Source organism: Shewanella psychropiezotolerans, from assembly GCF_007197555.1.
GTDB lineage: Bacteria > Pseudomonadota > Gammaproteobacteria > Enterobacterales > Shewanellaceae > Shewanella > Shewanella psychropiezotolerans.
In genome coordinates this window covers 1,436,716-1,667,401 of the sequence record NZ_CP041614.1, presented here as the reverse complement: position 1 = coordinate 1,667,401, position 230,686 = coordinate 1,436,716, and the positions used below count along the sequence as shown (strand labels likewise).

Annotated in this window: 198 protein-coding genes, 2 tRNA genes and 8 pseudogenes (1 of these 208 cut by a window edge); 75 read left to right on the top strand and 133 right to left on the bottom strand. The window is 45.3% G+C overall.

Translation table 11 applies throughout. The annotated features are described in order from the left end of the window. Positions 1-240 precede the first annotated feature (240 nt). The 5 genes from FM037_RS07380 to FM037_RS29215 form a co-directional block, all read right to left on the bottom strand. Positions 241-2,379, bottom strand: a complete 2,139-nt coding sequence (locus FM037_RS07380) for a peptidase domain-containing ABC transporter (RefSeq protein WP_229381114.1) — start codon at positions 2,377-2,379, stop codon at positions 241-243. Between the two features lie 199 nt (positions 2,380-2,578). Then, complete coding sequence (locus tag FM037_RS07375) at positions 2,579-2,914, bottom strand: hypothetical protein (RefSeq protein ID WP_144045463.1); 336 nt, start codon at positions 2,912-2,914, stop codon at positions 2,579-2,581. 1 nt (position 2,915) lies between these two features. Further along, on the bottom strand, positions 2,916-3,317 hold the full coding sequence (locus tag FM037_RS07370) for a hypothetical protein (protein WP_144045462.1): 402 nt from the start codon (positions 3,315-3,317) through the stop codon (positions 2,916-2,918). Positions 3,318-3,361: 44 nt separating this feature from the next. Next, positions 3,362-4,075 carry an HlyD family efflux transporter periplasmic adaptor subunit gene (locus FM037_RS29220; protein ID WP_229381113.1) on the bottom strand — a complete coding sequence of 238 codons (714 nt, stop codon included), beginning with the start codon at positions 4,073-4,075 and terminating at the stop codon, positions 3,362-3,364. 186 nt (positions 4,076-4,261) lie between these two features. Then, positions 4,262-4,417: a biotin/lipoyl-binding protein gene (locus FM037_RS29215; protein WP_229381112.1), complete on the bottom strand. Its 156-nt coding sequence runs from the start codon at positions 4,415-4,417 to the stop codon at positions 4,262-4,264. Positions 4,418-5,231: 814 nt separating this feature from the next. On the opposite strand from FM037_RS29215, the pseudogene FM037_RS30350 reads away from it, so the two are divergent. The 4 genes and pseudogenes from FM037_RS30350 to FM037_RS07345 all read left to right on the top strand — a co-directional run. Then, positions 5,232-5,360: pseudogene (locus FM037_RS30350) on the top strand (IS3 family transposase); the annotation flags it as partial. A 165-nt stretch (positions 5,361-5,525) separates the two neighbouring features. Then, positions 5,526-5,783: a carbohydrate-binding protein gene (locus tag FM037_RS28485; protein ID WP_152829253.1), complete on the top strand. Its 258-nt coding sequence runs from the start codon at positions 5,526-5,528 to the stop codon at positions 5,781-5,783. Positions 5,784-5,830: 47 nt separating this feature from the next. Then, positions 5,831-5,947: a hypothetical protein gene (locus tag FM037_RS28480; RefSeq protein WP_185976975.1), complete on the top strand. Its 117-nt coding sequence runs from the start codon at positions 5,831-5,833 to the stop codon at positions 5,945-5,947. A gap of 11 nt (positions 5,948-5,958) precedes the next feature. Continuing rightward, the gene (locus FM037_RS07345) at positions 5,959-6,207 is read left to right on the top strand and encodes an Ig-like domain-containing protein (protein WP_144045460.1); all 249 of its coding nucleotides are present in this window, start codon (positions 5,959-5,961) and stop codon (positions 6,205-6,207) included. A gap of 111 nt (positions 6,208-6,318) precedes the next feature. Here the strand turns inward: FM037_RS07345 and FM037_RS07340 are convergent, their stop codons facing one another. Continuing rightward, entirely contained in the window at positions 6,319-6,651 is a 333-nt protein-coding gene (locus FM037_RS07340) for a hypothetical protein (RefSeq protein WP_144045459.1), read from the bottom strand. A gap of 19 nt (positions 6,652-6,670) precedes the next feature. Then, positions 6,671-6,997 (bottom strand): hypothetical protein, encoded by a 327-nt coding sequence (locus tag FM037_RS07335; RefSeq protein WP_221937477.1) that lies wholly within the window; start codon positions 6,995-6,997, stop codon positions 6,671-6,673. Between the two features lie 227 nt (positions 6,998-7,224). On the opposite strand from FM037_RS07335, the pseudogene FM037_RS07330 reads away from it, so the two are divergent. Together FM037_RS07330 and FM037_RS07325 are read left to right on the top strand one after the other, a co-directional pair. Then, positions 7,225-7,359: pseudogene (locus FM037_RS07330) on the top strand (IS4-like element ISAs18 family transposase); the annotation flags it as partial. 168 nt (positions 7,360-7,527) lie between these two features. Beyond that, positions 7,528-8,564: pseudogene (locus FM037_RS07325) on the top strand (IS110 family RNA-guided transposase). A gap of 413 nt (positions 8,565-8,977) precedes the next feature. On the opposite strand, the gene FM037_RS07320 reads toward FM037_RS07325, so the two are convergent. Further along, positions 8,978-9,931 (bottom strand): MBL fold metallo-hydrolase, encoded by a 954-nt coding sequence (locus FM037_RS07320; protein WP_144045458.1) that lies wholly within the window; start codon positions 9,929-9,931, stop codon positions 8,978-8,980. A 238-nt stretch (positions 9,932-10,169) separates the two neighbouring features. Here FM037_RS07320 and FM037_RS07315 point away from each other — a divergent pair, with 238 nt between their 5' ends. From FM037_RS07315 to FM037_RS07305, 3 genes are all read left to right on the top strand, one after another. Then, positions 10,170-12,755: an Ig-like domain-containing protein gene (locus FM037_RS07315; protein ID WP_144045457.1), complete on the top strand. Its 2,586-nt coding sequence runs from the start codon at positions 10,170-10,172 to the stop codon at positions 12,753-12,755. Between the two features lie 421 nt (positions 12,756-13,176). After that, positions 13,177-14,343, top strand: coding sequence for an acyltransferase family protein (locus FM037_RS07310; RefSeq protein WP_229381111.1), 1,167 nt, complete (start codon positions 13,177-13,179; stop codon positions 14,341-14,343). A gap of 108 nt (positions 14,344-14,451) precedes the next feature. After that, complete coding sequence (locus FM037_RS07305; protein ID WP_144048874.1) at positions 14,452-15,534, top strand: metallophosphoesterase; 1,083 nt, start codon at positions 14,452-14,454, stop codon at positions 15,532-15,534. 53 nt (positions 15,535-15,587) lie between these two features. On the opposite strand, the gene FM037_RS07300 is transcribed toward FM037_RS07305, so the two are convergent. After that, positions 15,588-15,986, bottom strand: coding sequence for an MmcQ/YjbR family DNA-binding protein (locus tag FM037_RS07300; RefSeq protein WP_144045456.1), 399 nt, complete (start codon positions 15,984-15,986; stop codon positions 15,588-15,590). 97 nt (positions 15,987-16,083) lie between these two features. Here FM037_RS07300 and FM037_RS07295 point away from each other — a divergent pair, with 97 nt between their 5' ends. Beyond that, complete coding sequence (locus FM037_RS07295) at positions 16,084-17,505, top strand: DUF3300 domain-containing protein (protein ID WP_229381110.1); 1,422 nt, start codon at positions 16,084-16,086, stop codon at positions 17,503-17,505. Between the two features lie 176 nt (positions 17,506-17,681). Here FM037_RS07295 and FM037_RS07290 read toward each other — a convergent pair whose 3' ends face one another. Beyond that, positions 17,682-18,398, bottom strand: coding sequence for a pseudouridine synthase (locus tag FM037_RS07290; RefSeq protein WP_144045455.1), 717 nt, complete (start codon positions 18,396-18,398; stop codon positions 17,682-17,684). A gap of 307 nt (positions 18,399-18,705) precedes the next feature. Here FM037_RS07290 and FM037_RS07285 point away from each other — a divergent pair, with 307 nt between their 5' ends. The 4 genes from FM037_RS07285 to tsgA all read left to right on the top strand — a co-directional run bounded on the left by FM037_RS07285 (position 18,706) and on the right by tsgA (position 24,650). Then, a complete protein-coding gene (locus FM037_RS07285) occupies positions 18,706-19,464 on the top strand; it encodes a substrate-binding periplasmic protein (RefSeq protein ID WP_144045454.1) in 759 nt (252 codons plus the stop codon). Between the two features lie 668 nt (positions 19,465-20,132). Further along, the gene (locus FM037_RS07275; protein ID WP_144045453.1) at positions 20,133-22,247 is read left to right on the top strand and encodes a TonB-dependent siderophore receptor; all 2,115 of its coding nucleotides are present in this window, start codon (positions 20,133-20,135) and stop codon (positions 22,245-22,247) included. Between the two features lie 343 nt (positions 22,248-22,590). After that, positions 22,591-23,295, top strand: coding sequence for a purine-nucleoside phosphorylase (deoD, locus tag FM037_RS07270; RefSeq protein WP_144045452.1), 705 nt, complete (start codon positions 22,591-22,593; stop codon positions 23,293-23,295). Between the two features lie 173 nt (positions 23,296-23,468). Beyond that, positions 23,469-24,650 (top strand): MFS transporter TsgA, encoded by a 1,182-nt coding sequence (tsgA, locus tag FM037_RS07265; protein WP_144048872.1) that lies wholly within the window; start codon positions 23,469-23,471, stop codon positions 24,648-24,650. A gap of 299 nt (positions 24,651-24,949) precedes the next feature. Here the strand turns inward: tsgA and FM037_RS07260 are convergent, their stop codons facing one another. Both FM037_RS07260 and FM037_RS07255 read right to left on the bottom strand, forming a co-directional pair. Continuing rightward, positions 24,950-25,624, bottom strand: coding sequence for a Crp/Fnr family transcriptional regulator (locus FM037_RS07260; RefSeq protein ID WP_144045451.1), 675 nt, complete (start codon positions 25,622-25,624; stop codon positions 24,950-24,952). Positions 25,625-25,715: 91 nt separating this feature from the next. Continuing rightward, positions 25,716-26,504, bottom strand: coding sequence for an AraC family transcriptional regulator (locus FM037_RS07255; RefSeq protein WP_227992619.1), 789 nt, complete (start codon positions 26,502-26,504; stop codon positions 25,716-25,718). Positions 26,505-26,613: 109 nt separating this feature from the next. Between FM037_RS07255 and FM037_RS07250 the strand changes: the two genes are divergently transcribed. Then, the gene (locus FM037_RS07250; RefSeq protein ID WP_144045450.1) at positions 26,614-27,795 is read left to right on the top strand and encodes a multidrug effflux MFS transporter; all 1,182 of its coding nucleotides are present in this window, start codon (positions 26,614-26,616) and stop codon (positions 27,793-27,795) included. Here the strand turns inward: FM037_RS07250 and FM037_RS07245 are convergent. After that, positions 27,792-28,652 carry a GNAT family N-acetyltransferase gene (locus FM037_RS07245; RefSeq protein ID WP_144045449.1) on the bottom strand — a complete coding sequence of 287 codons (861 nt, stop codon included), beginning with the start codon at positions 28,650-28,652 and terminating at the stop codon, positions 27,792-27,794. The genes FM037_RS07250 and FM037_RS07245 overlap by 4 nt on opposite strands. Positions 28,653-28,886: 234 nt before the next feature. Then, positions 28,887-30,140: a hypothetical protein gene (locus tag FM037_RS07240; RefSeq protein ID WP_229381109.1), complete on the bottom strand. Its 1,254-nt coding sequence runs from the start codon at positions 30,138-30,140 to the stop codon at positions 28,887-28,889. 184 nt (positions 30,141-30,324) lie between these two features. Here FM037_RS07240 and FM037_RS07235 point away from each other — a divergent pair, with 184 nt between their 5' ends. Further along, complete coding sequence (locus FM037_RS07235; RefSeq protein ID WP_144045448.1) at positions 30,325-31,011, top strand: response regulator transcription factor; 687 nt, start codon at positions 30,325-30,327, stop codon at positions 31,009-31,011. Beyond that, positions 31,004-32,506, top strand: coding sequence for a sensor histidine kinase (locus FM037_RS07230; protein ID WP_144045447.1), 1,503 nt, complete (start codon positions 31,004-31,006; stop codon positions 32,504-32,506). Before FM037_RS07235 ends, FM037_RS07230 begins: the two co-directional genes overlap by 8 nt. 118 nt (positions 32,507-32,624) lie before the next feature. On the opposite strand, the gene FM037_RS28475 is transcribed toward FM037_RS07230, so the two are convergent. Further along, on the bottom strand, positions 32,625-32,780 hold the full coding sequence (locus tag FM037_RS28475) for a hypothetical protein (RefSeq protein ID WP_185976974.1): 156 nt from the start codon (positions 32,778-32,780) through the stop codon (positions 32,625-32,627). A 621-nt stretch (positions 32,781-33,401) separates the two neighbouring features. Between FM037_RS28475 and FM037_RS07225 the strand changes: the two genes are divergently transcribed. The 4 genes from FM037_RS07225 to FM037_RS07210 are packed head-to-tail and all read left to right on the top strand — an operon-like array spanning position 33,402 to position 36,696. Further along, positions 33,402-34,274, top strand: a complete 873-nt coding sequence (locus tag FM037_RS07225; RefSeq protein ID WP_407695636.1) for a MipA/OmpV family protein — start codon at positions 33,402-33,404, stop codon at positions 34,272-34,274. Positions 34,275-34,283: 9 nt separating this feature from the next. Then, positions 34,284-34,673, top strand: a complete 390-nt coding sequence (locus FM037_RS07220) for a DUF3019 domain-containing protein (protein WP_144045446.1) — start codon at positions 34,284-34,286, stop codon at positions 34,671-34,673. Positions 34,674-34,675: 2 nt separating this feature from the next. Then, a complete protein-coding gene (locus tag FM037_RS07215) occupies positions 34,676-35,380 on the top strand; it encodes a response regulator transcription factor (protein ID WP_144045445.1) in 705 nt (234 codons plus the stop codon). After that, on the top strand, positions 35,377-36,696 hold the full coding sequence (locus FM037_RS07210) for an ATP-binding protein (RefSeq protein ID WP_144045444.1): 1,320 nt from the start codon (positions 35,377-35,379) through the stop codon (positions 36,694-36,696). Before FM037_RS07215 ends, FM037_RS07210 begins: the two co-directional genes overlap by 4 nt. A 197-nt stretch (positions 36,697-36,893) precedes the next feature. On the opposite strand, the gene FM037_RS07205 is transcribed toward FM037_RS07210, so the two are convergent. The 3 genes from FM037_RS07205 to ompV all read right to left on the bottom strand — a co-directional run bounded on the left by FM037_RS07205 (position 36,894) and on the right by ompV (position 39,428). Next, positions 36,894-37,949 carry an alpha/beta hydrolase gene (locus tag FM037_RS07205; protein ID WP_144045443.1) on the bottom strand — a complete coding sequence of 352 codons (1,056 nt, stop codon included), beginning with the start codon at positions 37,947-37,949 and terminating at the stop codon, positions 36,894-36,896. A gap of 229 nt (positions 37,950-38,178) precedes the next feature. After that, positions 38,179-38,634 carry a CC0125/CC1285 family lipoprotein gene (locus FM037_RS07200; protein ID WP_144045442.1) on the bottom strand — a complete coding sequence of 152 codons (456 nt, stop codon included), beginning with the start codon at positions 38,632-38,634 and terminating at the stop codon, positions 38,179-38,181. A 20-nt stretch (positions 38,635-38,654) separates the two neighbouring features. Next, entirely contained in the window at positions 38,655-39,428 is a 774-nt protein-coding gene (ompV, locus tag FM037_RS07195; RefSeq protein WP_144045441.1) for an outer membrane protein OmpV, read from the bottom strand. Between the two features lie 520 nt (positions 39,429-39,948). On the opposite strand from ompV, the gene thrS reads away from it, so the two are divergent. Continuing rightward, positions 39,949-41,163, top strand: coding sequence for a threonine--tRNA ligase (gene thrS / locus FM037_RS07190; RefSeq protein ID WP_144045440.1), 1,215 nt, complete (start codon positions 39,949-39,951; stop codon positions 41,161-41,163). Positions 41,164-41,508: 345 nt separating this feature from the next. Further along, on the top strand, positions 41,509-42,768 hold the full coding sequence (locus tag FM037_RS07185; RefSeq protein WP_144045439.1) for a glycerophosphodiester phosphodiesterase family protein: 1,260 nt from the start codon (positions 41,509-41,511) through the stop codon (positions 42,766-42,768). A gap of 101 nt (positions 42,769-42,869) precedes the next feature. On the opposite strand, the gene FM037_RS07180 is transcribed toward FM037_RS07185, so the two are convergent. Next, a complete protein-coding gene (locus tag FM037_RS07180) occupies positions 42,870-44,156 on the bottom strand; it encodes a coproporphyrinogen III oxidase family protein (protein ID WP_144045438.1) in 1,287 nt (428 codons plus the stop codon). Positions 44,157-44,969: 813 nt separating this feature from the next. On the opposite strand from FM037_RS07180, the gene FM037_RS07175 reads away from it, so the two are divergent. After that, positions 44,970-45,278, top strand: coding sequence for a protease inhibitor I42 family protein (locus FM037_RS07175; protein WP_185976972.1), 309 nt, complete (start codon positions 44,970-44,972; stop codon positions 45,276-45,278). Positions 45,279-45,342: 64 nt separating this feature from the next. On the opposite strand, the gene FM037_RS07170 is transcribed toward FM037_RS07175, so the two are convergent. Both FM037_RS07170 and FM037_RS07165 read right to left on the bottom strand, forming a co-directional pair. Continuing rightward, entirely contained in the window at positions 45,343-46,668 is a 1,326-nt protein-coding gene (locus FM037_RS07170; RefSeq protein ID WP_144048868.1) for an ammonia-forming cytochrome c nitrite reductase subunit c552, read from the bottom strand. Positions 46,669-46,868: 200 nt separating this feature from the next. Beyond that, positions 46,869-48,080, bottom strand: coding sequence for an NnrS family protein (locus tag FM037_RS07165; protein ID WP_144045436.1), 1,212 nt, complete (start codon positions 48,078-48,080; stop codon positions 46,869-46,871). Positions 48,081-48,410: 330 nt separating this feature from the next. Between FM037_RS07165 and FM037_RS07160 the strand changes: the two genes are divergently transcribed. Continuing rightward, entirely contained in the window at positions 48,411-49,151 is a 741-nt protein-coding gene (locus FM037_RS07160) for a phosphatase PAP2 family protein (protein ID WP_152829266.1), read from the top strand. Between the two features lie 112 nt (positions 49,152-49,263). Here the strand turns inward: FM037_RS07160 and FM037_RS07155 are convergent, their stop codons facing one another. Then, a complete protein-coding gene (locus tag FM037_RS07155; protein ID WP_144045435.1) occupies positions 49,264-50,019 on the bottom strand; it encodes a putative porin in 756 nt (251 codons plus the stop codon). Positions 50,020-50,475: 456 nt separating this feature from the next. Here FM037_RS07155 and FM037_RS07150 point away from each other — a divergent pair, with 456 nt between their 5' ends. Then, entirely contained in the window at positions 50,476-50,676 is a 201-nt protein-coding gene (locus tag FM037_RS07150) for a hypothetical protein (RefSeq protein ID WP_144045434.1), read from the top strand. Positions 50,677-51,081: 405 nt separating this feature from the next. Here FM037_RS07150 and FM037_RS07145 read toward each other — a convergent pair whose 3' ends face one another. Continuing rightward, a complete protein-coding gene (locus FM037_RS07145) occupies positions 51,082-52,374 on the bottom strand; it encodes a DEAD/DEAH box helicase (protein WP_144045433.1) in 1,293 nt (430 codons plus the stop codon). 59 nt (positions 52,375-52,433) lie between these two features. Beyond that, the gene (locus FM037_RS07140) at positions 52,434-55,490 is read right to left on the bottom strand and encodes an EAL domain-containing protein (RefSeq protein WP_144045432.1); all 3,057 of its coding nucleotides are present in this window, start codon (positions 55,488-55,490) and stop codon (positions 52,434-52,436) included. Between the two features lie 257 nt (positions 55,491-55,747). On the opposite strand from FM037_RS07140, the gene FM037_RS07135 reads away from it, so the two are divergent. After that, the gene (locus FM037_RS07135) at positions 55,748-56,527 is read left to right on the top strand and encodes a substrate-binding periplasmic protein (protein WP_144045431.1); all 780 of its coding nucleotides are present in this window, start codon (positions 55,748-55,750) and stop codon (positions 56,525-56,527) included. 68 nt (positions 56,528-56,595) lie between these two features. Further along, positions 56,596-57,066 carry a thioesterase family protein gene (locus FM037_RS07130; protein ID WP_144045430.1) on the top strand — a complete coding sequence of 157 codons (471 nt, stop codon included), beginning with the start codon at positions 56,596-56,598 and terminating at the stop codon, positions 57,064-57,066. A gap of 44 nt (positions 57,067-57,110) precedes the next feature. On the opposite strand, the gene FM037_RS07125 is transcribed toward FM037_RS07130, so the two are convergent. Next, complete coding sequence (locus FM037_RS07125; RefSeq protein ID WP_144045429.1) at positions 57,111-58,616, bottom strand: putative bifunctional diguanylate cyclase/phosphodiesterase; 1,506 nt, start codon at positions 58,614-58,616, stop codon at positions 57,111-57,113. A 98-nt stretch (positions 58,617-58,714) separates the two neighbouring features. After that, positions 58,715-59,557, bottom strand: coding sequence for an HDOD domain-containing protein (locus tag FM037_RS07120; protein WP_144045428.1), 843 nt, complete (start codon positions 59,555-59,557; stop codon positions 58,715-58,717). 301 nt (positions 59,558-59,858) lie between these two features. On the opposite strand from FM037_RS07120, the gene trhP reads away from it, so the two are divergent. The 4 genes from trhP to FM037_RS29210 all read left to right on the top strand — a co-directional run bounded on the left by trhP (position 59,859) and on the right by FM037_RS29210 (position 63,473). Then, the gene (gene trhP, locus FM037_RS07115; RefSeq protein WP_144045427.1) at positions 59,859-61,238 is read left to right on the top strand and encodes a prephenate-dependent tRNA uridine(34) hydroxylase TrhP; all 1,380 of its coding nucleotides are present in this window, start codon (positions 59,859-59,861) and stop codon (positions 61,236-61,238) included. A gap of 187 nt (positions 61,239-61,425) precedes the next feature. Beyond that, positions 61,426-61,683: a YfhL family 4Fe-4S dicluster ferredoxin gene (locus FM037_RS07110; protein ID WP_144045426.1), complete on the top strand. Its 258-nt coding sequence runs from the start codon at positions 61,426-61,428 to the stop codon at positions 61,681-61,683. Between the two features lie 698 nt (positions 61,684-62,381). Continuing rightward, positions 62,382-62,981 carry a heavy-metal-associated domain-containing protein gene (locus FM037_RS07105; protein WP_229381108.1) on the top strand — a complete coding sequence of 200 codons (600 nt, stop codon included), beginning with the start codon at positions 62,382-62,384 and terminating at the stop codon, positions 62,979-62,981. Positions 62,982-62,984: 3 nt separating this feature from the next. Further along, a complete protein-coding gene (locus tag FM037_RS29210) occupies positions 62,985-63,473 on the top strand; it encodes a hypothetical protein (RefSeq protein ID WP_229381107.1) in 489 nt (162 codons plus the stop codon). Between the two features lie 17 nt (positions 63,474-63,490). Here FM037_RS29210 and FM037_RS29920 read toward each other — a convergent pair whose 3' ends face one another. Then, positions 63,491-63,616, bottom strand: coding sequence for a hypothetical protein (locus tag FM037_RS29920; protein ID WP_267874867.1), 126 nt, complete (start codon positions 63,614-63,616; stop codon positions 63,491-63,493). Positions 63,617-63,655: 39 nt separating this feature from the next. On the opposite strand from FM037_RS29920, the gene FM037_RS29205 reads away from it, so the two are divergent. Further along, positions 63,656-63,868 (top strand): hypothetical protein, encoded by a 213-nt coding sequence (locus tag FM037_RS29205; protein ID WP_229381106.1) that lies wholly within the window; start codon positions 63,656-63,658, stop codon positions 63,866-63,868. A 72-nt stretch (positions 63,869-63,940) separates the two neighbouring features. Continuing rightward, positions 63,941-64,315 (top strand): mercuric transporter MerT family protein, encoded by a 375-nt coding sequence (locus FM037_RS07095; protein WP_144045425.1) that lies wholly within the window; start codon positions 63,941-63,943, stop codon positions 64,313-64,315. 66 nt (positions 64,316-64,381) lie between these two features. On the opposite strand, the gene FM037_RS07090 is transcribed toward FM037_RS07095, so the two are convergent. From FM037_RS07090 to ubiT, 5 genes are all read right to left on the bottom strand, one after another. Then, positions 64,382-64,618: a GDCCVxC domain-containing (seleno)protein gene (locus FM037_RS07090; protein ID WP_144045424.1), complete on the bottom strand. Its 237-nt coding sequence runs from the start codon at positions 64,616-64,618 to the stop codon at positions 64,382-64,384. Then, positions 64,615-64,995 (bottom strand): mercury resistance system periplasmic binding protein MerP, encoded by a 381-nt coding sequence (merP, locus tag FM037_RS07085; RefSeq protein WP_407695635.1) that lies wholly within the window; start codon positions 64,993-64,995, stop codon positions 64,615-64,617. The genes FM037_RS07090 and merP overlap by 4 nt, the downstream gene beginning before the upstream one ends. Before the next feature lie 24 nt (positions 64,996-65,019). After that, a complete protein-coding gene (locus tag FM037_RS07080; RefSeq protein ID WP_144045423.1) occupies positions 65,020-65,397 on the bottom strand; it encodes a mercuric transporter MerT family protein in 378 nt (125 codons plus the stop codon). A gap of 143 nt (positions 65,398-65,540) precedes the next feature. Further along, positions 65,541-65,939: an Hg(II)-responsive transcriptional regulator gene (merR, locus tag FM037_RS07075; protein ID WP_144045422.1), complete on the bottom strand. Its 399-nt coding sequence runs from the start codon at positions 65,937-65,939 to the stop codon at positions 65,541-65,543. Between the two features lie 413 nt (positions 65,940-66,352). Next, complete coding sequence (gene ubiT, locus FM037_RS07070; RefSeq protein ID WP_144045421.1) at positions 66,353-66,865, bottom strand: ubiquinone anaerobic biosynthesis accessory factor UbiT; 513 nt, start codon at positions 66,863-66,865, stop codon at positions 66,353-66,355. A 172-nt stretch (positions 66,866-67,037) separates the two neighbouring features. On the opposite strand from ubiT, the gene ubiU reads away from it, so the two are divergent. Together ubiU and FM037_RS07060 are read left to right on the top strand one after the other, a co-directional pair. After that, complete coding sequence (ubiU, locus tag FM037_RS07065) at positions 67,038-68,039, top strand: ubiquinone anaerobic biosynthesis protein UbiU (protein WP_144045420.1); 1,002 nt, start codon at positions 67,038-67,040, stop codon at positions 68,037-68,039. A 191-nt stretch (positions 68,040-68,230) separates the two neighbouring features. Further along, complete coding sequence (locus FM037_RS07060; RefSeq protein ID WP_144045419.1) at positions 68,231-69,100, top strand: U32 family peptidase; 870 nt, start codon at positions 68,231-68,233, stop codon at positions 69,098-69,100. Between the two features lie 136 nt (positions 69,101-69,236). Here FM037_RS07060 and FM037_RS07055 read toward each other — a convergent pair whose 3' ends face one another. After that, a complete protein-coding gene (locus FM037_RS07055) occupies positions 69,237-69,917 on the bottom strand; it encodes a DUF998 domain-containing protein (RefSeq protein ID WP_144045418.1) in 681 nt (226 codons plus the stop codon). Positions 69,918-70,277: 360 nt separating this feature from the next. Here FM037_RS07055 and FM037_RS07050 point away from each other — a divergent pair, with 360 nt between their 5' ends. Then, positions 70,278-71,822 (top strand): methyl-accepting chemotaxis protein, encoded by a 1,545-nt coding sequence (locus FM037_RS07050; RefSeq protein ID WP_144045417.1) that lies wholly within the window; start codon positions 70,278-70,280, stop codon positions 71,820-71,822. Positions 71,823-71,902: 80 nt separating this feature from the next. Here the strand turns inward: FM037_RS07050 and FM037_RS07045 are convergent, their stop codons facing one another. Further along, positions 71,903-72,691, bottom strand: a complete 789-nt coding sequence (locus tag FM037_RS07045; RefSeq protein WP_144045416.1) for a substrate-binding periplasmic protein — start codon at positions 72,689-72,691, stop codon at positions 71,903-71,905. 583 nt (positions 72,692-73,274) lie between these two features. On the opposite strand from FM037_RS07045, the gene FM037_RS07040 reads away from it, so the two are divergent. From FM037_RS07040 to FM037_RS07030, 3 genes are all read left to right on the top strand, one after another. Continuing rightward, a complete protein-coding gene (locus FM037_RS07040) occupies positions 73,275-74,630 on the top strand; it encodes a YjiH family protein (protein WP_144045415.1) in 1,356 nt (451 codons plus the stop codon). Positions 74,631-74,768: 138 nt separating this feature from the next. Further along, on the top strand, positions 74,769-78,458 hold the full coding sequence (locus FM037_RS07035) for a two-component regulator propeller domain-containing protein (protein ID WP_144045414.1): 3,690 nt from the start codon (positions 74,769-74,771) through the stop codon (positions 78,456-78,458). 87 nt (positions 78,459-78,545) lie between these two features. Next, positions 78,546-78,962, top strand: coding sequence for a CBS domain-containing protein (locus tag FM037_RS07030; RefSeq protein ID WP_144045413.1), 417 nt, complete (start codon positions 78,546-78,548; stop codon positions 78,960-78,962). Between the two features lie 41 nt (positions 78,963-79,003). Here the strand turns inward: FM037_RS07030 and FM037_RS07025 are convergent, their stop codons facing one another. Next, positions 79,004-80,380, bottom strand: coding sequence for an NCS2 family permease (locus FM037_RS07025; RefSeq protein WP_229381105.1), 1,377 nt, complete (start codon positions 80,378-80,380; stop codon positions 79,004-79,006). A 403-nt stretch (positions 80,381-80,783) separates the two neighbouring features. Further along, a complete protein-coding gene (locus FM037_RS07020) occupies positions 80,784-81,365 on the bottom strand; it encodes a SecDF P1 head subdomain-containing protein (RefSeq protein ID WP_144045412.1) in 582 nt (193 codons plus the stop codon). A gap of 167 nt (positions 81,366-81,532) precedes the next feature. On the opposite strand from FM037_RS07020, the gene torE reads away from it, so the two are divergent. From torE to torD, 4 genes are all read left to right on the top strand, one after another. Next, on the top strand, positions 81,533-81,703 hold the full coding sequence (gene torE / locus FM037_RS07015) for a trimethylamine N-oxide reductase system protein TorE (protein ID WP_144045411.1): 171 nt from the start codon (positions 81,533-81,535) through the stop codon (positions 81,701-81,703). Positions 81,704-81,771: 68 nt separating this feature from the next. After that, the gene (gene torC / locus FM037_RS07010; RefSeq protein WP_144045410.1) at positions 81,772-82,950 is read left to right on the top strand and encodes a pentaheme c-type cytochrome TorC; all 1,179 of its coding nucleotides are present in this window, start codon (positions 81,772-81,774) and stop codon (positions 82,948-82,950) included. A 199-nt stretch (positions 82,951-83,149) separates the two neighbouring features. Continuing rightward, positions 83,150-85,642 (top strand): trimethylamine-N-oxide reductase TorA, encoded by a 2,493-nt coding sequence (gene torA / locus FM037_RS07005; RefSeq protein ID WP_144045409.1) that lies wholly within the window; start codon positions 83,150-83,152, stop codon positions 85,640-85,642. A 63-nt stretch (positions 85,643-85,705) separates the two neighbouring features. Then, positions 85,706-86,344: a molecular chaperone TorD gene (gene torD / locus FM037_RS07000; protein WP_144048863.1), complete on the top strand. Its 639-nt coding sequence runs from the start codon at positions 85,706-85,708 to the stop codon at positions 86,342-86,344. Between the two features lie 46 nt (positions 86,345-86,390). Here the strand turns inward: torD and FM037_RS06995 are convergent, their stop codons facing one another. The 3 genes from FM037_RS06995 to torS form a co-directional block, all read right to left on the bottom strand. Further along, positions 86,391-87,395: a dihydroorotate oxidase gene (locus tag FM037_RS06995; RefSeq protein ID WP_144045408.1), complete on the bottom strand. Its 1,005-nt coding sequence runs from the start codon at positions 87,393-87,395 to the stop codon at positions 86,391-86,393. Between the two features lie 213 nt (positions 87,396-87,608). After that, positions 87,609-88,892 carry a DEAD/DEAH box helicase gene (locus tag FM037_RS06990; RefSeq protein WP_144045407.1) on the bottom strand — a complete coding sequence of 428 codons (1,284 nt, stop codon included), beginning with the start codon at positions 88,890-88,892 and terminating at the stop codon, positions 87,609-87,611. A gap of 84 nt (positions 88,893-88,976) precedes the next feature. Beyond that, a complete protein-coding gene (torS, locus tag FM037_RS06985) occupies positions 88,977-92,036 on the bottom strand; it encodes a TMAO reductase system sensor histidine kinase/response regulator TorS (RefSeq protein ID WP_144045406.1) in 3,060 nt (1,019 codons plus the stop codon). Positions 92,037-92,095: 59 nt separating this feature from the next. Between torS and torT the strand changes: the two genes are divergently transcribed. Next, complete coding sequence (torT, locus tag FM037_RS06980; RefSeq protein ID WP_229381104.1) at positions 92,096-93,436, top strand: TMAO reductase system periplasmic protein TorT; 1,341 nt, start codon at positions 92,096-92,098, stop codon at positions 93,434-93,436. Positions 93,437-93,482: 46 nt separating this feature from the next. Here torT and torR read toward each other — a convergent pair whose 3' ends face one another. After that, positions 93,483-94,217: a two-component system response regulator TorR gene (gene torR / locus FM037_RS06975; protein WP_144045405.1), complete on the bottom strand. Its 735-nt coding sequence runs from the start codon at positions 94,215-94,217 to the stop codon at positions 93,483-93,485. A gap of 290 nt (positions 94,218-94,507) precedes the next feature. Here torR and FM037_RS06970 point away from each other — a divergent pair, with 290 nt between their 5' ends. Further along, positions 94,508-94,876: a PilZ domain-containing protein gene (locus tag FM037_RS06970; protein WP_144045404.1), complete on the top strand. Its 369-nt coding sequence runs from the start codon at positions 94,508-94,510 to the stop codon at positions 94,874-94,876. A gap of 94 nt (positions 94,877-94,970) precedes the next feature. Here the strand turns inward: FM037_RS06970 and FM037_RS06965 are convergent, their stop codons facing one another. Continuing rightward, complete coding sequence (locus FM037_RS06965) at positions 94,971-95,294, bottom strand: phosphorylase family protein (RefSeq protein WP_229381103.1); 324 nt, start codon at positions 95,292-95,294, stop codon at positions 94,971-94,973. Positions 95,295-95,465: 171 nt separating this feature from the next. After that, positions 95,466-95,822, bottom strand: a complete 357-nt coding sequence (locus FM037_RS06960) for a hypothetical protein (protein WP_144045403.1) — start codon at positions 95,820-95,822, stop codon at positions 95,466-95,468. A 1,102-nt stretch (positions 95,823-96,924) separates the two neighbouring features. Here FM037_RS06960 and FM037_RS06955 point away from each other — a divergent pair. After that, positions 96,925-99,861 carry a hybrid sensor histidine kinase/response regulator gene (locus tag FM037_RS06955; protein WP_144045402.1) on the top strand — a complete coding sequence of 979 codons (2,937 nt, stop codon included), beginning with the start codon at positions 96,925-96,927 and terminating at the stop codon, positions 99,859-99,861. Positions 99,862-99,961: 100 nt separating this feature from the next. Here FM037_RS06955 and FM037_RS06950 read toward each other — a convergent pair whose 3' ends face one another. Both FM037_RS06950 and FM037_RS29200 read right to left on the bottom strand, forming a co-directional pair. Then, a complete protein-coding gene (locus FM037_RS06950) occupies positions 99,962-100,600 on the bottom strand; it encodes a GlxA family transcriptional regulator (RefSeq protein ID WP_229381102.1) in 639 nt (212 codons plus the stop codon). Beyond that, entirely contained in the window at positions 100,552-100,884 is a 333-nt protein-coding gene (locus FM037_RS29200; protein WP_229381101.1) for a type 1 glutamine amidotransferase family protein, read from the bottom strand. Before FM037_RS29200 ends, FM037_RS06950 begins: the two co-directional genes overlap by 49 nt. A 99-nt stretch (positions 100,885-100,983) precedes the next feature. Here FM037_RS29200 and FM037_RS06945 point away from each other — a divergent pair, with 99 nt between their 5' ends. Continuing rightward, positions 100,984-101,547: a cysteine hydrolase family protein gene (locus tag FM037_RS06945; protein ID WP_144045401.1), complete on the top strand. Its 564-nt coding sequence runs from the start codon at positions 100,984-100,986 to the stop codon at positions 101,545-101,547. A 96-nt stretch (positions 101,548-101,643) separates the two neighbouring features. Beyond that, on the top strand, positions 101,644-101,934 hold the full coding sequence (locus tag FM037_RS06940; RefSeq protein WP_221937476.1) for a putative quinol monooxygenase: 291 nt from the start codon (positions 101,644-101,646) through the stop codon (positions 101,932-101,934). Positions 101,935-102,653: 719 nt separating this feature from the next. Here FM037_RS06940 and radA read toward each other — a convergent pair. Continuing rightward, entirely contained in the window at positions 102,654-104,027 is a 1,374-nt protein-coding gene (gene radA / locus FM037_RS06935) for a DNA repair protein RadA (protein ID WP_144045400.1), read from the bottom strand. Between the two features lie 330 nt (positions 104,028-104,357). Here radA and FM037_RS06930 point away from each other — a divergent pair, with 330 nt between their 5' ends. After that, complete coding sequence (locus tag FM037_RS06930) at positions 104,358-106,769, top strand: PilZ domain-containing protein (RefSeq protein ID WP_144045399.1); 2,412 nt, start codon at positions 104,358-104,360, stop codon at positions 106,767-106,769. Positions 106,770-106,800: 31 nt separating this feature from the next. On the opposite strand, the gene FM037_RS06925 is transcribed toward FM037_RS06930, so the two are convergent. Then, positions 106,801-107,730, bottom strand: coding sequence for an alpha/beta fold hydrolase (locus tag FM037_RS06925; RefSeq protein ID WP_144045398.1), 930 nt, complete (start codon positions 107,728-107,730; stop codon positions 106,801-106,803). A gap of 248 nt (positions 107,731-107,978) precedes the next feature. After that, positions 107,979-108,959, bottom strand: a complete 981-nt coding sequence (gene serB, locus FM037_RS06920) for a phosphoserine phosphatase SerB (RefSeq protein ID WP_144045397.1) — start codon at positions 108,957-108,959, stop codon at positions 107,979-107,981. 78 nt (positions 108,960-109,037) lie between these two features. On the opposite strand from serB, the gene FM037_RS06915 reads away from it, so the two are divergent. Further along, the gene (locus FM037_RS06915; RefSeq protein ID WP_144045396.1) at positions 109,038-109,703 is read left to right on the top strand and encodes a YtjB family periplasmic protein; all 666 of its coding nucleotides are present in this window, start codon (positions 109,038-109,040) and stop codon (positions 109,701-109,703) included. A gap of 274 nt (positions 109,704-109,977) precedes the next feature. Here the strand turns inward: FM037_RS06915 and deoD (FM037_RS06910) are convergent, their stop codons facing one another. From deoD (FM037_RS06910) to pnp, 10 genes are all read right to left on the bottom strand, one after another. Continuing rightward, positions 109,978-110,688: a purine-nucleoside phosphorylase gene (gene deoD, locus FM037_RS06910; RefSeq protein WP_144045395.1), complete on the bottom strand. Its 711-nt coding sequence runs from the start codon at positions 110,686-110,688 to the stop codon at positions 109,978-109,980. A gap of 139 nt (positions 110,689-110,827) precedes the next feature. After that, a complete protein-coding gene (locus FM037_RS06905; RefSeq protein WP_144045394.1) occupies positions 110,828-112,045 on the bottom strand; it encodes a phosphopentomutase in 1,218 nt (405 codons plus the stop codon). A gap of 22 nt (positions 112,046-112,067) precedes the next feature. Further along, positions 112,068-113,399: a thymidine phosphorylase gene (gene deoA / locus FM037_RS06900; protein WP_144045393.1), complete on the bottom strand. Its 1,332-nt coding sequence runs from the start codon at positions 113,397-113,399 to the stop codon at positions 112,068-112,070. Between the two features lie 187 nt (positions 113,400-113,586). Further along, positions 113,587-114,360 (bottom strand): deoxyribose-phosphate aldolase, encoded by a 774-nt coding sequence (gene deoC / locus FM037_RS06895; protein ID WP_144045392.1) that lies wholly within the window; start codon positions 114,358-114,360, stop codon positions 113,587-113,589. Positions 114,361-114,846: 486 nt separating this feature from the next. After that, a complete protein-coding gene (locus FM037_RS06890) occupies positions 114,847-115,695 on the bottom strand; it encodes a nucleoside-specific channel-forming Tsx family protein (protein WP_144045391.1) in 849 nt (282 codons plus the stop codon). A gap of 383 nt (positions 115,696-116,078) precedes the next feature. Next, a complete protein-coding gene (locus FM037_RS06885) occupies positions 116,079-117,353 on the bottom strand; it encodes a NupC/NupG family nucleoside CNT transporter (RefSeq protein ID WP_144045390.1) in 1,275 nt (424 codons plus the stop codon). Positions 117,354-117,514: 161 nt separating this feature from the next. Continuing rightward, positions 117,515-118,309: a TatD family hydrolase gene (locus tag FM037_RS06880; protein WP_227992630.1), complete on the bottom strand. Its 795-nt coding sequence runs from the start codon at positions 118,307-118,309 to the stop codon at positions 117,515-117,517. Between the two features lie 516 nt (positions 118,310-118,825). After that, positions 118,826-120,406: a peptide chain release factor 3 gene (prfC, locus tag FM037_RS06870; protein WP_144045387.1), complete on the bottom strand. Its 1,581-nt coding sequence runs from the start codon at positions 120,404-120,406 to the stop codon at positions 118,826-118,828. A 165-nt stretch (positions 120,407-120,571) separates the two neighbouring features. Further along, positions 120,572-121,471: a lipoprotein NlpI gene (gene nlpI, locus FM037_RS06865; protein WP_144045386.1), complete on the bottom strand. Its 900-nt coding sequence runs from the start codon at positions 121,469-121,471 to the stop codon at positions 120,572-120,574. 245 nt (positions 121,472-121,716) lie between these two features. Next, positions 121,717-123,825: a polyribonucleotide nucleotidyltransferase gene (gene pnp / locus FM037_RS06860; protein WP_144045385.1), complete on the bottom strand. Its 2,109-nt coding sequence runs from the start codon at positions 123,823-123,825 to the stop codon at positions 121,717-121,719. Between the two features lie 195 nt (positions 123,826-124,020). On the opposite strand from pnp, the gene FM037_RS06855 reads away from it, so the two are divergent. Continuing rightward, a complete protein-coding gene (locus FM037_RS06855) occupies positions 124,021-126,054 on the top strand; it encodes a putative bifunctional diguanylate cyclase/phosphodiesterase (RefSeq protein ID WP_144045384.1) in 2,034 nt (677 codons plus the stop codon). A 93-nt stretch (positions 126,055-126,147) separates the two neighbouring features. Here FM037_RS06855 and rpsO read toward each other — a convergent pair whose 3' ends face one another. The 14 genes from rpsO to rlmE form a co-directional block, all read right to left on the bottom strand. Continuing rightward, positions 126,148-126,417 carry a 30S ribosomal protein S15 gene (rpsO, locus tag FM037_RS06850; RefSeq protein ID WP_005503004.1) on the bottom strand — a complete coding sequence of 90 codons (270 nt, stop codon included), beginning with the start codon at positions 126,415-126,417 and terminating at the stop codon, positions 126,148-126,150. Between the two features lie 129 nt (positions 126,418-126,546). Next, positions 126,547-127,509, bottom strand: a complete 963-nt coding sequence (gene truB / locus FM037_RS06845) for a tRNA pseudouridine(55) synthase TruB (protein WP_144045383.1) — start codon at positions 127,507-127,509, stop codon at positions 126,547-126,549. Next, positions 127,509-127,931 (bottom strand): 30S ribosome-binding factor RbfA, encoded by a 423-nt coding sequence (gene rbfA, locus FM037_RS06840; RefSeq protein WP_144045382.1) that lies wholly within the window; start codon positions 127,929-127,931, stop codon positions 127,509-127,511. Before rbfA ends, truB begins: the two co-directional genes overlap by 1 nt. Positions 127,932-128,008: 77 nt before the next feature. Further along, positions 128,009-130,687, bottom strand: coding sequence for a translation initiation factor IF-2 (gene infB / locus FM037_RS06835; RefSeq protein WP_144045381.1), 2,679 nt, complete (start codon positions 130,685-130,687; stop codon positions 128,009-128,011). A 26-nt stretch (positions 130,688-130,713) separates the two neighbouring features. Then, the gene (gene nusA / locus FM037_RS06830) at positions 130,714-132,213 is read right to left on the bottom strand and encodes a transcription termination factor NusA (protein ID WP_144045380.1); all 1,500 of its coding nucleotides are present in this window, start codon (positions 132,211-132,213) and stop codon (positions 130,714-130,716) included. Between the two features lie 28 nt (positions 132,214-132,241). Continuing rightward, positions 132,242-132,697: a ribosome maturation factor RimP gene (rimP, locus tag FM037_RS06825; RefSeq protein WP_144045379.1), complete on the bottom strand. Its 456-nt coding sequence runs from the start codon at positions 132,695-132,697 to the stop codon at positions 132,242-132,244. A gap of 162 nt (positions 132,698-132,859) precedes the next feature. Continuing rightward, positions 132,860-132,936: transfer RNA gene (locus FM037_RS06820), tRNA-Met, on the bottom strand. Between the two features lie 100 nt (positions 132,937-133,036). Continuing rightward, a tRNA-Leu gene (locus tag FM037_RS06815) sits at positions 133,037-133,122 on the bottom strand. 292 nt (positions 133,123-133,414) lie between these two features. After that, positions 133,415-133,750: a preprotein translocase subunit SecG gene (secG, locus tag FM037_RS06810; protein ID WP_144045378.1), complete on the bottom strand. Its 336-nt coding sequence runs from the start codon at positions 133,748-133,750 to the stop codon at positions 133,415-133,417. Position 133,751: 1 nt separating this feature from the next. Beyond that, the gene (gene tpiA / locus FM037_RS06805; RefSeq protein WP_144045377.1) at positions 133,752-134,534 is read right to left on the bottom strand and encodes a triose-phosphate isomerase; all 783 of its coding nucleotides are present in this window, start codon (positions 134,532-134,534) and stop codon (positions 133,752-133,754) included. Between the two features lie 197 nt (positions 134,535-134,731). After that, on the bottom strand, positions 134,732-136,063 hold the full coding sequence (glmM, locus tag FM037_RS06800; RefSeq protein ID WP_144045376.1) for a phosphoglucosamine mutase: 1,332 nt from the start codon (positions 136,061-136,063) through the stop codon (positions 134,732-134,734). Positions 136,064-136,189: 126 nt separating this feature from the next. Continuing rightward, positions 136,190-136,978, bottom strand: a complete 789-nt coding sequence (gene folP / locus FM037_RS06795) for a dihydropteroate synthase (protein WP_152829337.1) — start codon at positions 136,976-136,978, stop codon at positions 136,190-136,192. 166 nt (positions 136,979-137,144) lie between these two features. Next, a complete protein-coding gene (gene ftsH, locus FM037_RS06790) occupies positions 137,145-139,118 on the bottom strand; it encodes an ATP-dependent zinc metalloprotease FtsH (protein WP_144045374.1) in 1,974 nt (657 codons plus the stop codon). 45 nt (positions 139,119-139,163) lie between these two features. Beyond that, entirely contained in the window at positions 139,164-139,793 is a 630-nt protein-coding gene (rlmE, locus tag FM037_RS06785; RefSeq protein ID WP_013052563.1) for a 23S rRNA (uridine(2552)-2'-O)-methyltransferase RlmE, read from the bottom strand. Positions 139,794-139,884: 91 nt separating this feature from the next. Between rlmE and yhbY the strand changes: the two genes are divergently transcribed. Next, a complete protein-coding gene (yhbY, locus tag FM037_RS06780; RefSeq protein WP_144045373.1) occupies positions 139,885-140,184 on the top strand; it encodes a ribosome assembly RNA-binding protein YhbY in 300 nt (99 codons plus the stop codon). A 74-nt stretch (positions 140,185-140,258) separates the two neighbouring features. Here the strand turns inward: yhbY and secF are convergent, their stop codons facing one another. The 4 genes and pseudogenes from secF to greA all read right to left on the bottom strand — a co-directional run bounded on the left by secF (position 140,259) and on the right by greA (position 144,430). After that, complete coding sequence (gene secF, locus FM037_RS06775; RefSeq protein ID WP_407695634.1) at positions 140,259-141,203, bottom strand: protein translocase subunit SecF; 945 nt, start codon at positions 141,201-141,203, stop codon at positions 140,259-140,261. A gap of 2 nt (positions 141,204-141,205) precedes the next feature. Further along, positions 141,206-143,019, bottom strand: a pseudogene (secD, locus tag FM037_RS06770) (protein translocase subunit SecD). 192 nt (positions 143,020-143,211) lie between these two features. Then, entirely contained in the window at positions 143,212-143,715 is a 504-nt protein-coding gene (locus tag FM037_RS06765) for a hypothetical protein (RefSeq protein WP_144045372.1), read from the bottom strand. 238 nt (positions 143,716-143,953) lie between these two features. After that, the gene (greA, locus tag FM037_RS06760) at positions 143,954-144,430 is read right to left on the bottom strand and encodes a transcription elongation factor GreA (protein ID WP_144045371.1); all 477 of its coding nucleotides are present in this window, start codon (positions 144,428-144,430) and stop codon (positions 143,954-143,956) included. 439 nt (positions 144,431-144,869) lie between these two features. Between greA and FM037_RS06755 the strand changes: the two genes are divergently transcribed. Continuing rightward, positions 144,870-145,523, top strand: a complete 654-nt coding sequence (locus tag FM037_RS06755) for a TorF family putative porin (protein WP_227992632.1) — start codon at positions 144,870-144,872, stop codon at positions 145,521-145,523. 99 nt (positions 145,524-145,622) lie between these two features. Here FM037_RS06755 and FM037_RS06750 read toward each other — a convergent pair whose 3' ends face one another. The 8 genes from FM037_RS06750 to dnaK form a co-directional block, all read right to left on the bottom strand. Then, a complete protein-coding gene (locus FM037_RS06750) occupies positions 145,623-147,941 on the bottom strand; it encodes a methyl-accepting chemotaxis protein (RefSeq protein ID WP_144045369.1) in 2,319 nt (772 codons plus the stop codon). 134 nt (positions 147,942-148,075) lie between these two features. Further along, positions 148,076-151,294 (bottom strand): carbamoyl-phosphate synthase large subunit, encoded by a 3,219-nt coding sequence (gene carB, locus FM037_RS06745; RefSeq protein ID WP_144045368.1) that lies wholly within the window; start codon positions 151,292-151,294, stop codon positions 148,076-148,078. Between the two features lie 19 nt (positions 151,295-151,313). After that, positions 151,314-152,471, bottom strand: a complete 1,158-nt coding sequence (gene carA, locus FM037_RS06740) for a glutamine-hydrolyzing carbamoyl-phosphate synthase small subunit (RefSeq protein ID WP_144045367.1) — start codon at positions 152,469-152,471, stop codon at positions 151,314-151,316. 504 nt (positions 152,472-152,975) lie between these two features. After that, the gene (gene dapB, locus FM037_RS06735; protein ID WP_144045366.1) at positions 152,976-153,788 is read right to left on the bottom strand and encodes a 4-hydroxy-tetrahydrodipicolinate reductase; all 813 of its coding nucleotides are present in this window, start codon (positions 153,786-153,788) and stop codon (positions 152,976-152,978) included. A 136-nt stretch (positions 153,789-153,924) separates the two neighbouring features. Further along, positions 153,925-154,542 carry an FKBP-type peptidyl-prolyl cis-trans isomerase gene (locus tag FM037_RS06730; RefSeq protein WP_144045365.1) on the bottom strand — a complete coding sequence of 206 codons (618 nt, stop codon included), beginning with the start codon at positions 154,540-154,542 and terminating at the stop codon, positions 153,925-153,927. Positions 154,543-154,625: 83 nt separating this feature from the next. Next, the gene (locus tag FM037_RS06725) at positions 154,626-155,426 is read right to left on the bottom strand and encodes a M48 family metallopeptidase (RefSeq protein WP_144045364.1); all 801 of its coding nucleotides are present in this window, start codon (positions 155,424-155,426) and stop codon (positions 154,626-154,628) included. Between the two features lie 320 nt (positions 155,427-155,746). Further along, on the bottom strand, positions 155,747-156,877 hold the full coding sequence (gene dnaJ, locus FM037_RS06720) for a molecular chaperone DnaJ (protein WP_144045363.1): 1,131 nt from the start codon (positions 156,875-156,877) through the stop codon (positions 155,747-155,749). A 126-nt stretch (positions 156,878-157,003) separates the two neighbouring features. Next, positions 157,004-158,926, bottom strand: a complete 1,923-nt coding sequence (dnaK, locus tag FM037_RS06715; protein WP_144045362.1) for a molecular chaperone DnaK — start codon at positions 158,924-158,926, stop codon at positions 157,004-157,006. Between the two features lie 390 nt (positions 158,927-159,316). Here dnaK and FM037_RS06710 point away from each other — a divergent pair, with 390 nt between their 5' ends. Next, the gene (locus tag FM037_RS06710; protein WP_144045361.1) at positions 159,317-160,234 is read left to right on the top strand and encodes a DMT family transporter; all 918 of its coding nucleotides are present in this window, start codon (positions 159,317-159,319) and stop codon (positions 160,232-160,234) included. Positions 160,235-160,334: 100 nt separating this feature from the next. Here FM037_RS06710 and FM037_RS06705 read toward each other — a convergent pair whose 3' ends face one another. Continuing rightward, complete coding sequence (locus FM037_RS06705) at positions 160,335-161,003, bottom strand: hypothetical protein (RefSeq protein ID WP_144045360.1); 669 nt, start codon at positions 161,001-161,003, stop codon at positions 160,335-160,337. A gap of 263 nt (positions 161,004-161,266) precedes the next feature. On the opposite strand from FM037_RS06705, the gene FM037_RS06700 reads away from it, so the two are divergent. Together FM037_RS06700 and FM037_RS06695 are read left to right on the top strand one after the other, a co-directional pair. Beyond that, a complete protein-coding gene (locus tag FM037_RS06700; protein WP_144045359.1) occupies positions 161,267-161,497 on the top strand; it encodes a thioredoxin domain-containing protein in 231 nt (76 codons plus the stop codon). Between the two features lie 110 nt (positions 161,498-161,607). Beyond that, entirely contained in the window at positions 161,608-161,931 is a 324-nt protein-coding gene (locus tag FM037_RS06695) for a hypothetical protein (protein ID WP_144045358.1), read from the top strand. 58 nt (positions 161,932-161,989) lie between these two features. Here the strand turns inward: FM037_RS06695 and FM037_RS06690 are convergent, their stop codons facing one another. After that, positions 161,990-162,406 (bottom strand): GNAT family N-acetyltransferase, encoded by a 417-nt coding sequence (locus FM037_RS06690; protein WP_144045357.1) that lies wholly within the window; start codon positions 162,404-162,406, stop codon positions 161,990-161,992. A 581-nt stretch (positions 162,407-162,987) separates the two neighbouring features. After that, a complete protein-coding gene (gene bla, locus FM037_RS06685; RefSeq protein WP_144045356.1) occupies positions 162,988-163,824 on the bottom strand; it encodes a metallo-beta-lactamase in 837 nt (278 codons plus the stop codon). Positions 163,825-163,956: 132 nt separating this feature from the next. Between bla and FM037_RS28470 the strand changes: the two genes are divergently transcribed. Further along, positions 163,957-164,100 carry a hypothetical protein gene (locus FM037_RS28470; protein ID WP_185976970.1) on the top strand — a complete coding sequence of 48 codons (144 nt, stop codon included), beginning with the start codon at positions 163,957-163,959 and terminating at the stop codon, positions 164,098-164,100. Positions 164,101-164,405: 305 nt separating this feature from the next. Here FM037_RS28470 and FM037_RS06680 read toward each other — a convergent pair whose 3' ends face one another. From FM037_RS06680 to FM037_RS06660, 6 genes and pseudogenes are all read right to left on the bottom strand, one after another. Further along, complete coding sequence (locus FM037_RS06680; RefSeq protein WP_144045355.1) at positions 164,406-165,680, bottom strand: glutamate-5-semialdehyde dehydrogenase; 1,275 nt, start codon at positions 165,678-165,680, stop codon at positions 164,406-164,408. A 56-nt stretch (positions 165,681-165,736) separates the two neighbouring features. Continuing rightward, positions 165,737-166,855, bottom strand: coding sequence for a glutamate 5-kinase (gene proB, locus FM037_RS06675; RefSeq protein ID WP_144048859.1), 1,119 nt, complete (start codon positions 166,853-166,855; stop codon positions 165,737-165,739). A gap of 196 nt (positions 166,856-167,051) precedes the next feature. Further along, a complete protein-coding gene (locus tag FM037_RS30345; RefSeq protein ID WP_407695633.1) occupies positions 167,052-167,879 on the bottom strand; it encodes an NCS2 family permease in 828 nt (275 codons plus the stop codon). Positions 167,880-167,881: 2 nt separating this feature from the next. Continuing rightward, a pseudogene (locus tag FM037_RS30340) lies at positions 167,882-168,255 on the bottom strand (solute carrier family 23 protein). 1,832 nt (positions 168,256-170,087) lie between these two features. Next, a pseudogene (locus tag FM037_RS06665) lies at positions 170,088-170,291 on the bottom strand (leucyl aminopeptidase family protein); the annotation flags it as partial. Positions 170,292-170,315: 24 nt separating this feature from the next. Next, the gene (locus FM037_RS06660; protein ID WP_144045354.1) at positions 170,316-171,851 is read right to left on the bottom strand and encodes a M17 family metallopeptidase; all 1,536 of its coding nucleotides are present in this window, start codon (positions 171,849-171,851) and stop codon (positions 170,316-170,318) included. 300 nt (positions 171,852-172,151) lie between these two features. On the opposite strand from FM037_RS06660, the gene FM037_RS06655 reads away from it, so the two are divergent. Further along, entirely contained in the window at positions 172,152-173,612 is a 1,461-nt protein-coding gene (locus tag FM037_RS06655; RefSeq protein ID WP_144045353.1) for an aminoacyl-histidine dipeptidase, read from the top strand. A gap of 143 nt (positions 173,613-173,755) precedes the next feature. Here FM037_RS06655 and dinB read toward each other — a convergent pair whose 3' ends face one another. From dinB to FM037_RS06630, 5 genes are all read right to left on the bottom strand, one after another. Then, on the bottom strand, positions 173,756-174,841 hold the full coding sequence (gene dinB / locus FM037_RS06650) for a DNA polymerase IV (RefSeq protein ID WP_144045352.1): 1,086 nt from the start codon (positions 174,839-174,841) through the stop codon (positions 173,756-173,758). Positions 174,842-175,048: 207 nt separating this feature from the next. Further along, positions 175,049-175,906 carry an S-formylglutathione hydrolase gene (gene fghA, locus FM037_RS06645; protein ID WP_144045351.1) on the bottom strand — a complete coding sequence of 286 codons (858 nt, stop codon included), beginning with the start codon at positions 175,904-175,906 and terminating at the stop codon, positions 175,049-175,051. Between the two features lie 161 nt (positions 175,907-176,067). Next, the gene (locus tag FM037_RS06640) at positions 176,068-177,198 is read right to left on the bottom strand and encodes an S-(hydroxymethyl)glutathione dehydrogenase/class III alcohol dehydrogenase (protein WP_144045350.1); all 1,131 of its coding nucleotides are present in this window, start codon (positions 177,196-177,198) and stop codon (positions 176,068-176,070) included. Positions 177,199-177,363: 165 nt separating this feature from the next. Beyond that, on the bottom strand, positions 177,364-177,630 hold the full coding sequence (locus tag FM037_RS06635; RefSeq protein WP_144045349.1) for a DksA/TraR family C4-type zinc finger protein: 267 nt from the start codon (positions 177,628-177,630) through the stop codon (positions 177,364-177,366). A 19-nt stretch (positions 177,631-177,649) separates the two neighbouring features. Next, positions 177,650-177,856 (bottom strand): phosphate-starvation-inducible PsiE family protein, encoded by a 207-nt coding sequence (locus FM037_RS06630; RefSeq protein WP_227992633.1) that lies wholly within the window; start codon positions 177,854-177,856, stop codon positions 177,650-177,652. Between the two features lie 263 nt (positions 177,857-178,119). On the opposite strand from FM037_RS06630, the gene FM037_RS06625 reads away from it, so the two are divergent. Next, entirely contained in the window at positions 178,120-178,989 is an 870-nt protein-coding gene (locus FM037_RS06625) for a LysR substrate-binding domain-containing protein (RefSeq protein WP_144045347.1), read from the top strand. A gap of 56 nt (positions 178,990-179,045) precedes the next feature. On the opposite strand, the gene FM037_RS06620 is transcribed toward FM037_RS06625, so the two are convergent. The 18 genes and pseudogenes from FM037_RS06620 to FM037_RS06535 form a co-directional block, all read right to left on the bottom strand. Next, entirely contained in the window at positions 179,046-181,046 is a 2,001-nt protein-coding gene (locus FM037_RS06620) for a methyl-accepting chemotaxis protein (protein WP_144045346.1), read from the bottom strand. Between the two features lie 183 nt (positions 181,047-181,229). Next, positions 181,230-181,436, bottom strand: a complete 207-nt coding sequence (locus FM037_RS06615; RefSeq protein WP_144045345.1) for a hypothetical protein — start codon at positions 181,434-181,436, stop codon at positions 181,230-181,232. A gap of 175 nt (positions 181,437-181,611) precedes the next feature. After that, positions 181,612-182,079: a bacterioferritin gene (gene bfr / locus FM037_RS06610; protein WP_144045344.1), complete on the bottom strand. Its 468-nt coding sequence runs from the start codon at positions 182,077-182,079 to the stop codon at positions 181,612-181,614. An 11-nt stretch (positions 182,080-182,090) separates the two neighbouring features. Then, positions 182,091-182,561, bottom strand: a complete 471-nt coding sequence (bfr, locus tag FM037_RS06605) for a bacterioferritin (protein ID WP_144045343.1) — start codon at positions 182,559-182,561, stop codon at positions 182,091-182,093. A gap of 235 nt (positions 182,562-182,796) precedes the next feature. Continuing rightward, positions 182,797-183,021, bottom strand: coding sequence for a (Na+)-NQR maturation NqrM (nqrM, locus tag FM037_RS06600; protein WP_144048858.1), 225 nt, complete (start codon positions 183,019-183,021; stop codon positions 182,797-182,799). Positions 183,022-183,146: 125 nt separating this feature from the next. Next, on the bottom strand, positions 183,147-184,163 hold the full coding sequence (locus FM037_RS06595) for an FAD:protein FMN transferase (protein WP_144045342.1): 1,017 nt from the start codon (positions 184,161-184,163) through the stop codon (positions 183,147-183,149). Positions 184,164-184,298: 135 nt separating this feature from the next. Then, positions 184,299-185,546 carry an NADH:ubiquinone reductase (Na(+)-transporting) subunit F gene (gene nqrF, locus FM037_RS06590; RefSeq protein ID WP_144045341.1) on the bottom strand — a complete coding sequence of 416 codons (1,248 nt, stop codon included), beginning with the start codon at positions 185,544-185,546 and terminating at the stop codon, positions 184,299-184,301. Between the two features lie 45 nt (positions 185,547-185,591). Then, entirely contained in the window at positions 185,592-186,200 is a 609-nt protein-coding gene (gene nqrE / locus FM037_RS06585; RefSeq protein ID WP_144045340.1) for an NADH:ubiquinone reductase (Na(+)-transporting) subunit E, read from the bottom strand. 5 nt (positions 186,201-186,205) lie between these two features. Continuing rightward, complete coding sequence (locus FM037_RS06580; RefSeq protein WP_144045339.1) at positions 186,206-186,838, bottom strand: NADH:ubiquinone reductase (Na(+)-transporting) subunit D; 633 nt, start codon at positions 186,836-186,838, stop codon at positions 186,206-186,208. After that, the gene (locus FM037_RS06575) at positions 186,838-187,632 is read right to left on the bottom strand and encodes a Na(+)-translocating NADH-quinone reductase subunit C (protein ID WP_144045338.1); all 795 of its coding nucleotides are present in this window, start codon (positions 187,630-187,632) and stop codon (positions 186,838-186,840) included. The genes FM037_RS06580 and FM037_RS06575 overlap by 1 nt, the downstream gene beginning before the upstream one ends. Continuing rightward, the gene (locus FM037_RS06570) at positions 187,625-188,824 is read right to left on the bottom strand and encodes an NADH:ubiquinone reductase (Na(+)-transporting) subunit B (RefSeq protein WP_144045337.1); all 1,200 of its coding nucleotides are present in this window, start codon (positions 188,822-188,824) and stop codon (positions 187,625-187,627) included. Before FM037_RS06570 ends, FM037_RS06575 begins: the two co-directional genes overlap by 8 nt. After that, positions 188,824-190,158 (bottom strand): Na(+)-translocating NADH-quinone reductase subunit A, encoded by a 1,335-nt coding sequence (locus FM037_RS06565; RefSeq protein WP_144045336.1) that lies wholly within the window; start codon positions 190,156-190,158, stop codon positions 188,824-188,826. The genes FM037_RS06570 and FM037_RS06565 overlap by 1 nt, the downstream gene beginning before the upstream one ends. A gap of 470 nt (positions 190,159-190,628) precedes the next feature. Continuing rightward, positions 190,629-191,138: an S-ribosylhomocysteine lyase gene (luxS, locus tag FM037_RS06560; protein ID WP_144045335.1), complete on the bottom strand. Its 510-nt coding sequence runs from the start codon at positions 191,136-191,138 to the stop codon at positions 190,629-190,631. 185 nt (positions 191,139-191,323) lie between these two features. Further along, positions 191,324-192,219: pseudogene (locus FM037_RS06555) on the bottom strand (TRAP transporter substrate-binding protein). 234 nt (positions 192,220-192,453) lie between these two features. Beyond that, complete coding sequence (locus FM037_RS06550; RefSeq protein ID WP_407695653.1) at positions 192,454-193,779, bottom strand: TRAP transporter large permease; 1,326 nt, start codon at positions 193,777-193,779, stop codon at positions 192,454-192,456. A 38-nt stretch (positions 193,780-193,817) separates the two neighbouring features. Beyond that, complete coding sequence (locus FM037_RS06545; protein WP_144045333.1) at positions 193,818-194,354, bottom strand: TRAP transporter small permease subunit; 537 nt, start codon at positions 194,352-194,354, stop codon at positions 193,818-193,820. A gap of 277 nt (positions 194,355-194,631) precedes the next feature. After that, on the bottom strand, positions 194,632-194,931 hold the full coding sequence (locus tag FM037_RS06540; protein ID WP_144045332.1) for a BolA family protein: 300 nt from the start codon (positions 194,929-194,931) through the stop codon (positions 194,632-194,634). Positions 194,932-195,131: 200 nt separating this feature from the next. Beyond that, entirely contained in the window at positions 195,132-195,806 is a 675-nt protein-coding gene (locus FM037_RS06535; protein ID WP_144045331.1) for an alpha-ketoglutarate-dependent dioxygenase AlkB family protein, read from the bottom strand. A 157-nt stretch (positions 195,807-195,963) separates the two neighbouring features. Here FM037_RS06535 and FM037_RS06530 point away from each other — a divergent pair, with 157 nt between their 5' ends. From FM037_RS06530 to FM037_RS29180, 3 genes are all read left to right on the top strand, one after another. Then, entirely contained in the window at positions 195,964-197,229 is a 1,266-nt protein-coding gene (locus tag FM037_RS06530; protein ID WP_144045330.1) for a methyltransferase, read from the top strand. A gap of 1,683 nt (positions 197,230-198,912) precedes the next feature. Next, positions 198,913-202,686 (top strand): S8 family serine peptidase, encoded by a 3,774-nt coding sequence (locus FM037_RS30100; protein WP_324617113.1) that lies wholly within the window; start codon positions 198,913-198,915, stop codon positions 202,684-202,686. Positions 202,687-202,691: 5 nt separating this feature from the next. Continuing rightward, positions 202,692-202,793, top strand: coding sequence for a GlyGly-CTERM sorting domain-containing protein (locus FM037_RS29180; protein ID WP_324617112.1), 102 nt, complete (start codon positions 202,692-202,694; stop codon positions 202,791-202,793). Positions 202,794-203,065: 272 nt separating this feature from the next. On the opposite strand, the gene FM037_RS06520 is transcribed toward FM037_RS29180, so the two are convergent. From FM037_RS06520 to FM037_RS06505, 4 genes are all read right to left on the bottom strand, one after another. After that, positions 203,066-203,332 carry a hypothetical protein gene (locus tag FM037_RS06520; protein ID WP_144045329.1) on the bottom strand — a complete coding sequence of 89 codons (267 nt, stop codon included), beginning with the start codon at positions 203,330-203,332 and terminating at the stop codon, positions 203,066-203,068. Positions 203,333-203,344: 12 nt separating this feature from the next. Further along, on the bottom strand, positions 203,345-203,908 hold the full coding sequence (locus tag FM037_RS06515; RefSeq protein ID WP_144045328.1) for a porin family protein: 564 nt from the start codon (positions 203,906-203,908) through the stop codon (positions 203,345-203,347). A gap of 307 nt (positions 203,909-204,215) precedes the next feature. Further along, positions 204,216-205,076: a sterol desaturase family protein gene (locus FM037_RS06510; RefSeq protein WP_144045327.1), complete on the bottom strand. Its 861-nt coding sequence runs from the start codon at positions 205,074-205,076 to the stop codon at positions 204,216-204,218. A gap of 157 nt (positions 205,077-205,233) precedes the next feature. Next, on the bottom strand, positions 205,234-206,310 hold the full coding sequence (locus tag FM037_RS06505) for a DUF2804 domain-containing protein (RefSeq protein WP_144045326.1): 1,077 nt from the start codon (positions 206,308-206,310) through the stop codon (positions 205,234-205,236). A gap of 184 nt (positions 206,311-206,494) precedes the next feature. Here FM037_RS06505 and FM037_RS06500 point away from each other — a divergent pair, with 184 nt between their 5' ends. The 4 genes from FM037_RS06500 (at position 206,495) to FM037_RS06485 (ending at position 209,762) form a co-directional block, all read left to right on the top strand. Beyond that, positions 206,495-207,061, top strand: coding sequence for a YajG family lipoprotein (locus tag FM037_RS06500; RefSeq protein WP_144045325.1), 567 nt, complete (start codon positions 206,495-206,497; stop codon positions 207,059-207,061). Positions 207,062-207,111: 50 nt separating this feature from the next. Further along, positions 207,112-207,708, top strand: coding sequence for a peptidylprolyl isomerase (locus tag FM037_RS06495; RefSeq protein ID WP_144045324.1), 597 nt, complete (start codon positions 207,112-207,114; stop codon positions 207,706-207,708). A 162-nt stretch (positions 207,709-207,870) separates the two neighbouring features. Then, positions 207,871-208,197 (top strand): hypothetical protein, encoded by a 327-nt coding sequence (locus tag FM037_RS06490; RefSeq protein WP_144045323.1) that lies wholly within the window; start codon positions 207,871-207,873, stop codon positions 208,195-208,197. Between the two features lie 146 nt (positions 208,198-208,343). Further along, positions 208,344-209,762 (top strand): AmpG family muropeptide MFS transporter, encoded by a 1,419-nt coding sequence (locus FM037_RS06485; RefSeq protein ID WP_144045322.1) that lies wholly within the window; start codon positions 208,344-208,346, stop codon positions 209,760-209,762. 114 nt (positions 209,763-209,876) lie between these two features. Here FM037_RS06485 and FM037_RS06480 read toward each other — a convergent pair whose 3' ends face one another. Further along, positions 209,877-210,362 (bottom strand): YajQ family cyclic di-GMP-binding protein, encoded by a 486-nt coding sequence (locus FM037_RS06480; RefSeq protein ID WP_144045321.1) that lies wholly within the window; start codon positions 210,360-210,362, stop codon positions 209,877-209,879. A 194-nt stretch (positions 210,363-210,556) separates the two neighbouring features. Between FM037_RS06480 and FM037_RS06475 the strand changes: the two genes are divergently transcribed. From FM037_RS06475 to FM037_RS06455, 5 genes are all read left to right on the top strand, one after another. Continuing rightward, on the top strand, positions 210,557-210,922 hold the full coding sequence (locus FM037_RS06475) for a VanZ family protein (protein ID WP_185976969.1): 366 nt from the start codon (positions 210,557-210,559) through the stop codon (positions 210,920-210,922). Between the two features lie 79 nt (positions 210,923-211,001). Next, a complete protein-coding gene (locus tag FM037_RS06470; RefSeq protein ID WP_144045319.1) occupies positions 211,002-211,940 on the top strand; it encodes a ketopantoate reductase family protein in 939 nt (312 codons plus the stop codon). A gap of 126 nt (positions 211,941-212,066) precedes the next feature. Then, positions 212,067-213,557 carry a sodium-dependent transporter gene (locus FM037_RS06465; RefSeq protein WP_144045318.1) on the top strand — a complete coding sequence of 497 codons (1,491 nt, stop codon included), beginning with the start codon at positions 212,067-212,069 and terminating at the stop codon, positions 213,555-213,557. Continuing rightward, positions 213,554-213,664 carry a MetS family NSS transporter small subunit gene (locus tag FM037_RS06460; RefSeq protein WP_144045317.1) on the top strand — a complete coding sequence of 37 codons (111 nt, stop codon included), beginning with the start codon at positions 213,554-213,556 and terminating at the stop codon, positions 213,662-213,664. The genes FM037_RS06465 and FM037_RS06460 overlap by 4 nt, the downstream gene beginning before the upstream one ends. A 125-nt stretch (positions 213,665-213,789) precedes the next feature. Continuing rightward, a complete protein-coding gene (locus tag FM037_RS06455) occupies positions 213,790-214,458 on the top strand; it encodes a phosphatase PAP2 family protein (protein WP_144045316.1) in 669 nt (222 codons plus the stop codon). Positions 214,459-214,484: 26 nt separating this feature from the next. Here FM037_RS06455 and FM037_RS06450 read toward each other — a convergent pair whose 3' ends face one another. From FM037_RS06450 to hemA, 11 genes and pseudogenes are all read right to left on the bottom strand, one after another. After that, positions 214,485-215,357, bottom strand: coding sequence for a DMT family transporter (locus tag FM037_RS06450; protein WP_144045315.1), 873 nt, complete (start codon positions 215,355-215,357; stop codon positions 214,485-214,487). A 186-nt stretch (positions 215,358-215,543) separates the two neighbouring features. Continuing rightward, a complete protein-coding gene (locus FM037_RS06445; RefSeq protein ID WP_144045314.1) occupies positions 215,544-217,082 on the bottom strand; it encodes an AbgT family transporter in 1,539 nt (512 codons plus the stop codon). Between the two features lie 181 nt (positions 217,083-217,263). Beyond that, a complete protein-coding gene (kdsA, locus tag FM037_RS06440; RefSeq protein WP_144045313.1) occupies positions 217,264-218,112 on the bottom strand; it encodes a 3-deoxy-8-phosphooctulonate synthase in 849 nt (282 codons plus the stop codon). Positions 218,113-218,231: 119 nt separating this feature from the next. Continuing rightward, complete coding sequence (locus tag FM037_RS06435; RefSeq protein ID WP_144045312.1) at positions 218,232-219,494, bottom strand: DUF819 family protein; 1,263 nt, start codon at positions 219,492-219,494, stop codon at positions 218,232-218,234. Between the two features lie 218 nt (positions 219,495-219,712). Then, positions 219,713-220,501, bottom strand: a complete 789-nt coding sequence (locus tag FM037_RS06430; RefSeq protein WP_144045311.1) for a transglutaminase family protein — start codon at positions 220,499-220,501, stop codon at positions 219,713-219,715. Continuing rightward, on the bottom strand, positions 220,501-220,896 hold the full coding sequence (locus FM037_RS06425; RefSeq protein ID WP_144045310.1) for a SirB2 family protein: 396 nt from the start codon (positions 220,894-220,896) through the stop codon (positions 220,501-220,503). Before FM037_RS06425 ends, FM037_RS06430 begins: the two co-directional genes overlap by 1 nt. 419 nt (positions 220,897-221,315) lie before the next feature. Then, on the bottom strand, positions 221,316-222,329 hold the full coding sequence (locus tag FM037_RS06420; protein ID WP_144045309.1) for a trypsin-like serine protease: 1,014 nt from the start codon (positions 222,327-222,329) through the stop codon (positions 221,316-221,318). A 112-nt stretch (positions 222,330-222,441) separates the two neighbouring features. After that, a complete protein-coding gene (locus FM037_RS06415; protein WP_144045308.1) occupies positions 222,442-223,392 on the bottom strand; it encodes a hypothetical protein in 951 nt (316 codons plus the stop codon). A gap of 579 nt (positions 223,393-223,971) precedes the next feature. Then, positions 223,972-224,814, bottom strand: coding sequence for a peptide chain release factor N(5)-glutamine methyltransferase (prmC, locus tag FM037_RS06410; protein WP_144045307.1), 843 nt, complete (start codon positions 224,812-224,814; stop codon positions 223,972-223,974). A gap of 59 nt (positions 224,815-224,873) precedes the next feature. Then, positions 224,874-225,958, bottom strand: a pseudogene (gene prfA, locus FM037_RS06405) (peptide chain release factor 1). A 13-nt stretch (positions 225,959-225,971) separates the two neighbouring features. Next, on the bottom strand, positions 225,972-227,222 hold the full coding sequence (gene hemA, locus FM037_RS06400; RefSeq protein WP_144045306.1) for a glutamyl-tRNA reductase: 1,251 nt from the start codon (positions 227,220-227,222) through the stop codon (positions 225,972-225,974). Between the two features lie 269 nt (positions 227,223-227,491). On the opposite strand from hemA, the gene lolB reads away from it, so the two are divergent. The 3 genes from lolB (at position 227,492) to FM037_RS06385 (ending at position 230,042) form a co-directional block, all read left to right on the top strand. Continuing rightward, positions 227,492-228,163, top strand: coding sequence for a lipoprotein insertase outer membrane protein LolB (lolB, locus tag FM037_RS06395; RefSeq protein WP_144045305.1), 672 nt, complete (start codon positions 227,492-227,494; stop codon positions 228,161-228,163). After that, on the top strand, positions 228,164-229,021 hold the full coding sequence (gene ispE, locus FM037_RS06390; RefSeq protein WP_144045304.1) for a 4-(cytidine 5'-diphospho)-2-C-methyl-D-erythritol kinase: 858 nt from the start codon (positions 228,164-228,166) through the stop codon (positions 229,019-229,021). A gap of 73 nt (positions 229,022-229,094) precedes the next feature. Further along, complete coding sequence (locus tag FM037_RS06385; RefSeq protein ID WP_144045303.1) at positions 229,095-230,042, top strand: ribose-phosphate pyrophosphokinase; 948 nt, start codon at positions 229,095-229,097, stop codon at positions 230,040-230,042. 60 nt (positions 230,043-230,102) lie between these two features. Here the strand turns inward: FM037_RS06385 and FM037_RS06380 are convergent, their stop codons facing one another. Both FM037_RS06380 and FM037_RS06375 read right to left on the bottom strand, forming a co-directional pair. After that, positions 230,103-230,507: a hypothetical protein gene (locus FM037_RS06380; protein WP_144045302.1), complete on the bottom strand. Its 405-nt coding sequence runs from the start codon at positions 230,505-230,507 to the stop codon at positions 230,103-230,105. Positions 230,508-230,510: 3 nt separating this feature from the next. Then, positions 230,511-230,686, bottom strand: partial view of a hypothetical protein gene (locus FM037_RS06375; protein ID WP_227992635.1) — the end only. 277 nt of this gene lie beyond the right edge of the window; 176 of the gene's 453 nt are visible here — the last part of the coding sequence; the start codon falls outside the window, past its right edge — the gene reads right to left on this strand; it ends in the stop codon at positions 230,511-230,513.

The following is a 230,686-nucleotide window of genomic DNA, read 5'->3' as shown; positions in this document are numbered from 1 at the left end:
GTCACATGCTGGGTTGGAGGTTAGATACCTCCAGCTACCCAATTATGTTTTTATCTTGCACCAACATAAAAGTGCAAATGACACTGGTGTGGTGTTGTTAGGAATAAATGACTTTGCGGCTCCGGTGCGCGCATTGACCATCATTCTTCAACCCGATGGATTGCCCCTATATCCGAAAAACATTCACTCAATCCTAAAATACGAAGCCTATGAACCAATTTGTCTCTGGTTACTTCCTCTTTAAACACGTTCAAGACCATGCTTATCTAAGCAATAAACTGTGTCAACATACTTTAATGTGGACTCCCTGTGAGTAACGATAATCCTTGTGACTAGGAGTTGATTTATACCTGTGTTCACGCGGTGTTCATTGTTAATATCCAAATTACTGGTTGCTTCATCTAATACCAATACACAGGGTTGCTGATAGACAGCCCTTGCCAGTAAAACACGTTGTACTTGCCCGCCTGATAACTGAACCCCCATGTCACCAATCAATGTTTGGTACGCCATGGGTAACGCTTCTATTTCATCATGTATTGAAGCTAGCTTGCATGATTGCTCAATTTTAAAGGGATCATGAACCTCGTCGAAAAACGAAATATTTTCAGCTAAAGTGCCAGTTAACAAAGAGTCATTTTGCATGACGCTACCAATTAATTCTCTGTACTTTACCAAGCCGATTTTTCTGATATCAACACCATCTAAAAGTACTTTTCCTGAAGTCGGTTCAAGTAGACCTAAAATTATTTTGAGCAGGGTCGTTTTACCGCTACCAGAAACCCCCGTTATCGCAATTTTTTTTCCAAATTCAATGACAATATTAACATTGGAAAACAAGACCGGAGATTTCTCCCCATATCTAAAACTAATGTTTTCAAGCTCAATTCGTCCAATGACTTCTCTTATTAATCCTAGTCCCTTACGGTTTGCCTCTTGTGATTCTAAAGCAATATCCGACAATCTGGATAAGTGAATATCCAACATTTTAAATGATACCAAGCTGTCTATTAACCCACTGACTCTCGAGGAAAACTGGCTTTTATAAGTAATAAAAGCCATCATCATACCGATTGAAAACAAACCTTCCATGACAAAGTTAGCTGCAAAATAGATAATAAGCATATTCTCAACACCAAGCACAATGGTATTAACAGATGAGAAGCCTAAGGACCACAAAGACCCTCTAACCCCCAAGTTAACCACATCAGAATACAGAGACAACCATTCATTTTTACGCTTATCTTCATGACCGTTTAATCGTATTGCTTGAATCGACCTTACTCCCTCTAAAAAAAAACTGTCTTCCTTAGCTGACGCAGTAATGAATTCCTCTGAGTTTCGTTTAAATGGTCGATAGAACACCCATCTCAACAACCCATATATCAAGATAGATATGATGGTGATCAATGTCAGTTTTGGGCTATATACATACATCATAATCAATGTCGTTGTCACCATTAAACCGTCAAGCACGACACTCACAAAAGTGGAAGTAATAAAAGACTGGATCTCACCTTGAGAACCAAAACGACTGACAACATCCCCAATATGGCGCTTCTCAAACCACGAAATAGGCAGCCTGATTAAATGAGAGAATAAGCCTGAGCTCCACTGTATATTCAAGTGGCTCTGTATATGCAGTCCGATTAAGTCTCGTAGAATACTGGTTATCAGTGATACCACTGCAACCATAGAAAATGCGATAAACAACAGAATAAGTAGCTCTCTATCTTGATTGACTATCACATCGTCAATCACAAGCTGCATATAATAAGGTGAGGCTAATGCAAAAATCTGTAGCAATGCAGACGCTATAAATATTTTGAACAGACCCGCTTTCAAGCCAACACTAGCCTGCCAAAAAGGACTTAATTTTAATGCTGAAACATGGGATTCTTTAGTGAAATTGACAGTAGGAAAAAACTCAATGGCAATGCCAGTAAAATGTTTTTTAAACTCTTCAATAGAGTAAGTCTGCTTACCAATAGCTGGGTCATGAATCACCACTGAGTGCTTGTTATACTTGGTCATCACAACGAAATGATTCAGGTCCCAATGTAACACACAGGGTAGTCGAAGTTGTTCAAGTTCATTGAGACCAACCTGTAATGGTCTGGAATCTAAATTTATCTGCTCAGCATACTCACATAAAGTTCGCACCGACATGCCTGATTCACTATAATTCAGCTGTTTTCTGATGGTCATTAAGTCAGTTTTTCTTTGGTAATAGCTTGACAACATGGCTAGGCATGCTATTCCACATTCACTATTTTCAGACTGATAAATGATAGGACATTTTGGGGTTGTAAAGATGGAGAACATTCTATTCCTAGCTAAAAACCACTTATTAATCGTAAAGGTCTGTTTAAAAAACATTCCGACATTCTTGATGAATTAGCATTTATCAATAAAGAAAAGCAACAGATATGGCTGTTGCTTTTCTTGAAACAAACCGCTGGGTTTAATTATAAAAATAAAACTCTCATATTATAAACGAACTATTATAAAAGATAACTGGGCCAACAATTATATTGAGTATTATGTTATAAAGAGTTGAGCACTGAAAAGTGCTCAACTAAAGCAAGTTGAGGTTCCAGAAAGGGTCGGATGGTGAACCACCGCCACCGCCGGGCCAGTATCTATTAGCCCCAGCTGGTTGACGTATTGGGCCGGGAGTATTCCCTGTATAACTAGGTCTGTTATTGCATGCTTTTGTCACTGCGGCACTAGCTGTTGCCCCTGCTACCACCCCCATTGGTGAAGTCCCCATAGCAAGTCCCGCGGCAGTACCTAGCGCAGCGCACCCTGCTGAACCGCCAGCGATACCTGAGGCAAGCGCAGACCCTACTACCGACGCTGCACCGTTCCCGCCAAAGATGAGTTCTTGTTCACTGATTATTAACTCTTTCATATTATAACTCCTTGTTGTTTGAAAGATTGAAAACTAAAAATAAATAAAATAATTCTATAATGACAAATGACATCATTGGAATGGTGAAGTATGGTATATATCCTGATAAAAAAAGACCAAACAGCACCGTTGGTGGCATAAACCTATACTTACCCCAAGTTAAGTTAATATTAGGGTAAGCCTTATTCATCACGACCTTAAAAAAATCATACCGGAAAAATATAGATATACAATAGCAGGTGATAACGATGCCTAAAAACATCATGCCAACTGAAGCACCGTAACTTTGAAACAATTCGGGAACAAACAGTAGGTCACCATTTAGAATAACATCGATAGCCAAACTATAAAAAACCACAAAACTAAATACTGCGCCCACGGGAAAAAAATTAAACTTTACCATCGTTAACCTCCTAATATGTACTTAAAAATAATAGTTCATCATCGTTAATATCCATTTATTATATATAGTGGTTCTAACAGCCACTCCATCAGTGTTCTTTTTCCAGTATTAATGTCAGCTTGTAATAATAAACCTGGGATTAATTTCGTTTCATTTCCATAAGCCATAATATATTGTTGTAACAACTGAATGGTGACTTTATATACAGGTTCATCAAAAGAAAGTGTTGACGTCGTTTCTGATGCAAAAACAATACTCTTCGATACATGAGATACGACTCCCTGAGCCATACCAAACTTCTGAAATGGAAAAGCATCCAACCGGAGTCTAACTTCATCACCCTTTCTAACAAAGGCAATTGCTCTTGTCGGTATATAGACCTCAGCCTCAAGTTTTGAATCCGCAGGGATAATTGTCACTAAATAATCTCCGCTTGAAGCAAATTCACCGATATTTAACTTGATTGATGTAACAACACCACTGATAGGCGCTTTCACCAAGAGATTACTCCCCTCTTGGATTGAGACTTTCATGTTAGATAATTTTGATAGCTCGATTTGTAATTGGCTAATTTGCTGCTGTTTCTCAAATGGTAATCTTGCTTTATCGTTCAGTGAGTTAGCGAGGTTTGTTTCTGACTTTAATGAAATGGTGTTTTGTTCTTGAATTTTTTGCTGTAAATCTAAAATAAAATCAAGTTGGTCATTAACTTCACTATTACTGGCATTTCCTCTGTCATGAAGCTCCTTGATGTTCACTAAACGTACTTGGGCTAACTTTAAGCGCTCTCTTAAATACTGACCTTGTAAATTTAATTCATCTCTTTCTTGATTCAGTAAGATAATGATATTTTCCAGTCTAACCTTCCTCTCTGTGTATAAGGAGGAGTACTGAGATATCTGTTGGTTAATGAGAGAGGTTTGGACGTTAATCTCTTTAATTTTTTATTTATCAGAATCCAAAGAATTAGCCATATACTTATTATTAGACACCAACATCAGCACATCACCAGCTAATACACTGCCTCCTTCTTTCACCGAAATATAACTCACTACGCCACTCACATGTGAATAGACTCTTGATATACCTTTCTGCGGCACGAGGTACCCCTTTACCTTTTCTTTTTTGGAAAAGTCACTGGTAACAAGGTATATAATAGTGAATATAACTACTATGGTGATAAACATTAGTAGTATTGAGTAATGGATAGGGGTTATTACGACAGCCTTGCTATAGTAACTTGTACTCTTTTTCTCTAAAACTTGTTTTCGAAACAACATAATATCAATCCATGATAAATACAAACTGCCTTAACTCATCCATGTAAATACCGTAGAGAGGTATTTTTATTAAAGCAACGCCTCAAACATCACAATTAATTAACAAGGCGTAAGTAAGCGTGATGATGTTTGAAACATAATAATCGCAATATTATTAGTCTGTCAACGAATATATCATTACACATCTTTATGCGAATAAATCTAAATACAACAACCTGTTGCAGATTTGTTTTATTTTGGTTGTAAAGGTGGGGCGCTATGGCGAAAAACGAGTAGTTATTGTAAGTTTATCTCGGTGCAACTTGATAATGTCGAGAATAAGCTCTCAAGTTGAGTTAACGAAATCACTTCTCCACTAATGTTATCTCACCCTCAGAAAAGAGTTGTTTAAATATTCTTTATTTTTACCCCACACCCGCTAAATAAAAATTTTAAGCCTCTATGAGAAATCCCTGCCCAGACAGTGCTACTTACTATCTTTATCAATCAAAATTAATTTATTCTAATGTGCTCGATTTTCCGATAACTTCTGGTAGGGGAAATTAGGTTGATAGAATGTGCCTGAGTGTTTACATTAACTCATTTTGGGGCTGAAGTGAGTTACAAACCCAGACTAGAGTTACTCACAAAACCCGAATCGATGAAGCTAGATGTTGAAGAATATATCCGGTATTACAACCACGAACGGCAGCATACTACGCTTGAGGATTTAACACCGATCAGCTATGAGAAATTACAAAGTAAGGTGTCCGGTTGGACTTGACCAGAATAGAGTTCACACACGACTAATGGGCAATAAAACCAGCTTTTATGCCGTCTTTTAATGTGAACTCATCACCCACTGAGCCCACTACCATATGCTTTCTATCCGAGTGAAGATGATCACGTAGGGTATAGAGCGCATCGATACCAGTGCAATGAATGCATTATGAAAAACCACATATCACCCCTGGGCGCGTTTCGCCTTAAACCTCTTTTATACCGCAGTATATTTGCTTCGAGCCTGCTACTTCCCGGCGTCAGTCAGGCAGTTGATTATAATAGCTTAGTTATTTGGAATGGCGATCAAGCCTATAGTGGCGGCGCTCAAGTTCAACATCTGGATATCGCTTACTCGGCTAACTGGTGGACAAAAGGCAATGACCCAGAGGCAAGATCCGGCCCTATCAGGAATGGAGTAACTTAGGAGCTTGTGATGGCACCGTCGCCAGTGTCGAGTATCTGGTGGACGGTGTGTCGATAGGCAGCGCTAGTCAGGCTCCTTATGATCATAGCTGGACAGCCAGCACAGGCAATCACGAGATTAAAGCCATAGCCACTGACGATCTTGGTGCCAATGCACTGCCATAGTCAATATCAGCGTGGCCTCAGTAGGCGGTAATGTTCCGCCAAGTGTCACACAAACCAGCCCCACAGCCGATTCACAGATAACCGTCGGTGATATCACCTTACTCACAGCCGATGCAGCCGATAGTGATGGCGCGATCACTCAGGTCGACTTTTATCTCGATGATGCCTTACTTGCAACTGTTGCCAGCGCACCATTTGAACATAGTTGGACCGCAACAGAGGGGGCTCCACAGTTTCAAGGTCAAGGCCACAGACAATGATGGAGCCCAGACCTTCAGCAGCTCGGTTCAGGTCAACAAAAGATATGGCTGTCCCGACTTTTCCTATTACTGCTTACCACGAAGAACAATGATAGAATAAATATATCTTATTCATAAATAGTTAAAACAAGCTATATTGGGGGCTGGAACAATATCATTCGTTGATTCAACATTATTATGGTGATAAATCCATACCATATTGCTCCGAGGAAATTCGACTTTAAATGCCTTTTTAATCACTTTCCCAACCTCGGCAATATCACCTATAATAACTTCCTCTATATAGCCAAACTGCATTATTTTGAATTTATCATTCGTACTTTTAGCGACTCGAAATCCACGATCCTTTTTAAACGTCAACACTTCGAAGACATCACCCAATTGCATTGTTTTCATAAAACGTTCGCATGAAGATTTAACCTGACCAATATGTAATTTTGACATGCCTACCTCATTATTCTTTTTAATCAAGAAGAGCAGTTTTGGCTAATAACTTACAAAACTGTGCTTTAAATAATATATCGCTAATAAAGATCACCTTAATGGTATGCTTATCAACAGTAAAAGCCACTCGACATGCCATACATCCATCAAAAACCACCTTATATTCCAACACTTGCAACTGGTGATGTTTTGCATACTTTACGGGCTTAATTTTACCGTTATGCAACGTTAACAAACTGGGTAAACGTTCACTAATATCGCAAAGAATCTCAGTATGATAATCAGCATACTGATAAAAAAACTTACGCAAGTGGCGATTATCATCAATACAAATATTCATATTCATCGACTACCTAGTTTGAAAACACCTTAATACTATATTTAGTACATATTACACCGCTTAAAATAAATATGAGATACAAAAAAATTTAACCATTGTATAAATTTCATTTAATTATAGCGAAACTAAAATGCAGGGGCTGATCCTTAGGCATCCCCTCATAAAAACGACTGGTGACAAGTGGCCTGCGTAGAGGTAGCCTTCTCCGACCAAAAGTAACCTAGCACTCTCTCATGATTAACCAAGATCTTATTTACCAACATATCAATGAACTTTTTGGCCAAGATATGTACGCTAAACGAGTATTATCTTTAGCTAATGCAACTCATGCGGTGATAGAGAAAGGCTCTTTGGCTATTCATGCTATTCATGCTATTGGGGTATTAACGTGTTACCAATTAAAGCTTAGGCTTACCAACAAAATCCAAATTGGAGAAATAACTTATCTTGTAAATCATCCAGTGTAGATAATTGGACTCCCCACTCTCTAATCAGTTACGTTATATCTCAATTCTCACGAGATTCCGGAGTCTAAAATGAAAGGGACTATTGTTGGCGTTGATCTGGCTAAAAATGTAATTCAAGTTTGTGTCTTCACAAATAACAAGGTGCACTCAAATACTGAAATGACACCGAATGAATTTATCGACTGGCTGGCCAACTTAGCCCCCGTAACTATAGTGTTCGAAGCGTGTGGAATGTCTAATTATTGGAAACAAAAAGCAATATTATTTGGTCATGAGGCTAAGTTAATTTCTGCTAAGTTAGTCGCAGCCGTCAAGCAAAATCAAAAAACGGACAAAAATGATGCTTTAGCGATTGTTCAGGCCGTACTGTTACCCGAGGTCAATTTCATCACAGGTAAAACGGTCGAGCAGCAACAACTGCAATCCATTATGAGATTACGAGAACTTGCTATCAAACAAAAAACCGCGATGAGTAACCAGCTCACCTCGTTGTTGGCAGAGTTTAACCTTATGGTGTCAAGCAGAAATGGCGGCTTACGTGGTGTGATTGAATCCACGTTAGAAGACGCTGAAAATGATTTCTCTTCTGAGTTTCGAGCCGCACTTGAAGCTGCCTGACAACAGTATTTATCCGTAGTAACATCCATCACGACTTATGCTCTGTGTTTGGAAAAATCACTCGTCACTCATCCTGAGGCTCAAAAATCATTAAAAATTGAAGGGGTGGGCACTCTCAATGCGATTAATCTCTATATCGCATTAGGTTGCGCTGATATTAGTGTCGTTTCCACAGGAAAAGATGCATCCGCCTGTATTGGATTAACCTCGATTCAGTATTCTTCAGGTGGAAAGGTCAAACTGGGGTCCATAGGAAAACACGTTAAAAATAGCATTCTCAGAAGCCAGTTAATCACTGGCGCATTGTCAGCGGTCAGTCAAATGGTCAAAAGAGAAGCCAAGACGACGAAGGAGTGCTGGGTCCAGGCCTTGGTTGAGCGACGGGGTAAAAATGTGCGGCAGTGGCGTTAGCCAATAAGACGGTCAGAACCGCCTACGCCATGCTCACACAGGATACAGAGTATAGAGCAGAGTTAATTTCGGCTTAAAAAGCGTTCAAACAACAAAAATGCACAATCGAAGATTAGAAATCAGCCAGTTAAGGTAGCCCGCATCAAAGAGTCTTGATGCTCGCAGTGTAGAATTATCAACTAGTTCGCGTAAATATCATAGAGCCTGAGTTCGCTACTCAATTGAGAGCTCGTACATAAGTTCGCATTTATTTCTTCAAGAGTGCCTGTTTGTTGTTGACACAGGGGAGTCCACATAAGATGCGGCTGTGGCCGTTGACAGCATGGCCAACAATGTTCCATACATTTTTCGGCATTCCCTACGTCCGTGTAGGTCAGATGCTGCCGCAGAGACTACAGGGATTGTACTCACGTCGACTCGCAGAAGCATCTGCACAACCCTCGCCTGACAGGCGTTAGGTAACATTGAAAGTACGACTTCAAACACACAACTAATGGGCAATAAAACCGGCTTTAACGCCATTTTTTAATGTAAATTCATCACCCACTGAGCCCACCACCATGTGCTTTCTATCTGAATTGAGGTGTCCGCGAAGGGTATAAAGCGCATCGATACCAGTGCAATGTGCACCAATCATCTGCTCTAGCCCGAAACCTTGCAGCTTTTTAGCAGTCCAGGCTAAATGCTCATCCGAAGCGGACACCAAGTGAAAGCCACCTATCGCCGTGGTAATTTTACCTGGGTGGATATGGGCTGTAATGTGCTCCATAGTATTAATTATTCCCGCGTGCCCGCAGCCAGAAACGAGTACGAAGCCGTCATCTGTATCTATGACTAATGACAAATCCTCTGGAATATTATCTTCAATCAAGCCTGAGTGTGTGGCAATCTGTCCTCTGCCACTCCAGTTTTTCTCAGCATGTATCCTAGGTACTTGTCCTGTTAACCAAACTCCAGGAAATATCTCAGTCGGCTCATCATAAACAATAAACTCACTGCCCAAGGCGATCAGTTTATCCCGGGTCTGCCAAATGCTATTTTTACTATTGGCACGCTCACTGAATATGCCTTTACCGACATGAACCCGGCTTAAGGCTTTAGGGTTTTGTTTGCGTAGCGCTTCTCTGAGATAAATTAACCCACCAGTGTGATCGCCATGGTTATGGCTTAAAATGACATCTTCTACATCGGACAGATCAATATCCAAATCTTTGGCATTTTGCAGCACAGTCTCCGGACGGTTACCGGTATCAAACAAGATCTTCTTGCCATCAACTTCAATAAGCGCAGCATAACCCCACTCACCTATGCCACGACTGGCAAGCATGGTTGATAAGGTCGTGACTTTTAGTGATGCAACCTGAGTAAATTCCTGTGCGAGAACGGTTTGAATGTGAAATATAAAGCTCGCCAAAAACACCGGCAATAATGCACATTTATTCATGTATCTTCCTTAATTATTTATATCGATTAGTAAATAGCCACTTTACATTCATCCCTAAAACACTTTAAGTTGAATTAAGAGTTAAGGAAAGACTCATCATCTAAGTGAATTTACCCTATCACTTCGAAATAAGAATAAACGGACAGTTGGATAAGTAATCAGAGTAACGCATACGACATGGCAGTTGGCCTATGGCTACATTTCGTGATGAAAACAAAAACAACATCAGGAATGCATTATGAAAAACCACATATCACCCCTGGGCGCGTTTCGCCTTAAACCTCTTTTATACCGCAGTATATTTGCTTCGAGCCTGCTACTTCCCGGCGTCAGTCAGGCAGTTGATTGTAATAGCTTAGTTATTTGGAATGGCGATCAAGCCTATAGTGGCGGCGCTCAAGTTCAACATCTGGATATCGCTTACTCGGCTAACTGGTGGACAAAAGGTAATGACCCAGAGGCAAGGTCCGGCCCCTATCAGGAATGGAGTAACTTAGGGGCTTGTAATGGCGGCTCGACAAACACCCCACCTCAGGTATCACTTACCTCTCCGTTAAATAACGCTTCTTTCAGCGAAAATGACAACGTTGTCATTGGCGTTAATGCCAGTGATAGCGATGGCACCGTCGCCAGTGTCGAGTATCTGGTGGACGGTGTGTCGATAGGCAGCGCTAGTCAGGCTCCTTATGATCATAGCTGGACAGCCAGCACAGGCAATCACGAGATTAAAGCCATAGCCACTGACGATCTTGGTGCCAATGCAACTGCCATAGTCAATATCAGCGTGGCCTCAGTAGGCGGTAATGTTCCGCCAAGTGTCACACAAACCAGCCCCACAGCCGATTCACAGATAACCGTCGGTGATATCACCTTACTCACAGCCGATGCAGCCGATAGTGATGGCGCGATCACTCAGGTCGACTTTTATCTCGATGATGCCTTACTTGCAACTGTTGCCAGCGCACCATTTGAACATAGTTGGACCGCAACAGAGGGGCTCCACAGTTTCAAGGTCAAGGCCACAGACAATGATGGAGCCCAGACCTTCAGCAGCTCGGTTCAGGTCAATGTCAGTAGCGGTCAAGTCGGTGGAGCTTGTGCTGGCGTGCCTGCATTTGTCGCAGGCAAGAGTTATCAGAGTGGCAACGAAGTCGAAAACATCAATCATAAGTATCGCTGTGATATTGCCGGTTGGTGTTCATCAAATGCCGCCTGGGCCTATGAGCCTGGCGTAGGTGAGCACTGGGGCGATGCCTGGAGCGATCTGGGTATCTGCGCCATAGTGCCTGAAATGACCATCACCTCACCTGCGGCTAATGCCGTGGTACTGGCTAATACCAGTGTCGATTTCAAGGTCGATGCCAGCGATAGTGATGGTAATGTCACCCAAGTGGAATTCTTCGCAGCAGGCGCTAGTTTAGGTGTCGATACCACGGCGCCCTACTCGGTCAGCTGGACTGCAACAAACACAGGTGACATTCAGCTCAAAGCCGTTGCCACTGACAACGAAGCTAATACGGCCGAAGAGACCTTGTTAGTCACAGTCAGTAACGAGCCCATTGTCGCCAGTATCAGCGCCACAAATACAAGCGGCACAGTCACACTGGGCAAAACCGTCAACTTTACCGCAACCGCCTCTTCCGTGGTGGGTGAGATAACAGCTATCGAATTTATGGTTAACGGCGCGGCGCTTTCCAGTGATAGCAACGAGCCCTACACGGCGAGCTGGACGCCGGGATCAATGGGAAGTTACACCATTACCGCCAAGGCCACAGACTCCCAAGGTAATAGCATCACAAGCTCGGCACTCAGCATCAATGTCATCGGTGCACCGGTCGGTCAAACTCATAAGTTGATTGGCTACTGGCATGACTTTGTGAACCCGGCAGGCTGTCCTATGCCGCTCAAAGAGATCTCATCGAAATGGGATGTTATCGATATCGCCTTTGCCGATAACGATAGAAACTCAAACGGCACTGTGCACTTCAATCTGTTCAGTGGTGATATTCACTCTACCTGTCCAGCCCTCGATGCCAGCGAATTTAAGCAAGACATGGCGGCGCTTCAGGCACAAGGTAAGAGAATCGTGCTGTCCTTAGGTGGGGCCGAAGGTAATATCACCCTCAATACCGATGCCGATGAAGCCAACTTCGTCTCCAGCCTGACTGAGATTATTGCCGAGTGGGGCTTCGATGGTTTAGATATCGATCTCGAGAGTGGTTCCAACCTGCTCCACGGCACCCAGATCCAGGCCAGATTACCTAGGGCTCTGAAGCAGATTGAAATCAATATGGGCGGTGACATGTATCTAACCATGGCACCAGAGCATCCCTATGTTCAGGGTGGCATGGTTGCCTACTCGGGGATTTGGGGGGCTTATATCCCACTCATCAACGAGCTAAGAGATACCTTAGACTTGCTTCACGTTCAGCTCTATAACAATGGTGGACTTGCCAATCCTTACATGAGTAGTGCAGCGCCAGAAGGCTCGGTAAACATGATGGTGGCCTCGGTCAAGATGTTAGTCGAAGGGTTCAAACTCGCCGACGGCTCTCAATTCTTGCCTCTGCGAGACGACCAAGTGGCCATAGGTTTGCCATCTGGACCCGCTTCAGCTAACTCGGGTCAGGCGCCGACACAGAACATCATAGATGCACTGGACTGCATCACCAAAGGCATCGCTTGTGGCAGCATAGTACCGAGTCAACACTTCCCCAACTTTGGGGGCGTGATGACCTGGTCAATCAACTGGGATAAGTATGATGGGTATAATTTCTCAGGGCCCATAGGCGATAAGATTGATGCCATGAACGCGGAGAATTAATAAAACTATGGGTTGTCACTTCTCAGGGGCATCTACATGGCGATAAGATTGATGCCATGAACGCGGAGAATTAATAAAACTACGGGTTATCACTTCTCAGGGTCACCTACATGGCGACAAAATAGATGCCATGAACGCGGAGAATTAATAAAACTACGGGTTATCACTTCTCAGGGTCACCTACATGGCGACAAAATAGACGCCATGAAGGCGGAGAATTAATAATTCAGCGATAAAATAGATTCAAGGAAGTAAAACGGTCAGTCTGTAACGGGTACAGTTGCAGGCTGGCTATTCAATCAGGTCTATCCACGCACAAAAAAATCCTGATTATTAAATATGACGAACCAAAAATCAGTAACCTCGTTTTTATCTCTATTCTCTATCTCTTCTATATCTTTTCTCTATGTTTGGCCTCTTCATGCCTAGATGCTCTGTTAAAGATAATGCTAGTATGTTGCCGGGCAGTGAATACGAGAAGGGATGCAGTGTGAATCAAGTCGTCGCCGCGAAAAATAGCGAAATCGAAAAAGTTAATCCGCCAAAGAAAGCATTTCTCAACAGCATCAACCATTTCCGTGGTATCGCTATCATCTTTATTGTGATGGCCCATTGCTATAGACCCGCAGGCTGGCAAGTAGAAACCTTAGCCGACAAAGCTTGGTTTAACTTGATGATGAACGGCACCGTCTTCTTCGTGTTTATCTCAGGCTTCCTATTTCACCATGTATTCTCCCATAGACTGGATTATAAGAAATACATGAAAAATAAGACCAAGTTTGTTTTTCTGCCCTACCTGTTTTTGTCATTACCTTGGATTATTTGGCATATCACGGCGGGGACAGATCCGCTTATGCATCTCAACTATACCCAGCTCACTAACCCAGCTGAAATTGCCAGTTGGTATGTGATAACAGGTCGAACGCTCACCGCATACTGGTATATCCCCATGGGCATGATGCTGTTTGCACTATCACCTTGGGTGATGCATCTTCTGAAGAAACAACACCTGATGCATTATGCCATCCCCCTCTTTATCATCGCCATGCTAATCCATAGACCCGAGTCGAACCTCAACGCCATTCAGTCTCTGTTCTATTTTCTTCCTGTCTACCTTTTCGGTGTCTGGAGCTCTGAGCACAGGGATAGCCTGTTCCCTTTTATCGGAAAATTTTGGATCCCCATGCTTATTGCAGCCATCGGTTTAGCCGTGGGGCAAGCCTACTTTTTGGGTGCGGGGACGCTAAACAAGCCGGCCTTTGAAATAACGGTTCCAGATCTTATGTTGCCACAAAAAATGCTATTAACTTTAGTGTTACTGGCCATTCTCAACAAGTTCGAGCATATCAGCATCAAACCACTGCAAAAGCTCGCAGAGGTTAGCTTTGCCATCTACTTTATCCATCCGTGGATAACCACACCTTGGTGGATGCTCTATGACAGCCCGGACATTTTTAATCTTCAGGGACAAGGCAATATTTTTACCACGCTTCTGGTTACCTTAGGCATAGTCATCATCTCATACGCTGTTGCAGTCACGATAAAAAAACTGCTCAATAAACGTAGCCGTTACCTTATCGGTTGGTAAACAACAAAACTGGTAAATCGACAAATCAGAGAACTTCATGACTCTGACTATCAAATAAGAATAATAAAGAGTGAGATAACATTGAAAAAAACCAAAAAATTTGCAGCTATGAGCTTGTTATTAATCTGTCATATCGGCTTTGTCGGCGCGGTTGAAAAGCAACAAACCTCAGCACAGGATCCTCTCTACGACGGCCCCTATCTGTTCGAACAGACGAAAACACAGCAGTCTCAGCAAGCCTACTGGATCTGTGCCAGCGAACTTCAGGCAACACGAGTCATCAACAATGAACTCAAACGCCCTAATGAATGTGGCAAGTTACCCGAGCCAAAACTCAACCCTAAGGCTAAAGAGATCGCTGCCAACACTTATACTAATGTCAGCAAAATCGTCGCTCTGAGTGACGTTCATGGCCAATACGATGTACTTATCACACTGCTTAAAAATCAGAAGATAATCGATGAGCATAATAACTGGGTCTACGGTACCGGTCATATGGTGATGACCGGGGATATGTTCGACCGTGGTCATCAGGTCAACGAAGTCCTCTGGTTTATGTATAAGCTAGATAAACAGGCCAGTGATGCCGGCGGTAAGCTTCATTTGTTAATGGGTAACCATGAGCAGATGGTGATGCGCGGTGACTTAAGATACGTTAACGAGCGCTATCAAACCGCAGAAAAGCTACTGGAACGCAGCTACGATGAGCTCTATGACAGTAGCAGTGAAATCGGTCAGTGGCTGCGCAGTAAGCACACCATAGTCAAGATAAACGATAGCTTGTTTCTCCATGGCGGGATCAGTGGTGAGTGGGTCGACAGAGAGCTGACTTTAGACAAAGCTAACCAAGTGTACCGCGCCAATATCGATAAGAGTAAGCCTGAGTTAAAAAGTGATGACCTATTAAACTTCCTGTTTTTAGGCAACGGCCCGACTTGGTTCAGAGGCTATTTCGAAGATGATTACCAAGAGAGTGAAATCAATAGGGTATTGGCTTATTTCGATGTGAAACATATCGTCGTCGGCCACACCTCACAGACTAGAGTGTTAGGCTTATTTAACAACAAGGTATTAGCGGTCGATTCGAGCATCAAGAATGGCCAATCCGGCGAGCTGCTGTTAATCACCCCAAATGAAGGCCAAGACACATTAATCCGTGGCCTATACGATGGCAGCCGCGTGACTCTATAAATTACTGACATCCAATGAGCTTGCAAGCTGCAGGCTCACTAACCCTTTCTAGTTTATAAGTGAAGTAATATTGAGACCTGATCTTTCTTGGTCATCTTATCCACCACCAGCTGAAATGAGTTATCGATCATTCGCTCGATCTCACCCGCCGGGATTGAGCCGTCCAGAATAATGGTATTCCACAGCGCCTTGTTCATGTGGTAACCGGGAATAACGGCGGGAAAGATATCCCTCAATATTGCGGCTTCATCCGGGTCGCACTTTAGGTTCATCCACCAATGCTTATTACCTGAGTCATTATTAGAGTCATCACCTTTACCCATCTTGCCAATGGCCAAGGTGGCAAACATTTTCCTCTTCACCTTAAACACATAAACATCGGCGCCAAAGGGGAAATCCAGTACCGTTTCAGGTTTATTTAGCAGGTATTTTTTTGCAGCATCAACATCCATTTGGACTCATCCTATCGAACAATCATCACTTTCAGCTTACGTTCATCTTCGCCTCTTTATAATCGATACACAATCAAAATAGGTGTTTGGAGACGATATGAAGATTCACACTCGACAGAATCGAACCGGGGGGCTCATAACCCTGTGTATGATTCTCACTCTTACGCTATTTACCCCCCTTTCAAAAGCACAAGCCGAGTCCAGCGGACAAGAGACCAGCTTTAGTGAAGCCGAGCTAGCGCAGATGCTCGCGCCTATCGCCCTGTATCCGGATAGCCTGCTGACTCATATTCTTATCGCATCGACCTACCCACTGGAAATCGTGCAGGCTAAACGCTTACAGAGCAAAAACAAACTACTCCCTACAGAGCAATTGATGGAGAAGGCCGAAGATGAAGAGTGGGACCCCAGTGTCACCGCCCTGCTTGCTTTTCCTACCGTACTCGACAAACTCAGTGAGGATTTAGAGTGGACACAAGATTTAGGCGATGCCTTTTTGCAAGATGAAGAGAGGATGCTCGCCAGCATTCAGACACTAAGACATCAGGCAGATAAAGCAGATAGCTTAGCCGAGATGGAAAATATGTCGGTAAGCCGTGTCGATAACCAGATCATCATAGAGCCAATCCAAAAAGAGATAGTCTACGTGCCCTATTACGATCCTAGAGTCGTCTATGGTCATTGGGCCTGGTATAACTACCCGCCTGTATATTGGGCACCCTATCCTTATTATGTACGTCCACCCTATGGTCATTTTTACTGGAACAGTGGCGTTCATATCTCTTTTAACTACTATTTTAGCGCCTTCCATTGGAACAAGCGTCATGTGGTGGTCGTTCACCATAACAATGCCCGTCACTATCGTCACCATGGCCGTATAGTAACCAGCCATGGTGCACAGAGATGGCACCATAAACCTGCACATCGCCGCGGCGTCGCTTATCGCAGCCCAGCAGTGAAACATAGATACAAGAGCCATCGTCCGAGCACGCTTTATAGCAAACAGGTACGTCAAGCCGATCGTCACGCAATCAAACATGCGAGCACGAGCAATAAGCTTCACTCAAAGTCTATACATACTACACGCTCAACAAGCGTGAATAACCTAAGCCATTACAACAAACAGATAGCGAAACAGAGGGAGCAGAAGTTTGCCAACCAGATGCACCACAAGAGAAACATGCAGGTCAGTGACCGCTCAGTGAATAAGCACAAGGTAAGCAATCATCAAGATCGCACTCAAACACAGCAAAGATTGAAACAAGCATCAAGCAAGCCGTCACATTACAACCGGGCTCAAACGAGGTCGAGTCAGAAGCCAACTCACAAGGCGCACAATAGCTCACAACAGAACAAGCCATCACACTACAACCAGGTTCAAACGAAGGCGAGTCATAAGCCAACTCAGATGAGAAGCTCTGGCCCGTCTAACGCTAAGACACATCATCAAAAAAATGCTAATCACAAAAGTAATAGCCAGAGAAGTAATAGTCGATCTCACACTAAACAGAGAGACTAGCTGATACTTGAATCAAAACCAAAACAGCGAGCTTAAGCTCGCTGTTTTGGTTTTTTCTCATCTTTATGGTTAGCATCTATAGCTGATGACTCGGGCTAACATCTAAGGTTCACTTTCCACTCAGATATCGCCTTTCCAGCCACCAATGAGTCCAACTCTAAAGCACAAAACTAAAATCAAATAACCGACTCATAGCAATTAAACCCACTGACTTCATCTTCTGTCAGGTATCGCCACTCACCAAGTTCTATATCTAAGATCAATTTCCCCACCTGCAGTCGATGTAAGCCGACCACACGATTTCCCACGGTAAAGAACATACGTTTTACCTGGTGATAGCGTCCCTCACAAAGAGTTAGCAGTACCTGATGCGACGCAATAACCTCAAGTTTAGCGGGTAGCGTCAGAGATTTTTCGCCCTGCAGCTGCAGTCCTTCTTCGAATCTGGATACCAGCTCATCGATACCCCCATCTTCGATAGGATCTCGCAGAGTCACCCGATAAGTTTTCTCACAGTGATACTTAGGGTTGATGATGTTAAACGACCAACGTCCATCATCAGTGAGCAGCAAGAGGCCTGTAGTATCGGCATCGAGCCTGCCTGTGATATGCAGGTCCTCGGCCCTGTCCACGTGGATATATTTCATTACCGAGGGATAGTCGCCATCGACGTTGGAACAAAGGGTATTGATTGGCTTATGCAGCATGATATAGCGCGAAGGCCTGGCAATCAGGCGCTGTCCGGCTAACATGATGTTGTTGTTTTCATGTACTTGCGTCTGGGGCGTGACAATAACAAGCCCGTTCACCCGCACCTTCCCGGTCTCAATCAAGTCAGTTGATTCGGCACGGGTGAAATCAGTACTCTTGCAGAGGAATTTATCGAGGCGCATTTATCGGTAATATATTGGAGGTGAAACGAGGTGCATCATTATCGCTATTCACCGGCAAGGGTCAAGCTTGTTTATTTTTCACTCGGAGCTTGATTATTTATCAGGCATGCAGCAGATTAATAAGCATATTTATACTTTTAGGGGGTAGCACTGATGTTAACTAACCAGTATAGGTACAGCATACGGTAATTAAGTATCAGCTAATGTCCTTCTGCGGCATGCTCTGCAATCACTGAATTACATATTATCGTTTTTAAGTCACAACTAACTGTGTCAATTCTCTTTTTTATGAGTTACAGGAGAAGTAATGATCAGATTTATATGCTGTTTAATACTCTTGAGTATCTCCACTCTTGTCTCTGCAGAAGAGAAAATGTTACACGCAGATTTCAGGCATAGGCCCCCTGAGATGATAGTCGAAAATAATCGAGCGGCAGGCCCACTGAAAGATGTGTTGGATGAGGCCGCTGACGTCATTGGCTACAAGATAGAGTGGCGTATAGCCCCCTTCGCCCGCAGTTTGAAAGGCTTGAAAAATGGTAAGGTAGATCTGGTACCCAGAGTGATTAAGACAAGCCAACGAGAGAAGTTTATCGATTTTCTCGGTCCGATTGGGCACAGGCAGAAAGATATCGTTTTTCTCGTCAGGAAAGGCAAAGAGAAAACGATTAACGACTACCATGACCTATATCAATTTGAAATAGGCATTAAACGCGATACCGCCTATTTTACCAAATTCGATGATGATAAAGCGCTGCATAAAATATTACTGCTCGATGACAGAAACATGTCCAGCATGTTTGCGGCCCATCGCTTCGACGTCATGGTGGTACTCGACAAAGACTCCATCGAATCAGCCTTCAAACAGATACACTTTACCGATTATGCTTACGCCCACTACAGGCATAAGCAAAATATCGGTATTTTTTACGGTCTATCTAAGCTATCTGCCAATACTAAGGTCAATTCCAAACTAAGCAAGGTACTGCTTAATATGTCACAATCGGGTAGGGTCGCTCAGATCTACCAGGACTATAAGCTAAAGCCTCCCCTCAGGCTGTTTTAGGCTGGCAGCGCTACTTACCCCTTTAGCACGCTGAAGATATGCCTCCATTTCATTTTCGGGTACCATACCGCCAATGCCGATGGCTCAAGCTTAATAGCTTGTGAGTCATAAAGTAGCCCCAAAAGCCCATAAATCTCATCGTCTGTAATGGTGATATAGCCATCGTTCATTCGCTCCATGGCCTTGCCCACAAAGCCTGATAGCGCGCACTCAATCCGGCCTACATCTCAGGTATAATCTGAAGTGGTGACTCTATGATGCCAGCGCTGACTTAGGGTTCAGGAAAGACGCAATAGTTTTCCTATGCACATAAGTAACTGGCTTACCTTTCCGGGACAAATTAACTTCATGTAATCTGATGCTTAATACCCGTTTAGTTGGCCATCATTAGTTTAGAAACCACTGACTAATAATCCTTTCTGAAACAATAAACAGGAATTGAAACACTTGTGACACATTTCACAACTCGAGCAATAACAGTTAAACAAGTTGCATCTTTACACTGTAACCCTTGATAGTGAGATTGATTAGCATTAACATCCGCGAAATTGATCTTACATTCACATAAACATCTCATTACTGCGCGTAAAACATGATACGGCCATCACTTTTTATCTCAGATGCCTAGGGAAAGGCACCGCACACTTTGAGTCATTTAGGCTTACTCTATGAAGACCCAAGTTAAATTAATCTCTGCCGTCATCACCGCGATTCTTCACTCAACAGCATTCGCCGCCCCACAAATCAGTGAAACTCCAGATAAGACAATAGTGGCCAGCAATGCCCAAGCCAGTCAGGATATCGAGGTGATCACAGTCTTTGGTCGCCAGCAGCACTACAAAACTGATCAGGCTCATGCCGCCATGCGCTCAGATGTGTCTCTGCTTGATACCCCTCAGTCGGTGACCGTGATCCCAACTGAGATCATGGATGACCAGATGATCCTCACCTTGGGCGATGCACTGAGAAATGACGCCAGTGTATCCATCGGCCGTGTCACCACAGACAGAGAGAGATTTAGGCTGCGAGGCTTTAGCTTAGATGAGAGCACTAACCTGCTTAAAGATGGCCACCAGCACTTCTCAAAATACCGTTTACCTATGGCACTCGTGGATAGTATCGAAGTCCTCAAAGGCCCATCCAGTCTGCTTTATGGTCAGTCGACTCCCGGCGGCCTGGTTAACCTGGTGACCAAGAAGCCAACCTATGATTCATTTTTAGAAGTCGGCGTAAAAGGTGATGACAATGGCTCGCTGCGAGGTATGCTCGATGCGGGTGGCAGCTTAAATGAAGCACAAACCATACGTTACCGCGCCATTGTCGAGAAGCAAGACAACAAGAACTGGCGTGAATACCAAGATGGCAGCGCACAAGAGAGTGACTTCTTCGTCGGTAGCTTGATGACAGACTTCGACATAGGTGACAATCTCACCCTGTCACTACACTATGACACGTCTGACGAAGTGGCAGGCCAGGACAGCGGTTCTCTTATCGATGACCAAGGCAATGTCATCGGCGGCGATGAAACCATCTGGGATATGCCCTGGACTAAGATCGATGCTCAGAGCGAGAACTATGGCGCCGACATCAGCTACCAGTTAAGCGACGACTGGAATATAGATGCGGGCTATAACAAACAACATAACGAGCGTGAGCGTTGGGAAAGCAAGCCGCAAACTAGCAGCTACGATCCTGATACCGGCAGCTACAAGAACAAACCCTATAACAAGCTGGAAGATTGGCAGCAAGAGTCCTCCTATTTTGACTTAGTCGGCACCATAGAAGTTGGCGGCATGCAGCATGACCTGCTGGTCGGTGGTAACTATCTCAAGCACGAGTACAGCTCACTGAAAGTCAAAGGTAAGATGGACTCTGGTAATATCGATACAGGCATCATAGTGCCTCAGCCCGATCTGGACTACGCCGACGGCAAGTCAGAAACAGAGAATTACAAATACTATGGTGTATTCGCCCAAGACTTGATCACCTTCAACGATCAGTGGCAGCTGCTCCTGGGCGTACGTTACGACAAGCAGGAAAAAACCAATGCAGACAGTCAGTCGGTACTGCCTAAGTTTGGGATCATCTACCACCCTACAAATTATGCCTCTATCTACGCCAATTACAGCGAGAGCTTCGAGCCACAGGGCCGAGTAATGGATGATGAAGATGCCAACGATGGCATGGAGCTAGATCCAATCAAGGGCGAGATGTATGAGCTAGGCACTAAGTGGGAACTGCTATCGGGCAAACTTCGCCTCAACGCCGCCCTATTTGATATCAAACGCAGCAACATCATAGTCAACCAAGGTACATCCGATGACCCTATCACCACCCAAGGCGGCGTTCAGCGTCACAAGGGCTTCGAGTTAGGCGCTATCGGCCAGATCAACGATGACTTATCATTGATCACCTCACTCATGTATCTTGATGCTGAATATGAAACCCAAGATGAGTTTCAGGGTAACCGCCCCGAAGACGTCCCCGAGTGGACAGCCTCTATCTGGGCCAAATACTCGATCACAGATCGCGCCGCCTTCAACTTAGGTGCCTTCTACGAAGGAGCCCGTTTCGGCGACGCCGATAACACCTTCGAAAAATCCGCCTACACCCGTATCGACACTGGCATCAGCTATATATTACCTGTGGCCGGAAACGACCTGCAGCTAAGATTGAAAATCGAGAACCTATTCGATGCCGACTACTTAGGTGGCGGTGAAAATGGAGAGGTGAATGTGGGTAAACCGAGAACGCTGAAGTTTGGCATTAGCTACAAGATTTAACTAAGGAATTAGTCCAACATAAAAAAGCCGCTCTGTTCTAAGAGCGGCTTTTTAAGTTCTTATTGAGCTAATGAGTCACACTCATGCCTCACGTTAGGCATTCCCTATCCAAAGCACTGAATTGTTCTGGATAGGAATAATCAGCTTATTTACACTCCATGCGGACTTTTGTCCTAATCCCCTTGTTTCAGACAGCCTTACTATCGAGAGCATTAAACAACATTTAGCTGATTAACCCATCCAATAAACTCAGCATAAGCTCAACTGCATATGAGTTTACTCATCTAGATGTTTCGAACTGCCAACCGACCAACTTATAAGAGTTGTAAAAAGAGAGATAAGTATGACTGCACATATCAGCGGTAAGAAAGGCGACTTTGCCGAAACCATCATCATGCCAGGTGACCCACTGCGAGCGAAATATATTGCCGAGACCTTCCTAGATGATGCTGTAGAAGTAACCAAGATTCGTAATATGCTGGGCTACACAGGCTTCTACAAGGGTCAACGTATCTCTGTGATGGGTCACGGCATGGGGATCCCTTCCATGGTACTTTACGCCCATGAGCTGATTAATGATTTTGGCGTGAAGCGCATCATACGCGTGGGAAGCTTAGGCGCGACCCAAAAAGATGTGAAATTGCACGATGTGATTCTGGCCCAAGCTGCGGGCACCGACTCTCCAACCAATGCTAAACGTAGCAGCGGCTATCAGATGGCCACATCGGCCACCTTCGAGTTGCTTCATAAAGCCTATATGTCGGCATTAGATAAAAAGATCAGCGTCAAGGTAGGTAACATCTTCAGTGGCGATATGTACTATGACCCGGATGAAGATATGATCCCGGCCTTAGAGCGTTTTGGCGTTCTGGGAGTCGATATGGAAGTGGCTGGACTTTATGGCTTAGCCCATCAGCATGGTATCGAATCTTTAGCCATTCTGACAGTGTCTGACCACTGCTTAACCGGCGAAGAAACGTCGGCACAGGAGCGTCAACTATCATTTAATCAGATGATAGAGTTGGCCTTAGAGACGGCTTGTGGCTAATACAGGCTGCTGACTTTAGCCCCTTGTAAGACACTTTTAATAAGCAATTTATTTCAGCTTATGCTCGCAGTAAACCGATATCATTAATGGCAGGGTTAACCTTAACGCTAGCCAATAAAAAAATAACTAATGAATCAACTGCGAGCCTTTAAAACGATAACTAGGTATAGATGATGAAAAACAAAATTTCCTTAACCATTTTAAGCTTCCTCGCCAACTTTATCATGGCGGGCTTTGCGACTCAGTTCGGCATGTTGATTGAACCTATCGCCAGCAAGTTTGCAGCAAACGTCAACGAAGTCGCTTCGATCTTCTCTCTGCTCAACGGGGGCGCGTTAGCCGGGACCATAGCCGCCTTCTTCTTAATTGAGAAGATAGGCGTCAAGCGCATGACCTTACTCAGTTACCTTTGTATTGCCTTAAGTGCTGCCGCACTTCACTTCACCTCGTCACTCAATGTGGTGATGATTGCCATGACCATTATCGGTCTGTGTGGCGGTGTTGGACTCTGTATTGCCGGCACCATCGTGGTGTCGGTGTGGAAAGACAAAATCCAGAGCACCATGCTCGTTGTACAAGACGCTACGTTCAATGTGGCTGGCGTGGTCTTCCCACTCATTACCACTTATGCACTTAGCCATGCACTGTCATGGAGTTACAGTTACCTTGCGGTAGGATTAGTGGCGCTGGGCACGGCTATGATGGCCATGATGACTAATTTTGACTTATGCGAAAGTAAAAGTGAAAACTCGAATGAAACAGCTTCAGGCGGCGAAAAATCGGAGTGGAACTTCTCAATCATCAGTGCGGGTATTGGTTTATTCCTAGGCATGTTGGCGCTTTATACCTTCCTGACCTGGGCACCTATGTTTGTTAAGCAGAAGTTTGACATTCCCTTCGAAGAAGCCGGTAACATCATCACCCAATACTGGTCAGCGGCCCTTGTCGGCGCGCTCATTTCGACACTTATCGTGTCCAGAGTGAAGATCCAACACTTCCTGATGGGCATGATGACCTTAGCCTTAATCATCACCAGTCTCATTGTCACCACAGACAAACTGGAGTGGATGAGCTATCTGACCTATGGCTATGGTTTTGCCTGTGCAGCCCTCTATAATGCCTTTATCGCCTACGGGGTGTCATTTGTGAAACAGGCCAGCAGTAAGAATGTGTCTTACATCTTAATCAGCGGTAGCGCTGGCGCCATGTTTAGCCCGGCTATCAGCTCCATGTTTGAATCCGTGATAGGTTTGCAAACTGTGATGTACGCCATCCCCGTCATTTACGCCATCATTTTAGGCATGCTAGTTATGTCTCGTCGCCAAGCGGCAGAAAACAGTTTAGCCATGGCTTAGATTGGGACTTAAAATTGGTATTAAAAATCCGTATAATACCGGTAACTTTAATGTAGATAATGACAGATAAGCTAACTGCCATGCGTAAACCAAGAACGATTAGAGTTAAGAATAGAGTACGTAAAATCAGAAAGAGGCGAGCGAGTATACTCTGTTTGTTGATGAGGAAGGCCTGTCAGCAAGATGAGCAGCAGAGGAGCCTCAAGCTGCAAGAAAAATAATACTCCCTATTACATTAAGCCCCGGTAGTCTGACTGCCGGGGCTTAATTTTATTCAAACTATAATGCTGGCAATTCGACTATTCAAGATAGGCTTTCAGTCCTTCTAGATTACTTATCACTATCCCCTCTTCCTTATCCTTGTGGATCAGGCCTAATTCCTCAAGCTTCTTGACGGCACGGCGATACACACGATCTGTCGTCGCAAAACGCTCAGCCTCCAGGTAGCACTTAGTGAAGCCATCTACAGGCAGATCGTCTAAATATTGATGGTAGAGGTCGTAAGCTATGTTATAGGCGATGGGATACAGCATTCTGCGAGTCAGGATATCGACGGTATCTTGATAATCGACGGCGATGGCACTGGCAAAAAACAGGGCAAACATAGGCTGCTTGATGAGCGCCTGCTGCAGCTTATCACCACAGATAACCTCAATTTCGACGTCATCTTCGGCCACGATATCCAACTGACACTTATAATCACTGAAAAACTCCATCTCACCAAACAGTTGAGAATCACACACCATAGTGCCTAACTGAAAACAGCGACCATTGCGGGCCGTATAGCCCATAGAGATCCGGCCATGCTTGACTAAGATAAGCGAATCCACTTTCTGCCCCTGCCGCATCAGTTTTTGATGTGCCGGAACTAACTTAGTTTCACTGATGCACTCGAGCATGATCTGCTCAATTTCATCGTGTTCCTGTTCCCAAAGTGATTGGAATCGCCCTTTAGACAGAGGTTTTAGTTGCATCAAGTATGCTCAGTATCGACGTTCTAAACATCATTATAACAGTCAAAAACCATGACTAGCGAATATCCACATATATGCTGCTTCAAGCGAATTAAGCGTTAATAAACCGATTGGGCGTCTCCCCCATATGCTGCCGAAAAAAGCTGATAAAGGCGCTATCGCTGGAAAAATCCAGAGAAAAAGCCACTTCCGAGATACTTCGACCCTCGGCGAGTCGGACTATTGCCCCATGTAACCGCCACTGCTGGCGCCAAGCTTGATAAGGCATCCCGGTTTGCCTGATGAAGATACGCGAAATGGTTTTCTCACTGGCACCAATCCTTTTGGCCATTTGATTCAATGGCTGGGGCAAGGTCTCTCCAGACATCACTTGTGCCAGCCAAGGTTTCAAACGAGGATCATCAGGAATAGGCAGAGGTAACATCTCTTCCGGCGCAACCAACAACTCCTCAATAAACAGGGACAGTAGGTTCTTTTGTTGCTCGGCTGGCATGTCCCAGGGCCACAGAGACATACGCTCAATCAGTTGTTTAAACAGATCGTTAACGCCGATGATTTTGATCTTGTCAGGCAAATCGATAAAGGAGGCGGTATCGAAGTATAGGGAGCGACATGTCACCACCTCACGCATCTGCATTCTGGCGCAATGCTCTATTCCTGCGGGGATCCAGGCGGCCTTGGTCGGTGGCAATACATATTGCATCTGCTCCAGAGCTATGGTTATACACCCTGTGGGCGCATAGAGCAGCTGGGCCTTCTTATGGCTATGTACGCCTGAGTCATAATTTCCCACCCCAGATGCGATACCGACCACCTGAGCCTCAAAATCATCTAAGCTTGCCAACACCTCTGCTGCACAATCTGAGTTTAGGATCGCCATAAGTCTTATTTTTGATAGTTAATGTCCTTATCATTGTAATCGGACACGCGGCTGATCGCTATAGTTCCCGGCATCAAATTTAATATTCAATGCCACGGAGTCACCTCCCATGAAAACAATGCCAAATCTCTGGCTTATATTAGCCTTAGTGATGTTTCCACAAGTTGTCGAAACCATCTATAGCCCGGCTCTACCTCATATTTCACAGGCGTTCGGGGTAACAGCCCAGACCGCTTCACAAACCATATCTGTGTACTTTATCGCTTTTGCCTTCGGGGTACTTGTCTGGGGAAGGCTGAGTGACACCATAGGTCGTCGAAAAGCCATGCTGCTTGGATTAGTCACCTATGGCGTGGGTGCCACACTGGCTATTTTTGCAACCAGCTTTGAGGCGCTGATGCTGGCAAGGATCATATCGGCTTTCGGTGCGGCCACAGGCTCAGTCGTGACTCAGGCCATGCTAAGAGATTGCTACCAGGGAACCGAACTGACGAAGGTATTCTCGGTGATCACCATGGGCGTTTCGATCAGTCCGGTTATTGGATTATTGAGTGGCGGCATCATAGTGACTCATTTTGGCTATAGCGGGATATTCTGCAGCTTGCTGATGCTAGCCATCACACTCTGGCTGCTTGCCCTTATCACGTTATCCGAGACCAATCCGAAAGTGAATGCTAACGCCGAGTCAGTAAATCCCCAAAAAATTGGCGTTTTTCAGCTGGCCAAGCAGATGAGTCGAGACTCGAGTTTATGGTGCAACGCCGGTCTGATCGCAACCTTTAATATCATGCTATATAGCTACTACTCGCTCGGTCCCTTTATCTTTAATGATTTAGGCATGACATCGACCGAGTTTGGCTATAGCGGCATCGTGTTACCCATAGGAACGATACTGGGCAGCATGCTCAATAAGCGCTTGATATCGAAAGGCTGGCAGTCACACCACTTGATCTCTGCCGCCTCAGTTCTGGCCTTAACTTGCGCCTTTGGCGTCTGGTTACTCAGGTCTGATCTCTTGTTCCTAATACCTATGGTAGGTATGTTGCTTTGTAGTGGCATGGCTTTGCCCAATATAATGAGTCAAGCGTTAGTAAATTATCGACACGCGGTTGGCACAGCTGGCGCCTTGTTTGGGTTAACTTACTACTTGCTGTTCGGTGCGGGTCTTGCGCTCACTGGGATATTACAAAATCTGGGGATGGTACTCATCTTGAGTGCAGGCTTATCTTGCTTACTCAGTGTAAAACTAAACCTTGGCACTGTTGCAAGAAAACAGTGCCAAGATAGCTAACCAAGCTCAAACGTAGTGATGCCAAATATCTTTCCATTATCGATATTTGGCATCCCTTTTTGATACATGCGCACTGTTGCAAACACCACCTGCATATCTTCACGTTCAGCCAAAGCAACGGCGGCGGGGTTATTTTCAGGCACATCTAAAATGAGAGTTTCCCCTTCGATACCTGACTGAGCTTGATTCAATAACACGCCCGCAATGTCAGCATTATCCGCAAATAACGGCCCGACTTTATAGCCTTCGATACAAGGGCGTCTGACTAAATACCCACTGATTTTCCCCTCTGAGCGGTAAACTAACGTCAATCCATCGCTCTGAGTCATCCAAGCCTTTAGAAAGGTCTCACGATTTGCAGGAAAGCATTGGCGGTCATAGAGGTTAATGGTATTTAACTCAGTACTGCTCACATTGTTATCTAGGACAGTAATGGCTTCAATTGACTGAGAACGATATGAAGCTAATTTTTGATATCTGCGATTCTGGTAATAAGGCTGATAACCGATACGCTGATATATTTCGACATTCTCAAGCACGCCATCGATGCCAACATTACGCTCACCGCAGTAAGCTAACCTGTGCTTAGTGAGTGCCAAGCCGTAACCTTTGCCTCTATGCTCTGGTGCGACGATATAGAGTCCACAAAAAGCAAAGTCCTTACCATAGGTTACTGCACTGCCTACCGCGACAATTTCCCCCTCTAGCTCACCGACAAAAAAGCCATTGGGATCGGCTCGGTAAAACAGAGCCGCATCGTTAAGACCAGGGTTCCAGCCCTCGGCTAGGGCCCACTTCAACGCCAACACCAGCTCATCGGCAGTCATATTGCGGATCAGTAATTTCAATTCAGTCATCTTGCCTCTCCTTTTACTCAGAACAACCTAGCTATTATCCTTGGATTCCAGCCACTGATTAGGCCCACTTCAGCGCCAACACCAGTTCATCGGCAGTCATCTTGCCTCTCCTTTTACATTCAATGACGCATTATGATTTGGCGGAAGCAGGTATCATATTTTTCAGTCACTTCCCCCACAGACCTATTCCAACTAATCCCTCAAACTAGCATCTGGCTTGATAAAAAGTACAGGTTATAAATCGATATTAATATCGCTAAAAGCAGCCTGTTCTATATGGATGACCCGGCTTACTCCGTCCCTGTTATCGACCATATCTGAAATAAGAGTCGAACCATCGGGCTGTTTATCTAGAGTGTACTCAGCTGAGCTACCGCTAAAGAACACGATGTTGGTTGCCGCATTACCCGTGATGCGGTTATCGAAGCCATTGACTATGACATTACTGCTCTTATCACCGGTTAAGGTGACATCTTTAAGGTACTGAGCATGATAGGTGTATCCTAAATCCGCATTAAATCTCAGGCTGAAATTGCCCTCAAAACTCGCATCAATGCGGGCATCATAGGTCAGATAAGGATGAAAGAATTTGTTATCCATCAGCTTAGCTCCCAAGAGATCTTCACTGGTGATCTCAGCTCTGGTTTTCGCCACATAACCTCCCCACATGCCGTGGGTTGAACTCTCACTCCAGGCCCCCCAGAGGCCATAATATGAGTCAATAACTGAGGCTAAATACTCCTGAGTCAGGCTGTTTTCCGGCGTGAGTTCGGCAATCCAATCAGGCATGCCAATACCCCATAACTTGTCATTAAGTGCGACAATCTGAGCGCTGCGAATTTCGGCCTGATAATCGGCTAACGCGCCAACAAATTCAGGGTTTTGATCGACGCCAATGCCGTAATCATGAACCAAGTGCAGTATCTCTTCGAAACTGGCATCACGATGACCATCATAAGTTTGATTGATATACCAGTTGCCTCCCTCGACCTGGATTTCATTCTGATAAAGCGGCTGACCGCCTAAATCTGTCGCCGGATTAGTACCGTCATCCTGGCCATTGAGCAGTAATAATATAGCGCCGTTATCTGCCATCTTAATCGCCACAGCAGACTTATCACTGCCATATTCTGAACCCGGATAATCGGTGAGATAGTGAATCAAGATAGAACGCGCTCTGACAATTTGATTGTCAGACAGTTTATCCTGAGCGATAAGGTGTATCGACTTGCCATTAGCGGCCTGCATTTGGGTGTAACGGTTAAATTTAAGCGCTGAGCTGTATGTCGCCGACAGAGAATCCGGCACACTGGTGATATCCAAGGCTAAGGTTGCAGCCGACAATTTACTTCCCGGGACCATAGTGTCAGTGTCTGTTTCTGTGCCCGTCGAATCAGGGGCTGATTTGGTACTTGAAGAATCTGAGTTACACGCCGCCACTGTCACTAAACTTGTTATCAGCAGACTTGCCAATAATACTTTAATCATAATATGTCCCCGGAATCATCGTATGAACAAAATTATCATGGGAAGAAAGAATAGAAAGTAAGCGGCTGTAAGCTAAGGGACAACCAATGTAAGCAGGTGTAAGCGCGCTATCATTAACGGTGAGAGTCTGTAAAAATAAGCGCTTCTAGCTGCTCACCTATAGCACTTGGTATTAGGAGTTTCTGTGGTAAAAGCGCACATACTCATCATAGAAGATGATTTAGAGATCTCACGATTGACCGCCATGTATCTGGAGGCGGAAAATTATGAGACTAAGATTGTCAATGATGGCCTACTCGCAGTCGATACCATTAAGCGCTATAAGCCTGATCTGGTCATACTCGATCTCATGTTACCCGGCTTAGATGGTATCGAAATATGCAGGCAATCCCGCAGTTTCTATTTTGGACCCATACTCGTACTCACTGCCTGCGCCGACGATATGAGCGAAGTCAGCTTGTTAAAACTGGGGGCCGATGATTATCTGACAAAACCCATACGCCCCCATGTGATGGTTGCGCGCATTGACGCTCTCCTCAGACGGGTTGGCAATCAGCCTCCGAGTACGGAAGTGATAGCGATAGGCCAGCTAAGGCTTGATACCGCCACGAGAGAAGTCAATCTTGGCCGACTCAAGCCTGTGCTCACAGAAGCGGAATATGACATCTTACTCCTGCTAGCCTCGAATCCTGGCAATATCGTCTCCAGAGATGACTGCTGCCGCTCCCTGCGCGGCATAGATTATGACGCTAATGACAGATCTGTGGATATGCGAATTTCAGGCTTAAGAAAAAAACTTGGCGATATCAGCTCACCTTATAAGCTTATCTTAACTGTGCGTAACAAGGGGTATATGTTAGTCAATGGCTAAATTTATTCCTCCCCTATTCGCCCGCCTCTATCTGGGGATAATACTCGCTCTGGGCGGCAGCGTATTTATCACTTTATCATTTAGCTATGAAGCTCTGGAACAAAGCGATCTACTAGATTTTAATGCCGATACCGATTACATTTTCAATGAAATATCTGTTGCTTTGGAAAACAATGATGTTGATCCAGAACAATATATTCAGTCCTTGCCAAAAACTCTGCTTACTTTCGATATAAAATGGCAAGAGACATGGGATGGCGCTCCAGAATGTAATATATGTGAGTACTTATATACCAGTGATAACAGTTTAATCTACAATCTCGATGATGAAAGATTGTTAGCCGTTTATCCCCTGGATAATGCTAAAGGTGCGATACTTATCAGCGACCAATATCACTTTTTTGATGGTACACACTCTGAGGTCGACGATGAAATAAAGCTGCAAAACTTAGCCATCTTATGGCAACAACATCCGGAAGACATACTCCCAGTGATACTGCTCTTTGTAGCCATATTCGCGATAAGTGCCCCCCTCTATTTTCCTATCCGACAATTACAGAAACAGATAAACCAGCTTATCGACACCAATGATAAATTTGGTCGCGGCGAGCTTATGGTACGCGCCTCCCCCAAGTTATCAGAGCCAGTGAAGGCCTTGGCGACGAGTTTTAACCAGATGGCTGAATCAATTACCGAAACCGTGAAAGAGAATCAGATATTCGCACAGGCCGTACCCCATGAAATGCGTACTCCTCTGAGCCGCATACAACTGGCCACAGGCCTGTTACGAAAGAGCAGTACCCAGCCACAACAAGTCGCCCTACTCGACAATATCGATACCTATATAGATGATATCGATGAGCTCACCAAACAAGTACTGACTTTCTCTAAACTCAATGCCGCAATTGATGAAGACAAGTCCATAGGCAAGCAAGTCATTAAACTCGAACCCTATTTAGACGAGCGTATAGCTCAGTTGAATCAGGATCAGACCAAGAAAGTTATCCTCTATTGTCATCAACAGGAGCTGGAGTGCGACCCTGCCTATCTCAGATTAATGTTCGATAACTTAGTTAAGAATGCCATCAGATATGCCAAGTCCACCGTGATCATCTCTGTTGAGATTAAAGAGGACTTAGATACGAGTAAAACCTTAATAGGGAAAAGCTCAGAGTGGATACTCTCAAAATGGAAAGTATCAAAATGGAAAGCCGCCAGCAAAAGAGTGAATCAAGCCGACACACAGCTCATCATCACAGTGGCAGATGATGGCCCGGGTATAGCGAAGGAAGATTTCGACACCATCTTTATCCCCTTCTCCCGCTTAGACAAGAGCCGAAATCAACAAACCGGCGGTTTAGGCCTAGGCCTAGCTATCGCCAAGGCCGCGACCAAACGCATGTCCGGTGAGTTGAGCATGAGTAGCAACTCGGCAGGGGGGGCCAGTTTCAGCTGCCGTATACCAAGTGGCTATTCACTCAAAAACAATAGCTAGCTCCATTTAAGCTGTTTTCGCCTGAGTGCTGGATTTCTTAACAAAATCGGCAAGTTGAATTGTTAATTGGGCTACTTGTAGCTTGAGATCCTTGCTCTTTTCTTTACCGGATTCAGTCTTATCTCTGACTGATTCCTTCAACAGCTCCTTGATCAGTTTCAATTTCTTCTGCAAACGTTCTAGCTGTTATTCCAGTGACATTCATACAAATCTCTTTCTTTAAAAAGTGGCTATTTACGATACCAATCCAATTAACTATTACTTGCACTTGCATGTTGAATGCTAGCTTCAATATTTGGATCCCGATTCGATCTATGGCTAGCTTCTCAATTCTGGGTTCGGTATTCAGTAAGCGTATGTAAGCAGGAGCAATAACAAGGCTCTCATCTCAAGAGGAATTCAAATTACCTAGGCTTCTTTATACCTATAGGCAATAAGAAAACAATCGATTCAGAATTATCCACTAACAGACTGATTAAAATGAATAAGCAGCATTCCAGAGCTCAATCTTGAATCATCGAACACAAAAATAGACAACCAAAACGCCCAAGAAAGGCGAGTTTTACCGGTTCTGATATTGCGTTAATGACTGGCATAGGATTATCGCGACACAGATGTAACCAATGCCGTTAATATGCTAGTATCTTGTGAATATCAAGGCTTCATTGTGTACGATAATACATTGCATAATGAGAGAGCAATCTTGTTCCCAAATATCACCCAAACCAGTGTATTTTATTGGTTTTTTTACTAGTCAGATCGAATTTAATAACAAGATGTGCGCCTATTGATTGGTTGTAAAAACTTATCTGGGGGTTCGCCTAAGTTTGGGCGTTAGCTGCTAAGGCTGTAAGAAGAAAGTGCGGTACTCGACAACCACAGTTAGAAGAACGAAATGAGCAATAATGTGAATAAAATGAGCGTGCGTATTATTCGAGCAATTCTCTTAACCTTGATGATTATTCCAGGAGTTTCAGCTGCGTCAGACATTGCCAGCAGTGTCAGCGGTGGCGTAGAAGATCGCCTTGCCGATGGCGGTTACTTTGAACTCGGTGTCAGCGTTTATGGCGTCAATAAAGTCGATATCCGCCAAATAGATCATCAATCTGTGGAACCTTCGCTGTTGATCAGTGGTATGTACCAGTACAAAGGGCTCTTTGTGGAGATGATCCACCAATCTCAGGATGGAATTAACCTAGGATTTAACTTCTGGAATTCGGAAAACTGGTCCTTGGATCTACTGCTAGCCAATTTGCAAAGCTCCAGGAGCCGCCCGGAAGGTGTGGATCCCAGCATGCTTGATGAAGCCGACCGCAACGCCTACCTGATGTCGGAGGACTCCTGGTACGTAGGTGCTGGTTTCCGCGCCACCCGCTATTGGGGGGACCGCTACGTTTTCCAATACAGATTGGTGAGCGATTATTACGATGGTCAGGGGATATCGAGTACCGCCAGATTGGGGACATCCTGGCAGGTTCGTAATTGGAATTTCCACGCACTAGGCAGCATAGAATATTCATCAGCCACTTTGAATCGCCACTTTTTTAGCGTCAGCGACGAGGAAGCTACTGAGCTGTTCCCCGAATATCAGCCAGGCAGTTCCTTTAGTTACGGCATGGAGTTGGGAGTGGCTTATCCTCTGAGTGAGAGTTTTGTATTCCGTGCCATGTATCGCCTTAACGTGCTGTCCAATGAAGTGACTGACAGCCCCTTTAACCAAACTGGCTATGTGTCGTTCTTTAACGCCTCTATCAGTTATGTGTTTTAGGCGGACGACATGAATAAATTTACTCAATGGTTGGCTTTGGCGTTGTTGGGAGTTCCCATGACGGCCTGGAGTCAAGACGATTCAATAGCCTTTACCGCCACTCCTAAACGATGTATCGCCTTACACAAAGGCCAGACTTGCTATCAGGATGTACTGTTTCGTTGGCAGACACCTGAGCTCGGCCAGTATTGTCTGGTACTGAGCAAAGATCATCGCAAACTGACATGCTGGAATGGCAAAGCCATTCAGCAGTACCAGTACAGTTTTGAAGGGGACAAGACCACCAGCTTTAGTCTGATCCACAGTGATGAAACACAACCGCTGGCACAGCTAAAAGTGGTGGTAACTTGGGTTTATAAGGCCCCAAAACAGAGTGGATCCGGCTGGAGGTTATTCTAAACATGCCAGTTACAAAGCAGATATTGGTGGTGGAAGACGATGCCTCGCTAGCGGAATGGATTTGTGACTATTTACTGGACCATGGCTACGGGGTAACACTGGCGAGCCAGGGTGACTATGCGCTGGAGATGATCGCCGAAGAGCAGCCAGATCTGGTATTGCTGGACGTAATGATACCGGTGAAAAACGGATTCGATGTGTGCAAAGAAGCGAGGGAGTTTTATTCCAAGCCGATCCTATTTATGACTGCCTGCAGCGAAGACGGGGACGAGATTCAGGGGCTGGAGGTTGGGGCCGATGATTACCTCACTAAACCAATTCGTCCACGGGTGCTACTGGCGCGCATCAAAGCCCTGTTACGCCGTACCTGTGACGAGGAACTTAAACAACAACTGAAGTTTGGCTCGCTGGTCCTGAACGCGACCGCCAAATCGGTCACCATTGACCAGCAGTCGGTGGGCTTGAACGCCAATGAGTTCGATGTATTGTGGCAGTTAGCATTGAAGGCGGGCACCATAGTCAGTCGCATCGAACTGGTATCCCAGCTGAGAGGGATCGAATACGACGGTCTGGACCGTTCAATAGATATCCGCATCTCGCGCTTGCGTAAGAAACTGCAGGAAGCCCAGAGCCAACCTTATAAAGTCAAAACAGTCCGTGGCAAAGGATACCTTTTCTGTCGCGATGACAGTGAGCCAGCGTCATGAAAAAATTGATAGCCTCTCTGGTGTTAGTGGTACTCACCACCATCGCCAGCCTAGGCTGGTCAATCAGCGAGTTTGCAGCCCTTCAGAACCCTGATACAAATAATCCCAGTGTAGCCAACCGTCTTACGGCACTGAAACTCATGGGCAGCACGCTGGCACTGAGCCTAGATAACGACACCACCCACATTGATCTATTTATTGATAACTGGAATCGGCATAATTCCGAGCAGTTGTCTTTGATAACCGAAGCTGAGTTCGGCTTACCTGCCCCCTTGAAGGCACAATTCGATACCGAGGCAGCCCTGCTACTCGAGTCCGACGAAGGGATCTCCCTGCATTACCGAATGCCTCACAAAGGTCAAATACTGAACATCAATACAGAACTGATGACACCAATAGATGCCAATTGGAGCCTGAATAAACTGTATACCATGCTCTTCTACGTTGGCGTGATGCTGATTATGCTGCTATGGGTATCTCCCCTAATCCGGCGGCTGGTGAACCTAAGCAAGGCGACACAGGCGTTTGGCATGGGTGAATTACAGCAGCGAATTACGGTCAGCAAAACATCTTATATAGGCTCCATTGAAACCGAATTTAACCGCATGGCGGATCGTATTCAGCAATTGCTGGATGACAACAAACTGCTCAGTCGAGCGGTATCCCACGATCTGAAAACACCAATTGCACGGCTAAGATTTGGCATCGAGGCTCTGGAAGAAACTCAAAATGAACAGCTACGGGTTAAGTACTTCCAACGGCTAAACCGGAATCTTGACACCATGGAAGAGTTGGTGATGACTCTACTCAGTTATGCCCGCCTGGATCAGGCCAATATCCAGCCGGATTGGCAGTCCATTGAACTCAATGCCTGGTTGCAGGAAAAACTGGCATGCCTACTCGACCCATCTCACCCAGTCGACTTCGTGCCATGTACAAAATCACTGACTGTCAGCACAGATCCCAAATACCTGTCGATGCAGGTGAATAATCTCCTCAGTAATGCTCAACGTTTTGGGCATTCACAGATTAAGTTAACAGTGGCTATTGAAGAAGGCCTTGTATGGATACATGTCGACGACGATGGCCAAGGCATCGATGCTCAGGAAGCAGACCAGGTGATAAAACCCTTTGTGCGAGGCCAACAAAGCCGAGACAATGCCGGCCACGGCATGGGCCTGGCCATTGTCGATCGCATTGGCTCTTGGATGGGATCGAAATTACGTATTGGCCGAGCTCCAGAATTAGGTGGTGCCCGCATGTCACTAAGGTTTGAGCCATTATCGCAAGCAACTTATACCAGTCCCACTAAGTAGGTGATCAGTTCAGAGCCATTCAGGCTTTTCAATTCAAGGCATTGATGAAGAGATGCTTGTTCCCTTTGAAGTTTACTTTCAAACCCTATACCGTTAAAGGTTAAGCTGTTTGGGTTATGTCGAAAACAGAGACCTAACCTTATATATGGAAAGGTCTACTCCCGCGATCTATTTTTAACCGATATAGCACAATTTTTTTAATTTACTTTCGCTAAACCAAATTGACTAAATTCCTCACTGGTCATCCAATGCTCGCCCTCTGCAGGAGCAGCGTTTAGTGTAAACAAATAAAATGGAATACCTTTTTTACCGAGCATCTTATTGAAGTAAGACCCTTGTTTATGATGACTTTCGTCGGAAAATGGAATATCTAACGCAACTTTTTCATCACCAGCCCAACTATGAACTCCGACCTGTTTATGTAGACTAATTTCAATGTCGCTATTTCTACTGTTAACTAGCCTCTCAACACCTGCTGAGAATAAATCGGTTCCTCCTGAAAATACAGAACCATTAGCACTAACTACAGTGTTCATTCCTCGATCCCTAATCAGTAGGCCTGTATACATGTTAATATCATCATCACTGGAACCGTCAATGACACTGTCAAAGACGAGCGTCATTTTTAAAGCTGGATCTAAACTATTAACCAATTTTTCTAATTTAAGGTAGGTTGTAAACCCGAGATCAGAACTATCGCCAAACTCAGGGAAAACATTAACAGTTTTCAAAGTAACGCTAGTATCAGTCAAGTCTCGCACCTCAAAAGAAGTAGAGCCTATCGCGTTTATATATTGTGAAAACTCTAATCCCACATCATTTCCGTTTAAAGTCGATTGAATAAATGTTAAATCCTCATTTTCACTTCGTTTATCGGCAGAGCAGCTAAATAACTTACTTTCAGTTTGAAAAAACAATTGGCAATACTGAGCTTCCTTCGTATTTTCTAAGGATGGAATAATCATATCTATCTCATCCCCTGTATCATTCTTTATTTTAAGTAAATCAAAAACATTAATTTTACCTGTTTCATCCTTAAAGCGAATTTCTTTCCCATATAACAAAGAAAAATAATCACCACCTACCGATAATTTAAATGAATTTAAAATTTTATGACGCTCTGAAATTATGATCTCTTTATCCGTGGTGAAATCATAATCGATTTTAGGTTCTTTTAAAGCTGCTGACCCAGTATCGCCACAAGCCGATAGCAATATAATACTTAAACTAAAAGTTGCGATTTTTTTAATCATTTTTATTACCTTATAAAAATTGCCCCCAAAATAGCAGGCGTTAATGAAGTTAAGTACCATGCCAATCAATGATTTCGATGCCTCATTACCACAATCCATCATCTTGTTAATTTCTGCATAGCAATACGGTTTTTTGTAAATATTATCCAGTGAGTGTCGGAGGTAGTACAAGAAAGGATAGAGTAGAGAGCGCCTGTCAACAGTGGCAGGCGCAGCTTAGTATTGGAAATTAGTCTTCGACATTCACATGGTTAAGAATGTAGTTGGTGTCATACACCCGTGAAGCGGCATTACTAGGTTTGCTGCTCAGGCCAGTCACTTCGACCACTACCGAGGTCTCTTTATCAATGGTCGAACTACCCCACAGCAGGCTATTGCTGCTGTCCCCTATCCCGAACTGGCCCACAGAGTCGCGATCGGTTTGCTCACGAGTGAAAGTAAAGTAAGGGTAGCCAGCCTGTTGGCACAGCTCTGCCGACTTGCGCATAATGTACTTACGCGCTAATGCCCGATCTGTGCTGGTATTACCCACAAAGCTTATCTGCCAACCATCCGGGGCAATCTGCACGGTTTCAAATCCTTTACCGAAAGACCAGAACTGCTTTTCGGTATCATAGGGAGTTGCACAAGCTGCCAGCATCAAGGCCAGTCCAGCACACACCCATAAGTTTCTTATCGATTTCATCTCTTGGCTCATCAAGTTAGTTAGAAGCTGTAGTTCACACCCAGAGTTGTTACCCACTGGTTACTGCTGTCCACTAAAGGAGAGTCAGCCATGTTGGATGCCAGATGCGAATACCCGGTAGACTGAGTGATGTCCAAGTGTTTAGTGACTGGGATGACCATAGCATAACCCACATTGTAGGCTAGGCTGCCGCTGCCCTGATAAGCCGAACGCTTTGGGGTGACTTCCGAGCTAGATACGCCAGTGTAATAGTTTACGTAGTCTTTGCTGAAGTAGTGCACACCGGCGTAAGGCACCAGAGAGGCAAAGCCAAGATCCATTGGGTGGTAATAGGTGATGTCGGCCTGATAGCCTTTGTAAACACCGGTAACGTCGTGTTGAAATTTAGTCGATAAGGTTCCTTTTCCCAGATGGATATCGGCATTTAAACCCAAATCACCACTAATCTTGCGATCTTTCATGCCTGTTAAAATATCGGCATCGTCGGAGTCGAAACCAGGATTGGCAACCAAAAAGGCGCTGAAATTGACTAGGCTGTCGTTGTCGCCGAAAAAACGGTAGTTAATACCGGCCAGATCTATGTTGAAGTCTTCACCATGGTAGCCTCCGTTCAGGTAGACACCGGTCTTGTGGTCCTGATCTTTATAAAATTCGCTTCCAGTAGCAACGCCGGCACCGGCGAAAAATTGGCCCTGATGGCTGTAGATATTACCGTTGAGAATATAGGTATTGTTTTCTGCCATGGCGTGGCTGGACATCAAGGTTACTGAGATAATTAAGCATAACTTTTTCATTTTTTGATCCTTATTACATCTGTCGAATGACTGTGGAGGCACTATATTCCACTTGCAGACAGGACTCTGTATCCAAATGTAACCTGAGATCGGTTGAGGGCTTGAAGGCCCACTTATAAGACCGTATCTGCTAGATCGCAATGAGTAACAGTGCATCTAACCACTTAGTTATACTGTTTCCTGTTGATGATTCCCCTTCCTTAAAATATACTCGAATTCGTTAACTCTCTAACCCAACAATTTCAATATGTTAATGGCGATAAATGTTAAGTTGGCTGAATATAAATCCAAAATAACAATTTAACTCTTGTCTTTCTTATACAGGTTTTGCTATAACAATAGGAACGAATTAGATCCCCTCGAGGAAAGTAATGAAACGATTAATTGCAGTTGAGATAACCACCACCACATCAACCTAGAGTTGTTGTGTTGGCATTGTAATTACTGATTTATTACGCAAAAAATGGCTAACATGATTTCATGTTAGCCATTTTAGTTTTACCGCGCTTATTTTGATTTCATGTTGGTCTCCACTGAAGAAACGGAGATGTACAAGATGAAAAATGAACACAGAAAAATAGGCAGTGAACTTGAGCTATTTAGCCTCTCGGACTACGCATCCGGCATGGTGTCTTGGTATCCTAAGGGCTATGCAATCTATCGCAAGGTAGAGGCCTACCTCAGAGACATTCAGGAACAATATCATTACCGCGAGATCCGCAGCCCCATTCTGGCCAACAGCCAATTATGGGATAAATCCGGCCATCTGGAAAAGTTCAGAGACGACATGTTTCTGCTGCAAAATGACGGTCAAGAACAGGCGCTTAAGCCGATGAATTGTCCTTTTCATATAGAGATGTTCAATCAGCTGTGTCAATCCTATCGGGAGCTACCCCTGAGGTTATCTGAGTTTGGTCTGTGCCATCGCAACGAGGCATCCGGAGCGCTGAACGGCCTGTTAAGGCTTAGAAGCTTCAATCAAGATGATGGTCATGTATTTTGCCGTGAACATCAGATCCAATCTGAGCTGATGTCCTTCGTCGAAATGCTTTATCGGGTCTATGACAAGTTCGGTTTCAATGCCGATAGCATAGAGGTCAGCATTTCACTGCGCGCTAATAACAAGGCCGGTAGCGAAGATGCCTGGGACCGCGCCGAGCAATACCTGCAAGATGGCCTCAAGCAGCTCAATATTCCTTTCAAGTTATTACCCAATGAAGGCGCCTTCTACGCCCCTAAGGTGGAGTTTGCCCTGAAAGACTCTCTGGGACGTCAATGGCAGTGCGGCACTTTTCAGCTGGATTTTGTGCTAGCCCAAAGGATGGATGCAACATTTATCAACGAGGAGAGCAAGTCTGAATATCCAGTCATACTCCACCGAGCGGTGCTTGGCTCATTGGAGCGATTTATTGCCATCTTACTCGAGCATTATCAGGGCAGGCTACCTTTGTGGTTAAACCCCAATGCCATCTCTATATTGCCCATCTCAGATAGCCATATCGCCCAGGCCAATGTCGTTTGTAACAGGCTTAAAAACTTGGGTTACATGGTTAGCCTAGATAAGAGCCAAGATTCGGTAGGCTATAAATTGAGGCAACATTTCAAGCACAAGGGTCTCTATTGCCTCATCATAGGCGATGAAGAAGTCGAACAAGCTAAGGTGACTGTCAGGCAGAAAAAATCCAATGCCAAGATGAGTCTTAAAGACTTCATCAACATTTTGGAGGCCGCCTAGTACCACCACAAATCAGCGACTCCGATATCTGAGCCTTGTTCTAGGTCAGGGTTTGAGTCTGGGTCTGGGTATGAGTCCTACCGAGAGTTTACCCTTTAGTGTAAAAACACGCAGGCAGCGACGTCATATCGACCCGCTGCCATCCTAATCGCTCTCCCCCGAGGCCTATGAATAATCCCTCTCAAATAGATACCACAGGCCCTCTTATCTAATATATAGATATAACGTCATAAATCCTTAGTCATAGCTTAATATTCTCCTCCTAAGCTGACGCAAAATTGAAGGAGGCGACACCTCAAGTCCCTTCCCCCATGAATTGCCCTCTCTAAAATAACGGATGTACCTATGAATAAGAATCACCTCAGGCCCTGCGCGCTGCTACTGACGCTCGCCACAAGCCTGTTACTGACGGCCTGTAATGATAACGACCATACTGAGCCCCAGGAAAAAGTTGCCGCCCAAGTTGGCCCCAGACCTCTGTTTCTAGTGCGTCAGATGCAAGACAGTGAGCTAAAGACACAACTTGAGCAGTGCGCCAGTGACAATTTCTATCGCAGTGACTTCTCCATAGGTCATAGAGGCGCGTCGATGCAGTTCCCCGAGCACACCAAAGAATCTTATCAGGCGGCCATCGACTCGGGCGCCGGCATAGTGGAGTGCGATGTCACCTTCACCTCTGACAAAGCCTTAGTGTGTCGCCACTCTCAGTGCGATCTGGCTACCACCACCAATATACTGGCCATCCCTGAGCTTGCCAGCCAATGCAGTAGCCCTTTCATCCCCGCCGATCCCCTCAATGGCGTAACGGCTAGCGCAAGGTGCTGCACCAGTGATATTACCTTGGCCGAATTTAAAACCTTAAGAGGCAAGATGGATGGTGCCAATACCAATGCCACCAGCGTCGAAGAATATATGGACGGCACTGCCAACTGGCGAACCGATCTCTATTCCGGCAATGGCACCCTGATGACCCACGTCGAGAGTATCGAGATGTTCGACAAGGCAGGCATTAAGATGACCCCGGAGCTCAAAGAGGCCATGGTGCAGATGCCCTTCGATGGTTTTAGCCAGCAAGACTACGCCCAGAAGATGCTCGACGAATACACGGCAGCGGGTATCGACCCGGCTCGTGTCTATCCTCAATCTTTCCATCTCGAAGACATAGAGTATTGGATAGCTAATGCCCCGGAGTTTGCATCTCAAACCGTATTTCTCGATGACAGATACGATGATGCGGGCTTCGATCCCCTAAGTGAGACTAGCTGGACTCCCTCGATGGCGGACTTGAAGGCTCAGGGCGTGGAAATTATCGCTCCGCCTCTGTGGGTGTTGGTCACTCTGGATAACGAAGGCAAGCTAATCCCTTCTGAGTATGCCAATGCCGCCAACGATGCCGGACTGAAGATAATCACCTGGTCACTGGAACGCTCTGGCTTACTGATCGACGGTGGTGGCTGGTACTACCAAAGTATCTCTGATGCCATAGACAATGAAGGCGATGTGTTCGAGTTACTCGATGTATTGGCTAAAGATGTCGGTGTGATGGGGGTATTCTCCGATTGGCCGTCAACCGTCACTTACTACGCTAATTGCACTAGCAAATAATACCAAATGGGGCACAGGCTATTTCTGTGCCCACTCTCTTAACCGTCATTGATACGCTGTGGGTCCGTTTAATCCCTGACTTATTTTATCCAGACTAGTGTTTATATCAGTGGCAACTCCCTCGCCTGCTCCCTGAGATGATCCATGCCGGTGAGAAAGCCGACAAACATCTTCAAGGCGATAAATTGCCCCTGCTCCGTGGTGCGGTAGTTATCACCCCGTTTCACAATGGCCCCGGACGCCAGCAGAAAACTCATCTCCAACGGCAGCGCCTGCCACAAAGACCGCCCTGTATGGGCCTTCAACACCTGATTATCCAGATGTCCGTGCCCCATCATGATCATCAGATAATGCTGTATCAATGCCTTGCTCTCCAGAGGTTTGATGTAACAGGTACCAGATTGGACTCGATCGATAAGCCGGATATAATCGGCGATATCGAAGCTTGAGATGCGAAACTGCTCGCCGAAACGGCCAAAGGCCCCGGAGCCGACACCTAGGCAGTCCTCGCCATCGAGCACGTACTTATTTTGCACCGACTGGCCGAAACTACGACTGAAGGTCCAGGGAAACTCCATCACATAGCGATCAGCCAATGCCTGCTTCGCAGCCAGAAACTGCGGCCATAATTCATGGGCGGGTCCTGCCAAACAGCCGGCCTTCTTACGGTTCTTACCTATGCCAATCGTCAGAGGATAAGTCGTAATTTGATCTGGGTTGAGCGCCATGGTCTGCAACAGGTCTGCGTGCACCGAGTCGGCGGTCTGCATCTTAAAGCCATACATCATGTCCACATTCACCGTAGGAAACAGCTCGATGGCGCGACTAACATACTCGGCCTGTTGCAAGCCGGAGCCAAACTTCTCAAACCTGCCCGTGATCTTGAGTATGGCATCATCGAAGCTTTGCACCCCGATAGACATGCGGTCCACTAGCCCCTTGAGTAACTCAGGGTGTCCCTCTTTGAAATAGATAGGGTCACTTTCACAGGAGACTTCACGGATTGTCGTCAGGCTCTTGATAAGCTCTATGGTCTTTATCAACTCATCTTCGAGGATAGTGGTGGTACCGCCGCCGATATACACGCGGTTAAATCGGTAGCCTTTGGCTATGACCTGGCGTATCTCCTGTCTCAATGCTTGGAAGTATTCTCTGGCCAGAGACTCTTGAAACTTAACCTTATGAAATGAGCAAAACCGGCACAGGGTGTGACAGAAGGGAATATGAATATACAAGGTTTCTATGGGTTTATCCGGAACACAGTCAATTCCAGAGGATAAGGGCACGGCATCTTGTAATGAGAGGGATTGTTTAATACTGCGATTTATCATCCAATCCAGGCTATCTGTGGCCAGATACAGGCGAGTCCTCGAGAGAAAATGCGTCATTTTTGAATACCTTTGAACGAATACCGTTTGCCTCATATTGATCTTGATGAGTGCCAAATGGTGTTAAGAGAGATAAGGAAAATTCAGGGTAATCAAACTGAGGCAGAGAAACTGTCGTATCGACGGGAGATTGATGATTATCTATTGATATTTATTCGTTTTGTCGAGGGGCGCACATTATTTTAACTCTGTGACTCTCGATAACTGCATCTGGGGAAATTTAATCTACACTAGCATTAATATTTAACGGTTAATAATAAATTAATCATGCATATTATATAGACCATTGTAGATATCCAGATACCGTCTTAAAGACTTAGGTTAAATATTATCAAATTTAAAAATAAGTAATTAGACTTAGTACTTTTGTTTTATATACTCTATCGACACCCATGTTTATCAGCATATAAGTATACTACTAATAGATATCACCCCGTATATATTCATGCCTAAAAAAGAGCAGTGTTTTTAATGTGAACATTTAAATACTTAATAAAAACAACTAGAAAAAATAAAATATCACGAGAATCAAAAAACCAAAATTAATTATAAAAACAATCAACTAAATATACTACTCCCCCTTCTAATACCAAAAGCATTGATTAATCTAAAGGGAAAACAAAAAATACAGGTAATGCAATCTAAAACAATCACTTACCAGTATCATAGGAACAAACCAGAAAGTGAATAATCAGAAAAAACAAACTATACAACTTGACAGTTTTTATTTTAGATACTTAACTTCTCAAGCTGTTTAAACCCAGTAAGAACCAAGTAAAATCAACTTTAAAACTCATGAATAAGGATATTTATATGTTAGCTCCAATTACAGTCAAGATCGGCGAGCCAATAGTCATCACACTCGAGGATAACCCTTCTACGGGTTTCAATGTGTGCCTCACTGAATTACCCAGCTGCATCGCCCTAATAAGCGATGACTACATTCATGGTTCCAACCCCTTGGGCATGGTAGGAGTCCCCGGCACTCGCCGCTTCACTTTTATCGCCACCAAGGCGGGTGAAGGTGCGCTCAAATTTAATAAAATTAAATTTACTCACCCAGAACTCACCATCTTAGATGCCAATCCGATGGAAAATCGCTTCGTGAGTGTCGAAGGATAGCCATGTTTTTTAAAATGCCGTTCACCTCAGGTGAACGGCATTTTGAGCGTATCTCTACCGCTGTTTAGTAACCTCTGGCAGTTATCGGTGACCAGTTCTTTTCGACTTCCTCTTTAAGAAATGCCTGCTTCTCTTTAGTCAGTTCCTCGACAGAGATCCCAATGGCTTGATGGGCCTTCTCCTTGGTGCTGATATCAGGATAGTAAACATGCTTAACCTCCAGCTTACTCAATATCTCTTTCAGCTTTTCACGGGCGTAATTTGCCTGCTCAGTAGCCTTAGCCAGCAGTGCCTTGCCTTCTTGTGGATTGTGAGCATAGAGACCGTGGGATGCCATGGCAAAATCCCAGCGCCACTGAGCATGACGAATGGCCATAATGGCATCGTTCATGATTGGCCAACTCGCTCCGGCTACCCAGGCGGCTTTGGCTTCATAGTGCGCCTTTACCAACACGTTCTCTACATGTCGTGCGGCCTTATCGATGGCTTGCTTGTCTCTGTCTAACGCCTTCTCTATCTTACTTTGACTAGAGTGGCAGCTACTACAGGCCTTATCGAATTGCGCTAGTGCATTACCCACCTTATGGTTAGTATATTCCTTGCCATTTTTATCTGTCGCTGCCGGCATATGACAGGTGATACAGGTGACGCCACGCTTAGCATGCTTGCTGCGACTCCAATGTTCAAATTCCGGGTGGCGGGCCTTTAGAATTGGGGTCTTAGAGATAGGATGGATCCACTCATAGAAGCGACGGGTATCGTAGTACTTCTCAATCTTGTCGGCGTCGTTACCAAATATCCAGGGGATGTTGACCTTATTACTGCTCTCAGGCTGAAAATAATAGCTCACATGACATTGGCCGCAGACCTGAGCGCCTTGCATACTAGTGCCTTGTTTATCGAACGGCAGATGGATTTTAGTCATGGCATCTTGTGCATGAGGCCTGGGCAAAGCTAACTTTTCAGAGCCTTTAACATGACAATCGGTGCAGTAGACCACGCTCTTAATCTCACTGCCGAGGGAGGTGAAGTTTTTCCCCGAAAATCCCTGAACCCCAAGCTCATTCATTAAACGCGGTGCATCGGGCGTCTTACAGGTCCAGCAACTGGCCGATAGGCCTTTAGTTCCCGCTTCAGGTACCACACCGGTTCTCAAGGTATGAGTCACATCGGCTACGGCAAATTGATGACCTCTTGGGCTATGGTATTCCTTGGCGAATGAAGAGCCTGCCCACAAGATGATATTAGCCGGATAATTGGCGAGCATATCTTCGCGCTCAACCTGTTCCTCGGTGGCAGCCCAGCTATCAAACTGAGCAGGAAACTGAGTTTTATCTGCTAACTGCACCGAATCTATTTCAGCATCGGCCAAGGATAGACCTGAGAACATCACGCTCGTCAATAGAGTCACGCTTACTATAGTCCGAGAAATCCGTCTTATCATAAGATTGAATTACCTAAAGTTTTATTACTATCACTAGTCTAGATGAAAGGGGGAAAGAAGATTCGAGCGCCAGTTAGAAATGATAACCAGCGCTACAATTTATACCTAAATAGGTAGAATTAAATAAATGTATTTAAACTAGCATGTTAACCCGGTTTTCCATCGATACGGGGACGAAATAACACAGGGGTGTAATGCCAGACAAACAGACCGAAGGCGATAAACCAGAGACCAGCGGAGATCCACAACCAAGTCTGATAATGATCCGGCATTAGGGTAGGCATCAGTGCTCTAAATATTGCCGCGAGAGCGATACTGGCAAAGGCTATCGACATCTTAGGTCCTGTATAGATATTGCGACCAGTGTGACCCAAAGAAACCCGGGAGATCATCGACAAACAGATACCTGCCAAGGTTCCTATGGCAAAAAGGTGCAGCAGACTGCGATAAGCCAGCAGGTTATCTATGTTCCAGGCAAGCGCTAGCAAGGTTACAGGTAGTAACAGATAACCTATATGCAGCGACCAGAGCATGGGTTCTTTCAGTGTTTTGTGTGGATTCCAGCGAGCCCATCGTATTAGATGCAGTACCCCAGCCACCACTAATAACCACTGCTCTACAGTCTTAGGTAAAAACTGACCTATGGCCTGGATCACCAACAGTAACATCACCAAGATTAAGGCGTTCTCTAACAGGGGAATAGACTCGGGCTTCTCCTGTTTAATTCGAATAGCGGTAAAGAAAGGAATGACTCGACCACCAACGATAGTGATGAGCAGTGCCATCCACCAGATCATCGCCTGCCAGATATGGTTTGAAAGCGTAAAGTCTCTCTCATTTAAGGCATAGTAACTCAGCAGGTTAATGCACAAGGCCAGAAACAACATGATAGGAAAGCCAATATTGTGCCACTGCTTAACTTTATAGATGCTAGTCCAGAGTTTGAAGGCGGTTAACCCTAAGAAGAGTGAATCAAACAGAGCGGGCACTAATAGCGGAATATCGAAAGGAAGCAAGAGCAAGACACGGGCGGTGAGCCAGCAGAAGAAAGTCACCGCTAAGCCAATGCCAGTCAAGCCGGGTTGATTGGTCCAGTTCTTCACCGCCGTTAGCAAGAAACCAGCGACAATCGCCATGGCGAAGCCAAACAGCATCTCATGGGGATGCCACCAGAGTGGCACTACCTTGCTCCAGAATTCAGTCTGAAACAGGCTGTATTGCGGCATAAACCAGGTGACTAACCAGAGTGGGATATACAAGGCAGCTAAGGTCGCGCCGCCTAAGAAGAAAGGTCTAAAAGCCAATCGCCAAATGGCCGGCGTCTTTTCTGTCACTGCTGGATCATCAATATTGAGCATCAAGGTCACTCCGGACTTAAACAGGCATTATTTATACATCTTTATATTTAGGCCTATTTTATGCCTGAGTCATACACATAACAATCAATATAGTTCTGAATTTAACCTTTATTGTTAAATCTGTGACATGTCCCCTTGAATGGTCTAAATCACTGCTTCTAATCCTAGTACACACCTCTCTGACATTAAGTTATCCGAGCTATATGACATTTTTTTCACTCAAAGCTAATAGACTCACGCAAAGACAAGCTCAAAACGTAACGACATTTATCGAACTTGGATTGATAAATAAGAGCAAGAGTAGCGAAAGTTTAACCCAATGAGCATAAAATGACTTCAACGACTAACCCCAGACATTTCTCTATCAGTAGGCACATTACTTACCCCTTGATAACATTTCTGTTAATCGCTGGCCTGTTCGAATACTTTCAATTCGATCTGTCGATAGCTAAGTTCATCTTCAATATTCAGGGCGGAGTCGATTACTGGCCATTAAGAGATCACTGGTTGACCGAGAATGTGCTGCACGAGGGGGGACGAAACTTTATTATTCTATTAGGCGTGTTACTGCTTTGTATCATAGGCACCAGCTTTAGACGCTCAACATGGTGTAAATACAGGCGCAGCCTGATCTGCTTGTTTATCAGCGTATTAACCAGTATTTTGCTGATAAAATTTGCAAAAGACTTCACACATGTCAGCTGCCCCTGGGATGTGATTCAATTTGGTGGCAGCCTTCCATACGTGCCTATCTTTAACGCCCTACCCGTGGGTGCACAATTTGGTCAATGTTTCCCCGGGGGACACTCCAGCGGCGGTTATGCCTGGGTAGCCTTGTACTATTTTTTCCTCCAGGAAAAACCTGAATATCGTAAGCTAGGTTTAGCCTTTGGTCTCTGCTTAGGTGGACTATTTAGCCTGACTCAGCAATTAAGAGGCGCACACTTCTTCTCCCATGGGATCTGGAGCCTGGCCATATCTTGGTTTGTGGCAACCTTAGTTTATTACTTACTGTTTGTTCGGCCTCGACTCGAAGCACACCAAACCAAAGAGCAGCCCCAGTTGGCTTAGCAGTAATAAAAAGGGCGCAACCTATGGTTGCGCCCTTTAAATAATCTTTCAGACATCATCAGCTAGGTGGCAAATGCCGCAATAGCTGATGCATCAAAGGAGAGTGGTAAGATTAGAAGCGGCCAACCACACCTAAGCCAAGACCGACACCGTCGACATCTGAATCTAGCACTTTAGATATTGCGAAGTTAGCCGAGAAGCTATCAGAGATGCGTAACCAATAAGCAGTACGAATATCAAAAGCATCGTCATCATCATTATTGGTATAACCAGCACCTACAGACCAAGAGTTATTCACGTACCAATCTGCACTGACATTGAACATGTCATCTGAGTCACTATGTTTCCAATTAGCCTGAAGATCGACACCCGCTGTGGATTGAAGCGCGATATAGCTACGTAGCTTTAATCCGTAGCTCTCTTCGACATTGTTGTCACCATCTTGATAGAAAGCAGAGACAGCAGAAGAATCATTGAAGTAATAACCTACTTCTGCGCCATAGGTATTAAAATCAAAGCTGCCAATATCAAATCTTTGGTAGTTAGCCGATACAAACCAGTTTGAATCGAAGACGAAAGTGCCATCGACTCCAATAGTATCCGTATCCAGAGTATCAAAGTTACTGTAGTTAGCGCCAATATTAGACTCTTGAGCCAGGAAGCCATTTAACGCATATGGGCTCTTGCTCTGGTCAACACCTTTGAAATAGTAACGGTAATACGCATTCCAGATGCCATCACCGACTTCTTCAGAATTAGTACCGTAATTAAGACCGGCTTCATGTTGAAAATCGTTATCTTGTGCAGCAACGGCACTCATACTAGAAAGGCTAAGTAGGATGGCTAGCGCCGTAGTCGTGTGTTTCATCAATTTATTCCCTTATATTGTAGTGCTAGGAGAAAAATAGATGTATAGAGATAATATATGACTATAAAGATAGGTTTTATCAATCCTTGATATTATCCAGAGTCTAATTTAATTACATCAGACTCAGTGCTCTCCTAGCGGCGCACACAATAATCTAAACCATAAAAAAATCAAAACAAAAAAACCATCAAAAGCCAAATAACTTAACCAAACAAGTGGTTTTTACACCATCAACAACAAAATCAAACAACGCGCAAACAAATAAATTACAATAAACAAACAAAAACACGCTGTTTAAATGTGAGATATTCAATCTCAGATCTAAATAACGACTATAAATGAGTGCAACTCTCTAATGCGCTCAACGGGAAATAGGACTAATATCGAAAGGTGACTCAATATTCGGGCTCAATATTGGCTCGATAGCAAAATCGATACATTCACACTGGAGTGACTATGCATTTGATAATGAAGAGCCAGTTCGATGACTTGAGACTAAACGATGCTCACGAATACAGCGCCGATGATAAAGGCGGCAAGAAGGTGGTGAAAATTTTCAAGGACGGCCAGCTGATCGCTAAGAAAATAGTGGTTAAACGTTCGATACAATACTTCGGTGTCACGGGCGTCGAAGACTTCTTATACCATTCCGAGTAAGTATCTGATCATTCAGCGGGAGTTCAAAGCACTGTAGGCAAGGCGAATGTTTGAAGCTAATAGTTATTCTCGGCAACAAGCTCCTGCGTTGCTCTACCTCCTGCATCCATGCAGTCGTATATCGAGAATATTCAACGTAGCATAAAGGGCTTTGCCCTTTGCTTTAAAGATCAGCCGCACTGCGTGAGGCTCTCAGTGTTTACACTTCTGTGTTACATTGACTTAAAAGGGAATAACCATTTCCTCATCAATGTGCCTTGAATTGAAAAAACTGAGAGTCTCGAACTGACCAGATACTTATATGGAATGGTATTAACTCACTAATACCATCAACACCATAAATAAAAAACATCCCTGAGCTGTTTTTTCATGTTTATCAGCTGGTGATACCCTTTGGTATACTAGTTAGCGCTTCTTATCCGTTCGACGGCTAGCATAGCTCGACTTAGCACCATCGGCTCGGCTCGACGGTTTGCCCTTATGTTTATTGGCAGGCTTGCCTTTACGTCTCTCAAATTTCTTTTTAGTTGTCGTCACGTCTTGAGTCTCCCGATATCGAGCTGGCAGAGGCGCGCCAAGCTCATACCCGGGCAGAACGATGCGCGGCAACTCAAGCTCAATCAGACTCTCAATCTCATCGAGCATCTCCTCATCGGACGGACAGACAAAAGAGATAGCCCTCCCGGTTAAGCCAGCGCGGCCAGTACGACCTATTCGATGAATATAATCCTCAGCCCCATATGGCAGCTCAAGGTTTATCACCAGAGGCAAGGCTTGGATATCTATCCCCCTCGCCGCTACGTCTGTAGCCACCATGACCCTGAGTTGACCCGACTTAAATTCTTCCAGGGTACGGTTTCTCGCCCCTTGCGTTCTATCGCCATGAAACACGCCACACTTGATGCCGTCTAAGGTTAGCTCACTCTTAAGATGCTCGGCGCTCTCCTTGGTTGTGGCAAAGACTAATACCTGCTGCCAGTTATTACGCCCGATGAGTTCAGAGAGCAGCTCAGCTTTACGGCGTTTATCGACCAGGTAGACCTCCTGCTCGACGCTCGCAGCAGAGCGAGTCTGAGCGACATTAATCCATTGGGGAGAGATCAACATCTTCTCGGCTAATAGCTTCACTTGGTCACTGTAGGTCGCCGAGAAAAAATGCGTTAAATGTTGTGATGCAACCAGAGACTTAACTCTCTCAATATCACGGACAAAACCCATGTCCAACATTCTATCCGCTTCATCTATGATAAGGCTGGTAACGTCAGATAAATTGAGTCCATGCTGGCCGACAAAATCGAACAATCGACCCGGTGTAGCCACTAAAATATCGACACCGGCATTCAATGCCTTACGTTGAGGGTTCATGTTCGCCCCACCATAGACGGCTAATGTCTTTAGAGAGGTAAACTGGCCATAGCGAGTGATATTCTCGGCCACTTGAATAGCCAACTCTCGGGTAGGCGTCAGAATAAGGCCGCGAAGACAAGGCGACTCATACTCTTCCTTGAGTAAGCGTTCTAATAAAGGTAAGGCAAATGAGGCCGTCTTGCCCGTTCCCGTTTCGGCGCACGCCATAAGATCGACCCCGGATAAGGCAACCGGTATGACTTCTGACTGAACCTGTGTGAGTTGCTGATAACCACATTCATCGATGGCATCGATCAATAAGGGGTTCAAGTCGAGGGCGTCAAATTTCATGGAAAACTCACGTGGGATAATAAATGAGCGCGGAGTCTATCAAAAACCGACTTCACTGGCTACGACGATACCTTTTCATGTCCCATCTCTGCGATAGCCCGTATATATTTCTGCTCAAAATCGGCTGCAGGAATGGGTCTTGAAAAAAGGTAGCCCTGACCATAGTCACACCCGGCCTTAGCTAAAAGATTTTTTTGGTACTCAGTTTCGACCCCTTCGGCTATGACCATCATGCCTAGCTTATGTGCCATAACAATAATCGCCTCACACAGGGTCACATCATCGGTATCAGATTCTAAATTACGGGTGAAGGACTGATCAATTTTGAGATAATCAATATCAAATTTTTTCAAATAAGCCAATGAAGAATACCCTGTGCCAAAATCATCCAGCGACACTTGTATCCCCGCATCGCGATAGGCTAATAACTTCTCCGATACTCCCATGCTCGCATCAAGTAACAGGCCTTCGGTGATCTCGACGCAGATACTGTTGCTAGCAAGATTTAGATCTTTTAGTTGCACAATCCAATCTTCGAAGCTGTCCCCCTCGTCTCTAAACTGTATTGGGGATTTATTGATACTGATCTGGATCTCGACGCCAAACTTGTCTCGCCAATGTGCACTCTGTTTTGCCGCCTGGGAAAACACCCAATTACCTATATCTATGATAAGGCCAGTGTCTTCGGCAACAGGGATAAACTCGCTGGGCGACACCATGCCTCTTTCAGGATGATGCCAACGAATAAGGGCTTCGGCCTTATGCATCTCCCCGGTAGACAGATCAATAATGGGCTGATAAAAAATCTCAAACTCTTTCTTATTCACGGCCTGGCGTAAATCACGGATCAATATCATCCGATAACGAGCTTCTTCCTGCATCGAAGCAGTAAAGTAATGAAAACGATTTCTGCCCAGATCTTTAGCCGCATACATAGCCTGATCGGCATGTTTAAGTAGGCTATCTATCGTTGAAGCATCATCGGGATAGAGTGTAATACCGATACTCCCACTAATATAGGCCGTGTCATTCCCCAGGTTAAAGGGTTCAGATAAACGGGATAGAATATTACCCGCCACCCTATCGACGCCTTTATTATTTTCTATGGCCGAAAGCACGATCGTAAATTCATCTCCTCCCAACCTAGCCACGACATCGGATTCACGTATACAGCTTTTCAGCCTCTTGGCCGTTTCAATCAATAGCTGATCGCCCACATCATGGCCTAAGGTATCGTTGACCTCCTTGAAATAATCCAGATCTAAAAACATCAAGGCAAAGTGTTGGTTATTACGATCAGATTTGAGCAACTCAGTACCCAGATATTCCAGCAACATGCGACGATTGGGCAGTCCCGTCAGAGGATCATAATTCGCCTGTTTCCAGATGATCTGTTCGGTCTGTTTTTTTTCTGTGATATCGGAGAAGAGCGCGACACGTCGATAGACTTCGCCTCGGCTGTCATAGATGGTATTCATCGTTAACCAGACGATATATTCCGTCGCATTCTTATGTTTTAGCCAGAGCTCACCTTGCCACTTTCCAGTCTCCATAATTTGAAAAATCATCTGCTCAAACTGAGATTTATTGGTCCTTTCACATCTTAAAATTTCAATATGTTGGTCGATAATCTCATCTTCCCTATAACCTGTTATCTCAGAAAAAGCCGAGTTGATGGTGATGATTTTCCCCTGACTGTCTTGCACACTCATGGCTTCGCTGGAGTTATTGTAAACAGAAGCCGCTAGCTTTAACGACTCCTCGACCCTTTTTCTATCGGTAATGTCTGTGTGGGTGCCACACATACGCAGGGGTACACCTTTGGCATCTCTGCTGACGACCTTACCACTGTCTAAAATCCAACGAGTCTCTCCCGAAAGAGACACGAGTCGATACTCGATACTATGCTGAACACTCTCCCCTTTTAAATGAGCGTCTATAGAATGCAGCACAGCCACTCTATCCTGTGGATGTATGCCATTTATCCACAACCTCTCGTTATGCTTAAGCTCATCGACACTGCAACCTAATAGCTCCGCACATCGTTCATTCCGGTCGACTCCATTAGTTTTTATATCCCAATCCCATAAGCCTAACTCACTGCTACTAAGCACTAAGGCAAGCTGCTCCTGGCTCGAACGCATCGCCGATTCGGCTTGTTTCTGGGAGGTGATATCCAGCAAGCCTGAAATAATCAGCTGCACCTTATCGTTTATCCTTTGGCAAGCGACGGTCAAGTGGGTATAAACTATGCTCCCATCTTTAGCGACGAAACGTTTGTCCATCTCATACTCATCAATCTCACCTCGCAACATGCGTTCAAACTGAAGTAAATCTGTTTGAAGATCTTCAAAATGTGTCATCTCAACCCAAGTTTTTGTTAACAACTCGGCCTCGGTATATTTCAGCATCTGACAGACCCTAGGGTTCACTTTTACCCAATGCTGATCCACCGTAGAGATGCCAATGCCGATATTGCCGATATTAAACTGCGAGCGAAACATAAAGTCATCTTGTAACTGTATCTTGGCATCGCGTTCTATCTCCAGTCTTCTGGACAGGAGTAAGCCAAGTAAGGTGGTGGCCACTGGGAAAATCAGTAATACAGAAAAGCTCAGCTGTATCAGAATATTAATAGCCATCTCCAGGGGCAGCACAAACATCCAACTTAAACTGATCAGGTGAAGAATAAAGCCAAAAAGATAAAGCTCTTTATAGTTAAGCTCGGCGATCACCGCCTTACGCTTATAGCGCCATAAGCTGCCAAACAGACCCGAAGAAATAATCACTCCTATCCCTGCCCAAACTGCAACGCCTCCCTCCATTAGCCGGTAGGTAGCAGCGATGCAGACGGCGACAAAAGTAGGAAGACCGCCAAAAAACAGGCCCGAAATACCTAAAATCACCGAACGTGTATCGAAAAATATGCCACTCTGGTACTCCCAGGGCGTCATCATAGTCGTGATGGTGATCCCACCTATGATGGCTCCGAGCGATATCCGCCATATGAAAAAGTATTCACTCTGCTGCTTTCTAGGCACGGCATCATAGACAAACACCATAGCTAACAGTAATGCGGCATTCTGTACCAGGGAAAAAATCACTTCTGAATCCATGAGTCGCAGTTTTTCCTCAGTATATTTGGAAGTTTACAGCTTTGAGTGTAGCAGAAGCATACCATTAATGAGATGGGTCAAATTAAGCTCAAAATAGAAGACAAACATAAACTTGGAGTATCTCATTTCCGCCACAGATTTCTTAATTCAGGCTAAAGGAACGAAACAAAAAAAACATATAAATAAAAGTCACCGTCAATCAAAAATGGATTAAGATGGCACGGCAACTTATATGGATATTCAGGGTAAACGGACTCATGTCAGGACCAAACTTAGCCTTTTTGAAGGCAATTATATTTGCTAGCTCAACCTTGCTCAGCCCATGTAGCTATGCTCATGAAGATGACACTAACCAAGAGTCCCGTCGAGTCATCAAGCTTGCGGCAGAAGATAACTGGGCGCCATTTGCCAATGCCTCCGGCACAGGTATCTCTCATTCCATCATCAATTCGGCTTTCTCTCGGGTAGGCATTGAAGTCAAGAGCATAGTAGTGCCCTACTCACGAGCTGTAGTCATGGCCAAGAAAGGGCTCGTCGATGGTGTCTTCAATCTGGTTAAGGAAAAAAGCACCAAAAATCATTTTGTCTTCGGTGAACAACCTCTCTTCTCTGCAACGGCCTCTTTCTATCAGAATGTAAAAAAACCAGTCCAAGCCATAGATAAATGGCAGTTCCCGCCAAATACTAAGGTGGGAATTATCGAAGGCTATGAATATGGTGATGAACTTAACTTGCTGCCAAATGTTCACATATTTAAGCTTTCCAATCATAACCAGCTGATCAACTTGCTACTACTGGACAGAATTGATCTTGCTATCATGTATGATTTAGTCGCCGACCAATATATTCAACGCATGGGAGTCGCCGCAGATATAGAGCAGACCTTCATCAATCATACAGGCCAGGTCTATCTGGCTTTTTCTAAGGACAATCCACAGGCTGAAACCCTGGCAAAACTTCTGGATACCGGCCTGAACTCACTCAAGCAAGATGGTAGTTATCAAAAAATAATGACATCTATCGAATCTACTAATTAGAGACAAGTATTAAAATCTCTGTGCTAGACTAGCGCCAATTCTCAGAAGTATTGGCTCAAACAATCATCATGCACAAGACAGTTCAAAGCCCTAAAGAGCTGAATTACAGTTCTACATTCCATTTCCCGGTTCAAATCTATTACGAAGATACGGATTTTTCAGGCGTGGTTTACCACCCTAATTTTCTTAAATATTTTGAGCGAGCGAGAGAGCATGTCATCGGAGCTAAAACATTAGCTAGACTCTGGGATGAACAAGGATTAGGTTTTGCTGTCTATCGCAGTGATATGTTGTGTCATGACGGCGTTGAATTCGCCGATATTATAGACATCAGGACTCGTTTCTACTTCGAGAGTAAATACAGAACCGTCTGGCACCAGGAAATTTGGCGTCCGAATGCGAAAAAGCCAGCTGTCACCGCCAACATAGAAATGGTGTGCATGAATAAGGCGAGACAGCTGACGCCTATGTCGGCAGACTTATTGGCACATCTAAGCCAGTCATTTACCGAGAGTCACCAAAGTGTGTCGCCTCTGTGATCCCAAAGAGCGCCAAGCAGATCACGGTATAATACCTGCAGATATTAGGCGGGCCGTATCTGCTCTGCTTCAATCTCTTTAGCTGTCATGGGTTTAGCAAAGAGATCGCCCTGGATTTTATCGGCCCCCATCTCAATCAGAGCAAGATTCACCGCTTGGGTTTCAACCCCTTCAACTGTGATACTAAAGCCCAGACCTTTCGCTAAATCTATGCTAGATCTCATGATATGTGCGGCACGTTTGTCAGTCAAAAGGTCATCGAGAAAGGCCTTATCAATTTTAACTTCATCGACAGGAAAGTTTTTTAGGTAAGCCAATGAGGAATGACCAGTTCCAAAATCATCTATAGCAACGCTTACTCCTATCTCTTTTAACTTCTCAATTGTGGCTATCGCCAACCCCATATCATCCATAAGATGGCTCTCAGTGATCTCGATAGAGAGTGAATCGGCTGACACACCATAACGGCCCAACTTAGTCTGAATATCGTCACACAGGGTGGCACTGATCATATCTTGGGTCGAAAGATTCACCGCAACCTGAAGACGAACATCCATGGCCTGCCACTTGGCCTGTTGAGAGAGCACTTGCTCTAACGCCCACTGGCTGAGCAGCTCGATCATGCCGGCATATTCGGCCAAGGGAATAAATTCAGCGGGAGAGATATGACCTAACTCACTGTGTTTCCATCTCATTAAGGCTTCTACTTGGGTGTAGGTTCCCGATGCCACATCTAATTTGGGCTGATAAACCATGTAAAGCTGACCTTGCTGGAGTGCCTTGGGAAGGTCATGAATGATGCTCAGTTCACGCTGCTGACTCAAATCATCTCCTTTAACATAACAGGCAAAGAAAGGTTTACGTGATTTGGCTTTTATCAGCGCGAGATCGAGACGCCTCAACAGGGCGCTGACATGAGTATGATGCAAATTGAGATCGACAACCCCCATCTGAATCTGTACGGAAATAGTACTCCCCTCTATTTCATAGGGAGTTTGTAGCTGCTCTTGCAGTGTCAACAAGATGCTTTCACTCTGTTGCGCCTCAAAATAAAGCAGGAACTCATCTTCATTCATTCTCGCCACATACACAGCCTGAGAGGCTGGAGCTATGAGTCGTTTCGACACTTGCCTGAGTAATTCATCGCCGACGGAGAATCCAAACAGATCGTTAACAAACCTAAACCGGTAGATATCGATTAAGACTAAGCTACCTTGCTTAATGGTACTCAATCCACTTAAACGTGATTTCACCCCCAGACGGTTAGGGAGTCCGGTCAACTTATCTTTATCGCTTGGACCGGGTAGCTCGAAGATGAGTCGTTGCAGCTCATGATACAGCCGGGCATATTTCTTGGGGGTTTTATCAGATGAAATGACATGCCCTTGGGAGTCAACCAATGGCTTGATCCCAAGCTTATCTCTTTGTTGCTGAAGCAGGCTTAGAAGATGTTGCAGAAAAGCTGTTTCACGCTTTTTATGCCGGTACCAAATGAGGATACCAGCGATACAAATTAACCATAAAACCCAATAGGGCCAGCCGCTTTCCACGCGAGTAATTTAACTCCTTAAAAAATATTTACTTAGATACTTGATCCATACTCTAACAGTCAATGACTCTACATTAGCTCATGAGTCAAATTAGCGGGCTACTCATAGCTCAACTTAATCGAATGATACTTATCGAGGAATTCATCGCTGGCTAACTCATCTGGCGACACAGGTAATCCACGCTGCACAAATACATCTAGCCTCTCTCCAAGATTGACTCCAGATCTGAGCTCGCCGGTATAGAAGGCTGCGGCTCGAACAAAATCCATATAAGAGACATTATCAGGCAGGTAAGAAAGATCTGACCACCGCTCGACAACTTCCATCACTTCCGGAGCAAAATCCCAGCTTTTCAGCACAGCGCGGCCTATGGGCCCCTGCATCTTTCGCACTAACGCCCTAAGCTGATCGATACTGGTAAAGAGTTCAGGCTGAGACTCGGCTTCCGTCAATACAGGCAGAGCGCCGATATTATGCACCAATCCCGCCAGTGTCAGAGTATCAAAACTCAAGCCACAACCTTTATGAGACTTAATGTAGATCTGTAACATGGCGCAAGCTGCTGAGGTCACCTCGATAGAGGAACACCATACCTCATCCATCACCTCCCACACCATCTCGTTAGTCGAAATAAACAGCTGCTCCATGGCGACCGATGTTGCTATGGCCTTAATCTGAGTCAAGCCTATACGAGTGACGGCGCTATTAATGTTCTCGGCTTTCACTCCTCGGCTATACAGGGCACTGTTAGCCACTTTGATCATTCTTGCAGATATAGCTGCATCTTGGCCAATAATTTCGGCAACCTGTTTCGGACTTGAATCGGGTCTGGATACCACCTCCTGAACTCGCATAGCCACCTCAGGTAGCGTCGGCAAAACTAGGGAGTCAGCCTTTAATTTCTTTAAAAGCCTGACCAGTAGTTCATGTTCAGTAGACATTCGTGCTCCCATTATCTATTTAGCAACCAAATTTAACTCAATGAGTTTGCCGAGTATATCAGTGGTTACGTTAACTCGAGGTGTAAAAAGTATCCATGCAGTTAACATCTTGTTTAGATTCTAGCTAACTTTAGGATTATTAGGGAGTAAATTTCTGCTAAAGCTAGATCTAAAAGACCTACCAAAATCCGAAGACTTGATTTAGATCAAGTTAATGTAAGCTCAATTTGCTTAAGAATGCAGGCTCCGAGTAAAATGCCCGCCCGCTTGTTGCGCCTTTAACTGTTAATAGAGAATCATTATGTTTAAACCTGAGTTACTGTCTCCCGCTGGGACACTGAAAAATATGCGTTATGCGTTTGCCTACGGTGCAGATGCTGTCTACGCAGGCCAGCCAAGATACAGCCTTAGGGTGAGAAATAATGAATTCAAAATGGAAAACCTGGCAACAGGAATCCAGGAGGCCCATAGCTTAGGTAAGAAACTCTATGTGGTGAGCAATATTGCCCCCCATAACACTAAGCTAAAGACCTATATCAGGGATATGGAGCCAGTTGTCGCCATGAAACCCGACGCCTTGATCATGTCCGACCCAGGGCTAATCATGATGGTCAGAGAAGCCTTCCCGGAACAGGTGGTCCACCTATCGGTTCAGGCAAACGCCATCAACTGGGCCTCGGTAAAGTTTTGGCAGCAGCAAGGTATCAAACGAGTGATCTTATCCCGTGAACTTTCATTGGATGAAATTGAAGAGATACGTCAGCGTTGCCCGGATATCGAACTGGAAGTCTTCGTTCACGGTGCACTCTGTATGGCGTATTCGGGCCGCTGCCTACTGTCTGGCTATATCAACAAGCGCGATCCTAATCAGGGCACTTGCACCAACTCATGCCGTTGGAAGTACGACGTCCATGAAGCGAAGCAGACCGAGACAGGTGACATAGTTGCCGTAAACCCTCAAGCTCTTGTGGATCAACATGGTGTCCAAATTGAGAAGCCGACATTAGGTGAAGGGCAACCGACCGATCAGCTGGTATTATTACAAGAGGCTGGCAGACCCGGCGAGTATATGCCGGCATTCGAAGATGAGCATGGTACCTACATCATGAACTCCAAAGATCTGCGCGCCATTCAGCACGTCGATCGCCTGACTAAGATGGGTATCGACTCGTTGAAGATCGAAGGCCGGACTAAGTCTTTCTACTATGTAGCACGTACGGCCCAGCTCTATCGTCAGGCAATCGAAGATGCGGCATCGGGTAAAAACTTCGATCGCACCTTGATGCATAACCTCGAAGGCTTGGCACACCGAGGCTATACCGAAGGCTTCCTGCGTCGTCACGTCCATGACGAGTACCAGAACTATGACTATGGTTATTCGATCAGCGACACTCAACAATTCGTCGGCGAATTCACCGGCAAGCGTAACGATGCCGGCATGGTCGAGATTGACGTTAAGAATAAGTTCTCCGTCGGCGATAGCGTCGAGGTGATGACTCCTCAGGGCAATCTTACATTCAAGATTGCGCAGCTGATCAATCGCAAAGGCGCAAACGTCGAATCTGCATTAGGCTCGGGACATTTCGTCTTCCTGGCTCTGCCCGATGGTGTAGACATAGATAAGGCGGTTCTGCTGCGTAACTTGGCCCAGGGACAAGATACCCGTAATCCACACGCCTAGATACTAGGCTTTAGATCTTAGGTTCTAGGCTCTAGGACCTAAGTTTTAAGTTTTAGGTAAAGATAAAACAGGTAAAATACGAAAAGATGGCATTATTGATCGACGCCACTGATATACCAGGTATCGACTGCGGCAGTTGATACCTAAGACTAAACATTTATGCATGTACAACAGGTAAAATAGAAGAATGGCATTATTGATCGACGACAGCTGCATCAACTGCGACATGTGTGAGCCCGAATGTCCTAATCAGGCGATCACTATGGGCGAAGAGATCTATGAGATAGATGCAGATCTTTGTACCGAATGCGTCGGTCACTATGACAAGCCGACCTGTATTTCAGTATGCCCCATCGACTGTATCGACCCTGACCCTGCTCGCAAAGAAACTGACGATGAACTGTTAGCAAAATACCATTTGATCACAGGCAAGCCTGTCGAGTAAACCTTTAGCTATTTTTTACTTCATTGACTAAAATCAGCTCGCTTTAGTCAATAACTTATGCTTTTCATTAAAGGGCGCTTTATTCCTGCTACTTGTTTCTAAAAACGCCGTCAATCTACTTTTGTTTTGCTGTAAACTTTCCCCAGAAAGCAAACAGACAAACTCAGCTCTATAAAGCCTTGAAACATTATTACCTTTAAAAAAGTCACTCAATATCAGAGCAGATTTTTTCAATACCTCATCGGCACCTAAACAACCATAAGTCCAATAAAAATATAGTAGAAATATGAAAAAGTGAAAGATTGAGCTGTGAAGATCATAAAGAGATTAAATAACCTTTTGTTGAGACTGTAATAAAAGGTGTGTAATGACTTATTTATCCCATAAACCCTCACACATATGCATCACAACAATCAGTCTACATTTGAATCCAACAGCAAGAGTGTTAATCCCTTAAAGCACCTTGCTGAAAGGGTTCACAGCAATATAAATGACATGAAAGTGACATTTATTCTGGGGGAGTCTCCCAGCCAAGTTTATCTAACAATTAACAACGAGCACACCAAGCTTTCGTTAACAAGCTGAAGAGAAGCCAAGGTTAAAATCTCTGGTTTTTCTTACAAAAATATTGACTTGTAGCCGCGTCCGGAGACTAAAATTAAATTAGGGGTGATCTGAGTATTCTAAGGATGTCGACAGTGATTAAATATATGTTCCTCAAACAGGTGCTTATCTCGATATTGCTCGGGCTGCTAAGCGTTATTCCCCTTGCACAAGCCAGTACAGAAACCATCAACCTAGATAGACTCACTATACAAGTGAAAGGCATTGTCTGCTCATTCTGCGCCTTTGGGGTCGAAAAGAACCTGTCTAAGCTCCCCTTCTTAGATAAAACACAATTTGGCCAAAACGGGGTATTAATAGACATCAACACCCAAGAAATCACCTTAGCCTTACTAGCCGATAAATTCGTAGCCTATGCCGACATAGCCACGGCTATCATCAAGGGAGGTTATGATCCCGTCTCCTATCATGGCGTTATCGAAGGCAGGATCCAAAGCAGTGACGGCACATTGTACCTGGTCGACCAAGATAAAGAGCAAGTCTATAACTTACCTCAAACGGCCGAGTTAACCGATATTACCGGAAAACGAGTATTGATCGACATCACCCTCACCGCGGCTCAAGCCAAGGCCAGTAACGCCGAAGAGGTCTTAGTCTCTAAGTTTCATGTATCCCATGTCTACGAATTCAGTGAGCCAAGAATGCAGTATCCACAAGCTAAGTTCAGGCCATGATTTATGAATATCCGCCTGTCGTGCCTGCTTTACTTGATGTTGCTGACACTGACTCTGATTTTCACTTCCCAGCCAGCACTCGCCCACCAGCCCGTGATGGATATGGCTCCTCGTTGGGAAGATGGCTGGGGCTTTCAGCTACGCTGGCAAGATATTAGCTCGGATGTCTTGCTCGACGGTACATCGAAAATGGCCAATGAAGCCAAATGCAGCAGGAGCATAAACACACTCTGGCTCGAAGGCATCTATACCTTTAAACGTGAAGTCAGGCTCAGCTTCAAACTCCCCTATATAAAACAGAGCCGCACTGTGATTAAAGATATCGGTCCTGTACATGAAAGCGGATCGGGCATAGGCGATCTGATCATAGGCCTGCCTCTGAAACGATATAAGAATAAAGCAAACTCGACGGGAAATATTGCCATCACCCCAGCATCCGCCTGCCCACGGGCAGTACAGATGCTAGCTTTCCAGTTGGAGATGGCAGCATAGATCTGGGCTTAAGCCTCTCAGCCAGCTTCGAGCAGGCCAAGCTGTATCAATACTACGATCTCTTCTACTGGGTAAATAACAAAGGTGACAAGGGAATAGATAAAGGCGATGAGCTCGGCCTGGACATCAACATAGGCTGGCACCCTTATCACGATAACCTAAGTAACACTGGTATATTTCTGATGCTGGATATCAGTGCCAGACTCGAACAAGAAGGCCGAGACTCTGCAGGGACGACCGGAGGAAAACGATTGTCCGCCGGTCCCATATTCGTCTGGTATCGCGCCGGTATCATGTTTCGCGCCGAATATAAGTTGCCCCTGTATGAAGATGTCGAGGGCATTCAAGTGTCATATGGCGAGGAGTTTACGCTCGGCATAGGCTTCGTGTTTTGAAAGCGTTATTTAAATAACATGAGTTTTATAAGAGACGTGAATTTATAGGTAATAGAATGAGACGGTACAAAGATGCTTAATCGAGACAAGCTCACCACCAACGTCTCCTTACTGGGAGGCTTTAGTCTAGCCCTGATTGGCACGACCTGCTGCGCCCTACCGATACTATTGGTGGCTCTGGGTATGGGCAGCGCCGTCGTCGCTATGGTCTCGACCTTACCCTGGTTAGTCACGGTGTCTCAATACAAACACATCACCTTCACGCTCACAGCTATCATACTGGCTTACTGTTTTTGGAGGCTCACTAGGATGACGGCATGTGAACCAGGCTCACAAAACACACTGAAATGGCAACGACGAGCACTATGGTTCAGTAGCGCTATTTTGATCATTTCTATGTTTACCGCCTATCTGTTACTTCCCTTAAGCCTTTGGCTGGATAGCTAAACTAGTTCGATCTATTTTAATCCGTTTCATGTCATTAAAAGTAAGCCAAATAGAAAGAAGCACGAGTCAAACGCTACAACAAGCACCCTTGCCTTTCTGAGCCGGTGCCAGCTGGATCGGTGGGCAAGGCACTGAGCCGTAGGAGCAATACACGCAGCAGTCTCCGGTCTTAGGTTTTAACAGGCTATGACATCGCTCACATTCATAGAACCATTGGCAGGCATTGGTTGGCATGGTCTCCATCTTGCTATTACCGCACTCAGGACAGGTTAATACCGACTCCAAAATCACCTTATCAGTCATGACTCATTCCCTTTATTAACGTTACTGTGTTCTTTACTGTCATTGTTTTTACGCGCTTCTATAACTTCGGAGGGATAACCTGCATCTTTGGTCGCCTCCATCAAACGCTCCACGCTAACCTTGTCATCATCGAAGATAACCCAGGCTGTCTTATCGCCAAAATCTACCTTAGCCTGCTCCACACCATCGAGATTTTCCAATGCCTTACGCACTGTGATGGGACACATGCCACAATCCATCGTTGGCACCATTAAGTTAACACTGCGGGTCTCGGCCAGAGCCGTTGTAGGCATGATGCCCAGTGCTGAGGCCAGCAGTACGAGGGACATAACAGTGGTAGCAGTGCTCTTTTTACTCATCAATATCCGTGGTTTCATCTCTTTCTCCAGATCCAATCAAAATTATGCCATCAGCCAAACCAGCCAATAGGGGCTCGAGACCAAAATGGCGGCGATAAGGCTCGTCAGCCAGAACACGACCTTAGAGCGGCGGCGATTATCTGGTACCGAGCAGACCCCGTCAGCGCTACACAGATCTAGCGGGCGATAAACTTTCCAGCCCGCCCAAAGAAACAGGCCGACGACAAGGGCAATAAAGTAAGGCCTTAAGGGATCAAATGCCGCTAAGGTGCTAATCCATGAGCCACTGATCCCCAGCATAAGCAACACGAAAGGACCGGCGCAACATAGGCTGGCACCTATAGCGGCCAACACTCCACCCACCATAGGCCAGGCAGGAGAGTCTGTTTTCAAGGTTTTATCATCTGTCTCAGTATTCATAGGCTCTAGTTATCAAGTCTATCCACAAGGAAGTGTGATTATATTCAGAGTGTAAAGCCTGTACCTAGATACGGAGTCAATAGACGAGTACTAAAATTCGTTTTAGAGGTGCTATGGCTAGTTTTAAGATGCCATAGCGAGTTTTAAGAAGTGCTATGCTCGGGAACCAAGGAGCTGATGATGGGGCAGCAGGCTTCATCGGGATTATGGCGACACTCATCGACCAGATTGGCCAAACTGTGCTCCAGTCGTTGCAGATCGTCTATCTTTGCCCGCACCGCTAGTAGCTTCTTCTCGGCCAGTAGCTGAATATCGCTGCAGTGTCCCGCGCTCAAGGAGATCAAGGAAGCGATCTCATTGAGCGTAAAACCCAGTCCTTGGGCACGACGGATAAACATCAGCCTGAGCAGGGCATCTTGTGGGTAACGTCGATAACCCTGAACGGGTTTAGGTGGCTGCTTTATCAAGCCTTGTCTTTCATAATAGCGCACCGTTTCAACATTAACCTCGGCGGCTTTAGCGAGTTGTCCAATAGTAAACATATGGCCTCGGGATAACGTTTGTGGTTACCCCTATAATACCATTCCATATAAGTATGTGGTCAATTCAGAGACTCTCAGTTTTTTCAATTCAAGGCACATTGATGACGAAATAGTTATTCCCTTTAGAATCAATGCAACACAGAAGTGGAAACACTGAGAGCCTCACGTAGTGCGGGGTTCAAAACACTTTATGCTACGTTGAATGTTCTCGATATACGACTGCATGGATGCAGGGGGTAGAGCAACGCAGGAGCTTGTTGCCGAGAATAACTATTAGCTTCAAACATCCGCCTTGCCTGCAGCGCTTTGAACTCCCGCTGAATGATCAGATACTTACTCGGAATGGTATAATACCCAGCTCCCTAGAGCTCAGCAATAAGCTTCACATTTATGCCATTTGACACTCGTTATACTTACGCCATCTCAGGTTCGGCCTTAATCTGCAGCTGGCGGATAACCAGTGCCAGCTTTTCAATACTGTGCCTGATCGGTGATGGTAAGGTATCGAACTCGACGCTGAGCAGCAGGTTCTTCACCTCTAATCCCAGCTCGGTGTCGCCTTCGATGGACAACTTACGCTGGAAAAAAAGCGTATCGGGATCTTCTTTCCCCGCCGCGATCAGGAGCAGTTCTTTCGAATGTCCCGTAAACACCACTTGTGCATCGGTTCTTGGGCGTACCAACCAACGAGAGTCATAGCTGACTTCAAACTCCAATCCCATGTCCTCAACATGAATAGCCACCCAACGTCCAGATAAAAATTCCAACTCTTCATCTTCCCCCTGCTGCTTGAGCATTAATCTCAGCAGGCGAACTAACACATCGGCCTTCAACTTGAATGGCACCATAGCCAATGGTTGGCGCATAAGCTTAGGCGCAAGATTGAGGAGTTGCTTGGCGATATTACCTGAAAGTGGTATCTGCATATTAATCTGGTATCCGATAGCCTATATAACACTCTGCCTACAGCAGGAGAGTCAAAAAGAAAACGATTTTACCCATATTTTATGATCACAAACCTGTTTTACATCAAGTATTGGATAGCCAATCCCTTTTACACTCACTTTTCGATTTTTGGGAGCACCTTGGAGTAAGAATATGGAACTGCTGTGTCCGGCAGGTAATTTAGCATCGCTGAAAACTGCACTCAATGCAGGGGCCGATGCCGTCTACCTAGGTTTAAAGAATGACACCAATGCCAGATCCTTCGCGGGTCTCAACTTTACCCCGAAAAAACTTCAGCAAGCAGCCGAATACACTAAGAAGCGGGGAAAGAAGATCTTCCTGACCATCAACACCTTTCCCAAACCCGGAGAGGAGAAACGTTGGTACGAAGCGGTCGATATTGCAGCCAATACCGGGATCGATGCCTTGATCATGGCCGACCTTTCATTGCTGGACTATGCCCACAGCCACTACCCTCACCTGCCACTGCATCTATCTGTGCAGGCCAGTGCCACCAACTTGGGTGCATTGAAGCTCTACAAGGAAGAGTTCAACATAGAGCGCGCCGTATTGCCCAGGGTCTTATCGATGAAACAGGTGAGAGATCTCTCTAAGGTCACTCCGGTGGATTTGGAAGTGTTTGCTTTTGGCAGCCTCTGCATCATGGCCGAAGGCCGCTGCCACCTCTCCTCTTATGTGACTGGCCAGTCACCCAACACAGGTGGCTCCTGTTCACCGGCTAAGCACGTTCGCTGGCAGGAGAAAGATGGCACCCGATTGACACGCCTCAACGAGGTCCTTATTGATAAATCCTCCATAGACGAACAGATGGGTTACCCCGTGGTCTGCAAGGGGCGATATACCACACAGGATAACAGTGAGCCGACATACCTGCTCGAGTCGCCCACAAGTTTAAATACATTAAGCCTACTCCCTGAGCTCGCCAAAGCAAAAGTGGTGTCTTTAAAAATTGAGGGCCGACAACGCAGCCCGGCTTACGTAGAGCAAGTCACCTCGGTGTGGCGACGTGCCATCGATACCTATCTCGATAACCCGGACCAATATCAAACCCAAGATGAATGGAACAGAGCGCTATCTAAGGTCTCAGAGGGGCAAACCACCACATTAGGCGCCTATGAGCGCACTTGGCAATAACCTTAGCCAATACCTCTACGATTACCTTTGAATTGACCTTATGCGTTAAGCATTTAAGTTAAGATTCAAGCAAGCATTCAAGAAAACACGCGATGAAACTGCAAGGTGCCATGGCCAAACCATGAACACTGGTGGCAATAAGACCTGAATATCAGGCAGTCTGGCAGATGTCATACCACATAGGAAAACAGATGAAAGTATCACTCGGGCCATTATTATATTGTTGGCCGAAAGAGAAGGTTATCGAATTTTATCAATCCGTTGCCGATAGCCAAATCCCACTGGTGTATCTGGGCGAGACCATATGCAGTCGCCGCCGGGAGCTTAAGTTTACTGATTATATGGACTTAGCTCGTATGCTCAAAGCCTCGGGAAAAGAGGTGGTACTCTCTACTCTGGCACTGCTGGAAGCACCATCTGAATATACCGAACTGAAGAAACAGGTCGACAATGGTGAGTTTACCATCGAAGCCAACGACATGGGCGCGGTACAGGCGGCCAAAGAGCTGGGTTTGCCCTTTATCTGTGGTCCCACGGTCAATAACTACAACTTAGCCAGCTTGAAGAAACTACATAGCTGGGGCATGCAGCGTTTCGTCATGCCGGTGGAACTCTCTAAACATTGGCTCGACAAAGTTATCTCAATCGAAGCACCCGCTTTCGAAATCGAGGTGTTTGGCCATGGCTTTATGCCCCTAGCTCTCTCGGCGCGCTGCTTTACCGCCAGACACAAGGGACTGACCAAAGATAAGTGTCAGACCATCTGTATCTCAAATCCTAAGGGACTGCTAGCTCAGACTCAGGAATCGGAGCCCCTGTTACGCCTCAACGGCATACAGACTCAGTCCGCGGCCTGCATAGATCTCTCGTCAGAAAAAGCCGATATGGAAAAAATGGGTATAGATTATTTCAGGCTTTCTCCCTCGGGCATGGGAAGTGTCGAGCTTGCGGATAAACTATTTGATGACGAGCATCAGCTGCACGTGCAACAAGAAAAGAGCGGCTCTGAGCTCAGTTGCAACGGTTACTGGCACCAGGAAGCGGGCTTCAGCACTGTTTAAAGCAGACACACAAAAAACTATACGTCATTCCGCATACCTATGGCCGGAATCCAGTTTTTAGCTGTAAGGCACAAGACCAGATAAGAAAGCTATAAGACTGGAAGGTTACAAGCCTTCAAGCCTTCGAGCGACTAAATCATCCTCTGGACCTTAAGCTAGTGACCAGGCCTAAGGTCCAGAGCATAAATAACCCAATACAGATCCACTCCAACGTCGCAGGCCACCAGATATCCGGTCTGGGCAAGCTCATCACCATCTCCTGATAAAAGGGTCTACCTGCGGTCGTTAACCCCAAAGGTTTATGGGGAAACAATAGAAAGCTTAAGAAACTGATGAAGGTCAAAATACCTGTGAGTGCATTCCAGCGAGAATAGAAGAGCCTGCCCCTCATCAGAATATAAATAAGGTAGAGGAATGAGCTCACTACCCCTGAATAAAAAAAGTACTTTAATGCCGCTGTGTGCAGATGGTACACATTAACAGGAAATAACCCCGCAGCTGCCAGTGAAATAAACGTACAAACGAGTGCAATTAATAATGGATATAGGGCTCTATTATCCATAAGCTGGATAGAGAAAAGACAAAACATAATCAGACTTAAACTACCAAAAAATAGCCCGCCATTGATAACCACGGCAAATTTAGAATGACCATAGTGCCCCAGCTCACTGAGCGTGTGGTTGAGAAAATTAAAGCCATGCCCCTCAAAGTCCTGAAATCCAATCACAGATAACACAGTGCCGATAATTAAACCGACACTCCCAAGTACACCAAACTTAAACGCTAAACTGGATAGCTTTCTGCTCTTCTCTGCCATTTTTCCTTAGTTCACCCATCTCACACTCCCTTAACATACATGGAAGCAGAATTGATTAAAGAGGTCTAGCACTGATTTTTAGCCATTTAAATCGAGAACGGTCGCTTTATTTACAAGAAAAGGTATAACTCCTTAGATATCATAGTCTAAATTAAATCAACCGTCCGACAGATCATCTTTATTACTGCATGGTTTTAGGCGATTATTTGATAGTAACTCTCTATGACAAAATTATCCCCCATAAAGAGAAACCTGATAAAATGCAAACAAAACAAACACATAAGCGGTATAGTTTATTAATAAAAATAATGACCGACAAAAAATCTGATACGGATCTCGCAGTTTTGAACGGAAAGTAGCATGAAAAATCACCTTACAAGAACCACCAGCCGAGAGATAAAACTCGCAGCTGGTGAAGAACTGATCTCAAATACAGACAGACGTGGGGTCATTACCTACGTAAACCAAACTTTTATCGATATCTCCGGCTTCAGGGAATCAGAACTGATCGGCCATAGCCACAATCTAGTCAGGCATCAAGACATGCCGGCTGCCGCCTTTAAAGAACTGTGGAATAAACTCAAGTTGGGTCAACCTTGGCGGGGCGTGGTCAAGAACCGCTGTAAGGATGGTTCCTATTACTGGGTCGATGCTTTCGTCTCTCCTCTGGTTGAGAAAGGCGAGATAATAGGTTATCAATCGGTTCGCATAAAAGCTTCTGATGAGCTTATCACCAGAGCCCTGCAGATCTACACTCGCCTCAATCAGGGAAAAACCGTCTCCGATCCCCTGAGTTTAAATCAAAAACGCATCTTATCCGCAATCTGTGCCACCTCAGGCCTGGCTGTGGCGGGGGCTCTCTGGGGTTGGGGCATCATTCTAGCTGGCGCGCTGCTCATGGGTCTCAACTTAGCCATCTTCTACGACGAAGCCTTCAGAATCCCCGCTAAATTAATGAAGATGAAGCAAGACTATGATTCCGTGAGCCGCTTCGTCTATTGCGGCCGCGATACTTCCTCCCTACTCGACTTTCAGATGTTGATGCAAAAAGCAAAACTACAGGGGGTCTTGGGACGCTCTCAAGACAATGCCAAACATATCGATGAAATAGCCGATGAGCTCATCGTCGCAGCGAATCAAACCCATGCAGGTTTAGAACATGAGAGTCAGCAAGTGGAGCAGATAGCCAGCGCCATGGAGGAGATGGGTTCAACCATAGCCGAGGTGGCACTCAATACTCAATCGACCTCGAACAGCATCGACGAAACCTATCAGCTGTGTCATGACAGCCGCATCAAGATGCAATCTAATACCAGTAATATTGCCTCACTCACCCAAGCAGTAACTGAAGCGGCGGCTAACGCACACTTACTCAACAAGGAAGCCGAACAAGTGGCTTCAGCCATGTCAGAAATTGATGCCATCGCCGAGCAAACAAACTTGCTGGCGCTCAATGCCGCCATAGAAGCTGCGCGCGCCGGCGAACAGGGACGAGGTTTTGCCGTGGTCGCCGATGAAGTCAGAGCCCTGTCGAAACGCACACAAGAATCGACTAACAGTATCTCCCACAGCGTCGATAAGATGTTCGCCATGATAACCAGCTGGGCCGGTCAGATGGATTTGAGCCGGGCTCAAGCCGAGTTGTGTGCCACCGATACCCAAGCATCGGCACAGAAGATAGATACTATCTATCAGGCAATCAGCACCATACACTCACTGGCACAGCAAAACTCGGTAGCCGCAGATCAGCAAAAGCAGGTGGTCGATGAGATCAATCAAAATATTGCCGCTATCAGCCTAGCCAGTAACGATAACTTACGCGCCGTGCAAACCGTCGAAGCATCGGTACTCGAACTGAAGATCAATGCCGACAAAGCCAAGGGCATGAGAGATACTTTCGGTTAGTTAGTTGATTAGTAAAAGGGCAAGTTAAGCTTTAAAACTTGCCCTTTTACTATGACCAAGTGGTGTGGAGGCTTGCCAGGTTAATTGCTTAGTTGAGGGTCATAAGATTGAATAATCCTATTAAGGCTACCGTCCTGTTTCATTGAGTTCATCGCCTCATCAAACCTATCACGAATATCGGTAAGTTGATTTTGTTTAGAGAATGCCAAATAAGCAAGCCTTGCATCTATAGCTGGGGTTAACGCTATAATTTTTTTACAGCGTGTCAACTGCGGGTAGGTTTCTTTGATTAGCTGGTTAAACACATACTCACTATTACGCCTCTCCCCAACCATGATATCAGTGACCCCGGTACATAGTTTCACTAGTAGTTGCGGTATATCCACTTCATAAGTGAGTTTAGTGAGCTTATTCTGGGCGACTAAATCATCAAAATAAGGTCCGTAACTAAAGTCTTTTTTTACCCCGAAGCGAAAGTGACTAAGCTTAGTCAGATCTTCGCTATATTCAATATTTGAGCCCTCAGTAACGAACAGGTGTATCTGTGCCTTCGAGAGTGGAAGCTTACTGTAGTCAATATACTCCAGTCGCTCTGGACGAATAAATACCCCTACCATGCCATCAATCTTACCAAGTCTGAGCCAGATCAATGCACGGCTCCAAGGCATGACATTGAACTCAATAGGGATCTCAGTTCGTCTAAAAGCCTCCTCTATTATGCGAATCGATATCCCTTCAACGCCATCACCTGAAGTGAAATGATAAGGAGGATACTCAACAAAGGCGATAGATAGGGGTTGCTCGACACTGAAAAGATATGAGGGAATAAGTAAAGTTATTAGCGCTAGGATCCTAAGTTTGAGTTTCATCTACTCCTCTCCTTATTCATTAACGTGTAGATGGCGCCACCTTTTATCTATCAAGTTTAGCCATCACTGACAATAATGCCTTAATGCTAACTGACAGAATAATTATCATTAGAGGTGGCAGTGTCATTCATATCAATCCCCCGAAGCTTAGGCACTCGAACTGAAGATGAATGCCGACAAAGCCAAGAGCATGAAAGAGACTTTCGGCTAACCTTGCTTTATCACCTCGAACAATAGCGGCGTGACTCCATGAGCACGTCGATTTCCTTTGCAAAAACGCCACCAAACACATAAAAGAAACACAAGCGAAACACTTGCAACCACAAAAATTAACCATAGTAAAACCAAAAACATACATCATGTATTCTTGTCTATTTCACTAAGATATAAATACTCAGAAAGGTGTAATAACTATGCTTTAACGGTGATTAATCCCATCAAGCCTGAGAATCGTTTTACATACAGGATTTAAGGGGGTAATCTTGCCTCCCTCGATTTGAATGGATATTCAAAATTAATTTCAAATCGGATGAAATGTTAACTTATTGCAATTGTGCCAAAACGGTAATTTAGGGTAAAAAAAGTGGCTGAAAAACAAACCCATAACATAAAAACGATATTGACGTTTATTATTCCGTCATTGATAGGTCTACTGTTGTTTATGACGCCTATCAGTTATAACGACGCTATCACTATCCCAATCGCTATCGTATCTAAGGGGCTACAGAGCCTACTTGGTGACACGATCACAGCCATAGTCACCGCGATTATCGCGATAACAACCACGGCGAGTGTGATCACTAAACTGTTTAAGCCTGCGATGATCATCAATCATGCATTCTTCAACTCACTGCTCAATGTCACGCCAGCCTGGCTGGTTGTTCGCTTACTTGGCGCCATATTCGTAGTGATGACCTTCTTCGGTGTGGGTCCTGAAGCGATCACATCTGGTGATACTGGTGCGCTGATCTTAAATGACCTCTTGCCATCACTATTTAGTGTGTTCATTTTCGCAGGTATGTTACTGCCGTTACTGATGAATTTTGGTTTACTCGAATTTATCGGCACGTTATTAACTAAAATAATGCGTCCAGTATTTAACTTGCCAGGACGTAGCGCCGTCGACTGTATGGCATCTTGGTTAGGTGATGGCAGCGTCGCCATCTTAATGACCAGTAAGCAATATGAGAAGCGTTTATATACTCAGAGAGAAGCCGCGGTTATTGGCACCACTTTCTCTGCGGTGTCAATTACCTTCTCCCTGGTAGTAATCTCTCAGGTCAGACTCGAGCATATGTTTGTGCCTTTCTACTTAACCGTTTGTTTAGCAGGCATCTTGGCTGCGATTATCGTCCCTAAACTCCCTCCCCTGCGTTGGAAGAAAGATAACTATATCGACAACACCCCAAGACACCCAGATGATGAAGTGATCCCACAGGGACACGGTGTATTTTCCTGGGGCTTAGAACAGGCTCTCGCCAAAGCTGGACAAGCCAACGGTATCAAGCAGACATTTACAGATGGCATAAAGAATGTCATCGACATGGTGTTTGGCGTTATTCCTGTTGTCATGGGGATCGGCACTATTGCCTTGATTATCGCGGAATATACACCAGTATTTCAGTATTTAGGTATGCCTTTTATCCCGCTTTTAGAGCTGTTACAGGTCCCTGAAGCGGCCGAAGCATCCAAAACCATAGTGGTCGGTTTTGCCGATATGTTTATCCCTTCGATTCTTGCTAGCTCAATCGAGTCGGATATGACACGTTTCATCATTGCCGCATTGTCTGTGACTCAGCTTATCTACATGAGTGAAGTTGGCGCGCTATTGATGGGCAGCAAGATCCCAATCAACATTTTCGAGCTTTTCGTGGTATTTATCCTGCGTACTCTGGTCACTCTGCCTATCATTGCTGGTGTAGCGCATCTGATATTCTAAGTTACCTCCTCCCAAAAAAAGAGTGGCTTTGCCACTCTTTTTTTTTGTCTATTTTTTATTGCCCCTCTTGTACGCACTTTTATTGTTAGCTTCTAAACTTAAAGACTAAATCACTTATAGAACCCTAAACTCAGTATAATGAGAAGTCTTACCTTTCTGTCTTTCTTACTCGTGGCGAATCTTGCCTGGGCCAGCCCAGTCAAATTCGACTTTTATGAAGCTAAGCATGGCTTGTCCATGAATACAGTCACAGATATCGCTACTGATGATGCTGGCTACCTGTGGGTCGCGACCCAAGATGGGTTAAATCGGTTTGACGGAGAACAATTTAAAATCTATCGGGTGACCGGTGATAATCGCGGTCCAACCGAAAAACACATAAAAAAACTATTCTTCGGCAGAAAAAAACAACTTTGGTTACTCACCAAAAGTGATGGATTAAATCTTTATCAGGCGTCGACCGACACCTTTAAATCTTACAACAGTGAAAATACCCTACTCCCCAAGGCGATGTATACAGACATAGGCCAAGATGGCCAAGGAAATTTATGGCTAGCAACGAACTCAATAGGACTGATCCGATACTCTCCAGCAAGCAATGAAATTATCAAACATTATCGCCAAGCGAGTGATCAGCTCAACAGCAATCATGTCAAACAAGTCTTCGTCGATAAGTTCGACAGGCTATGGTTAATCACAGACAAAGGCCTATCCCAGATAAATAGCAAGGGTGAAGTGATTGATTACCCCAATATTCAATCTAAAATCATGGATAGCATCACCAGCCTCGAAGTAGGACACAGCAATACCCTGTGGATTGGAACGAAAAGCAAAGGGTTATACTTATTCGATATCTATACAGGTTCACTAAAAGAGATCACGTCTGCGTCTAGTCTCAGAGGAAGAAAAATAACCAATATACAACAAGGCAGATTCGGTAAACTTTGGCTTGGAGTAGAATCCGTCGGGTTAGCCAGATACTCACCTCAGAACAAAACAATCCAATATTTCATCAGCGACCCAGACAAGGCATATAGTTTGAGTAGCCCGATAGTGACAGCCTTAAGCTTAGATAGTGAGAATCAGCTCTGGATTGGCACCCAAGGAGGTGGGCTCAATAAGATCTATCTCGAAGCCGAAACCTTCGGCCATATACATCCCTTCAGTTTCACTGATAATAATCTACACAACGGTAATATCAGGAGTATTTACAGAGACAGGCATCAGCAACTCTGGATTGGTACGTCTATGGGGCTCTATCGTGCACAAGAAAATAAGCACAAAAAGATCACTGGCTTCGAGTTATTCGAGGTGCCAGGATCTAGGCTCTCCCAGAGTTTTATCAGTTTTATCATAGAAGATAAACAAGATAGGTTTTGGGTCGGCACCCGAGGTGAAGGCTTATTCATCTTCACTGCAGATAAGCAAAGTTATGTGCATTATAAGCATGAGCCTAATAACCCCAATGGCCTGCCAAGCGATCTGGTATTGAGCATATACTTCGATCATCAAGACAATGCCTGGCTCACAACCCGCAATGCCGGAGTCGCTAAGTATATAGACGAAGAGCATGGCTTTACCCAATATAAACATAAGCGGGATGACGCAAACTCCATAGCGAGTAACGAAGTTAATGCGGTGATACAAGATAAAGCGAATAATTATTGGTTTGCTTCATATACCGCAGGTTTAAGTAAACTATCCCCGGAAGGAAAATTCACCCATTTCAGCACTGACACAGAATCCCCCATCCCCAACAGGCATCTATTGGCTCTGTTTGAAAGCGATACCGGCCTGCTTTGGCTTGGGTCTACCGAAGGGGTTTTCTCTTTCGATCCCATCACATATGAAAGCCAAGTGTTCAACATGGATAATGGCCTCATAGGCGATACGGCCTACCTCACCATCTTAGATAAACAGCAGCGACTCTGGATTGGTACTTCATCAGGTCTAAGCCAATTAAACACCCAGAATTTCAATATAAAAAACTACACCATTATTGATGGTCTGCAGGATAATGAATTTAATTATGGGGCAGGTTTTATCGACGATGACAATCGTGTTTACCTTGGAGGAATCAATGGTTTTAATTATTTCTTTGCCTCTCAACTTCCCAAATTACCAGCACCAAGAAAACCGGTAATTAATCGCCTCTCGGTGAGAAGCTCAACAGACCCTGCTCGTATACAGCATTCACCAATAGCCCAAGAAACTAAGTTAACCTTAACCTATGAAGATGACCTATTCACGTTTCATTTTCATAGTCCTGAGCTTCACCGGGCCACCCGCTTAAGTTATGAATATAGGATGATAGGCCTGCATGACAAATGGCTAGCCACCAATAAAGATCAATCGGTCCATTTCACGGGTTTAGCTGCTGGTGCCTATATTTTCCTCCTGAAAGCTAAAGACATTAATGGCCAATCTAGTCCGGTCAGACAAGTAAACGTAAAAATTCTGCCCTCCCCTTGGCGATCGTGGTGGGCTTATGCGCTATATTCGCTGGCACTAATCTCAATATTTTCAATGACATTTTACTCAAGAGTGAATAAGTTCAATCAGCAGGCACGTTTACTTCGAGATAAAGAGAAGAGTGAGCAGAGACTACAACTCTCATTGTGGGGCAGCGGAGATGAGTTCTGGGATTGGGATGTAAAAAATAGCAAGGTGGTACGCACCAATACTTTTCTCAATTATCCAAGCAATGAAACTCACCTGCAAGAGACGCTGAAAACCTGTATTCACCCTGACGATCTAGTCGATATCAAACCCAAAATGGATGCATGTATAAATCAAGGTATAGATAAGTTCGAGATGATTTATCGTGGCAAGATGATGAATGGCCACTGGCTATGGGTACAGAACCGAGGTCAAGTCATCGACAGGGATAATCTGGGCGCTCCAACCAGGCTAGCTGGCACTATTAAGAACATTCAATCACAGAAGGAGACTGAGGCAGAACTCATCACTTTGAATCAAGATTTAGAAAAAAGAGTACTGGGGAGAACGCTACAGTTTCAACAAAGCAACGATGAACTTAAGCAGGCCTTAGAAAAACTCGAATTTACTCAGAGTGAGCTCATTAACAAAGAGAAGATGGCCACATTAGGTGGACTCGTTGCCAGTATCACCCATGAGATCAATACACCAATAGGCATCAGTGTCACAGCGGCATCTCATCTACAAGAAAGCGTGAAGGTATTTAACAAGAAGTATACCGAAGGCGATGTCTCCCATGAAGACTTTGAGCAATATCAAAATGAAGTCTATGAGGCCTCGATACTTTTACTCTCCAATTTAGACCGGGCAGCTAAGCTAATTAAGAGTTTTAAACAGGTCTCGGTGGATCAATCCCATGAAGATATTCAGGAGTTCAACTTAAAAGTCTACCTGGATGAGATCTTCCTCGCGCTAAACCCTTTACTGTCGAGAACCGGGCATCAGTATTCCTATCAATGCCCCGATAACCTCATGGTTAAGAGCCGCCCAGGGGTGTTCTATCAAATCATCAGTAACTTGTTCAATAACTCGGTCGTACATGGCTTTCCTGACGGTCACTCAGGGAAATTAACCCTCAACGTCATTAAGGTTGAGAGTGGTATCGAGATGATCTACCAAGATAATGGTTGTGGTATGTCTGCATCAGTTCAAGAGCAGATATTCGATCCCTTCTTCACCACTAAGCGAGGTAAGGGAGGCAGTGGTTTAGGCATGAATATCGTCTATAACTTAGTGACTCGGGAACTAGAGGGGGAAATACGCCTGCATTCGGAACTCGGTGCCGGCTGCACTTTTAATATTTCACTGCCTATGAGTACATTGGTATAACCCATAGAAGATTAACTTCCCTCCACCTTATGTAACTGTTATAAATATGTAAACACTCACATTTATGTTTTGTGAAGGGAGGCTTATATGGACTTAAAGCTGGATATAAGAGTATCAGAGATCATGATCACCCGCATCGTCACCATAGAGATGGACGATAGGCTCACAGTGGCCAAAGAGATATTTGATAATGCGCCCTTCCATCACCTACTGGTTATCGAACACGATGAACTGCAGGGAATACTGTCTGAACGCGACTATCTACGAGCGTTGAGCCCTAATATAGGCAATATCAACGAAACCGAACGCGACAGTGAAACCCTGCAAAGAAGAGCTCATCAGGTGATGACAAGAAAACCAGTCACCATAGCCCCAAATAAAACCATCAAGCAGGCCAGTAAGCTGCTACTCGAGCATGGTATAGGCTCATTACCCGTTTTAGATAAGGGAAAACTTGTGGGCATCATCACCTGGAAAGATCTGTTAAAAGCTTTTTCGAGCTAAGAGATAGGTCCTAGGAACTTGCTCCTAGGACCTATATTCCATTATATCGCCCAACCACCCATATAGAAGATAACTAGGCCTAAGGTAATGGCTATTACACCGGGCTTGAGCGCGCGCCATTCACCGCTGCATAAACGGCCAATCACCAGAGTGACAAAACCCAGCATGATGCCGGTGACGATGTTCGAACTTAAGATGATGAAGATGGCACAGGTCAATCCTGCCATAGCATCGACCTTGTCATTAAAATCCAGCTTAGTGACATTACTCAGCATCAATAGACCCACATACATAAGCGCTGGCGCCGTGGCGTAAGCTGGCACCAGATAGCTCAGCGGTGCGAGGAACATCATCATGACAAACAGCAGACCGACTATGGTTGCAGTAAGTCCCGTCTTACCGCCGGCTGCGGTGCCAGCGGCTGACTCGATATACACGGCGGCAGGTGCTCCGCCAACGGCACCGGCGACGATACTGCTGACCGAGTCTGAAGTTAGTGCCCTTCCTCCACCGATTATCTTGTCATCTTTATCCAGCAACCCGGCTTGCCCTGCAACGGCGCGTATCGTGCCGGTCGCATCGAATATCGCCGTCATCACCAAGGCTAATACAATTGGCAAGACCACTGGATTCAGGGCGCCCATGATATCCAGCTGACCAATAAGAGACTGCTCAGACATAAGATCCGGCCAAGCGAATAGACCTTGATATTTAACTGCAGGGTCGAATATCAGACCAAAAACCGACAAGGCAACGATCACGATCAATATCCCGCCTGGTATGCCGCGACGCTCGAAACCTATGGTGGCTGCCAGACCGACAATGGCAGCAATCACAGGCAGGCTGGTAATATCACCCAGTTTCACAGGCAGCCCGGCATCACTGCCGACGATGAGCTGTACACTGTTAGTGGCGATCAACAATAGAAACAATCCGATACCGATACCAGTCCCATGGGCTATGCCCTTTGGCAGGTTAGTCAGTATCCACTGACGTAGACCGGTCACACTCACAAATGTGAATACTACTCCCATCAAGAAAATGGCGCCTAAAGTCACGGGGATTGAGATGCCCTGACCCAACACCATGCTAAAAGCGGTAAAAGCCGTTAATGAAATGGCGCAACCTATGGCCATGGGTAAGTTAGCCCATAAGCCCATCAATAAAGAGCCGAATGCGGCTATCATACAGGTGGAAATAAACACGGCGCCGGGATCGAAGCCCGCGGCTCCCAACATATTAGGCACCACGATCACCGAGTAGACCATAGCCAGGAAGGTGGTTAATCCCGCGATGAGTTCACGCTTTAGGGTGCTGCCACGTTGAGTAATACTGAAGTAGTTATCCAGGAAAGAACTGGAATTAGCTTGTGTATCTAACGATGTATCTTGTGTAGGGCTCGTCTGTTCAGACTGCATAATTTTATACCTTTGATCTCTTAAATTTATAAGGCTGTGGCAGGTGAGAGCCCCGTTAATCAAACGGGTGAGAGATCCACGAATACTTGATTGTATTTTATTGTGACCTGCAGATAATCAACACTCTGGTTAACTATCATCGGCGTTAAACACGCTAAATCACAGCCTTTGTTGACGCCGAAGTTTACAGCATCTAATACTTTAGACCTAGAAAATGAGTGGCTGATCTTACAATTGTTCTAAAAAACGAACGAGTGCGACTATTCTGTTATGGTTTTTTTGAGCCTAAGGTTTATACCGTATTACTATTGTATGTATCAGATAATGAACTTCCATAGACTCGGTATCTCAAATAACTTTCCAATTTGGCAGTTAGTGGCGATAAATATCTAATTCCTAGGTTCTAGAATCTAAGAACTAAGTCGTTTACTTGTTCCTCTGTCAGGCCTGTAATAATCATTACAGCACCTAACCTCATCTGAACGGTTGCAACATTTACTGCTTTCCCATCAAGCAACACTGCCATCTGCTTACCAATATTATTTGCCGTTGCACTTGATAACTTAGCTGCGCCATTTTGAGTCAGCTCTATGCTCACAGCGTTAGCTGAATGAGCTTCAAGTCTTAATATATCTTGGTTTCCTATAATTTCACTTCCAAGAAAGCGGTAATGATTGCCACGAAACCCGATAATGTTTTCAAGATCACCCTCCCCTTTCTCCAGGATCTCAGCACCTTTTTCGATCTGAGAAATCCAAATAAAACTAAGCTGTGCCACTCTGACTTGATCTGAATGTCTATTATGATCACTTAAATTTGTATCATGAGCACTTGGGTTTGTATCGTGACTCCAAGCCCCAAAAGAGCATACACCCAACAGTAAAATGAGCATAAATGAGGTGAAAGATCTCATCGTCAACAACCTAATAAAAATGGCCAAAAGTGGATTGGATATTATCCCAGTTTCTCTAATCTCGATAGCCATTTCAGAGCCCTAATTTATGGTCATGTCAGCGAGAGTTAACCGGTGGCAGATTTTGTTCATATTTCTTCATATTTTGTCAAAACTCATTCATTCCATGCATGACTCCTGTTCATATTCCTGCTCTATATTGGTGTCATCAGAGATAAGATCACTAGAGAGAGTCCGCTATGACACAGCAAACGTCATCAGAATCAGTCAAGCAAGTTAAAACCAAAGAGCTTAAAGCCCTAGGTTTTATCATCTTCCTGTTGTTTCCCATCATCACCATCACAGGCATCAGTGCCTATGGCTTCATTATTTGGATGATCCAGGCATTTGGCGGAGTCGTCGGCCACTAATAGCGAATTAACAACACGTAAAAAAACTCAAACGACGAAACAAATTTTTAGATTTAAAGGATGCTGTTATGAAGTGGTTTATCAACATTTGGCGCACACTGACCAAGCCTGCCAAGTACCTAACCTTAGGCACAGTCAGTCTCTCGGCCTTTCTTATGGGTGTCATCTTCTGGGGCGGTTTTAACACGGCTCTTGAGATGACCAATACCGAAGAGTTCTGTATCAGCTGTCACAGTATGGAGAGCATGCCATACAAGGAGCTACAGGAAACCGTCCACTGGTCGAATCATTCCGGCGTGCGAGCGACCTGCCCCGATTGTCACGTGCCACACAACTGGAGCCGTAAGATTGCCCGTAAGATTGAGGCCTCTCACGACATGTGGGGTTGGATGCTACAGACGGTAAATACCCCAGAGAAATTTGAAGATAAACGTCTCGAGATGGCCAGCCGTGAGTGGAAACGATTCGATCGTGATAACTCTCTCGCCTGTAAAAACTGTCATAACTACGACTCGATGAAGTGGGAAGACATGTCAAAACTGGCTCAGAAGCAGATGAAGCGAGCCGCCGAGATAGATCAAAGCTGTATCGATTGTCACAAGGGAATCGCACACAAGTTACCCGATATGGGTACTTCACGCGCCCCGGAGCTCATCGCTCAAGTAGGCTCTGGTGAAAGGTCACTGCAAACCGAACAGTTCTACTTCACCGCGTTAACTAAGCCATTATTCTACAACGATAAGACAGACGTTGAAGCGGGAACTCTGAACATAGCCACTAAGGTCAAGGTACTAGAGACCAAAGGCAACCGCGTTAAGGTACGCATAGACGGCTGGCGTAAGAAGGTCGGTGCGGGTCGCGTCATCTATTACGATTTCGGCCTCAACATACTGTCTGCGCAACTGACCAAAGATGCGGCGCTCGAAGAGGGCGTGATGCAGGTCTTCGAAGAGAAGGAAGATCCTATGACAGGCCTGACTTGGCAACGTGTCGAGGCTAAGATCTGGACAGAAAAAGACTATCTTGTCACCGATCTTCAACCTCTGTGGGACTATGCCCGCTCGACATATTCCACCAGCTGTAGCGTATGTCACACCCAGCCTGACGAGAATCACTTCGATGCCAACAGCTGGCCGGGTATGTTCCAGGGCATGATAGCCTTCGTCAACATGGACCAAGATACGCAAGCCTTAGTGCAGAAGTACCTGCAAGAGCACTCATCTACTTTCGACAAGTCAGCGCATTAGTCATAAGGACTGGAACTATGAATATCAAAATAAAAAATAATCAGTCTGATTGCAGCGCACTTATACACAAATTCCGACAAGTCAGCGCACTAGTATTGAGGACTGGAACTATGAATATCAAAATAGAAATGATCAGTCTGATTGCAACGCATCATACCCAAATTTCGACAAGTCAGCGCATTAATTTAGGACAACAGACATGAACAGAAGACACTTTTTAAAAGGACTTGTATCGACATCTTATGTGGTCCTGAGCGGCGCATCGGTACTGGCACCACTCAATGCGCTGGCGGCTTCGGGCGCTAAGTCGAAAGATGGTTGGTTAACCACGGGCACTCACTTCGGCGCGTTTAAGATAAAACGTAAGAACGGCGTTATCGATCAGGTTAAGCCATTCGACTTAGACAAGTATCCTACGGATATGATTAACGGCATCAAGGGCCTGGTCTACAACCCATCTCGGGTTCGCTACCCTATGGTGCGTCTCGACTTCCTGCTAAACGGACATAAGAGTGACACCACACAGCGCGGCGATTTTCGCTTCGTCCGTGTCACCTGGGACAAGGCGCTTAATCTGCTGAAAGATTCACTCGATGAGGTGCAAACTAAGTACGGTCCATCTGGCCTGCATGCGGGTCAAACCGGCTGGCGCGCCACCGGCCAACTGCATTCGAGCACCAGCCATATGCAGCGCGCCATCGGCATGCATGGCAACTTCGTTAAGAAGATTGGCGACTATTCCACAGGTGCCGGACAGACCATCATGCCTTACATCTTAGGCTCCACCGAAGTCTATGCCCAGGGCACCTCCTGGCCACTGATCCTCGAGGAATCTAAGACCATCATCTTGTGGTCAAACGACCCTTACAAGAACCTGCAGGTGGGTTGGAACGCTGAGACCCATGAGTCCTTCGCTTACCTTGCTCAGCTCAAGGAGAAGGTTAAGCAAGGTAAGATCCGCGTGATCAGCATAGATCCTGTGATCACTAAGACTCAGAAATACCTGGGCTGTGAGCAGCTCTACGTTAATCCACAGACAGATGTGGCACTTATGCTAGGTATCGCCCATGAGATGGTTACTAAGGGTTTACACGATAAGACGTTTATCGATGGTTACAGCCTAGGTTTCGACAGATTCCTGCCTTACCTGCTCGGTGAGAGCGACGGCGTAGCCAAGACACCCGAATGGGCCAGTAAAATCTCAGGGGTAACCCCAGAGATCATCCGCGATCTGGCTAAGGTAATGACCCAGGGCCGTACTCAGTTGATGATGGGCTGGTGTATTCAGCGCCAGCAACACGGCGAGCAGCCCTACTGGATGGCGGCGGTTCTGGCCACCATGATTGGCCAAATAGGCCTACCCGGCGGCGGCATCAGCTATGGACACCACTACTCGAGTATCGGTGTGCCTTCATCGGGCGCTGCTGCACCTGGGGCATTTCCACGTAACCTGGATGAAGATCAGAAGCCATTGTTCGATAGCAATGATTTCAAGGGCGCCAGCAGCACCATTCCGGTTGCCCGCTGGATCGACGCGATTATGGAACCCGGCAAGACTATCGATGCCAACGGCTCTAAGGTCACCTTCCCTGATATCAAGATGATGGTGTTCTCGGGCAACAATCCCTGGAACCATCATCAAGACAGAAACAAGATGAAGCAGGCGTTCCATAAGCTTGAGTGTGTGGTCACTATCGATATGAACTGGACCGCCACCTGCCGCTTCTCAGACATAGTTCTGCCGGCTTGTACCACGCTTGAGCGTAACGATATCGATGTGTACGGCAGCTACGCCAACCGCGGCATACTCGCGATGCACAAGATGGTTGAGCCCCTATTCGAGAGTCTGTCTGACTTCGAGATCTTCACCCGTTTCGCCGCGGTCATGGGTAAAGAGAAAGAATATACTCGTAACATGAGCGAGCAGGACTGGTTGAAGAAGCTGTATAACGATTGTAAATCAGCCAATGCTGGCAAGTTCGCTATGCCGGACTTCGATACTTTCTGGAAGGATGGTTATGTTCACTTCGGTGAAGGTAAGCCATGGACCCGACATGCGGACTTCAGAGAAGACCCTGAGATCAATCCATTGGGCACCCCATCGGGGCTTATCGAGATCTTCAGCCGCAAGATAGCTCAATTTGGCTATGATGATTGTCCCGGCCATCCAACCTGGATGGAGAAGACAGAACGTAGCCATGGCGGTCCGGGTTCAAACAAGTTCCCGGTTTGGATGCAGTCATGTCATCCAGATAAACGCCTCCACTCACAGATGTGTGAGTCGCAAGAGTACCGTGAAACCTATACGGTTCAAGGCCGTGAGCCGGTATACCTGAGCCCCGAAGATGCCAAGTCTCGTGGCATCAAGGATGGTGATATCGTCCGGGTGTTTAACGACCGTGGTCAACTACTTGCCGGCGCTGTGATATCGGACAGCTTCCCGAAAGGCATCATACGCATCCACGAAGGCGCTTGGTATGGCCCAGTTGGTAAAGATGGCAGCAAGGAAGGCGGAGCCGAAGTTGGCGCCCTGTGTAGCTATGGCGATCCAAACACGCTAACCCAAGATATCGGCACCTCTAAGCTCGCTCAAGCCTGCGCCGCTTACACTTGCCAGGTTGAGTTTGAGAAGTTCCGTGGCAAGGTGCCTCAGGTCAGTTCATTCGATGGCCCGGTTGAGACCTTGGTATAACCAGCAAAGAATAGTGATAATATGGAAAACAGCATAACTAACCCGGCAATATCAGAGGATCAGATGAATAACACAGACATGAATAAAGCACGAGCCATGGTCTATCGCCTGCTCTCCTCCCTGTTTGCTAAGGAGATCGATCATCAACTGCTCCATGAGCTGACCAGTGAGCCTGCCAAAGCATTCTGGGCTCAGCTCGCCAGTGAGCCAAGCTTTAAGCAAGATGTCGATGCCATGGTTAGCGTGCTGGAAAGCTTAACGTCAGATAAGGCTCTGATGGAGCTTGCCGCAGATTATTGCGGCCTGTTTTTGGTGGGCACCAAACACAGTGCCTCACCCTATGCCAGCCTCTATCTCCAAGATACAAGCAAGAGCGCTAAGGGTGGCGATCAGCCCTTACTGTTTGGTGAGCAGCATCAGCTGATGGTGCTGTTTCTTAAACAGAGCCAGCTGCAGGTGCAAACCAGCTTCCCTGAGCCTGCGGATCACTTAGCGGTGATCTTGGCTTATGTTGAGCATCTATGCTTATCGGCTAGCGACGAAGAGCAGCTCAGCTTTATCGAGTCATACCTCAACAGCTGGCTAGGCAAGTTTGCCGCTAAAGTGACTCAGTGTGACAGTGGCGACTTTTACTGTGCATTAGCAAGATTGACGCAATCTTGGGTCAACTCAGACTTAGCAGGATTAACAGAAGAAAGTTAAATCTGCTGCAAAGATCCTAGGACCTAGATCCTAGGATCTTAATGTATTAAATCATTTTCAACTTGCCCTTGGCGGCCGCGATGCTTGAATACTGCTTAGCGACCATTATGCTATCGAGCTCCTTAGCAATCCTATCGAAGCACTCAACCCCCTCCTTCTCGAAACAAGTCGCGACTTGTACCGCCGACGCGCCAGCCAGCAGATACTCAAACGCATCAGTGCCGGTTTTGATTCCGCCAACTCCTATGATATCTATGCTCGAAGGCAGAAGCTGACTAAAAGCCCTAACATTGGCAAGACCGATAGGCTTAATGTAATCACCGCACAAGCCGCCGAAGCCGCCCTTTGGCTTGATGATGGCACTCTCGGTTTCCGGGTCAATCACTAAGGTGTTACCCACGGAGTTGATGCAGGTGATAAAGCTCACCGGAAACTTCTTGATGATATTAGCCATGGTGATGAAATGGGAAAAATCGAAATAAGGTGGCAATTTTAAACCTATAGGCTTACTGCCTAGCTGGCATAATTGCTCCAATGCTCGCTCAGTCTGCTCAAAATCGTATCCGACCTGAGGCTTGCCTTCGATATTGGGGCAAGAAAAATTGACTTCGATAAGGTCGGCGCAGCTGGCTTGAAACGCCTTAACCATGACCACATTATCAGTGATTGAGAAGCCTGAAACACTCACCACTATCGGCTTATTGGTTTGGGGAGAGATAGCTTGCTTTAACCTAGGCAGCATCTCCAGATATGCCTGATAACCTAAGTTAGGTAACCCCATAGACTGTATAGAGCCCAGAGGCAAAGCTTGGTATCTCGGCTCGGCATTGCCCTCTCTGGGCTTCAGAGTGCAGGATTTAGTCATGATGGCAGCAGAAGCTGAGGCTCCAAGCAAGTTAAGTTCATCTTCCTCGGTACAACGTGGGCCCGATGCATTGAAGATAAAACTCGCTAATGGAACTTGTGCAATGCTGGTACTGATGCGCTTATTCACGCAACGATTAACAGCTTCAATCGATGAGGTATTATCATTATGGATAGGATTAGACATGTGAGGCTCCGTTTCTGTTCACAAACGGGAGATGAGACTAACAGCTTACTTAGGGTAAAAAATTGATCCTCAGCCGATTTAAAACAAGGAGTTCAGATACAGGTTTTATTTGGTGATCTTAATATCTAGATCAGACAAAGTTTACCCCCATCTGATCTCATTTACGCAGCCGAGCTAACAGAATATCAGTAATTTTAACGTTCGACTCTAGTATTAACGACCTCGCCTACCGCCATTAGCTCGCTTCTTGGCGCGCTGCTTGTGGGCATTTCGCCCCCCTTTCTTGGGTGTATCTACACTCTTAGTCAGATCAGGCTCAAAGCCTGCTAACCACTGCTGAGGAAGCCGCTTATCGAGCACGGCTTCAACTTCTTCGAGCAGATGCTCATCTTCACGACAGAGTAATGTGATTGCAACGCCCTTATTACCAGCGCGGCCCGTGCGGCCGATACGATGAACATAATCCTCGGCCTTATAGGGCAATTCATAGTTGACCACATAGTTAAGGTCGATAATATCGATCCCCCTTGCAGCAACGTCTGTCGCCACCAGCACGCGAACTTCACCATCCTTAAAACTTTGCAGCACCTTTTCCCGTGCGCCCTGAGAGAGATCGCCATGAAAAGCCTGAGCCGAAATCCCCGCCTTGATTAAGTTAGCGGCCAGCTTGTCGGCGGCCACCTTCTTACGGCTAAAAATGAGTACCTGCTGTAACTTACCCGACTCGATAAGATGAGTGATTAAGCCAAGCTTTCTGTCACTGTCGACGGCATAAACCCGCTGCTCAATTTCGACAGCCGCGGCATTTCGCTCACCTACCTCGATAAGTTTAGGATCGCGTAATAGTGATTGACTCAAGCCATAGAGTGATTCATCGAAGGTAGCAGAAAACAACAAGGTTTGGCGAGTCTTAGGCAGCTGTTTGACGATGGCATCTATCTCATCTTTAAAGCCCATATCCAACATACGATCGGCTTCATCGAATACCAAAAATTCAAGTAAACTAAGGCTCAGAGAACCACGCCTTAAGTGATCCAGCAGACGCCCAGGGGTGGCAACCAAGATATCGACCCCAGCCGCTAAGATCTGAGCCTGAGCATCTATGCTTACACCGCCATATACCAGAGCAGATTTAAGCTGAGTCTGCTTAGCGTATTTAACGAAGCTCCCATGGACCTGCAAAGCCAGCTCACGGGTTGGCGTCAACACTAGGGCATGAATAGCAGGTTTGTCGACAGAGTTTTGCGCTTCAGGCTTTTGCAGACAGGTTTGTGCGCTTAACCTATTGAGAATGGGCAGCGCAAACGCGGCGGTTTTTCCCGAGCCGGTTTGAGCACCGGCCATGATGTCCTGTCCGGCTAAAATTGCCGGAATCGCCTGAGTCTGAATCGGTGTAGGCTGACTATAGCCTAATTCAGTCAACACCTGCAGCAATTCTGGTTTTAGGGATAGAGATGAAAATCCATGATTAGCAGCAGGGTTAGCGCGATCAGACATACGGGGGAATACCTAGATTAAAACAAGAAAGAAACTGCCGCGAATTGTATCACTGTTTAGCTGGAATAAGGATTCAACGACGTCTTATGCTTCCAAATATACTCTCAGCGCTTCGATTGAACGAGTTAAGCAGCCGTTCAACTGTTCATGTTGGCTGGCTCGATATTGATTTTTCTCCAGTGACTGACAAAGCTTAGACAGGGCTAACAGCCCCATGCTTGCACTGCTGCCCTTGAGGGCATGGAGTAACCTTGGGCTGTTAGCGGTAAAGGTTTGCAGCTCAGAGAGCTGAGCTTGGCTCGACTCAATAAACAGAGCCAGCATGTCAATCACTGCCTCCTGTCCCAGATATTCAATATCTTGCTCAATCTGAGTCAGATCCAGCAGGTGAGATATCTCACCTGCTGCTCTTGCTTGGGTGAGCGTCTCGGCTATGACTGCAATATTTTCTGCGTCTTCGACATTTGTCTCACTCGCCAGCCCTATCCAGGCGGCCAAAGATTGCATGTTGAGGGGTTTACCTAACACGATATCGAAGCCAGCCTGTTGATAATGGGAGAGATCATCGGCCTGGAGCTGAGCGGTAAATGCAGCAATAGGCACTCGATGATCGGCCCTTTGATTCACTTTATAGTTTACCGCTCTTAAGTCACTAACGAGTTCAAACCCGGAGCCATCCCCCAACTGAATGTCCAACATGATGGCATCAAATTTATCAGCAGTATTCTCACCGTATAGTATACGCGCCTGCTCACAGCTACTCGCCAGGACAGACTCATGACCTAAGTGGGCCAGGAACCCTTGGGCCACCATGGCATTGACCTTGTTATCCTCAACCACTAAGACACGTTTTTTCGTCACATGTTCCAAGTCCTGAGCCCCGCTATCATTCACTCGCTGACACTCTATCAGAGGCAAGCTAAAGCCAAAACTGCTGCCACGACCCGACTGACTCTTAACCCAAAGGGAATCCACCTGGCAATTGACTTGGCCAGCCCTCTCTAGTGTCTTCTCTTGTAACGCCTCATTTGAAACTTCATGTGAAGTAGGGACCTGCTTCATCAAGTCCACCAGCTCTTTACTGATTGCCAGCCCCAGACCGGTTCCTCTAGAGCGCCCTTTATTGAGCTGAGCGCTATAGGCTTTAAACAGATGCGGCATGGCATCAGCACCTATACCTAAACCAGTATCAATCACCTCGAAATACAATTGGATTTCATCGAAAGAGACTCTCAGCCTCACTTCCCCCTCCGGGGTAAACTTGATACCGTTACCAATAAGATTAAACAGCACTTGGCGAAGTTTGGGGCCATCCAAGCTGACCCATGCGGGTAAACGCGGACTCTCGAGCACCAGCTGCAAACCGGCGAGACCAGCCCCGGCAAGCATTATAGCCACCACTTCATCGATGAGTTCATTGATGGCCACTGGCCTAGTTTCATTGGTGAGCTTGCCTTGCTCTAACCTGGAGAAATCCAAGATATCGTTAAGCACGGTTTGCAGCAGGGTGCCGCTATATTGGGACAGAGCCAACATCTGCTTCTGTGCAAGGGGCAAGTCTGAGTGGCCGAGTAAGGTCAAGGTGCCAAGCAGGCCATTGAGGGGAGTGCGGATCTCATGACTCATAGTGGCTAAAAACAGTGACTTGGCCTGACTCGCCTGCTCTGCCATCTTTCTGGCTTGAGCGTGGCCTCTGGCCTCGGCATCCAATTGTCTGTTGGCGATGGCTAATTCCAGAGTTCGCGCCTCGACGGTACTCTCCAGCTCTGCCTTGTGCTGAGTTAGCTCGGCTGCAGTGTCGAGCAGCTGAGCCTGTAGCTTTTGATTGTGAGCGGTCTTCTGCTTAAATGCTTGAATCGCATTGGCCATGGCGGTCAATTCATCATCACCATGGGAATTAAGGCTCACATCTGTATCTCCCAAGCTCAACCTAGACAAGGCATGGGTCGCCTCGTTAAGCCTGACGGCAATACCTTTATAGATAACCCGATACATGACAAACAAGATCACCAGCAGCATCAAGACTCCCGTACTCCAAAGACCTGTTTTTGCCCAAAAGAGTTGCTGTAGGTAATCTCCCCGAGCCAACTCGGCTTTGGCCTGTTGGCTAGCCATAGCACTGTCTAAGGTACGGTTCAAGCCGGTTAATTTATCCGAGAGTAATCTCAGCAGCTTATCCTGAGCCCTCAGTAAATGAACATACTGTCTCTGAGCCGCCAACCCTTCGCCAACCCGGCGCAATACCACTAATTCTGCGGTCAACTCATGCTCTCTGACAGGATCTCTTATCAAGCCCTTGAGTAACTCCAACGCCATCAGATCGATTTGAGGTCCTGCGTTATTCAGATCAGGAGAGTTAGGCAGGCCTTGAGAGCTATTAATGATCTGATAGGTTGAAGACAAGCTGACAGTCTGCTGTTGTGACAGTGAACTGAGCAAGGTTGCCAGCGCAGCCTCATGCTCTGGTGATTGCAGCAATTGGCCCACCAGAGCAATATGATGTATCACCTTGAGTGCACGGTTGAGGCGCTCCTGAATATCTAGATCTTGCTCAATCACGTCGTCCAGCAGATGTGCACTATTAACCTTACCGGCGATCTGCGGATAAGCCAGACTCAACTTGGCCAAGATGGCCGAGTTAACAACAGCAAGCTCGGCTTCAAGCAACTCAGTGCTGTGACGGGCTGAATCAACCAGAGCCTTGCCCACTCGAGACAACTGCCCCGCCACTTCCAGACGCTTACCTACCTGCGTACCTAAGCGAGCCAGTTCATGAATTATCTCTCCAGCAGAGAGCTCTAACCTATGATCCTTCTGCACCCCTAGTGATTTAAGGCTGGCAATGGTACCGAGTAAGTTACTGCTATTAATCGACAGCATTCGGCCAATGAACTGTCTTTGTGCCTCCTCCTCGACGGTGCCGAGTGCCTGTGCATTTTCAGCCAATGCATTAGAGGATTGCACCAAACTACGCGCAGCCTGTGATGCAGGTAGCGCCTCATCATAGAGAAATTTATCCGCCAACTTCACCCAGTAGAGGCTCAAGCTTCCCACGGATACGAGTAACATAAGCAAGAAGGCGAGTAAGCAGAAGGACAACATGAGACGTCCAACTAGACTCTTTCCCGATAGCGTGAAGGGCATCTTTTTCCTTAACCTGATACAATAAATTTAGACATTTTACCTTCAATGATGGCATGGCAATGACGCTGCAAAATGGTGCGACTCTTATAGATACTCAAATTCCAGTTAGCAGAACCTCAGCAGCTAAAATCAGAGTCTCAACATTCATAGATACTGCAACCAAGATCACCAGAATATTAGCAGTCGAAACCTTAAATATAAGAACCGACACAAATAGATACGTAACCGCTCTTGCCGGGCTAATATTCTTTATTGTACTTTCCATTTTGGGCGGAAACTTCGCCCATGCCAGCACAAACTCTTCGGCCTGGTCATTAGAGCAGCGTAGCCCCTTCAATGTCAAAGTCCAACAGGCTAAAACTCAAGCATACTATCCTCTTAAACGCGCCAAACAAGCCTGGAAAATATGTACACTGGTGCCACATCTTAAAGACGCCTACTGGATCGGCATAGATTATGGTCTAGTGCAGCACGCCAGAGCACTGAATATAACATTAGAGCTCTTCGAGGCTGGCAGCTATTACGGAAAAGATAAACAACTCAGCCAGCTATCACACTGCATGGATGGCGATTATGATGCCATATTGCTTGGCACTGTCGATCCTAAACTTCTCGCCTCTTTTCACCAGCCCATCACTAAGCCCGTTATCGCCCTGGTTAATAGAATAGACAACCACAAGGTGACGACCCGTATCGGTGTCAACTGGTACCGAATGGGTTGGTTTGCTGGCAACTTCATCAAACAAGATGTCGAACATAGTAAAGCTCAACAGGCAAGTGTTGCCCTGCTGACCGGCCCTGAAAAGCAAGGAGGTAGCGATTGGGTCGAGGAAGGGATCATGGCCGCTCTGCAACCTGACTCTACATCGAGCTCGAGTGACAGTGCTAATACCAGTTCGAAAAGCAGCAAGATCACTATCTCTTCTATCCGCCATGCCGATAACAACCGTAACCTCTATCGAGATCAACTCTACCACCTGCTCAAAGATCAAACTCCAGATTATATCTTAGGCAGTGCGGTTGCTATCGAGGCGGCCGTCGGAGAGTTGGCCATCAGACAGGCGCGCCATGGCTCTAAGTCACCACACTCTGAGCTAGAGCCTCAGCTAAGTGAAATGCCTCAAATAAAGCTAGTGAGCAGTTACCTGTCCCCCGCCGTACTCAGGGGCTTGTTCAGGCACAGAGTCGCATTCAGTGCTGATGACTCTGTGGTACTCCAGGGAAAACTGGCGATAGATGTCGTCGTTCGAGAACTTGAAGGCGCTAAGCCCTTCGGTGATATAGGTCCGGCGATTCAAGGCTTACAAGGTGATGTGTTGAAAAAACATAAGCTTGAAAATAGCCTGGCACCGGCAGAGTTTTATCCGATATATAGGGTAGAGAGTGAAAAGAAGCGGTAAGGCTCAAGACAAGGCTAAGAAAGCGATAAGTCTTAAGCTCAAGATTTTACTCCCCGACTTTTGCCGAGAACAGATAACCTTCACCATGAATAGTGGTAAACAGCTCAGGGTTGAGTTTGTTTCTCAGTCTTCTGATGATCACATCTATGGTCCTGTCGTTGACATCTTGGTTTCTGTGACTGGTATTCTGCATCAGACGTTCACGTGACAGCACTTGCTGGGGATGCAATGTAAAAGTCGCCAACAATTCGAATTCGGCCTTGGTGAGTTTGATTATCTCATCACCATGCTTAAGCTTTCGACTGTTGAGTTCAAGAATATATCCCTCGAAAGCGATCACATCATCATTCTCATCGAGCTGCTCTATCACAGCTTGTTCAGCCTTCTTGACCAGAGAGATCCGCCAAAGTAGATTTTTGACCCTGACCAACAACTCACGCAATTCGAATGGTTTAGTCACATAATCATCGGCGCCCATCTCTAAGCCGATTATCTTATCTATGGCCTCATCACGTCCGGTCACTAAGATGATGCCAACATCTGAACGGCTACGTAATTCTCTTGCCAGGCTTAAGCCATCGACCCTGGGAAGATTGATATCTAACATGACCAGATCTACGTGTTGGCGGCCGAACTCATACCACATCTGCTCACCATCTTCGGCCTCGAGGACGCGATAGCCCTCTTTCTCAAAGTATCCTTTAAGACGGGCTCTGATAACGGCTTCGTCATCGACAACCAATACGGTATGAGGTGTAGAGTGTGCAATTGAATTAGCCATAGTCTCTAGAGCCGAAGGCTCACTCCTGATGAAAAGTGCGTCTTGAAAAGCGAGTAAACATCACTCACCTTACATTATTCACATTTTTTCATAATTGCATATAAGCAAGAGTGAAAATAGCGACTTGGGCATTACTTTCTTTGGTTTCTCCTCTTTTTAGCGACTTCTTCCTAATAAAAACGCTAAGAATTTTTACACTCATTATAAGTTGGCATATGCTTATACTAATGCCATGCTATAGCTGAACTAAAGCTAAAGCATTTATGATTAAAGGTTATAAAGGAAGCGTTATGGACGAGAAACGTAAATTTTCAAGGATCCTATTTGCTACAGGCGCACAGCTAACTCAAGCAGATAAGGTCTGGGCGACCAAGATTCTCGATCTCAGTCTCAATGGGGCACTCGTTGAGGAACCCGACTCCTTTGCAGTAGATAATACGCCCATCATTCTCAGTTTCACTCTACAGGGCTCGGATATCGAAGTGCAGATGGAGACTCACCTTATCCATCAAAAATCTGGCCACCTAGGTCTTAGGTGTACACATATTGATGTAGATAGCATCAGTCACCTTCGCCGCATGATCGAACTCAATACTGGTGATTCATCTATGCTTAATCGTGAACTTGAGCTATTTATTGCAGACCACGAAAGTTCGTAACTGCTCATTTTTAGCCATATTATGTTAAGGGTAAACCCCTGATAAACTATATGGCGGCTGAGTGAAGTCGGCAGCACATTCGTGATGACTAACGCTAGCCTTTAATTGCCGTCTCTAGTGCCAACGTCAGCATCTGATTAAAGCTGGTTTCTCGCTCTAAGGGACTCATCTCCCCGCCCTTAACCACGTGATCCGACACGGTAAGAATACTCAATGCCTGTACGCGACTTTCTGCTGCTATAGCAAACAGAGCTGCCGACTCCATATCTAAAGCCAAGATATTCATCTTAAGTAATGCCGGCAGCAGATTATCGGGATCGTCATAGAAAAAATCATTGGTAAATATGCCACCATAGCGAACAGGAGTCTCTAGCGCCTCGGCTGTTCGGAGCGAGTTTATAGCCGCGTGGTGAATCAACTCATCGAAATGGATCTTATCGAGAAGCTAGACAATCAACTCCACATCAAAGATATGCAAAAGCTAGCTCAATTCCTTGAAATGAAATAAGTCATAAATCTGAATCGTGAAAGGTATGCAAGTGCATAAACTGTCACCTTTATTTGCGACAGAAGCGATAAACTCTACTGCTTAGATTTCATCTGTCACTATACAAAGGCCTGTAACCGCCTCTTCATCGTAAACTTGTACTGTAGCAAACAACTTGTGGTCAGCTAACGGATATTGGTTGTATGAAAGATAGGTAGGCGTTGCGCTAATGTCTTGACCATCAACCCCATCGATTCGATAAATGTTACCTAGTATAGGTGACTTGTACCCACCATCAATCTTAACTATCGACTCATTCGACCGCAGAATATTAATATTAGTCATAGTAATATCATCACCACCTTTGATCTTGCATGTTAGGTCACTTGCCTGCGCCACACCCGTCACTGCTGCAATGCTTAAGGTTGAGGCTAATAGGACTGTATTAAATATATTCATTGGGTGTTATCTCATTATATGGAATGGTTAGTGTGTGCTTGCACTGGTTAACTAGTTTGTGCCATGAATTTAGTAGAGTCATAAAAAAAAATTCGCTATGACCCCGCTGGTGTTAAGCAGTGATATCTAAGAATATGCTTAATATGGCATAAAACTATCGCGCCATATGTTAGGTAGATCAACATTCTTTCAGGCCACCTTTGCCAAACCACATAATTTCGTCTTCCTTGAGCATAATTAACAACAAATTAAACCACTCAATGTTAATGGCATGCCTTTGAACCTCTTACTAAGCATTGAAAGATGCGCTTAAGTAGGAGGTAAATTTGCCCAGACCACGAAACACTCATATAAGTATTGAGCAAAAGCGCCATTTATCATTGCTGTAGTACAACTGTTAGACTACGCCTACCTTAAGGGAGTTGATTATTATTCAAGAATATTATGAACATAGATGCGGCTAGAGTGATAAGTTCTGGCCTGTTGGCTTATGCAGTGTGTATGTTTCATGCAGTAGATAGATGAAAATTTCTGTTTTGGGTGCATTTAACTATTTTCATATTGGGCGGTGTGTTTGAAGGTCTAACCATCATTGTTATCTATTGCCTCCGGCGAGGGATGTGCACTCTTACTTTTACAAGGGTCTGCGAGACGCTGGTTCTTGATTTCAAAAGAGCCGCAACTGACATGCTCCGCGACTCCAAACAATGTCATGCATAACGGTCTGTTCAGCTTCCACGCTTCTGTTATTTAAAATTCTAGTTTTCACCAAACACACAAACCTACAACAACTGAAAATAAGCGGGGAAAGTCTCTGTAAAAATAGTTGGCAATATAAGGTGATTGAAACTGACTACAAATACAAAGCAGATGTCAAAACCCAGTGGAGGAATACGTAAAAGAACAATTAATATCAAACACTTACCTTGCCTACCTTTAAATAAATAGCTACAGTAAAGATACAAATCGCTATAGCATAGAAAATGCCAATAGCGCAGAATAAGTGAATGTAGGGGATGTGGCATAGGCCAATTCCAACAAGCTAGTTAATGCCTTGAAAACCAGGCAACACAGAAGCACTAAGACGTTATGAGGGTGGAGTATGGTGGGAATATATAAAAACAAGGACAAGCTTGTCATAAGAAAAATATCCATTCGCTTCTACTTATTAATTTTTGTATTATTTGTTATTGGTATTATAGGTTCGAGTTTACTTGTAAACCTGAGTTCTCATATCGATGATTATATTATCATTGACAAGGCAACAACCGCTTTAGATAAAGCAAGATTAAATGAACTTGTTTACACCATAGATGGAAGATTACTCTCTTCTGATGAAATTAAGTTCAACATGGATGTGCTGATGAAGAGCTTTGAAGGACAGGAGTTAACTGGATACTTTAATGATTACCCAAATAAAGAAAAAGAATTCACTACTGCGCTAGAAAAATATAAGAAACAATTTAAGACTTTTATAGAACACCAACGTATGTTCAACGAAGGTAAAAAATCTATCATATTATCAGCAAAGAACTTAACTTCTAACCTGATAAAACTAACTCAATTTAAAAAAGATGAAACAAATGACAACCTTATAAAAATAAAGCAATTATCATCGAGTGCGGACATTGCACACAATGTAGTTAAAACAACTGCTGACGTTAGAATTAAAGCGCAAAGAATAATGAACTTATTGAGAAATTATGAAGGGGATGATGCTGATAGAAACATCATGATTTCTCAAGTGAGTTCAATAATTGAAAATTTATCCATGACAAACAAAGAAGAGTTTTTAATCACAATCAACATGGCAAATAGTTTTTTAACCTTGTTATTGGGAAAATCAACGCGAAATAAATTACAAGCTGCAGGTGTAAGCCTTATTGATGCGGTAAATATTCTTGACAATTTCCAACATGAAATGTTAAGTGGGGCTGAACATCGAGTTTTAAATGCTGAAAAATTAATGTTAAACGAAGTAAGCTCACTAAAGGAGGTCAACCTTCTTACTTTAGATATTACCGAATTAAGATTGTATGAAGATGAATTCTACACATCTATGAGTGAAAACTCTTTTTTCAATAAGAATATAGTCCTAAAACACCTAAAACATACGCAAGAGCAAGCTATTTTAGTCACGAAGCAAAGTATTGGAGATAAAGAAGCTAAATTGCTAAGTGTAATAACTCATGCATTGGATCAATATAGACAGAACTTCGAATCATCCATTAACAAGTCAATTGAAATAGCAGCTATAAAAGCGAGTATGCATGCTTCTGCGATTACAGCAGACAGTTATCTAGTTGACATGCAAGAAAAAGAATCACAAGGCATTAAACAAGCGAATAAAATAACTCAAAATATCTGGTGGCTTGCAGGGCTGTTTTTTATGTCTCTGACTGCCTTATTAATGTCAGTTCGCCGCTCTCATAATGAAGTAGTAGAGCTCACCCAGAATTTAAATCAAGCCATCACTGACGCGGAGCGGGCAAAAGAAGCAAAATCCTTTTTCTTGGCAAATATGAGCCATGAGATCCGCACCCCAATGAATGCCATTATTGGAATGACAGATCTAGCACTTCAAAATGATATCGACTCTGAAACAAGTTCTTATATCCGTGATGCTAATCATTCGGCCAAATTATTATTAGGGATCATTGATGATATTTTAGATTTTTCTAAAATTGAAGCCGAGAAGTTGACTCTGGAAGAGGTCGATTTTGATATCAGAAATGTCATCAGAGATTTTGAGACTGTTATCCGTAACAGGGCCCAGGAATCGAGTGTGACCTTAAGAGTTAACATAGATGATAAGGTCCCACATATTTTAAGAGGTGACCCATTACGTGTGTATCAAGTACTGCTCAACCTGGGGAGTAATGCGGTTAAGTTTACCCATCAAGGCTGCGTTTGCTTATCAGTAAGCAATATCAGTGATACAAGTGACCCAGCTCGTTTAGGATTGTTTATAGAAGTCCAAGATACAGGTATCGGAATGAGCCAACAGGAGACCGAGAATTTATTCCAATCTTTCACCCAGGCTGACTCATCAACCTCACGTCACTTTGGAGGGACGGGATTAGGGTTAGCTATCACCAAACAGCTAGTCGAGTCCATGGATGGGGATATTCGCATCGAAAGTGAAAAAGGCGTGGGCACCAAATTTATGGTTAACGTCTATTTTAAATCCCCTATTTCTACACTTATTTCTGATGGGCTTGCTGATGCAACTAAAGAGGCTATGGCTGACAATATTGCCGCCATTCGCGGGAAAAAAATCTTACTCGCAGAGGATAATGAAACAAACCAGAGGTTGATAAACGCTTTGTTTCAGAAAAAAGGGCTCAATATCACCATAGTGAACAATGGACTTGAGGCGGTTAAAATTTTAGAAAGAGAGCAATTCCATGCTGTGTTAATGGATTGTCAAATGCCTGTTTTAGATGGTTATCATGCAACACAGAGGATAAGGGCTGAACTAAAGTTACATGAACTCCCTATCATCGCCCTCACTGCTAACATCATGTACGAAGATAAGCAGAGAGCATTTGCATCAGGCATGAATGATGTCATAGGCAAACCTATCAATTTCGAAAAACTTCTCGCCTCTCTGGCTCAACATCTGACTAAAGATGATATACCTTGGATTCAGCCCCACGATGCAAGTTTGCCGATGAATGTCGACTTAGAAGATGTAAGCAAAAAAGATAAGCTGATCTTAGATCTGGATGCGGGATTAAGGATAACAGATCATGACGAGGAGCTATATGCAGAGCTGCTCGAATATTTTATTGAGAGTTATTCCAACTTAGATATGTCATCTATTCATAGAACAAATAATGAAGTCAGCAACTTACTACATGAACTAAAAGGTGTTGCATCCAACATAGGGGCAACGGCATTAGCTGAACTTAGTTCAAAATATGAGATTGAATCTAAATCAGTAGCCTTGAATAAACAGCAAATCTTGTCATTCAACAGTTTGCTGAACCAAACCAATAGAGAGATTAGCGAGTATTTATCTCTTAGCCGAGCGTAATACATTCAGCTTTCAACTTGGTTGTATCCATCAGCAACAAGTCATGCAAAGCATGTAGGGCGGATATCTTTATCAGTTAAGAAACCTATTCACAGACCATTCAAACGAATCTAGCTTTAAATGCTGATGGACTTAACCCTATAATTTTTATAAACACTTTACGAAAACTATTTACGTCATCATAACCAATATTCTGGGCTATTTTCTCAAAACTCTGAGGAGTAGTTTCTAATAATTCACACGCTTTTTGAACCCTAACCTTCTGAATATACTGTATGGGCTTTAAGTTTGTTGCATTGGTAAATTGACGTAAAAATGTTCGCTCACTCATACAGGCTAATGTGGCTAACACGGGAACATTCAGTGTTTCACTGTAATTTGCTTGGATGTAGTGCTGAGCTTGCAATATTTGTTTATTGCCGTGATTAAATTTTGGCGTAAAACTGCCATAGTAACGTTGCTCCCTTTTACCAGTATCAACAATAAGAAATTTTCCAAGTGTACGCATAATGTGTGGCTTGGCGAAAAGAGCAACTAATTCTAGCCCTAAATCAATCCACGACATTAGGCCTCCTGCACTAATTATATCTCCATCATTGACAAGCAAACTCTCAATTTCAAGCGATACCTTGGGGAAAAGTTCATTAAATTCATCAGCTAATTGCCAGTGTGTTGTAGCCACTCGATTGTCTAACAAACCCGTTTTGGCAAGTATATATGCCCCGCGCAGGCAGAGCATAATATTGCTCCCTTTTGATGCGCATCGTTGAGATATTGCAATAAACCTGGTTGAGGCGTGAGGTAATAATTGCCATCGAAATTCGGCGGGAGAATAACAATATCATGCCGACTCATTCCATCTAAGTCTCTGTCAGGTTGAATGAGCTCGACAGTAAACTGAATTTCAAGCTGATTGTCTTGAATGACCTTATTGGCTAATAAAAACAGCTCTCTGAAACCCTGTACTGCACTTTGCAGGGCATTAGGGTAGTCGATAATTACGATATGAATACACTTTGTCATTTTTAGACTGATTTTTGGCTATTTCGCCATAGGTACAATTGATTGGTGTTTTGCATAATAGCCTCAACAAACAACCTGAACAACACAAGAGAGATGATTATGTCTAATACCGCTTTGTTACTCATTGATTTTCAAAATGACTATTACCCATCATATGCTGGTGCTAAATGGCCTTTATCAGGCACAGAAGCAGCCGCATCAAATGCAACAAGGCTATTAACAGCGTTTCGTAAGCAAGGTTTGCCTGTAATACATGTTCGTCATGAGTTTCCTTCGTCTGACGCGCCGTTTTTTTTGCCTGAATCTGAAGGTGCAAAAATTCACAACAGCGTAGCACCGCTTGAGGGGGAACCCGTTATCTTGAAACATCAGATTAATAGCTTTCGAGGTACAGGGTTACAAAATATCCTTGATGAATTAAATGTAGGTAAATTAGTTATCCTTGGTGCAATGAGTCATATGTGCATTGACGCTGTTACTCGTGCAGCAGTTGATTTGGGCTATGAATGCAACGTAGCTCACGATGCATGCGCAACATTGGATCTCGAGTTTAATGGCATCACAGTACCAGCCAGTCACGTACATCATGCTCTTATGGCGGCATTAAGTTTTGGTTATTGCAATGTAGACAGTACCGATAAATTATTAGACTTAGTTGGTTAGTAACCCTAACCACTGACAATATTCAAAGTGCAAGGGAAGCTATGCTTCCCTGTTTTAAGTTAATAGATTTCATATTGATAGTTAAGGCAATAAACAATGCAGAAAATGACAACATTTGAATTTCAGGCAAAAGAAGGACAATCAGAAGCTTTACTGTCTTTCTTTAAAAAAATATTACCTGCAACAAGGAGTTTCCCTGGCAATAAAGGAGTTGAGACTTCACGTTTATCTGAGAGTGAATTCATTATCATTGCTTACTGGGAGCTTGAAAGTCACTTAGGAAAATATCTTGATTGGAGAGAGAAAAGCGGAGATTTTTCCATTCTACTTAGTTTCCTTGTCCAAGCACCTAAAATAATAACTTATGAAGTACTTGAAGGAGTTTAGCTTAGCTAAAAAACATATTGAATTACCTTGTTATGATCTGTTTTCTATTTGAGAGGCATATGGTGTCTATCGAAAAGAAGGTAATAAGATATTAGGATCGCCCATCTATCGGGTTATGCTATTGACTCTCAATACTGGTTTCCCAGCGATTTCACCTCTTCCGGCGTCGGGGGGGAAATAATCAGGGTGTGTTTTAGGTAACAAACGCGGCCAATGTCAAAATGCTTCAATGGTTACGGCAGTAGCACGACCCGATTCTGGACAGGGCGAACTCATAAAATGAACTCCGCTTAGGGTGTTACGTTTATGGGCTGCTCCGCATTTTTTAGAGGCCAGTTCTATGACCGCAACAGTGACTTATAACCTGCATATTTCAGAAAAGAAGACTTTAATCGAAGAGATAAATAATGAGGTGTAAAGCGGCTGTGCTCTTCTACAGTAGGGACGCAGCCATAGAGGCTGCAGGACCACTTTTTCCTTTAAATATAAAAAGCTTAGCGTCACATAAGTGTTTGCACATAAGGTCATTCACATCTATCCCATAAGGATATGAGACATGTCTCGAGGTGTAGGGAGCATCTCTGACCATGTGTACGGACATACGTATATCCGTACACAACAGCCACCGCAGATGATAGGTTAAATTAAAGCTATGGACTTCAATAAACTAAACTAACACCAAACCTGCCAAATGAAGCCACAAAAAAAAATTAGTAGAGTTAATTTATTAACTCAAGAAAATCATGGATAGTCTTCACCGGATGAATCTTAGCCCCTAGCCCTTCCATCGACTTATGATAGTTGCGGTGCGGAATATAGATCTCGGTAAAACCATGCTGCACCGCTTCTTTCACTCTAGGTACACCGCTATCTATGGGGCGCACATCACCATTTAAGCTGAGCTCGCCCATGATGCAGGTGGTTCTGGGCACCACAAAATCATTTAAGCTACTGAGTAATGCGGTGACTAATGCCAAGTCGATACAAGTTTCAGACTCATCTATTTTCAAGCCGCCGACTAAGTTGAAGTAGGTATCATGAAAAATCTTAGTTCGAGTATGCTTACGCAGTATGCCAGTCAGCATCTTAATACGGTTCATATTGAGGCCGACACAGACTCGCTGCGGAAACTCACCTTCAGTTTCCGTGGTTAAACACTGGATCTCGAGCAACAAATTACGGTTACCCTTGCGAATACAGGTGATCGCCGCTCCTGGAGATTCAGTCGTCGAACCCGAGAGGAAAATCTCGCTGGGGTTATCGACACTGAGCATGCCCCGTTCAGTCATCTTGAAGATACCAACAGTATCGACATCACCGAAGCGGTTCTTATTAGCTCTGAGGGTACGAATTTGACCATCGTTGCACTCGAGATGAGTGAGGCAATCCACGATATGGATCAGTGTCTGTGGGCCGGCAGTTTCATTATTTTTATTGACGTGGGCCACGAGGAACATGGTGACGTTATTTTGCTTACAGTATTGGGTCAGCGCCTGAGCACTGCTCTTCACTTGAGAGGGGGAGCCTGGACTCCCATTGGCGAGATCTGTGACGACCGCCTGAATCGAGTCGATGACGGCAAATTTAATCTGCTTAGCATCGAGCTCGGCAATGATGGCTTCGACGCTCGTTTCAGCCATCAGGTACAAGTTGTCTTCATTACAGCTTAACTTAAGACGATTCACACGATTCTTAAACTGTGACAAGGACTCTTCAGCGGTACAGTATAGCGATGGCATCACTTGGGACATGCGAGATATAAGGTCTGATAACAGAGTCGTCTTGCCCGCTCCAGGGTCACCTGAAATAATATTCACTGAGCCTGTGGTTAAACCACCACACAGCACCCGGTCTAGTTCACCAATGCCAGTGAGCATCTTCTCGGCTTCGACTTCTCTAATTTCGTTGAGTTTCTTAGAGCCACCGCCAACCGCACCCGCATAACCAGACACAGAAGAACCCGCTGACTTGATTGACCCTAAGCGTACCTCTGTGATGGTATTCCACTCGGTACAGGCGCTACACTGCCCCTGCCAGCGAGGAAAATCCTGCCCACATTCATTACATACAAATGCTGTTTTATTTTTAGCCATAGCTCTTTATTACAATAAGTTAAAAAATTGAGTTAACTTAACAATTAACCCATAAGTTCAAGAAGAATAACGTACAACGAAAGCCAATAATGACTTAAAATAAAAGTGAATGAACACATACTATTTGAGGCTTAAGTGGGTATGCCGATATACGGCAACACAGATAACCAGTGTTAGTCAATAATAATAACGACTTAAATACGATAACTGGCCTTATTAAGTATCAAGTAATACCAGATTTTGCCGACATGATACTATTAACCGCCTTAGTTTTCAGCCCACAAGACTAGTAGATACGATTGCATAAGCCCTCTAAGAAGAAGCGAGTAGATGAGTTTAGACGAACATAGTGCCCTAATTGAACAGCTCAAGCCCCTGCTAATGGAACCCGATTTCCATGAGCTATTTGATAGTCTGACCACAGACGAATCGAATTCAACTCGCTTCTTACTCAAGATGGAGCTCAATCGCATCTCCTCGCTCTGCACTCGCATCATAGATCTAAGAGACAAATCTGAATTGCCCTGTGAAGAACTTATCCATGGTAAGCAGCAGCACTTCTTAGATGATCCAGCCAAAGAGAGTTTCCTCGAATCGGTGGCACTCTACCGTGATCAGTACACCTTAGGTGTTTATGAGAATGTCATCGAAGCCCACAAACTCAGAAAGCTAAAACTGAGGGGGGGGAAAAACCAGGATGATCTTCCATTCGCTCCCTACCTGGCACAAGGGGTTGTCTTAGGCAGTTATTTCAATCGTAGTGAAGAGAGAATGAACTACAGCATACGTATCTCGGTACTTCAGCCTAACCGCACAGAGATACAAGGGATCACGGTAGACTTGTCTGTCGGCGGAGCCAGAATTCGGCTCCCCCTAAAACATCATTTCGAGCTGGATAAACCCATCAGAGTTAAGTTACTTGAACTAGGTGAAGAATATTATTATGAAGACTTGCAACAAGGAGTCGACTACGAAATAGTCGATACACAAACCAGCAATGAATATTGCTGGTTGCGGCTCAAACGTGTCGGTGGATCCGACGCTCTATCAGAAATGCTATCTAACCTGATCAGAGGCTATAAATTCAGATATAAAGTCGATATCAACGATGTGCTAGTGGCGGCTACCGGCTTAGGCTTCGAACGCCACTATCTGCCTCACCTGCCTCATTTGCCTCTGTATCTTGAATCCATTGAGGATACGTATCAAATTACCCATAAATTGCTCAGTCGGGATAACCAACAACTACAGTATTACTTTCAAGACGAACATGATGTTAGCCAGCTATCGGGGATGCTATCCGATAGTCGCTTGAAAACCCTGCTTAATGAGCCTGAAAATAAAGACCACCAACTATTTTTTTGCTTTACCTTTCATACTCAAGGGCACATCTACTTCTATTCAGCGACATTGGCCGAGCTTAAACAGCAAGATTTACTGGCACTCTTCTTTAGTTTCGGTGCCAGTAAGCCTTCCTGGAAAGTCTTTAAGCTGGCACACCATGAGATCGATCACGCAAAATCCTACAAGGCCTCCATGCTCCCCGGTGATGACGTCAATTACAGCGCCCTAACTGAAGCCCAGCTAAAACGCTTTACCCATGTGCTACAGCTTATGGACCTCACGACTGCTGAATCCCAGCAAGATTACCTGTCTTGGGGCAACATATGTAAAAGCAAAGCTAATGAATTAAAAGTTTTCGGACAACAGAAAGTCAAAAGCAATCCGATAAAACTGCTTTCGCTTCAGTTCAGTGAACGCCGAAATGAGGCACGCTACTCCTTCAAGACTCAGGTGAAGTTAAGCCAAGGTAAGCTATCAATCACGGGGTCGACCCATGATATATCGAGCAAGGGACTACAATTAACCTTAGATGAAGCCACTCAATTTGATAAAACGGCGCCGATACACCTTGGATTTCCAAAGCTACAGCAGATATCGGGTAAGGTTCAACTCAGCCATCTTCCCTATCGATTGATCAAGACCCGTAAAAAAGGCGGTACAGTTCATCTCGCTGCGGTAATGGGACATACTCCCCATATCGGAGTCGAGTTTATCAATAAGCTCATCATTCATAACAGAGACAAGTTAGAGAAGATCACCGAAGCCAACAGCGAGAAGAAAGAGCTCGCCGATGGTTTAAAGAACTTATTGATGCGTCACCTGGACTCTGTACCCTATTTTGTAGAAAAAACACAAAAATCGGCAAAAATCTCGATGATTGGAGTCGGTACTCATAAGAATGTCATCACAGATATATTTGCCGCTTCAACGAGCCAATCATTGGAATATAACTTAGAGTCATTGCTCAAAGATGGTCGTTTAAAGAGAGATTTTATCGATCCAATCCGCGCTCTTAAGCCCCAGGATGGCCTAGAATACTTTGAAACCTATCTGCAGGTGTCCAGACAATCTCAGGGAAAAGTCAGAGTAAAGTGTATTTCACCCGATGAGATAGGCGATCTCGATGCCAGACAACACTTTATCCGCCAGAGCAATAATTTAGGTCGGTTTATGGCCCTCAGGATCTACCGAGGTGCGACAGGAAAACCCGACCTCAACTATATTCGACGTGAAATGGAATATATCGGCATTCACGCTCATCACAAATGCAAGAAGCTCGAAGAGCTAATGTGGCGGATCATAGGTGTCGGTGAACTACTGGACATCACAGAAGAAGTATTACTGAGATACCCGCAGCTTCATCAGACAGAGCCGGGCCTCACAGCAGATGCTGGTTAAATTAATTATCTAGAATATGAGTTCCTAGGATCTAGGAACTCGCCCCTTCAGACTGTTCATACCACATCTTTACCTGCTCGAAGTGATCACCCGCTGCATCTCTGTGAGTCAACATATCGGCATGACCGTAATCATGGCGATAACCTTCAGCCTTTGACAACAAGGTGTAGCGAACGTCCGAGAACTGACATTCCTGAATCATTCTTAGCACATCTTCTGGGTGTCCCAACACCTCGTCTCCAAGTCCGGCAATAAACCAGGCTTTGGGCCACTTGCCTTGCTTAGCCGTGTTGATGGCGGCTTTGCCATAATCGAAACCATCATCGTGATCGATCCAATCACCGCGCACCCAATCAATACTCTGAGCCAGAGAGGAGCGACTCTCATTATCCATCCCCATACGCCAACGGTCGGCGGCCAGATAACCATGAGACCAAGCTATTAGCGGCGCCACCTTGTTCCAGCCGATATCGACCATCATCCATTTTTTCAGGGATTTAATCTTGATGCTACGCTTAGTACCAAAGGTAACCAGAGAAGCTATGCTCTCTTGGAACAACGGGAATCTGGATATGGCACTGGCCATCAGCACACCGCCCCACGAATGGCCGCACCAGTGAATGGGTGGATTATTCGGATGCAGGGAAACGATATAGTGATGTATTAAGGGTAACTGATCTCGAATGACCTGACCTTGACCGAGTTTAGATCCCCGCCGTAATTTAGGCGTACTCAATCCACGACCATATGTGTCGAGCACATATACCACAAAACCCGACTCTGCCAGAAAACAGGCCAAGCCCTTACCTGAGTCACTGTAAAATACCCGACCGTTAGACATGGCACCATGGAGCATGAATATTGGCGGTTTGCTCATGTCTGCATTCACAGGCTTAATTTGTCGAAGGTGCAGTTTCCCATCCAGATAGGGAATAAATATCGAGTGTTGTTCAATAGCCACGGCGTATATCTTATTTTATATAGAGATTAAACTAGCTAATAAATTACTGAGTCAACAAACAAAAAACAAGCGCAATTACTCAATCTGACTCGAGTCAAACAAGCGACGAAGGAAAACCTAAGTGATCAGAGGTTATAGAGGACAGTTTTAAACGAAAAATGAAATACGATACAAATACACTCGATCGGAAGAGATAAACCTCCCTTCCGACCAAATAACATCTCACACCACTAGACTAATGTTACCCACTAACTCAGTAGCAACAAGTAGGGTAGAGCCTTAAGGTTGAGCTTGCTGATGGCGACATCGGCCGCCTGCTCGAGTTTAGGTTTCCCATGGTAAGCGATACCGTAATCCGCGGTCTCGATCATGGGGATATCATTGGCACCATCGCCGATGGCGAGTCTTTGACCCACAGGAATTTGCCACCGCTCGGCGCAGCTGAGCACAGTGTCGGCCTTAAATTGCGCATCGACAACCTGGCCGGTAACGGTTCCGGCAAGTTTACCTTGTTTGATAACCAACTCGTTTGCATATGCGGCATCTAAACCCAGAAGCTGTTTCAGATGACCAACGAAAGGGGTGAAGCCGCCGGAGGCCACCACGAGTTTCCAGCCATAAGACTGTAACTCTTCGACTGACTCGACGAGTCCGGGCATCAAGGGCAGCCGATCGCACAAGTCTTGAATGATCTTCTCATCGGCACCTTCGAGCTGAGCCACACGCGCACGCAGGCTCTCTTCGAAATCCAATTCGCCTTGCATGGCACGCTCAGTCACTTCGGCAACCGCTGCACCGACTCCGGCCATCACGGCGAGCTCATCGATACACTCGATCTCTATCGCCGTGGAGTCCATGTCCATCACTAAAAGGCCAGGCTGATTTAACTTCGCCTGCTTATCTGAAATAGGAAAGGTCTCAACCCCTTGGATGGAGGATATCAGTTGCATCTGTGCCTGATTTAGTGGCTCAGCGGCACAAATTTCGATGCAATTGAGTCCAGTTTTACGCTCAATAATCGCTAAACTCAAATCTTGCTGCAACTGACCTATGGCCGCGACGAGTGCAGCTTCATCTGATTTATTATCAAAGACACAACGAATTCTCATCTCGCAGAGCGGAGCATGAGTCTCCGTATGCTTGGCCAAAGTCTGACTCTGATATTGAAAACGGTTATTTTCTCCACTCGATAACCAAGAAAACAGCAAGGTATGGCTCAGACTTTTCATTAGTAATGCTTCTCCAACTACCGGGCAAGGCAATAATCAATTATGATTAGCTAAACCCTTCAAAAATACAGGTATATAGTGTTTTTTCTTAAAGGTCTGAAAAAGAGCCATAGAATTAGCAGGCTAGTGCAGATGGCAATAGCCATCACCTTAGCCGTGGGTCTTATCCAGTTGTGGGAAACTAGCCTACTACAAGGGCAGCAGCTTCTAAAGTCCCAAACACAAAAGATGGCCAGATTACTGGTTCAACAAACGGCTTATGGCGCAGCTCCGGCGCTGCAACTGCAAAATGATGAACAGCTACAATGGTTAGCCAGCACACTGGTTTTAGACCCTAAGGTGATGTCAGCCAGCATTTTCAGTGAGGACGGACAGAGGCTAGCATTTGCCCAGAGCGTTACCGATGAGGAGTTGGAGCCAGACTCACAGGAGTTGAGCCAGCTATTGGAACGCTACCCACCTTATGTCGAAGCGGTAACCCAAGATGGTAATAACTTGGGTTTTATCGAGGTGAGACTGGAACCCAGACTCTTCTTCAATGAGATAAAAGAAGCCCATCAGATCCATATGGAACAGCAGCAGATGATGCTCGTCATAGCGGGTCTGATAGGCATGCTATTGTCCCGTTCACTGTCATTTAAACGTGCCGATTTCGACAGACGTAAGACTCGCGCAAAATTAAGAAAGAAGCCAAAGCTGTTGAAGAAGAATAAAGTGAAAAAGGAAGAAGGGACGAGTTCCTAGAATCTAGGAACTCGATTTGAGTTCTAAGTTCTAAGTAAATAGACAATTAAGCATAGTTTTGGAACACAGCTTATTGTCTTTTCCACTAGGGAAAAGCACGTCGTACAGGCGTAGCCGTCCCTGCAACGATAGGTCGAAGGCCTTCGTCTAAACGTTTGACTTTAATGTCAGACACAAAAAAGGGCTCTAATGAGCCCCTATTTTGTACATGAATGTACTTATCCCCGATCGCACGGATAGCGATGGAGGGGATTATAAACAACTAAAAGTGAAATTACAGAGTAATAGCCGCTTCTAGTGTCATTTCGATCATTTCGTTGAAGGTAGACTGACGCTCATCGGCAGACGTCTTCTCACCAGTACGGATATGATCAGATACAGTAACGACACATAAAGCCTTAGCACCGAACTCTTTCGCTACACCGTAAAGACCGGCAGCTTCCATCTCGACACCTAGAATGTCCATCTTTTCCATCACGTCGAACATCTCTGGATCCGGTGTGTAGAAAAGATCTGCTGAGAACAAGTTACCGACGCGGTACTTAATACCTTTAGCATCGGCAGCCTTAACAACAGCGCTAAGCAGACCGTAATCGGCGATAGCAGCGAAATCTTGGCCCTTGAAACGTAGACGGTTAGCTTGTGAATCAGTACTTGCACCCATACCGATCAATACGTCACGTACTTTAACGTCTGTGCTAACAGCGCCACAAGTTCCAACACGGATCAGGTTCTTAACGCCGTAATCTCTGATAAGTTCAGTAGCATAGATAGAGCAAGAAGGAATGCCCATGCCTGAACCCATAACTGAGATACGAACGCCTTTATAAGTACCGGTAAAACCAAACATGTTACGCACGTCAGTCACTTGCTCAACGTTCTCCAGGAACGTCTCAGCTATGTATTTAGCGCGAAGTGGATCGCCTGGAAAAAGAACAGTATCCGCGAATGCGCCGTCAACAGCATTAATATGTGGTGTAGCCATCTATATAACCCCTTATATATTTGTAACTTAAACTAGTACTAAAATTAGTATTAAGTCTTATTTATGGCGGCCATCATCTAAACCGCCAAACTTAAAAGCAGTACTAAGCTAATCGATATCAACTTAGTACTAAAATGTATTACTTAACGAAAGACTCGCCATATTCCATCGGCTCTAACTTGAAATAAGTTGCGATAGATTGACCTATATCAGCGAAACTCTTACGACGTCCCAGAGAACCGGCTTCGAGTCCGGCGCCCAATGCCAATACAGGCACACGTTCACGAGTATGATCTGTGCCTTTCCAGCTTGGATCACAGCCGTGATCGGCTGTTAATATCAGCAGGTCATCTTCGTTGAGCAGTTCAAGCATCTCAGGCATACGGGAATCGAAATATTCCAGCGCCTTGGCATAACCGGCGATATCGCGGCGATGACCGTAATGAGAGTCGAAATCAACAAAGTTAGTGAAAACTATGCTTCTGTCACCCGCTTGTTTAACTTGCTCAAGCGTTGCATCAAACAAGGCTTCGAGGCCAGTCGCCTTCACCTTCTTGGTAATGCCGCAGTGTGCGTAGATATCGGCAATTTTGCCGACACTGACCACTTCCCCGCCATCGGCAGCAAGTTTGTCCAGTACCGTCTTCGCAGGTGGCTCTACCGCATAATCACGACGATTACCGGTCCGCTCAAAATCGCTGGCACAAGTACCGACGAAGGCGCGCGCAATCACACGGCCAATATTATATGGCTCAAGCTCTTCTCGCGCAATTTGGCATAGAGTGTAAAGATTCTCTAGGCCGAATGACTCTTCATGACAGGCGATCTGAAAAACTGAATCAGCCGAAGTATAGAAGATAGGCTGGCCGTTGCGCATATGCTCTTCGCCCAGCTCTTCTAATATCGCCGTACCAGACGCATGACAATTACCCATGTAGCTGTCGAGTCCAGCACGGGCTAGAATCTTATCGGTCAGCTCTTTCGGAAAAGAATTAGTCAGATCGGAGAAGTATCCCCACTCGTATAAGACTGGCACACCCGCCATTTCCCAATGACCACTAGGCGTGTCTTTACCTGTGCTCAGCTCATCGGCATGCCCATAGGCGCCGATCACTTCGACATTGTCACTAAAACCCGCGGCAAATTCACCAGTACTCTCTTTACCCGCCATGGCTAGACCAAGACGACAAAGATTAGGTAATTTAAGTGGTCCTTGACGGCCGATATCGGCTTTACCTTCGGCACAAGCTTTAGCTATGCTACCGAAAGTATCGGATCCTATATCGCCGAAAGATGCTGCATCACTTGCAGCTCCTACACCGAATGAGTCCATCATCATGATGATTGTTCTTTTCATAAAAACCTCTTACGCAGCCTATTTACAGATCTTCGGCGCGTATATAACGATAAATTTCAGGCGTCTTCTCGGGGCGAGTCTCTGCAACCTGAATAGCATTTCTTACAGCAGTAGACGCTTCTTCGAAAGCGCTCTCTGACTGAGCGTGGATCATGGCAATCGGCTTGTCCTTGGTGATCTCATCACCTAAGGCGCAAACCTGAGTCAAGCCGACACTGTAATCCAGTGCGTCACCAGGTTTACGGCGTCCACCACCTAAGGTGACCACAGCCATACCTAGCTCTCGGGTATCCATGGCTGAGGCGAAACCTGTTTGCTCGGCATAAACCGGGCGCACAATTTTAGACTCAGGCAGATACAGACCTGGATTTTCGATAAAATCTGTCGGACCACCGAGTCCTGATATCATGCGGCCAAAAATTTCAGCAGCCTTACCATTGTCGAGTACTTTATTCAGTTTAACTCGCGCTTCAGCTTCATTTGCGGCTAGGCCGCCGAGTTGCAGCATTTCGGCACATAGACCCATGGTGACTTCGTATAAACGTGGATTGCGGTATTTCCCGGTAAGAAAATCCACCGCCTCTTTCACTTCGACGGCATTACCGGCACAAGAAGCTAAGACCTGGTTCATATCGGTAAGTAGTGCTGTTGTCTTAGTCCCGGCACCGTTCGCTACGGCAGTAATGCTACGAGCCAGCTCTTCAGAGGCTTCATAGGTTGGCATAAATGCGCCACTGCCGACTTTGACGTCCATTGCCAGAGCATCGAGACCCGCTGCCAATTTCTTAGAAAGAATTGAAGCAGTAATAAGGGAAATTGATTCGACGGTGGCGGTATTGTCACGGATAGAATAGAAACGTTTATCGGCTGGAACCAGATCGCCGGTTTGACCTATGATGGCCACGCCCGCCTCTTTAACCACTTTTCTGAACAGGGCACTATCTGGCTCGGTTTGATAACCTGGAATAGCATCAAACTTATCTAAGGTGCCACCGGTATGACCTAGGCCACGACCCGATATCATAGGCACATAACCACCACAAGCGGCAGCCATTGGGCCAAGCATCAAGCTGATCACGTCACCGACGCCGCCAGTGCTGTGCTTATCTATGATAGGACCGTTAAGGTCCAGACTCTGCCAGTTGAGTACTGTGCCTGAGTCACGCATGCATGTGGTCAGCGCAATGCGCTCATCCATGTTCATGTCGTTGAAGTAGACTGCCATACCAAAGGCCGCAATTTGACCTTCTGAAACAGTATTGTCGGTGATGCCTTTAACGAAGAATAGGATCTCTTCTTTAGACAAGGCTTCTGCGTTGCGTTTTTTACGAATTATCTCTTGTGCTAGAAACATGGTACTGCCTCCAAGTCTGTAACTAAAATTCAGTTTTAAGCCACAAACTCTTTTATAAAACACTAAAACTGTAACTTTGCTACATTTGATATTAGCCGAGTTTCAGTGCCTTCAATTAGATTTAGATCACACTTAACTAAAAAGATTAGCCTTATTCTTCACATTAAAAGAATAAGGCTATTGTGACTTAGTAGCCCTGCTTACCTTTAGCAGCTTCACCAAGCTCTAAAGTGTGCAGCAGGTTAACTAGTAGACTAGAAGCACCGAAACGGAAGGTACGTGGAGTAGCCCAATCATCGCCAAGAAGACGAGCGGCTACGCCTAAAAATTCTTTGGCAGCTGCGGCATCACGAACACCACCTGCAGGCTTGAAACCCACTTTAGTGTTCTTCTCACTGATCACTGTCATCATGATCTCAGCCGCTTCTAGCGTGGCATTGACCGCGACTTTACCGGTTGATGTCTTGATGAAATCGGCACCGGCATCGATACAAAGCTCAGAGGCTTTACGGATAAGGGCTGGATCTTGAAGCACACCAGACTCGATGATAACTTTTAGCAGAACATCTTCACCACAGGCTTCTTTACAGGCTTTAACTAGCTCGAAACCAACAGTTTCGTTACCTGCCATCAGGGCGCGGTATGGGAAAACCACATCGACCTCATCTGCACCGTAAGCAACGGCTGCACGAGTCTCTAATACTGCGATAGCGATATCATCGTTGCCGTGTGGGAAGTTAGTCACTGTCGCGATACGTACGCTTTCAGCGCCCATTTCGTTCAGTGTCTTACGGGCAATAGGGATGAAACGTGGATAGATACAGATAGCGGCGGTGTTACCTGCTGCAGTCTGGGCTTTATGACAAAGCTCGATCACTTTCTGATCGGTATCGTCGTCATTAAGGGTAGTTAAGTCCATTAATTCAATGGCTTTTTGTGCAGCTTGTTTTAAATCGCTCATAATAGTTCTCCGAAACAATATTCAATGTGTAAAAGTTCAAATAGTAAAATTGAAATAGAAATCTACTTATGACAGTGCCAATAGGGGGCATTTTGATTATTGTTATGGCCGGGCCTTCGGGCAATGCCTAAGATATCGAAATTCGATATCTGTTTATTCAGGTATTCAGCGTTGCTCGCGATTTTTTAATCATAATCGGTAACAACAATCCTGACACTAGGTCACGACTTGAATCCTTGAAGACCGGGAAGGGGAACTGAGTCATTACAACTAGAGTGCTAGGTTCCTGCCTTTCCGCGAAAAATCCATTTTAGCGCGTAAAACGTGTTTAACATTTACGTAAATATGCCATTAAATCTTGCATACTTAAGTAAATATTAACACTCAATACCGGACTCGATTCCGAGTATTGAGTGTTAAGTAGAGCCAGCAACTCTGGCTCTATATCTACTTACTTATTTCTAAGTACCAGCCTAAGAGCGGGTCTTAGAACTTGTAAGTAGCTGTTAGGTAGTGTGCGAAACCAGTCGTTTCTAGACCAACAATACCGGCACCATCTTCAAGTAGGTAAACGTCTTGGTATGCTTTTAAGCCATAACCCAATGCGTAGTTGTCTGAATGCCAATGTACGCCGAAGTAAGCAGCACCGCCGTTTGAAGACATAGGAACAAATTCGTTACCGTAGTCGTCATCAGCACCGAACTGGTAATCGATATAACCCTGGAATGAAACGAATGAACCATTATCGAAGTTAACGAAAGGCTTAAACCAGTTCATAGAGAATTGGTAACCGTTCCACTCTTTGCCATTCATGTCGTAATGAGCGTAAAGGTTCATGCCAGTCTTACCTAACCATGGAACCATAACGTCAGCACCGATACCCCAGAAAGATGCGTTCACATCTTCACCAACAGCACCGCCACCCCAATTGAAAAGAGTCGAGAAGTAAACTTCCTGGATAGGACCAGCTGAAAGATCCCAACCTGTGATTGCATCGATAGAGAAACGCGGGGCAAACTTCATGAACATCTTGCTCTTACCAGAACCATCTGCCTTGTCGCCTGAATCACCCGTAGCTAAGTTGAACACATCAACATAACCGTATAGGTCTACGAAGCCAGCGCGGCCGCCGAATTCCATTTCCAGGTAATCGTGTCCGCCATCATCAGCATCAGTACGTGGTAGCTCGTTGAACGCATACATTGCATTGAACTGCATCCAGCTGTAATCGCCAGAACGGATATCATCGCCGCGGTCTGCTGCGAATGTTGGTGCAGACATAGCAGCTGTTGCTGCTAGTGCTGTAGCTAGTGCTATAGTTTTAACGTTTTTCATCATCAACCCCATTTATTTTATGGTATGCCGCTCTTTTCGAGTCAGCGTTCTTTTCTTATGGCGCCGCATTCTACCCAATTTATCGTAAAGCACAATATAATTTGTGTGAAAGTGCGAACACAAAATTCTAACAAATGAACAAACTTCTGATTCTTCATGCTATTTAACAACAGCTATCGCGAAAAACCTGATTTTTAACTGTGTTTATTCGAACACAGCTCTTCCCGCAAAGGTAAGGAAGAACTAGATGTAATCTTGTATTACTGTGAAAAATGGTTGAGCTAACTTGGACCCTGCCCCCATGAACAGAGCCCAATTGTGGGAATCCCCACAGGATTTACCTTAGACATAAAACAAGGCAGCTCATATGAACTGCCTGACGATTATAGTGCTAAGAATAGACCCGCTAGTGTCGCACTCATTAGGTTCGCAAGCGATGCTGCGATAACGGCACGTACGCCTAGCTTAGCTAAGTCATGACGACGGCTTGGAGCCATGGCGCCTAGACCACCAAGTAGAATAGCGATTGAAGATAGGTTAGCGAATCCACATAGTGCGAATGAGATGATAGCTTTAGTTCTATCAGTCATAGCAAGACCCGTTTCAGCAACAACCATACCGCCATCGGCAATATCTTTAAGGTAAGGAGCGAAGTTCAGGTAAGCGACGAATTCGTTCACGATGATCTTCTGACCGATGAATGAACCGGCAACCAGTGCTTCATTCCAAGGTACACCGATTAGGAATGCAAGAGGCATGAAGATGTAACCTAGGATAAGCTCCAGAGTTAAGTTCTCGATACCAACAAGACCACCTAGTCCACCGATCATGCCGTTAAGCATGGCAATAAGACCAACGAAGGCTAATAGCATAGCGCCAACGTTAAGTGCTAAGTGCATACCAGATGCGGCACCAGATGCGGCAGCGTCAATAACGTTAGCTGGCTTGTCTGCATCTTCAGGCAAGTCGTTCATGTCGTTGTTAGTTTCTTCGGTCTCTGGATGCATAAGCTTAGCCATCATAAGACCACCAGGCGCCGCCATAAATGACGCTGCAACCAGATACTCAATCTTAACGCCCATGCCAGCGTAGCCAGCAAGTACCGCACCAGCGATAGAAGCCAGACCACCAACCATGATGGCGAAAAGCTCTGAATTAGTCATAGTCGCGATAAACGGACGAACAACTAGAGGAGCTTCAGTTTGACCGACGAAGATGTTTGCCGTAGCAGACATAGACTCAGTACGGCTTGTACCTAATGCTTTTTGCAATGCGCCACCGATAAACTTGATGACAAGTTGCATGATGCCTAGGTAGTAAAGTACTGCTATTAAAGAAGAGAAGAAGATAATGACAGGTAGAACGCGGATAGCGAAGACGAAGCCAACACCGTTTGCGAACATAGCGTCAGTACCCAAACCACCGAAGAGGAAGTTGATACCAGCTTGAGAGTAACCAATGACACTGGCTACGCCCATTGAAACGCCACCTAGTACTTCTTGACCAATTGGAACATAAAGCACGAAGCCACCAAAAGCAGCTTGAATTGCTAACGCACCACCAACGGTACGGTAGTTGATTGACTTCTTACCATTCGATAGTAAGAAACCAATTGTAAGTAAGGTGACCACCCCTACTAGACTCATTAAAATATCCATTAACCATCACCCTATTGTTAATACTTTTTAATTATGTTGTTAACCAACCTTTTTCGAGGTCGATTATACCCGAGCAATAGCTCAAAAGCGTCGTTTCGATCAAGTTTTTGAAGTTTAATTTCAGCACCTTAGTCACAACTTACGATGCGATTCACATCTGTTTAAATTAAAATTAATTTAAGGTCAAAGAGTTGCACCGCATTCCGAAACGCATGTTCTGAAATCAGAACACTGGATTTTTTATGTAAATTTGCTATTTCTGCGATGATTGACTGCAAAATAAGGGGAGTATTGCGTGATTCTGCTGCATTTCGAGGTGTCATAGCAGGAGAATCTGTCTCAATTAACAAACTTTCGAGGGGAAGTTGAGCGACACAGGTTTTCAGTTTTCTGGCACTCGTATTTAAAATTAAACCCCCTATCCCCAGCTTAAAACCTAGCTTAATGTACTCGCTGGCGATTTCTAAGCTGCCGTAGAAACCGTGGATCACTCCACCTCTGGGCAGAGAGTAGCGTTTCAAGATGGCCAGCATCTCACTATGTGCTTTAACGACATGCAAGATAACCGGCAAATTTAGCTGCTGAGCCATAGAGAGTTGAGCCTCCAGGGCAATGATTTGTCCATCCCAATTATCTTTACGTATCTTATCCAGACCGCACTCGCCGATGGCGACCAAGTATGGGTCTTCTCTATAGCGATTGAGTTTATCTGTTAATTGCTTCAAGGCCTGCTGAGGGTTGTCTTCACAAAACCAAGGATGAATGCCTAGCCCATAGGGACATGAGTACCGCTTTGCTATATCCAGTTGCTTGTCCCAGCGCTCGGGGCTGACTCCCGGGATGATAGCCGTTTCTATGCCTGTTTGAGCCATAGACTCGAAGAGTTCGTCACGGTCAGTATCGAACAAGTCATCGTCAAGATGAGCATGGCTATCAAGTATTCGCATCGTCGACATTATTCGCTCATTTAATGAATTTAATTTAGTCATACCAAAATCGGCTTTTATCTTTTGTGGCTTAAGAAAATGGCCCAGAAACCTTCCCATAACAAAACCGATACATATATAGATAATACCATTCCATATAAGTATCTGGTCAGTTCAGAGGCTCTCAGTTTTTTCAATTCAAGACGCATTGATGAGGAAATGGTTATTCCCTTTTAAGTCAATGCAACACAGAAGTGGAAACACTGAGAGCCTCACGCAGTGCGGGTTTCAAAGCCCTTTATGCTACGTTGAATGTTCTCGATATACGACTGCATGGATGCAGGAGGTAGAGCAACGCAGGAGCTTGTTGCCGAGAATAACTATTAGCTTCAAACATTCGCCTTGCCTACAGTGCTTTGAACTCCCGCTGAATAATCAGATACTTACTCGGAATGGTATAATAAACGATTCAATAAAAAAGCCCCAATCTTTCGAATGGGGCTTAAATAAAATATCTGGGCACAGGGAACCAAACGCTAGTGTAGATTAATTCTCACGAGTCTTGGCAAACTGAACGTCAGGATAGCGCTCCATAGACAGATTAAGATTAACCATAGTCGGGGCGATATAGGTCAGGTTATTGCCACCATCCAGCGCTAAGTTAGGGCTGCACTTACGTCTGAACTCGTCCAGTTTCTTCTCATCGTCACAATACACCCAACGGGCTGTGGCTACATGGATAGCTTCATAGATGGCTTCGACCTTATATTCGCTCTTCAATCGGCCAACAACTACTTCAAACTGAAGTACACCAACAGCACCAACGATAAGATCGTTCGAATCTATCGGTCTGAATACCTGCACGGCACCCTCTTCGGCAAGCTGGACTAAGCCTTTAAGTAGCTGCTTCTGTTTCAACGGATCTTTTAAACGAATACGACGGAACATCTCAGGAGCAAAGTTAGGTATGCCGGTGAAACGCAACTTCTCACCTTGGGTAAATGTATCGCCGATACGCATGGTGCCGTGGTTATGCAGGCCAATAATATCGCCTGGATATGCCACTATGGCGCGATTACGATCGCCAGCCATAAAGGTTAACGCATCACTGACATTGACATCTTTACCTAGACGGACATGGTGCATCTTCATGCCCTGCTCATACTTACCAGAACAGATCCGCATAAATGCGACTCTATCTCTGTGTCTTGGATCCATGTTTGCTTGGATCTTAAACACGAAGCCAGAGAACTTCTCCTCTTGGGGCAGTACATCTCTCGCCTCGGTTTCACGAGGCTGAGGTGTAGGAGCCCATTCGACCATACCGTCGAGGATATGATCGACACCAAAGTTACCCAATGCGGTACCGAAAAATACCGGCGTCAGCTCTCCCTTGAGGAACAGCTCGAGATCGAACTCGGTCGCGGCACCAAGAACCAATTCTAACTCTTCGCGCACTTCATCGGCATAGGCGCCGATAGCATCATCAAGCTCTGGGTTATCCAGCCCCTTGATGATCTTAGAATCCTGAATCGTATGGCCCTGACCACTCTGGTATAAAATCACCTCATCACGTAATAGGTGGTAAACACCTTTAAACTCTTTACCTGAGCCGATAGGCCAGGTAATGGGTGCACAGGCAATATTCAGTACATCTTCGACCTCGTCCATCAGCTCTAATGGCTCGCGAATGTCACGGTCTAACTTGTTCATGAAAGTGACGATAGGCGTATCACGCAGGCGCGTGACTTCCATTAGCTTAATCGTTCTTTGCTCTACACCTTTGGCCGAGTCGATCACCATCAGACAGGAATCGACGGCAGTCAGGGTACGATAGGTATCTTCCGAGAAGTCTTCGTGACCCGGAGTATCGAGAAGATTGATTAAAGCCTCTTTATAGGGAAACTGCATGACAGATGTGGTGATCGAGATCCCACGCTCTTTCTCCATCTCCATCCAATCAGACTTTGCATGTTGACCTGACTTCTTACCTTTTACGGTTCCGGCCTTCTGTAAGGCATTACCGAACAAGAGTACTTTTTCGGTAATGGTGGTTTTACCCGCATCCGGGTGAGAGATAATGGCGAAAGTGCGACGTTTGCCGACCTCAACTGTATTGCCTGACATGGTAACCTGCAGATTGGTGATGTGCTAAAAAGGCGGCAATTATAGCGCCAAGCGTGCAAATTAGCTAGGTGACTAATCCCAGAGTCTGCATTTTAATAAAGACATAAAAAATGCCATCTTTTTGGGATGGCATTACGCTTTTAATAACAAAATACTTGAGCTCAATTATTGACTCTGCAACTCTTGCTGCATGATGCTATTTAGCTTAGCTAACTCGATTCGCGCATATCTATGCTCGACAAAGTCATAGATGTTTGTCGCGAGTGCCAGCCTGAAATAATTTGCCGCATCGCTATACTGACCTTGCTCTTGGGCTATCTTTGCAATATAGAAGTAGGCTTCACATAGACGTTCCGCATATTCATTGGGGTGAGAAAGCCCCATTTTAGCCGCAGAAAATACCGCTTCCCTGGATTTTTTTCCAAGATAATAATCCACCAGTACACTCGACCAGGCATTTGGCACAAGCTCAGCCTGGTTCACTTCCAGGTTAGCTTTGGCTTGCTCAGTATCCTGGGCACTTTCCGTCAAATATAACCATAAGGCACGGTAGCCATCTTTAGGGTCCAATGAGTAGAATGATTGCATATCGGCAACCGCTAACTCGTAACGCTGACCATAATAGAGGGCAATACCACGGTTTAAGAATGCGTAATCATATTCGGGTGACAGCTCCAGCACAGCATCGAAAGCTTCATATGCACTCTCGAACTGACCTTCCTGGGTATAATAGATCCCGATGAAGTTATAGGCATCGGCGAGATTAGGCTGAAGTTTCAATGCTTGATGAAAGTCGATTCGGCTCAGAATCCGTAAACCTACGCTGTCATAGATGACACCCCGGTCATAATGGAATCGTGCTTTTTGCTCTTGAGTTAAATCGGCTGAGGATAAAATTTCATTTAACTTGGCAAGCGTTATTTCTAGCTTGTAATCGGGCATGACGGGCTCAACCATCACCTTACCTTGCTCGCTGCCACCAGACTGAGTCGACACACATCCGGTCAGGAAAATACTCATACCAGCCAAAACAGCGATTGCGGTGGTCCGCACTTTTTGATTCATCCATTTAACCCTTTGAGTTCAACTATGACGCTAATCATAGCAATCCCCTATCGCTACTGCTATCAGGGATTTAAATTTTTCTCAATTCATTCAGCTTATTGCTAGTAAAAAGTATAAGTTTACAAAAAATGAAGTCAAGCATAGATAAATATCTGCAAATTATTCACTAAAACATCACCAAACCCAATCACCGAGTACAAAAAAGGAGACCCTAAGGTCTCCTTTGTTAATTCACTAAATAGTGATTACTCGGCAGCAGGTGCTGACTCGGCTTTAGGCTGTGCTTCTTTCATAGAAAGACGTACGCGACCCTGACGATCAACTTCCATCACCTTAACTTTGACTTCTTGACCAGTCTGTAGGTAATCAGAAACGTTGGCAACACGCTCTTCAGCTATCTGAGAGATGTGAACCAAACCATCTTTACCTGGCAAGATTGTCACGAAGGCACCGAAATCAACGATACGAACGACCTTACCGTTATAGATAGTACCGACTTCGACTTCAGCAGTGATCTCTTCGATACGACGGATAGCTTCTTTAGTCGCTTCGCCGTTAGAAGATGCGATCTTAACTGTACCATCATCTTCTAGCTCGATAGTGGTACCAGTTTCTTCTGTAAGCGCACGGATTGTAGCGCCACCTTTACCAATCACATCACGGATTTTTTCTGGGTTGATCTTGATGGTGGTAATACGTGGTGCGTGAGCTGAAATATCATCACGATGTGTACCAATAGCCTGGTCCATCACGTTAAGGATATGAACTCGAGCGCCATAAGCTTGCTGAAGTGCAATCTGCATGATCTCTTGCGTGATACCTTCGATCTTGATATCCATCTGCAGTGCAGTGATACCGTCACGAGTACCAGCCACTTTGAAGTCCATATCACCTAAGTGATCTTCATCACCTAAAATGTCAGAAAGAACGACGAAATCGTCACCCTCTTTAACCAGACCCATGGCGATACCGGCAACAGATGTCTTGATTGGTACACCCGCATCCATTAACGCAAGAGAAGTACCACATACAGAAGCCATAGAGCTTGAACCGTTTGATTCAGTGATCTCTGATACGACGCGAATGCTGTATGGGAATTCTTCTGCAGACGGCATAACCGCGTTAATACCACGCCAAGCTAGCTTACCGTGACCAATTTCACGACGCTTAGGTGAACCAACAAAACCCGTCTCGCCCACACAGTAAGGAGGGAAGTTGTAGTGCAGCATAAAGCGGTTAGTGTATTCGCCCATGATGCTGTCAACTTTCTGTGCATCACGCTCGGTACCTAGAGTACAAGTCACTAGTGCTTGAGTCTCACCACGGGTAAATATCGCGCTACCGTGAGTACGTGGAAGTACACCTGCCATTACGTTAAGACCACGAACCATATCTGGCTCACGACCATCGATACGTGGCTTACCCGCTATGATACGGCCACGTACGACTTGCTTCTCAACGCTACTTAATATCTTACCGACTTCACGTAAGTCGACATCCGCGTTTTCAGCAACTAGTTTCTCGATAGCGTCACTCTTAAGTGCGTTAACCGAGTCACGACGTTCACTCTTATCAGCAATCTGGTATGCAGCTGAGAATTTCTCTTCTGCAAGCGCCTTAATTTTGGCGACCAAATCTTCATCAGATACAGGTGCAGACCAATCCCATGCAGGCTTGCCCGCTTCAGCTTTAAGCTCCTTGATGGCAGTGATCACAACTTGCTGTTGCTCGTGACCATAGGCGACGCTGCCTAGCATAACTTCTTCTGGCAATGAGGCGGCTTCAGACTCCACCATCAATACTGCGCCTTCGGTACCCGCGACGATTAGGTCCAGGTCACTCTCGGCTAACTGACTAACTTCAGGGTTAAGGATATATTCGCCGTTGATGTAACCAACACGCGCCACACCCAATGGACCATTGAATGGCAGACCTGAGATAGCTAAGGCTGCAGAAGTACCTATCATAGAGATGACATCAGGGTTGATTTCAGGATCCACAGAAACGACTGTGATAATTACCTGAACTTCATTCTTGAAGCCATTAGGGAATAGAGGACGAATGGGACGATCGATAAGACGTGCGATCAGCGTTTCACTCTCAGATGGACGACCTTCACGCTTGAAGAAACCACCAGGGATCTTACCGGCAGCGTAAGTTCTTTCCTGATAATTCACTGTAAGTGGGAAAAAGTCGCGACCCGGCTCTTCGTGTTTCTTTCCTACCACAGTAACCAAGACTGTAGTATCACCCATACTTGCTAAAACGGCAGCATCTGCTTGACGTGCAATAACCCCAGTCTCTAATGTGACTGTGTGCTGACCATACTCAAAACTCTTTACGATTGGATTCACGTGAACCATTCCTTAAATTTAATTATCTTAATTACGCGCGTAAGTATACTTCATCTCTATTCAAGAGATAAAGGGCACAGATTGATGACAAAGCCGAAACTTTTCTCTAAAGTGAATAATATCAGGATTATTTTGTTATGGAATGCCTAAATAGTTCCGTTTCTAATATCAGTTCACTGATTAATGGATGAGTTAATGACTGCCAGCTTTAAATCGCTTACATGGAAACAAACCAGCCTTGTCGTTTTTTCGGCACTCTTTTTCGCTGTCGCCATTTTTATCGTCGAAATTGCCTTAGTCGGTGTAACCACCAGGGATGAACTTAAAGCGTCGCAGAAAGAGTTGTTAGACTCGGTAGAGCAACCCGCCTCTAACGCTGTCTGGGCATTGGACGATAACTTAGCCAAACAAACCATAGAGGGGGTGTTAAAAGTCGCCCATGTGGGTTCGGCAGTTATCGAACTCGATGACGGCTCCATGTTTGTCTCAGTCGCCTCACCTCTCTCTTCTCCGAATATATTCGATCAATTAAGTAAAAAACTCTTTGGCGACCTTAGAGAAATCTCGCGCCCCCTTTATCGACCCTTTGATTTTAAAGACAGTGAGAAACAGCAGCTCATAGGGACATTAACCATCTTCTATGACACCCAGGAACTCACTGACTCACTCTTTTCACAACTTAGATTCAGTTTAGTCGCAACCTTGATCCGCGCCCTGCTTATCACTCTGTTGCTTTCGATTGTTTTTCATCGCTTCTTGACCAAGCCCATCGCCGAGATCAGTGAGGCAATTGACAAGATAGATCCTGAATCACCCGATGAGAACTTACTGCCGGTATCTAAGGCTCACATGGACGATGAACTAGGTCTGGTTACATCAAAATTTAACCAGATCCTGATTCAGTTCGGTCAGACCCAAAGTAAACTAAGAAAAATGGCGACTCGAGACCCACTCACAGGGTTACCTAACCGCACGCTGCTACTGGAAACCATAGCGGTTACCATTCAAAGGGCCCGTGTACATAAACACCAATTTTGCATGTTATTTATCGATCTAGACAGATTTAAAAATATCAATGACTCCTTGGGTCATGCCATAGGCGATCAATTTCTTACCCGAATAGCTCAAGTTCTCGAGCGCGTCGTTGCGGATAAAGGCACTGTGGCTCGCTTGGGCGGGGATGAATTCGTGATATTAGCCGATGAAATACGGAACCCGGATCAAGCAGCCGACTTTGTTGAACACCTGCTTTTTCAGTTGAACACCCCCATGCAACTCAACGAGCACACCATTCATCCAGCCGCATCAGTCGGGATCTCTATCTACCCCGATGACGGTATGAGCGCCGAAGATCTGATCCGCCATTCTGATATCGCCATGTATAGCGCAAAAGCTGCCGGCTCAAATCAATGGGCCTTCTTCAAGCAACAAATGACAGAGCGTGCAGCAGTTAGATTACGTACAGAGGCCTCTCTACACGATGCACTAAAGAACAATGAATTTGTCTTACATTACCAACCAAAATTCGATATCAAGACTGGAAGAGTCGTTGCCTGTGAGGCACTCATTCGCTGGCAGAAAGATGGTCGCCTGATAAGCCCCATGTCCTTTATCCCGGTAGCCGAAGAAACCGGAATCATCATCCCTATAGGTCGCTGGGTCATAGAGCAAGCATGTAAAACAATCAAGGAGTGGCAAAAAAACTACAATTTTGCGTTACCTATTGCGGTCAATGTAGCTTCACAGCAATTTGAAGATCCAAGTCTGGTTCCAGATATAAAGCAGCTCTCCCTTAGATACCAAATAAGGCCTGAGCTGTTAGAGATAGAGATAACCGAAACTTCCTTGATGAATAACGTAGAGAAAGCCATTACCAAGTTAGAACAGCTAAAATCGGCTGGATTTGGTATTGCCGTGGATGATTTCGGTACAGGCTATTCATCATTATCTTATTTACGTCACCTTCCCATTACCACCATGAAGATCGATCGCTGTTTCGTTACCGACCTGCCTCAAGAGAGCGCCATAGCCTCGACCATCTTAATGTTAGGTAAACAACTTAAGCTCAATATCGTCGCGGAAGGAATAGAAACACAGGATCAGTTGGATTGGCTCAAGGCCAATGATTGTCAGATGGGACAAGGTTTCTTTTTCAGTAAACCTCTGTCTCAGCATGAATTTGAAGAAAAATTTATCAAACCACATACGGCGACTATCAGTCAGATTTAATCACTAGAATCTAGGAACTTTGCTTTCGCCTTCTTTTTTACAGGCAATAAAAAAGGAGGCCTAAGCCTCCTTATCCAGGTTTAATCGTTAAAATTAACGACGTAGACCTAGCTTCTTGATTAGTTCCTGGTAACGAACATTTTCAGTACGCTTTAGGTATGCAAGAAGTTTACGACGTGTGCTAACCATACGTAGTAGACCACGACGAGAGTGATGATCGTGGATGTGCTGCTTGAAATGGCCCTGTAGATGATTAATCTGAGCAGTTAAAAGAGCAACCTGAACTTCAGAAGAACCAGTATCGTTTTCACAACGACCGAAGTCAGCCAGGATTTTTGCAGTTTGTTCAGCATTTAGTGACATTTTGTCTCTCCAAATAATGCATTAATAAATCTTTAGCCAATCACTAACTCAGCTAAAGGAGCGCGGCATTTTACCCATTCCCGGTGAGATACGCAACCAGCAAAGTAAAATAACCGCCAAAAGGTAACGTTAAGTGGTTTCTAAGCTATCTCTCAGTACGATAAGGCGCTTAGGTGCCAGCAAGCCATCATCATTAATTGAGCCTATACCGACAAACTTATGCTCTTCACCTATAGTGAGGCGCACGAGTTCTCCATCGGCTAACTCACAATTTCCAGGATTCTGTACCGGATTGCCATTCATTAGATAAGGTGCAACAGTGTCGGCTAAGTTGATTTCTTGAAACTTACTGACCGCCGTATCCATGGGCAACAATAACTCATCCAGAATAGCTTTAGGATCTGCACCTTCGGCCTCAGCCTTTTCAACCATTTCATTTAACTGAGTTAAGCTTACGATGCGATCATAAGGGTAGTCTGCAACTTGAGTACGTCTGAGCATTATCACGTGGGCGCCGCATCCCAACATTTCACCGAGATCATCTGTGATGGTACGAATGTAGGTTCCCTTAGAACAATGTATGTCTAAGGTCAGCTCATCGCCTTCTAAAGAGATAAAGTTTAGCTCAAATACCGTGATGGGTCTGGCTTCTCTGGGCACTTCGATGCCTTCACGGGCGTACTTATAAAGGGGCTGTCCCTTATGCTTTAGCGCCGAGAACATGGAAGGCACCTGCATAGTCTCTCCACGGAAATAATCCAGAGACTCAATCAATAAGTCTTGGGTAAAATCCAGGGGACGAGTCTGCACCACTTCACCGTCAGAATCACTAGTATCGGTTCGCACACCAAGTTTAGCCGTGACCAGATAGCGCTTATCCGCATCGAGAAGGTGCTGAGAAAACTTGGTAGCTTCGCCCAGGCATATCGGTAACATACCTGTGGCTAAGGGATCTAAGGCGCCAGTATGGCCCGCTTTATTGGCATCGAAAAGCCGTTTTACCCTTTGCAGGGCAAAGTTAGAGCTCATCCCTGTCTCTTTATCCAAGAGCAAGATCCCATCAATGAAGCGACCACGCTGACGACGCCCCATTAATCCTCACCTTGCTGATCTTTATCTTCACTTTGTTCATCACGATTGGCATGTTTCTGTTTAGCTTCATCGTTATGAATAACGCGCGTTACAAGGTTTGACATGCGCATGCCTTCAACCAAGGATGCATCATAGATGAACCTAAGTTCTGGCATCACTCGCAATTTCATGCGACCCGCGACTAAAGAACGTATGTAACCAGCGGCACTGCTGAGTGCTTCAAGCTTCTCTGCCACTATCTTGTCATCTTCCTCGAAGAAGGTGACAAAAACTTTGGCGTAACTCAGATCACGAGAGACTTCCACATCATTGACCGTTACCATGCCGACACGAGGATCTTTGATATCACGATGCAATACTTGGGCTAACTCTTGTTGTAACTGTTGCCCGATACGGCGTGTACGACTAAATTCTTTTGCCATAATATTTGGCCTTAATATTTTATTCTGCTGTTTGCAGCTATAAACAAAAAGGGCGGCTTTCGCCGCCCTATTACGCTTTACGCTTCTAAGGAGCGAGCAATCTCGATGGTTTCGAAGACCTCTATCTGATCGCCTACTCTGACGTCATTATAGTTCTTCACACCGATACCACATTCCATACCGTTACGTACGTCTGCCACATCATCTTTGAAACGACGCAGTGATTCTAGCTCACCTTCGTAGATAACGATGTTTTCACGTAGTACGCGGATAGGAGCACTCTTCTTGATGGTACCTTCAGTCACCATACAACCGGCAATTGCGCCAATCTTAGGAGACTTAAACACATCACGAACTTCAGCAAGACCGATAATCACTTGCTTGAACTCAGGAGCAAGTAGACCGCTCATCGCATCTCTAACTTCATCGATCAAGTTGTAGATGACACTGTAGTAGCGAAGGTCGACGCTTTCGCTGTCGATAACCTTACGCGCTTGTGCATCGGCACGAATGTTGAAACCTATCATGATAGCGTTCGAAGCTGATGCTAATGTCGCATCAGTTTCGGTCAGACCACCGACACCACGTGCGATGATGTTAACCTTAACTTCATCGGTAGACAGCTTGTTTAGCGAGTCAGCGATAGCCTCGAGTGAACCTTGTACATCGGCCTTAAGCACGATATTAAGTTCCTCTACTTCGCCTTCGGTCATGTTCGCGAACATGTTCTCAAGCTTAGACTTCTGCTGACGTGCTAGCTTAACATCGCGGAACTTACCTTGACGATACAGGGCAACTTCACGAGCCTTACGCTCATCACGTACGACAGTAGCTTCATCACCGGCAGCAGGAACACCCGAGAGACCAAGAATCTCAACGGGGAACGACGGACCCGCTTCCTTAATTGCTCTACCATTCTCATCGCGCATGGCACGGATTTTACCGTACTCAAGACCACAAAGAACGATATCGCCTTGCTTAAGTGTACCTTCTTGTACCAGAACGGTAGCAACCGGGCCGCGGCCTTTATCTAGCTTAGATTCGATGACAACACCAGCCGCCATGCCTTCTTTGATAGCTTTAAGTTCGAGAACTTCGGATTCAAGCAAAATGCCTTCCAGCAGTTCATCGATACCTTGACCTGTCTTAGCCGAAACGCTAACAAACATGTTGTTGCCGCCCCAATCTTCAGACATGATGCCGTGTTGAGAAAGCTCACTCTTAACACGCTCTGCATCCGCATCAGGCTTATCCATCTTGTTGACTGCAACAATCAGAGGCACTTTACCGGCCTTAGCATGTTGAATCGCTTCGATAGTCTGTGGCATAACACCATCATCGGCTGCAACAACCAAGATAACGATATCAGTCGCCTTAGCACCACGAGCACGCATAGACGTAAACGCCGCGTGACCAGGAGTATCTAAGAAGGTGATCATGCCATTGTCTGTTTCAACATGGTATGCACCGATATGCTGAGTAATACCACCGGCTTCACCTGAGGCAACTTTTGCCTTACGAATATAATCAAGCAGCGATGTCTTACCATGGTCGACGTGACCCATGATGGTCACTACCGGCGCACGAGTTACGGCTTCGATGTTACCATCACGATCCGCTAGCACCTGGTGCTCAAGCTCGTTTTCGCGAGTCAGTGTTACCTTGTGACCCATCTCTTCAGCCACTAGCTGAGCGGTTTCCTGATCAAGCACCTGGTTAATCGTAACCATGGAGCCCATCTTCATCATAGCCTTGATGATCTCGGTTGCCTTTACTGCCATCTTCTGAGCGAGCTCAGACACTGAAACAGTTTCACCTATGCTCACATCGGCTTTAACGACAACTGCAGGCTTAGTGAATGCATGGTCCATAGACTCAGGCGCTATGCTACGTGTGTTACGAGAGTTACGGCCGCCACGTGAGTTACGTGAGTTACGGTTATCTCTGCCGCCGCGACGCTTGCCTTTACCTGTAGTGGCAGGAACTGGAGTCGGAGCTTTACGAGGACGACGATCGCGCTTCTCAGCATTAGCATCGGCGGTATCTTCCGCTGCACGAGCTTCTGTTGAAGTGGTGATATGGTGATCGCCAGTCTTCTCAGCCTCTTTACGAGACTTCTCTTCTTCGGCCCAACGCCCCGAGTTCTCTTCAGCTAGTTTACGCGCAGTTTCAGCTGCCGCATTGGCTTCTTCATCAGCCTTAGCTTTAGCGACTTGCTCTTGAGCAGTTTGTAACTTGTCAGCCTCAATTCTGGCAGCTTTTTCTTCTGCCGTTTCGACTACTGGCTTAGCTTTTTCAGCTGCTGCCGCTTTCGCTTTTTCTTTCGCTTCTTCGGCCACTTTTGATTTCTCTTGGGCTAGTGCATCGGCTGCCGACTTCGCATCAGCATCGGCTTTGGCTTTCAGCTCTGCATCGGCTGCAGCTTTAGTCTCTTGTTCGGCATTTGCCGCAGCTTCTGCTGCCGGATCGCGCTTCACAAAGGTACGCTTCTTACGCACTTCAACTTTGACATCTTTAGTGTCACGGCCAGAGCCCACACTTAAAGTTGAAACAGATTTACGCTGCAACGTCATCTTAGTTGGAGTGGCATCGCCGCCATGTTGTTTCTTTAAAAAATCCAGCAGTTGCTGCTTCTCTGATTCAGAAACTGTGTCTAATTTACTTTTTTTAATTCCAGCATCAGATAACTGCTCGACTAATCTGTCTGCAGTTTTTCCTATTTCGCCGGCCAGTTTTTCTACTGTTGTATCTGCCATATGTTCAATCCCCTCTGTTGAGCGAGTTATTCTTCGTCGCCAAACCAACAGATATTACGGGCTGCCATGATGAGCTCACCAGCCTTTTCTTCTGTCAATTCTTCAATATCGATCAAGTCATCAATGCCTTGCTCGGCTAAATGTTCAAGTGTTATCACACCTTTACTTGCAAAAACGAAAGCCAGGTGTTTTTCCAGCCCTTCCAGTGCAAGAAGCTCTTCACTTGGTTCTGCACCGTCGAGTGCTTCTTCTGTTGCCAATGCTCGAGTCGAAATTGCCGCTTTAGCACGTTCTCTCAATGCTTCGACGGTATCTTCATCAAAACCATCGATCTCCATCAGTTCGGCGGCAGGTACATAAGCTATCTCTTCCAATGAAGTAAAGCCTTCATCTGCAAGTACCTGAGCGAAATCTTCATCAACTTCTAAAGATGCAACAAACAGGCTGACTACTTTTGCACTTTCAGCCTGATGTTTTTCCTGCAGATCTTCTACAGTCATTACATTCAACTCCCAACCGGAGAGTTGAGTGGCTAAGCGGACATTCTGACCATTACGACCAATGGCCTGAGCCAAGTTGTCAGCCTCGACTGCAATATCCATAGAATGGCTATCTTCGTCAACGACGATAGAAGCCACATCGGCAGGCGCCATGGCATTGATCACGAACTGAGCCGGGTTATCATCCCAAAGCACAATATCGACACGCTCGCCGTTTAGCTCGTTAGATACCGCTTGAACTCGAGCACCACGCATGCCAACACAGGCACCGATAGGATCAATTCTACGGTCATTCGACTTAACCGCAATCTTAGCGCGAGAACCTGGATCACGAGCCGCGCCCATGATTTCAATCATCTCATCGGCAATTTCCGGCACTTCTACGCGGAAAAGTTCAATAAGCATTTCGGGCTTAGTACGAGTCATGAACAGTTGTGCACCACGAGCTTCAGGGCGAACCGAGAAGAGTAAGGCACGAATTCTATCGCCAGGACGGAAGTTCTCACGTGAAATGAGGTCTTCTTTGAACAGAACGGCATCGGCATTACCGCCAAGATCGACAACCACACTCTCGCGGTTGCTCTTCTTCACGATACCTGTGATCAACTCACCTTCACGGTCCTGAAACTGCTCAACGACTTGAGCTCGCTCAGCTTCACGTACCTTCTGTACGATAACCTGCTTGGCTGTCTGCGTCGTGATACGGTCGAACGTAACTGACTCCATATCATCTTCGACATAGTCACCAAGTTGTATTTCAGGATCTTCATACTGAGCAGCTTCTAGTGTTATTTCACCATAAGGGTTCTCTAATGGTTCACCTGTATCTTCTACAACTTGCCAGCGACGGAAAGTTTCGTAAGCACCGGTCTTACGATCGATTTCGACGCGAACTTCAATCTCACCTACGTGCTTCTTTTTTGTTGCTGTGGCTAAAGCAATTTCCAACGCTTCGAAAATCTTCTCGCGAGGAACACCTTTCTCATTTGAAACCGCCTCAGCGACTAGCAGAATCTCTTTATTCATCCTCTTGCCTCGTTGATTTTTGAATCCATCAAAACTTAGCGATTAGGTTGCCTCTACGGATATTATCCAAGGCAATAATCAGTTCGTTACCATCTACAGAAAGCGTGAGCGTCTGCCCCTCGATCCCTATAACGGTACCTTTTAAATTACGACTACCCGCAACAGGCATAGTCAGTTGAATTTTTACAGTCTCATCGATGTAGCTCCCATACTGCTCAGCACTGAACAGTGGCCTGTCTACACCGGGAGAAGAAACTTCTAATGTATATTCGGTTGAAATAGGATCCTCAACATCGAGCACAGCACTTATCTGGCGACTGGTTTCGGCGCAATCTTCGATAAAGATACCTTTATCATTATCGATATACACTCTAAGTGTTGAATGTTTGCCCGCTTGGATATATTCCAAGCCCCAAAGTCTATGCCCCAATGCTTCAACTGGAGATTTAAGCATCTCTTCCAGTTTTTTTTCTATAGTAGCCAAGGTTACCCCCCGAAAAACAAAAAAGGGCTAGATAGCCCCGGTATAACACTGCAAAAGCAGCATTTTATAAGTTACAGATAACAAAAAACCCCGTAATAACGAGGTCGTTGAATTTAAAACCTGTAACCAATATTAGGCTATTTTAGCCTGATATTGGGAAGCTGGTTGCGGGGACCGGATTTGAACCGATGACCTTCGGGTTATGAGCCCGACGAGCTACCAAACTGCTCCACCCCGCGTCAACTGCTGCAAGTATATTGAGTTATCTCTACACTTGCAATAACAAAGCGAATAAGCTCTCGCTTTATTACTCTCGACCTCAAAATTGAAATCAAAAGTTGGTGCGGATGGGGGACTTGAACCCCCACGAGCTTGCGCTCACCAGCCCCTCAAGCTGGCGTGTCTACCAATTCCACCACATCCGCATGTGACTGACCGTTTTTACATCTTGGTTTAGATGTTTACCACAAACTGGCGTGTCTAACTTACTATCAAGACACCACCACATCCGTATGTGACTGACCGTTTTTACATCTTGGTTTAGATGTTTACCACAAACTGGCGTGTCTAACTTACTATCAAGACACCACCACATCCGTATGTGACTAACCTATATTTTATATCCTGGTTAAGATAACGAATATCTAAATCCGCATGTAACTTTTACATCGACAATCTATATCTATCTGACTAATTTGAGGTTAGCCACAGATTATCTTAATCAGGAATCTTATCTTCCGTCTGTTGTACTTCTTCACTAACTTGTTCAACAACTTGTGCTGCATCGTTAGTTAGATCATTCCAAGCGTCTTCTGACTTGGTATGATTGGCACTTAAATTACCAATAATCAAACTAAGTGCAAAGAAGCCAATCGCTAATACAGCAGTAGAACGAGTTAAAAAGTTACCCGCACCAGATGACCCGAATAGAGTAGCCGAAGCACCGGCGCCGAAAGAGGCTCCCATGTCAGCACCTTTACCTTGTTGAATCAGAATTAGTCCAACTAGACCAATCGCAACCAACAAGTAAACAACCATTAGAACTTCATACATATTATGCGCTCATCGCTATGGAACATAAACTTAAAAACTCGGTTGAATTTAAGCTTACGCCGCCAATCAATCCACCATCTACATCAGGTTGAGCAAAAAGATCTGCTGCATTACTCGGTGTTACGCTACCACCGTACAAAATCCTGATATTTTCTCCAATAAATGGAGACACTTCAGACAGACGCTTGCGTATAAACGCGTGTACTTCTTGCGCCTGTTCTGGCGTAGCACTCTTACCAGTCCCTACAGCCCATAAAGGCTCGTAAGCGATAATTGCATTATCAAAAGCCATGGTGCCATTTTTCTTAATGACTATGTCTAGCTCTTCGGCGATAACTTCAAAAGTTCTTCTCGCTTCTCTAGCTGGACCAGACTCACCGACACATAATATCGGAGTTAAACCATGTTTTTGAGCCGCAGCAAATTTCTCTGCCACTATGTCACTCGTCTCTCCGTACATACGGCGACGTTCGGAATGGCCGATAATCACATATCGACATCCTGAATCTTTCAACATCTGCCCAGACACTTCACCAGTATAAGCACCGAAGTCGTGTTGACTCAGGTTTTGTGCGCCCATTCTGACTAAACAACCATTTAAGGCTTCTTTGTTCATGTCTAGCTGTTGTCGTACGCTTTCGAGATAAATACTCGGTGGACACAAGACCACTTCCGCTGAATCATCTTGAAGCTTGGTAGCAAACTTTTTGAAAAGCTCTTGTGCCAACTGGGCACTGCCATTCATTTTCCAGTTACCAGCAACCATCGGACGTCTTAATGCCATTACCATCTCCTCTGAAAGCGGCGTGAATAATAGCGAACCACTTGTTAAGTTACAATAGCTAAATCGCTAATTTTTTAGATTAATGGTCGGAGCGTTGCTTTTTCCGCCGCCCCAAGCTAATTATTCATCGTTGTGAGTATAAATAGCACTATATAGGGGTAACCATCATGGATGTCCCCCTACTATTTAGCAGTAACCTAAACTAAATTTCTGACTTTATCGGCAATATAATTTGCATGCATAAGGACATCCGCTTCGATATCTCCCTCAACCATGACCCGAATCAAAGGCTCGGTGCCGGACTTTCTCAGTAAAACTCTGCCTCGCTCACCCAATTTAGCCTCGACCTCTAATTTAGCGTCGAGCACTTCTTCTGACTCTAACGGATTATGCTCGCCTTCAAAACGCACATTAACCAACACCTGAGGCAGCATCTTAATATTCTCAGTCAAGTCTTCAAGGCTTGCATTGCGTCTTCTCATAGCGGCAAGCACCAATATCCCTGCAACGATACCATCTCCTGTGGTGCCATGATCTAAGTTCAGGATATGACCTGAATTCTCGCCGCCTATGCGCCAGTCATTCTCTTTTAATAGCTGCATCACGTAACGGTCGCCCACTTTGGAACGCAGGAAGGGAATATCCAGATCGGCTAAAGCCAGTTCAAGCCCTAAGTTAGACATCAAGGTGCCGACTACGCCGCCCTGAAGCACGCCTCTTGATTTAGCATCGCACGCCAAAATATAAAGTATCTCATCACCGTCGATCACACGCCCATGACGATCAACCATCATTATACGGTCGCCGTCACCATCCAGGGCAATACCGAGATCGGCCCCTTCAGCTATTACAGTTTCACAGATTTTAGCCATAGAAGTCGCGCCCACTTCATGGTTAATGTTCAAGCCATCGGGCTTATCACCTATGGCTATCACATCGGCGCCCAATTCACGAAAGACATTGGGTGCAATATGATAAGTAGCGCCATGGGCACAATCGACCACAATCTTTAAACCACGAAGCGTCTGATCGGCAGGAAAGTTACCTTTACAGTATTCGATGTAGCGTCCGGGAGCATCATCGATGCGGGAGACTTTCCCTAACAGGTGCGACTCGACGCAGACCAAAGGTTTTTCCAGTTCACGTTCAATCTCCAGCTCTATTTCATCAGCGAGTTTACTGCCATCGGTGGAGAAAAACTTGATGCCGTTGTCGTAATAGGGGTTGTGGGATGCGCTGATAACCACCCCGGCTTCGGCTCTAAAGGTCCGGGTTAAATAAGCAACTGCTGGCGTAGGCATAGGGCCCATCAACATCACATTTAAGCCTGCCGCCGATAGACCCGCTTCCATTGCAGATTCGAACAGGTAGCCTGAAATACGGGTATCTTTACCTATGATGACTTTATTCGTACCGCTTCTCGACAGAACACGGCCGGCAGCCCAACCCAGTTTCAACGCTAGCTCAGGTGTCATCTTACCTGCACCTACCTTGCCACGTATACCATCTGTTCCAAAAAATTTCTTCACTTTACAACCCCGTTTGTCATCCCATTCTGGGATGAAATTTGTACTAATTTACAGTCTATTTGCTGACTCAAGCTGAATGATGATTAAAAAGACTGGTCTAATCTGGTTAACCACAGCAACTTAGAATCAAATCAAGTGTCGGTAATCATTGCTAGCTTGGAATACGTTTAGACAATCTAAAGTTTCAGCCACATCATGTACCCTTAAAATATTGGCGCCTTTCTGCGCCGCGATCAAGCCGCCAGCCAGACTCGCCGCCAAGCGTTGTTTAGGCTCGCGCTTGAGCAGATTACCCAGCATAGATTTTCTGGATAAGCCGATCAGTAACGGTAACTCTAACGCCTTAAACTCATCTAATCGGTTAAGTAACTCATAATTATGGGATAAGGTTTTACCAAAGCCGAACCCTGGGTCCAACAATATATTGTGACGTTTAATTCCAGCCTCAATACATGCATGGATTCTTCGTTCAAAAAAATCGATGACATCAGCAATGATATCCCGATAATCCGGTGCATCTTGCATAGTATCCGGTTGCCCCTGCATATGCATTAGACAAACAGGCACATCAAGTAGGGCTGCGCGCTCCAAGGCACCTGGAGTCTGTAAGGCTCGAACATCATTAATCAGGTGCGCCCCGGCTTTAACCGCTCGCTCCATGACCTCAGGCTTACTGGTATCGATGGAGATCCAAGCGTCATGATGCTTAGCGATATACTCGACTAAGGGCAACACCCTGCTTAGCTCTTCATCTAGAGTGACCTCGGCTGCACCTGGACGAGTCGATTCACCGCCTATGTCGATAATTTTAGCGCCTTGCGACACCATAGTATCGACATGCTGGCAGGCTAAATCAAAGGAGGAGAATTCACCACCATCGGAAAAAGAATCAGGGGTGACATTTAAAATGCCCATGACCAAGGTTTTATCTAAAATTAGTGTACGTTTACCACTTTCGATTCGAAACACATCAACTCCATGAAAGGTAATAATTTTTTCGATAAGACTCAAGTAAACAAAATCGCAAACACTAAAAACAAGAAAACCCCATAACGGGGTTTTCTTTATTCAGTAATGATAGCTACTTAGCTGTAGATTCGTCGGCATCTTTGATATCCGGCGTCACTTCAGAGTCGGCTTTTTCTTCACTCTCGGTGGAGCTTGCCTCCTCAGTCTTAACTGAATCTCCATCCTTATCATCCTTGCTGGAACCATTATCATCCATGTCCCAATCGGCCGGAGCACGGACTTCACGACGCTGCATCAAGTCTTCAATCATGTTGGCATCTATGGTTTCATATTTCATCAAGGCATCTTTCATCGCATGAAGAATATCCATATTATCATTTAGATATACCTTGGCACGATCGAAGTTGTTATCGATGAGCAGCCTAACTTCGGCATCGATCAGACTCGCGGTTTCATCGGACATATGTTGAGTCTTACCCATGCTACGTCCTAAGAAAACTTCATTTTCATCTTCTGCGTACAAGACAGGGCCTAGCTTCTCGGAGAAGCCCCACTGAGTCACCATGTTACGGGCAATCGAAGTGGCGTACTTGATATCCTGAGAAGCACCGGTAGAAATCCTTTCACTGCCATAGATTATCTCTTCGGCAAGACGTCCACCGTATGCAACAGAGATCTGACTCTCCAGCTTACGTCGAGTCTGGCTGATAGCATCGGCTTCCGGCAGGAAGAAGGTCACACCCAAGGCACGGCCACGAGGTATAATGGTCACCTTATGCACAGGATCATGCTCTGGCACTAAACAACCAACAATTGCATGACCGGCTTCATGGTACGCCGTCATCGCTTTCTCTTCTTCTGACATCACCATGGAGCGACGTTCTGCGCCCATCATGATCTTATCTTTAGCACTCTCGAACTCTTCCATGCTGACGATACGGCGATTGCCGCGAGCGGCAAACAAGGCAGCCTCGTTAACCAGGTTAGCGAGATCCGCACCAGAGAAACCAGGAGTACCACGAGCGATAACACTCGCCTTAACATCATCAGCCAAAGGCACTTTACGCATATGCACTTTAAGTATCTGCTCACGACCACGTACATCGGGAAGACCAACCACCACCTGACGATCGAAACGACCCGGGCGCAGTAGCGCGGCATCGAGGACATCGGGTCTGTTCGTCGCAGCGATGACGATAACACCTTCATTACCTTCGAAACCATCCATCTCTACCAACATCTGGTTCAATGTTTGCTCACGCTCATCGTGACCACCACCGACACCAGCGCCACGTTGACGGCCGACGGCATCGATCTCATCGATAAAGATGATACAAGGTGCTGACTTCTTCGCTTGTTCGAACATGTCACGTACACGAGAAGCACCGACACCAACAAACATCTCAACGAAATCTGAACCTGAGATAGTGAAGAAAGGCACTTTTGCCTCACCGGCAATAGCCTTAGCCAGCAAGGTCTTACCCGTACCCGGAGGACCTACGAGGAGTATACCAGTGGGAATACGCCCACCTAGCTTCTGAAACCTTGTCGGTTCTTTGAGGTAATCGACCAGTTCCTTAACGTCCTCTTTCGCTTCATCACAGCCAGCAACGTCACTAAAAGTTGTCTTGATCTGATCTTCACTCATCAGCTTAGCCTTGCTCTTACCGAACGACATGGCACCTTTGCCACCGCCGCCCTGCATCTGACGCATGAAGAAGATCCATACACCAATAAGCAATAACATAGGAAACCAGGAGATAAAGATCTGGGTTAGGAACCCGGACTCTTCGGCTTCTTGCCCTTTCATACTCACGCCTTTACGATCGAGATCGTTAATCAGATCTTGATCATACATGGGCATGATAGTCGTGAATTTTTCTCCGGTACGTTTCGTCCCTTCAATCGTACGTTGATCGCTCTTGATTTCGACGGTGTTTATCTGACCACTACGAACATCATCTAAAAAAGCAGAATAATCCATCTTCGACGCAGTGGTAGAAGAGGGGGAGTAGCCCTGAAATACAGACATCAACACAACAGCGATGACTACCCAGAGAATTAAATTTTTTGCCATATCACTCAAAATTACTAGACCTCATACAGTCTTGCGATAACAGACGTTAGGGTACTACAACTTGTACCCAGTCGCCACAAGATAGACTTCCCGCGAACGTGCTCGCGAAGAGTCTGGCTTACGTGTTTTAACCGTTTTAAATGCGGCTCTCACCGACTTCATGTACTCTTCAAAGCCCTCCCCCTGAAAGACTTTGACTGCGAAACAGCCATTTGGAGCCATCACCTGATGGCACATGTCTAAGGCTAATTCCACCAGATACATGGCCCGGGGCTGATCGACACCACCGGTACCACTCATGTTCGGTGCCATGTCAGACAAGACCACATCCACTTTCCCATCTCCGACTCGGGTAAGCAAGGCATCGAGTACCTTTTCTTCCCGAAAATCACCCTGAAGAAAGTCTACACCAACTATGGGATCCATAGCTAAAATATCACAAGCGATAACTTTCCCTCTGTCTCCGGCAAGTTTAACGGCAACTTGGGACCAACCACCGGGGGCAGCCCCTAAATCCACCACCGTCATACCAGGGCGAATCAACTTATCTTTCTCCTGGATCTCCTCTAATTTAAACGCGGCGCGCGAGCGCAATCCCCGTTTTTGAGCTAATTTGACATAGTGATCGTCAAAATGTTCCTGCAACCAACGGGAGGAACTCGCTGTTCGTTTTTTACCTGACATTCAACATCCGCAACAAATGAGAGTTACATAAACTGTATATAAGGGTAGAATAGCCGTTTTTCAATAGTAACTCAGCATAAAGTTGGTATAAATGAACTTAACAACCAAACAAAAACAACACTTGAAAGGCTTAGCGCATGATTTGAAGCCTGTAGTGATGCTTGGTTCCAATGGTCTGACTGAAGGTGTACTGGCGGAAATTGATAATGCACTCACTCACCATGAACTGATCAAAGTGAAAGTCGCCTCGGGTGACAGAGAGTTAAAAAAAGCAATTGTCGACGCCATTGTTCGTGAGACTCAAGCCGTACAAGTACAGCTTATCGGTCACGTGCTTGTACTTTTCCGCCAGTCTGAAGAGATGAAAATCGCCATTCCTAAGGCAAAGTAAGCACCTTCTATCGAAAAACGGAGCCAAATTAATCTTTGGCTCCGTTTTTTTATGCCTGTTCTAAACTAGACTAGCTAAGGCGTATCAGAAACAGGCACGAGACGATAATGCTCCGAGTTGAGCTTAAACACCTCGGGAAAACAGGTTCCCACGGATATCGACGACCAGGTGCCGGTCAGGATACCGATAAACATGGCGATGGAAAAACTTTCCAACGGCCCCCCTCCCATCACCCACAGCGCGATGACCGTCATCAAGGTAGTACCACTGGTCACCATAGTGCGGGAAAATGTCGCCTTCACAGCCCTGTCATTGATCTCGGCTATCGGCAAGCCAGATTCCGTTCGCAATCCCTCTCTGATCCTGTCCGCTATGATTATCGAATCATTGAGTGAATAGCCTAATATTGCCAGTACCGCCGCGAGCACGGTCAGATTAAACTCAGTCTGAGTCAATGAAAAGAATGCCAACACGAAGATCACATCATGAAACAGGGCGAGCAAGGCACCACTGGCCAGACGCCATTCGAATCGATAACTCAGATAAGCCATGATGCACAACATGGCAACCAGCAAGGCCAAACCACCTTGCTCGGCCAACTCCTGGCCAATCTGCGGCCCGACTATGCTGCTGTTGAGCACCTCTACCTCACTACTGAGAGGTTGCAATACCTGCTCTATATCCATTGCATGCTGACTGACATCTTCCTGAGTCGATGGCAGACTATATCTTAGTACCCAACGCCCAGGCTCTCCCGCGGAAATCACACTCACCTCCTGCTCAGACGCTAAACTCAATAAAGCAGAGATATCTTTACTGGTCACCTTGCTATCAAGCTTCACCTCGGTGACGACTCCGCCGGTGAAATCCAGGCCCCAATTGAATCCCTTAACCGCAATCACAGAAAGGGACAATATCATTAAGCTAAGTGATATCAGACTACTGAAATAACGTAATTTAGTTAACGTTTTCATCTCTGTAAACTTGGTGTTAACCAGCTTCAAATTAAATAAACTCATGATTACACCCTCACATCACGGTTAAAGTTACGTCCATACGCCCAGTTGATAAGGGCGCGAGAGGCAAAGATGCCGGTAAACATGCTAGTCAGCAGTCCCAGGCCCAGTGTCAGGGCAAAGCCCTGGATCGGACCATTACCGATAGAATAGAGCACAACTGCGGTGATCATGGTGGTGAAATTGGCATCTAAAATGGTACCAAAGGCGCTATCGAAGCCCCTGTCTATAGCGTGGGCGAAATCTCTCCCTAGTTTCAGGTTATCTTTGATCCGCTCGAAGATGAGCACATTGGTATCCACGGCCATGCCAACAGTAAGCACTAAGCCTGCTATGCCAGGCAAGGTCAATACCGCCCCCGGGATCAGGGCCAGTAGCCCAAACAGAATCACCATGTTAGCGATAAGCGCCACATTAGCCACCCAGCCTAAACGTCGATACCAGAAGCCCATAAACACTAAGGTCATCGCCATGCCTAGGGCTAACGCGGCAAAACCATTGACGATATTCTCGGCGCCAAGACTCGGGCCTATGGTTCGCTCTTCGACTATGGTCACCGGCGCTGTCATAGAGCCTGCACGTAATAACAATGCCAGTTGCTGTGCCTCTTGGTAATCTCCGGCTCCGGTAATACTGAAACGATTGCCTAACTGGCTTTGTATCGTGGCAATACTAATCACTCGTGTCTGTTGACTCACCTCGCCTTGAGCATTACGGCTGTATTCACTGTAAGATGTGGCCATGGGATGACCTATGTTGTCTCTGGAAAAAGCCGACATCAATTTACCGCCAGCGCTGTCTAAGCTGATATTCACTTCAGCCCCCCCATCTCACCAATCCCCGCCCTGGCATCTACAATATGCTCACCTCCCAACACGGGTTTGCGCGATACATACACTGGGGTCTGGGAGTCATCACGCAAGATTTTCGCGTTAACGGAACCCGGCGGTTTAACTTCATAGAAAGCCAGGCTGGCGGTTGCACCTATAACGCTCTTCGCTGCGGCAGGATCTTGAACGCCAGGCAGCTCAATACGTATTCTATGCTCTCCCTGGCGCTGCACTACTGCCTCGGTTATCCCAAGTTGAGATATGCGACTACGCATGGTCTGTAAATTTTGTTTAACGGTGAGATCCCGCAGCAGGTCTTTTTCAGTTTGCTTTAAACTGACCGTCAAGATGCCATCCCCGTCCTGTTTCACTTGCCAGCGAGGATGTTGACTACGGAGAAATTGTCGATATTGGTGACTGGTTTCTGAGTTGGCCAGCACTAAGGTGATAATGTCATCGTCCTCATAACGCACTTGAGTACCCATCAACTTTTGCTCACGGGAAAACTGTTTGATTGAATCGACTAAGCTTTCACCATGAAGTCGATAAACGGGTTCCAGATCCACATCCAAGAGAAACTGCACACCTCCCCTAAGATCTAAGCCCAACTTTATCGGTGCAACTCCCAGACTGAGTAACCAGGATGGCGCCGCCGGAGCGAGTGCCAGAGTGAGATGTTCTGGTTTAGCGACTAACTTAGCCAGCAGTTGCTTCGTTTGCGTTTGTTGAGCCTGCTTAGCAAGTACGATCAATGTTTGGCCATCGGCCTGCTCTATACGCTTGATATCTATCCCAACCAGCTGCAGTTGCTTGTGCAGCTCAATCAAGGAAACAGATAAACCCGCCTTATCACTGACTTCAATAGCCGCATCTTCACCAAACAGAGACGGCAGTGCACTCAATAGCATGACGATAATAGTGACGATTAACACCCCATATTTCCATGGAGAGTTATGGTTGAGTAATTTTTTTCTTGTTTGTCTTTTCATAGCGTAATTTGCCCTGAAGGCACCTTGCTTTCTAACGAGTTTTCCCGCTCTTTCTCCCAAGGTTCGCCATTTATACGAATTGGTATAAATGGCTCAACCAAGTACGCGCAGCCCAAAGGATGGCCAATAGGAAGATGCTTCTTGAGAAAGAGAGATTTAGCTGGCTAAGGTTCGACGCCAGCCGATAACAAGTTAGCTAACGGATTTTTGCTGAGAAAAGCGGTAGAGCAGATTCGATTCCTTCCAACCCGAAAGTCTGGAAGGCTTTTCATTAGCATGGAGGGACCAATCCAGACTCCGGACAAAGTCTATCCGATACCCAATGGAAAAAGAGGGACTTGGAGGGGAAACAAACTCATAGGCCAACAGATAGCTAGGCCTTACTTGATGTAGATCGTGTTGAGAAAAACTTAACAGGCGCATCGAGATAAGAGGAACAAACTCTTGCTCACTTGGATCATGATGCTCGAGTCCTGTGTGAGTGCTAGGTGTATCTTGATGCCCAAAGAGAGTGTTCATCGATACACAAGAGTTAGATTTAAATGCTTCCTGTGACCCTGAGTCCTGACACAAGCTGTGGACGGACTGAATAGGGTTATCCTTTTTCATATATTCAGAAGCATTCGCACTCGTGCCGGAGAGAAATATTCCTCCCAGCAAGATCAGCATTAGCCCTATACGAAAAAGTCCCGACACATTAAGCCCCATGATATTCAATATTTTGATTCTAACCAGAAAAACCGAAAAAACAAATTAACAATTAAACATCTTGCAGGCTTCGATTGACAAATAAGTCGAGTAACCGCTCCGGTATCGCATCAAATAGCGAAAGTTAAGCAACAAAAAAGCCGCTATTAGCGGCTTTTTAACATGGAGTGATTTTACACAGGTGTTTCCCACCATTAGCAATGAATGGGATACATATAAGATCTGCTTAGATATACTCTACGGCGATAATCTCATACTCGGTGATACCACCGGGAGTCTGAATATTCACCTCATCATCTAAGCTTTTGCCCACCAAACCACGTGCAATAGGTGAAGTCACAGAGATTAAATTATCTTTGATGTTCGCCTCATCCTCACCCACGATACGGTAAGTCGCTTCAGCTTCGGTATCGACATTTAAGATAGTAACAGTCGTACCGAAAATAATACGACCGGTATTTTCCATCTTAGTCACGTCTATGATCTGCACATTCGAAAGCTTACCTTCGATATCACGAATTCGCGCCTCACAAATACCCTGCTCTTCGCGCGCAGCATGATACTCGGCATTCTCTTTAAGATCGCCAAGCTCTCTGGCTGTGCCTATCGCCTGAGTAATACTGGGACGCTGCTCGAATTTCAGATGTGTTAACTCTTTTCGCAGTTGCTCGGCACCGACAACTGTCATAGGAACCTTATTCATAATCCTCTTTCGTCTCCTTAAAACAAAAGCAGTCTCTATCGGCACATGCTGGGCCAATAAAGTAAAGTATCTCGGGAATAACCTCATTCTATACGTTCATCACCTCAGATGCTATCCCACTTTTCCACATAACTATTTGTCTCAGTCAAAGTCTTAAGTGTGCCGAGGCACAGTCAAGCCAGTATAAATAACATTTAAGTGTCCTAAGTCTCTTAAAATAAAAGAGTTAACTGAACCGAAGGAATTATCACCATCTTGGTGCAATTATAATACTCGTTAATTAGCAATAAGTTAAAACTGCACTACACTTCAATTGATCTATCCAGCTTGTACCTAGAGTCCAAGGATAATCAACTCACTTTATCACCCCATTTAAATCGATGAAGTAGGGTTAAGCTTATAAACAAAAATAAGCAATAATGATAAATAGGGAATGAATATGAAACATCACATTGGATATGCAGTCGCATTGTGCTGCACTCTCACATTAGCCCCACCAACATTAGCCACAGAAGGCTTATCGGCCAACATAAGTGTCACTAATAATTACATCTGGCGTGGTGTAACTCAGACCGATGATAAGCCCGCGGTATCTGGCGGAATAGATTACGCTATGGAGTCTGGCATCTATATAGGCACCTGGGCATCTAACGTCGATTTTGGTGATGATGCCACCACAGAACTCGATCTCTATCTAGGCTTTGGCAATGATTTTGGTGAATTGAGCTATGATTTTGGTTATGTCTACTACGGTTATCCCGACGGCGATGACCTCAACTTCGGTGAGGTTTATGGCTCAATCGGCTGGAGTGTACTCTCAATAGGCATTTCTACCACGGCACATTCTGACTGGTCATCTGACTTTGGTGACGATATCTATTTTGAAGCCAATGTGGCATTTGAAATATTAGGCGATGCCGAACTCGGGCTACACTTCGGTAGTTACGATTTCGATGATGGCCTCGATTATCAGGACTATAACGTCAGCATCAGCAAGAGTGGTTTTAGCTTCTTAGTCAGTCAAGTAAGTGAAGATGAAATAGATGACGATTATAAGGTCGTGGTTTCTTATACCTATGATATCGATCTCTAATCCATATAAATAAACAAAAAAGAGGCCTGAACAGGCCTCTTTTTTAATGCAACACTTTCGGATTAAACGGAGTGTTAATCTCAACAGCTCCTAACCAATCTAAAGCTTAAATTCACGCATTTTTTCTTCCAGGTTAGTCACTAGTTCACTCAAGTTTTCGAGATCTCCCTTACTGAGCTCCGCCTTAGTGGAGATCCTCTGTGAGGTATCGGCTATCTCTGTAATATTTTGATTAATTTCGCCAACCACAGCACTTTGCTGCTCCGAGGCCGTCGCTATCTGCATATTCATATCACTGAGCTGAGACACAAGCACTACCACCTCGGCCAATATCTTTCTGTTTTCTTCACAGGTACCTATACTGGCATTGGCCATCTCATTAGACGAGGTCACCATCTTGACGGTTATCTCAGTCTCATGTTGCAAAGAGTTGATTTTTTCCCGAATATCTTCGGTAGATTTCTGAGTACGTGATGCTAATGTCCTCACTTCATCGGCGACAACCGCAAAACCTCTTCCCTGCTCTCCCGCCCTTGCCGCTTCGATAGCTGCATTGAGCGCCAACAAATTAGTCTGCTCCGCTATGGCCTGAATGACATCGAGCACAGAACCAATTGATTCACTCTCCTGAGCCAGTTTTTCGATGGACTGAGACGCCGAAGCCATTTGTGCGTTTAACTCCTCCATATCATGTTCCAAACGCTCGGCCCCTTGAGTACTCTCCAAACACTTATCATTGGTTTCACGTACCGAATCGGCGGCGCCAGCTGCATTGCGTGCCACCTCCTGGATTGTCGCTAGCAACTGGTTCGTTGCCACCGCCACACTGTCTGCACTGTCTGATTGCAGCATGGTTTGATCGGTCGTTTCCTGGATTTCCTCCATCATCTTACTCGTCGATTGCAACAGAGTCGCGGCCAACTCCTCGACACTATTGAGAATACTCTGTAATTCCTGAAGCAGCTGATTGAATGAGCTCGCTAGAGAAAACAGCTCGTCTTTACCTTGATAATCGATCCTGGTGGTCAGGTCTTTATTCTGAGTGACTCGATTGACCTGAGCAATAAAATCATTGATTGGATTAGATATTCCCCGACCGACCATGAAACCTGCGAGTAGAGTAATAGGAATTAAGATCAACATAATGACACTGATAGTCAACCAGATAGCTGAAAGCATGTCTTCTTTGTCCTGCATCGCCTCGGCAACATCGATCTCACTCAAAATGGCCCATTTAACCCCGGCTATCTGCAGTGGAGCGAATGCAGACAACACTTCAACATTACGATAGTCCATGACAGTTTTAATGCCAGACTGGCCAGATAATGCGAGTCTAGCCCCCTCGCTATCAACCTTTTGATAACCTATGGCTGAGCCACTTGCCTCAATCTTGTCGACTGTATTAGCGTCCATGCCCGACTCTCTGAGCGCCTTAATATAGCCTGTTTTATCATCATGCAAGAAACGGCTCTGACTACGAAGCAAGTTATCATCCCCCACTAAATAGGTTTCACCTGAGCTTCCCAGACCGACCTTGTCCCACTCCTGCTCATAGGTCATCAAACTATTAATCTCATCGATTGGCATCTGAAAAATCAATACACCCAGTTTCTCTCCTTCAGCGGAAAATACCGGTGAGGAGATAAATGCTGCGGCTGCCTCATAGGAGGGGAAATAGGGTTTAAAGTCGATGAGAAAGGTTTCATTTTTATTTCTGGTGTTATTGGCTGCCCTAAAAGCTTGAGCGAGGCCCGTGTCCCTGTAGGGACCATCCATCAAGGAGGTGGCGTAATCCAGCTCCTTAAATACAGAATAGATCACATACCCGGTATCCGGTTCGACCAAAAAGATATCGTAGAAACCGAATGCTTCCAGATATTGATTAAAATGAGGGTGATACTTCTTGTGAGTCTTGCTGTAGTCGGTGCCGTCATTAGCAAACTCTAAAGAATTTTTACTGCCCAATGGATTAGCGTTACCACTGATATAGGCATGCTGAATCGCTTTAGTATTGCTATTTAACATCGAGAGTTTACTCGCCGCACTGCCTACTGCCGACGGATTCTGACTGCGGTATACTTTATCGAATTGATCTGTGTAATACCGCTTCAAAGCTGAGTCATCTCTCATGCTGGTCTGCTGAGCATACTTGAAAAACTCTTGAGGAAGATGATGCATCACGTCGATCACCATCTCATCGTTAGACAGGGTGATCATCTCTTTCTCAATCGTTGAGAAATATCTTTCTACCTGAGATTTTTGAATTTCTCGTATGGCAACAAGCTGCTCAAACGCCCGTTTCTCTAAGGCAACTGATGCGATAGATGAAGACTTCCAACCAACCAGCGACCCTGCTGTAAAAATTCCAATCCCGGATAACAACACCGACGCCAACACGATTTTGCTGGAAATTTTCATGAGCCGCTTACCACCTAAACATGACTAGTCTTTAAAGTTTAGTAGAAATGCGCGAACTCGCTGAAAAGGGGATATTTTAGATCCTGAAACAATAAAAAGGCCGCGAATGCGGCCTTTTTATTAAGTAACGCGTCTTACTTGATGCGTTTATGCAACTCTTGTATCGAAGTCACTGTGTTTCTGTCATCGGCGGCATGTGCCATACACGTGGCAAATGCGGCATTCAAGGTCGTGGTGTAATCCACCTTGTATCGTAATGCACCGCGTCGAAGCTGGCGAGAATCTTCAATCGCCTGACGACCTTCGGTGGTGTTAACAATATAGGTGTATTCGCCATTCTTGATACGGTCAAGAATATGCGGACGCCCTTCATGTACCTTGTTGACCAGACGTGGATTGATCCCCGCCTCGCCTAAGATTATTGCAGTACCATGAGTTGCATCGATTTCATATCCGAGAGCAATCAGGTTCGAAGCCAAGTCAGCTACCCTTTGCTTATCGCTGTCACGAACCGATAGCAAGGCACGACCGGACTTAGGCACGGAGGCGGTGGCACCCAGTTGCGCCTTGGCATACGCTTCGGCGAAAGTATCACCTACGCCCATGACCTCACCGGTAGATCGCATCTCAGGGCCAAGCATAGGATCGACACCCGGGAACTTGTTAAACGGCAAAACAACTTCTTTCACCGAGAAGAAAGGTGGAATCACTTCCTTGGTAAAGTTTTGCGACTTAAGGCTTTGACCCGCCATCACACGAGCGGCTATCTTAGCTAAAGGTACGCCAGTCGCCTTAGAAACGAATGGTACAGTACGTGCGGCGCGAGGGTTAACTTCGATCATATAGATCTCATCATCTTTCACGGCAAACTGCACATTCATCAAGCCAATAACCCCAAGTTCTATGGCCAGCTTACCCACCTGCTCACGCATGCGGTTCTGCACATCTTCACTTAAGCTATAAGGAGGCAATGAACAACCTGAATCCCCTGAATGTACCCCAGCTTGCTCGATATGTTCCATGATAGAGCCAATAACCACAGTCTCACCATCACAGATGGCATCGATATCTATTTCGATAGCATTATCTAAGAAACGGTCAAGTAATACAGGGGAGGAGTTTGATACGCTCACGGCTTCATTGAAGTAGCGACGTAAATCTTGCTCATCGTAGACTATCTCCATCGCACGACCACCGAGTACGTATGATGGACGAACGACTAGCGGATAACCGATACGCTCGGCCGAGATAATGGCACTTTCGACTGTAGTCACGGTATCATTTTCTGGCTGTTTCATCTCCAGACGATGAATCGCCTGCTGGAAACGCTCTCTGTCTTCGGCGCGGTCGATGGCATCAGGACTAGTACCGATTATAGGTACACCGGCAGCTTCGAGTTCACGGGCTAACTTAAGCGGTGTTTGACCACCATATTGCACAATAACGCCCTTAGGCTTCTCGATACGAACAATCTCGAGCACATCTTCCAGAGTCACAGATTCAAAATAGAGTCTGTCGGACGTGTCGTAATCGGTTGATACGGTTTCAGGGTTACAGTTGACCATGATGGTCTCATAACCGTCTTCACGCAATGCGAGAGCCGCATGGACACAGCAATAATCGAACTCGATACCCTGGCCAATTCTGTTTGGTCCGCCGCCTAAGATCATGATCTTGTCACGATTAGATGGGTTCGCCTCACACTCTTCTTCATAAGTAGAGTACATATAGGCGGTATCGGTTGAGAACTCGGCGGCGCAAGTATCGACGCGCTTATACACAGGATGAATCGCATGTTTATGACGTAACTTGCGAACTTCAGCCTCATTGACACCGAGCAGGTCCGACAAACGTAAATCGGAGAAGCCTTTACGCTTAAGTTGGCGCAAGAAGATCTCATTCAAACCCGACATGCCAGCGTCTTTAACCTGAGTTTCAAAATTAAGCAAATCTTGTATCTGTACCAGGAACCAAGGGTCGACATTAGTCAGCTCGAAGATATCATCGAGAGAAAGACCGGCGCGGAAGGCATCGGCAATATACCAAATTCTGTCTGCACCAGGTTCTGTAAGCTCGTGGCGAATTCTTTTCATCGCATCGGCATTTTCGATATCAATAATTGGATCTAGGCCATTCTTACCGACTTCGAGTCCACGCAATGCTTTTTGCAGTGATTCCTGGAACGTACGGCCAATGGACATCACTTCACCAACCGACTTCATCTGAGTGGTTAGACGGTCATTTGCACCGGCAAACTTCTCGAAGTTGAAACGTGGCATCTTGGTAACCACATAATCGATAGCTGGCTCGAATGAAGCAGGGGTAGCACCGCCTGTGATATCATTCTTAAGCTCATCTAGAGTGTAACCAACTGCCAGCTTGGCCGCGATTTTAGCAATCGGGAAGCCCGTCGCCTTAGACGCTAATGCTGAAGAGCGAGATACTCTTGGGTTCATCTCGATGATAACCATACGGCCATCTTTCGGATTGATGCCGAACTGTACGTTAGAACCGCCCGTCTCCACACCGATCTCACGCAGAACCGCAATAGAAGCGTTACGCATCAACTGATATTCTTTATCCGTCAATGTCTGAGCTGGAGCCACAGTGATCGAGTCGCCGGTGTGCACGCCCATGGCATCGAAGTTCTCGATAGAGCAGACTATGATGCAGTTATCATTCTTGTCACGCACCACTTCCATCTCGTACTCTTTCCAACCGATAAGCGACTCATCGATTAGCAGCTCGCTAGTTGGCGACAGGTCCAGTCCTTGAGTACAGATCTCTTCGAATTCTTCTATGTTATAAGCAATACCGCCGCCGCTGCCACCCATGGTGAAAGACGGGCGAATAATACACGGGAAACCCAAAGTTTCCTGCACCGCGAATGCCTCTGCCATCGTATGGGCAAAACCCGCACGTGGACACTCGAGGCCAATGGCTTTCATCGCCTTATCGAAACGGCCACGGTCTTCGGCTTTGTCTATGGCGTCGGCTGTCGCGCCAATCATCTCGACATTAAACTCTTTCAGCACGCCCTTGCTTTCCAGCTCCAGCGCACAGTTAAGCGCCGTCTGGCCGCCCATGGTAGGCAGAATCGCATCGGGACGCTCTTTGGCAATAATATTACGCACAACTTCCCAATGAATTGGTTCGATATACGTCGCATCGGCCATCTCAGGATCTGTCATGATAGTGGCTGGGTTAGAGTTAACCAGAATAACTCGATAACCCTCTTCACGTAGCGCTTTACACGCCTGGGCACCGGAGTAATCAAACTCACATGCCTGACCGATAACAATCGGGCCTGCACCCAGGATAAGAATACTTTTAATATCTGTACGTTTTGGCATTGCTTAAACCTTCTCCTGATTACTTGGCGTTTTGACGATATAGCTCGATAAGTTCAATAAAGTGATTGAACAAAGGCGCTGCATCATGTGGACCCGGACTCGCTTCAGGGTGTCCCTGGAAGCTAAATGCAGGCTTATCTGTCAAATGTATACCTTGCAATGAACCATCAAACAATGACTTATGAGTCACCTTGATGTTGGCTGGCAGGCTAGTTTCATCAGCAGCAAAACCGTGGTTTTGGCTAGTGATCATCACATTACCTTTCTCAAGGTCGCTCACAGGATGGTTGGCACCATGATGACCAAACTTCATTTTAAGGGTTTTAGCGCCAGAGGCGAGAGCCAACAGCTGATGACCGAGACAAATACCAAACACAGGAATCTCTGTCTTGAGGATCTCCTGAATCGCCTTGATAGCATAATCACATGGCTCTGGGTCACCAGGGCCATTCGAGAGGAATATCCCATCAGGCTTCATCGCCAGCACTTCAGATGCTGGTGTCTGGGCCGGAACCACAGTGACATCACAACCACGATCTACCAGCATACGTAAGATATTACGCTTCACACCGTAGTCGTAAGCAACGATCTTGTATTTAAGCTCTGATTCAGGCTTATCTTCGGGTAAACCACCGACTAAACGCCAGCTACCGCTACGCCATTGATAGGCTTTTTCTGTTGTGACTTCTTTGGCTAAATCCATGCCTTTTAAACCAGGGAACGCTTTCGCTTCGGCTAGTGCCTTAGCTATGTCATCCTCACCGACTAAGATACAGCCCGCTTGCGCACCTTTCTCTCGTAAAATACGAGTCAACTTTCGAGTATCAATATCTGCGATGCCAACAATATTGTTAGCTTTCAGATATTCACTCAAGCATTGCTGATTACGAAAGTTACTGGCGAGAAGAGGAAGATCTCTGATGATCAGACCACAAGCATGGACTGCATCGGATTCTGTATCTTCATCATTGGTTCCAGTGTTACCAATATGAGGATAAGTTAGAGTTACGATCTGGCGAGAATAAGAGGGATCTGTCAGGATCTCCTGGTATCCTGTCATTGAAGTGTTAAAAACAACTTCACCAACAGCATGTCCATCGGCACCAATTGCTGTGCCAGAGAATACAGTTCCATCTTCGAGTACGAGTAAGGCAGACTTTGTCAACGCGACCTCCATAAAGAGCCAAGCCACTAAAATATAATGTTTTTTATTGCTTTAATAATACCAATATTCACATAAATACGAAATTTTGGCAAATTCGGACAACTATATACGTGTTTATTTAGCTTGTCTACAAATTAAAAATTTAAATTATCAACTTATTTTGATAAAACATAACTCCCCTCCTACACCACCTTGGCGTTCGGGGATAACTCTTCCAAAAACAGTTCCGTGTATAAACCCCCTCCTACACCATCCATGGTGTCCGGGGATAAATACTTACAAAAACAGTTCCGTGTATAAACCCCCTCCTACACCATCCATGGTGTCCGGGGATAAATACTTACAAAAACAGTTCCGTGTATAAACCCCCTCCTACACCATCCATGGTGTCCTGGGATAAATACTTACAAAAACAGTTCCGTGTATAAACCCCCTCCTACACCATCCATGGTGTCCGGGGATAAATACTTCCGTGTATAAAAAAACCGCCTGATTGGCGGTTTTAAAAAATAGTAATTATTTGAGACCCAATACCTGCTGCATATCGTAGAGCCCGACATCTTGATTGACTAACCAGACCGATGCTCTCATGGCACCATTAGCGAAAGTCATACGACTCGATGCCTTATGAGTGATCTCCAACCGCTCACCAATATCGGCAAACATGGCGGTATGCTCACCAACAAGATCCCCTGCACGTATGGTAGAGAAACCTATCGTTTCGCGGTCACGCTCTCCGGTCATCCCTTCACGGCCGTAAACGGCACATTTGTTAAGATCACGACCCAAAGTTTTGGCGATCACTTCGCCCATCTTGAGTGCCGTGCCAGAAGGCGCATCTTTCTTATACCTGTGATGACCCTCGATGATCTCTATATCCGTGTAATCACCCATGACTTCTGCCGCTAACTCGAGCAGTTTCCACATAAGGTTAACCCCGACAGCCATATTAGGCGCCATCACAACAGGTATCTTATCTGCATAAGCAGAGATCTTTGATTTTTGAGCATCGGTGAAGCCAGTAGTGCCTATAACAATAGCCTTACCATGTCTGGCACACCAATCGGCATGAATTACACTCGCTTCAGGGGAGGTAAAATCGATGAGCACATCGAAATCATCGACAGCTTTATCGAGCGAATCAGTAATAGGTACGTTCATCGACCCCACACCAGCAAGCTCACCAGCATCAACCCCTATCAGAGTCGAGCCAGCTCTTTCAATCGCAGCACCTAGATAGATAGCAGGCTGAATTCGTGCAGCTTCAATAAGAGTACGTCCCATACGACCACTGCCGCCTGTAATAGCCACTCTTACTTGTTCTGTCATCGTATTACTTCCTTAATGCTATCTAGCTAAATTATATAACGGGCAGTTCAACTCTTTATAGTCATAAAAGAGGAACTGTTAATTCTGATTCTAAAAAAATGCCTAAGCGTTAGCTTAGGCATTTAATGATATTGAATTAAAGAATGTCGAGCAATTCGACTTCAAATACCAATGCGGAGTATGGCGGGATAGAAGCACCGGCACCACGTTCACCGTATGCCAAGTGATGAGGAACATAAAGCCTCCACTTAGCACCCACTGGCATAAGTTGTAGCGCCTCGGTCCAACCGGCAATCACACCTGACACAGGGAACTCGGCAGGTTGATCACGAGCGACTGAGCTATCGAATACATCACCATTGATGAAAGTACCGTGATAGTGAGTACGGACCGTAGCGTCAAGACTTGGCTTGTCACCCTCGCCTTCATTGAGGATCTCATACTGAAGACCAGACTCAAGCGTCACGATTCCATCACGCTTAGCGTTCTCACCTAGGAAAGTTTCGCCTTCAGCAGATGCCGCTTCAGCAGCTGCTTCCTGAACTTTCTGAATACGCTGACTGATCTCAGTAAACGCAATTTGAAGGTCTTCCATAGCAACTTGGCTCTCTTTACCTTCAAACGCATCGGCAAGGCCTAGCTGAACAGCTGAGATATCGATACCTTCGAATGAGTTAGCAGCCAATTGCTCGCCAAGTTGACGACCTACGCCATAACTTGCTTGCGCTTCAATACTAGTGAACTTGTCAGACATAATGATTCTACTCCCAGTTATTCAATTAATTTTCGCGCGCTAGTTTACCATATTTAAAAAAAGTGTTCTTTATAAGCTCAAGTTTATTTCGCAATCTGACAGCGATTCTTTACTTTATTTTTGCTCGCAAGATAAAGAGGCATAACTTGCGCCTGCATTTGGCTTAGATCATCAATTCTATGGCCGTGAGATGGATGGGTAGACAGTAACTCGGGACCTTGCTCCCCTCCGACTTTGGCCATGTTCTGCCAAAGCAGCATACTTTGACTCGGATCAAACCCCGCTCGAGCCATCAACTCCACTCCCATGATATCGGCCTCATTCTCCTGCTCACGACCATAGGGCAATATAAAGCCAACCTGAGTACCTAAACCAAGCGCCGCCATATACAGGTCTTTATTACTGACCCCTCCAGCCCCTAGCGCCGCATCAGCCAATTGCATACCCAGCCCGGTCATTTGTACACGAGACACCTGTTCATTACTGTGATGAGCCAATACATGAGCCACCTCATGTCCGATAACGGTGGCCAATTGGTCTTCATTTTCGGCAACTTTTAACAAACCGGTATAGACACCGATATGACCACCAGGCAGAGCAAACGCGTTAACTTGCTCGGACTCGAACACCACTACATCCCATTTAAGCGACTTATCGGGTAAGACCTGGGTCACTCGATTAGCGACGCAGTCTACATAAGTCACCAACTTGCTATCTTTACTCATCTTCTCTTGTTTTTTAATCTGCTCGAATGAAGCATCTCCCATCTGGTTAATTTCCTGAGATGAAAACAGCAAGGTCTGCCCACGTCCAGTAGGTGATTGATGAGTGGCACAGCCAGATAAGATCAAGGCAGAGAGGAGTAATGCAGGTATAGATTTCATCAGGAGATGGTCCTTTGTAATACAAGTCCTAGGAGCTAGAGTTTATCAAATTTCAGCAACATTATTATCATGAACGAAACACTTTATTGTTACCCTCGGATTTATTTGAATGAGGGAGTTAGGAGGAGATACGAGCCCACGGATGGCTAAAGGTAGAATAATGCAGGAGCAATTATCGAGAGTAACGTATGGAGCTGTTACCGAGGGAGCATTTCAGGAGCCCTGCGCCCGAGGATAACTCTTGTTAAAGAAGGGCCATGTACAAAAAAACCTCGCGAAGCGAGGCTCTATAAACTTAATTTCTGCTGTTTGAAATGAAGTTAGGTATTCAAATCCTGGAAGAACTTCTTCACGCCATCGAAGAAACCTTCGGCTTTCGGACTGTGCTTCTTGGAAGCATCCGAGAGTGTCTCATCGAATTCGCGTAACAGCTCTTTCTGACGTTCGTTAAGTTTGACCGGAGTTTCCATGACAACCTTACACAACAAGTCACCCACGGCATGGCTGCGCACAGACTTAACACCCTTACCACGCATGCGGAACATACGACCGGTTTGCGTCTCTGCAGGTATCTTAAGGTTCACCTTACCATCGAGTGTAGGCACTTCAATCCCACCACCAAGTGCGGCTTTACCGAATGAAATCGGTACTTCGCAATAGAGGTTATTACCGTCACGAACGAAGATTGAGTGCTCGCGTACGCTCACCTGCACGTAAAGGTCTCCTGGAGGAGCACCATACTCACCCGCTTCACCTTCGCCAGACAAACGAATACGATCGCCATTATCGACACCGGCTGGTATCTTAACTGATAAAGTCTTGCTCTTCTCGACACGGCCTTCACCATGACACTTGTTACAAGGATCTTTAATGATCTTGCCGCGTCCATGACAGGTAGGACAGGCTTGCTGCACCGCGAAGAAACCTTGACGCATCTGCACTTGGCCTTGACCATGACAGGTACCACAGGTTGTTGGTGAGGTGCCCTTCTTAGCACCACTGCCATCACAGCTATCACAGGTAGTCAACTTTGGTATGCGTAGCTCTTTAGTCAGACCTTTAACAGCTTCTTCCAAAGACAGCTCAAGGTTGTAACGCAGATCACTACCACGAGCAGCCTGACGTTGGCCACCACGACGGCCACCACCGAAGATATCACCAAACACATCACCGAAAACATCACCAAAATCGGCATTGCCACCGAAACCACCACCGCCACGATTAGGATCGACGCCAGCATGACCAAATTGATCATAGGCCGCCTTCTTATCGCTATCGGTAAGGATTTCGTAAGCTTCCTTTATCTCTTTGAAATTGGCTTCTGCAGTCTTATCGCCTGGGTTGCGATCCGGGTGAAACTTCATGGCTAAACGCTTATAAGCCTTTTTAATTTCACGTTCACTGGATTCACGACCGACACTTAATACTTCGTAATAATCTCGCTTTGACATATTCTCACGCTTTCTTTGCTGATGTGGTAGCTGTTCTAGTCGCTAATTTTGTAGCTAAAAACACAACTACGGGCATTAGAGTTTCCCCTAACGCCCGTATTCAAATAACTCAGGAGTTAGCCTTTATTACTTCTTGTCTTCTTTCACTTCTTCAAACTCTGCATCAACAACATCTTCGTCTGGCTTAGCCGCTTGTGCTTCGCCTTCAGGTGCTTGCTGTCCCTGCTCAGCTTGGGCCTTAGCCTGGGCAATTTCCATCAACTTAGAAGATGCTTCCATCAGCTCTTGAGTTGACTTATCGATAGCCTCTTTGTCCTTACCTTGAACCGCTGTTTCAACAGCAGTCATAGCAGTTTCAATTTTCTCTTTCTCGTCACTTGGCAATGCTTCACCAGCTTCTTCAATCTGCTTCTTGGTTGCGTGAACCATGCCATCAGCCTGGTTACGAGCCGTGACCAACTCTTCGAACTTAGCATCTTCATCGGCATGGGCTTCGGCATCACGTACCATAGCTTCTACTTCTTCATCACTCAGACCAGAAGAAGCTTTAATGGTGATTTTCTGCTCTTTACCTGTCTTCTTATCGGTAGCTGATACATGCAAGATACCATCGGCATCGATGTCGAATGCCACTTCAATCTGTGGAGCACCACGAGGAGCAGCCTCGATACCTTCCAGGTTAAATTGACCCAGAGACTTGTTACCACTCGATTGCTTACGCTCACCCTGGAGTACGTGAATAGTCACTGCACTCTGGTTATCGTCTGCAGTAGAGAAGGTTTGGCTAGCCTTAGTCGGGATAGTGGTGTTCTTCTCGATAAGCTTAGTCATCACGCTACCCATGGTCTCAATACCCAGAGACAGAGGTGTAACGTCGAGTAGCAATACATCTTTCACTTCACCAGAAAGTACACCAGCCTGAACTGCTGCGCCTATGGCAACCGCTTCGTCCGGGTTAACGTCTTGACGAAGTTCTTTACCGAAAAACTCAGAAACCTCGGCGCGAACCTTAGGCATACGAGTCTGACCACCAACCAGAATCACTTCGTTGATATCTGACACTGAAAGGTCTGCATCGGCTAAAGCAATTTTTAATGGCTCTAATGTACGAGTGATCAGGTCTTCAACCAGAGACTCAAGCTTAGCACGAGTGATCTTAACCACTAAGTGCTTAGGACCTGATGCATCGGCTGTGATGTAAGGCAGGTTAACTTCAGTCTGTGATGCACTTGAAAGTTCAATTTTGGCTTTCTCTGCCGCTTCTTTAAGACGCTGCATAGCCAGTGGATCGTTACGTAGATCCAGACCTTGGTCTTTCTTGAACTCATCGGCAAGATACTTAATCAAACGGTTATCGAAATCTTCACCACCTAAATGAGTGTCACCGTTAGTCGCTAGTACTTCGAAGGTTTGCTCACCATCGACACTATCAATTTCGATGATAGAGATATCGAAAGTACCGCCACCTAAGTCGTATACGGCTACTATGTTATCGCCTTGCTTCTTATCGATACCATAAGCCAGTGCAGCAGCAGTTGGCTCGTTGATGATACGCTTAACTTCAAGACCAGCGATACGACCAGCATCTTTAGTTGCTTGACGCTGTGAATCGTTGAAGTATGCAGGTACGGTAATAACCGCTTCTGTTACTTCTTCACCTAAGAAATCTTCGGCAGTCTTCTTCATTTTCTTCAAGGTTTCGGCAGAAACCTGAGGAGGAGCCATCTTCTTACCATGAGCTTCAACCCATGCATCACCATTATCTGCAGCGATGATATTGAACGGCATGATGTCAACATCACGCTGAACTTCGTCATCTTTAAAACGACGACCGATAAGACGCTTAATGGCGTAAAAAGTATTAGTCGGGTTTGTCACTGCTTGGCGCTTTGCAGGTTGACCAACCAAAATCTCATCGCCAGTGTAGGCGATAATAGAAGGTGTAGTACGATCGCCTTCGGCATTCTCGAGTACACGTGGTGTGTCGCCGTCTAATACTGCTACGCAAGAGTTTGTTGTGCCTAAATCGATACCAATAATTCTACCCATGGGGTGCTCCTGAAATCTTTTCTTAAGTAATGCTAAATTTGTTATCTGATGGAGATATGGGGTTAGTAAAGACGATTTCAAGCCTGAAATTAAGTTAGTAAGAAATAGTTCTTAAGAATTTGGTCTCAGCGAATGGCTTGCTATATCAAGTTTCACTTTGGCGCTAACCGGCCCCATAATCTTGCCTTAACCTCTATATTGGGCCGTTTACATTAATTACAAGTGTAAATAGATAAAAATTGCACACAGGGGCATTTTTTTGATCTTCGACTCAAACTCAACACAAAAAATACCGTATAATGAATGCAATCTAGGAGTGCGCTCTCTTTGGCTTAAATAAGCAGCCAGGAAATCGTGTCGTTGTCTCTGCTGTAGTTAAGAGTAAAATCATTGAAACAATCAAATCAGGCCTATCTGTATGGCATTGCTGCCATCTGCCTTTGGTCAACGGTCGCCACCGCTTTTAAGTTGGCACTCGCCCATTTTAGCCCACTTCAGTTAGTGTTTGTCGCTACCATCACCTCTATCTTCGCCTTGAGCATGATTTTGCTGCTCCAAGGAAAGCTACACCTGATAAAAGCGCAATTTAAGGCCAAGCCACTATTTTATCTACAGACAGGTTTACTCAATCCCTTCCTTTATTACCTGGTGCTTTTCAAAGCTTATGACCTGCTACCGGCTCAACAGGCGCTGTCACTTAACTACACCTGGGCCATCTTGCTGCCGCTATTGTCGGTGCCGCTTCTTTCCCAAAAACTAAGAAAGAGTGACATGACCGCGGCCATCGTCGCCTATTTTGGGGTCTTCGTTATCGCTACCCAAGGCAATCTCACTAACTTTTCCTTCGAGAGTGGCACTGGTGTCATCCTAGCACTGACCAGCACAATACTTTGGTCTCTGTATTGGATAGTCAATACCAAGGACAAAGGAGATCCGGTCGTGAGTCTACTACTCAGCTTCCTTGTGGGTTTTCCGTTCATTTTGGTCACACTATTATGGACTCAGGAACTGCCCAGTTGGAACCCACAAGCGTTCGCTGCGGGTATCTATGTCGGCCTGTTCGAGATGGGAGTCACCTTCGTACTCTGGTTAGTAGCACTTAAAAAAGCGGAAAGAACGGCGAGCATCAGCACCTTAGTCTTCATGTCCCCAGTGATGTCTATCGGTTTTATCGCCTGGATTTTGCAAGAGCAGATAGCCAGGTCTACCTATATAGGTCTGGCCTTAATTTTAACGGCACTGGCATTGCAACAACTGCTGCCTCATTTGAATAAGCTCAAAGGAAAAGACAGCAGAGAATCAGTCTAAAACTTAAGTTCCGGATAGAATGAAGCCCACTGAAATGTGGGCTTTGTGTTGTTAATTAACGCTATTTCGCTCTTTGTTAATCAAAACTAAACACTGTTGACTAGAATTTGTGGTGTACATCTATCTGACCCACTCCCACATTTACATTTAATTGACCAAAACCTGTTTGGTCTTCACTGTGATAAGTCTGTCTTACAAAGTGTCTGCTAACCTCTACTTGCTGTCCGTGTAGGTCTACCGAGACCTCCCCAACACCCGATTCTAATGACACTGAGCGATATAGCATTTCATGCCTGATTTCTGCATGTCCAACACCTAAATCTATATCTATGCTGCTTTCCATGTTTAACACTTCAACTTGACCAACACCGACATTCAGGTTTACCGCTGCTTGACGCGGAAGGTAAACCACCCACTCTTGTTTAACATCATCTTGATCGGTTAGCTTAAGCTCAATCTCTTTAGACGCCTCAATGACATCCAGTTCAACATCGTCGATATCCAGGCTACTCCAAAGAGAAAACCAATTACTCTCACTAGGAGTGACCAAGACTTCGACACGAATATTTTGCTCATCGGTGGCAATAAACTTAACCGAACCTATATCCATATCCAGCAATACTTTTTGACCATCATAGGCATACGTCCGACTCAGTGATTTGGCGCTATCAGCCAATGCAGAGGTCACTGCCAGAGAAGAAAACGCGGCAGTAACCACCATGACACTACTCAAAGTTGCTGTTAGCAGTTTTTTTATTAGCTTATTCATGTTCGCCATCCTGATATTGAAATCCCTTGAGGTATACATAGACAAAGCAAGACCCAAGCCAACATTTAATCCACAAGTATTTTAATGACTTACACAACAACAAGTATGAAAGAGTCTCCTTATCCCCCTATACCTAGTCAATATCACTAATGGTTAGTGAATTTATCAATGAAGGATTCGGCGGCACCAACTAATGTTCAGCCACTATACTTATACAGATAGGTATCGAATCAAATATTACGCTTGGTTTATGGGAGCGCTTCATGCACGTACAACTGTTAGTGACACATACGGATTTTTGTATTCATAATCTAGAACGTGAACTCAATAATGTAGGTATTCAATACCGGATAGATTATATCGAGGATAACCCTAAGCAGATGAATGCCAATCATATAAGACACTCACCCAGCATATTCATTGAGGATAAGTTAGTCTTCAGGTACCAACCTAGCCCCACCGAGCTGAAAACACTACTCGCGAATGAAAACTGATATCTCGCGTTATCAGTAAAATCTAGTTTTAGATTTAATCAAATATCGCCATCAGCAACTATAATTATGGATCCTATGTTGATTGTTACAGTCCCTATGGAGGGTCTAAAATGTTATTTCTTATATACTGGGAATTGAATGAAGAAATTGATGCGATTTCTCGGCTACAAGCAGCTGAAAAACTTGCCGCCGCCGAGCTATTTCCACCTCAAAATGTCGAGGTACTCAGATTCGACAGTACGCCAGATCTCTGGGGCATGACTCTCATCGAGGCCTCTAATGTGGAAGATGTATCGAACGTAGTCAACATGTGGCGTATCGCCTGCCCGGGAATATTCAAAAAAACGAAGATCTCGCCCGCCAGACCAGTACAGGAATCTATGGCATCGATCGGCGAGCTAATCAAAAAGCTTGCAGCGGACAAACATACATAACCGCTTTTCTTATTCCAGCTCCTGAAAACGTGGGGGAGGATTAACAACCTTTCCCCAATTACTTATAATTTTTAAGCATAAAATATCGAGCTGGACTGCCTGGAAACTCAGGCACCGTTCCTACAATTTCAAAACCCATCTTTTGGTAGAAGACGGGGGCTTGATAAGACAATGTATCTAGCTGGGCAGTAAGGCAGCCTCGTTTCTTTGCCTCAACTTCTGCTAGCTCCATTAATCTGCGCCCAAGCCCTGTCCCTCTGGTCTTTTTATCTACCCAGACTACGTCAATTAAGAAATTTCTATAAATAGTCTGTCCCGAGACACCACCAATGAGTTCGTTATCCTCATCACGAGCAACCACAGACAGAGGCAGAGTCTCTTCCGGCCCCATATTTTCATATTTATGCTCTCGAACACCTGCAACGAGCTCATCAAAAACAGCACTATCTTCTTCATTAATCACTTCAATTTTCACTACATGGCCTCCAAGCCAAGATAAACTACAAAGAGAACCCTATTTACTTATTAGAACAATGTAAAGAATCCCAGCGTATAGACTCTGACTCCAAGAAAGTTCCTTCTTATAAATGTTCCAGTGTAGATACAACTTAGGGCGTAGTATAAATGAGGCGAGCGGATTCATTCATTACCATAATCAAACACGCCTGAGGATTACAGTGGCCCCGTTGGAAGTTGCCGAAGTGGTTTGCTGAAAATAGTGTAAGGCTCACATGAATGTGAGACTAGCTTTCGGGGGCTTGGCCGTTCTTTGGCATCCATGCCATCACGGCATTTGTAAATCCATTGACATCAGATGCCCCATCGGAAGCGTTAGCTATTTTCAAAAAACACGTAGGAAAACAACTTCGCCGGGGCGTCATGTTGGATGCAAGGAGGATAAGGACGAACAGTCCTCCTTGCCCTGGTGTGGAATGGAGTTCCACGACTTTAATTTCAAACGAAGTTTGGACAAACATTAGAGTATCAAAAGTAGATATGAAGTTTCAGCTTTCAAACCTTTACCCTACATCAAATGAGCCCCCAAATGCCTCAGCTTCATTCCAAGCTGGCTAAACCTTTGGTGAGAGCCAAAGTATGGTCAATTATCGATGAGCCTTGGGCCCCATCTCCATGCCCAGGAAATACTAGCTTCACTTGCGGGTACCTGGCTTTAACCTTACTCGCAGAGTAGTACCAGTTTGCTAAATCGGCATCTCCAGTCCAACCTAAGCTATTGGTATTAGTGGACTTAAAAAAACAGCCACCTATAAGTATTTTTTCATCTGGCAGCCAGACAACCAAATTATCCATGCTATGACCGGAACCAGGGAAATACGCCTTTATCTTGCCTTTAAGCAACTCGAATTCATCACCTAAAAATATATGGTTCGACCTTGGCTTGTGATCTTGCTCCAGTAAAGTATTGGTCATATCCGAGGCATACGTAACGAAACCATTCTTATCCAGATAGCCCAAGCCTGCCGCGCTATCTGAGTGATAATGAGTGACGAGTGCCCCTTTTAGCGTTAACCCTTTAACATGCAACCAACTCATTAAATCTGGCATATCCGATACGTTCCAAGGAGTGTCGATAAGATAAGCATCCTTTTCGTCGACATAGATAAAGGAGTTTGCATCCATCATGACTGCAGGTTTATCGGCAAAAAGCTGCACCTCTTGATGAGACCTCACCACGTAAAGCGTCGGTAACACCATCTCTATCTCAATCACCTCGGAAGACCAATCAGCCTGATTAGATGTGTTGTGCAGAGCAGCCTGACTTGAACTTATACTCATCAAAAGTACGAGAATAGCGGTAGGAATAATGAATGTACGCATAGAGGAAAGTGCGAAATGGTACATTGAAACGAGAAAACCTAGATATTTAGACATAACAAAACCTTATCGGTAAATATGTCCCTCAATATATAGATCAATTGTGGCGAAATTATAGCGCGATAATGGCAATCTGCTGTTTTGATTGATAAGCCATAAGAAACCGCATAGCGGCCAGGGATGCTTCTTATGAAATCAAGAGCCAGCGACTCGCAGACTATAAATAGCGATGAAGGTCAGGCCTTCAAAAAATTATCATACGCCAAAGAGGCTGGATTCCCGCCCAGAAGCATTGCGGGAATGACGAGCCGTAGAGAAACTATCGACAATTAGAAAACCTAAATCGAAGAGAATAAATCATCCAGTATAGATGTGACTGCGAGCTTAGGTTTCAGGGCGAAGTATCGCATTGTGAAACTCTCTGAGCGAGAGATAGGGATATCGAACTGGCCGTTAAACATGGAAGTTGTTGGAAACCGCAGAGCGGCCACGGATGGCTTTACAGCGACTCGCAGAAGTATCCGCATAAAGCCCGCTGCAAGCGATAGATAACCATGAAGGAACGACCTTCAATCACATCAACCAATAATAAAGTAATTAATGCTCCCCAAAAATGCCGTCAGCTTCATTCCAAGCCATCAACTCCGAGATGTATATTCCCCTACGCCGATCCACTTGTAGGTGGTCAAGGCTTCCAGCCCCATGGGACCACGAGCATGGAGTTTCTGGGTGCTCACCGCCACCTCGGCGCCTAGGCCAAACTGGCCGCCATCGGTAAAGCGGGTACTGGCATTGACGTAAACGGCTGCCGAGTCCACCTGATTGATAAACTCTGCCGAGGCGTGAATATTATCGGTTAATATCCCTTCCGAGTGTCCGCTGGAGTAGATTCTGATATGACTTATCGCCCCATCCATATCATCGACAACCTTGATGCCTAAGGCCAGTGATAACCACTCTTGTGCATAAGTTTCTTCGGTGGCAGTCTCGATTGCCACCCCTTGCTTTTCTGCAATAGCGATTGCCTTATCGCAGCCATAAAAGCTCACACCTAAGGCTGCAAGTATCTGATACAGTTGAGGTAACATCTTTGCGGCAATATCTCGATGGATTAATACCGTATCCAGCGCATTACACACGGTAGGTCGCTGCACCTTAGCATTGGTGATGACTTGAATAGACTTGTCAATATCGGCATCTTTATCGGCGTAGAGATGGCAGATGCCAACGCCGCCCAAAATCACAGGTATCGTCGCCTGCTCGGCGCATAAACGCTGCAGATTTGGACCACCGCGAGGCACTATCATGTCGACATATTTATCCAGCTTAAGCAGAGCCGATACCAGACTACGATCCGGACTTTTAATCAGCTGCACCGCATCGGCGGGTAATCCTTGCTCGACCACAGCTTCGCGTATAGCTTCGCTCAAGGCCAGATTCGACTGCAAGGTTTCCTTGCCGCCACGCAGTATCACCGCATTGCCAGTCTTAAGCGCTAACACAGCAATATCGACGGTGACATTGGGACGCGCTTCGTAGATAACGCCGATGACCCCAAGCGGGACCCGACGACGGGACAGGCGCAGACCATTATCCAGTAGCTGGCTCTCGAGCTCAGTGCCGACGGGATCGCTCAAATTGATCACGTTATCGATATCTGTAATCACAGCATTAAGACGTGACTCATCCAGTAGTAAACGATCGACCATAGCATCATTGAGGCCATTATCTTTCGCAGCTGCCACATCTTTCGCATTAGCAGCGACAATAACATCACTTTTTTCATTCAACTTAGCCGCAATCGCTTCGAGCAAAGCCTTTTTTTGAAGTCCATTCAGCCCCGCAAGTGCATAGCTTGCCTGTTTGGCTTGTTGACCGAGTGTCTGTATATTTACTTGGTTATTCTCTATCACGTCTCTTCATCCTAGATTTACGAAGGATCCGTCACTAAGATCCATTCACTTTCATTTTAAAGAACGACCATATCGTTGCGATGCACGATGGCATCGCCATAGTCATAGCCGAGCAGAGACTCAATATTGTCTGAATGTTTCCCCGCTATCTTGATAAGATCTTTGGCGCTATAACGGCTCATGCCTCTGGCATATTCTTTACCGTCACGGTCAATAAGCTGCAGAGTTGCCCCGCGTTCAAACTCGCCCTGCACTTCAATTATGCCTTTAGAGAGTAGGCTTCGTCCCTTCTGCGTCACCGCCAATACTGCACCTTGGTCGAGCACCAGTTTACCTTTAGTAGCCTGACCCGCTAAAATCCACTGTTTACGGCTCTCCAGCGGATTTTCCAACGCGGTGAAATGAGTGCCTACGGGCGCCTTACAGACAGATTTTTGTATCACCTGAGGATGATGACCCGAGGCGATAACCACCTCTACGCCAGCCCGACGGGCGATATCCGCCGCCTGCAGTTTTGTCGCCATACCACCGGTTCCCAGACCAGACACGGCACCGCCGGCTAACATGCGCAGGCTGTCATCGATATTGACCACTTGCTTGATAAGCTTGGCATCGGGATTTGAGCGGGGATCAGCATCAAATAAACCCTGCTGATCCGTTAACAAGATAAGCAAGTCTGCATCACAAAGCAGCGCCGCTCTAGCCGAGAGATTGTCATTATCCCCCACCTTAATCTCATTGGTCGCCACCGCATCATTCTCATTGATGATGGGGATAATGCCATGAGCGAGCAGTGCATTGAGTGAATCTCTGGCGTTGAGGTAGCGCTCCCGATCGTGAAGGTCGGCGCGAGTGAGCAGCATCTGACCCACGTGTAAGCCATAGATACTGAAAAGTTGTGACCAGGCTAGAATAAGCTGACTCTGGCCAACGGCCGCTAACAGTTGTTTATTGGCTACCGTATCGGGGAGTTCGGGGTAACCTAAGTGCTCTCTCCCTGCCGCGATCGCCCCCGAAGTACACAAGACGACTTCGACGCCCGCTTTCATCAGCGTCGCCATCTGCCTTGCTAACTCGACCATGTGTGCCTTATCTAGCTGCTTGCTGCCGGATGTCAGTACACTCGTTCCCAATTTTACCACTACGCGGCGGTAACCAATCTCACTTAAATTCATTATCATTATAAAAAAAGAGCCGAACTTAGCGTTATACCCAATCCTGAGGACAAATGGTAGTCAGCGGGGTAAAAGAAGCGTTAAAACCAGTTAATAGTGAATAAAAGCCATAAAAAAAGGCCATACACTGTATGACCTTTAATTTTCTGCCGCTATCCGTTGATAGTATGCAATATTCACTTTATCTCACTAATTGTTAGCCATGGATAAATTTCGCGATAAAGAGTAAAGCCAACACCACCACGCCGACATTGAGATCTTTATAACGACCACTCATCAATTTTATCACGGCGTAAGAAATGAACCCCATAGCAATGCCCGTCGCAATTGAAAATGTCAGTGGCATCAATATACAAACCACTACAACGGGGGCTGCTTCGGTCAAGTCTTCCCACTCCACATGTACTAGGCCTGACATCATCAGAATAGCCACATAAAACAAAGCTCCAGCCGTTGCATAGGCAGGCACCATGCCAGCCAGTGGTGAGATAAATAGCGAGAGTAAGAAAAGAACACCAACCACCACAGCGGTTAAGCCCGTACGGCCACCAGCGCTGACACCAGCAGTAGACTCGATATAGCTGGTCGTTGTCGAAGTTCCTAACATGGCCCCGGCTATGGTGGCCGTACTATCGGCAGTTAATGCGCGTTTAAGCCTGGGCAGACGTCCCTTATCATCCAAGAATCCGCCTCGCTGGGCCACGGCGACTAAGGTGCCAGAGGTATCAAACAAGTCGACAAACAAGAAGGCGAATACCACCGATAACATGCTGATCTCAAGCACACTGGCAAGATCCATCTTCATAAAAGTCGGCATGATAGAGGGAGGCATAGAAACCACCCCTGTATATTGCACGTCACCAAACAGTAATCCGAGTAGAGTAATAGACAGAATACTCACCACCACAGCCGATTTCATCCCCCGCTGTACCATGGCGATGATCAAGAAAAATCCCACAGCCGCCATCACGGCAGGAAAGGCTGTGATATCTCCCATGGTCACTAGAGTTGCAGGACTCGCCACCACTATCCCGCGCTTTTCAAACCAATGAGAGCGAGGAATAAGCCTATACCCGCGGCGATGCCAAGTCTCAAGGACATAGGAATACTGTTGACAATCCACTCCCTGATCTTGACTAAAGAGAGGACCAGAAAACAGAGGCCCGATAAAAATACCGCCCCAAGCGCCGTCTCCCAGGTGTAACCCATCTCGCCAACCACGGTATAAGTGAAGAAGGCATTGAGACCCATACCAGGAGCCAAGGCGATTGGATAATTAGCCACGATCCCATGATTAAACAACCAATAGCCGCGGCCAGACATGTCGCCACGAACACTGCGCCATGATCCATGCCGGCATCGGCAAGCATCATAGGATTGACGAAGATGATGTACGCCATGGTCAGAAATGTGGTTAACCCAGCCACCGCTTCCTGTTTTAACGATGTATGGTTCTCTTTAAGTTTAAATAGTCTTTCTAACATGACGCTCAATCCCTGAATATGAGTGTTGGAACATGTGGTCCTAATAAGCCTATAGTCAGTGAAATCCAGCTAAATGACAAACACTGATAAGGCAAACACTGAAAGGTAACCAGTCTTCAAGCTGAAGTTGGCTGGATTTGAGTCGCCACCTTGCACAATAAACAAGTTCAAGCTGCAGAATAAAAGGCAAAAAAAAGCCTGCTCAATGAGCAGGCAAAGACTAATTCAAGTGTTCCAAATGGAAAGAGTTTCCGCGCTAACAGTTACACTGGCATATAGACTCGCTCAAAAACGATCATCAATATACAACTTGAGTCATAACATCCCAAAAGGGATAAGGGTCGATAGATGGTAACTAGTTTGCTATCACAAGGGGTTAACTTAGATGATAGAAGGGACAGTCAGCCCTTTGTACTCTACAAATTAGCTTCTAAGGAAGGTTAGTCCTTGAAAGTCATCGGGTATAAGCCACCACGTAAAGCATCAGTACAAAACCAAGCGCTGTGCCAATAAGTGTGTTGCATTCCGGTATAAGACATAATTAATACTCCTAAACAAAGTTGTAATACATACTCTAGTCAAACTTGGTATGGCGTTAATCTAAACGCGATACCTCAGAGACAACTCGTCGCTCGATTCCTTGGAGAATTATCCATCCTGGATAGACTTAGAGGTGGAAGGCATCATTGCCTAACCAACGAGAGAGATTATATTCAAACTGTAATTTAATTACAAGATTTATTTCAATTTAACGTAAATAAAGCAAAAAACAGTCACTTTTAGTAATTAAAGTACAAACCCACACTTATTAGAGATTGATCGTAAAAAGGCAGGTATAGAGCTAAGTAAACTGGTTGAATAAGTGCGAAAGAAGCTCACTAAAATTCATCGAAAAAAAAAGCCTGCTCAATGAGCAGGCAACGACTAATTTCAAGCGTTCCGAAAGGAAAGAGTTTCCGCGCTAACAGTTACACTGGCTTATCATTCTGTTATTCAACATAAATTGAATAACTTAACAACAAACCTCTTGAGTCTAAAGATCCCAAAAGGGATTAAGGTTGATGGATGGTAACTAGATGGCTATCACTCAATATTAAAAATAGTGAGTAGATAACAGGGTAGTCAGCCCTTGAAACTGAAACTACAAGGAGGGTTAATCCTTGAAGTTCATCGGGTACAAGCCGCCACGCAAAGCCTCGGTACAAAACCAAGTATTTTGCCAATAAACGTACTGCATTCCAGTATAAGACATAGTCAACACTCCTAACAAAGTTGTAATTAAATTACTCTAACCATTCTTACCTGTTATCAGCGGGTTAAGCCTTTAAAGAAAAGAAAACACGGTAGAGTCAACTTGTCGCTCGATTCCTTGGAGAATTATCCTTCCTGGATAGACTTTATTGAAAGAGGCTGATTGCCTAATCAATAAAGCCATTATAGATAAATGTAGTTTTATTACAAGCTTTATTTGATCTAGATTAATAAAGCTTAATAATCAGGCTGAATCGACAATAAAACGCGTAACTTTACAACAAAAAAAGAAGTTTTAAGTCTATCTGTTGTAACAGAATGAAAACTGATGACAAGAATTAAACCACTCGGCTGTAGGAATAGCTAATAAGAATGAATGCCATTGGCTTATTAGAGCTAAGACCATGGGCACTCAGACCCGATGCTTCTAACAGAAACGCTGCTGGATACTGATGACCACGAGCCGTTACCGATAATAGATACCCATTATTCCTGAATCATTTACTGGTCATGTACTGAAAAAGACCGACAAGTGGTGTGGCCGTTGGGCTGCCATAAAGTGGATGGCCTTCAGTAGCACTGCCCGCGATATCTACATGGGTGAAGGCCATTGCCTTATTAGAGCTAAGACCATGGGCACTCAGACCCGATGCTTCCAATAAAAAGGCTGCTGGATACTGATGACCACGAGCCGTTACCGATAATAGATACCCATTATTCCTGAATCATTTACTGGTCATGTACTGAAAAAGACCGACAAGTGGTGTGGCCGTTGGGCTGCCATAAAGTGGATGGCCTTCAGTAGCACTGCCCGCGATATCTACATGGGTGAAGGCCATTGCCTTATTAGAGCTAAGACCATGGGCACTCAGACCCGATGCTTCCAATAAAAAGGCTGCTGGATACTGATGACCACGAGCCGTTACCGATGACGGTCCATTATTGGATGAGAGTATATCCGCCGCACCCGATGGATCGACTATCTTGGCAAAATCTTCACGGCGCAGCACAGACTGCTCGATAGGCTCGCCCCAAGCCAGCCCTAAGTTAGCCATACTGGCAGCCACGCCCGCCTGCTTCGCCACAGCATTTTCTACGGTGGCAGTATATCCGCCGAAACAGCGCACCACATGGCCGGTTAATGTCGCCACCGAAAAGAGCTCAGGCTTAACAGATTTTTCTGCTTTGATCCGCAAATGAGAAAGCAAGTCCGCCAGTACGAGGCGACCTTCCGCATCAGTATTGCCAATTCTGACTCGAACGCCGGCATGGCTTGTGATGATCTCATCGGTAACGAAGGCTTCGCTGCCTATGCTATTACGCACCAAGCCAAGCTCGGCAACCACACGGATCCCCTTTGGCTTAAGCATAGAAAGTGTCTTCATCAGGCCAGCGACTGCCGCCGCGCCACCTTTATCTCGGCTCATGCCAGCCATGCCACCGGCAACCTTGATATCCGCGCCGCCGGTATCATAGATAACGCCTTTACCCGCATAGAAGTAGGTATGTTCTATCTCACCTTCGCCAACATACTCAAGTTTAACCACACGGGGCTGATGCCTGGAAACCGCAAATGACGAGCGTCCTACGGCGCTAAGCAGAGGGTAATCCCGCTCCAAAACATCTCTGTCTTCCACCACACAAACCTTCAAACCGGAATCTTGATAGGCAGCAACACAATAATCTGCAAAGGCTGCTGCAGACATGCGCTCCGGCTCTGTGCCACATAGATCTCTGGCTAAGTTTCTGCCAGCCTCTATGGCATTCAGGCTCTGGCTAGCTTGGGTCGAATTGAACAGGCCTATGGCCTCAAATGCTGGCGTGTCGCCACTGACTTCACGTCTCTCAAGGGTTTGCCACAATTCCTGACCACAGGATAAAGCAGCGACTTGGGTAGAAAATTGGTAGCGCTCATGACCGTCACCAGCAACAACCATTAAAGGACGAATAGCACCGGCATCTCTGGCTAGCTTGATGCCCGCTCTCGCCGCATCGGCAAAAATACGCACATCTTCAAAATCATCCTTACTGTTCTTCACCGGTGAGATGATCAAGCGGCCACCAGCGAGTCCTGGGGCAAACAATAGCGTCGGAGATTGTCCTACGCGCTTATCGACCTTAGCGCCGTGCTCCGCCAGCAATGTCACCTCGTCAAAACCAGATTTACTGATATCTGTGGCTATGATAACCAAAGCATCCCAACCACTGCCTTCGAAGATTGCATCATCATCGAGTACATCAACAAAATTAACCTGAGCCATGAACCATCCTTCTGCTTGTGAGATCGTGTCATTTGATTCTATAAATCGCAGATAAAACCTTGTTTTAAATGAGTCATTACAGAACACACATTCTTATAGCTATTAGCAACTAGCGTGTGTTTATTGGTTAGTAATAATAACCTAAGTTAAGCCGATGCCAAGTGCTTATAAAATATTGCTGGAAACTTTGTATGACAGCCTTTACATAGGCAAAATTCTTGCCTGATATTCTTGGTGTTTAGCTGTGATAGAATGCGGTTAAATTTAGCCTCCAAGTCGTATTCTAAAGGGGAATTATCCGTGACAGCAATAAGCCAACTACAACCTCAAGCACTCTGGCAGTGGTTCGATCAGATCTGTGCGATCCCGCACCCTTCTAAGCATGAGCAAGCGCTCAGCGAGCACATTCAAGCTTGGGCTAGAGACAAGCAACTTGAAGTTGTTGAAGATAAAGTCGGTAACCTCATCATCAAGAAGCCGGCCACGCCAGGCATGGAAAACCGTAAAACAGTGGTCCTGCAAGCCCATATCGATATGGTGCCACAGAAGAACTCAGATAAGGTTCATGATTTTGAGAAAGACCCTATCATTCCTTACGTGGATGGTGACTGGGTTAAGGCTCAGGGCACGACTCTGGGTTCTGACAATGGCATTGGCATGGCGTCTGCGTTAGCCGTTTTGGGCGCAGATGATATCCCTCACGGCCCATTGGAAGTCCTGTTAACTATCGATGAAGAGGCAGGCATGACAGGCGCTTTTGGCCTGGAAGCCGGTTATCTCGATGCCGAGATCCTGATCAACACAGATTCTGAGCAAGAAGGCGAGATCTACATGGGCTGCGCCGGTGGTGTAGACGCCCAGATCAGTGTGCCTATGGTGTGGCAAGCCCCAGAGTCGAGCAATTTGACATACACCTTGACCCTCTCGGGTTTAAAAGGCGGCCATTCGGGTGTGAACATACATCTTGGACGTGGTAATGCCAACAAGCTGCTGGCCCGTTTCCTGTTTAACCATGCCGATGACTTGGCGCTGGAATTAACTGACTTCACCGGTGGTTCTCTGCGTAACGCCATCCCACGTGAAGCCAGCGTCAGCTTTATGCTACCCGCTGAAAATATCACTAAACTTGAGGCTCAGATCCAAGAGTTTCAGGCACTAATAAGGGCAGAGCTAGCCATTGCCGATCCCGATATGTTACTCGAGCTAGCCGAAGTGCCAGCGGCCAAGCAAGTGATGAGCGAAGATACTCAAAATATGCTGGTTGACCTACTCAATACTTGTCCAAATGGCGTCATTCGCATGAGTGATGAGGTTGAAGGTGTTACTGAGACTTCATTAAATGTCGGCGTCATCAGCACAGAAACACAGAGCGTTGAGATTCTATGCTTAATTCGCTCACTGATAGATTCAGGTCGTGAGGAAGTCGAGAGCGTATTAACCTCACTGACAAACTTAGCCGGCGTCGAGATAGAGTTCAGCGGTGCTTACCCGGGATGGAAGCCAGACAACAGCTCACCTGTGATGGCCCTGGTGCGTGAAACCTATGACGACATCTACAACAAGAAGCCGGTGATCATGGTGATCCATGCGGGTCTTGAGTGTGGACTGTTCAAGAAACCTTACCCTGAGATGGACATGGTATCGATTGGTCCAACTATCCGCTACCCACATAGTCCTGATGAGAAAGTACTCATAGAAACGGTAGGCCAGTACTACAAGCTGCTATTAGCAGTTCTGGAACGTATTCCAGAGAAAGGTTAAACAAGATTTCGAGTGCCTAGGTTTTAGTATCTAGGCACTCGAACTTCATTCCATAAACCTAGGCACTCAAATTTAGCATCTAGTTACGTCTTAAATCCTAGGAACTCGAACCTAAGACCTAGCGACTTCTTTTAAAAACCTTCTTAAAATCCTAAGTCCATCTGCGACTCTTTCACTCCACTCTCTGCCGCTCTGGTGTTAATCGCCGACTGACTCGCTAATCCGACAGATACTCCTAATAAACGAATGCCTCTCCCCTGCTGGCGTTCCAGCGCTTGTAAGAGCAGATCATAAAATAACTTCACCGACATCTCATCGGCTCTGTGCTCTATGGTGGTCTGTTTAAAATCACTAAATTTAAGCTTAACCACTTGTTTGTTGATGCTGCGATCTTTAGCGCTACGCGTCACCCGAGCCGCCAGCTCCTGAATAAGCTGAGGCATCACACCATGACATTGCTCCAGAGTGTAGATATCTTTTGCCAATGTCGTCTCGACTCCCACAGATTTACGCTCTCTGTGTGGCGAGATACCGCGCTCATCTAAGCCTTGAGCCCGCTCAATCAAGACAGCGCCAAATTTCCCAAAACGCTCAATCAGGGCCGATTGGGGATAGTCCTGTAGATCGCCGCAGGTTTTAAGGCCAATATCCTCAAGCTTCTTGCCCGTCACCTTGCCCACACCAGGGATCTTAGTCAGGGGTAAGCTTTTCACAAAAGGAGAGATCATATCCGGGGTAATCACATATTGTCCGTTAGGTTTATTCAGATCTGAGGCGACCTTGGCAAGAAATTTAACCGGCGCAATACCGGCTGAAGCCGTAAGGCCTGTGACCTCGAAGATCTCCAGCCTGATGGCTTCAGCTATCAAGGTAGCCGAGCCCTGGCATAAAGTGCAGTCGGTGACATCCAGATAAGCTTCATCCAAAGAAAGAGGCTCAATCAAGTCGGTATAGCGAGCAAAAACTTCACGGATCTGCATCGAGACCTCTTTGTAGACCGACATGCGCCCAGGCACCAATACCAGATCGGGGCAAAGTTTTAATGCATAGCCTGAAGCCATGGCCGAACGGACACCGAAGACCCGCGCCTCATAGTTACAGGTGCTGATCACTCCGCGGCGATCACTGCGCCCTCCCACAGCTATGGGCTTGCCCCTCAACTCAGGAAAGTCACGCATCTCGACCGCGGCAAAATAGCAGTCCATGTCGATATGAATTATTTTCTTCAAATTAGTTTTCAAAGCAGTTTTCAACACACTCTTCTAAACACTCTCTAAATAAGAAGCTCTCACGCCACTATACTGTATATAAAAACAGTACCCAACGAATATCGGACCAAAACAGAGGATTAGTTGCAGAAATGAACAAGGAATAAACAAAAATGCCATCAACATAAGCGTTAATGGCATTAAGAGGTGTGAAATTTACATCAAAGACTAATTAGATTTAAGATATTCTGCATGAAATTTCAAGTGTTGTTCCATGAAACTGGCAATGAAAAAGTAGCTATGGTCGTAACCTTCATGGCTTTCAAGCACTAGAGGATAACCACTCGCCTTAGCCGCAGCTTGCAACATCTCAGGTTTAAGCTGCTCGACTAAGAAGTCATCCGCTTCGCCTTGACTAACCAGAGCTGGAACAAATGACAAACCATTTCCCTCTGAGGCGTTACGCATTAAGGTACTGGCATCATAGTCAGACCAAACGGATGTGTCCCGGCCTAAGTAAGCGGTAAAGGCTTTCTTGCCCCAGGGGCAATTTATCGGATTGCTGATAGGACTATAAGCCGACACAGACTGGTAAGCAGCACTGTTTCTCAGGGCTATGACTAAGGCGCCATGTCCGCCCATTGAGTGCCCGGCAATAGAACGCTTATCGGTCACCGGAAACATGGACTCAATCAGGGCGGGTAACTCATGGACTATGTAATCATACATCTGATAGTGCTTGTTCCACGGCGCTTGCGTCGCATTGACATAGAAACCGGCACCTTGACCTAAGTCGTAGCCCTCATCGTCGGCAACGTCTCTGCCACGGGGACTGGTATCCGGCGCAACGATAGCCATACCGAGCTCAGCAGCCAAACGCTGGGCACCCGCTTTGTGCATGAAGTTTTCATCGCTACAGGTCAAACCAGATAACCAATAAAGTACTGGTACTTTCTGGCCATTCGATGCTTGTGGTGGCAGGTAGATGGCGAAACGCATGGCACAATTTAAGCTCGTGGATTGGTGACTATATTGCTTGTTCCAGCCACCAAAGCTCTTATTACTACTGAGATTTTCTACTGTCATTATTTATCCTTATTACCACTGTAATATCCCTATTCCCAACGTGTTTACAGGAATATTATAGCAGTAGGACGATTGATTAATCTAAGGTTGAAGCGGGGTTATCCGCTTCGAGAGCATTTATCCAAATGACTATTTGTCAAAGTGACTATTTGCCAAAGCGACTACTTATCGAAATGGATCACGGTACGAATGCTCTTGCCTTCATGCATAAGATCGAATGCATCATTGACCTGCTCAAGACCCATGGTATGAGTGATAAAGTCACTTAACTTAAACTCACCCGCCATGTAACGTTCAACATAGTCAGGTAACTCAGAGCGACCTTTAACGCCACCGAACGCTGAACCTTTCCACACACGGCCAGTGACGAGCTGGAATGGACGGGTTGAGATCTCCTGGCCTGCACCAGCGACACCGATAACCACAGACTCGCCCCATCCCTTATGACAGCACTCAAGCGCCGAGCGCATCACGTTGACGTTACCGATACACTCGAAGGAGTAGTCGACGCCGCCATCTGTAAGCTCAACGATGACATCCTGTATTGGCTTATCATAATCTTTAGGGTTGATAAAATCGGTAGCACCAAGCTTACGAGCCAGGGCAAACTTACTCTCGTTGATGTCGATAACTATGATGCGGCCAGCTTTTGCCATAGTCGCACCAATAACAGCAGACAGACCGATACCGCCCATACCGAAGATAGCAACAGTTGCGCCCTCTTCGACCTTAGCCGTATTCATCACCGCGCCCATACCGGTTGTTACACCGCAACCTAACAAACACACTTCTTCTAATGGCGCCTCTGGGTTGACCTTAGCCAGAGATATCTCAGGCAGAACTGTGTACTCAGAGAAAGTAGAAGTGCCCATGTAATGGAAGATGTCTTTACCGTCTTTGGAGAAACGAGTGGTACCGTCTGGCATCAAGCCTTTACCTTGAGTCTCACGGATTTTCTGACACAGGTTTGTCTTACCTGATTTACAGAACTTACACTCACCACACTCAGGGGTATAAAGTGGAATAACATGGTCGCCGACCTTTACACTCGTCACGCCTTCACCGATAGACTCGACGATGCCGCCACCTTCGTGACCTAAAATACACGGAAAAATCCCCTCAGGATCATCACCCGAGAGTGTGAAAGCATCGGTATGGCATACGCCGGTAGCGACCATCTTAATGCGCACTTCACCTTTTTGTGGTGGCATAACATCGACAATTTCCATAGACAGAGGTTGGCCAACGGCCCAAGCTACGGCGGCTTTAGATTTGATTGTTTGTGCTGTCATTTTAGCTCCAAAATATAATGGGTTAAATCATGGGACCGATACCAGAGAAAGATACTAAATCTAATTCCTGGCACCATGTCGTTTTGAATATGGGATAAGTATATCCCTTAAGATTAAAATGATAATCCTACTTATGGGTAAATTACTTTTACTCTAGAGTAACAATCATCGTAATTGACTGTCTTTACTACCACGTCGGTTATAACCAGCCATCTTTGTCTGTAGATTATCTTGCTCAGCTTGGCAACTAATGCACAAACGAACGCCAGGTACTGCATCTCGACGTGCCAGTGGAATTTCGGTGCCGCACTCTTCGCAATGAGCCAGACCCGAACCTGCACTTAATTTCCCTCTGGCTTGTGCAACGGCCTCACCCACACTGCTATCTATTTGCTCTTGCACCGCGCCATCTCTTGACCAACCTCCAGCCATGGATCTCTCCTATTTATTTCTAAGAATCTGTCAAAGCTTCTTTCTGTTTAAACGCGATCAACCAATAGGTTACACCTAGGGCGATAATGACCGCGGCAGAAGCCCAGACGTATTCGGCATCAACCTCTTTAAAATCCAGTACTATGATCTTTCGTGATATGGCCATCAGTGCTGTCGCTATCACTATCTGCACATCTATCACGCCCCATAAAATGACTAGAGTCATTAGGACCGCCAAAGCTCTTACAGCATAGTGCACTGCTTGGCCCAGCTTATTGATAATAGGTTCGTTATCTATTTTTCCATTTAAACTCCTTAAAGGCATAAGCGCAGAGCAGTAATATCAATGCTATCAGCCCCTAAACATGAGAAGGCACTTATCGGCTGACGTAAATTAAAAGCTGTACCGAAGAATTGGGTGTATTATATTCCTAATCAAAATAATGATAATCTAGTAAATTATAAAATCACTTTTACCAGGAGGTAATAATGTTTAACTGGGAAGGTGTCAGTGAGTTTGTCGCCGTGGCAGAAACCGAAAGCTTTACTCAGGCAGCAAAACGACTGGGCATATCCACGGCTCAAGTCAGTCGTCAAGTCAGTGCCCTAGAGACCCGCTTAGCCACAAAACTCTTCCACCGCACCACACGTAAGGTCTCGGTAACGGAAGCGGGACAAGTCTATTTTCAACATTGCAGGCAAGTTCTCGATGGGCTAGAAGAGGCTGAAAGAGCGATCACCAACCTGCAGAGCACGCCGCGGGGACGCTTGAAAATAACCGCTCCAGTGACCTATGGCGAGAGAACGCTAGCTCCCTTAATAAATGACTTTATCGCCAAATATCCCGAGCTCGAAGTTAAGCTCAACCTGACTAACCTCAAGGTAGATATGATCGATGAAGGCTATGATCTGGCTATCCGTCTGGGACAACTCGAAGACTCGAGCATGATGGCTAAGAAACTGGGAAAGCGAACACATTATATCTGCGCTTCTCCGAATTACCTTTCGACCTATGGTATCCCCCACTCCTTATCTGAGCTAGAGCAACATAACTGCCTGCTAGGCACCTTAGATTATTGGCGTTTTCAGGAAGGCGGCAAGACCAGAAATATCAGAGTCAGGGGTAGCCTGAGCTGTAACAGCGGCAGAGCTCTGGTCGATGCAGCAGTGAAAGCCATAGGTATCACTCAGTTGCCCGACTATTATGTCTTGCCCTATCTCGAGAGCGGCAAGTTAATGTCAATACTCGAACAACATAGGCCTTTCGATGATGGGATCTGGGCCATCTATCCACAAAACAGGCACCTGTCACCTAAGGTGCGTATGTTGATCGATCATCTGACAGAAAAGCTAAAATAAAAATGCCTGTCACTATATAACTGGCATTTCGCTGATTGGCACTCAAGGTCATGCTGCTAGATCGTAAACTGCTGGATATTCTTCGACAGCTCCCCTGTCACATGTTGGAACTCGGCCAAACTCACCGACAGGGCTTCACTCGATGCCAATGAATCATCGGATAAGCCTCGAATATTCTCCACATTACAGGCCACCTCTTCGGCAACCACGGCCTGCTGACCTATGGATGAGGTGATCTCTATCGTCTGCTGCTGAATCGCCGAAATGGCACTGGTGATCCCGGTTAGGGCTTCTTCGACCTGAATCGTCAGCTCCTGACCCACATTCGCCTGTTCGACCCCCTCTTCCATGACTTGCTCGGCCTGGAGTGCATTTTGTTGCAGGGTCTGGATTATCTCCTGAATATTGGCAGTCGAGTCTTGTGTCCTAGAAGCTAAGGTTCTCACCTCATCGGCGACTACGGCGAAACCTCTGCCCTGCTCACCTGCGCGGGCCGCTTCGATCGCGGCGTTGAGTGCTAACAGGTTAGTCTGCTCTGCAATACCACGGATCACGCTGAGCACCTCGCCAATCTGCTCCGAACTGGTCCTCAGATGGCGAACCACCTTAGCAGCCTCAATGACCTGAGAAGAGAGTGACTGCATACCTTGAGTGGCCTTAGCGACAATCTCCATCCCATCACGAGACTCTTGCTGGGCTTTCTCGGAAAAATCACTGGCACGTTGAGCACTATTCGCCATCTCCTGAGAGGTATGAGCCATCTCAGTGGCCGCCGTTGCCACGCTGGATATCTCCTGCTTCTGCTGTGAAACCGAATGCAATGCCTCATCACATATAGCGACCGCACCGCTTACCCCGGAATCGACTCTATGTGTCAGCTCTCGGGTCTGCTCCAGCATCCCTTGTACCTTAGCCGCGAAACGGTTAAATGCATCACCTAGTTTGCCCAGCTCATCTTCTCTGTCCATATGAATACGTTTAGACAGATCGCTATCACCTTGGGCAATATCTTCCATCGCCTCGAGTAAACGATTGATCTGACGCCTAAAGGGTAACAGCATCATCCAAACTGTAGCGCCTACCAAGAGCATGATGACCACGGCAAGCAAGCTTGCGTTGACCATAGCCTGGTTGACTGGCGCTTCTATCACAGCGTTAGGTAACATGAAGGCAAGGTGCCATTTTTGCTGGGGGAAGTCACCGCCTACGCTGACATAGCTGACTCTTTGTTCTACGCCCTTAAAAGTCACCTCGGCAACGCCCTGCTCCTGTGAACTCATCAGGCGGCTCAGTTGTCCAAAACCTTGGGTATCATTAAAATAGCTATCGACTTTGCTGGCTTGAGAGCCTGGCTGGAACTGCTGAGTAAATCCTGGGAAGTACACCAGTTGCCCGCTTTGAGTCATCAAGAATGCCTGGCCCTGACCATGGTACTTCATCCTGGCTAGCAGCTCGGTGCCTATGGTATCGATCAAGATATCCATGCCACCGATACCGATAAACTCCCCATTAGCATTCTTTATTACAGACTTAACCGTAGCCGAGATAGAGCCATCGTTGGCATCAACCGCAGGATCGGTCACATACATGCCATTTTTATTTATACCTTCCTGCCACCAGGGACGTTTGTTGGTGTAGTAGCCCGCATCATTGTATCGGCCATTGAGATCGAAATACTCGAAAGTATTCGCCGAGCCAAAGAACACCGACTTAATATCACTGTCACTATCTGAGAAATGTTTGAAGTATTGGATAACACTTTGATACTCGACATCGCGATCTAAGTTACTGAGTCGCTTATTGTACTGGCTGAACCAATTCAATACTTGAGGTGAGGCAAACACAGAATCGATCACCTTTGCTTTCTCGACAAAGTAACTGGTCACTTCGTTGGATTTCAGCTGTACCAGGGCGGAGAGATCGACATCGATCTGTTTACGGGTTCGGTCACTTTCGCCATTGACGAGGAAGGCGGAAACGATGGCGAGTAAAATAGCTAATGCGCCGACAATGGCAAAGACTAGCTGGAGACTGAGGGAGCTTTTAAGCTGCTTCATGGAGTACCTTTCATTTATTTTTATTATTAACCCATCAAACTAGCAGAACTGCGCTAAGTGTGAAGAGTTAACCGGGATAAAATAGTGAAAAGTGTTTTTTATGTATTGTAAATAAGGCGGAGCAATGGCAAAACATGTTAAGAGAAATAAAGAGGGCTTGGCTGTTTAACTCAATGATCGGACTCAGAACAGCTCATTAAGCATCTTTCTTTCTTCGTCACTGAGCAAAGAGATGGCGCCTAAACGGGGAAGCTCAGCTTTGGCCTGTAAGAGTTGCAACTCAAGGCTGGCAATCTTGAGCAATAGTGAGTTAACGATCACAGGAAACAATTCACTTAACTGACTGGTATCTGGATCGAGTGTAGAATTGATGTCTCTATGCCTGGTCATTTTCCCCTCCTGATTCTATAACATCAGGATAACCAATTTTACTGAATACAAGCTGTACAGAAGGACAGAAGACAAAAAGTAAAAAGACACTCAAACGGTTCTGCTTGAATGTCTAATATTCGCCGTAACCCGATACATCTATTTCAATACAGCCTATTATCGGGTAAAACCAAGGCTAGATCATAGATTGAAGATAGTTTTGCAGACCAACTCTGCCTATAAGTCCTAGCTGCTTCTCTAGCCAATACATATGATCCGATTCAGTCTCCTCTAACAAAACCGCTAAGATCTCACGAGTCTGATAGTCTTGCTTCTGTTCACATAAAGCAATTGCCTTACGTAGATTATCGGCTACTTGATACTCGTAATTGAGATCATTTTGCAGCATCTCCTGAGTATTCTTACCAATATTTAACGGCTCACGACTGGCGACGTCGGGAGTGCCCTCGAGAAATAAAATACGCTGCACTAACTTACCAGCATGAACTCTCTCATCATCCGACTCATGGGAGATTCGGGTATGAAGCTCATTTAGCCCCCAATCCTCATACATTAAACCGTGAACGAAGTACTGATCCATTGCTGATAGCTCGCCAGTCAGCAGCTGGTTGAGTGTATCGATAACCTCTTGGTTGCCTTTCATTTGATAGCCTCTTACTTATTAATTTTTGACTGAAGGTAATTCTGCGTACCGGTTAATGAGATCAACTCTTGCTGGGATTCGATCCAGTCTAAGTGCTCCTCTTCATCTTCGAGCAGATCTGCGAGTAGATCACGACTGACATAATCTCTTAGTGACTCACAAATCTCGATAGCAGATCTAAGCGCCAAGATTTGCTCCTCAATCATGGTTTTATCACAACTGAGCATCTCTTCGCAGTGCTCACCGATCCTGAGTTTTTGCAGTTGCTGCAGATTCGGTAAGCCTTCGAGAAACAGTACACGCTCAATTAACTTATCGGCATGCTTCATATCCTGGATGGATTTCTTATATGACTTATGATTCAGCTCTTCGAAGCCCCAATTTTTATACATGCGAGCATGGAGAAAATACTGATTGATGGCAGTCAGTTCGAAGGTGAGTATGTTATTGAGCTGACCGAGTACCTGAGGTTGACCTTTCATCTCTGCGTCCCTTAATTATGAAACTTGATCCAAATCAAGTATCAGAGACTATTACAGAAAAGAACAAAATGCAATTACCGTTATATTTCAACGACTTAATAATGAAAAGTATTCTTATTAAGATTCTTTTTAGCGACTATCGTTTTCGAGGGAAATGTAAACTAAAATATGACAGGCATAAAAAAAGGCATCTTGAGATCAAGATACCTTTCAGTTGTTTAATAGCTGAAATTGGCTAGATGATGCGGTCTTTGGCGAGTTTTTCACGTCTCTCATCTTCGACAGCCATTTTTGCTTTACGATTGTCACAAGGATCATCGCAATCGCACGCTTTATCGATCCCTAACACCCCTAAGCCACCACAACTTCCTGCAACTGCAGTTCGCTTAACGAGATAGCCAATAGACATCAAAAGAAAAAACAGCAATAAAACAACAAATGCCGCGATAAATGTACTCATCATATACTCCAACTGTAGCGTGAGCCGATTATATCATCAGATCACTCGAGTAGACTAAATCTATCGTCCAGAACAGACCTAATACTAAATTCAAAAATCTAGTATTAGCACAAAGCCCGATCGGTTTACTGATTTACATAAGGTTTAAAAGCATCACTGTAAAAGACTTTAAAGCCGTTATCTTGTTTCTCAATCAGCATGATGGCTAAGTTTTCCTGCTTAGCCAAGGCCAGAGACTTCTGGGTACCTAATACCATCATGGCCGTCGCGTAACCATCTGCCACCATAGACTGCTTATGCAGTACTGTCACAGAAGCTAATCTATGATCGATTGGATAGCCACTTCTGGGGTCGATGAGGTGAGAGAATTGACGTCCCTCTTCTTCATAGTAATTACGGTAATCACCGGAAGTCGCTATTGCCATGTCACCGGGTTCGACCACCTGTTGGATTTCACGATCGTCAACATCCGGCTGCTCGATAGCGACGCGCCAGGGCGAGCCATCCATTTTGTTGCCAAATACACTGAGCTCACCACCGATTTCAACCAGATAGCCATCGACATGATACTTATCGAGTATTGCTGCAACGACATCGACACCAAAACCCTTGGCAATCGATGAAAGATCCACATATAAGTCAGGATTAGTCTTAGTTAACTTGGTGCCATCCAGATGAAGATATTGCATGCCCGTTTTTGCCTTTGCTGCAGCGATAACTTCTTCTGAAGGTATGCTGGTTGGTCGCTTATCGGGTCCAAATCCCCATAGGTTTACTAAAGGACCTAAGGTGATATCTAATGCGCCGTCCGTAACGTCATAGAGATGTATTCCCTCGGCAATAACAAAAGCAGTGTCCCTCGACACAGTCACTGTCTCTTCATAATTCATGGAATTGAAGCGTGACAGCTCAGACTCAGGCCGATAGGTAGACATCTGATCATTGACCTTCTCTAGTGCGAGATCAATTTTAGCTTGAAGTAGGTTAGCTTCCGGAAGCTGCTGACTCGGTACCACTTTAATGTGATACGTCGTGCCCATGGTGTTGCCGGAAAGTGAAATTATTTGTGCAGGTTTACTGCACCCAGAAACAAAAAAGGCTAGCCATACGAGGGCTAACCAGTTTACTAAGGTCTTTTTCATTTTGACCTAAATCCTTATCACTATAAAACTTATGATCTACTCGATGCTTGATTAAAGACAGTGAGGAAGAGTTCCTCACTGTCTTTTTTAAACTCGAATGACAACTATTTCAAGATTCAAGCGTGTAAGATGTGATTAGCCGCCGAAGTCATCCAGAAGGATGTTTTCATCTTCGACACCAAGATCTTTCAGCATACCGATAACGGCCGCGTTCATCATTGGAGGGCCACACATGTAGAATTCACAATCTTCCGGCGCATCATGGTCACGCAAATAGCTTTCATACAGTACATTATGAATGAAACCAGTCTTGCCTTCCCAATTATCCTCAGGCTGAGGATCTGATAGTGCAACATGCCAATCGAAGTTTTCGTTATCTGACGCCAGGCCATCGAAGTCTTCGACATAGAACATTTCACGCTTAGAGCGGGCACCATACCAGAAGCTTATCTTGCGGTCTGTCTTAAGACGCTTAAGCTGATCGAAGATATGAGAACGCATTGGCGCCATGCCTGCACCACCACCGACAAAGATCATCTCGTTGTCCGTTTCTTTAGCGAAGAACTCGCCAAACGGACCAGAAATAGTCACCTTATCACCCTCTTTCAAGCTGAAGATGTACGAAGACATCTTACCGCAAGGCAGAGTTAAGTTACGTGGCGGAGGTGTTGCAATACGCACGTTCAACATGATGATACCAGCCTCTTCAGGATAGTTCGCCATAGAGTATGCACGGATTGTTTCATCTTCTACTTTAGACTCTAGCTTGAAGAAGCCAAAGTGCTCCCAGTCACCACGATATTGTGCAGGAATTTCGAACTCTGCATATTTAACATGATGTACAGGGGCTTCAATTTGAATATAACCACCGGCGCGGAACGGAACCGAATCACCACCAGGTATTTGAAGCTTAAGCTCTTTGATGAAAGTGGCCTTGTTATCATTAGAGATAACGGTACATTCCCACTTCTTAACACCAAAGATCTCTTCTTCGAGCACGATATCCATATCAGTTTTAACGCTTACCTGACAAGATAAACGACAGCCCTCACGAGCCTCACCTTTGCTGATATGATCCAACTCAGTTGGCAAAATATCACCACCACCTGATTTAATATGTACTTTACACTGACCACAAGTACCACCACCACCACATGCACTAGAGACGAAAATACCGCTCTCGGCCAATGCACCTAGTAATTTGCCACCTGCAGGCAATTTTATGCCTTTCTCAGGATCATCATTGATACTAATTGTAATGTCACCGCTATTTACCAACTTTGACTTGGCAAACAAGATGATTAGTACCAAACCTAAGACGATAGCAGTAAACATACTCACACCGAGGTAAACCTCGAGTGGAGTAGATTTAAGAATATCCATTAACTTATCCTTAACAGTCCGAAACAGGAACCCTATGGGTCCCGATTATAGGGACACTCCAGAAAACGACATGAATCCAAGCGCCATTAGACCCGCGGTCACAAAGGTAATACCTAAGCCACGCAGTCCATCAGGCACATCAGCATATTTCAGCTTTTCACGGATACCTGCTAACAAGACGATAGCTAATGCGAAGCCCACTCCTGAACCCACACCAAACACCATACTCTCAAGCAGGTTGTAATCACGCTCAACCATGAAAGAGACTGCACCAAAGATGGCACAGTTTACAGTGATGAGTGGCAGGAAGATGCCCAGAGCGTTATAGAGCGGCGGGAAGAACTTATCTAACACCATCTCTAAGATCTGTACTAGCGCCGCGATAACACCGATGAAAGTGATGAACTTCAAGAAGCTCAAGTCAGCATCCGGTGCACCAGCCCAAGCCAGAGCACCTGGTGCCAAAAGCCCCTGATAGATGATCTGGTTAACAGGAACTGAAATTGCCAGAACCACAATAACGGCAACACCGAGTCCCATCGCCGTGGTCACTTTCTTCGATACTGCCAAGAATGTACACATCCCCAAGAAGAAAGAGAGAGCCATGTTCTCAATAAAAATAGAACGAATTAATAGACTTATATAATGTTCCATCGCGCTTACCCTTTTGCTTCTACTTGCTCTGGCTTAACAGTACGAATGATCCAGATCAGAGTACCGATTAAGAAGAACGCACTAGGTGGTAGCAATAGCAGACCATTTGGCTGATACCAACCACCGTCTGAAATCTTGCTTAATATCTCAACACCAAATAGCGAACCATTACCAAAGAGTTCACGGACAAAACTTACAGATAGAAGAATAGCACCATAGCCTAAGCCATTACCTATACCATCCATAAAGCTCATCATAGGCGGTGTCTTCATCGCATAAGCTTCGGCGCGGCCCATCACAATACAGTTAGTAATGATAAGACCAACGAAAACCGACAATTGCTTAGACACGTCGTAGGCATATGCCTGCAGCACCTGATCGACCACGATTACCAAAGATGCAATGATGGTCATCTGCACTATGATACGTACACTGCTTGGGATGTGATTACGCAACATAGAGATGAACAAGTTTGAACACGCCGTAACGGCAGTCAAAGCAATGGTCATCACCAGTGCAGTTTCCATCTTACTGGTTACAGCCAGTGCACTACATACACCTAGTACTTGCAGAGCGATCGGGTTGTTATTAACAATTGGTCCCGATAGAACCTGCTTAAGTTCTTTAGCGTTAGCCATTAGCTCAGTCCTCCATTACGAAATTTCTCGATGAAGTGAGCAAAACCTTCCTCACCTAACCAAAAATCAAGTGAGTTTTGAACACCGTTACCGGTCAAGGTTGCACCAGATAGCGCATCTACACCGTGGACAGAAGCCGCAACAACTGGGTTCTTAGTGACCTTAATCGCTAAGTTACCTTGTGCGTCATAGAGCTTCTTACCATGCCATTTCGCCATCCAGATTGGGTTTTGAACTTCACCACCTAGACCCGGAGTCTCACCCGAACCGGTAAATGCATAGTAAACCAGACTCTGAATAGTATTCATATCAGGCTCGATGGCCAGGAATGCATACATGGTTGACCAAAGACCGTAGCCTTTAATCGGTAAAATCAGTGTCTTTAGTTGCCCTTGGTCATCACTGACAATATAGACAACCGCAGTGTTTGCTACACGCTTAACCGAGGCGACATCGTTCTCAGGCTTAAATGAATTAGCGACATCACGAGAAACCTTATCGGCATCGAATGAATCTGCATCACCTTCAACCCAGTCACCGGTCTTTAAGTCGACAAGCTTAGCCACAACATACTTGTTGTATTTTTCAAGTACGTCGGCTTTAGTCAAAGGAGCTCCACTATCAGCAGTGAGGCCGGCAGCTTCAAGAATGTATTTTTGCTTATCCAGCAGTTTATTCTCAATCTGGATTGGCCTTAATATTACAGCTGCAGTCGATACGAAGATCGAACAGATGAAACATAAACCAACCACGACAAAGAGGGTTCTGCCAAAGGAATCTTTGTTACTAGCCACGTGCAATCCTCCGCTTGATATTTGCCTGAACAACAAAATGGTCAAATAGTGGAGCAAACAGGTTGGCGAATAAGATGGCCAACATCATACCTTCTGGGAACGCTGGGTTAACGACACGGATAAACACTGCCATTGCACCAATCAAGATCCCGTAACCCCACTTTGCCGAGTTAGTGAACGAAGCCGATACAGGGTCAGTCGCCATAAACATCATACCGAAGGCAAAACCACCTAAAACAAGGTGCCAGTACCAAGGCATAGCGAACATAGGATTCGTGTCACTACCGATAAAGTTCAATAGGTAAGAAACAGCAATCATACCGACCATCACACCGGCAACGATGCGCCATGATGCGATACGTGCGTATATGATCACCGCGCCACCGAGCAAGAGAGCAAGGGTAGACACTTCACCGACAGAACCAGGAATGAAACCTAGGAAGGCATCCCACCAATTTTGGTTGAATCCATATTCTAATGTGCCTTGAGCCGCTTGACTCAGTGCAGTAGCACCAGAGAAACCGTCTGCAGCAACCCAAGAGCTGTCACCAGACATGCTGAGCGGGTAAGCGAAGAATAGGAAGGCACGACCAGCCAGTGCTGGGTTAAGGAAGTTACGTCCCGTACCACCGAAGATCTCTTTGGCCACAACCACACCGAAAGTGATACCCAGTGCAACCATCCATAAAGGAATTGTAGCAGGCAGAGTCAATGCAAACAGCACCGAAGTGACGAAGAAACCTTCGTTAACTTCATGACCACGCACCGACGCAAACAAGACTTCCCAGATACCACCGACGGCGAATGTCACCGCATAGATAGGCAGGAAGAAACAAGCGCCGTACCACAGCAGGGCTGCAATACCTGAATTCTCATTCAGTTCAGTACCAAACATACCGAACAGGCTAACCTGCCAAACGTCTGGTGTCGCGAAACCGGCTACAAGCGCATCTTGAGCTTGCAAACCTACGTTATACATACCAACGAACATGGCTGGGAATGTACATGCCCACACCAAGATCATCATACGTTTCAGGTCTAAATTATCGCGAACATGGGTTGCGCCCTTGTTCACATGACCTGGGGTATAGAAAACCGTATATGCAGCTTCGAAAACGGCGTAAAACTTTTCGTATTTACCGCCCTTCTCAAACTGAGGTTCGATACCCTTAAAAAACTCTTTCAAACCCATTAGCCTTCCCTCACGATCGTATCTAGACAGTCACGTAGGTAGGTCGCATAGTCATACTTACCCGGACATACGACAGTACACAATGCCAAATCTTCTTCATCCAACTCCAAGGCGCCCAAGGTAACGGCACCATCGGAATCGCCTGACACTAAGTCACGCAATAACATAGTAGGAAGAATATCCAGAGGCATCACACGCTCATAGTTACCGATTGGCACCATAGCTCTGTCAGATCCACCGGTACTCGTCGTCATATTAAACAGACGTGAAGGTGATAGGTGACCTAAGAAAGAACGAGTGATAGAGAACTTATCACTGCCAGGCATAGCCCAACCGATAAATTCCTGCTCTCTGCCTTCTTCAAGCATTGATACCTGCAGATGGAAACGCCCCAGATAAGCATGAGGCCCAATCGCAGTTCTTCCGCTCAAAACTGAGCCAGAAACAACACGAACGTCACCGTCTAAGGTTTCATTTGCAGTTAATTCTGTGAAAGAAGCACCGAGTTGAGTACGAACTAATCTTGGCTTACTCGCCTTAGGGCCCGCTATGGCTACCACACGTTGAGTGTTTAATTCACCGGTAGTAAATAGCTGACCAATGGCGATGACATCTTGGTAACCCACATGCCAAACCGTTCTGTTAACCGATGCGGGGAGTAGGAAGTGTATATGTGTACCGACCAGACCCGCAGGATGTTTACCTGCAAACTCTTCGACTTGAGCATTGGCGGCTGGAATATCGGCTCCAGGCGCTTTACACACAAAGACTTTACCTTCAGTCAATCTTGACAGAACCTTAAGTCCATTCTCAAAATCAGCTTTTTGCGTACCGATAACCACTTCAGGATCGGCAGCAAGAGGTTGAGTATCTATCGCGGTAACGAAGATGCCGGCAGCGGTAGAATCTACTGCTGGGGCTTTACTGAAAGGACGAGTTCGCAATGCTGTCCACAACCCTGATTCAATAAGGTTGTCTCTAACTAGCTGCGAATCCAACGACGCTAATTCTGCTGCACCATATTTAGCAAAGGAGACACTCTCTTCCCCTTCGATATCTATGACGACTGACTGCAGAACGCGTTGTGCGCCCCGGTTGACTTCTGAAATTGTGCCACTTGCTAAAGCCGTATATTTAACACCAAGGTTCTTTTTATCTTCAAAGATAATCTGACCTTTTTTAACTTTATCACCCACTTTGATTTTCATCGTGGGGCGTAAGCCAATATACTCTTCACCCAAAATAGCCACACGTTTAATGGCTGGGCCATCATGGACTACTTGCTCTGGCCCGCCTGCTATAGGCAGGTCCAATCCTTTCTTTATTGTAATCATATCCACAAGCACTACGTTATGAAGGAAAGATAATGCGCCGCGTTCCTGCTTAGTACGACAGGTTTAAAACAAAGCTCACCTCGATGAGCTAGCGCAGACTTATCACGAAAATGCGATCGCAATCACGCTGTTCGCGCGCATTTTACAGTAAATATCACGGTATCGCCATGAAAAATGTGGGTGTTTTAATAGGATTATGAATTTTTAAATTCGGCTTTAGCTCGCATTTTAGTGAATTATTTTGATTCAGCGCCTACTAATTCAAATAAGCCCTTTACCTAGCAAGGATATTGTCTTTTTCAAATAGTCAAATGAAGCCTAATCAATATTTTTTTAACCAAAGATTAGCGCACCCTGACCGCTGATTATTTGAGCACCAATAATCAGATTAGCGAGTTAACATTAGACTGAAAAAGTAATTTTAGGCATAAAAAAAGCGGCTTAGCCGCTTATTTATGTCTGCTCCTGAATCACAAACCTTTCAAGATGTCATCACTGAGCTTTAGCTCGTCATTCTTGTTAACGCTTATCCCTGCAGCAATTATCGACCGGGCGATGCCCTTAGCCTGATCCAGAGAGTGCATGTCATAAGTGCCACATTGGTATTCATTAAGCTCTGGGATCTCAGATTGCTCCGCGACTTTGAGTACATCGTTCATCGCCGCCAACCAAGCCTCGGCAACTTCCGCCTCGCCAGGCGTACCAATCAGGCTCATATAGAAACCGGTACGACAGCCCATAGGTGAGATGTCGATGATTTCAACAGAATCCCCATTGAGGTGATCACGCATAAATCCGGCATAAAGATGCTCTAAGGTATGTATGCCCCGCTCACTCAAGATGTCTTGGTTCGGCACACAGAAACGCAGATCGAATACTGTGATGGAATCACCGCTAGGCGTCTTCATGGTTTTCGCCACACGGACCGCTGGGGCATGCATGCGAGTATGATCGACGGTAAAGCTATCTAATAATGGCATCTCTACTCTCCAAATTTGTAGGGCATGGGTAAGGCTTAACAATTTAAAAGTATTCGCCTTATTTTTATTTTTTTGTATTCTAGCATAAGCCAATATCACTATGGCCAGTCTCGATAGTACCAAAAAACATATATGAGTCTGAACAAGACTCGTGCCTTCATAACTCTAATGCTGCTGAAATAAAGCTACTGCCTTAACCTACTATAAGCATCTTCCGAGATCAGGTGGTATTTTCTCACCCCGACTTGATACTCCATATAAGCATCATAGACTTTTTTCATGGTGTCATCTTGCTCGGACTGCTCTTTTATTACTAGCTTAGAGACCTTAGCGAGCTCTTTCATCACTTCATCCGGAAATTGCTTAATGATGACATCATGCTCATTGATAAGTGACTCCAGTGCTATCACATGCTTGCTGGTATACTCATCGAGCATATCCTGGTTAATCGCCCGAGCGGCGACCCTGACAATGGCCTGCAGATCTGCAGGCAAAGTCGCGAAAGCCTTTTTATTGATAAGAAACTCGAGCGTAGTTCCCGGCTCGTGCCAGCCCGGATAATAGTAAAACTTAGCCGCCTTGTGCAGACCAAAGGCCAGGTCGTTAAATGGCCCGACCCACTCGGTTGCATCTATGGCACCAGTCTGCAACGCGGTATACAGCTCTCGCCCAGGCAGCGTAACCGGAACCCCACCAACACGCTTGAGCACTTCCCCCCAAGACCCGGAAGACGCATCTTCAAGCCCTTAAGATCATTAATGGAATTGATCTCTTTATTGAACCAGCCTCCCATCTGCACCCCGGTATTACCACCGGCTAAGGGTAAGATCCCAAATGGCTCATAGACCTCTTCCCACAGTTCCATACCACCGCCATAATGCAACCAGCCATTCATCTCTTGGGCATTTAGGCCAAATGGGATCGAAGTAAAAAACTGCGCCGCGGGTGCCTTGCCCTTCCAATAATAAGCCGCACTGTGCCCCATCTGCACCGAACCTTGACTGACGGCATCGAAGACCTCGAACGCAGGCATCAGCTCACCGGCACCATAGACCTTAATCTTGAGCCTGCCGTTGGACATCTCATCCACCAGCACTGAAAATCGCTCCGGCCCCATACCCAGCCCAGGAAAGTTCTTCGGCCAGGAGGTCACCAATTTCCATTCGATTGCTGCAACTTTATCGATATCGATATTGCTAACACTCTCTTGCTTACTCTCCCCCCACAAGCACTGAGAAACAAGCCCGTCATTGCAATCAAGACCAACCTTAATCTGTTCATATTTTATTCCTTTTATCTGACAGTCCATAAACACTCATCCATAAATGACACTAGGTAGCCAGGTAACCAGTCCTGGCCACACACTCAAAATCAGCATTAGCACCAGCTGTATAATCACGAAGGGGATCACACCCCGATAAATTTGACCACTGGTCACCAAGTCTTTAGTCACTCCTCTTAGGTAAAACAAGGCGAAACCGAATGGAGGCGTTAAGAAAGAGGTCTGTAAATTTACTGCTATCATGATCCCGAGCCAGATAGGGTCTAGTCCCATGCTCAGTAATATCGGGGCTACCAGAGGTACCACAACGAAGGTGATCTCGATGAAGTCCAAAATAAATCCAAGCAAAAAAATCACCAACATGACCAATATGGTGGCACCGATAACGCCCCCTGGCATATTGCTAAAAATTTGATGTATGAGCTCATCTCCGCCCAATCCACGAAAAACCAGAGAGAAGATGGACGCACCGATCAAGATCAGAAATACCATGGAGGTGACTTTAGTCGTGTTTATCATCACCTCTTTTAGTATCGAAACAGACATCTGCCGCTTAATCAGGGCAATAACCAGTGCACCGAATGCGCCTACAGAGGCGGCCTCTGTAGGCGTCGCAACACCAAACAAAATCGAGCCCAATACCATAAAAATGAGTAATAAAGGTGGAACCAGCGCGCACAGAGTTTGCAATATAAAGCCAAGGTCCACTCGCCTCGCCTCCCCAGACTCGGGAAACTGCTCAGGCTTAAAACGAATAAGTAATAGGGTATAGAGGCAATACAGCACGAGTAATAGTAGACCCGGCAGTAAAGCCCCGGCAAAGAGATCGCCAACTGACACAGATTTCGGGCTGAAGATCCCCATCTGTAGTTGTGCCTGTTGATAGGCATTAGAGAGGACGTCGCCGAGTAAGACTAGGGCGATAGAGGGCGGGATTATCTGGCCTAAAGTGCCAGTGGCACAGATAGCGCCGGCGCTAAAGGCGGGATCGTAGCCACGCTTTAATAAGCTGGGCAGCGACATCAGCCCCATGGTCACCACAGTAGCGCCGACAATCCCGGTGCTGGCAGCTAACAACATGCCGACAAAGAACACACTAAAAATAAGTCCACCACGAAACTGGCCAAATAACTCGGCCATGCTAGTCAGCAGCTGTTCGGCAACTTTAGATTTCTCAAGCACCACGCCCATAAACACAAACAAGGGGACAGCCATCAAGATGGGATTATTTATCACGCCATACAGCCTATTAGGCAGGACGCCGAGCAGGCTAGTGTCGAAGACGCCGAAGAGCGAACTGACCCCAGCGAAGAGTAGCGCGACCCCAGCTAATGTCAGTGCCACAGGGTAACCAAGCATCAACACCAGGCAAACGACAATAAAAAGCACAATAGCCACTATTGCTCTCCCCCGCACTTGCCGTCTTTCCCACTCGCAGAATCACAGTCATCACTGTTAAACAGGGCAACGCCATGGCGCACCAGTTCAACTATCCCTTGAAGTAATAGACTGACGACCAACAAGAGCAACAGACTCTTCTGCAGATACACATAGGCTAAGCCACTAGCTTCGACTGAGCTTTCCCCGACTCGCCAGGATGCTAAAACATAATCGAAACTTGAATAGAGGATAAAGAGACAAACGGGCATCAATAGCAGTAGCGTACCGAGAAAGTCCACCCAATGACGGCTACGAACGCTAAACTTACGGTAGAAGATATCGACCCTGACATGGCCATCATGTTTCAGTGTATAGCCAGCGGCTAAAGTAAACACGGCGCCATGCAGATATAAGGCAGACTCTTGCAGCGCCGTGGCACCGGTATTGAAGGCATAGCGCAATATCACTACCGCGAGTGTCATCAATACAATAAACAGGGTACACCAGCTCACCCCTCTGCCAATCAGCTCGGTTATCTTCTCTAGTTGATTCATCCCTTCTCAACATCAAAAACACACTTAACATATTGATAACAGAATTATTGCGATAGATAAACAAAAGCTTGTGCAGAAATAAAGGGATACAGAGGCAGGCTGGGAAACGATAAGGTTCTAGGATTCTAGGATTCTAGGGACGAGGCTGTAGGCGGTAAGCGTGATACGGCCCAGAGAAAGTGGACACGGGGTTTACATTTTTGATTCAAAGCCTGTGGGACTCATTCTAATTAGAGTCCCAAATTTAGCTTCTGGTATTATTGTCTAGGGCTAGCTTCTAGCCTTTACACTTTGGAGAGTCAGGGACATTCGACTCTACAAGCCACTCTTCGGGAGTGAACGTGTGCATAGATAAGGCATGCAAGCCATTAGCGAACTCATCGGCTAACGCCTCATTCACCGCTCTGTGTCTGCCAAGTAAGCGTTTACCCTCGAAAGCCGCACTCGTAATAATGACCTTAAAATGTGTCTCTGAATTCGGAGGCACATGGTGATTATTACTCTCGTTGATCACTTCCAGGTGACTAGGCGACAGGGCCGCGGTGAGTTTTTCGGTAATGAGTTGCTCTACTGACATAGGGATATTCTCAAACAAGCAAAATACGATGGCGGCAGGTTAATACCTTAGCCACAAAAGATCAATGTTTGCCACACTCTCCTAGCCCTATATTAACGACAAGTTTATATAGATTGATATGAGACAATAAAAATCCAGTCGAGTGACAGACACTCTCAGTCAAAACAATCAGGCACTCTCGTCAAAAACAATCAAGAATTTTAGCCAAAATAATCTGCTATGACTCGCCTAAAAGTATAATTAACTCTAGGCTCGGTGACTCTCATACGCTTAGGTAAGGCATGCTCCCACCTGTCTTGCATCGGCCAATGCATGAGCAAGAGGTCGCCCGATTGCAGCGCAAAGGTTTGCTTCTCATGAGTGACTTTATCTCTGATGATAAAGTCTCGAGTCGCACCCAGTGTAATAGAAGCGATATCACTGCCTGCTGAGAATTCCGGCTCATTATCACAGTGCCAGCCCATGGAGTCCTTGCCATCGACATAGCGGTTAACCAGCACGCCGTTGGATTCGAGACTAAAATCCCGTTTGAGTTTTTGCCTCAGTCTGTCGGCATATTTAGGCCAGAGAAGCGCCTTGACCAGTAAACCCGAATACTTGGTATCGCAGCCCGAATCTCCGAACCAGACTTGAGATCTGGGTATGCGATGTCGTTTACCATAGACTTCGATTTCGGGAGACTCAAATGGATAGCCTTGAACCTCTCTCAGTAAGGCCATCTGTTGCGCTGGTGCGAGATAGCCTTTGACCCAAGTTACCGGAGGTTCTGATCGTCTGTCCAGTACCGGCTCCGATTCAACTTCCAATTCAGAGCCAGAGTCTAATTCAGAGTCAGAGATGGTGAGTCTATTTAAGTCTAAACTTTGTTGTTTCATCACTTATTATAAACCTTAAGCGGTTAATGGAACATTCGACTTACTATCAACTAATATCAAGAGTTATCGACAATTATCAAGAGCTATCGACCATATATACCTCAACCATTAAATCTGCGATAATGCGCGCCCTCATTTTATTGGTACAGTTTGACTTATGACAACTCAATTTTCAGTAGCAGATATCGAACTTGAATTACATCGTTATCCAAGTGAACAGGAATCAAACCTACAGGCATGGGATGCTGCAGATGAACACCTGATCAAGCATCTGACTGATATTGAGCAGACTGCAGTCACCACGGCTATCATCAATGATAATTTCGGCGCACTAACGGCTAGTCTTCTTTCTATCGACAGTCAGTGGCCACTTCTATTAGAAACTGACGCCAAAACCAGCCAGTTGGGTACCCAGCAAAACTTAACCAAGAATAAACTCAATAGCGAGAATATTCAGTGGGTTAATAGTCGTGAAGCACTACCCAGTTCAGTTGAACTGGTATTGATGAAGCTGCCTAAGAATCTGACTTATTTCGCTCACCAGCTTAACCGACTATCGCAGATTTTACCTCAAGGAACTCAGGTACTCATTGGCGCCAAAGCAAAATCGATCAACAAGTCACTACTCGAAGTGTTTGCCAAAAATTTAGGCCCGGCAAGTGCCAGCCTTACCTGGAAGAAAACCCGAGTAATAACCTGCATCAGTGATGGCAAGATTCGCTCCCTGCCCCAAGGTGTCAATTGGTCGATTCCTGAGTTAAAGCTAGAGATCAGTAACCTGAGTAATGTGTTCGCCGCTAACAAGCTGGATATCGGCGCCCGCATCATGCTGGATAACATGCCTAAGGGTGAGTTCACCTCTATCATAGATCTGGGTTGTGGCAATGGCGTACTGGGTCTGCATGCTAAGCAAGTCTTTCCCAAAGCTTATATTCATTTTATCGATGACTCTGAGATGGCTGTCGAGTCGGCAAGACAAAACTGGGCCCTCAATAACTTAGACACTGAAGGTTTAGTAGGTGAGCAAGCCAGCTTCGGCTGGGATGACTGTTTAACCCACCTAAACGAAGGTGTGCGTCCAGACCTAATTCTGTGTAACCCCCCTTTCCATCAAGGCGAAGCTATTACCGACCATATTGCCTGGCAGATGTTTCTCCAGTCCTGGCGCGCACTGAAAAATGGCGGCATATTGCATGTAGTAGGTAACCGTCACCTGGCTTATCACGTCAAGCTGCAGCGCATCTTTAAGAACTGCACCACTGTGGAGTCCAACGGCAAGTTTGTTATCTTGCAGGCGCAGAAGATCAGCAAGAAAGCCGAAAACCATGAAGATGAACACATAGAGCCAAGCTGTGCTGCGGCAGATAGCTCTCAACCGAGCGAGCCACACCCACAGAGTGGGCTTTATGGTGGAAGAAAGTAACTTGTAGGATCACAAATCCTAGCCACTTGTCCGATAACAAGTGGTTAAGTATCTTTTGGGTTGGGTTCATTGGGCAGAATTGGTATTTGGTATTTGGTTTTGTATCGAATACCAAAGCTTCATTGATGTTTATTGCTTGCAGCAGGTGCTGCAAATGGATTTACGAATGTCACGATCACAAGGTCAGAGATGTTCCCTTCATCTCAAGACATTTCCCATCTGACCCACACGAACGTGGGAAATACCTGAGTGATATCTGGAATATCGTAGGCCTTATGGGTCAGATGTGAATGAGTGACCTCACATGTAGATACTCTGCGGGGAGCTGTATATCTTTATAAATAGATCGGTCCCTATACGCTCTGCGGTTTCAAACAACGTCCAAGTTTAACGGCCACAGCCTCTCGTTCGAAGAGTATCACTTCGCGATACCTCACCCTGAAACCTAAGCCCTCGAACTCACTTATATCTGATCATTCATCTCTTCGATTTATGTATATGAGAAACTAGTGACACGATTTTTAGACATTAATACATTCTAACAACTATGAATGTCTCAGTTCTTTTATTGTACTTCATATTCATTTCATTTTACGGTGTAATAAAAATGAGTAGTAAATACACCATTTACTGTGTTTACTTTAAAATTTCATTTTTATACAACCCTGCCATCCGTTACATTTGACCCACAACCCTTAACATAAAGACAACACTTGAAGTGGTGCCGTATATTGTTCAACCATTAATTTCATTACCTTTAAAACTAAAAGGGCTATTTCAAACAACAGGAGAATAGAGGAATGAATATTTATATAAAATATATTTAATTATTTTTCGTATCATTTTTGTAAAAGTAATCTCTTAGAAGCTAAGGCCATTGTTAGTTCCAAATTTGCCTCTATTGCAAAGGCTGTCGATTCAGTTAAGCGCCTCTTTTATTTTAGGTCGACTCCATCATGACACTCTTTAAGTATCGACAATTTTCCTATGGCATTATTATTTTGGCTGTACCTTAGTATCGTAAATATAGGACCGACTTTTAATAACTCGAAGAGGTGCTCCATGAACCTGGTATCAATGTTGACCAAAGTACGGTTTATCGAACTGGCGCAATGTAAAACCTGCCAAACGACTTCACCTCAAGCCATTGAAACTAATTAGCTTTCACTGCACCTCCGCTATAAATACCGACAAAGCTACTTCTTACGGGGTAACCATTACCGAATGAAAGAAGGTCAATGCCCAGAAAGGCTTAAGCGCCGAAAAAATAACCATCTAGATAATGCGGTATAAGCCGATTATGGAATATTGAAAAGGCTTATCAATCCAGTACGAAATTTAAAATCAATGAAGACAGATTATGCAGCCATCAAATCATTTCAAGTTACGCAAATGTTAACATAAGGTAGTTAAAGACCTGATTGTTCGATCAAGGAATAGAAAGAGAGCTCCATCTAATTAACTAATCTTGCATTTAAATTTCAAACCAAAAAAGCAACACAAAGAAACATACCGCTCAACACTCCGTTTAATAACTGTTTCATTTTGTATCAATACATGGTAAATATTTTACGCACTGTAAATGATACTGATAGTTTCCAACATCATTGTGCGTGAGTAACACATAAATAATAAATACAAATAAAAGTAAACATGACAAGTTGACATATTAAGGAAGATACAATGAAAAAAAAATTAGCAGTGGCCATATCCTTGGCTTTGTTGTCTGCTGGCATCAAAGCTCAAAGCTTTGAAACTGCAAACGGAGAAACCGTTGAACTAAATATTCCAAACTCACTCGTTAAACAGAAACTAAGAAATAGCTTAGATTTTGTTGAAAACGTAAAGTTTATTCCTGAGTCCGGGTTAGGTGAGCATGAATATGTGTATATTATTCGATTAAAAGATCCGGCAGTAGCGAATTATCAAGGCCAAATCGCCGGACTAAAAGCAACCAGCCCACAGTTTGTCAAAAATAGCTCAGGTACTAACAAGCACCAAAGTGGCAAACTAAACATAGCAAAATCAGAAGTAAAAGCTTACAGAAGTTACCTGCAATCAAAACAAAGCCATTTTTTAATGAAGGCCCAAGCCACTACAGGTCACAATATCGAGGCCATCACACAATTTAGCTATGCTTTTAACGGGATGTCAGTTCGTATGACACAAGCTCAGGCGATTAAACTTGCAGCGCTTCCGGATGTAGCTTTTATTGAGCGTGAACGTTTGGAACGATTAGAAACCGATGTTAGCCAAACTCTCATCGGTTCACCAAAGGTGTGGGATGGTTCAGCAACCGGTACCAAAGCCATGGGCGAGGGAGTCATTGTTGGGGTCATTGACTCCGGAATTAACTCAGATCATGACTCCTTCGCCGATATTGGCCAAGACGGTTATGACCACACAAACCCATGGGGACAAGGTGTCTATGTTGGCGATTGTAAAACCGATTTCATCGAAATGTGTAACGATAAGCTGATCGGTATACATAGTTACTCGGAGATCACCGATAACTATGATGATGCAACTGTATTCGGCGATACACCACCAGCCAAAAACGGAGAGGATTACGGTGGTCATGGTTCCCATGTAGCAAGTACCGCAGCGGGTAATATTCTGCTAAATGTCCCTCTGGTCGAAGGTGCGGTGGGGAAACTTGAGGGCGACGGCATAGAAACTGGCGTTGAGTTCTCACAGATCTCAGGCGTCGCTCCTCATGCTAATATCATCGCTTATCAGATCTGTAGCCCAGGGGACGATAAAGATACCTATGCTGGCTGCTCAAGCACAGCTATCTTAAAAGCCCTGGATGATACAATCAAAGATGGAGTCGATGTCATAAACTTCTCCATCAGTGGAGGTGGCAACCCATGGCAGAGCTCTGCTGAACAAGCTTTCCTTAGCGCAAGAAATGCAGGTATTTTTGTCGCCGTTGCAGCAGGCAATACCCGAACAGGCGGTCCATTTCAAGTCCCCTACTCAACCAAAAAAAATGCACCTTGGTACACCTCTGTGGCAAACTCAACTCATAACAGAGATGTCGCAAGATCCGTTGAATTCAATAACACCAACTATGACTTTACGCCTGGCTCTGGTCCAGTACAAACACAGAGCATATCCGCTATTCCCCTATACGCTGGCAGTCTCGATATCACTAATGTTGAAGGCTGTAATGCTTTTGCCGAGAAAGCGTTCGAAAATAAAGTCGCACTCATTAAACGAGGAACCTGCGCCTTTAGCGATAAAGTCAATAATGCTACGGCAGCAGGTGCTACAGCCGTTATCGTATTCAATAAAGATGGTGAAGCGAATACCAGGTTGACCATGTCAAGTCTGGAAAAAAGCACAATCCCAGCTATCTTCATTGGTAACCTTGATGGATTAGAGATAGTTGCAACGCTTGCTGAAAACCCAGTATTGGAAGTCCGCATAGATCCTAAACCAAAAATCCTTGAGAGAGAAGCAGACGTGCTCTCTCCAGGCTCATTAATCGGACCTAACGCCACGAATGATGTCATCGTTCCCTTTGTTGCAGCGCCGGGTTCCGATATCTATGCAGCCTATTCTGATCAACAGTTTGGTCACGATAAATCAGGCACAAAGCCCGCTGACTTTACCTTAATGTCAGGCACCTCTATGGCAAGCCCTCATGTCGCCGGCGCTGGGGCACTACTGAAATCAGCGCATAAAGATTGGACACCGGACAATATCCGCTCAGCACTCATGTTAACCGCGACTACAGCCCAAGGGATGAAAAAAGCCGACGGGAACACCATGGCCGATGCTTTTGATGTGGGTTCTGGACGTATTCGTGTTGATCTGGCCGCAAAGACTGGTCTTATCATGGATGAATTAGCACTGAATTATGTGATTGCCAATCCATCAACCAATGGTGAACCACACAAGCTTAATATTCCCAGCATGGCCAACTCTAAATGTGTTAATACTTGCAGCTGGATACGAACGGTCACCGCAACCGGCGACGGTAACTGGAATGCCACAAGTACCAGCATCACAGACCACTTTAAACTGACGGTCTCTCCGGAGACATTCAGTTTAAAAACAGGTGAAAGCCAAGCGATTACGGTCACAGCAGATGTCACCGATGTCGGAGAGGATTGGGGCTTTGGCCAACTAACACTGACATCTGATGCATATCCAGATGCCAATATGCCGATAGTAACTAAGATAGCTAAACGCAACTTACCCACTCACCTCACCATTGATGCCTACCGTGATGCCGACGAACGTAACTACACAGATCTTAAAGCTATTGACCTTCCAGGCCTCACAGCTCGCGTCACATCGTTAAAGTTAAGTGACAGCTTTGAGTCTAAGGTAAAACAGGACTCAAATGTCAGCAGCGCACTGGATGACTTACAGGATGGTGTACAGATATTTAAATTTTCGGTGGATGATAATGCGCTCTATTTCAGAAGTTCAATCAGCTATACCACTTCGCCCGATCTCGATATGTTTGTCTTGTTAGACAAAAAAGATGGCAGCAATACCAGCTTAATAGCAAAATCCGCCTTTGCAGGCTCCAATGAAAGCGTATTGATCACCGCGCCTCAGCCCGGTGATTACTATATTCTAGTGCAAAACTATCAAGCCTCAGCAGCTGACTCTGAGGATACGTTCGGTCTCAAGCAACTGACGCTATATGATGAAACATCAGAGAATCTGTCGCTGAGTCTAAGCGGAGAGATGAAAAATTTCGCCTTGAACTTGGCCTGGGATGAAAAGATGTTAGCGGGTGATGAGGGGCTAGCGGTCATTAAACTGATGAGCTCAGATGATAAGATCGCGGATGTTTCACTACCAATCGTATTCGAGCGTAAAGCTGATGATGTGATTATGCCCTTAAAAGAAACCCTTTCAGGTGATTTATCGGCAGGTGTAGCGAAAACAGTAATCAGCAAGATTGAAGCGAATAAAACTCAGGAGACCCGAATCTATAAATTGGCAGCCAAGATACCTGAAGGCCATGAGGTGACCAACATCACTCACGACGGTAAGTTGGTTGATAATGTGATCAATTGGAGTGTCGAGATGACTTCCGGTATGACAAGACAAGATGTTAAATTTGATTTTATCCCCCGTAAAGCCAGCACACAAAACAGCTTAACCTTGTCCAATATTGTCGATAATCCAACGGCTAAAAAACTAGAACAAGTTTACAACTTCGATGTAGCTGAAGCTAAGCCAGTCGCTAAAGTCGATGCACCAAGCTCTATCCTAGAAGGCCAAACCTTAGTGTTAGATGCCAGTGTCTCTTCAGATCCTAATGGTGACACCTTAAGCTATAAATGGACCCAACTAGGTGGAACAAGTGTGTCATTTAATGATTCTGCAGACAAACTTAGCATAGTGGCGCCAACAGTGGGGGCAGTGCTCAAACACTCTCTTTTCAAGTTGAGGTTCATGACGGCAACGGTAACAAAGACTCAAGCTTAATCTCTGTGTCGGTGACAGATACTGTAGAGAAAAAGAGTGGCGGCTCACTAGGCTGGTTATTACTGCTACTGCTTCCATTCGTTTGGAGACGTCGCACACAAAGTTAGTGCCAATCTGTTTGCGATATAAAAGGGTCAACAACTGTTGACCCTTTCTATTAAATTTAAAGATGACGCCTATGTTACGTTTCTTGCAGCTAAGCGTCGAACATTTTATCCGCCTTAAAATCGACTCTATCATTGAACTGCCATGCACCATGACGTCAAAAAAAGACAGGTAATTGCAGTGTTACTTTTTAGCAGCCAAAATATGCCTAATAATACAACCTTTAGAGCATTATTTTGTTAGCGAACCAACCAATAATCCCAAATCGAAGAAACTAATAACCCGATGTAGATAATGCGGCTGTGAGCTTCCAAAACAGGGCAGAAAAATGTTCCTTACATTTGTCGACATTTCCACCATCCGTGGCAGTCAGATGTTTTGGCAGAGCCCACAGGAAAGTGCTTGCGGCGACTCGTAGAACCTCCTCAAAGTAAAGAGGCACAATCCTCGCCGGATAGGCGATAGATAACAATGAAGACAAGATCTTTAAACACACTTCCCAATACCAACAACCTACAAAGAAAATGTACTCAGACTTCATTCAAAGGCTACATTAGAATCGATAGCTCATGCCGATGCTGAAATTTTGTACGATGAGTTCTTGAATCGGCACATACTGGTATTCCAGGTTGAGCCCTAGTCCGGATTGAAAGCGTATTCCCCAGCCTACCGCACCATAGAAATCGGTTCCGTCTGTTTCAATACTCTCAGTAGTGCCACTACCGAAAACACCTGAAACATCATAGTTAAGCTCATTAGCACTGGCACCTAACTTGGCATACAGGCTATTACTTTCAGACAGCGGAATTTGACCATATATTGCCGCTCGCACACCTTTGTAACTGATATTATCAACCGTAGAGATCAAGCCCGTAAATGCACTTGCAATACCACCACTACCACTGAAGATACTGCCCTCTAGGCCAAAGTTGTCATTAAGCATATATCGATAATATGCATCGATTCCAACACTATCTCCACCGCCGTACTTCTCACCATTGTCGGCCTCAAAATCTTGGCCGCCATAGCCAATATTACCGCCAATGATATGATTAGACTCACCAGCCATGGCACCAAAACTCAAAATAGATGCAATCACTATCGATAACAATTTCATACAAATCCTTTTCCCTAAAAATGGTCATAAACGCCGCAAAACGCGACAAAAACCAAACAAAAAACAAACCAGCAACGCTGATTTAACAGGCGTTATACTAGGCGCCTAAGCTGAACGAGGGATAATAAGTCATACAGGTGTAAATTAGCAGTGTTATAAACCAGCTTTACTCTTTGTATTGGTTTACTAAATTGAAGAGTGTAAATTTCACCGTAGACTTGATGTGTTTTATAGGAGGGTGTGCTGTTGGGGGCTGATTTTGTTAAAAGCCATTGAGCAATATCTCAATGGCCTGTACAACTAATGATTAAGGCTCATTATTGCCTCGTGGAGGTAATAGCAGATGACCCAAGCGCGCCTTCAATGACAATCCAGGCGTAAATACATCCCTAAACATCTCCTTCCATTCACTGAAAGTGACCACTAGCGGGTTGAAACTATTAATAGGTTTAGTGATGCCATACTCCACCGTCTCCTCCTCTTTGACGTAGGTACCAAACATGCGATCCCAGATGATCAACACGCCAGCATAATTCTTATCTATGTATTGAGGGTTGCGGCCGTGATGAACTCTATGATGTGACGGCGTATTGAATATCCACTCAATTGGACCTAAGGTTTTGACCGCCTGAGTATGAACGAAAAACTGTAGCCCAAGATTGAGTAAGACCACGAATACCACCCAATTTGGATCGAAGCCGACCACCACTAACGGCAGCCAGAACACCCACATGCCCGCTAAGGGGTACATCAGAGATTGTCTGAATGCGGTGCTGAAATTCATGCTTTCCGAACTGTGATGGGCTACATGGGCAGACCACATCCAACGTACCCTGTGGCTGGCACGATGGAACCAGTAGTAACAGAAATCCTGAGCTATCATGAGTAACACAAAGTTGATGACATTCATCTCGATATCAAACAAACGCCAACCAAAAAACATCAGATAGAGTTTAGCGATGAGCAAGCCCGTTAAAATATCCGCCCCTTGATGCATCCCCGCCAGACCGAAGTTACACAGTACCTCGGGAAGATGATAGCGCGCACTATGGGGTAATTTCTTTCGCCTATCGCCCAGATACCATTCCAGCAAGATGCAGATAAAAAAGATAGGTGCCAGCACGATAAGCAGCATCTCAGGGTGAGCGATCAGTGAACTAAATTCCATCAGACTTCCTTTCTGTTATTTTTATTCTTATTTTCTCTAAAACTGATTGTTGATACTGACTCTTTATTGCTGTTTCTTAATACTCGCAGTAAATTAAATCAGAACCTCTGTATCTAAGTACTAAGGACACTCGGTGATGCCAAAGCTAAACTCGGCTCTACCAACGGGCAAAATGATCTTCGGTGAGGCCCATGACATTGTGCAAGGTATGCTTGTTGCCTAAGTTATCTATTATCTGGCCCGAATAGTGACCAACATACTGCCTGAAGTTACTCTTTAACAGCCAGAGGTTTAGTTTCTCTGAGCGGCAGTTTTTGGGCTGAAAATTCAGCTCTATTTGACCATTATCGGAATAGATACGCCAACTCGCGGCAGGCGTAGGTTCAGCACTGCCAGCATCTCGGGTAAACTCGAAATGTACCGGACCTAGAAGGTGTCGCTCGCCATTGACCCAAAATACATTTTCACTGCCGCCGGTCTCATTCACACCGGCGGCTAAATTCAAGCCTATGATCCCATCTTGTGTATGGGCATTGATACTCGCCCAACGCCAGCTCGTCTCACGGCGCATATATCCAGCGGAAAAATCGTATCCCGCCAGTGCCTGGTTCAGTGGCTGAGGCTCGTCGTGAATGGTCAAGATTCCCTTGGGCTTTAAGCCATTATGTTTCTGGGTATAGGTCCAGCCACTATATCCCGTCGGGGTACAGAGTGAGATGGGCAGACTCAAGGGAGGTGATTCGAGTTCAAGCTCGGCCTCGATAGACTTCGTTGAGATAGCCAGATGCCACACACCCTCGCGCAAGTTAAATTCAATGCTCCCCTTTTTGCTGCTTATCTTAGCGCTGGAAGACAGAGGAGAAGGCTCCATCTGATAACCCATTCCAGGGGGTTTAAGCCAAGATGTTTCCGTTATTTGATTCTTACTGATGTCATAGAGATAGCAAAAAGCGCTGCCAACATAGCGAATATCGGCGATGGCCACGCCTATGATGTATCTGGGGGTCACCAGACTAACAAATTGAAACTGTTTGAAATGAAAGTGCTTCTTCAAGGATGATACTGGCTTATCCATTTCATTGAAGTAGGCAAACTTGTCTAGCGCTAAGTCCGTTACTGGCCCATCAAAATAACCCAAAATAGGCTTACCTTGACCATCCATGAGTTCCTTCGGTGCTGCCATTGTTGATATTTTATTAGCTTGCCAATCGCAGCTAGTCTGCGCTAATCCCATTAAACACATCCTGTATATAATTTGAACTTTTACTCTAACCTGATGGGATTCGAGATCAAAGTCAAATCTTCGATTCATTTAGCTTAACAAACTGAGCAAGTAGACTAGCTGTGGAAACCAAAATCATTTCTGGTATGCTGACACCACCTAGTTTTTGATATTACTCAAATAAGAAAATCAGCAAATGAAACGTCTCATTCTATTGTTCACTGCATCTGTTTTACTCTCGGCCTGTGCCAGCCAAACTCCGAGTCATATCGCCTTGAATCCACAAGTGCCAGAGGTTCAAAAACAAACGAACTCTCATCAGGCACTTGCCATCGAGACAATAGATACTCGTTCGGCCAATTTCATCGTAAGATTTAACAATGGTGACGATGCGGCCAAATTAGTCAGTCCCTCAGAGGCCCCAAGAAAGCAGATTGATAGTGTCTTTCGTGCAGGATTTACCCAAGCGGGTTATCAAATAGATCCAAGCTCAGTCAAGCATATGCAGATACAGTTAGAACAGCTGCTCACCGATGTGACTGAATCGATCTTCGGTTTCGAGGCCAAGAGCAATATCATCATTAATGTTATCGTCAAAAATTCTAGTCAAGAGTTGACCAAGCGTTACTCGGCTCGGGGCACATTATCGGGCCCGTTTAGTGCAGATTTTGCCACTTTAGAGCTTGAAATGAATAAATTACTCGGCCAACTCAGCGGCGACATACTCAACGACCCTGAGCTCAATCAATTTATCCAACAATAATCGGCGCTAAGCCAGTTCCAAAATAATTTTGAACTAAACAGGGAAGCCCTATGTTTCGTAGAATTTGCACCTTATTGATGCTCGGCTTGAGCATGAGTCTAAGCTCCATGGCCTTGGCCATAGATATTCAGCCTAATACTCTTTACCCTCAAGTTGAGCTCGACACTAGCATGGGAAAAATTGTGGTGGAGCTGGACAGAACCCGAGCCCCTATCACAGTGGATAATTTTCTCACTTATGTCGTTAAAGGTCATTACAACAACACCCTGTTCCATCGTGTCATCGCCGACTTTGTGGTTCAAGGCGGTGGACTCGACCTTAAGCAGGAAGAGAAACCCTATGATGCTCCTATCGTTAACGAATCCGGTAATGGACTATCGAACAGCTTCGGCACTATCGCCATGGCAAGGGATAACAATCCTCATTCGGCCACCAGCCAATTCTATTTCAATGTTGCAGATAATGAGCGCTTAGACCCGTCATCGAGACGTTGGGGATATGCCGTCTTTGGTGAAGTCACCCAAGGCGAAGAGGTGCTTGTTGCAATGGCCGCCGTGGCGACAGAACACAACAATAAGCTAGACTGGCCTGACTTTCCTGTTGAAGATATCATTTTAAAGAAAGCGACGCTGTTACCTCGAAAATAGCGCTTAAATAGATATTTAAACTTAATCTGTATCGAAATAAGTAACTAAAAAATATAGCCAAACATGAATTCAATTCAAAAACGTTCAATATTTTTCACAAATATTGTTCACGGTTTAATTTTTAGTCCTATACTGATTACGTTGTAATAAGGAGGCGACTTGATGACCCCAAATGAGTTCATCGATAATAAAGCGCCCCAGCTGGCCCAATATGGAAAAGCGTTTCTGAGAGATCAGCTCGATTTTAATGAGGTCCAGTTATATCTATGGGACACCCTAGAAGAATGGCAACAGTTCAATCATCAGGGTGACGCGCAGTCAGATATGGAGAGAGTGTTCTGGCATCTACTACATGCCTTTGACAGATGGCCCGATTGGATGATCCGCGGCAATCAATACCTGCGTAAGCAAGTTGATGAATGTTGTGATTATCTTAATCTCGGTGGCCAAGTGCCAAATAACTGCATTGGTATCAGACCTAACTCCTAACGCTCTTTATCTTTATTCTAAGAGCTGAACAAACGTAAACTCAAAGCCCGAACCATAGCGTTTGGGCTTTTTTTGTGCCGACTTAAGCTAGTCATTTGAACTATTTGGTATTAAGCTAGGTCGATTAGTATCTCTTAAGTCTCCCTATGTCCTCTTCAGTCTCTTCCAAGCTTGGCCAAGTCAAAGACGCTTTCTCGATTTACTGCCACAAACGTGTCTTAGTCCTGCTTCTGCTCGGTTTTTCCGCCGGTCTGCCCTTGATGTTGGTGTTCTCGACACTCTCATTCTGGTTAAGAGAGTCGGGCATAGACAGAACTGCCATCGGATATTTTAGCTGGATTGCCCTCGCTTACGGATTCAAGTGGGCCTGGTCCCCTCTGGTTGACAGACTGTCTCTACCCATCTTCACTAGGTTACTGGGACGCAGACGAGGCTGGATGCTATTTGCTCAAATACTCTTGGTGGGAGCCATTTTAGGCATGTCTTTCAGCGATCCAGTCAAAGATCTTGAGAGACTGGCACTGTTTGCGCTTATGGTCGCCTTTGCCTCCGCCACCCAAGATATCGTCATCGATGCCTTTAGAATAGAGTCAGCACCGGAGAAGATGCAAGCCGCTCTCGCGGCGGCATATCAAGTGGGCTATCGCAGTGCGATGATCATTGCCACCGCGGGCGCATTAACCATTGCAGCTTGGGTCACCCCAGGTAACGATGAATACAACCTATTGTCCTGGCAAATGGCCTATATGATCATGGCAGGCCTGATGTCCGTAGGCATTCTGACCACACTATTTTGTAAAGAGCCGGACGTAGAGGTTAAACAGGCCGACGAGCAAGAGCAGCTCATTATGCAAGAGTTGAAACAGCGCTACCCTAAGGTCATCGCCAATACCTTATCTTGGCTATACACGGCCAGCGTGTTGCCATTTATGGATTTTTTCAAGCGCTATGGGCGCAACGCCATACTGATCTTATTACTGATATCCTGTTACCGCATCTCAGATATCGTCATGGGGATCATGGCAAATGTATTTTATGTTGATATGGGCTTCACTAAGACAGAGATAGCAACAATCAGTAAAGTTTATGGCCTGATCATGACGCTAGTAGGTGCAGGATTTGGCGGTTTATTGATCGCCAGATATGGCACCATGAAGATACTCTTCATCGGCGCCTTGTTGGTGGCTGTAACTAACTTACTCTTCGCCTGGCAAGCTGTAATAGGCTATAACGTGCCATTTTTAACCTTGGCAATTTCTATCGATAATTTCAGTGCAGGCATTGCCACGGCAGCCTTCATCGCCTATCTATCCAGCTTAACGAGCACAGGATACAGTGCGACTCAATACGCCCTACTCTCATCCATCATGTTACTTTTCCCTAAGTTCATTGCCGGATTCTCCGGAGTCTATGTCGATAGCTTCGGTTATGTGAACTTCTTCATCGCCGCCAGTCTTATTGGCTTTCCGGTTCTACTGCTTGTGTATATTGTCGATAAACGCACACGCCATAATGAGCTGAATAAGGTTAATGACGGCATGACTGACGCATCAAGTGAAGCTTAGATGACTAAAACTTAGCCTTGGCTGTTGGTATTTCTCTTTCATCTAAAAACAAAAAAGATGCTTAAAGTGCTGTTCTTTAAGCGTCTTTATTTTAACTTTCTCTCGTAGAAAAAGTTAATCTCTGAAGTTATTAAACTGGAATGGTTGACCTAAATCGGCTTCGCGAGCCAGCGCCATCACAGCCTGCAGGTCGTCACGTTTCTTACCTGTGACACGAACCGAATCACCTTGAATTGAAGACTGAACTTTAAGCTTGCTGTCTTTTATCTTCTTAACTAACTTCTTTGCAATTAAGGTTTCGATGCCTTCTTTGAATTTAACTTTCAATGAGAAGGTTTTTCCGCTATGAATCGCTTTATCATCGACATCCATAGATGCCGGGTCAACGTTACGCTTACTCATCTGCATGCGTAAAATATCAACCAATTGTTGGCACTGAAAGTCATCTTCAGCAGATAGCGTCACGATATGATCTTTATATTCGATGCTCGCTTCTTTGCCGCGAAAGTCGAAACGACTCTTAAGTTCACGTACCGAGTTATCGACCGCATTACGTAGTTCAACTTCGTCGACTTCAGAAACTATATCCATTGATGGCATTTCAAGTGTCCTATTAGCATAATTTAGTGGCGCTAGTTTACCGTATTTAAGCTATTAAAGTTATTTATACTGGGTGACTTCTTCCTGTCAGTGTATTAATTCGACTTAATAACCCACTAGAAACGAGAGTTTAATAGTGACAAGGGCTCGCGATTTTTTTATGATAAAAAAAACAACAAGACACATAAGAAATTTTGATCTCTAAACGACATATTTTTAGGCTTATTCTGGTCATAGCATTGATAGTCATCAGTTACCTGGTCTTTTCCAGGCCGCATTATCCTCAGCTTTTTTCAAATATGGATAAGGTCGGCCATCTTGGTAGCTTCTTCTGTTTATCTTTACTGACATATTTAGCATTTAAGCCTAAGTGGTATCTGCTTACAGCGACGCTGTCGGTTTATGCCATCTTCATTGAACTCGTTCAAGCCAGATTGCCCTATCGCACAGCCTCTGTGGCAGACTTCATCGCCGATATGGCAGGTATTCTTCTCTTCTATTTCTGCCTTTGGAGTTACCAGCGCTACTTTCGTGCCACTAAGCTCACCGAATCCCCTTAATCTGGAAAATAGCTAATCTAGCGTAATCGCTAGCCTTTAGTAAACGCTAATCATGGCCCTAAACTCGGCAAGGACACTTATGTATAACCCATCGATTGCCATCCTTGGCGCTGGCGCCATCGGACAGTTGATTTATCATCAGCTAGTCAGGGCCGAACTTTCCCCCTATTTTATTACCCGGGGAAAGACCCAAGGGAAACAAGTGCTCACCCTGACCCATTTAGACGGTCATGAGACAGAATCAAGAGCACATACTGTCAGCATAACAACCTCCGACAAACAAGAAAGTGAGTGCCTACTATTAAGCAAGACTCAGTTACTCATCGTCTGTGTAAAGTCCTATCAGGTCAAAGACGCATTAAAAGCAGTCATATCACAGCTTCCCCGAAACTGTCACATACTCCTGCTTCATAATGGCTTAGGTTCTCATCTTGAGGTTGAGCCTTTCCTCCAAGGCAGAGGTTTGAGTTTAGGTACCACCTCTCAGGGCGCATTCAAACAAAGCACTTGGCAGATCAAACAAACTGGCACAGGAATCACCCAGATAGGCCATCTCAGTGGTCCATCTATGCCTTCAGATCTGAAACCGGTGTTGCTGAGCGCGATTCCCAACGGTGAGTGGTGCGAACCCATTTTGCCGTTTCTGTGGCAGAAACTGGCTATCAATGCGGCAATAAATCCGCTTACAGCAATTGATAACTGTGCAAATGGAGCCCTCGCAGCACCTCAATATGAGCAACGAATCTGCGATATAGTCACTGAACTGGTGGATGTCGCTATGGCCACTGGGGTTGAATTGAACAAGTTAGCACTCACCAACCGAGTGTACAGTGTTATCGAACTCACCAGCGCTAACTTCTCTTCGATGCATCAAGATGTAGCGAATAAACGTCGAACTGAGATAGACAGTATCAACGGTTACATAGTCGAAAGAGCCAAGGAACATGGGTTAACCGCCAAGGTCAACCTTTCACTGCTAAACCGCATAAAAGCAATCGAGGCTGACTACCTAGTTTGATCCCATTTGGGAGGCTGATCACTTTGCCTTCAGACCAATTGATAAACTATTTTCAAAATGCGGCAATTCATTTTTAAGTCTACTATTAGGTCATTGGGCAGTAGATTGAAAACAATGGATTAGTTTATGCAAAGAGAGCAGTGGAACTCGCGAGTTGGCTTTATTCTCGCCGCTGTGGGCTCCGCCATCGGCCTTGGGAATATCTGGCGATTTCCCTATATGGCCTATGAAAATGGCGGTGGTGCATTCTTCATTCCCTATCTGTTTGCCATGATTTCAGCCGGCATCCCCTTCATGATCATGGAATTTAGCTTGGGCCATAAGCTAAGAGGCGCAGCCCCTAAGGTATTTGCCAAGCTGGGACAGAATTATGGACTAAGACTAGAGTGGTTAGGCTGGTTTCAGGTTTTTATCGCCGCCATTATCGCCATCTATTATGTTGCCATCATTGGCTGGGCGATATCATTTCTCGGTTTTTCGTTCACCCAGAGTTGGGGCGCGGATACCAATGCCTTCTTCTTCAAAGAGTATTTACAGTTAGAAGACAACTCACCCACCCGACTAGGTCAGTTTCAGCTGCATATCGCGATCCCTATGGCCATTGCCTGGTCTATTACTTCACTCGCCATCTTCACCGGGGTCAGAGGCGGAATAGAGCGAGCCAGCAAGATCATGATGCCCTTACTTTTCATCATGGTGCTGACACTTATTGGACGCATTATCATGCTCCCCGGAGCCCTGGAAGGCTTAAATTATCTGTTTGAACCAGATTTCAGTAAAATTTTCGATGCTAAGGTCTGGTCCGCCGCCTACGGACAGATATTTTTCACTCTCAGCGTCGGTTTTGCCATCATGCTGGCTTATTCAAGCTACTTGCCTGAGAAATCAGACATAAGCAACAATGCCTTCATGACAGTATTAATTAATTGTGGCTTCTCAATCATGTCGGGGATCATGATTTTTGGCGTCTTGGGTTATATGGCACAGGAGCAAGGTAAGGAACTGACCGAAGTCGTTTCCTCCGGTGTAGGTCTCGCCTTTGTTACCATTCCGGCTGCCATCAATTTACTCCCTGCCCCCTACATATTTGGGCCACTCTTCTTTCTCGCATTGGTGGTTGCCGGGTTAAGCTCTCACATATCTATCATCGAAGCCGTCACATCAGCAGTGATGGACAAGCTAAACCTGGCCCGTAAAAAGGCTACTTTCCTTGTCTGCGGTACAGGCTTCTTTGCCTCTATGGCTTTTGCAACCAACGGCGGCTTACTGCTTCTCGACCTTGTTGATTACTTTATTAATAATGTTGCCCTGCTCTTTAGCTGTTTTATCGAACTCATCATACTCGCCTGGTTATTTAAGATCGCCGACATCAGGGATTATGCCAATCGCTTGTCTGAATTTACTGTGGGCCTATGGTTCGACTTGTGTCTACGATTTGTCAGCCCCGCCATGCTCGCCATCATCTTAGTAAAAAACCTCATCAATACCGTCACCGACGGTTATGGCGGCTATCCAATCAAAGATCAAATCATCCTGGGTTGGGGGCTAATCGCAGCCATGCTGCTACTCTCATTAATCATCAACCTATTCACATCAGACAAGGAGGACGCTTTATGACAACTGGTGCCATTATCATGATGACTTTCGCCCTGTGCATTACTTGGGGCGGTGCTGCCTTATGCATAGCCATCGCAATGAAAAAGAGGAAAAAATCCCAAGGCTAACCGGTATTCTTACTTCAACACAGCAGTCTCTTAGACCTTAAACAAAGTCTTGATGCAATTGGGCACACAAACAGGTAGATTAGCCGGCTATCTTCTGGGAAAACTCTCTACGTTGCGGCAAAACAATGAAAAATATCTCCTTACTTGAATCGAATCGAGTGCTGACTGCGCTACTTGGCTACGGCTTTATGTTGGCTTTGACTATTGTCAGTATTAATTTCTGGGACCGACCCATTGCGGATGCCATGCATGCCCATGGCTATTCAGGTACATTACTTAAGTTACTAAGCCAGATCCCAACTGTGCTCGAGGTCATCGCGGCGATTTTCATTATAGGCGTCTTAATTAAGCGCAGCCGCGAACGTTTTAGCTCACTCATCATTAATCTCATCGCCACTATTGTCTTAGCCAGCTTATTGAGAGTATCCGCCAAGATGGCTTTCGGTCGTACCTGGCCAGAGACCTGGGTCAATGACAACCCATCTTGGATTAATGATGGCGTTGAGGCATTTCATCCCTTTGCTCAGGGTGTTGCCTACAACTCATTCCCATCTGGCCATGCGCTATTTACCTTCTCTCTAGCCACAGTGCTTTGGTATCACTTCCCGCGTCTTCGACCCGTTTGGCTAGCCTGTATGCTAGGAGTGTTCATCGGCCAACTTGGACAAAATTATCATTTTCTTGGTGACTTACTTGCCGGAGCCACATTGGGTACGCTTATCGCGCATATGGTTATCCTAGTGAGTAACAAAGCGAGACAACACTTTCATAGCCAAAAGCATAAACAAGCCTAATAGAAAGTAATTATCTAGACGCCGTCTTAACCCCACATCACTAAGACTGCAGCCAAGGCGATGAGTATCAGTGCCAGCATATCTTTTATTTTTACTTTCTGCTTGAGCCAAAACATGGCTATTAACAAGGTGAAGAAAACCTCAATCTGACCTAAGGTTTTCACATAAGGTACGGCTTGAAGTGACATGGCGCTGAACCAACCAATAGAGCCCAGGCAACTCGTGATGCTAGTGAGTAAGGTGAGTCTGGGTCGCTCTATCAAGGCCGTTAATGTCTGCTTGTCTGTGATTAACAGATAGGCAAGCAAGACCAGAGTTTGAATAGTGATGACAAAAAGTAAGACCCAGGCAGCTCTGTGAGGGAAAGGTAAATCCAATATTAAACTGGCCTGGCGAACCCAGAGAGAAGTCAGTGCAAATAAAGTACCACAGGCCAAACCTATGAAAGCCGTCTTAAATGAGATGCCTCTGAACCCTTTGGCACTACTCATCATAAATACCGCTACGCCGCCTATTAGCACACCGAGCCAGCCTAAATCGGTAAGCTGAGTGCCAAAAAACAACACGCCTAACACGGCAGCGACAAGCGCCTCACTCTTGGCAAGCCCGGCTCCAACAGCGAAATTTTTAAGTTTAAACAGCTGCACCAGTAATACCGTTGCCAATATCTGCACAGCTGAAGCACCAAGCACGTATAGGCTGAACTGAAGCGATATTTCAGGCATACCCACCGGTTGCCAAAAATACAGGCAGCCGAGATAGAGTGCGGCTATGGGACCTGCCCACAGGAAGCGTGCCAAGGTGACACCGGCGACCTTAACCTCTTTGCTAAGTTGACTCTGAAATGCATTACGCCAAGCCTGCATACAGGCGGCGAGAAAGGTAAAGAAGATCCACATAGGGTACGACTACTTCTTACAAACAATAAAAAGGGGGCTAAGCATATCCCATAGATGAACAACAGGCGATATCAGAGCAGGGAAAGTTAAATATACTCACTATGACTACAATGAATAATCTGCATAAAAAAGCCCCGAAAAGTTCGAGGCTTAATATGATTGCTAGCTTACCAGAGAATGCACAGCTTAATAGGTGTAGCTGGCCCCCAAGCCTAGCGGCAGACCGATCGACCAGTAAATCAATAACCAGCTACTCCACAGCGCCAGTAAACATAAGCTAAACGGCAACATCATAGATATTAAGGTACCTATTCCTATGTTTTTCACATAACGCTGACAATAGACCACCACAAGTGGGAAATAAGGCATTAATGGGGTAATGATATTTGAGCTGGAATCCCCGACTCGATAGGCTGCTTGGGAGAGATCTGGGCTAATGTTTAGCTGCATCAACATAGGCACTAAGACCGGACCGATCAAGGCCCATTTAGCCGATGACGACCCTACAAACAAGTTCACAAACGCCACTAGCATGATCATGCCTATAACGGTCACCTCAGCAGGCAAGTTCATCGCTTGTAGTCCACTTGCTCCTTCTACCGCAATCAAGGCCCCAAGATTGGATGCAGAAAACGCCGCAACAAACTGAGCACAGAAAAATGCCATCACAATGTAGTGAGCCATACCGCTCATAGATTTGGACATGGCTTGAACCACATCACTGGAGTTTTTAAAGGTACCGGTCATATAACCATATACCACACCAGGAATAACGAAGAAGATGAAGATCAATGGCACGATTGATTGCATCAAGGGGGCGCTGAAACTGGTTAACGAGCCATTGGCATCTCTAAGTGTTGAAGTTTCAGAAATAGTAAGAGAGAAAAAACCAATAATCGCTGCTAACATGACTAAACTTGCTACGCGAAACGCTTTCTCCTCTTTAGGCGTACTTTCTTCCATAGAAGGCACATCGACCTCTTCAGTATTCACCTTGTGGGTGCGGTTCAGCCTTGGCTCTAGTACCTTATCGGTTAAGTACCAGATCACTAAGACAATAGGAATACATGAGGAAGCCGCGAAGAACCAGTTATTCAACGGATTAATTTGAATATCTGGATCGACTATTTGCGCAGCCGATTGCGTAAAGCTTTGTAGCAGTGGATCGATACCTGACGGAATAAAGTTTGCGCAAAAACCGCCAGAAACACCAGCGAACGCTGCTGCAATACCCGCTAGTGGATGACGACCAACGGTAAAGAAAATCACCCCAGCCAGTGGGATAACCACCACATAACCTGCATCAGTTGCAGTATGAGAAATAATTCCCACTAAAACCACAGCAGGAGTAAGAAACTTAAGCGGTGTCACTTTAAGCATCTTTTTAAGCGCGGTATTGATAAAACCTGAATTCTCAGCAACCCCCACACCTAACATAGCAACCAGCACAACCCCCAAGGGTGCAAAGGCGGTAAATGTGGTTACCATGCTAGTTAAGAAATGAGTTAACGCATCTGCACTGAGTAGGTTTTTTACTTCTATCGGTGAACTGGTTCTAGGATCTATTGCCTCGAAACTCACTCCTGACAGTAGCGCTGATAATCCCCATACCGCAAAAAGTAAAATAAGAAATAACATGGCCGGATCAGGTAATTTATTACCGACCCTTTCGATACCATCTAAAATCCGCCCAAGCTTACCCGAGGCAATCTGTTCATTTGCCATAGTTCATCATCCTCTGTTTTGTTATTGACGCGCTCAGGCTCTTTGCAGTAAAAGACAGACGCGACTTTTTTAAAGTAGGATACAGACACAATCTGTAATCAAGCTTAATCCCGAGTAAAAACCACCTACAAAAAAGCCCCGGTCAATGACCGAGGCTTTTACGATAACCCGTTGGCCAGTACTATTTACTGGTATCAATCGCATCGAAAGACTTAACTAGGTCATCCACAGCCTTCATCTGATTCAGGTAGTTTTCTAGTTGATTCAGCGGTAATGCACATGGTCCATCACATTTAGCATTATCAGGATCCGGGTGTGCTTCAATAAACAAACCAGCTAAACCTAATGCCATACCACTACGTGCAAGCTCGGTTGCTTGAGCGCGGCGTCCACCAGCCGAATCAGTACGGCCACCAGGACGCTGAAGCGCATGAGTGGCATCGAAGATAACAGGATAGCCGGATTGCTTCATCTCATCCATGCCGAGCATATCGACAACCAGGTTGTTATAACCAAAACTAGATCCACGTTCACACAGAATAATATTGTCATTACCAGCTTCGTTGAACTTAGTGATGATATGACGCATCTCATGAGGCGCTAAAAACTGCGGCTTCTTCACATTGATGATGGCGCCGGTTTTTGCCATGGCAACCACAAGATCAGTTTGACGAGCTAGAAAAGCAGGTAACTGAATGATATCGACCACTTCAGCCACTGGCGCGCACTGGTGGATCTCGTGCACATCTGTGATCAGAGGCAGATTAAAAGTTTGCTTAATCTCCTGGAAGATCTTAAGCCCCTCTTCCATACCGGGACCACGATATGAATTTATCGACGAGCGATTAGCCTTATCGAATGAGGCTTTAAAAACATAAGGAATACCTAACTTTTGCGTCACTTCGGCATATGTTTCAGCGATTTTCATCGCTAAATCACGAGATTCGAGCACATTCATGCCACCGAATAACACGAAAGGTTTATCGTTTGCTATCTCGATAGCACCCAGAGCTATGACTTTATTACTCATCAATAATTCTCTCTAAAAGGCCAAGGCAATTGCCTTAGCGTTAATCAAAATAAGTTCAGCAGCTATCCACATATCCAGGCTATATATACCTTCACCCAGTTCACAGCACGACTCTTAACCTACAGGCCTTGAGTTGAGATTATCTGTAATAGCTGTCCACACATCCATGCCATATATGTTCCAACAGCATAGCCCAATACCGCAAGTAGTACACCCACAGGTGCTAATGCAGGATGGAATGCTGCGGCGACCACAGGCGCAGAGGCCGCGCCGCCCACATTGGCCTGGCTTCCCACCGCCATATAAAACAGCGGTGCCTTAATCAGCTTAGCCACAATGAGCATAAAGCTGGCATGAACTAACATCCAGATGATGCCGATGGCGAAATACCATAAGTTATCCGGATCTGCCAACTTAGATACATCCATATGCAAGCCAATAGTTGCCACCAGAATATACAGGAACACCGAAGCAACTTTTGAAGCCCCGGCAGCTTCCAAATGGCGTACAGGGCTGAATGACATGGCCAGACCAATAGTCGTTACAGTGACGATCAACCAGAAGAATTTAGACGTTAGACTGTAATCTCGGGTCCAGGGATAGTTAGCCTCGAAGAAGGGTCCAAGGAAATCGGCAAATACGTGAGCTAGACCCGTAACACCAAAACCAACCGCCACGATCAACATCAAGTCGTTTAGACTGGGAATTCGGGAGTTTTCGGCGTGGTACTTTTCTACCTTGTCTTTCAATTCTTCGATTGCCCTGGTATCGGCCCCCGTCCAGGCATCGATCTGCTTGGCCTTAGAAGCCATAAACAGCAATACAGCCATCCAGATGTTGGCGACAATCACATCGACAGTGACCATGATAGAGAAGATATCGCCACCAGCCTCATAGATCTCTTTCATCGCAGCCTGATTCGCGCCACCACCGATCCAGCTTCCCGCTAAGGTCGTCATGCCACGCCAAACGGCTTCGGGCCCAGTGACACCCAAAATTTCCGGATGTATGGCTGAAATGATAAGCAAGGCGATAGGTCCACCGATCACAATTCCCACCGTGCCAGTCAGGAACATGATTATGGCCTTTGGACCTAGGGAGAAGATGGCTTTAAGATCGACGCTTAAAATCAATAGGACTAAACAAGCCGGCAGTAAGTATCTTGATGCCACGAAGTAAAGCTGCGAGGTGTGTCCATCGATGACGTTAAAGGTGTTAAGCAATGAGGGAAGGAAATAGCACATGAGAAGTGCGGGAATAAATTTGTAAAACTTAGTCCAGAAAGGATGTTTACTGTTACTTGTATAAAAAACGAAACCTAAAACCGCTGCCAACAGACCCAAGGCCGTGGCATCATTTGTCACTATGGCTGTGCTACTCATGCTGTATTATCTCCCCTACGATAGCATTATTCTTATTATTTTTTTGTTATTGTTTAGCTTTGGTATTTCTTGCTTTTTGATTAGTTTAACGGCTCGATACAGGCGAATATAGAGCTAAATGAGAGTGACCGGAATCCTTGCCTGCCACTCGTTATTTAATGAAAATCACTTATCGATGCGTCCTCTGAACCGTAACAGCCTGCTTATTGACAGACATGTTAATGATAAACTTCTTGTTTACCCTTGAGCTCTTTGAGTTGCATCTTAACCAGTTCAATCACAGGATCATGTGGGCTGTTATCAACAAAGTGTTTAAGGTCCGCCGCGGCCACACTGATACAACCTAGCTGTTGCGCGATAAAGGCACGTTCTCGATTAAGGTTAAGATCATCTGAATGCCATTGAAGCAGTAAATTACAACACTCCATCGCTGGCTCAAACTGATGTGAGACGATACTGCCGGCTTTAAGCTCGTGTATCATTCTAGAGATCAGGCGCTTCAAGCTTACAGGCTTAAGATAACTCGGTTTAAAGCCTACGCCATTACCGAGCTCTCCCCGCACTAACACATGAAGTTCATGTCGTGTTAGGTCATCACCGGTTAACGGATCTATATAACGGATCTTGTCATCGATTCGGCTACATAGCACAGTCGTGCCAGGCAGTAGCAAAGGCTCTAATTCTAGATCGAGTTGCTTTGCGAGCAACATCAAGACTGTGGCCAAAGTCGTACTATTTCCCTGACGCGTGGTGACACAAGCCCCCAAATCAGCGGCTTCAACGCTAAAATAGGATTCACGGGCGCAAAAACCTAAGTCGTGGTAAAACCAATGTAAAAGGCCATCTAATCTCTCATGACGATCCGCTACATAGTGACTCAAGACTGAGCCCGCAATCTCTAACCAAGCCCATTTGGCAGATTCGAGTTTTGAGAAGCCCAGATGCTGTGAAATTTCAAATGCCATTTCCGGCAACTGAATACTGTCTTTCAGAGTCAGAGTTGTCATTAGACCATTAGCACCGCTTGCTTAAAAATGGCTATCTTAGCGGCATATACTACCCAAGCAATCGCACCGAAAGCAGCAAACACCTTGAATAGCTTTCCTTTGTTAGCCTTTAAAGAAATAGTAGCTAAAAGGATATATGCCACAACAGCGCCTAACTTCTCGGTGATCCAAGGGTCGACGAAGGGATATTGCTGAATGACGAAACACAAGGTCAAACCAGATAATAAGAGTAATGTATCGATGACATGGGGAGCGATTTTAACCAGCTTCTTATCCATGATAGGAGACTGACGCATATGAAGCACGAAACGGACTAAAAAAAACAATACGCTAGCGGCTACGAAGGTCAAATGAACGTGCTTAATAGCAGGATAAAAACTGTTTAGGGTTTCCATTTAAAACTCTTATTAGGCTGACAAAGGCGGTAGTGTACCCGATCCCCTTCCCCATCACCAATATCACTCGCTATTACAGACCGTATTTTAAACATAAATTTTGAACTTTCTCTGCCGTATTTTTTTATGCTGATAATTTCGCCAGTTTTAGCTGGCAGACATTACCAAGGCTAACTTGGGTTAGCCTATTAAGTGAATGGTTTAAGCTGATACTTTGGCATAGCAAATCTTCCTCGACAACTTTTACTTAAGCTTAATGAAGTGACCTTTGTATCACACTTCTGATGGCTTAGTGATTCACTCCGGAAACACAAAAAGGATAGAGGATAGTGTCAGGGTAAAACCACTGACACCTTGGCGGACATAACCAAGTTATGTCCTATTTATTCACTTTCAGAAAATCTGAGTCTTACATTTTCTTAGTAATCAGGAAATATGATTGCACGCTGCTCAGGGTCTAATGAATGACTCATAGCAGATACATCAGAACGACTTTGAATGTCTTTAACTGTGTCTACAATCCATTGGATAATTCCAGGGCGCGTGAAGCCTGCATAATATGTAGCCACGTTATGTATTTGGCTATAGCTATCCGTTCCAGAGCTGGCAACACCGTAGATCTTGCCCTCGAAAATCAGCGGACCACCACTGTCTCCTCTGAAAGTAGAGTACTTCGTTTCTACCGTACCAAGCTCATTCATTGACCATCTCGTATCTGACGGATCCAGAGGAGGGTTTTCTATGGTTATAGAGTGTTGATTGGGTATATAAGTACCAGATTCTACAAGTTTTTCATGCGATGTCTCTCGCCAACTACAATTTGACACGCTAGAGAACGGATACTCTTGTGTAAAATACTCACGAGAGAAATATATAGAATCTGGACAAAAACGCATAAATGCTTCTCTTTCATAGTCCGGAGAATGTGCCTTTGCAGCAACTCGTGCAGGTATAGGCATACGCTTTAAATTTGATGTTGAATATCCGATGGGATAAACCTCGGCTTCTAGTGGAATTGGGCTTGCTGAAACGGGTAACCAAGTTACGCCTTCTGGCATACTTTCCAGCTCTAAAATAGCAATGTCATCAAATTTACTCCTGTCAAACTCTCCATTAATGCGATAGATATGGGTAGCCGTATAATCCTTAACCACCTTCACTCGAACACCATTATGTGAAAAATCCTCACCTCTTGAATGCAATAAATACACGTAACTCCCTACCGTTACCTGAGATACACAGTGTGACGCAGTTAACACCGTCTTGGGTGCGATAATCGTTCCACTACAGTGAGCGTCTTTCAAATAAACCATATAAGGTGCATCACTGGCCGCTACGTCGTTACCTTCAACCGCGAGAGACAGAGGCGAATAAATTCCGCACAATGCTGAAAACAAAACAACCGAGGGTAAGCCAATATTAGTTTTTTTCATTGAAATTTCCTTTAAAATAATAACCATGAGAACAACGTTAATATATGCGATAAAATACCATTCGAAATCCAACGATATTAATGTTCGTCATGTGAAGGACTTTAGACCGGAATTATTTATTTTCCATTATATAATTCAAATCATAAATAACACCCGTTGGTAGAGTTAGTTCCAGCGTTAGACTATCAGGTAGAAGATCTCCATCATTATTTTTATATAAATATTTATAGTAGGTAACTTGATCTTCTACCGTTTGTGTTAATTTTTTTATTGGATAGAAAGAAAGTCCGAAAAAATCCATATCGACTTTCCATTCTTTAACTGGATCAGCATAGTACACACCATAGATAAGTGAGCCATCATCGATATATTCCATCTCAATGGTTTTCGTTCCTTTCCCGAAGATAGTCTGTGTGGCTTTTTTTATTTCACCATTATTATGGTATTGAAATAATAATGTACTTTTCTCTCTTGGTCTTATTTTTTTGATTTCTTGAATTTTTCTTAACTTACCATCGTTGTGATACGTATAATGAAATTCAAGATTTCCAAGATCATCACCACTTTTAGTGATCTGAGTTCTTTTGATTAACATTCCACGTTCATCGTAGATGTATTTTATTCGATAAGTTGAGATCGGAACACTATCTAAGCTAGATGTTAAACCATTGAAAACCTGCTTATTTTCTCGAATAACTTTCCCTTGATCGTTATAAGTATACTCAGAAATAAAGTTGATTTTGGTATGGCGAACATAACTATTTATCACACCATGCTTCATTAAAGCGCTAGCAGTTATTAATAAACCATCCGAGTTATAGACATAATCGAACCTGCTATCTGCATAATCTCTCTGGGTAACTCTTCCGTTGTGATCATAACGGTAAGTACCAGCTACCGATATGTTACCAGCAACATTTTTTCTGACTTGAGTTAAGCGTTCTACGTTAGACAAAACCGTATTTATGTCCATATTATCTTGAAATACAGAATATTGTTCATAAGCTGTAGCGTTAAAAGTAGTTAATAGTACTAGAGCAGTAAAGCTTATTTTGAAATTCATTACCTATTAATCCATTCATTATTAATATTAAAGATAAGCCCCCACCCAATGACAATTTAAAAGTGATATTTATAAATAACTGATAAAATTAATATGGGAGGGTAACACTAATTAACAATTACGTTAATTACCAAAAACTAAAAATCACTTTTACAATATACTCATGATGCATTCAAGATGCTTTACAATCTTTACTTAAAATAAAACAATATTAAACTACGATCCATATATGATATTAATAATATCCTATAGTATAAAACCCAACACTTAACCGATCATTATTTTATATATTAAATAAACATTCTACTTAATTTACTTATAATAATTAATTATGGGTTATGCTGATAGCCAAGATATTAGTATTTATTCGCTATGCTGTTTTCATTGAACATATGGCTTGTTGGACTCAGCCCACCAGAAAAATATTTTTATATTGTTGTTCTACAAACAAAAATGCCATCAGTATATGGATACCAATGGCATTAAAATTCAGCTTATTCAGAACACGCTCAAGGCTGTAAACTCAGCCTATGAGAAGGAACTGATGTTCAGCGGTGCTCTTTATCTAAAGGGGCTAAGCTAACGAGGGAATCGGCCTAAGGTACACCTGTCATTACTACCAAAATCTCGAACGGTAGCGACGTTCTCGTAGCCGAGCTCTATCATCTTTTTCCTGAGTGGAATGGCTTGCTGATAACCATGTTCCAGCAAAAGATAGCCGCCTGGGGCTAAATAGTCTCGAGCACTCGAGGCAATATGATAAAGATCGGCAAAGCCCGCCTCACCCGCAGTCAGCGCACTCTGAGGCTCAAACCTGACATCACCTTGATCCAGATGCGCATCTGTCTCGTCGATATAAGGCGGATTAGAGACGATGAGATTAAAGTCATAACAGGTTACCGAATCAAACCAGTCACTCTGGATGATCTGAACCTGTTGCAGCTTGAGATGCTCTCTATTCGCTTTTGCCAGTGCCACCGCCTCAATGATCTTATCGACAGCGGTGATCTGCCACTCTTTTTTCTCATAAGCTAGGGAGAGTGCGATAGCACCGGTTCCTGTACCTAAATCCAACACCTGCGCATTTTCTGCCAGTGGAAGATTTAACGCAGTTTCTACAAGAATTTCGGTGTCCGGACGCGGAATAAGTGTCGTAGGATTAACCATGAAAGGCAGAGACCAAAACTCTCTCTCACCAACAATGTGTGCGATGGGAGTACCCAGCACACGACGTTGGACCATCTTGGTGTAATCAACAACCTGATCCGATGTTAGACGTTCATCGGGCCAGGTATATAAGTAACCACGCTGTTTATGAATGATGTGTAGTAACATCACCTCTGCATCAAGCTTAGGTGTATCTGAGACATCAACCAATTGGGGTGAAGCCCAATCTAGGGCTCCAGCTAGAGTCTGGTGCAAGGGATTTCCTTAGTTTGATGCTTAATTCAAGCGCGTTAAGTGGAAGGAGATCTAAAAGATCACCCTTCAGACAAGGCCGCTAACATATCGGCTTGGTTTTCTTGCATCAAGGGAACGACCAACGCATCCAATTCACCTTCCATGATCTCATTGAGACGATAGAGAGTCAGGTTGATTCGATGATCGCTAACGCGTCCCTGGGGTAGTTATAGGTACGAATACGCTCGGATCGATCGCCACTACCGACTAAGTTACGGCGGGTGCTCTCTTCGACGCTACGACGCTTCTCATCTTCAACCGCTTGAATACGGGCTGTGAGCACGCTCATGGCCTGTGCACGGTTCTTATGTTGTGAACGTTGATCTTGGCATTCAACCACAATACCCGAGGGTATGTGAGTGAGACGGATTGCTGAATCAGTTTTGTTGACGTGTTGTCCACCTGCACCCGAAGCGCGGAACGTATCGACCTTCAAGTCTGCCGGATTTATCTTAATCGCCTCGGCTTCCGGTACTTCGACAAGGACCGCAACAGTACAAGCAGAGGTATGAACACGGCCTTGAGATTCAGTTTCTGGCACGCGCTGGACTCTGTGTCCACCAGACTCAAACTTAAGTCTGCCGTATACACCTTCACCGGAAACTTTAATGATGATCTCTTTAAAGCCGCCATGCTCGCCCTCGTTAGCATTCATTATCTCTGTCTGCCAACGATTAGATTCGAAATATCGACTGTACATACGGTATAGATCACCGGCAAAAATAGCGGCTTCATCGCCACCCGCGCCGGCACGAATTTCAACGAAAGCATTGTTGTCATCGTTAGGATCTTTTGGAAGCAGTAAGATCTGCAGCTCATCTTCAAGCTTCTCGATGATAGACTTAGCTTCTTTCATCTCCTCCTGAGCCATCTCTTTGATCTCAGGATCATTTTCGCTCAACATCTCTTTCGCAGCGTCTAGATCTTCTGTCGCTTGCTGAAAGGCTTTGAATGCGGCAACGACATCTTCAAGCTGCGAATACTCTTTCGAGAGCGCACGAAAGCGCGTCTGATCTGCAATAACGCCAGGATCGCTCAACAGAGCCAATACTTCTTCATTACGCTCAAGCAAGCCTTCAAGCTTGCGGATAACACTATCCTTCATTAAAACATTAACCTTAGTTTTTATCTAATCCGAGCGCAGTTCTGAGCTGGCCAATGCTATTAAGATCGCCTTGACGGCTAGCAGCAGTCAAAGCTTGAGTTGGTGCATGAATCAATTTATTGGTTAACTTATTGGCGAGTTCGAGTAGCAGTTGTTCGCTATCTCCACCTTGGGCTAATTTTTTGATCGCTCGCTCAACTAACTCATCTTTTATCGCCATACTTTGGCTTCGATACTCACGGATACTGTCTACCGACTCTAATGAGCGGATCCACTCCATGAAAAGATGTGACTCTTCTTCTGCAATTATCTCAGCTTGCTCGGCAGCCTCTCTTCTTGAGGCCATATTCTGTTCTATGATGCTTTGCAGGTCATCCACTGTGTAGAGGAAAGCATCGTCAAGGTCGGCTACCTCGGCTTCAATATCACGAGGAACTGCGATATCAACCAATAACATAGGCTGATGACGACGCTGCTTCAGCGCTTTTTCTACCATGCCTTTACCGAGTATCGGTAAAGGACTCGCCGTAGATGATATCACGATATCGGCCTGAGCGAGAAAATCAGGGATCTGCTCGAGTGTGATAGCCGTTGCACCGAACTCCTCACACATGCCTTCGGCACGTGAAAGTGTACGATTTGCCACCACCATAGAGTCGACACCGTTATCTTTTAAGTGCCTGGCAACCAGCTCAATTGTCTCGCCTGCACCGATAAGCAGGACTTTAGTCGCACTCAGTGCAGAGAAGATATGCTTAGCCATGCTAACGGCTGCAAATGCCACAGACACGGCGGCAGCACCGATATCGGTTTCAGTTCTGACTTTCTTGGCTACCGAGAACGTATTTTGAAACATGCGGTCCATAGTGATAGCGACAGTCCCGGCTTCTCTTGCCTTAGCAAAAGATTGCTTTACCTGACCTAAGATTTGCGGCTCGCCAAGGATCAGTGAATCTAACCCCGATGAGACACGCATCAAATGCTGCACCACCGCTTGACCATGGTATTTGTATAGGCACGACTCAACCTCCTCGTGGGAAAGTTGGTGATACTCTTCCAGCCAACGCACGACCTCCGCTTCATCTGCGGTGTTGGTATACAGCTCAGTACGGTTACAGGTTGAAATGATCACAGCTTCACCGGTCTTGGTATGCCTCGCCAGACTCTTCATGGCTTCATGAATTTTATCTGGTGAAAACGCGACCTTTTCACGCAGGTCAACCGTGGCTGTTTTGTGATTAATACCGATTGCTACAAGGCTCATCTGACTCGTTTTGATCTCTTGGCATCTCATTTATTGTCGGACATTCTACTTAATTGAATGAACTAAAAACAGAATATGCTTAACAAAACCGAATAATAATCTCAGTTCTTATCCATTTATTCAATTTAAGCAGCCTGTTTTCCCAGGAAAGAATAATTGTAAGCTTAGTTTGATACCTAAGTGCGACGAGACATGCAGCGAATTTCGTATTTAGGGCTGGTATTCTTAACAAGCCTTCGTATCATAGAGAACCTCACTATCAGCCATAGATGAATAATTTGAGCTATATCACAAAAACACCTCTCTTATTGGTGCTCCTGAGCCTAAGTTTGCTATCGGCATGTACCACGACTCCAACTAACTTGGTCCCGATACAAGTCGATAAAGTATCTCAAGCCAACGCTTGGGAGATGCGAGGCAAACTTGCCGTCAAAACACCCGAGGATAGTTTCAGCACTAATTTATACTGGCTTCACACACAGACAAAAAATGAATTCAAACTCACCACTATGCTTGGCACTACTCTTCTGTCCTTAACCACTGAGCATGGCATGGCACGCTTAGAGGTTGATGGAAAAACATATGAACACCATGATGCGCAACAGCTGTTAACCAATGTCACAGGTTGGTCTATCCCAGTCGACGCCTTACCTCTATGGATAACGGGCCAAGTATCGTCGGATGATGAAGTCAGCTCATTTGATGAAAAGAATAGGCCAGTAAGCTTATTTACGCCATTAGAGACGCCTCCATGGCAGGTAGAGTTTCTCAAGTGGCAACATCAGAGTGGTGCTCAGATACCTAGGTTATTGCAATTAAAGAGAGTCGATCTGCGGCTCAAAATACAAGTGACCCAATGGCAAGCACTCGCTAATAATGATCTTGTCCCCTCGACGAACCAGATTAACAAGAGTACGAAAATTGATGCGAGCACACGCTAGATGACAGACACGAATTTATCATTAGGTTGGCCAGCCCCGGCAAAACTCAACCTCTTTTTACACATCAATAATCAACGTGATGATGGCTACCATGAATTACAGACTCTGTTTCAATTTGTCGATTATTGTGACTATTTAGACTTTAGAGTCACCCAATCATCAGATTTAACGTTACACTCGAACATGAATAACGCTGTCGCAGATTGTGATAACTTAATTCTCTTAGCCGCAAAATCATTGCAAAAATTTTGTAATTGCCAAAAAGGTGCAGAAATTTGGCTGGATAAACGCTTGCCTATGGGGGGAGGAATAGGTGGAGGTTCGTCCGATGCAGCCACCACTTTAGTGGCATTAAATGCACTCTGGGACACTCAGTTATCTAAGGATCAACTGATGGTGCTAGGCTTAGAGCTTGGTGCCGATGTGCCTGTTTTTATTAATGGTTTATCTGCATTTGCCGAAGGTGTCGGCGAAAAACTCATCCCCTTTGCACCGAAAGAGCATTGGTACTTGATCCTTATACCCGATGTACATGTTTCCACTGCAGCTGTGTTCCAAAATCCACAACTTACCCGCGACACTCCTAAGTTAGACATAGACTCCTTGATGAGTGCCCCATGGAAAAATGATTGCCAAGATTTCGTCGTTAAACGCTACCCTCAAGTTGCCAACACCTTGGGCTGGCTGATAGAATATGCGCCGTCTAGAATGACTGGAACCGGAGCGTGTATTTTCGGTCAATTCGAACTGCAGCATCAAGCCTTAGAGGTCCTGGCTAAATTGCCGAAGGACATGCGAGGCTTTGTCGCTAAAGGGACAAATATATCGCCCCTAGAGTCGCATTTAACTCGACTATAGAGGCTAAAGCTCTGGAGTAGACCTAATCTTACTCCAGCCACTAAAAATGAAGCATACGCCTGAGGTTCATACAGTGCCTGACATTAAACTTTTTGCTGGTAACGCAACACCTGCTCTCGCTAAGAAGATAGCCGATCGTCTATTCTGCAAACTCGGAAACGCAGCAGTAGGCGTGTTCAGCGACGGGGAAATCAGTGTCCAGATAAACGAAAATGTACGTGGGGCGGATGTCTTTATCATTCAATCTACATGTGCACCGACCAACGATAACTTGATGGAACTTATCGTGATGGTCGACGCATTACGTCGTGCATCGGCCGGACGTATTACCGCAGTGATCCCTTACTTCGGTTACGCTCGTCAAGACCGTCGCGTACGCAGCGCTCGAGTCCCTATTACAGCCAAAGTTGTCGCAGACTTCCTATCGAGCGTAGGTGTTGACCGCGTGTTAACTTGTGACCTGCATGCTGAGCAGATCCAGGGTTTCTTCGATGTTCCTGTCGATAACGTATTTGGTAGCCCTGTGTTGCTAGAAGATATGCTATCAAAGAATCTTGATAACCCAGTCGTTGTTTCTCCGGATATCGGTGGTGTTGTTCGCGCCCGCGCAGTAGCTAAACTACTGGATGACTCTGATCTCGCCATTATCGATAAGCGTCGTCCACAGGCTAACGTTGCTCAGGTAATGCACATCATAGGTGACGTTCAAGGTCGTGACTGTATCATCGTCGATGATATGATCGATACCGGCGGCACTCTATGCAAGGCTGCCGAAGCCCTGAAAGAGCATGGCGCTAACCGTGTATTTGCTTACGCGACTCATCCAGTATTTTCGGGTAATGCGGCTAAGAATATCGCCGAGTCTGTTATCGATGAAGTTATCGTTACCGACACCATTCCCCTAGAAAAAGATATTGAGGCACTTGAAAAAGTGACTCAATTGTCTATGTCTGCGGTTTTGGCCGAAGCTATCCGTCGTGTTAGCAACGAAGAGTCTATCTCTGCGATGTTTAAACACTAGTCAATATTTGACTGTAAATGATTAAAGGCACTCGATGAGTGCCTTTTTTGTGCCTAGCAATTAGAGATATATCTGCTTCAAGGCATCCTCTCGGAATGCTTTAGTCACAGCAAGCGCTATGTGCCTGCGCATACCTACTAACCAGGCGTCGACTTTATCCTGATCTATATTGCATTTTCTTTTGCACTCTGGACGAGCCACCGAAAGCTCAACTATGGATACCCCACCGTTTTCAACAAGCAGCTCAACTTCGATGCGATAGGACTTATATTCTAAATGAGCATAACGTCTCCCTTCCTCTACACGATACGTCCAATGATTACGACTAACGGCAGGCTCAAGCAAGCCATCGATATCTTCGACATAAGGACTGAATGGTACAGGGTTCGCGTAAAACTTAAGCTCATATGCTTGGGATGAGAGGCTAAATAATAAAATGAGAATGATCGATATTTTAACCTTCATCGCTTACCCCTTAGCCAATTCACGTTTAATGCTATTTCGCAGGTTTTTTATATAGTTATAATAACCACGGCTGTTCTTATAGCAGATATCATCTAGGTTATTTTCACAAATGTAATCACCCAATGCAGCATGATATTTAAGCTGCACAAGCTTGTCATCATATTCGATACGCATCACAT

Bases quoted from the DNA above. Each gene is read 5' to 3' on its own strand.
- FM037_RS07175 (WP_185976972.1), top strand. From the start codon at position 44,970: ATGTTAGCTCCAATTACAGTCAAGATCGGCGAGCCAATAGTCATCACA.
- FM037_RS07215 (WP_144045445.1), top strand. From the start codon at position 34,676: ATGCCAGTTACAAAGCAGATATTGGTGGTGGAAGACGATGCCTCGCTA.
- FM037_RS07340 (WP_144045459.1), bottom strand. From the start codon at position 6,651: ATGTCAAAATTACATATTGGTCAGGTTAAATCTTCATGCGAACGTTTT.
- FM037_RS06460 (WP_144045317.1), top strand. From the start codon at position 213,554: ATGACAACTGGTGCCATTATCATGATGACTTTCGCCCTGTGCATTACT.
- FM037_RS06445 (WP_144045314.1), bottom strand. From the start codon at position 217,082: ATGGCAAATGAACAGATTGCCTCGGGTAAGCTTGGGCGGATTTTAGAT.
- FM037_RS06905 (WP_144045394.1), bottom strand. From the start codon at position 112,045: ATGAAAAGAACAATCATCATGATGATGGACTCATTCGGTGTAGGAGCT.
- rpsO (WP_005503004.1), bottom strand. From the start codon at position 126,417: ATGTCACTAAATGCTGAACAAACTGCAAAAATCCTGGCTGACTTCGGT.
- FM037_RS06425 (WP_144045310.1), bottom strand. From the start codon at position 220,896: ATGGAAACCCTAAACAGTTTTTATCCTGCTATTAAGCACGTTCATTTG.
- FM037_RS07135 (WP_144045431.1), top strand. From the start codon at position 55,748: ATGTCAGGACCAAACTTAGCCTTTTTGAAGGCAATTATATTTGCTAGC.
- lolB (WP_144045305.1), top strand. From the start codon at position 227,492: ATGAATAATTTGAGCTATATCACAAAAACACCTCTCTTATTGGTGCTC.
- FM037_RS07145 (WP_144045433.1), bottom strand. From the start codon at position 52,374: ATGAAATTTGACGCCCTCGACTTGAACCCCTTATTGATCGATGCCATC.
- FM037_RS07025 (WP_229381105.1), bottom strand. From the start codon at position 80,380: ATGCAGTCTGAACAGACGAGCCCTACACAAGATACATCGTTAGATACA.
- kdsA (WP_144045313.1), bottom strand. From the start codon at position 218,112: ATGAGTAATAAAGTCATAGCTCTGGGTGCTATCGAGATAGCAAACGAT.
- FM037_RS07245 (WP_144045449.1), bottom strand. From the start codon at position 28,652: ATGACTGAATTGAAATTACTGATCCGCAATATGACTGCCGATGAGCTG.
- FM037_RS07275 (WP_144045453.1), top strand. From the start codon at position 20,133: ATGAAGACCCAAGTTAAATTAATCTCTGCCGTCATCACCGCGATTCTT.
- FM037_RS07110 (WP_144045426.1), top strand. From the start codon at position 61,426: ATGGCATTATTGATCGACGACAGCTGCATCAACTGCGACATGTGTGAG.
- dapB (WP_144045366.1), bottom strand. From the start codon at position 153,788: ATGACAGAACAAGTAAGAGTGGCTATTACAGGCGGCAGTGGTCGTATG.
- FM037_RS06625 (WP_144045347.1), top strand. From the start codon at position 178,120: ATGTTTAACTGGGAAGGTGTCAGTGAGTTTGTCGCCGTGGCAGAAACC.
- FM037_RS07320 (WP_144045458.1), bottom strand. From the start codon at position 9,931: ATGAATAAATGTGCATTATTGCCGGTGTTTTTGGCGAGCTTTATATTT.
- luxS (WP_144045335.1), bottom strand. From the start codon at position 191,138: ATGCCATTATTAGATAGCTTTACCGTCGATCATACTCGCATGCATGCC.
- FM037_RS06970 (WP_144045404.1), top strand. From the start codon at position 94,508: ATGGACGAGAAACGTAAATTTTCAAGGATCCTATTTGCTACAGGCGCA.
- rlmE (WP_013052563.1), bottom strand. From the start codon at position 139,793: ATGTCAGGTAAAAAACGAACAGCGAGTTCCTCCCGTTGGTTGCAGGAA.
- FM037_RS07380 (WP_229381114.1), bottom strand. From the start codon at position 2,379: ATGTTTTTTAAACAGACCTTTACGATTAATAAGTGGTTTTTAGCTAGG.
- torD (WP_144048863.1), top strand. From the start codon at position 85,706: ATGAATAACACAGACATGAATAAAGCACGAGCCATGGTCTATCGCCTG.
- dnaJ (WP_144045363.1), bottom strand. From the start codon at position 156,877: ATGTCAAAGCGAGATTATTACGAAGTATTAAGTGTCGGTCGTGAATCC.
- radA (WP_144045400.1), bottom strand. From the start codon at position 104,027: ATGGCTAAAAATAAAACAGCATTTGTATGTAATGAATGTGGGCAGGAT.
- FM037_RS06415 (WP_144045308.1), bottom strand. From the start codon at position 223,392: ATGAATTTCAAAATAAGCTTTACTGCTCTAGTACTATTAACTACTTTT.
- FM037_RS07060 (WP_144045419.1), top strand. From the start codon at position 68,231: ATGAAAGTATCACTCGGGCCATTATTATATTGTTGGCCGAAAGAGAAG.
- ompV (WP_144045441.1), bottom strand. From the start codon at position 39,428: ATGAAAAAGTTATGCTTAATTATCTCAGTAACCTTGATGTCCAGCCAC.
- FM037_RS07055 (WP_144045418.1), bottom strand. From the start codon at position 69,917: ATGGCAGAGAAGAGCAGAAAGCTATCCAGTTTAGCGTTTAAGTTTGGT.
- fghA (WP_144045351.1), bottom strand. From the start codon at position 175,906: ATGACAGTAGAAAATCTCAGTAGTAATAAGAGCTTTGGTGGCTGGAAC.
- FM037_RS06540 (WP_144045332.1), bottom strand. From the start codon at position 194,931: ATGTCAGTAGAGCAACTCATTACCGAAAAACTCACCGCGGCCCTGTCG.
- FM037_RS06480 (WP_144045321.1), bottom strand. From the start codon at position 210,362: ATGCCATCAATGGATATAGTTTCTGAAGTCGACGAAGTTGAACTACGT.
- proB (WP_144048859.1), bottom strand. From the start codon at position 166,855: ATGAATTTAAGTGAGATTGGTTACCGCCGCGTAGTGGTAAAATTGGGA.
- FM037_RS07295 (WP_229381110.1), top strand. From the start codon at position 16,084: ATGAAGATTCACACTCGACAGAATCGAACCGGGGGGCTCATAACCCTG.
- FM037_RS07150 (WP_144045434.1), top strand. From the start codon at position 50,476: ATGCATTTGATAATGAAGAGCCAGTTCGATGACTTGAGACTAAACGAT.
- FM037_RS06550 (WP_407695653.1), bottom strand. From the start codon at position 193,779: ATGCTTGGTTACCCTGTGGCACTGACATTAGCTGGGGTCGCGCTACTC.
- FM037_RS07200 (WP_144045442.1), bottom strand. From the start codon at position 38,634: ATGAAATCGATAAGAAACTTATGGGTGTGTGCTGGACTGGCCTTGATG.
- bfr (WP_144045344.1), bottom strand. From the start codon at position 182,079: ATGAAAGGCAACCAAGAGGTTATCGATACACTCAACCAGCTGCTGACT.
- greA (WP_144045371.1), bottom strand. From the start codon at position 144,430: ATGAATAAGGTTCCTATGACAGTTGTCGGTGCCGAGCAACTGCGAAAA.
- FM037_RS06705 (WP_144045360.1), bottom strand. From the start codon at position 161,003: ATGAATAAGCTAATAAAAAAACTGCTAACAGCAACTTTGAGTAGTGTC.
- FM037_RS07180 (WP_144045438.1), bottom strand. From the start codon at position 44,156: ATGACGCATTTTCTCTCGAGGACTCGCCTGTATCTGGCCACAGATAGC.
- torA (WP_144045409.1), top strand. From the start codon at position 83,150: ATGAACAGAAGACACTTTTTAAAAGGACTTGTATCGACATCTTATGTG.
- FM037_RS06890 (WP_144045391.1), bottom strand. From the start codon at position 115,695: ATGAAAAACGTTAAAACTATAGCACTAGCTACAGCACTAGCAGCAACA.
- FM037_RS29210 (WP_229381107.1), top strand. From the start codon at position 62,985: ATGAATATCCGCCTGTCGTGCCTGCTTTACTTGATGTTGCTGACACTG.
- nqrE (WP_144045340.1), bottom strand. From the start codon at position 186,200: ATGGAACATTATATAAGTCTATTAATTCGTTCTATTTTTATTGAGAAC.
- trhP (WP_144045427.1), top strand. From the start codon at position 59,859: ATGTTTAAACCTGAGTTACTGTCTCCCGCTGGGACACTGAAAAATATG.
- FM037_RS06995 (WP_144045408.1), bottom strand. From the start codon at position 87,395: ATGTCTAATCCTATCCATAATGATAATACCTCATCGATTGAAGCTGTT.
- FM037_RS06595 (WP_144045342.1), bottom strand. From the start codon at position 184,163: ATGAAAAAGACCTTAGTAAACTGGTTAGCCCTCGTATGGCTAGCCTTT.
- FM037_RS06620 (WP_144045346.1), bottom strand. From the start codon at position 181,046: ATGAAGCAGCTTAAAAGCTCCCTCAGTCTCCAGCTAGTCTTTGCCATT.
- FM037_RS07090 (WP_144045424.1), bottom strand. From the start codon at position 64,618: ATGACTGATAAGGTGATTTTGGAGTCGGTATTAACCTGTCCTGAGTGC.
- FM037_RS07335 (WP_221937477.1), bottom strand. From the start codon at position 6,997: ATGAATATGAATATTTGTATTGATGATAATCGCCACTTGCGTAAGTTT.
- FM037_RS06640 (WP_144045350.1), bottom strand. From the start codon at position 177,198: ATGACAGCACAAACAATCAAATCTAAAGCCGCCGTAGCTTGGGCCGTT.
- deoD (WP_144045395.1), bottom strand. From the start codon at position 110,688: ATGGCTACACCACATATTAATGCTGTTGACGGCGCATTCGCGGATACT.
- FM037_RS06490 (WP_144045323.1), top strand. From the start codon at position 207,871: ATGACCCCAAATGAGTTCATCGATAATAAAGCGCCCCAGCTGGCCCAA.
- FM037_RS07165 (WP_144045436.1), bottom strand. From the start codon at position 48,080: ATGCTCAATATTGATGATCCAGCAGTGACAGAAAAGACGCCGGCCATT.
- FM037_RS06535 (WP_144045331.1), bottom strand. From the start codon at position 195,806: ATGAAACAACAAAGTTTAGACTTAAATAGACTCACCATCTCTGACTCT.
- torT (WP_229381104.1), top strand. From the start codon at position 92,096: ATGACGCTGCAAAATGGTGCGACTCTTATAGATACTCAAATTCCAGTT.
- FM037_RS06470 (WP_144045319.1), top strand. From the start codon at position 211,002: ATGTATAACCCATCGATTGCCATCCTTGGCGCTGGCGCCATCGGACAG.
- FM037_RS06450 (WP_144045315.1), bottom strand. From the start codon at position 215,357: ATGTGGATCTTCTTTACCTTTCTCGCCGCCTGTATGCAGGCTTGGCGT.
- FM037_RS07020 (WP_144045412.1), bottom strand. From the start codon at position 81,365: ATGGCTATCGAGATTAGAGAAACTGGGATAATATCCAATCCACTTTTG.
- FM037_RS06510 (WP_144045327.1), bottom strand. From the start codon at position 205,076: ATGGAATTTAGTTCACTGATCGCTCACCCTGAGATGCTGCTTATCGTG.
- FM037_RS06435 (WP_144045312.1), bottom strand. From the start codon at position 219,494: ATGAGTAGCACAGCCATAGTGACAAATGATGCCACGGCCTTGGGTCTG.
- deoC (WP_144045392.1), bottom strand. From the start codon at position 114,360: ATGAGCGATTTAAAACAAGCTGCACAAAAAGCCATTGAATTAATGGAC.
- FM037_RS07030 (WP_144045413.1), top strand. From the start codon at position 78,546: ATGGACTTAAAGCTGGATATAAGAGTATCAGAGATCATGATCACCCGC.
- FM037_RS06615 (WP_144045345.1), bottom strand. From the start codon at position 181,436: ATGACCAGGCATAGAGACATCAATTCTACACTCGATCCAGATACCAGT.
- FM037_RS06500 (WP_144045325.1), top strand. From the start codon at position 206,495: ATGAAACGTCTCATTCTATTGTTCACTGCATCTGTTTTACTCTCGGCC.
- carA (WP_144045367.1), bottom strand. From the start codon at position 152,471: ATGGAGGTCGCGTTGACAAAGTCTGCCTTACTCGTACTCGAAGATGGA.
- FM037_RS06990 (WP_144045407.1), bottom strand. From the start codon at position 88,892: ATGTCTGATCGCGCTAACCCTGCTGCTAATCATGGATTTTCATCTCTA.
- yhbY (WP_144045373.1), top strand. From the start codon at position 139,885: ATGAACTTAACAACCAAACAAAAACAACACTTGAAAGGCTTAGCGCAT.
- FM037_RS07050 (WP_144045417.1), top strand. From the start codon at position 70,278: ATGAAAAATCACCTTACAAGAACCACCAGCCGAGAGATAAAACTCGCA.
- FM037_RS07250 (WP_144045450.1), top strand. From the start codon at position 26,614: ATGAAAACAATGCCAAATCTCTGGCTTATATTAGCCTTAGTGATGTTT.
- FM037_RS06630 (WP_227992633.1), bottom strand. From the start codon at position 177,856: ATGACTCTAGTCATTTTATGGGGCGTGATAGATGTGCAGATAGTGATA.
- FM037_RS07375 (WP_144045463.1), bottom strand. From the start codon at position 2,914: ATGAAAGAGTTAATAATCAGTGAACAAGAACTCATCTTTGGCGGGAAC.
- FM037_RS07170 (WP_144048868.1), bottom strand. From the start codon at position 46,668: ATGTTCTCAGGTCTATCCTTGGCCGATGCTGAAATAGATTCGGTGCAG.
- FM037_RS06750 (WP_144045369.1), bottom strand. From the start codon at position 147,941: ATGAAAATTTCCAGCAAAATCGTGTTGGCGTCGGTGTTGTTATCCGGG.
- dnaK (WP_144045362.1), bottom strand. From the start codon at position 158,926: ATGGGTAGAATTATTGGTATCGATTTAGGCACAACAAACTCTTGCGTA.
- serB (WP_144045397.1), bottom strand. From the start codon at position 108,959: ATGAAAAGTCTGAGCCATACCTTGCTGTTTTCTTGGTTATCGAGTGGA.
- torR (WP_144045405.1), bottom strand. From the start codon at position 94,217: ATGGCTAATTCAATTGCACACTCTACACCTCATACCGTATTGGTTGTC.
- FM037_RS07155 (WP_144045435.1), bottom strand. From the start codon at position 50,019: ATGAAACACACGACTACGGCGCTAGCCATCCTACTTAGCCTTTCTAGT.
- nlpI (WP_144045386.1), bottom strand. From the start codon at position 121,471: ATGAATCAAAAAGTGCGGACCACCGCAATCGCTGTTTTGGCTGGTATG.
- FM037_RS06955 (WP_144045402.1), top strand. From the start codon at position 96,925: ATGGTGGGAATATATAAAAACAAGGACAAGCTTGTCATAAGAAAAATA.
- FM037_RS06465 (WP_144045318.1), top strand. From the start codon at position 212,067: ATGCAAAGAGAGCAGTGGAACTCGCGAGTTGGCTTTATTCTCGCCGCT.
- FM037_RS30100 (WP_324617113.1), top strand. From the start codon at position 198,913: ATGAAAAAAAAATTAGCAGTGGCCATATCCTTGGCTTTGTTGTCTGCT.
- FM037_RS06380 (WP_144045302.1), bottom strand. From the start codon at position 230,507: ATGAAGGTTAAAATATCGATCATTCTCATTTTATTATTTAGCCTCTCA.
- prfC (WP_144045387.1), bottom strand. From the start codon at position 120,406: ATGTCAGGCAATACAGTTGAGGTCGGCAAACGTCGCACTTTCGCCATT.
- folP (WP_152829337.1), bottom strand. From the start codon at position 136,978: ATGGGCATTTTAAATGTCACCCCTGATTCTTTTTCCGATGGTGGTGAA.
- FM037_RS06725 (WP_144045364.1), bottom strand. From the start codon at position 155,426: ATGAAATCTATACCTGCATTACTCCTCTCTGCCTTGATCTTATCTGGC.
- FM037_RS06420 (WP_144045309.1), bottom strand. From the start codon at position 222,329: ATGAAAAAAACTAATATTGGCTTACCCTCGGTTGTTTTGTTTTCAGCA.
- torE (WP_144045411.1), top strand. From the start codon at position 81,533: ATGACACAGCAAACGTCATCAGAATCAGTCAAGCAAGTTAAAACCAAA.
- secF (WP_407695634.1), bottom strand. From the start codon at position 141,203: ATGAGTTTATTTAATTTGAAGCTGGTTAACACCAAGTTTACAGAGATG.
- FM037_RS06520 (WP_144045329.1), bottom strand. From the start codon at position 203,332: ATGAAGTCTGAGTACATTTTCTTTGTAGGTTGTTGGTATTGGGAAGTG.
- rbfA (WP_144045382.1), bottom strand. From the start codon at position 127,931: ATGGCAAAAGAATTTAGTCGTACACGCCGTATCGGGCAACAGTTACAA.
- nusA (WP_144045380.1), bottom strand. From the start codon at position 132,213: ATGAATAAAGAGATTCTGCTAGTCGCTGAGGCGGTTTCAAATGAGAAA.
- FM037_RS06430 (WP_144045311.1), bottom strand. From the start codon at position 220,501: ATGACAACTCTGACTCTGAAAGACAGTATTCAGTTGCCGGAAATGGCA.
- FM037_RS07305 (WP_144048874.1), top strand. From the start codon at position 14,452: ATGAGCTTGTTATTAATCTGTCATATCGGCTTTGTCGGCGCGGTTGAA.
- FM037_RS06950 (WP_229381102.1), bottom strand. From the start codon at position 100,600: ATGCTCTGCCTGCGCGGGGCATATATACTTGCCAAAACGGGTTTGTTA.
- FM037_RS06855 (WP_144045384.1), top strand. From the start codon at position 124,021: ATGACTGCCAGCTTTAAATCGCTTACATGGAAACAAACCAGCCTTGTC.
- FM037_RS07130 (WP_144045430.1), top strand. From the start codon at position 56,596: ATGCACAAGACAGTTCAAAGCCCTAAAGAGCTGAATTACAGTTCTACA.
- ubiU (WP_144045420.1), top strand. From the start codon at position 67,038: ATGGAACTGCTGTGTCCGGCAGGTAATTTAGCATCGCTGAAAACTGCA.
- FM037_RS07045 (WP_144045416.1), bottom strand. From the start codon at position 72,691: ATGAAACTCAAACTTAGGATCCTAGCGCTAATAACTTTACTTATTCCC.
- FM037_RS07300 (WP_144045456.1), bottom strand. From the start codon at position 15,986: ATGGATGTTGATGCTGCAAAAAAATACCTGCTAAATAAACCTGAAACG.
- torC (WP_144045410.1), top strand. From the start codon at position 81,772: ATGAAGTGGTTTATCAACATTTGGCGCACACTGACCAAGCCTGCCAAG.
- FM037_RS06945 (WP_144045401.1), top strand. From the start codon at position 100,984: ATGTCTAATACCGCTTTGTTACTCATTGATTTTCAAAATGACTATTAC.
- FM037_RS07225 (WP_407695636.1), top strand. From the start codon at position 33,402: ATGAGCAATAATGTGAATAAAATGAGCGTGCGTATTATTCGAGCAATT.
- FM037_RS07095 (WP_144045425.1), top strand. From the start codon at position 63,941: ATGCTTAATCGAGACAAGCTCACCACCAACGTCTCCTTACTGGGAGGC.
- nqrF (WP_144045341.1), bottom strand. From the start codon at position 185,546: ATGGATATTCTTAAATCTACTCCACTCGAGGTTTACCTCGGTGTGAGT.
- FM037_RS06505 (WP_144045326.1), bottom strand. From the start codon at position 206,310: ATGGGATTAGCGCAGACTAGCTGCGATTGGCAAGCTAATAAAATATCA.
- FM037_RS07290 (WP_144045455.1), bottom strand. From the start codon at position 18,398: ATGCGCCTCGATAAATTCCTCTGCAAGAGTACTGATTTCACCCGTGCC.
- bla (WP_144045356.1), bottom strand. From the start codon at position 163,824: ATGTCTAAATATCTAGGTTTTCTCGTTTCAATGTACCATTTCGCACTT.
- nqrM (WP_144048858.1), bottom strand. From the start codon at position 183,021: ATGAGTACATTTATCGCGGCATTTGTTGTTTTATTGCTGTTTTTTCTT.
- FM037_RS07230 (WP_144045447.1), top strand. From the start codon at position 31,004: ATGGCTAAATTTATTCCTCCCCTATTCGCCCGCCTCTATCTGGGGATA.
- FM037_RS06530 (WP_144045330.1), top strand. From the start codon at position 195,964: ATGACAACTCAATTTTCAGTAGCAGATATCGAACTTGAATTACATCGT.
- FM037_RS28485 (WP_152829253.1), top strand. From the start codon at position 5,526: ATGAAAAACCACATATCACCCCTGGGCGCGTTTCGCCTTAAACCTCTT.
- FM037_RS07220 (WP_144045446.1), top strand. From the start codon at position 34,284: ATGAATAAATTTACTCAATGGTTGGCTTTGGCGTTGTTGGGAGTTCCC.
- FM037_RS28475 (WP_185976974.1), bottom strand. From the start codon at position 32,780: ATGCAAGTGCAAGTAATAGTTAATTGGATTGGTATCGTAAATAGCCAC.
- tpiA (WP_144045377.1), bottom strand. From the start codon at position 134,534: ATGGCATTAAGACGTCCGATGGTTGCTGGTAACTGGAAAATGAATGGC.
- FM037_RS07120 (WP_144045428.1), bottom strand. From the start codon at position 59,557: ATGTCTACTGAACATGAACTACTGGTCAGGCTTTTAAAGAAATTAAAG.
- FM037_RS06940 (WP_221937476.1), top strand. From the start codon at position 101,644: ATGCAGAAAATGACAACATTTGAATTTCAGGCAAAAGAAGGACAATCA.
- FM037_RS07140 (WP_144045432.1), bottom strand. From the start codon at position 55,490: ATGGATTCAGAAGTGATTTTTTCCCTGGTACAGAATGCCGCATTACTG.
- FM037_RS06880 (WP_227992630.1), bottom strand. From the start codon at position 118,309: ATGTCGACGATGCGAATACTTGATAGCCATGCTCATCTTGACGATGAC.
- truB (WP_144045383.1), bottom strand. From the start codon at position 127,509: ATGGGGCGTCGTCAGCGTGGTCGCTTCATTGATGGGATCTTGCTCTTG.
- FM037_RS06570 (WP_144045337.1), bottom strand. From the start codon at position 188,824: ATGGGTTTGAAAGAGTTTTTTAAGGGTATCGAACCTCAGTTTGAGAAG.
- FM037_RS06495 (WP_144045324.1), top strand. From the start codon at position 207,112: ATGTTTCGTAGAATTTGCACCTTATTGATGCTCGGCTTGAGCATGAGT.
- FM037_RS06755 (WP_227992632.1), top strand. From the start codon at position 144,870: ATGAAACATCACATTGGATATGCAGTCGCATTGTGCTGCACTCTCACA.
- FM037_RS07310 (WP_229381111.1), top strand. From the start codon at position 13,177: ATGCCTAGATGCTCTGTTAAAGATAATGCTAGTATGTTGCCGGGCAGT.
- FM037_RS06700 (WP_144045359.1), top strand. From the start codon at position 161,267: ATGCACGTACAACTGTTAGTGACACATACGGATTTTTGTATTCATAAT.
- FM037_RS07370 (WP_144045462.1), bottom strand. From the start codon at position 3,317: ATGGTAAAGTTTAATTTTTTTCCCGTGGGCGCAGTATTTAGTTTTGTG.
- FM037_RS06580 (WP_144045339.1), bottom strand. From the start codon at position 186,838: ATGGCTAACGCTAAAGAACTTAAGCAGGTTCTATCGGGACCAATTGTT.
- carB (WP_144045368.1), bottom strand. From the start codon at position 151,294: ATGCCAAAACGTACAGATATTAAAAGTATTCTTATCCTGGGTGCAGGC.
- FM037_RS06515 (WP_144045328.1), bottom strand. From the start codon at position 203,908: ATGAAATTGTTATCGATAGTGATTGCATCTATTTTGAGTTTTGGTGCC.
- FM037_RS06960 (WP_144045403.1), bottom strand. From the start codon at position 95,822: ATGAATATATTTAATACAGTCCTATTAGCCTCAACCTTAAGCATTGCA.
- FM037_RS06545 (WP_144045333.1), bottom strand. From the start codon at position 194,354: ATGAATCAACTAGAGAAGATAACCGAGCTGATTGGCAGAGGGGTGAGC.
- FM037_RS06730 (WP_144045365.1), bottom strand. From the start codon at position 154,542: ATGTCTGACAAGTTCACTAGTATTGAAGCGCAAGCAAGTTATGGCGTA.
- deoD (WP_144045452.1), top strand. From the start codon at position 22,591: ATGACTGCACATATCAGCGGTAAGAAAGGCGACTTTGCCGAAACCATC.
- FM037_RS06455 (WP_144045316.1), top strand. From the start codon at position 213,790: ATGAAAAATATCTCCTTACTTGAATCGAATCGAGTGCTGACTGCGCTA.
- FM037_RS07210 (WP_144045444.1), top strand. From the start codon at position 35,377: ATGAAAAAATTGATAGCCTCTCTGGTGTTAGTGGTACTCACCACCATC.
- FM037_RS07035 (WP_144045414.1), top strand. From the start codon at position 74,769: ATGAGAAGTCTTACCTTTCTGTCTTTCTTACTCGTGGCGAATCTTGCC.
- FM037_RS07315 (WP_144045457.1), top strand. From the start codon at position 10,170: ATGAAAAACCACATATCACCCCTGGGCGCGTTTCGCCTTAAACCTCTT.
- merP (WP_407695635.1), bottom strand. From the start codon at position 64,995: ATGAAACCACGGATATTGATGAGTAAAAAGAGCACTGCTACCACTGTT.
- hemA (WP_144045306.1), bottom strand. From the start codon at position 227,222: ATGAGCCTTGTAGCAATCGGTATTAATCACAAAACAGCCACGGTTGAC.
- FM037_RS07080 (WP_144045423.1), bottom strand. From the start codon at position 65,397: ATGAATACTGAGACAGATGATAAAACCTTGAAAACAGACTCTCCTGCC.
- thrS (WP_144045440.1), top strand. From the start codon at position 39,949: ATGTTGGTCTCCACTGAAGAAACGGAGATGTACAAGATGAAAAATGAA.
- FM037_RS28470 (WP_185976970.1), top strand. From the start codon at position 163,957: ATGAAATCAAGAGCCAGCGACTCGCAGACTATAAATAGCGATGAAGGT.
- FM037_RS07240 (WP_229381109.1), bottom strand. From the start codon at position 30,140: ATGATTAAAGTATTATTGGCAAGTCTGCTGATAACAAGTTTAGTGACA.
- FM037_RS29200 (WP_229381101.1), bottom strand. From the start codon at position 100,884: ATGACAAAGTGTATTCATATCGTAATTATCGACTACCCTAATGCCCTG.
- secG (WP_144045378.1), bottom strand. From the start codon at position 133,750: ATGTATGAAGTTCTAATGGTTGTTTACTTGTTGGTTGCGATTGGTCTA.
- FM037_RS06565 (WP_144045336.1), bottom strand. From the start codon at position 190,158: ATGATTACAATAAAGAAAGGATTGGACCTGCCTATAGCAGGCGGGCCA.
- ubiT (WP_144045421.1), bottom strand. From the start codon at position 66,865: ATGCAGATACCACTTTCAGGTAATATCGCCAAGCAACTCCTCAATCTT.
- FM037_RS07205 (WP_144045443.1), bottom strand. From the start codon at position 37,949: ATGATTAAAAAAATCGCAACTTTTAGTTTAAGTATTATATTGCTATCG.
- FM037_RS07255 (WP_227992619.1), bottom strand. From the start codon at position 26,504: ATGGCGATCCTAAACTCAGATTGTGCAGCAGAGGTGTTGGCAAGCTTA.
- FM037_RS06485 (WP_144045322.1), top strand. From the start codon at position 208,344: ATGTCCTCTTCAGTCTCTTCCAAGCTTGGCCAAGTCAAAGACGCTTTC.
- torS (WP_144045406.1), bottom strand. From the start codon at position 92,036: ATGCCCTTCACGCTATCGGGAAAGAGTCTAGTTGGACGTCTCATGTTG.
- FM037_RS07160 (WP_152829266.1), top strand. From the start codon at position 48,411: ATGACTTCAACGACTAACCCCAGACATTTCTCTATCAGTAGGCACATT.
- tsgA (WP_144048872.1), top strand. From the start codon at position 23,469: ATGAAAAACAAAATTTCCTTAACCATTTTAAGCTTCCTCGCCAACTTT.
- FM037_RS06695 (WP_144045358.1), top strand. From the start codon at position 161,608: ATGTTATTTCTTATATACTGGGAATTGAATGAAGAAATTGATGCGATT.
- merR (WP_144045422.1), bottom strand. From the start codon at position 65,939: ATGTTTACTATTGGACAACTCGCTAAAGCCGCCGAGGTTAATGTTGAA.
- bfr (WP_144045343.1), bottom strand. From the start codon at position 182,561: ATGAAAGGTCAACCTCAGGTACTCGGTCAGCTCAATAACATACTCACC.
- FM037_RS29205 (WP_229381106.1), top strand. From the start codon at position 63,656: ATGCTGGATATCAGTGCCAGACTCGAACAAGAAGGCCGAGACTCTGCA.
- FM037_RS07285 (WP_144045454.1), top strand. From the start codon at position 18,706: ATGATCAGATTTATATGCTGTTTAATACTCTTGAGTATCTCCACTCTT.
- FM037_RS06660 (WP_144045354.1), bottom strand. From the start codon at position 171,851: ATGGCTCAGGTTAATTTTGTTGATGTACTCGATGATGATGCAATCTTC.
- FM037_RS07260 (WP_144045451.1), bottom strand. From the start codon at position 25,624: ATGCAACTAAAACCTCTGTCTAAAGGGCGATTCCAATCACTTTGGGAA.
- FM037_RS06930 (WP_144045399.1), top strand. From the start codon at position 104,358: ATGAGTTTAGACGAACATAGTGCCCTAATTGAACAGCTCAAGCCCCTG.
- FM037_RS07185 (WP_144045439.1), top strand. From the start codon at position 41,509: ATGAATAAGAATCACCTCAGGCCCTGCGCGCTGCTACTGACGCTCGCC.
- ispE (WP_144045304.1), top strand. From the start codon at position 228,164: ATGACAGACACGAATTTATCATTAGGTTGGCCAGCCCCGGCAAAACTC.
- infB (WP_144045381.1), bottom strand. From the start codon at position 130,687: ATGGCAGATACAACAGTAGAAAAACTGGCCGGCGAAATAGGAAAAACT.
- FM037_RS06885 (WP_144045390.1), bottom strand. From the start codon at position 117,353: ATGGATATTTTAATGAGTCTAGTAGGGGTGGTCACCTTACTTACAATT.
- FM037_RS06635 (WP_144045349.1), bottom strand. From the start codon at position 177,630: ATGGCTGGAGGTTGGTCAAGAGATGGCGCGGTGCAAGAGCAAATAGAT.
- deoA (WP_144045393.1), bottom strand. From the start codon at position 113,399: ATGTTTCTAGCACAAGAGATAATTCGTAAAAAACGCAACGCAGAAGCC.